Origin of the sequence: Bacillus sp. RC240 (genome assembly GCF_044907945.1) — a bacterium.
In the GTDB taxonomy this organism is placed as follows: Bacteria; Bacillota; Bacilli; order Bacillales; family Bacillaceae_G; genus Bacillus_A; species Bacillus_A mycoides.
Genome location: NZ_JBIYCT010000004.1, coordinates 230,686 through 447,546, shown reverse-complemented (window position 1 = coordinate 447,546; position 216,861 = coordinate 230,686). Strand labels below are relative to the sequence as shown.

The following is a 216,861-nucleotide window of genomic DNA, read 5'->3' as shown; positions in this document are numbered from 1 at the left end:
AATGAAACAATACCGTCATTCCCTTACTAAACGTGGCATTACACAAAGCATGTCTCGTAAAGGAAACTGTTACGATAACGCAGTGATTGAAAACTCCTTTGGCATCATGAAGTCAGAATTTCTGTATCGAAAAGAATTTGAGAGTATGGAACATTTTAAGAAAGAACTAGCAAAATATATAAAGTACTATAATCATAAAAGAATTAAGGCAAAACTAAAAGGCATGAGCCCAGTACAATACCGGACCCATGCCCAAAAGGTTGCCTAATGAAATAATCAGTCTAACTTTATGGGGTCACTTCAAAAATAAGATGGCTTTTACTTGTTAGTCTATCGTTTCAACTTCACGTGGATTATTCATCTCTTCAACATACACAACTCTAAATCCATGATCTTCTAAATCCTTTAGCAATGTTTCTAATTCACTATCTTCAAACTCTTCTCCCAATGTAAACATTATTCTACGTACTAATAAAGCATCATTATCAAAAGTCATTAAGCTTTGAATACCAGTGTATTTCTTTAGCACTGTCGATAATTTTTGAATGGCCCCATTATAATCTTGTGTTCCAATCATGACAGAATATTTACTAGAATGGACTCCCCATGCATCTTCTAATAACTCAAAAACTTTTTTATGCGTTAAAATCCCCAGGAAAACTCCTTTTTCATCAACTACTGATAAATAAGGTAATTTTTTTATTGTAAAAAATACTTTAAAGAACGAAGAATCTTCTCTCACATATCCTTCTTTATCATTTAATATTTGTACTACACTCTCTTCAAGTGAACCTTTATATTCTAAAATATCTACTTTATATATATTCCCTAAGTATTTCTCTTTTTTTTCATCTAAAACTGGTACACAACGATACCCAGTTTTATTTAAATGCTCCAGTGCTTCCCCTATCGTAATGGAACTTGAGCAAAATAACACTTCCCTTTTCGGCACATAATTTCCTTTAATCCTCATAAACAGCCTCCTTATGTTAAAATACTTTCTGTGCCATAACTATATTATATTTTCAGAAAAAAATAAATGATTTATTTTACTTTTCTGAAAATTATTCATTTTTTCGTCATAATTTATTCATGAATCATTCACTTGTACTCTCTTCAGCATCAAAAATCCCTTCTGAATTCTGGATCACTTTACTGCATCATTGTACGGACCTAATTGCTTTTTAGAAAAACAATGATTTGTCTCCTTACTTTTCATTAACATATTTCCTTTTATAATTAAAAAATAGGTTGCTACTAGAAAATAGATCAGCCCTAATATCCAATCCAAATTTGTAGCTAGATTGTGTAAAAGAACATATCTCATATATGCATAACCAATCGGAACATGTAGTAATACAACCGCACCTAATCCCGGATTGTATATTGTTTTAGCTTTTATATTTGCAAAAATACCATGCCATATGAATTGAAAAAACCCCATTAAAATAGGTGCCATCCCAAGCCATATTATATTTTGAAAGAAAACCGGAAGTAAATAAAAAACATACGCAATCAAAATATTTATTACCATAGCAGATTGCGTATTTAATGGATAGCGATCTGGTATATCACTTTTAAATATAACTACATTAAACAGACCAGCGAAATAACCTGGCCAACGATACTCTTCAAATTGATGCACTAAAATGGCTACAAAACTTAACGCTAACAGTACTTTTATTTCACTTATTTCTCCCAAATTCGCGACTAAACAAACAACGACAACAATAGCCACAACTAACCCTATATCATACCAATGCTTTCTAAAGAAACTAACCATCTCTATCACCCACTATCTCAATTTTTATAAAAATAGCGTTCAAATAGGAAATCAATCTGTTTTTCTATAGGCAGTACTCTTATATCTGCTCCTGATTCAAGAATTGGCATCATTAATGCTGGAAGAAAAATGGATCCAAATATTTGCACTGTCATCATCATTAAAATTTCCTGATCCGCTTCATTTGTTATTTCGCTCAAAATATTCTTCACTTTACTAAAACCTAGCCTCTTCAAAAAATCTCCATATTCGTATTGAGATGTAAATACCGTAGTTCCCATTGCAATAATCTTCCTGACTAACTCAGGATATTGCCGAATTACTAGTACATAATCAAATAAAAATATTTTTAATCTTTCTTTCGCTGGTACTGTAATATCATCTAAAATAGAAAAAGTGCCTTGGAAGCTAATTAACAAAACTTTAATCGCCTCACTAATCAACTTTTCTTTTGAACCAAAATGGTAATTTACAAGCGCAATATTTATATCTGACAATGATGCAATTTTCCTTATCGTTACCCTTTCAAAACCTTCGTTTTTAATTAACTCCAAGGTTGTATTTAAAATCTTTTCTTTCGTTGATATGTTTTCATTTCCCCCCAACTTATCTCCCCCTCTAGAATTTATCGATTAAACAATGATTTAAACGCTGTTTAACTTTATGGTATCACTTTCCAATTTAAAAAATCAATTTAATCCTTTCGACATTTACCTACATTTCTTTTCATTCATCCCATACAAAAAACGTGAAAATGCTAAACTGTTCACGTTTTTTGTATGGATGCTGTTATATACCCTCTCCTGCTTTATATCCCCACATAAAATAAATTTCTAAAAATAATTTAAAACTATCCATATACCAATAGGTAAAGAAAAATATATTGTAACTTCCCCTGAAAAAAGCTAAAATAAGAATAAGAATTTTCTGAATATTCTAAGAGTAGGTGATTGTATGTCCTTATTGCGCTCACATATATGTAAATTTATAGCCGGTGTTTTGATTATTTTTGTCATAAGTCCCCTTCCAGCATTATTCATTACACATAATTACTCCTACTTAACTGGATTTGTAAGCATTTTTCATAATTTAGCACAGCCTTCTTCCATTTCAATTCCCACAATTGATTGGATGCATGAGCCTATCCTTTTCTCAGCAAATCAGCTTGTACATACACAAAATATACTACATACCTCTAACCATTCGTCACCACTGTTCCCCTACATATGGGAAATATATTTTTTATCAATCGTTCGTTTCACATTCACTCTTGTAATCGGTTTCTTTATAAGTCTAGGAATTGGCCATCTATTTTTAAAAGCACCAAACTCATTAAAAAAGTGTAGTTCTTTATTTCGCTGGATACCGTATTCTTTTGGCACTGTGATATTACAATGTTCAGTCCTATTATCACTTCTCTACATATCTAAATTCATAAAGTTTCCTTTCTTCTCTTCTTTTATCATCGTATGTAGCACTTCTATGATAATCGTTATGCAAGCAATTAAAAAATGGCTACCGTTCTTAAATACTACTAATGAATACGAAATAAAAAATTCATCTTTCCTTGTTGATACGTTATTTATTGCGCTTACTTCCAATCATAAATCTATTTTGAGTTCCATTATTCTTTCATTCGTTTTTATGGAATGTATTTTTCATACAAACGGACTATTACAATTTATCGTCCAATTTGGTAGAAATGCACCTATAGTTGTCACAATTGGTTTATTACTACTTTATATTCCATATAGCATCTTATCGTTTCTCCAAGCTTTATGGACAACAAACCATTCTAAACAAAACACGTATACTTTAACTAGAAGTATTTCGAAACCATAACATAGAATAACCGTCTACTTAAATTAAAAGTAGACGGTTATTCCTATTATATAGAGGACAAAATAACAGCAAATTAAAAAACTACTATAGAAACCTACCATTATTTACCCATTTTCTTTGACTAATCTTTTCATTTGGATTTATTATAAAAGTATAACATAATTACAGGAGGTGACATCTTTATTCCAAATTAGGAATAAAGAACACACTTGGACATATTAAATATTTTTCTCATCTTTATACTTATCCTTATTTCTGGTTTTTTCGTTGCTTCAGAATTCGCTGTCGTAAAAGTACGAAAAAGTCGAATTGACCAGCTTGCTAATGAAGGTAATAAACAAGCATTAGCTGCAAGAAGCGTTTTATCTAACTTAGACGTTTATTTATCCGCTTGTCAGCTTGGCATTACTATCACCTCTTTAGGACTTGGTTGGCTTGGTGAACCAACTGTGGAACATTTACTGCGACCACTATTTGAAAAAATCAATATTACTGGAACAATGGCTAACACGTTATCCTTTATTATTGCTTTTAGTGTGATTACTTTTTTCCATGTTGTATTAGGCGAGTTAGTTCCTAAGTCTTTCGCAATCCAAAAAGCTGAAACAATCACATTAAAATTTGCAAAACCGCTTATTTTATTTGATAAAATTATGTATCCGTTCATTTGGCTTCTCAATAGTGCAGCTATATTTTTCACAAAATTACTCGGTTTAGAGCCTGCGAAAGAAAATGAACTTGCCCATTCCGAAGAAGAACTACGACTCATTTTAGGTGAAAGCTATAAAAGCGGCGAAATTAATCAAACCGAATATAAATATGTAAATAATATTTTTGAATTTGATGATCGTGTTGCTAAAGAAATTATGGTACCTAGAACTGAAATGGTTTGTTTATCTACTGAAAATACGTTAGAAGAAAATATGAAAATCGTTGCAACTGAAAAGTATACACGTTATCCTATTATTGAAAAGGATAAAGATGATATTATCGGAATGATAAATACGAAAGAGATTTTTCATAATCAAACAAAAGGCATTTACAAACCACTTGATGCCTACATACATCCTGTTTTAACTGTATTTGAAACAGTTCCCATTCGTAAAACGTTAATACACCTCCAAAAGAACCGCGTACAAATGGCGATTGTTATGGATGAATACGGTGGAACTGCTGGCCTTTTAACGATGGAGGATATTCTTGAAGAAATTATCGGCGAAATTCAAGATGAATTTGACGCAGACGAATCACCGATGATTGAAAAGCGTACTCCTAAGCTTACTGTTTTAGATGGGAAAGTACTCATTTCTGAAGTAAATGATATGTTTGGCCTACATATCGATGAAAGTGACTTAGATACAATTGGTGGTTGGCTTCTCTCTCAAGCAATTGATTTAAATATTGAAGCTGGCTATTCAGTTGAATATGATGGTTTTCAATTTAAAGCATTAGAACTTGATGGGCATCAAATTAAAAAGATTGCTGTACATAAATTAGATACTACAAAGGAGTTATAAAGTGACTGTTTTACTAACAATTTGTATCATTGCTTGTTTCATTGTTTCATTTCTTGCCTTTATATACCCCATTATCCCTGGCATCCTTGCCGTATGGGCTGGCTATTTCATTTATCATTTTGGAATAAATGGCGGAGAGTTAACGACATCTTTTTGGATTATTCAAGTCATTTTTACACTCTTCATTTTCGTTGCTGACTTTATTGCAAATGGATACTTCCTAAAAAAATACGGTAGTACAAAATCGGGCGAACGTGTTGGTATGGTTTCTATCATTGTCGGATCGTTCTTCTTCCCACCATTCGGGCTTATTATCATACCGTTCTTATCTGTATTTATTACGGAACTAATGCATAAAAAGGCGCCAAAAGACGCCCTTTTAGTCGGAATTGCAACTGTAGTCGGTTTTTTAAGTAGTACAGTAGCCAAAGCCATTCTCCAAATCATTATGATTATCATCTTTGTATGCTATATCATTTTTTAGCCATCCCTATTTTGGGATGGTTTTTTAATATGAAATACCTACTCGACTTTTCTCGTATAAGCTTTTATTACGTAAACTCCATGTAAAATGAGCTGTATCACCAACTGTGATTTTCGATCCATCTGTTGGCAACATATCTTTTTCCGTTCGATATACACCAGTTACATCACCGTCTATTAAATGCGTCGGACAAACAACAGTCCAACATAGTTTACTATTATTCAACGATTCATAAGCAGCTAAGTGATCTTCCGCAGCTGTTGTCATTTTTCTTTTCGATTCTTTTGATTGGAAACGATATATACTTGGATTTGTTCGCGCTTGTAAAATACCAGCAGTTCCTATTGTAACAATTTTCTTTATGCCCTCTTCTTCCATTTGCTTTATAATAATCGGTAAACTCTTCTCTAACGTCCCATTTCGATCAGTTCCAAGAGCACTAATTACAATATCACATCCTTTAATTGCTTCCTTTATATCATCTCCGCTTAATACATTTCCCTTAATAACATGCAACCTTTCATGCTCTGTTTCCACTCTACTCAAATCACGAACTAATACCGTTACTTCATATGAATCTTGTAATGCCAATTTCATAATTTGTGATCCTACTCTACCTGTCGCTCCTAATATGCATACTTTCATATATTATCCCCTCTTCAGTTCTTTCTCTCTATTTTTCCCTAATACATACAAATATACAACAAAAAAGCTTCCTCGTTTATGTGAGGAAGCTCTATTATTTATTTCTTTTCTTTCGAATCAGAAGACTTGTCTGTTCCGCTTGTTTCTTTATCTTTCTTTTCATCTTGCTGTGAAGTTGTGTCATCCTCTTTCTTTTTATCCCCATCTTTACTACAACCTACCATTAATAAAGAACTTGCAAGTGCCATAGCAGTTAATGACTTAACCCATTTGTTCATTTGCGTTTCCTCCCTTTGCTAGAATATGTACAATCCCATATTACTCTTTTTTTTTAAAGGGAAGATTTAAAAATAGTAAAGATACAGTAAACTTTTGTAAATTTTCAGATAACATAACCAATCTTTAATCCTCCCATTCTAATTAGACATAAAAAAACTAAGGCGCCTTTCATTCCACCTTAGCTTTTCACGCGAATTTTTCACTTTCATATACATGTTTAATCTTATATTCCTTCTTCACAACATATTGCCAAACACTATAAGCATAACGATTCATTTTCACAAAACAATTTTCCAGAAAAGAACGAAACTCCGGGTTCGCAACTTCTACTGCCACTTGAGCAAACTTTAATGCTAATCGTTTCAAATGTGTAATATAACAAATAGCAATCCCAATATCCCCTGTATACTCATTATCTGTTTCCCTATCCATTTCAGTAAATTCCGGCCACATTTGTTTACAAGTTATATGTTGTATATTTTCTCCTTCTTGAAAATTCACTTGTTCATTATATGCTTGTAACATATACGGCAAATGATGCTGCAAAATATCTTTTAATTCTTCATCTCGAACCTTGCTCGTGTATTCTCCAACTTTATATATAAGTGTGTAACTATATGTCATCAATTCTTTCATACAATCCATTAAAGCGCCTCCCTTCCTATTTCATCTCTATACTATAAATATGATGCGATAACATTTGATATTCTTGCTAGAAACCAATCCCATCTACTAATTTTCTCAAAATCTTCTTCAGAAAATCGTTTTGATTTATGAAAGTCTTCTTTTAATCGACTCCAGACGTCAGCAACGACTGTCTTATCATATATGAAACAGTTAGATTCGCTATTTAAGTAAAAACTTCTATTATCAAAATTTGCTGTACCAATATCAACCATTTCCTCATCGATGATTGTTACCTTCCCATGAAAAAATCCATTTCGATATTGATAAATCTCCGCTCCAGCATCTAACATGTCTTTCAAATAAGGATAGGCAGCCTGTTTTAGCAATACTGCATCACTTTTAAATGGGACGAGGATTTTTACATGGACACCACGATTTAATGCATCTTTCAGCCCCTTCACCATTTCTTTACTCGGTACAAAATATGGTGTAGCGATAATTAAAGAATGTTTTGCCTTCTTTAAAAACGCTCCATACTCCTTCCATAAACCTTTTCCATTCGAAAATACGTATTGATATTTTACATTTCCTTGTACAGGTAACTCTTGGTGTATAGGCAACTTTTCTCCCGTATCTTCTTGCCAATCTTCCGCAAACTTCCGTTCCATATCAGTAGCTCCATTCCCTTCGATGCGTACATGATAATCACGCCACGGACCAAATTTAGGATCCTGTCCAAGATATTCCTTTCCGATATTGAAGCCACCAATGTACGAAACTTTCCCATCTATAGTAACAATGCGTCTATGATTACGTTGATGCAAAGAATAAAATAAGTTTTTTAATTTAGGTTTTTTACTAAATGTAAACTTCACGCCTTTTTCTTTTAATTGATTAATTATTTTTTTCTTAAGCTTATATCCGCCAATGCGGTCTACTGACAATTTCACATCTACTCCGCTAGATGCTTTTTTCTCTAATAACTGTAAGAATTCTTTACTTACCTCATCTTTACCCACAATATAAAAATGAATATATACATTCTTTTCTGCACGATTTATATCCTCAAATAAGCTTCTATATAACTCATCACCGTTCGTATATACTTGAAAATCCCCTGATCGGATTTTTTCTAATTCATATCCACTAGCCATTTTCTTCCCCATTTCCACATCAACGTTCATCCATATGAATACACCTATAAAACAAATTATTACAATTAAAAAGTGCTTCATGGATACGTTCCTTTCTCTAACTACTGTTATTCCTATATCTTTCCTTTTTTAAAACATTATCATACAAAAAATATGTCATTGCATGATATACGTCCATATCAAACAGGAGCTCATCTGCATATTGTATGTTGTATCTTAAAATAAAAGGAGGAAATAACAATGGGCTTCGCACATGGTAATGGATTTGCGCTACTAGTCGTATTATTTATCCTCTTAATTATCGTCGGTGCTGCTTGCTTCTGCTAAGCAGTTATTGTAGTACGATATGGGGATGAAAAAACTATAAAAGCGGACACCTATTTTTAGGTGTCCGCTTTTCATTTCAAAAATCTCCTAACCTATTACAAAATAGTACCACTAGGAAAGTATTTTACATCAAAAAGTTAGCAGTGTAGCTACCTTCTTACTCTCTGCCTTACGAATATGGCGCTGTTCTGCACGTAACACAGCAATTCGATGCAATTCTTTCTCCTCTTCTGTCTCAGGGATAACACGCGGTACAGGGACTGGATTATTCTCCTTGCTAAGCGCAACAAAAGTAACGAATGAAGTTGCTGCTACACGTTTTTTACCTGAAATTAAATCTTCTGCTACTACTTTCACAAATATCTCCATAGAAGTTCTTCCCGTCCAAATTACGAAAGATTCATAACTAACACAATCTGAAGAACGTACTGGATGTAAGAAATCTACCCAATCCATAGACGCTGTGACACATTCCATTCTCGAGTGTCTCGTTGCTGAAATTGAAGCAACCATATCCATCTCCGCCAATATCTTTCCACCAAATAGCGTGTTATGATCATTTAAATCCGTTGGAAATACTCGACTCGTTTTAAACACCCTTGATTCATTAGCTGTTTTACCCTTTACTTCAGTCATTGTTATCACCCCTTTAATTATTTATCCCTAATATCCCAATATACACTACAACTCATGAACTACACGTTTAATATTAACAATTTTTAGAACTTTTAGTCCATAAAAAAGAACCGATTTTATCAATCGGCTCCTCTAAATACATATTGTTCTTTCGGCTGTTCAACTTTATTCCATTTCGTTACCTCTAAAACAGGAATATTTGCATGGAACGGCTGATAAAATTCAGTTGAAATTTCTCCCTCTATCTGAATCCAATCATCATTTTTCCACTCTACACCTTCTGGTTTTTTAACTAACATACCATATACACCCGAATCCGCTACACAATGTATAATACCGAAACGGAATAAGAAATATTGTTCCTTTTTAGAAGAATCATCTCGGAAAACAAATCCTTTATAAGACAGGGTTTTACCAGTAAATTCACCAGGATAATTATAAATTGTCTCCATACCCTTTAAGAAATCTTCATCTTTTAAAGTGATATTATCTTTCGTAACAAACTCTTTCTTCCCTTTTTCCATTACACCACGGTATCCTTCTTTCCCGTAATAAATGCTCGTGTCAGGTCTTAGAAATTGCCTTGTCATAAATGGATCTTTACTTTCTGCTTGCGCTACTGGAAAATGGAATCCCTTCGCCTTAACAATATCGGAATCTAATGTTGCAATTGGGAAAAACAATCCTGTAATGATTGGAAAACAGAATAACGTGTAAGAAAACACTTTTTTCCACCATGTATTCTCATCTTTCGAATGATCATGCCCACAATGACTATGATCACAACTACAATCATGTTTCTCTTTTTCCTTTTGGTGCTCTTTTTGGAAAACGATAATAATTTGTACAATCGTTAAGAAACCTAAAATAATAGCAGCAGTTTTTGATAAATAGGCGTACTTCATATTTATATACTTCGTAATGTTACCGGAAATATGAAGCTGTCCAATTAAAATTGTAAAGCCTAATAATATATATGCTCGAAACATAACCTACCACCCCATCGCATAAATGAGTAGTGAGCTTGCATAAACAACAAGTGTAACTGTAACCGTCACAACAATTACAAATTTTGTTTTAAATGTCGCAAGCATCATAAACATATTTTTAATATCCACCATCGGTCCATATACGAGAAACGCGACAAGTGACGCTGTTGAAAATGTACTTTGGAACGAAGAAGCAATAAATGCATCCGCCTCTGAACAAAGTGATAAAATGAAAGCAAGTCCCATCATTACAGCTGATGAAGAAAACGGACCTTGTCCAATAGCAAGCAATGTTGAAGTTTGTACAAACGTTTGAACTGCAGCAGCAATTAACGCTCCTAACACTAAGTATTTTCCCATTGAGAAAAATTCCTCAACAGCATGTGTACATACATCCCACATTTTTGTACGTAACGGACGCTTATGATTCACTTCTGGGAAGTGATCATCTCTTAATTGATGTTCTTTAAACATAAATGATAATATAATTCCAACGATAATTGCTACGATAATCGCTACAATAGAACGATACCATACCATGTGCATACTACTTCCAAAAGCAACATATGTTGCAAATAATACAACTGGATTAATAATCGGTCCAGTTAACATAAATGCAATTCCTGCATAGGGTGGAACCCCTTTTCCGATTAATCGTCTTACAATCGGAACAATTCCACATTCACATCCAGGAAACATCATACCTAAAAAAGTAGCTAATAAAACAGACAGAAATCGGTTTTTAGGCATCCATTTTGCCACCATATCTTCTGTCACAAACATTTGAATGAATCCTGAAATAAATACACCAATTAGCACAAAAGGAAGTGCTTCGATTAATATTGAGATAAAGATTGTATTCATTTGCAGGAATGCTTTCGGTAATTGAAACAATTCCATGATGTATTTCCTCCAACTTTTCATTAACAATATGTAATTTTAACCCCATTTCATTATTTGAACAAGAGTTATATGGAATTCATAACCTTCATACACATTACATTTCACAAGTTATATTCTGTTCCAAAATTGAGATTTCATAGCAAAAAAAGCTGCGCTAGCACAGTTTTATAACTATGCTAGCGCAGCTTTCCTATCATTAAAAGTAACGTTTCTTCCAAAAAACAAATGCTAAAGTGAAAGATAATGTTACACATATTATAAGTACAATTACAAAACCATGTGCTTCCCCTTCAAACGGAACCTTTACATTCATTCCAAAGAAACTAGAAACCATCGTTGGTAATGATAAAATGATTGTAATAGAAGTCAACAGTTTCATAACACTATTTAAATTGTTAGAAATAACCGAACTAAATGTATTCATCATTCCACTTAAAATGTGACTATATATTTCCGCCATTTCAATAGCCTGCTTATTTTCAATTAATACATCTTCTAGTAAATCTTGATCGTCTTCATACATTTTCAAAAATGTACTGTTTCGCATTAATTTTTGAATTACAATTTTATTTGCCTTTAATGATGTTGTAAAATAAACTAAACTTTTTTCAAGGCCGAGCAATGTGAAAATTTCTTTATTTTTCATCGACTTATTTAATTGGTGCTCTAAATCGATTGTTTTCCGATTAATTTGCTTTAAGTATCTTAAATAATAAGTAGAAATTGTATATAAGAGCTGAAGTGCGAAGCGCGTCTTTTTAAACGTATAAAATTCTTTAATACGTTGATTAATAAAGCGTTCAAAAATTGGATTTTCTTCTAAACAAATAGTAACAAAACAATCTGGCATTACAATCATACCTATTGGAATCGTGTCATAAATTGAATTTCCTTCTTCATCATGTCTGACTGTCGGAATATCCACGATAATTAAAGTATTATTGTCTTCCTTTTCAATACGAGAGCGTTCTTCATCATCCAAAGGGTCTTTAATGAAATCTAAGTCTACATTTAAAGTTTGTACTAGATACTGAATTTCTTCTTCTGTTGGATGAAGTACATTAATCCAGCAGCCCTTTTGCATTTCCTCAACCTCTTGTAGTTTTCCGTTTCGGTCTGTTAAATAAATATTTAACATACTATCACCCCGATTCTTTTTACATGTGGGAATCTACCTCACTTAAACAACAGTTTTTGAACCGCTATTTTCAGCATATGAAACAAACGATTAAATTTCAATAGAAAAATTATTTTGAAAACGTTTTTTTAAGAAAAATCTTGTAAACATAGAAAAAGACAGAGTGTTCTCTGCCTTTAAAAAAGCTTATGTTGCTTTTATAACATATTTAGAAAGCATCCACAAGTTAAAGCCGACTGAAATCGTATAGCCAGCGTATGTTGAAATGATAAAACTTACATAATCAAAATACGGTAGCAATACAATATTTAAAACTATCTTCACAGTTATTCCGATTACTAATCCTAGCACTGTTTTCTGTTGTTGATTAATTCCTTGTAACATGGCAGCGGTTACTGTAAATAGTGAGAATAGTATACAAGCAGGAGCATAATACTGCAAAATAATACTGCCCATCTCCGGATCATTTCCAGCACCAAATAAAAGAGTATACACTGGTTTTGCTAAAATCATCATTCCAATCGCCGCCGGTACGGTAATTCCTACCACTAATAAATTTGTCCTTGTAAAGTGTTTATACAGTAGTTTCTCATTTCCCGCTGTATAAGCTTTCGTCATCTCAGGTACAAGGGACATACTAAAAGCTGTTGCAACAGAAACCGGGATAAGTACAACCATCTGAACAAGGCCAATAATCGCATTAATCTTTTCTGCTTCTCCTTGCATATATCCTACTTGTATAAGTAGCTTATTAATTGTAAATGTATCAATCGTCTGATATAACGGAATCGCTAATCCAACTACAACGAAAGGAATAGAATATGTAAACAGTTCTCTATACAACGAAAAAAAAGTTTTCGTCGTTTGTGGTATACTGGCAATCTCTTTTTTCTTTAAATGTTTTCTCCTTCTTATATAATACGCACTTAAAACACTTAATCCACCTAGTGCTCCCATAAATGCTCCAAACGTTGAAATACCAACTGCCAACGAAACAGAAGCTTTTATAACATATAAAACGACAAAGCTTCCTATCAAAATAGTTAAGACCCGAAAAAATTGCTCTACAACTACACTGAGCGCAGAAGGTCCCATAGATTGAAAACCTTGAAAGAAACCACGTAACAAGCTCATTACAGGAACGAGTATTAACGCAAAACTTACAATTTGAATATTGTGCGTGACAGCTACCACACTATTCCCCGACTGATCATTTCCATCAATCACAAGTTTAGCTAAATGTGGTGCTAACATATATAATGCTAAACAAGAAATAACGCCCATAATGACCATGAAAACGATACCACTCTTTAGCACTCTCTTAACAGTGTGATAATCATTGAGTTGATCATATTTTGAAACCATTTTTGAAACGGCAAGTGGCAATCCCATCGTTGCAATACTAAGCATAATTGTATAAGGACGGTATGCATACGTATATAATACGTACCCACTCGTACCCACCATTGCTGTAAATGGTATAACATATATAAACCCTAACATTTTAGATATCATCGTTGCTATCGTTAAAAATATCGTTCCACGTAAAAACGGTGATCCTTTCATCACATTCCCCCGCTACGCTTTATTATTACACATTATGGACAACTCCTTTTTTTTAGAACCCAAACAATTAAAAAAGCCAATGAAAAATCATTGACTTTAACGCGCTGCTTTTTTCTTTTTTAAATACTTTAAACCGAAGTATAGAGCAACAAAGAGAACAGCTCCTATAATTATGTAATGTGTGTAATCAGATGCATACTCTTTAATGTGTCGCCAATTTCCACCAAGCTTTTCACCTAAGTATATAAATAGTATTGACCATGGAATAATCGCAACTACTGTATATAGTGTAAATAGTTTTAACGGCATTTTAGCTAATCCTGCTGGAATAGAGATTGCATGACGTACTACTGGGATAAAGCGTGCAGAAAAGATTACTCCTGCTCCGTAACGCTTAAACCAACCTTCCGCTATGTCTAAATGGTGTTTATTAATAAGTAGATATTTCCCATATTTCTCTACAACCGGACGCCCTCCGTAATATCCAAGCCAGTATAAAAAGATTTGGGCTAAAGTACCACCAATAGTTCCGGCGATAACTGCACCGACAAAACTAATTTTACCATCCGCTACTAAAAATCCAGCATACGAAAGTACAATTTCACTCGGGATAATTTCAATCATTAAAGCTAGTGCTACTCCAAAGTAACCTAGACTTGCAAAAAATTGCAATAACTGATCTATTATGCTTGCTAACATATTATTTTCTATCTCCTTTTTTCTTCACATACCATCCCATTATTACATAAAGGTTGCATTCTGCCAATATCTTCATTTTAACAATATGTACAATTCAAGCAGTATTAATCTATTATTTTTTCTTTCTGCGGGTCTTTCATGTAGGCAAACATTTCTTTAATTTGCTCTTCTGTATTTCTAGCAATTGATAAATCCGGCAATTTATCTTCACCAAAAAACTCTATTTCTTCTGTTTCAATACTAACTTTCTTTTCCCCACCAACAATATTACAGCCAATAAAAATCTTATATACATGCGTTGCTGAAGGCGATGGCTGATGCTTTTCTTTATCAAATATAGCTAGTAACTTAAAATGATCTACTTCATATCCTGTCTCTTCGAAAACCTCTTTTGCTGCTACTTCTGTTGGCGTATAACCAACATCAGCCCATCCACCTGGCAATGCCCATTTCCTATCACTTTTTTCTTTCACAAATAATAGTTTTTCATTTTGAAAAATAACTGCCCGTATATCAACTTTAGGTGTTTGATAGCCTGTCTCACTTGCAAATAAATTCTCTACTACTTCCCAATCTGTCTTTGTGTAATGTGACATCATTGAAACTGAAATGTCCCGTAATTGTTGGAAACGCTCTATATCATATACATCCTTAGAATACGTTAAACCCGCTTGAGCTATAGATTGTATTTGTTTTACCCAATCAATCCACTTGACCTTCATGTTTCCACATCTCCATTCTTTATTAAGTGAATATTACGTCAATTCAATTGATACATCTTTATTATACAAAAAAAGAGATTGATAATGTTCCAATCTCTTTCAAAATTAATCCAATTCATGTAAGTGGTCTTGTATATACTTCCTTCTTTTATTTATATATTCATCAATCATATCAGCTTCTTGATCAAATGTTTCTAATTTTTCTTTCATATATGGATCTTGTAGTAAATATGGACGAATCGATTCACACAAACCTTCTACTTTCGGCATCATAAACGAAACGGTAAATTGTTCTTCTAATATTTCTTCCAAAATACTTCGGTATTGTTTTCTAAATACAGGTATATCTAACAATCTTGCACTTAACGTATTATAACCTTGAATACGAATATATTCATGATTAAGTGGTCTCCCTTGTACATCTCGCCCCCAAGTCGCATCATAATCCCACGGTATCACTTCAAATAAATTTGTCTCATCGTTATGATATAGTGCATAGTTATGAACGAAGCCATCAAAGTTTTGCGTAAAAATAACTCCAGCTAACCATCGTAAATATTTATCTACATGTAGAAACTTCCCGATTTCTTTTTCATAATCTTCCCTCGACAAAGTATTTGCTTGAAATACAAATTCACTCAGTTGTTCTTCACTATTTTTATTCGAATATTTAAATTCATAACCCGCAAAGAGCTCTGTCTTAACATCTTTATCTCGCTCACTCATTAACGAAAAATTCGCATCATCATCTATCGCATAATAAATAGAACCACTCGGTAGCCCTCTATTTTTCAAAAAGTTTTCATCAACTGATTCTAACTGTAAATACACACCTTGAATTTGACCATTAATTTTTATAAATACATGTTGTGATTTTGGCGAAAGTACACCAATATCATGAAAAAAATCTAAAGATAATTTATTTCGTATGAGAGACGGATCCATAAACTCAGAATTCAAATGAAACTCTTTCGCGCCTTGAAATTTTTTCGGTTTATAAAACATAACATGATAAGATTTTTTCTCAAATTCGCGAATATGAGCCCCTCGGTATACGATATCAATGTCATACTTCTTTTTTCCATAAGTTAATTTTGCTGGCACTGGACTATCTGACCAAATGTCCTTTTTCAATTCCACTAAGTACATTGGATGAACAAAAAAATCATATGAAGGCAGCATATTTTCTCATCCCTTCTCAGTTCTCTTCATTCAATGTATGCGCCTTGTCTTGTCCATACATCCGCTATCATCTATTTATATAAAATTACACTCTTGTCCTGTTCAGAAAGAAGTCGAATCTCATATCATGTTAAGGAAAAAGAATACCTTTTCAATTTAACACTCGATAAGGAGGATTTCTATGAAACGTGATATTAGAAAAGCTGTTGAAGAAATCAAAAGTGCTGGTATGGAGGATTTCTTACACCAAGATCCAAGTACTTTTGAGTGCGATGATGATAAATTCTCTCATCATAAATGTACAACAGGGCGTAAATGTACAACAGGGCGTAAATGTCCAAGAACAAGATGTACTCGCGTAAAACATTGTACTTTCGTTACAAAATGTACTCATGTTAAAAAATGGACGTTTGTTACGAAATGCACTCGTGTGCGCGTTCAAAAATGGACGTTCGTTACAAAAGTTACTCGTAGAAAAGAATGCGTTTTAGTTACAAAACGTACTCGCAGAAAACATTGTACGTTCGTTACAAAATGCATACGCTTTGAAAAGAAATTTTTCTGGACAAAACGAAGTTTCTGTAAAAAATGCGAATTCTTCCCTCACGGACACGGTAGCTCTTGCGATGATGATTGTGATCATGGTAAAGGCTGTCACGATGACGGGCACAAATGGAATGATTGCAAAGGCGGACATAAATTCCCATCTTGCAAAAATAAGAAATTCGATCACTTCTGGTATAAAAAACGTAATTGCTAGTTTTTTATGTCCACCAAAAAAGGTCGCTTTGCGACCTTTTTTACGTTTACTGAAAATGACTTATATCTGCAAATTGTTTTACTTTACCACGGTTTTCATCAAATTCAATCACACTAAGACTCGCGCTATGCATAAATGGCTCTTCCCATACATGTTCAATTTCAAAACCTGCAAAATGCCCTACGAGTAATTTCGCTGCTGCAGCATGAGTAACTATTAAAATATTTTCTCCTTTATGCTTTTCTAAAAGAAAGTGTATCCCTTCAATTACTCTTTTATGAACGGCCGCAAAGTTTTCCCCTGATGTTGACTGAAAAAGATGTGGTTCATTCCAAAATAAATGTACTTCTTCTGGATATTGCATTTCCAAGTCAGCAATTGTTTGCCCTTCCCATATCCCCATGTTTATTTCATAGAAACGTTCATCTTCTATAATTGGAAGATCGCGTTCCCCTTTAATCAATTCAGCAGTATGAAGCGTTCTTTCGCTTGGACTACTATATATGGCATGGAGTGGTAAATCCTTCATACGCTCCCCTAATTGTTTCGCTTGTATCATACCATTCTCTGTTAATGCTGAATTTTTCCGTCCTTGCATCCGCCCTGCTACATTCCATTCTGTTTCACCGTGCCTTGTTACATATACCGTTGTCTTCATTTCGCATGCCCCCTTACCATTTTGGCCGCGATTCCCACGGCTCTACTCTCCCTACAATCCATTCTGTGCATTTACTTTCAATTCCTTTTATAACTCCGTCAGCAATCTCTTCATGAGTAAGCCATCTTGCATATGTATCTTCTAAAATAAACCCTAATATAATTCTATAATAACTACATAATGTCCCACCTATTTTTTGTGACTTCGTACGCGATGCACTACTACTTAATATATGAAATAAACTATACTTTTCCGATGACAATTCAACTTCATTACAAATGAGTCGTAATGCATGCTTAGCACTCGAATGTACCCATGCAACTACTAATGTAATTGGACCATTCTGTTCAATTGTATTTGTAATAGATCGATTTAGACCATCGTCATTTTGATAATCTAAAGGAAGACATGTAATATTTTCTGGTGCCGAACTAGCTTGCTTAACATTTTCTAATTTCACTTCATCTCGTCCAATAACAGACACACGAAATCCTTGATCACAAAGCCACATAGAAACTTTCTTTAACATTCCTGTTCCACCAATTACAAGTGCATGCAACTTCTTCCCCCCTTAGTAAAATGTCATATGAGGTTTTTCTTCCCTATAATAATTTAGACGGTCTTGCAGTGTCCCTGAATGAAACTCGAACTTGTGACCGTCAGGATCAACAAAATATATAGACCTACAATCTCTCACATTACGTTCTCTTCCTTGTAAAATATGAACATTATTTTCTTCTAACCGATGTAACAGGCGTTCAAAATCTTTTTGTTCAACAGAAAATGCGAGGTGCGTATAAGATTGATGAATCTCCTTTCTCGGAATATGTGTTTCTTCATTAAGCGCTATCCATACTCCACATATATTAAAATATGCAAGTTTTCTCCCCTTGACTAATAATTCTCCTTCCAATACTTTCTCGTAAAATGTAATAGAGTTTTCTAAATTGGACACTGAAAAACAAAGATGATTGATTCCCTTTAACAACTCTAATTCCTCCTAAACAAATAAAAGATGAGCGAAAATTCACTCATCTTTTATTATACTATTTCTTTGTAATATATGCCCATTTATAACTAAAGTCGCCACCGAACGTATGGTTAGCAATACCATTTACATACGTCTTCTCTAAGTAAGCTGTACTTTGTTGGTACGTAGGAGAGATTGCAGCATCTTGACCAATTAAGATTTTTTCAGCTTCTGCAAGTGCTTTCCAGCGTGCTGCGTCATCTTTTAGTAGTTCTCCTTTTGATTTTGCTACTAAATCATCGTACTTCGGATTTGAATAATCCATTTCATTAAATGAGCTTCCAGTAACGAACATATCAATATATGTCATTGGGTCTGGATAATCTGGACTCCATGCAGATAATGAGAATTCATATTCAAATTTCTTTTCTAAATCTAACTTCTGCTTATATGGTTGTTGCTTCAAATTCACTTTAATACCAGGTAAGTTTTTCTCTAATTCTTCTTTAATAAAGTCGCCCACTTTTTTACGACTACCGTTATCATCATTTAGTAATTCTACTGTAATTGTATCTTGACCAAGTTCTTTCTTCGCTTCTTCCCATAGTTTTTTTGCTTTCGCAGCATTATCTTTACTGTCACGGAAATTTTTATTTACAGTACGGAAGTCTTTTCCATCTGGTCCTGTCGTAAACTTTTCAGGTACTAAGAAATACGCTGGCAATGATCCATCATTCAAAATTACATCCGCAATTCCTTTTTTATCGTACGCTAAATCAATCGCCTCACGAACCTTTTGATTTTTAAACGTTGCATTTTTTTGATTAAAACGTAGGAAATACATACGTGGGTCTAGCTTCGTTTTAAATTCATCTGGTTTATTCTTTTTATATTTGTCTACAAACTCAGAACTTAAAATGACACGGTCTGCTTGATCACTATCATATAAATTTACCCCAGTACTTGTCTCTTTTACTATACCCACATTAATTTCTTGTAATTTTACAGCATCTTTATCCCAATAATTTGGGTTTTTCTTTAACTGGTAACTTTGTTCATGTTTCCATTCACTCATTGTAAATGGTCCATTGTACAATAATTTATCTGCTTCTAATCCGTATTTATCCCCTTGTCCTTTTACATACTTTTCATTTAATGGGAAGAATGTAGGGAACGAAGTAAGCTCAAGGAAATAAGGTGCTGGTTGCTCTAATTCTACTACCAACGTTTTATCATCCTTCGCTTTAACACCTAATTGATCCGACGGTACTTCTCCTTTATTTACTTTCTGTGCATTTTTCACATCAAATAAAATAAATGCATATTCTGCTGCTATTGCTTTATCTAATGTACGTTGCCATGCATATACAAAATCTTGTGCTCGAACTGGATCACCATTTGACCATTTTGCATCACGTAATTCAAATGTATATGTCTTTTTATCTTCACTAATCTTCACGTCTTTGGCCATACCTGGAGTTGGTTTATTATCTTTATCTAGACGATATAATCCTTCCATTGCATTTACAAATACACGGAAAGATACAGAATCTGTTGATTTAGATGTATCCATTGAAGGAATTTCAGCTGTTTCTAGCAAATTTAAAACTTGTTTATCTGCCATTCCCTTACTTGATTCTTTCTTCGTTGTCGAAGCCTTCTCCCCATTCCCACATCCCGCAACCAGTACACTAGCCGATAATGCAACTGCAGCAATCGTTGTTACCTTTCTCTTCATTCTTCCTTCCCCCAATCTATATGTATAAGTTAAAACTTGTATAATATATTTTATTATACAAAAAATTCTGATTATTTTAAATATTTATTTTCATAAAAAGAAAAAAAGCGGTCAGAAATTGCTTTCCCTCCGCTTTGTTGAATAGCATTTACTTGCAATCCATCCTCTATTTCAAACGGATTTTGAACCTTGAATATTTCTTCCATCATCTTCAAAAACTCTTCTTCATTTTTAGATTCACCATTAATCGTAAGGGAATATGGTTCCACTTCTCCCAATTTATAATCAACAATAAATTGAATTGTCACCTTTTTCCTTGGCATCTCAGGACTCTCCCCCTGAAATTCTACTAATTCTAATCCTTCCGTTCCCCGATAGTATATCCATCCTGAATTTTGAAAATAATTTTCAAACGATTCACCAATCGAAAAGAACGGATATTCATAAAGCGAACTTGTACGTACTTTTTGTATAATATCTCGATCAGTCGGAAAAAAGAAATGACTGAAAAAAATACTAGCAACTGCTAAAATAGTAACGATTGTTGCTCCCATTTTACTCGTTCCACCACTATCATGGATCAGATAATTTTCAACCGATTCATCTTTAATTCCCCGTGCTTTTATTCGATATATACGCCTTTCTGCAAATTGATAATATAATCCATTTGCAAAAATCCCCATCCCAAATAGAATGAAAATGAGTAATAAAAACGTAAGAGGCACCATATTAATGATTGGCAACGCTACGTTGAACCCCATATAATAAGAAAATGCATCACATGCTACTAATAACAGTATAAATAAAGCAGCAGGTAAATAATACTTACGATATCCAAGCCAACCTACATTGAAAATAGCAGCCAAACCATTCCAGCTCCACCTAGCAATTCGCTTATTCTCAAGCTCCCATTTTCTTTTGTAATATGGATATTGTCTCCCTACATATACTTCTAATTCTTTGTCTATTAGCGAGCTTTCTTCACCTTGTTTATTATGCAAGTTCCGTTGACAATTTGCACAATTCAACTGATCATTAATACAAGGTCGCCCACAATTTATACATTTCAAAACAATCCCTCTTTCCATCCATACTTCATTTTAATATGCCTTCATGCTTCAATAACCACTCTTTCCTCCATAAACCACCTGCATACCCAACAAGTTTTCCACTCTTTCCTATTACACGATGACATGGAACGATAATTGAAATTGGATTCCGGCTATTTGCCCCTCCTATCGCTCGTACAGCTTTCGTATTCCCAACCTTATCTGCAATATCTAAATATGAAGCACTTACGCCATATGGTACGGTGTAAAGTGCTTCCCATACATTCTTTTGGAATGGTGTTCCTTCAGCAGACAATGGAACTGTAAACTCTTTTCTTTTTCCTTCAAAGTATTCATCTAATTCATTTATACATTGTTCAACAAGTTCATTTTTATGTTCTTCTTTTCTTTCTTCAACAAATATAACAGACGTAATCCCTTTCGTATTCGCTGTAATTTCCAGCAAACCTAATTCACTTTCATAATAAGCCTGATACATATGTCATCCTCCAATTCAATTCATATTAGCCATTGTAACACGAATAGACGAAATTTTTCGTATAAGCGTTTTATTAGGGAAACAAAAAAGAGGATGATACAATGTAAGAAAATTCAATCAAGGGGGATATTTGATGGAGCTTCAACTTTTTTCACCTTATACAATTAAGGACGTTACGCTAAAAAACCGTATCGTTATGTCGCCTATGTGTATGTATTCATCAGAGAATGAGGATGGCCGAGTAACCAATTTTCATCTCATTCATTATGGAACCAGGGCTGCTGGCCAAGTAGGCTTAGTTATGATTGAAGCAACAGCTGTGTTACCTGAAGGACGTATTTCTAACAAAGACTTAGGCATTTGGGATGATAATCTAATTGAAGGCTTACATAAGACGACAGCATTTATACATGATAACGGCGCAAAAGCTGCCATTCAACTCGCTCATGCCGGAAGAAAGGCTGAATTAGAAACGGACGCTTTAGCTCCTTCAGCAATTCCGTTTAACGATGGAATGAAAATACCCGTGGAAATGAGTAAGCAACAAATTAAAGACACCGTATTAGCTTTTCAAAAAGCTGCGTTACGTTCAAAACAAGCGGGATTTGACGTTATTGAATTACATGGTGCTCACGGTTATCTTATTAATGAATTTCTTTCTCCGCTTGCAAATAAGCGGACTGATGAATACGGGGGTTCACCTGAAAATCGCTATCGTTTCTTACGCGAAATCATTGACTCTGTAAATGAAGTTTGGAACGGACCGTTATTTGTTCGTATTTCAGCAAATGATTATCATCCTGACGGGTTAACAGTTCAAGATTATGTGCAGTATACAGGATGGATGAAAGAACAAGGGGTAGATTTAATCGATTGTAGCTCTGGTGCAGTTGTCCCAGCTCATATTGATGTATATCCAGGTTATCAAGTCCAATATGCCAAACACATTAAAGAGAATGCTAACATTGCAACAGGTGCAGTTGGATTAATTACGACTGGATTACAAGCGGAGCAAATTTTAAATAATAGCGAAGCAGATTTAATTTTTATCGGACGCGAGTTACTTCGTAATCCATACTTCCCAAGAATAGCTGCCAATGAACTTGGCTTTGAATTAAAAGAACCATATCAATACGGGCGAGCACCCGGAAAAATTAAAACTAATAAATAAAACCGAGAAGAATATGTAATACTGAATCTAAAATAATTAAAGATATATAAGATATACTACACGACAACACATGTTGTTTAACAATGTAGTTTTAAGGTGTATCAACACTTTGCTTGATACACCTATTTTTTATGTTTTTTATCACTCATTTATCACTACATTCATTAAGTCAACAAATATGTTATATCCTTTCTTTTAAAACTGCCCTCTTTACTTTAAGTACAATACTTCACAATTTTTTTCACCTAAATAAATTCAATCTCTTAAAAGTGTTATCCATGTAAAAAGATGCCACCTTATTAAAGAAAAGCGCTTTATAGTGGAATAATAAAATAGAGAAATAGAAACAACTTAGGTTATTTCCCTTCAAGTAACGCAACCGTTGTAGCTTAAAAATAAAGTTTGATTAAATTAGACCTTAAAAAATTGAAATTAATACATAATAAAACAACACTTGAAATTATTCATACTTGCTTTAATTGCAATATACGTTTGGACACAATTTAGACACAAAATATCCAATTCCTTGTACGCTAAGGGATCGGATATTTATTTTACTGTTTTATATAGTGTACAATTTCTCGCTTACGAGGTCTGTGTAGCAACCGAACCAAATCTTACGTTAAGTATTAGTGGACATCAAAAATAGTAATGACTAATCCAGATTAACATCCATCCGATTCACAATTAAATATACCAATATGTTAAATGGCTAAATAATACAAACGGTATGAAGAGAATTTCTACTCTTTTCATACCGTTTTAAATTTATTTATAAGTTTCATACTAAATTCGTGGAAAGATGGCAGCATCTCTTTTATAAACAAGGCTCAAAAGTTACCATACCTGACAACGGAAATATTAATGTAACTCTAGTTCCTTTATTCACTTCAGATTCAATGCCAATTTTCATTCCTAATTTTGAGCACAGTTTTTCGCATAGGTACAAACCCATTCCTGTACTTTTGCTAAATCTCCTTCCATTCTCTCCAGTAAATCCTTTTTCAAAAACTCTATTTATATCTTTAGTTATTATCCCTACTCCATTATCCTCTATAGTTAGTATTACTGAGTTAGCTTTCTTAATTGAGTATATACGTATCATTTGTTCCTTGTTATTTGAGTACTTTATGGAATTTCCTAATATTTGATTAACAATAAATTCAACCCATTTTTTATCACTATATACGATTTCATTAATATTTTTCATATCTAATTTTATTCTCTTATGAATAAAATCTCTATAATTTCTTTTAATTACAGTTCTTACTACATCATCAAGGTTGATTGGTTTTATAATATAGTCCTTACCGACATTATTGCTTCGAGAATAATACAGCACCTGTTCTACAAACCCTTCGATTCGATCCAATTGTGAGTCTATTTTATTAGTTACTTCATTTTGATTATTTTCAATTATTAGCTTTGTAGAAGCTATCGGCGTCTTAATTTCATGTACCCATGTTTCTATATATTCCCTATAATCCGATTGCATATCGCTATAATATTTTACATTTTCATGCATATCTCTACTTACTTCTTTCAGTATAGCGTTAAGCTTTTCCCCATGTATAAAGTTTGATTCCTTTACTACCTCTGGAAGTAGGTATTTTTTCTCCAAGTTTTCTAATATGCCATTAATCTCATTATAATAATTTTTACATTTTATAAATTCTATAGCCATATATATAATCAATGGAAAAAACCAAATACAAAAGACAAAAAATATTATAATGAACTGAACATTCACAGTCAGCAATATACCTGCTAGTATAATAAATACCAGTACATTAGATAGTATTACTACCATTTTATCTTTAATAAATTCACCTATATTCATGGCATTATATACCCTAAGCTTCTTCTTGTTGCAATTGGATTTTCTATACCTATCTCTTCAAGCTTTTTTCTTAATCTATTTATATTAACAGTTAAGGTGCTATCATCCACAAAATAATCAGATTTCCATAAGGTTTCTATGAGTGAATCTCTTTTTACAATATATCCGCGATTATTTATTAAGCATGAGAGTATTTTAACTTCATTTTTAGTTAACTCTACAGACTTGTCTTGATAAGTAACTGTTGCATTTGAGAGATTTAAATTAAAATCTCTATAAATTAAGATATGATTCGTCTTTAAATCTCCAGATGTCCTTCTTAAAATGTTTGTTACTCTTGCTAATAGTATTTCTGTATTATAAGGCTTTGTTATAAAATCATCTGCTCCTAAATTCATACTTATTAGTTCATCTACATCACTATCTCTGCTTGTAACCATGATGATTGGAACATCTGAAGTTTTACGTATTTCTCTGCATATATAATAGCCATCGAACACAGGAAGATTTATGTCTAGTAATATAAGGTCTACATTCTCACTTTCTATATGTTTGATAATATGATTAAAATCTGTGGGAGCCTTTACTTCATATCCATACTTTATAAAAAAATGTTGTAATTCTTCTCTGATGATTTCATCATCTTCAATCAGAATGATTTTTTTCATGACTTTTCCCTCCCTATACAGAATATAAGGCTATTACATCTTGAGAAACAAAGTGTAATAGCCCTAATAAGCATTATAAAATCAAGTATTACTTTTTACAATATTTTTATAACCGACATATGTCGTGTAGAAATATACTACATAAACTACAAGAAATACTAAGCCCGTCATCAATGCTGGTAAAATAATGTCTGTTTGTTGAAATCTGTTAATATAATAATTGACTACATAAATTCCAACTATAGAATGAATTATGGCAAGAAAAACTGGAAGACTAAAGTATACGAAAGTTTGAATGAAAATCGTTTTGTCGATCATTGTTCCGTTTGAACCAATTCGCTTCAAAGATTTATATCGATCTATGCTATCACTGGCTTCTGATAATTGTTGAAGAGCTAATACAGCCATACTCGTTATTAAAAATACAATACCTATATATATCCCAATAAACAGTACGATAGTTTTCAATCCCTTACTTCCTGCACAAACTTCATCCTTTGATTTGCCTGCTATACGATTAATATTTAATTTCGGGCCATTTTCGTCATAAAAGCCCCGTGCAACGTTATCATATTTTTTATTATATTCTTCTCTATTTCCATCTAAATAATTTACATTAAGTACGGATTCAGTAATTTTGTAGCCTGATAAAAACTCATCATTTATAACGATTGTGAAGTAATTAGTTCGCACATCATAAGTGTAAAGATTCTCTTGTATAACTTTAGCGTTTTTTACCAAATATTCTTTTTCTTTAATATTCACCTTATTGCTATTTTTTAATCTTTCATTTGTCGAATTAGCCAACCGGCTTTCATTTGATAAAAGTAAAATTTCATTGTTATTTAAAGTGATTTCCTTTTCACCTTTAAGATTTAAAATTTTATTATAATCAGATACTTTAATGAAATCTATATCGTTATTATAATCTTTACCTTCTGGTACAAAGTCCACCACTTCCATCCCTGTTCGATATACATTATAAGATACATATTTTTCGTTATTACTTATTTTAAAATTAGCTTTATTTAATACTTCTTCTATAGTGTAACTTTCATCCTTATTCTCCAACGTAATACTGGCATCAAATGGTGTTATTTCTTTCGTTGTGGCGTCCATCATTCTGTTAAAGCTGATTCCTGTAGATAAAGCCACCATTGTAAGGAATAACATTAAACAGATTACAGACATGGATATAAAATTTGTATTAACCTTACTATTTATTTGTTTGATGATAAATATATTTAAACCTTTAAAATAGACTTTTTTATTCTTCTTTACAACATATAATATAAATCCAGATAAACTAAAGAAAAACAGCAATGTACCTAATATGCCAAGAATGATTGATACCACGAGCATAGGATTAGTAAAATTCAATCCGATTTTTAGTACAGTCACATATGCATATCCAAGTGATGCTACACACATAATAAATGTGATTACATAGATAAGAGGATTTCTAAATTTTACATCTTCGCTTTTTCTACCTGCTGTTAACAAATCAATTATTTTGTATTTAGAAACAACATATACATTAAATAACATAACAAGTAAAAACATGATTCCAAAGTATAATACGCTTTTACCTATAGCACCTGTTGAAATTGCAAATTTATATTTATTGATGGGCAAGTCAAATAGCTTTAATGCAAATGTAGATAACCCCTGCGATACTCCAATACCTATTATAAGTCCACTCACTAAAGATATAACGCCAACTAGAAATGTCTCTGTTACTAATATTCTGGATATGTTTCTTCTTCCCATACCTAAAGTCATGTATATTCCTAATTCTTTTTTACGTTTTTTAATTAAGAAATTATTTGCATACAATATTAAACCACCTAATATTACGGATACAAATACTGACACATTTGAGATAGCGTTCATTACTGTAGGCACATACTTTCTATCTGAAGCGTTAATTTCCATAAGTGCCTTTTGTGATTCTATTGAGTTAAAGCTATAAAATATACAAACAGCCAGTGTTAGTGTTAAGAAATATATTGCATAATCTTTAAAACTTTTCTTTACATTCCCAATAGCAATCTTAGAGTACATTATTATCGTCACCTCCAAGAAGGGTTATAACTTCGATAATTTTAGTAAAGAATTCTTTTCTGGAATCATTCCCTCTTACCAACTCGATAAATATTTTTCCATCTTTAATAAAAAGAATTCTACGAGCATAGCTTGCTGTAAATGCATCATGAGTAACCATAAGTATTGTAGCTTTTAAATCCTTATTTAGACTTTCAAATCTTTCGAGTAATAATCTAGCTGATTTAGAATCTAACGATCCTGTTGGTTCATCTGCAAGTACTAAAGATGGATCTGTTACGATAGCTCTTGCCGAACCAACCCTTTGTTTTTGTCCGCCTGACATTTGATAAGGGTATTTGCTTAATACTTGTTCAATGTCTAAATATTTTGCAACTGCTTGTATTTTCCCATCAATTTTTGAACTTTTCTCACCTTTTATTGTTAACGCTAGGGCAATATTTTCATAAGCAGTAAGGGTATCTAATAAATTAAAGTCCTGAAATATAAACCCTAATTCATTTTTTCTAAACTTATCTAGTGACTTTGATTTTAACCGAGTAATGTCACTATTATTTATCATTATTTTTCCCGTAGTAACATTATCAATAGTTGATATACAGTTAAGTAATGTAGTTTTGCCACTTCCTGAAGGCCCCATTATCCCAACAAATTCTCCCTCATCTACCTTAAAACTAATATTATCTATAGCCTTTGTTACATTATCTTTATTACCATAATATTTTTCAATTTTTTCTACATTTAATATATTTCGCATTAATACTTCTCCTTTTTCATTATAAAAATTCTTTAACTCTCATTCATTTATGTAATTCATTTTATATAATTTCATTTATAGTATCGATGGAATTACATTTCATTAACATTACATTTTTGTTATATTGAGTGATACCTCTACATGTAAGTTATCAGAAATCGCGATGGTATAAGTAAGGATTATTCGATGCCCTACCAAAGAGGCAGATAAATGTAGGGGTATCGGTTCTGGTGCAAAAACGATAAGACTTATGTAATTATAGGTAATAAAAAACTCTAAATTTTCTATGTTACATAGAAAATCTAGAGTTTTCATTCCAAATATTGATTAAACATACTTTATCTACGTTTTACAACCATATTAGAGAAAGAACTTTACTAATAATAAAATATCATTAATTTTCTCCCAAAAAAACATTTTAGATCAAAGGACCAATTATCCATTTCTAATCTAACCTAATCTTAAAGTTCAAATTTTATTTAGAAACCCCCATCTTTTTTTGCTTTTTAAGCATAATCCCAATCCTAAACCAATTACCGCAACCACAATTGATTATAAGAAAGTGTCATTGTTCCCAGCAATAAAGGCATCTATTGAAATTGTTTTTTTCAGCTTTTGAATCGCATCAGCTGACATTCCGATCATCTCAGATTTATGTTCTTTTAACATTTCTGTACCATGAAACTGTGTACGATTCGATATCAACGTGACAATAAGACTTGAAGTTATTGCTCCAACTGTTTGCCCTAACGTACTGTTCATCGCAGTACCATGTGATACTTCTTCTTGCTTTAATGCATTGAGTGCATTTGTTTGAAGAGACATTTGAACCATCCCCACGCCAATTAAACGAATAGCATACGTTAAACAAATAACCCACGAAGCGGTTTCTAGTCCTAGATTCCCTAAAATTACAGATGCCACAATCATTAAAGGAAAACCGATTAGGATAAGTGGACGAATTCCAAAACAATCAAATAACTTACCGTTAATTGGTGCTAATAATCCCATAATCATCGCACCTGGAAGCATAATTAATCCTGATTTTAATGCTGTCATGCCTTGAATGTTCTGCAAAAATAACGGTACAGAAATCATCACCGAATACATTGCAAAGATAGTTGTAATTAGCACGAAAATAGATAATGTATATTTAGGGTTTAGGAAGATCTTAAAGTTTAAAATTGGTTTTTCTAAGAAGTTTTGACGAATGACAAAAGCTGCAATTCCTAAAACCCCTGCAATTAAACTAACAATAACTACTGTGGAATCCAAGCCTTCTTTACCCGTAGCACTAAAATACCCGAACCAGAACAAAAGCATGAATTACTAAACTATCTAGAATGGGCAGAAAAAACGAAGGGATTTTACGGGGAAAAAGGTTTTAATTTGGAAGTAATGAAAATAAAAAAAACCATAAAAATGGTTTAGAGTGTGATTACGAAAAACGAAGGATTACCTCCTTCGAACTAGGTAAAAAAGCAATAGACGCCCTTCTTGCGGAGGGCAAAGAAGTTACCTTGCACAATGTATCTAAAAAGACAAAAGAACTCGATGAACAAGGCCAAGGGATTCATTTTAATACTATAAGAAATCATGAAAAAATCTATGCGTATTATAAAGAAAAGAGTAAGAGTTATAAGAAAAAACAAAAAGAGATCGAAAAGCACCTTCCCTATCGACAAAATGAAAAACATGCTTTTCACGAGTTTGAACAATTAAAGTCTGACAGGAATTTAAAGAATGTTTACAGACAGTATATGCGTCTAACGAAGTCCGAATTAGCAACGCGTTTAATAGAAACTGAGCAGTATATCGTGAAAGGAAATCAGGCGTATTTGAAAAGGTTATTTGAGACGTATGAGGGATAAAAGTGGAATAAAATTGTCGTGATAAAAGGAGTGGATTCCCCACTCCTCTTTCATTTTAGTATAAGTGTTAAACAACGTGTATTTACTGTTAATCCAAGCCTAAAACTCTATTTCCTTTGTCTTTCAGTAAAAGTCATTCTTCTCGGTTTTATTTATTCTATCGTTGTAATTTCATTTGAATTATAAATATGAATACCAGATTCTTCACGTAGCGCTGTTATATACATTCCTTTCGCCACATCTTTAGCTGAAATTGGTTTATACTTTTTAAAAGCCCCTTTAAATATAAACGGAAGAATACGAGATAATTTCTCAGCCATTCTTTCCCCAAAACGATATTCTTGTCGATTTCCAACTAATAATGACGGCCTGAAAATATGTATGCCACCAATAACTAGCTTTTTCAGCTCCTCTTCCATTTTCCCCTTCACTTGCGAGTAAAAGAAAAATGATTTAGGTTTTGCTCCCATTGATGAAATAACAAGAAAATTTTGCACGCCTTGTTTTTCAGCTAAGCAGGCAGCTCGTAATGTATATTCATAATCTACTTTTTTAAAATTCGACTTCGACTTCGCTTTTTTTATCGTTGTTCCTAAGCAACTAAAAACATCATCTACTGCAAAAAATTCTTTGTATTCCTCTAATACTGAAAAATCCACCTGTTTCTGTTGCAATTTCTCATGCTGTAATTGTAATGGTTCCCTTACAAAAATAGTAACCGAATCGTAGTAATCTGAGTCAAGTAATAGTCGCGTTATTTCTTGTCCAACTAACCCACTTGCGCCAAGTACTAACGCTGTTCGCTTATTCATATATGTGTATACCTCTTTATTTACTATTCTCTCCTATAGCTAATCGTCGCTAACAGGAGTTTCCGTTCTCCCATTTTACCATAAGTAAAGCACTATGCGTATGCATAGTGCTTTACTTACTCTTTTTTCTCTTCTTTTTCTTCCGCTGGCAATTTTGTAATTGTTGTAGCATCCCCTAAATTACTTATTAGTCTTCTTAAAAAAATTAAAACAAAAGATAATGGCAAAACAACCGCAAGTATTAATAAGATAGCTTCCATGAAGTAACCCAAGCGCTCATCCCCTTTTTTCTGCTCCCTCCCAATATATGAAAGTAACATTGTCACATATGCACCAATCATAAAAATTAATACCTTTCTTTTTGACAGATTTATTACAAAATCAAATCGTAATGATTATTATTTATTGCAACTTTCATAAAGATGTATTATACTAGGTTCGCAAACTAAAACGTAATTATTCCGTTTTGTATTAAAACGATATTTTCTTCTTATATTTGGAGAAAATATAATTGTAAAAAAGAAAAGAGGAGAATTATATGCCTAAAAAATTAGCTCTATTTTCATTTATACTTATTTTCACACTCATCTTTGCTGGATGTTCTAACAACAAAGAAGGTGCAACGAAAAAAGATGGGAAACTTTCTGTTTATACAACCATTTTCCCACTCGCTGACTTTGCAAAAAAAATCGGTGGTGATTATGTAAATGTAGAAACAATTTACCCACCTGGTGCGGATTCTCATACATTTGAACCAAGTCAAAAGCAGACTGTACAAGTGGCGAAAGCCGATTTATTTGTTTATAACGGCGCAGAATTAGAACCATTTGCCGAAAAAATGGAAAAATCATTAAAAAAAGAAAACGTAAAAATTGTAAATGCATCTAAAGATATCGAACTTCGTGCTTCATCTGAAGAAGAGCAGCACGATCATGGAGACGGTCATAAAGAAGATGAACATCATCACGATAAAGACCCACACGTTTGGATAGATCCTACTCTTGCGATGAAACAAGCAGAAAAAATTAAAAATGCACTTGTAGAATTACAGCCTGAACATAAAAAAGAGTTCGAAAAAAACTTTGCAGCACTACAAACAAAATTCACTGATTTAGATGATCAATTTAAAGCAGTTGTTGCAAATGCAAAAACGAAAGAAATATTAGTTTCACACGCAGCTTACGGCTACTGGGAACAACGATACGGTTTGAAACAAATTCCAATCGCTGGAATTTCAGCATCTGATGAACCATCTCAAAAACAGCTTGCTGACATTACAAAAACAGTAAAAGAGCACGGTCTACAATATATTTTATTTGAAACATTCTCTACTCCAAAAGTAGCATCAGTTATTCAAAAAGAAACAGGTACAAAAATTTTACGCTTAAATCACCTTGCTACTATTTCTGAGGATGATGCAAAGAACAATAAAGATTACTTCACATTAATGGAAGAAAACGTAAATACTTTAAAAGAAGCAACAAACTAATCAACTATATTTTCTAGGCAGCTGAATATGTCATTCAGCTGCCTTTTTATGTATTTATCCTTGACTTGACCAAAATAACAAGTAAAATTATCCATATTAGCTTTTAAGCTATATTAATCTAGAAGGTGAGTTGGAATTATGACTCTTCACATTAGTGAAGTAACAGCAAAAAATTGGCGTTCAGTAGCTGCTTTAAACGTCGCAAAAGACCAGCAGCAATTTATTGAAAGCAATGCGTTTTCTTTAGCAGAATCATTATTTGAAGGAAACGGAACGTCAGTAGGTTTATATGATGGAGAAACACTTGTAGGGTATGCAATGTATGGATGGTATTGGGAAAAACGTAAAAGTGTCTGGTTAGATCGCTTTATGATTGATCAACAATATCAAGGAAAAGGATACGCAAAACGTTTCCTTCGCATACTCATTCAATTCTTACAAGAAAAATTTGAATGTAAAATAATTTATTTAAGTTTACATCCTGACAACAAACTCGCAATGGGACTATATGAATCATTTGGCTTCCGTTTAAATGGTGATATTGATGACGAAGGCCCAGTTGTAGGTGTTGTAATGGAATTACTAATAGATGAAAATACAAGCCTGTGAAAACAGGCTTTTTATTATTTATTTATTAATGTCACATTTTCTATATTTAATTTTTTCTCCCTATGTGCTTCGCTTTTGCAATCTAGTATTATCTCCGTAAAATGCTCATTCGATTGAATTAGATGAATCATTTGATTGCTTAAACGTATTACTATTTCTTCTTCCTCATTTGTAACATCTGAAAATAGACAACTAATAATGTCTCTATCTTCATTTGTTATTTCTCCATATAATTTCACCGTATTTATCCCTGTAATTCCCTGTTCCAAACTATTTGGATACATATATTTCTCCATATATTCTCTGCTCTTTTGATCGTCCATTTGTTGTAGAAAGAATTGAAACGGCATCCCCTTCATCGGCTGTATGTATGCATTTTTCCACGGCATAGTTTTCTTAAATAAATTAAAAAACCACTTGTAGTGTAATGGTTCTGGTTTTGTAATTTCAATTCCACCTTCTATCATTTTCCCATACACTTTATCTATATTTTCAACATCAATTGCCAGTCCGATGAGTCCCCTATGGCCATCACAATATTTCTGAACCCACTCTTGTACCCAACCACCCCCATCTTTTGTTTTTACTCTTACTAATTCTAAATATTCTTTTCCAATCCATATGTTAGATACTTTAAACCCTTTCGTTCCCTTTCCACATTTCGGAACATATGGAAGCCCGATAGAATGTACATTTTTAATCGTTTCCTTATTTTCTTGTATTTTTTTATTTACATTTATAACAAGATGATCGATTTTCATATTCTTCCCACCACATTTTTAGTTTTTTAATAGTTTCTCTAACCTATGAATAAATCGAAGTTGCATCTCACATTGTTCATACATATTTTCGAAAATTAGTTTCACATACGCTGGCGCGTTATCTTTTAGTCTTTCTCCTTCCCTCATCTCTTCATAAGTAGATCGTATTTCACTTTTCTGCTCTTCTAGAGCTTCTAAAACCTCCTCTCTCATACTCTCTTCTTCTGACAGAAATGTTAACGCTGTATATAGATGTTTCGGAAACATAACTGAAGTTTTTTGAAACGACTCCTTTAATAACCTTTTAAATTCTTGACTTCCCTTTTCTGTAATACAATATATCGTTTTCGACCGTTTTCCGGTCATTTCAATTGCTTTAACTTGAATGAAATTTTCATTTTCCATTTTTTTTAATGCGTGATAAATAGAAGCTGGGAAAACTTCCGCCCATTTTTTACTTTGCACCATATTTAGCGCCTGCTGTATTTCATAACCAGATAGCGACTCCCTTTTAGTAAGCAATCCAAGAATCATTAAACGCACCTTTTCTCCCCCTACCCCTAACAAAATACTAAACGTTTAGTAATTTCAGATTATTTTAATACAAATTCCAATTTTAGTAAACAAAAAAACAAAAATAAGCCTGCGATTTACGCAGACTTATTTCACACACTCTTGGAAATGTTCTTGGAACCATTCTTTATTAATATCTTTTCCGATGAACACTACTTCGCTTACTCGCTCTTCGCCCTCTTGCCACTCTCTATCGTACGAAGCAGCAAACAATGTATGTACACCTTGGAAAACAATTCTTTTATCTACTCCGTCAATAGATAATATCCCTTTGTAACGATATAAATACTCCCCTAGCTCTTGCACGACAGCTGACATCCACTCATTCAGTTTTTGTAAATCTAACGGACGCTCTTCACGTAGTACAAACGATTTTACACCTTCTAAATGGTTATGTTCTTTATGAGGGTAAATTTGTAACGTATCTTTCGTTTTAAACGTTTGAATTTGTAGTAACGATGGTATATCTACCTCACAGTTAGTCGTCTCGATTAATTTTGCAGTTGGATTAATTCCTTGCAGTTCATGTACGAGACTTTCTTTCTCATTTTCTTCAATTAAATCTAATTTATTTACTAACACAACATCAGCAAAGGCAATTTGTTCTTTTGCTTCTAGTCCCTTTTCAAAATGTTTATGTATATGATAGCTATCTACAACTGTTACAACACCGTTAATTTGGTATGCAGATTGAATAACTGGATCTAAAAAGAAAGTTTGAATAATCGGACCTGGATTTGCAAGACCTGTTGTTTCAATTACTAATCCATCAAAGTCCATTTTCCCTTCTGCTTTCACATCCAGTAATTGTTTTAAAGCAACAAGTAAATCTTCACGCACAGTACAGCATAAACAACCGTTTGTCATTTCCATAATTTCTTCTTCAACGTTCATAATTAATTGATTATCGATACCAATTTGCCCTATTTCATTTACAATCACTGCTAATTTCTTGCCGTGATCCTCTGATAAAATTCGATTTAATAATGTCGTTTTCCCTGATCCAAGAAAACCAGTTAGTATTGTTACTGGAATCATTCCTTACATCTCCTTATAGCTATATGTTTCTACATTATAGCATATAGAGAAAAACGTTTTTGTAGCAAAACATATTTATTGTATGTACAACCGGGTAACTATATAATAATATGTAGCAAGAAAGCCTTTTCAAAAATATTATCATTCATCAAGGGGGTACTTATAATGGAACGAGTTCAAATGGCCGAAACACTAGAATTTTCTCGTATTATTCAAGGGTTCTGGCGTTTAGCAGAATGGAATATGACAAAGCAAGAGTTACTTTCTTTTATTGAAGACTGTATGGATTTGGGGATTACTACTTTCGATCACGCTGATATTTATGGCGGATATACATGTGAAGGATTGTTTGGAGAAGCGTTACAACTCAAGCCTTCCTTACGCGAAAATATGCAAATCATCACTAAATGTGGAATCGCTCCCCCATCCCCTAAATTTCCAGAGCGATATGTTGCTCACTACAATACGAGTGCTGAACATATAATAAAAAGCGCGGAGGATTCATTACAAAACTTACATACAGATTATATTGATGTATTGCTCATTCATCGTCCTGATCCATTCACGGACCCAAATGAAGTGGCAGAAGCGTTCTCACGCTTAAAGCAAGAAGGAAAGGTTCGTCACTTCGGTGTATCTAACTTTTTACCTTCACAATTTAATATGTTAAGTTCGTATTTAGATTTCCCGCTCATTACAAATCAAATTGAAGTATCTGCGATGCAGCTTGAGCATTTTGAAAAAGGTACGATTGATTTATGCCAAGAAAAACGAATTAATCCAATGATTTGGTCACCTCTTGCTGGTGGTGAAATCTTTACTGGTCAATCAGTACGTGCCATACGTGTACGTGAAACTTTACAAAAAGTTGCTACTGAACTAGGTGTTACTAGCATCGATACTGTTATGTATGCATGGTTACTCGCTCATCCAGCTAACATGATGCCAATCGTTGGCTCTGGTAAATTAGATCGTGTGAAAACAGCCGCTCTTGCTACAAAAGTTAACTTAGACCGCCAACAATGGTTTACAATTTTCGAAAGCTCTAATGGACATCCTGTACCATAATAAACAAAAAGAAGAGCTGTTTCTTTACAGCTCTTCTTTTTCATATGTATTTCTCGTCATTGCAAATACACACATATCCCTTAATCCATTTCCATCCACCGCAACACTCGCGCTTTCTAAAGTACCCTCTAATTTAAAGCCTAATTTCTCTGGTATCGCTCTACTCTTCTTATTTAGAGAATCACAACGAATTTCTACGCGGTTTGCTTTCAATTCAGTGAAAGCATAATCTGTTATACCTTTTGCAGCCTCTACCATATAGCCCTTTCCACTAAACCTTGAATCAATCCAATACCCGATTTCAAATTGAGGTATATCCCAATTAATACGATGTAATCCGGCAGATGCAATAAATTCACCTGTTTCGTTCGAAAAAACTAGTAATCTCAAATCCTCACGCTGCAAAAATTGAATATGCGATTTTCTAATACTCTCTTCTATTTCTTCCTCTGTTTGCTCTTTTTGTGCAAAGACCATCCAAGGTTTTAATTCTTGTATTGAAGCTTGAATTGCGTCATATACAACTTTACCATCACCTGGTTTTGGCATTCGAATAAAAAGCCTGTCAGTATAAAATTCAGAAGGAAAATCGAATAATAACGGATTCACTGTAAACACTCCCTATAATTCTTTTATATATAATAATATCCATCTCAAGTTATACAGTAAAGAAATTTCTGAATTTTAAACTTTTTGATCATTCACTTCCATCGCTACACGAACTCCAGATTCAATCGCACCTTGAATCCATCCGTGATACAGCGTTGTATGATCACCAGCAAAATATATTCTCCCCTCAGGTTTTACAATGACTGGCTGTAATTCTGATTCTTGGCCAGCTTGAAATAGTGCAAACCCTCCAAGCGCATATGGATCTAATGTCCAACTCTTTGATATTCCAGACATGAACTCATCATATACTTGACCGCCTAATATTGTTGCTAAATTTTGTAGTGTGTAATAGATACGATCCCCCTTTGATAACCCATCCCATAACAACGCATCATAAGACCATGTATAGCTTCCTAACATCATAGCAGGCCCTTTCTCTCCGATTCCATGGCTTGGATAATACGCATAACGTATAGGAAGATCTGTTATAATTCTCCCACCTAATTGCCCTTGTTCCTCCCAAAAACGACTTTTAAATTGAATTCCTATTTTTGTAGCTGGCATATAATGCAATTCGCGAATTGTTTTCCACTTCGCATGAGATATCGAATCAAATGGATCTACTTCTACAAATCGCATTGTTGAAAAAGGAATTGTAACAATAACTAAATCCCCTGTAATACTACTATATTCAAAAGTTTCCTCGTTCCGGTAATAGGCTGTTACACTATTGGCTTGTTGATGAAGCTTCATTAATTTTTGATTATATATAATATTTCCTTCTAATTGTGGTAAAAAAGACTTTGGTAATCTATCATTCCCACCTATTATTTCGCAAAATCCGCTCTCCTCTTGCATAATATATAAAAAACGTAACGTCTCAACGAATGACCTTTCTAAAAAACCTTCTAAATCTAATAGAACACCTATCATCTCAATCGTTACTGGCGAAAAATACGTATTATATTGATAAGGATGATATTTTAAAAATTGACCTGTAGAATATTTCCCAAAATCCTTTACTACAATATCCCAATTTTTCTCTGGGTTCTTTTTTATAAAATTTATAATGGGCTGTACCGCTAACATTAATAGTTCCTCAGACGTTTTCCCAACTTCATTCATTTCCACAGGATATCTTAAAATACTTGGATCTTTTTCGTATTGTTTTAATGTCGTTTCCCGACCATTTACGTATATAATATCTGTCTCATTCCTATTAATAAAAGGGCTCACCTGTAGCCCAAACTTTCTTATATATGCCATCGTTAATGTATGCGAATACGGAATTCTCATCGCTCCAACATCTAAATATAATCCGGTATCTTCCATCCTAACTGTCTCTATGCGGCCACCTACACGGTTGTTCGCTTCAAAAACCTTCACTTCATGCCCTGCTGCTTTTAATAAAGATGCCGAAACTAATCCAGCCATACCAGCCCCTACTACAATGATTTGTTTCGGACGTGTCGTCTTCTTCAATCCCTTATTTATAACTTTTAACGTTTCATCCATCTCATTGTTAAACATTATATCTTTCTGCACAATCCCACCCCTTACTTCATGAAATACAAATTAGTGGTTTAGTGCATTTTATTCATAAATTCACTTAAACATAACACCACCACAATTTGAAAATTCACTAAAAATACATAAGGTGCAGCTCTCCCCCTTCCACATACTTCATATGATAAACATACAGATAGTAACTGTATGGAAAGGGTGGATACACATGAAACGTACTTACGATTATCAGGCTACAAAAAAACATTTAGAATTAAAGAAACAGCAGTTATGTAAAAAACTCACTAGCGTTAAACTAACTGAAGAAGAACGCAAGCAAATACATTTAGAAATTGATAACTACGAATATATATTAAACTTAGTCGAAATGAATCATTATGAACGAGGGTTTTTTCATTAAAAGCGGATAAAAAATTATTCACTTTTCCTTTTGAGCATTTCATTACGCATTTTTCGTAAGTAAATATATAATAGGATGTACATTAAGATTGAGAGGTATATTCTATGATCAAATTAAGTGTATTAGACCAATCACCTATTTCAGATGGTAGCACAGCAGCCCAAGCTATTTCACATACAGTTACGCTTGCACAAGAAGTTGAGAAACTCGGATTCACACGTTTTTGGGTATCCGAGCACCATAATTCAGTTAGCTTAGCTGGTTCAAGTCCAGAAATACTCATTTCACATATTGCCGCGAAAACTGACCGTATTAGAGTTGGTTCTGGTGGTGTTATGCTGCCACATTATAGTCCATATAAAGTTGCCGAGAATTTCCGCGTTTTAGAAGCACTTTATAAGGGCCGCATCGACCTTGGTGTCGGGAGAGCGCCTGGTGGTATGCCGATAGCAACTCGCGCACTTCAAGAAGGTAAAATGGTCTCACTTGATCAATATCCAGAACAAATTGCAGATGTTGCTATGTACTTACATGATCAAGTACCAGAAAACCATCATTATGCAAACTTAAAGGCTACTCCAGTTATCCCAACATCTCCTGAAATGTGGATGCTCGGTTCTAGCGGAGAAAGTGCAATGATTGCCGCAAAGCAAGGCGCTTCTTTTGCATTTGCACAGTTCATTAACGGATACGGTGGCCCTGAAGTAATGAAGGCTTACCAAGAACAATTCCAACTTTCCTATTTAGGTGATAAACCAAAATCAATCGTATCTATTTTTGTTATTTGCGGAGAAACAAATGAAGAAGCGGAGAAGATTGCATCAAGCCTTGATTTATCGATTTTACTATTAGAACAAGGAAAACGGACTACTGGTACTCCTTCTATTGAAACTGCTCAAAATTATTCGTATAGTGCTTATGATCTATTCCGCATAAAAGAAAATCGTCAACGTATGATTGTCGGTGATCCGTCTTCTGTGAAAGAAAAAATATTAAACTTAAGCAAAGCGTATAATACTGACGAATTTATGATTGTCACGATTACTCATCAATTTGAACATAAATTAAACTCTTATCGCCTATTGGCAGATGCTTTTAATTTATAATAACGAAAAGGAGATGCATCACATATGATGCATCTCCTTTTCTTACTACCAATCAATTGTTTTTGCTTCCTATATATTCAATAGCTTCTTTTAATAACTCATCAAAATTATGAGGATAATCATGATTTAAGTTAGGCACAACTTTATACTTATGTTCTATATTTTTATCCTTTAATAACGTTACAAATTGCTGTGTACCTTCAAAACAATCTTCATCTTGATCCCCACATATTATATATCCTTTTATGCTTTTATCATGCAATATTCCAATCATCTCTTCCCATTCTTCCATTTCCGGAAGCCACGGTGCCACAAAAATAAAACCGTTCACTTCTATTTCACCTTGTAACATGGAATGTAACGCTACTCTTGCCCCAGCAGAAAAGCCACCAATAATAATATTCCCAAATGTTTTATTCACTTTAATCTTATTGTAATGTCCTTTTAACTCATCTCTTCCTCTTTCGATATTATCCCACACATATCCATCTGAAAATTGAATTTGGGAAGATTGAGGCAATGCTAGCATAAAACCTTGTTCCATTACAGAGTTCCAATATGGTTCTATTATTTGTATATTTTCTTGATCCCCATGCAGTGTTATTAGTAGATTTTCAGTTTGTTTGCTGTATTTATATTTCACGTCTGCTTGTTCCGATTTCTTTGCTAATTCTTCTCTTTCTTTACATAATTGAACCATTCTATGAAACTCTTCAAATTTATGTAGTGGTTTTAAATCATCATCGGAAATTAAATACTCACTTCCGTACCAAAATCCATTTTCTATAATTGCTTTCTTCATTAAATGCAACGCTTCTCCTTCAAGTCCTGCTGCACTTGCTAATGCATATTTAAAATTATATATTTGCGCTTCATTACCCATTACATCTTTAGCATTATTCATTATATAAGAATACGCTTCAAAACTTCCTTTATTTGCATAACAATGTAACGTTTCATTTAATAACTTAATATAAGTCATACTATTTTTCATATAGAAATTCCCCCGTAACCTTTTATAATAATTGTTTCTCCAACATTCCTATCATTCTAGGGTCACGGTATAAGTAAATAAATTCTACAATTCAACTTAACAATACCTGATTCTCAGAATGATATTTAATAATTAATGTATGTATACGCATAATACACCACTCCTTCCTATCCACTAGTTGTAGTATAAAGTTAAATAGACTGAAAAATCAATGTTTTAATAACAAAAAAAGACAACAATATATTATTGTTGTTCTCATAACATCTGCCCACTATTCTTTTTTTTCTTATCTGGTTTACTTGAAACTAAATAATGCTTTTCTGAAATATATAAGTTTCTTTTTAATATACGATTTAAATATGGTCCTAGCTTCACTCCGCATATGAGGCGATCTTCACTATCTTCAACAATTGGGAACATTTCTTTTTCTGTTACATATTGATCTACGGCCTTTTGTACGATATCAATTTCTTTAACTAGGTTTAAATTTTCTTCTGTATGTTCAAATACTTCAAGCGTTTCCTTCGTTATCAGAAAAAAATTTGTTGGAAATGCAGGTAAATAGGGCTTTAACAAATCATAATTTACTGTGTAATCATCATTTACTAAAACTGTATAAACGATATTAGCATTCGTTTCTAGAAACTTCGCCATCGCTTGTTCTAATTCATCTTTCGTAATTTCCCTATCTTCTTTTCCAGTTCTGAAAAAGCGAAACATTGTATCGCCTCCTTTTTACTATATTATAGCATAAAAGAAAACTGAAAAATCACAAAAAACTCTATTGAAAGAATTTTTCAATAGAGTTTTTCTTTAATCAATTTATGTTTATTTTAAGAATGCACTTAACATCCACACATGTTGTTCTAATGTCGTATGAATTGCTAATAGCATATCAGCTGACGTTTCATCACCAGCTTCATCAGCTACTTCCATACCTTCTTTTAATTCTTGAATAAGTGCAGAAAAATCGTTTACTAAAGTTTGTACCATTTCTTCTGCAGACTCTTTGCCTGTCCCTTCACTCACAGTAGAAGCTGCTAGATACTCTTTCATTGTCGCTAACGGTTTTCCTTTTAACGCTAAAATACGTTCTGCTAACTCATCAATGTAAGTCCCTGCTTCATTATAAAACTCTTCAAATTTCTCATGTAATGTAAAGAAGTGTGGTCCTGTCACATACCAGTGATAATTATGCAATTTCACATATAACACATTCCAGTTTGCTACCTGCTTGTTTAATACTTCAACAACATTTGTTTTCGTACTCATACAATCCACTCCTCTTATCATTTTATAATTATTATCTTTTAATAACTTAATTACATTTTACCATAGATTTCCTACTCTTCCGAATGAACAGCTTATATGTAACAAAGTTTTAACAACCTTAATATTTCCCTAATATCATATAATTCATGTATTCTTTCAACTACTTCACATGTCTAATTGTCCAAGCTCACACATATGCATAATAGTAAGTCAAGCTCATCATAGAAGAAAGAGGGATAACATGGACAATCAACAATGGCAAGTAGCAAAGAAAGTCGCTGCTACTTATATCGGAACTGTCGTTGGAGCTGGATTTGCTACTGGGCGCGAAATTGTTGAATTTTTTACAGTTAACGGATTTTACGGAACCATTGGCATATGTATAAGTGGATTTTTTTTTATTTGGCTCGGCACAAAGATGATGTTACTTTCATCACAAATAGGGGCATTCTCAGCTCAAGAATTCAACAAATATTTATTTGGGGATGTATTTGGAAATGTCGTAAACACATTACTATTACTCGTATTATTTGGTGTAACGAGCGTTATGTTATCAGGAGCCGGTGCAGTATTTGAAGAACAACTCCGCCTCCCGAGACAACTTGGTATTTTCATCACGGTCATCGCCTGTCTCATTATTGGGAGCCGGGGATTACAAGGTGTTTTTGAAGTAAATACGCTTGTCGTACCTATTATGATGATCTTTATTATCGGACTCGCTATTACAACCTTTTTCCATAGTACAACACCTATTAGTAATACTATTCCTGCAGAGAGCTGGAATATGAAGTGGATTACTAGCCCTATTACATATGTCGCTTTAAATCTTTCGCTCGCCCAAAGCGTTCTCGTCCCGTTAGCCAGTGAAGTAAAAGATCGAAAAGCCATTTTGTGGGGTGGAATTTTAGGTGGTGCAGGACTTTCTTTAATTTTATTATGCAGCCATTTAGCTATCTTATCAGTCGACCAATTTTATCAATACAATATCCCAATGGCTGAAGTCATAAGAAGATTTAATGCAACTTTTCACTTTTTCTTTGTTCTTATTATTTTCGGTGAAGTGTTCACAACTTTAGTTGGTAATGTGTTCGGGATGACAAAACAAATGCAATCCATTACCGGATGGAAAAGTAATAACATTATTTACTTCATATTACTAATTAGTTATTGCTTTAGTTTCATTGGATATAGTGAATTACTTCATATTCTATACCCTATTATCGGTTGGGTGAGCATCATTTTACTACCGATTATTGCCTTTAAACAACTTCAAAAAACATAAAAAAACATCCGTGTATACGGATGTTTTTCATCTTCATTCACAGTCTTCACATACTTCCCAGTACGGCCCCATTTCTACTGCAAGATATGGCTTTAATTGCAAACGAATCATTCGACTTGGCATGCGTTCCAATACGAATTGAATGCCGTCTTCCTCTTCATCCAACTCAACTTTTGAAATAGCAATTCTTTGCATAGTAGTAATAGGGCTTCCATCTTTATATAAAGTGATTTTCACCTCATCATACTCATTAAAATACAATTCAACATTCATTTGCTTTTTTAACATTTCATCAACAATTTCATAATTATCATTTTGTTCCTGGATTATATATTTCCAGCCGCCTCTATCTAATTCTATCGGAGCAGCTTGGAATAATGTCATCAAATCCTCGTACAGCATAAGATAACCCCTCTCTTACTAAAAAACGATGAGTATTTTATATACCCTTTATCTCTATCACTATCCATGTTTATTGTACCATATATCACGAATCTTACTGCATTCATTTGCTTTATAAACACATACAAAACATATAATATTTTCAGTTCACTCTCTATTCACTAGTATGTTCCCTTACTGATAACTTATCACTTTCCTTATTTCCTACACACTACTTATAAATCTTAAAAAACCACAAAAAAGAAGAGTAATTTATATCACTCTCCTCATAAGATTTTTCCTGTAGCTGCTAATGCTAACACTATAATTAAACTTGCAAATAATAGTGATACAATTAAACTAAAAATCGGTAATATTTTCTTTTCATTATTCTTAAATAATAACCTTAAACTAAAAATGATATTTAATGGAACAAATATAAAATAAAAGTATTTAACAATTTGTAATGAGCTATTTGAAAGTGTTTTAAATACAAACACTTCAATTAAAAAAGCAACAAAGAATAAAATGCTTAACCAAAACGAGACATAGCTAAGCCAAGAATATCTTTTCGTTCCCCAATACACTCCCATACTGATCTCCTTTAAACGTAGTATATATTATATTAATTATACACCCGCTTAACAAATTCCTCTATTTTTCGACAAACATTAAATACATTGAACCCCTAATCCGTTTATCAGCTAAAAGACTGTCTCTAATAGCACTAATGCTATTTTGAGACAGCCTCCCCTTTTTATACTTTAAATCTTTCAATTAATACTTGTAACTCTTCAGCCATTTGAGATAGTGTACCAGCTGCAGAACCAATTTCCTCCATGGAAGCTAGCTGCTCCTCAGCTGACGCTGCAACACTTTGTGTACTCGTCGCATTATTTTGTGCCGTCATAGCAATTTGACCAACCGAAATAGATACTTCATTTGCACCTTTTGACATCCCATTAGCCGTTTCAACCATCGTTTTAATTTGGTCAGCAATTTCATTTGTAGATTGTAAAATTTCAGTGAAATTTTGTTTCGTTTCATTTGCAATAACAAGTCCAGATTGCACTTCTTCATTTACATTATTCATAGATTTTACTGTCTTACTCATATCATCTTGTATTTCACAAATTAATTTACTAATTTCACTTGATGATACACTAGATTGTTCTGCTAATTTTCGTACTTCATCAGCAACAATTGCAAAGCCTCTTCCATGCTCACCAGCTCTTGCAGCCTCAATTGCTGCATTTAAAGCTAGAAGATTTGTCTGATCTGCAATATTTTGAATAACTTCTAAAATATCACCAATTTGCTTTGATTTGTTATTCAACAACTGAATAACAGCATCTGACTGTGAAACTGATTCCGCAATAGATTGCATTTGATTTACTGTTTTTCCAACTAGCTTTCCACCATCTTCTGCTTTTTCGCGAGTGTGAGCAGAAGCAGTATTAATAGATGATGAGCTATTTGCTACATGCTGAATCCCTTCTGTTACATCAAACAGTAACATAGCACCATTTTCTACGCTTGCTGTTTGCGTCGTTGCACCACTTGATATTTCATCCATTGCTAATGTAATTTGTTCAGTCGCTTCACTCGCTTGTCTCACACTTGCTGTTAACTCTTCAGATGCAGCTGCAACATGCCCTGCTGAAGTATTAATTCTTCCAATTAACGTTCTTAGTGAATCTGTCATTTCATTAAAACCTTTTGCAAGTTGACCGATTTCATCGTTTGAATGAATTTCAATTGTTTGCGTTAAATCTCCTTCACTTATTTCTTTAGAAGTGGCAACTAATCTCTTTAAAGGTTTTGTAATAGAAAGAGTTACTAAATAAATAAGTGCCCCTCCTACAACTAATGAAATAAGCATAACAATTAACATATTATAAAATACAGGCTGAGCAGCTTCAATTACTTCATTTGAGTACATCGTTCCACCGATTTTCCAACCTGTTTTTAAGTTTGTAGCAAATACCATTTTCTTTTCACTACCATCATACGTGTATGAAAAAGTGCCTTGATTATCTTCGTAAATTCTCTTTGCCCAAGAATCAGCTGCTTTATCTCCTGGTTTTTCTTGAGGATGCGCAATTATTTTTTGTTTTCCATCTAAAATGAAAGTATATCCTTTTTTACCAATATTGATTAACTTTGTTGTTTTCAATAAATTCTCTAAACTTAAATCTACCGCAACAACACCATTTTTATCTTCTGTTTGTTTCGCAATCGTTACGACAATATGTCCATTTCCTTTCGCCTTATACGGTTCAGTGACCACGATTCCACCTTGTTTACTCACTGCATCTTTATACCAAGAACGAGTTGTTGGATCATAATCTGCTGCCATTTGTATATTTGGTTCTTGCACAAACTTCTTATCATTGCCGGCAACATATACTTGTTCAATATCTTTATTTAAATTAATATATTGAGATAATACCTTTCTTAATTCATCTTGATTATCTCCTTGATACATATCACTATGAATCACTCGTGCAAAGTTATTTACTTCGTTAAATTTCGCCTCAATCATTTGATTGATTAAATTATCTAATATTTTTATATTATCGTGAGCACTACTCGTAATTTGTGATTCAAAATTCTTTTTAGCCGTTTGATAAGACATTCCTCCAATAATAGAGACAGCCGCAATTAAAATTATCAAAAATGAAATTAATAGCTTTTTTGCTACTTTTATATCTCGAAACCACCTTAACAGTTTACTCATTATAAACCTCCTACATTTAAATATTAAGTTTTAAAGATAAATAACCAATTATGAATATATCCCATTCCCTATCCTCTATTTTTACAATTCGTTTTTGATAAACACCTTGTAAAGTTTAAACAAATATTCTCCCTTTGTCTATATATATGAATAATATTATTATAAAATTTACAAATACAAAAAACCAAAGGAATAGTCCTTTGGTTTTTTACATTTTTTTATGTTGTTTAGAAATCTTCTTCCACTTATCACGCTCAGCTCTTGCGAGAATAGCATCTTGTTTTCTCATAAAATACGCCAATTCTCTTTGCAACTTTTTATAGCTTTGCAAACGATTTATCGTCATTAGCCCGTTATCAATTGCTTTATGCACTGCGCATCCTGGTTCATTCTCATGTTTACAATCTCGAAAGCGGCATGTTTTTGCAAATTCTTCAATATCAGAAAATGTTGTTTGGATTGCATCGCTTCCTTCCCAAAGTTGTAACTCCCTCATGCCAGGAGTATCAATGACTAAGCTCCCACTCGGTAGTTGGAACAGCTCACGATGAGTTGTCGTATGCCGCCCTTTACTATCTTCCTCACGTATATCTCCCGTTTTCGCTATCTCAATTCCTACGAGTGCATTTAACAAAGTAGATTTTCCAACCCCTGATGAGCCGACTAAAGCAATTGTTTTTCCTGAAGCAACAAATTGTTGTAATGAGTCAATACCTCTATGCTCTAAACTATCGACGACGAAGACCGGAACACCAATTGCAACAGCTTCCGTTTCTACAATTTTTTGTTCCACATCTTCACATAAACTACTTTTTGTTAAAACAATAACAGGCATTGCACCACTTTCATACGCTAATAGTAAATAACGCTCCAACCTTCTTACGTTAAAATCATGGTTAAGTGCATTCACTAAAAATAAATAATCAACATTTGCTGCAATTATTTGTTCTTCAGTTCTATTACCAGCTTCTTGTCTTGAAAAAGAACTTCTTCTCGAAAAAATACGATGAATGATTGCCTTTTTCTCATTTTCTATTTTCTTTATATACACCCAATCACCAACTGCTGGGTAATCTCCTTTCGTTACCGCTTCATGCCGAAACTTCCCAGACAGCTCTGCCATATATTCACCGTCATTACAAATAATGCGATATATATGCTTATGCTCAAGTAAAATACGCCCTACTTCATAATTCTTCTCTACAGCTTGCTCTTCAAAAAATGAATCCCAGCCGAATGATTCTAAAATATTTTGATTCAAATCAATATCCTCCCTAGTTTGTACTAAGTGGAAGGATTGCGAACTATCTTATATAATATCGCCCTTTCCATCCACCTTTGTATTTAATTTATTATTCATTACAGTCATATTCGCCATAATACATCACTCCGATTTTATTTTAATTACTCTCATTATATGGAATGTCGATTTAAAAAGCTACTTTATTTGACGTAATTTTCGAATAACTTTTTCTTTAACATTCTAATTTGTCCACGATGACTAATTTCATCTTCTATCACATGAAACCAAAGATAGTACTGGTTATACGCTACACCTTTAGGCCACTTTCTTTCTGACATTAGCCATGTATCATCTACTTTACTCAAATACTTTAGCGACTCTTCTCGAACACTTTGCAAAAGTTGTATATAATACTGTATTTCATGACCACGAATCGTTCTCCCTGCTTCCCCTAAATACAGTGCATCTTCCCATATTTCTAATTCTTCTTTTGTAAAGTCACGCTTTTGAAATGAAATAAGCTGATGTGCTTTTTCAATAGCTGCTATATGCTTTAGTAACGCTCCGATGGAATTCCCTCCACTCGGCATAATTAAATCTAATTGCTCAACTGATAGCTCGTTTATTTCCTGTAATGTTACAGCCCTCGTATGTTCCAGCATGCTTACTAATTCCCCTATATTTTTTGTATAACCATCTACACTTCTTATTCGATAATCTATATTCATATCACGCACCCCTTTCTACATTCATATTAAGGAATAACCGCTTCATATAATAGACTGAAATATATCAGATTTTTCTGTTATAATTAAATTGAATACGGAATAAACCTAAACAAACTTTCTCAATATGCTTATATGAAATATTAAAAGGAATCAATATAAAATTATCGAATCTTATTCACTAAAAGGAGTGGATTCGATGGAAATGTATCAATGGCTAACCGCAGTTCTCGTTGGTGGCATTACTGGCTTCGTTTCCCATCTAATCAATAACCAAGGCAAGTTATTGCTTCCACGCCGTTTAAAAACTTTTTTTCATTTTGGATTTTTAACTGATATTTTTACAGGTAGCCTCGCCGCACTTCTTGGACTCGTTTTATTCGATGTCACCTTAATAAAAGAAATTATAAAAGTCTCCATTGTGACCGCTATTTCCGGTCAAACGTTTTTACTTCACCAAGCTCTTGGTGGTGAACAGGCTAAAAATACGCAAATTGGGAAAGCTGATGAGAAAATCCAAGAAATTGACAAACTATTACGACGTTAGTCTATACTTTCTCTAAAAATTATTGTTATAATAAAAAATAAATATTTTCTATTGCGTCGTTTGTCAGAAGAAAGGGTGTTTCGTATGACAAAAAAGAAAATAGAAGATTTCTTAACAAACACCGAAAAAGAGGAACTGCTAGAAAACTATAAATGTTTACGAGAAGCCCGCACAAAAAGCGAAGCTAACTATTTTGGTGAGGCAGTAGACCATCTATTAAATAAAGTAAAAAAACGAATTATTGAAGAAGCAGGAATACATGATGAAAATGCGGCAACAGTTCAATCTAAACGAAAAGCACTGTTTTAGCTAAAACAGTGCTTTTTATTACGGCATTTTTCACATTACTTTCACATCTATTTCACAAATATAAGTAGTCCTATATGTTAAACTAAGTATATCCTTTTCCAAGGAACTATATGCCGATATATAAATCCCTATCTCTTTAGGGATTTTTTGTTTTTTGGATTTCCCCGATTTATTTTTAAAGGCTTTATGATGCAATTCCTGTTTCACTATCTTCATTAAGCTTTTCACTTTTTCTAAACAAAAATAAAGCTCCTATATATAGTAACGCAGTAAAACTACCTACAAGTATAAAATTGTGAGATGCTGCAAATAACATTCCTGCTATTGCCGCTCCAATCATTTGGCCAATATACATAGAAGCATTAGCAAGAGCGGCTCCTGTTCCTCTTGCTATACTAGACATATTTTGTAAGCGCCCCATCATCAATACAAACAAAATTCCTGTCATAAAAAATAAAACAAAGAAAAATAACTCTACAAATATAATGTTCTTTAAATGAGGAAGTATGACATATTGCACTGCTGTAAATACAATTCCACCATAGAAAGAAAGGTTATAACCAATTTTATTTACGATTCTCGGCCCTAAAATGTTACCGGTTAAATTTCCTAATCCTAATACGAGCATAGCTGTACCTACTTCATGAACTTGTAAGCCAAATTGACTGGAGAGCCACACACCAAAGAATGAAAATGCTGCAAAATAAGAAAGTGAAACCTTTGAATCTCTAAGTAATTGCTTATAGCGCTTTAATATATTTTTTTCATTTCCACCTATTTGAACTGGTTGTATTTCTGGTAATGTAACATACATAAGAACGACAAGTAGTGCTGATAATATACCAATGACGAAGAATGGTGTTGTATAATGTATCGTTGCTAAATATGCTCCAATTGGCAGTCCTAAAATTTGGGAGATTGATAACCCTGCTGTTGCAATTCCAATTGCTTTTACAATTTGCTTCTTCTCTATAAGGAACGGAATAGATGCCCATACTTGTGGAGATACAAAAGCTGCACTTACACCTGCTAAAAATCTAAATGTTAGCATCCATAAAAAACTCGGTGCCATTCCACACAAAAATGTACTTAATGCAAAAAAACTCATTCCTAATACCATCACTTTTTTTCTGTTTAAGCCATCTGATATAGGACCAGCGATAAGCGCAAATCCAGCGTATCCTAAAGCATATGAACTCACCATCCATCCTGATAATTCAGTTGATACATGATACACCTGTTGTAATGTCGGCAAAAGTGGTGAAATTAAGAAAGTATCTGTACCAATCATAAACATTATCGTAAAGAATACAGCTAACACTCTTTTCATTTAAACCTTCTCCTTTTATATAAAAAGAGGGCACTATCCCTCTTTTCAACTAATCTTCTAAAATAGATTCAATCTCTTTCATAACTTTTTCATTCAATGAAACATCCACTGCTCTTACACTTTCGCTTATTTGCTTCGCTCGTTTCCCACCAGGAATAACAGTATCAATTCCTTTTTTATTTAATAGCCACGCTAAAGCTAAATGTGATACTTCAAGATTCATTTCTTTAGCTAAATCTTTTAACATCTCAACTTTTTTAAAGTTATTTTTATATGTATTTTCTTCAAATAGATTTACACTTTGACGCCAATCGCCTTCGTTTAATTTAAAATCTTCTGTATATTTACCGCCTAGTATCCCAAAAGCAAGAGGCCCGTACGGTATAAATGAAATACCTGATTCTATACAATATGGCAAAAGTTCTTCCCCAGCAGCACGATCCAACATATTATACGGTGATTGTACAACATCTATATGTCCGTGCTGATTCGCTTCTTTTAATTTCTCTACATTTACGTTAGATATTCCAATTGAACGAATTTTCCCCTCTTCTTTTAGGCGAGTAAGTTCTCCAATTGAATCTATGTAACTTGTTTCAGGATTTGTAAAATGTAAATAATATAAATCAATATAATCAGTTTGTAATCTTCTTAAGCTATTTTCCACAGCATTTCTTAAATAGCTTGGTTCATTATTAATATGAACCTCTCCATTTAATAATGGCTGAATTCCACCTTTTGTAGCAAGTACAAACTCGTGGCGTTTTCCTTTTAATACTTCTCCTACCAATTCCTCTGATCTACCGAAACCGTATGAATCTGCTGTATCAAAAAATGTAATCCCTTGCTGAATTGCTTCTTCTATTAATCTTTTTCCTTCTTCCTCATTCACATCAGCATATAAATTATGTCCCCCAACAGCGTTTGTTCCTAACCCCAACTTCGAAATATTTAGTCCTGCCTTTTGCAATTTTGTATACTTCATTTTTTATCCCCCTATATTTCTATTGTTCGATTATATTCAAACAATAGAAATATACCACTTTATATGTTATAGTGCAAATATATTAACTTATACAAGCAGGTGAAAAAATGCGTACTCTCTATCATCCAAATCGAGAAGAAATTCAATTCTCTTCTGTCTTATATGCACTTAGCGATCAAATTCGTTTACAAATTGTAACTATGCTACTAGAGAAAAATGAACAATCTTGTGGCGCGTTAAACATTCCAATTGCAAAATCAACTTTATCTCATCATTTCAAAGTTTTACGTGAATCTGGTGTTATGTTTACACGACTTGAGGGAACGCAACGTTTCATTTCAATTCGTGAAGATGATTTAAATGCTCGATTCCCTGGTTTATTAGATGTTGTAATACATGCGACAGAACCATACTAAAAAACATCTCATATAAATATGAGATGTTTTTTAGTAATTACTATTCTTTTAATAAATCTATTAATCCATTCCCTTCAGATGTACGTTCATACCCTAAAGGTACAGTCCTTTTTATAAGTTGCGCGTATATTTCCGGCTCTGATAATTTTCTACCGTACTCTCTCTCACACTGCTTAATGAGAAGTGCTAACGCCCCAGCGACATGCGGCGTCGCCATTGAAGTACCACTTAATACCGCATATTTCCCCTCTGGATACGTAGACAGTATTTCATCACCCGGCGCTACTAAATCAATTTCTTGATTTGAATTACTAAAGCATGAAATTTTCCGCTCTAAATTAACAGCACCTACTTCAATTACTTCAGAATAAGCACCTGGAAAATCTAATTCTTCAGTATCATCGTTACAATCTCCATCATTTCCTGCAGCGCACACGACAAGTACGTCTTGTTTTACCGCATTTTGAATAGCTTCATGTAACTCTGGTACATCTTGCGGACCACCAAGTGACATTGAAATAATTCTCACTTTCTCTTTATTCGGTCCTCTCCAATTTACAGCATAATGAATGGCCTCAATAATTTGCTCATAACTTCCAGAACCGTCTCCAGCTAATACTTTTAAAACTAACATTTTAGCAAGTGGTGCGACTCCTAAAACACCCACTTCATTTTCAGTCGCTGCAATTGTCCCCGCTACATGAGTACCATGCCCATTATTATCAAGATAAATATTGGGATTTCCTTCATAATCTTTCGTGAAATTTCTCCCACCAATAATACGATCTTTTAAATCTACATGATTTACATCACAACCTGTATCTAAAACAGCAACGACAATGTCTTTTCCTTTCGCGCTCTTTTCCCATACTTGCGGAGCATGAATCAATTGTACACCTGGTGGAATTTCATTTACTTGTTCAACCACTTTATTTACAGTAAACGGAATTAATTTAATGCCTTTTTGTTTATTCGCTGTACTACTATTCATCGTAATCCCTCCTGAAAATATATTATTTTCATTTCAGACCACTATTGAATGCGTTTAGATTTAACATTCGTTTTATTCGTTCCATTTCCCTTCCTCTCAAATGTTTCTCAATAAACAAAAGAAAAGGACCCATTAAATGGTCCTTTTCTTTTTCAGTTTTTCAAAAGAATAATATAAAGTGAAACTATAATCAGTGGGGGGTGTTCATCCCCCACTGATTATTAGCCCTCACCAATCGGGCGTTTACGGGCAATTGATCTCCCACCTAACTTCTTTGCTTCAGCCGAGTTTTGAGGTGGGAGTTTTACTGCCCACAAATAGCGGGATAAATTAAGACTAAATCTTACTCTTGTTCAAAAACTGCTCAATTTCTTTTATTACATGTTTTGCGCCTTCTATACTAACAGTAATGTTTCCATTTGCTAATGAAATATTTTGATCTGAAACATCACCTGTTATTTGACAAGCATTGTATGGTTGATATTTTTGTAAAATGACTTTGTCTTCTTCTACAAAAATTTCAAGTGGTGATTTGATTTGTATTCCTAATACATCCCGTAATTCTTTAGGAATAACTATCCGTCCCAATTCATCTACTTTTCGAATAATTCCTGTTGCTTTCATGTTACTCCCCCCTTACTCTCTATTATTTTTTTCACCTCGCTATTTTTATTCTATCACTATATATTTGGTAATGCCTTACTCTTTTTAGAAAATATAGTACAAAAGTTAAAAAAACACATTTAACGAATATTCAATCTTTCTTTCAATTGTTTTAAATAACGCGATCGTATAATTAAGAAGTATACAACTTGAATACCTACGAAAATACTTAATACAATTGTATTTTCTTTAAACAGTGAGTACTCAAACATTTGTCCTAACGCAGTTAATGCTACTGCCCCGTGTAATGTTGCAACTCCAACTGGAACGAAGAATAAAAGCGCTAAGCGGATTGTGACTACTTTCGATAATTCCCCTCTCGTCAATCCAACTTTTCGAATCATTTCAAATAAACGAGTATCGTCCTCCAAATCTGAAAATAAACGGAAGTAAAGGAAGCTTCCTGCACAAACGAAAAATACAATACCAATAAAGAAACCTACAAATAAAATGGGTCCTGCGATTTGTAGACTTTGATTTTGATCGTACTCTTCTGCACTAAACGTTGAATGTTCTTGATAAGGCTTAATCTGATTCGTAAGCTCTTTACCAACCTCAATTTCATCTTTCGCGGATTGTGTTTTATACATATAATCTTTTTCTTCTTTAAATCCCTCTTGTAATGAATCATATTGATTTTTAGAGATTACATACACATTACCTCTTAGTATTTTACTCAATGAAGAAGTATTAACTTTTTTCACATTTAAAGGTTCATTCATATTTGGTAAAGTAATTTCTTTTCTTTCTTTCATCGGTGGTCCGGGTATTTCGACTGACAAAAATAAAGCCTCTTTATTTGATACAGTATTAAATGGTTCTCCTGTTAACTTTGCATATTCTTTATAATCTGATTCTTTTATAAAAATGGCGCTTCTTAACGACTGCTCCTCCGTTTTCTTCGATGAAATATTTATTTTTGAGGCTGCTATATTATGTTTCTTTAATCCTTCGTCAATGATTTTCAGATGCTGTGGCTCATTGCTATTACCTTGCTTAGACTGATAGTGAAACGCAATTGGTCTGTCCATAATTTCTTTCGTCATCGAAGCAAACCCAACCAATGTACCTATTGCTGAAAATGCTACTGTTGAAATAATCGTTACAATAAAGAACATTCTTGCGTTATCTCTCATACGGTATGCTAAATCTGACAAAGTAATAATATTTGTCTGTGTCCAATAGAAACGTTTACTTTTTTTACATAGTCTAATAATAAAGACGCTCAACTGCTTGTACAGCAAATACGTACCAATAATGACTACCGTTGTAACAGGAATCATCATTATAAATACCATTGCACCATGTGACATAAGAGCTCCTGCATAACCAGCACTAAGCAATACTACTGCTAATATAGAAGAAATTATAGATGCCTTCGGTTCTGGCTTCGCCTCTGCTGATCCTCTAAACAATTTCATAATTTTATTTTTACGAACCATTCCTGCACTAAACAATGAAATGATCATAAATAATACGAAAAACATAATACTCGTTACAACAATCGCTTTCATCGGTATGTAATAGGATAAAGAGATATCTAGTTTTAATATCATCGGAGCTACAAATATTAATATTCCTGAAAACAACATACCTGAAAGAATCCCAAAAATTATTGCCCCTATTCCAATCATGATATTTTCAAAGAAGATAAGACGCTTTAATTGATATTTCGTCATACCTAGCATCATTAAAATTCCTAGTTCACGCTTTCTCGTTTTCAAAAACATTCCCATTGAATATAAAATAAAGAAAAATGTAAATAAGTAAATAATGGACTGCGCAAAAGACATACTTACGAATACGTACCGTCCTAATTCTCCCGCACTTAATGCTGGATGGAACGCAAAAAATGAATACACAAAAAAGGCCATAATTGCAAATGCACTACTCAAAAAATAAGCTGAGTATGTTCGTCTATTTCGCGTTACATTTCGAAATGCGAGTTCTCTAATGTTCATACTACTTCTCCGCCCTTCTACTAACTATGCTTTTATATTAGTAAAGTACGGAAATAACTTCCATCGATTCAAATGACAAAAACCTTACATTATTGAAAGGTTTTAAACAATTGCTTATATAAAACAGTTTCATTATAATGACTACATTCATACACGCATCCTATTGTATATTCGTTAGTTTTGCGAAATAATAAAGGATAGAAGTATGTACCAATATACATATAAACTTATTTACCGCTTTAATATGAATAGGAGGAAAACATAATGACATTACAAGAACAAATTATGAAATCATTACATGTTCAGCCTGTAATTGATCCGAAAGTAGAAATTCGTAAACGAATTGATTTCTTAAAAGATTATTTAAAAACTACAGGTGCAAAAGGATTTGTACTTGGAATTAGCGGCGGACAAGACTCTACACTAGCAGGACGTTTAGCACAGCTTGCAGTCGAAGAAGTTCGTAATGAAGGTGGTAACGCAACGTTTATCTCCGTACGTCTTCCATACAAAGTACAAAAAGATGAAGATGATGCACAATTAGCATTACAATTTATTCAAGCTGATCAGTCTGTTGCTTTTGATATCGCTTCAACAGTTGATGCCTTCTCAAATCAATACGAAAACTTATTAGGTGAATCATTAACAGATTTCAATAAAGGAAACGTAAAAGCACGCATTCGCATGGTTACACAATACGCAATCGGCGGACAACAAGGACTACTCGTTATCGGAACTGATCATGCTGCTGAAGCTGTAACAGGTTTCTTCACAAAATTCGGAGATGGCGGTGCAGATTTATTACCATTAACGGGATTAACGAAACGCCAAGGACGTGATTTATTACAAGAATTAGGTGCAGACGAGCGACTTTACTTAAAAATGCCAACAGCTGATTTATTAGATGAAAAACCAGGTCAAGCTGATGAAACAGAGCTAGGCATTACTTACGATCAATTAGATGACTATTTAGAAGGTAAATCCGTTCCAGCTGACGTTGCTGAAAAGATCGAGAAGCGTTACAAAGTGAGTGAACATAAAAGACAAGTACCAGCATCAATGTTTGATGATTGGTGGAAATAGAACATAAAAAAGAAGCTAATCTCATTTAGCTTCTTTTTTATACGTTAACGATATACCCCTACTCTTTTCTCTAATAAATCCTGCAAGCAATCTTCATGTTGTTTATTAAACAATGGCGGCATTTTGTCTAAAGGGAAAAACTGCAAATCTAACGTTTCATCACCGTCTATTTTTGTATTCCCTCCAACGATTGAAAACTTAAAGAATATTACAATTGCCTGTGCCTGATCTCCATTCGGATATGTTTGAAAATATTTCGTATACACACCAATGAGCTCATCAATTTCCACATCATATCCTGTTTCTTCTTTTATTTCTCGAATCGCAGTTTCTGCCGCAGATTCCCCGATTTCCATTGCACCGCCTGGAAATCCCCAGGCATTAAAGTCTCCTCTTTTTTGCAGAAGCACTTCACCAAATTCATTAAATACACAACCTCCTGCAAAATTCAAAATAACATAATCATGCCCTATTTTTTCACGTAATTCCTTTATATAATTCGCCATCTGCTTCTCCTTTTTATCCATCTTCCATTATTCTTTTTTATCTTTTTCAAGCAATTCAATAATCCGATCTAACTTCTGATTCATATTAATCACATGTTGTTTTTTCATAGTGTTGTTTTGCAATAATCTTTTAATGAACAGAGTAAATGATACAAAAAACAAAACGATAAGTCCGATTACTAGACAAAAATATATCAATGCAAATATATTATTTTCGAACAAATTCATTCAGCTATCACATCCTCTATTTTCAATTATTTTATCACATAATTCTAAATAGTCACTAGAATTATAATCAAACGCAAAAAGAGCACCTTTTAAAGATGCTCTTTTTCATTAATACGTAAATGTAATTGTCGCTAATGAATAACCTGCCATTGCACTATATGGCGCAACTTGATAAGATACACGCTTTGCACCTTTTGGCCAAGCTATTTCATCTAGTACTTTCTTTATATCTTGCATCGTTCCATCCATTGACTGCTTATATCGTACTTCTACTTTTTCTGGCTTGGAAGCAAATTGTTGCTGTAATTTTTTCTTAAACTCATTGTAATTTTCCGCTCCGTATTGTGCAGATAAATACTTTAAATTTGTTTCATTTAACATTTGTTCATATACAGCAGTTTTTGAACTACCGGCTTTTATTTTGCTTGTTAATTCGTTGAAGTAGCTTGTAGTTGCCGCTGGATATTCACTACGATCCCATTCATGGTCCTTGCTTAATTGTTCATCAGACATATTAAAATATGAATATGTTACGCGCCCAGCTTTATCAGGAACTGGATCATCGAATGTAGTGTCAAGGTGGTACCACTTGTTATCAATGTTCACTAAATTCCATGCGTGAGCTTGTCCATTCCCTGTACCTGTTACAATATGATTTTGAATACCTGCTTCTTTTAGTAATTGATATGTTAACAATGTATATCCTTGGCAAACGGCAGAACGATTCGCTAACGCTTCATACGCTGTATATGCTTGATAAGAAGTATCATATGATACTTCTTTCACAACATAATCATGAATAGCTTTCACTTTTTCATGTTCATCCATGCCTTGTTTAATAATAGAATTTACAATTGCTTTCGCCTGAGACTTTACATACTGTGTTTGCTCTTTTGATTCACGATACTTCACTTGTAATGTAAATGTATAATTCCCTGGCATCCCTTTTATAGAATATTTAGTAGACGCTACATTATATTTTACATACTCATCAGCATCTACAATTTTATTAAACTCGCCATACAATTGGTCCATAATATTTCTAGCATTTCTATCTTTTGTTTTATATGTGATTGTAATATTTTCTTCTCTATTATCAATCTGTTTTTTTAATTCTTTTCTGAAATCATTTAACAACTCTGCATCTGATTGTGTTGTCACTGTAGTCGGATTCGTAGCCGCATAAGATACAGCTGACGCCTGTAAGCCTCCCATTACTATAGTTGAACAAAGTGCGGCAGCTGTCACATACTTACTTGTCTTTCCCATCTTGTCACTCCTTACATTCTATAACTATACAAAAAAGTATCGTATAGTTTCAGAGTATACAATACTTTTCAAAATAGGTCATATGAGATTATGCATATTTAACATTTTTAAAAGGGTTGTTCTTTTAGAAAAAGAACAACCCTTTTTTTAGCAAGTTTGCAACACACAGCATGTATTTTCAAAATGGCGATTTTTCAAGTCTTCATTTCCAATACAGAAATAAAGCATCCCTAAATCTCCCCACATCATATTACAATTTTTAGTATCTGAATCAATTTGGAATAAGAGCGTCATATGCTGTGGATCTATCCCCATATATTGTCCAGTCTCGTACAATACCTCATCTTGTACAGAGAATGGTTCTCCAAACATTTGATGATTATCATAGTTGTCTGGGATTAGCTCTTCAAGTAATTGCAAGAAACGATCTGAATCCGCCTCATCTTCAATGAAAAGCTCCGGTAATTTATACGTCAGTTCAAAAGTAATTGCACACTGGTTATATTTCGCTTGTATTTCATCTGCTCTACGTAATTGCTCTACAGGGATATCATAATAAATTACACGTCCAGCTTCGGTTGGATCCACATCTTCTTCAAAGTAATTTTCAATACTAAAGAAATATAACATCCCTGTCTTAGGAAGATTGTGATCCATACCAACGTTTTGTAAATCACTTAAATTAAATTGTGCGATAAAACGTAACGGATTCTCTTTGTATGTTGGATATTCAAATGTATTTGGCAAATCAGGAACTCCGCCCATTTTCGAACTGCCTATCGCAATTATTTCCTGTTGTTTTGGCACAACTTTTACACAAGGAAATACAGTATTAATAAGCTCCTGTTTCAAATATGTTAGTTCATATTTATCAATTAATATTTCAATTTTCTGTTCCATAAATTCTCCTTACATTTACATACTTATTTGTATCATAGCACAAAGATTATACTTCATTCATTGTAAATTCAACAAGCCCTCCAAAAAACGGGCTTATCCCTCGTACGCGAACAAGTTTAAAAAAGCATAGTATACATTGTTCCTACAAACACGATAGTTCTTTATTTCTTCCAGTACATTTTCCCCTCGTTCATTTTTATTTTTAATTTAAGGAGGAATTCCACATGGGTTACGGATATAGTTGCGGCGGTTACGGCGGTGGTTACGGTTACGGCGGTAGTTGTGGTGGCGGTTGTGGTTATGGAGGTTTCGCTTTATTAATCGTTTTATTTATCCTTCTAATCATCATCGGGGCTAGCTGTTGGGGCGGCTTTGTAGGCTGCTAGTAAACTTAAAAACTATTGTAAAAAAGCACGTACAATACGTGCTTTTTTTCCATTTTCATTTTTTAGAAAGGAAGTATGTTCAATGAAAATTGATGGTGTTTTTGAAGGAGGCGGTGTACGCGGAATTGCGCATGTGGGGGCAATTTGCGCGTTAGCCGAAAAAGGATATGAATGGGAGCGCGTAGCTGGAACATCAGCTGGTTCAATTATCGCAGCGCTTTTAGCAGCTGGATATTCTTGTTCCGAATTAAAAACAATAATAACCGACATTGATTATAATAAATTTATGAAGAAAACTTTTCTTGATAGAATCCCGTTTATCGGTAAAGGAATAAGTGCATGGTCTACTCTAGGTATTTATTCCAATGTATTTATAGAAGAGTGGCTTGAAGAATTACTGCGAAAAAAGGGCGTTCACTTATTTACAGATCTACCTGATTTAAACAAACTCAAAATTATAGCTTCTGATATAAGCAACGGTAAAATGGTTGTCTTCCCCGATGACTTACCAAACTACGGATTTTTAAATTATCGCTTCTCAATCGCTAAGGCAGTAAGAATGAGTAGTACAATCCCTTTCTTCTTTGAGCCAGTAAAATGGAGAACACCAAAATGGAAGCAGCCTTGTTATATGGTTGATGGCGGGATTTTAAGTAATTACCCAATTTGGATTTTCGACTCCCCTACCTCTCCTCGCTGGCCGACTTTTGGATTTCATTTTGTAAAAGATGAAATTCAAGCTGATCCTGCCCATTATAAAGAACCTATTTCCATGTTCAAAGGACTATTTAAAACAATGATGCAAGCTCATGATTTACGGCATTTAGATAAAGAATCAAAAGCAAGAACAATTACAATTCCTACAGGGACAATTACAAGTACAAATTTTGAGTTAACGAAAGAAGAAAAAGAATGGCTGTACAATTCTGGTTATAACTCCGCAAATAAGTTTTTACAATCTTGGAACTTCAGACAATATGTTGATGAATATAGAGACGGAAATCAGGATCGAAAAACGAATCGATTTTTCCGTCAACTTGACTCATAATACTTTTATTTTCATACGAGAAGACTTGACGCTTTAATAGTAAATAAGCCTAGTAATTTCATATATTACTAGGCTTATTTATCTCCTACATACCACACATTGCTTAAGGATAAGTTAACCCTTCAGCTTCTTCCGCGGTAATTACTATGTAACGGTTTCCGGTTCTTAATCCTAACAGTTCTGCTTTTTCAACTGCATCCTGTTTTGTCTCCGCATAAGCAGCTAAATATTTATCCCCATCGATAATTTGGCAAATCACATATTGTTTCATGTTTTTCTCCTTTTACCCTTTAATTAATTGCGCAATCTTTTTTATTCCAACTTCAATTTCTTCTACAGTTGCATAGGAATAAGAAAGACGTAAAAATTGGTTAGCACTTCTATCATACAAAGTGCCTGGGTTTAACAACACCTTTTCTTGTAAAGCTTTTTCAAATAAACTACGATTCGAAATTGGTAGATTTATATGTAGCCAAATGTAAAAGCTTCCTACTGGCTCATGCCAAGTTGCAATGCCACTACAATACTTTTCTAACATACTTATCATAAAATCTCTACGTTTTTTCAATGCACTTCTTACAAACTGTAAATGTTCATCATACAATCTATTTTCAAACCACTCCGCTGCAATCTGCTGGGATATAGAACTTGAACCATAATCAGTTTGCATTTTTATATCTGCTAATCTTTGAATAACTGATTCTGATCCAACAACCCACCCAATTCTTAAACCAGGACTAATGACTTTGGACATACTTCCAATATGTAGCACGATACCATTTTTATCATATGCCTTTAAAGGCTTTGAAACTGGTGCATCGAACCATAAATCTTGATATACCGCGTCCTCAATAATAGGTAATCCAATTTCATTACATATCTCCATCACTTCTTCCCTCTTCTTAGCGTTCATACTAAAATTGGTCGGATTATGAAAAGATGGGATTGTATATAAAATAGATGCGTTAAATTGTTTCTTATATTTTGTAATGTATGAAGTATTTATACCATTCTCATCCATTGGTATTCCAATCAAGCGCATTCCTGCTGATTGAAATACATTAAGCGAATATAAATATGATGGTTTTTCTAATAAAATTGACGCTCCTTTCGGAAGAAGCCCCATAGAAATAAGCTGCAATGCTTGAATTGCCCCTGAAACAATTAAAATAGAGTCAGGAGATACATATACCCCATGCCCTTTTAAATATTCCGCAATTTTTTCTCTTAAATGGAGATTTCCTTTCGGTTCCTCATACCCAAGTGGAACATTTGATTGTAAAATTTTATTAATAATACCCTTCATCTTTTTCTCAGGCAAGAGACTCGGTGAAAGTTCACCTGTTCCTAATCGAATTACATTGGGAGTAAATTCAGCTTGATTAATCTCTTGTACAGCAGGAAGATTCGGATAATGAAGTCCTGTTTCTACGTAAGACTGCCAGTTTGGAGGCGGGGCATATGTTGAAGTATTCTCACTATTTTTTATAACAATTGTTCCCTTCCGTCCATTCCCCTCAATATAACCTTTTGCTATTAACTCATCGAAAGCCATTACAATTGTACTTCGGTTCACTTCAAACGCATGCGCCAAAGCTCTTTGTGAAGGTAATTTAGTTCCAATTGTCCATTCCCCATTAACAATTCTCTCTTTTATATAAGATTCTATTTGTTTATACAAAGGAATAGATGAAGACATATTAGGTTTCCAAACGAGCCTTTCCATTATCTCACCTCACATATTTTATGGTTGGTCACCTATCCAACCATATGGATGGATACAAATTTTCATTTCTTCTATACAATATAGACTATCATAATTAATCAAATTAAGTAGGAGGTAATCTGATGAGTGAAGCAATTATTCACGGTATCATCCTTGCATTTGGTCTTATCATTCCATTAGGTGTCCAAAATGTTTTCGTCTTTAACCAAGGCGCTAGTCAACCAAATATTTGGCGAGCTGCTCCTGTAGTCTTGACTGCATCTATATGTGATACATTATTAATATTAATTGCTGTACAAGGTGTCTCTCTTGTCCTCTTAACTTTCTCTTGGTTAACAACCACCTTGTATATGATTGGATTTTTCTTTCTTATGTATATGGGCTGGGTTATTTGGAGAAGCGATCCTTCAAATGATGTAAAACAAGAAAAAAGCATGCCTTTAAAAAATCAAATTATTTTCGCCGCATCAGTTTCATTACTAAATCCACACGCAATTTTAGACACAATTGGTGTAATCGGAACAAACTCTATACAGTACATAGGAAGTGAGAAATGGGCTTTCACTTTTGCAACAATTATAGTTTCTTGGATCTGGTTTATTAGTTTAGCTTTTGCTGGAAAATTTCTAAAAGGATTTGACTCGACAGGAAAAACGATTATAGTATTAAATAAAATTTCAGGGCTAATCATATGGGGAGTCGCACTTTATATGTTAAAACAAGTTGTTTTTCCTAACTAATTAAAGAGAATTGCATGTTATGTAATTGGCATGCAATTCTCTTTCGCATTATGAAGTTGGTTCCGGTTTCTGTTTTAACATCATTTTATCTTTTGTTGGTTTAATCCAAATAATTGCTATGACAGCACCAATAGCAGCGAAGATGCTCGTTAAATAAAACACTTCATGGTCTGCCCCTTTCATAAAAAAAGAATACAGGGGTGGTCCAGCTGCTACACCGATAAATCGCATTGAACTATAAAATGACGTAACTGTCCCCCTCTGCTCTTTTTCAATCCCTTGTGTAATAAGAGCATCTAGACATGGTAACACCATACCAATTCCTCCCCCCATAATAACGAGACAAAGAAGTAGCAAATAGATTCCTTTTAGAAATAAAGGTAAGAAGACAGATGCAGCAGCCAGTAAAAATCCAATATAGATACACTTTTTCATAATATCTTGTTTATCTCCAATTTTTTTACCAGCCATATATGAGCTAAGTGATAGTACAAGTAAAGGAATAGCGAGTACACACCCTTTCCATATACCATGAATATCGTACTTCGACTCCAGTATAGTTGACAGATAAAAAAGTATTCCGAATAAAATAAGCATAATAATTGCACCTAGTATAAAAATGGCAATTAACCATCTTCCCTTTTCTCGAAACGTAGAGATAATAGATTGAATAAATTCTTTAAGTGGTGGGACTTCTTCTTCTTGTTTCTTCGCCTTTACTAGTACCAGTAGTAAAACAATCGATATTACACATAAAACTGGAATCGCCCAAAATGGTAAGAACCATACAATAGCTGCAAGAGCTGATCCTAATATGGGACTCAATACTTTTCCAAATGTATTTGACGTCTCAATGATTCCTAAACCTGCACTAACCTGTTTTTCATCTTTGTATAAATCACCGACACATGGTATGACAACTGGCATAGCACCAGCAGCACCTATCCCTTGAATTGCTCTTCCGATAAGAATCCAAACGTAAGGGTTATCAACTTTCCATGATACCCATCCCGTTATCGCTCCTCCAATAGCTGCAATTAATAAACTTGGAACCATTACCATCTTTCGTCCCCATCTATCTGATAAATAACCAGCAATCGGTATAAGTATAATTGCAATGATAGAATAAATTGTAATTATCATGGATACTTGGAAAGATGAAATATGTAATTTCTTTTCAATGGTTGGCAGGATTGGAATAAGCATTGAATTACCTAGCGTCATAACAAGTGGAACTGATGCAAGTGCAATTAAACAACAGTTTTCTTTTTTTAACATGTTGATTTCGGAACCTTTCATCATATATTTCTTACCATATAATAGCCCTGCTGGAAATTATGTTTACATTCCACCAGGGCTATTTCATCTTTACTACTTTCCATTTACAACAAAAGAAATTGGGTAAAATATAGCATTACTCCTATTCTTTGAATCCTGTTCACAATATATCCATACCAATTAATTGAAAATAAAAAAGAAAGGAAGAATCCTTCCTTTCTCCTATAACCTTCTACATTTAGCGAGTATATCCGCCACCAAGCTGTTGTTCTGCCATCGCTACAAGGCGTTTTGTAATTTCACCGCCTACAGAACCGTTTGCACGTGAAGAAGTATCAGCTCCAAGCTGTACACCAAACTCTTGTGCAATTTCATATTTCATTTGATCTAGAGCTGCTTGTGCTCCATGTGATGCTAATTGATTAGCGTTACGATTTCTAGCCATTACCGATCACCTCCTTATATATATTAAACTGTATCAAATCCGAAATTAAATACATGGTAATTTTTGGTTATTGATAAAATAAAAAAAAGTCTCCTAAACGAGACTCTTTCATCATTTCACCTTATGAACTTACTACTTCTAATTTTCTATTCGTTAATGCTTTCATTTCTTCTTTCAATATATCTTTCGCATTATGCCCAAACCATTCAAGCGAAGCAAAATGATCAGTATCTCTCACTTCCCGGATGATTTCATCATAGTTTACAATACCTTCAAATAATGGAACCATTCCTATACGACTTCCAGCAGCGGCATATACATTATTTGGTTCAAACACGTGTAAATACTCCGCTGATGATATATTCTTAAAATGGTAATGTTGTATCCACGGCTTTAATCGATGAAAACTATCTACAGGGTCTGCACCAGACTCCCATATATGAAGAAAATCAAGGTTTATTTTTAAATATGGATGATTTACTTCTTCTAACAATTTCAAAGTAGACGGCAAAGTATCCGTTAACGTATTTGGATGTGTTTCTAATAGTATATACATATTATGCGGAGCAAATAGATCACAAATCATGCGAATTCGCTTCACATACTCTTTTCTCTCTTGTTCCGAGAAATCCTCACTACCTTTTTGCCCGGCAAACGTACGAATTTTATTTGTATTAAACCAATTAGCTAGTGTTACCAGCTGTTCACATTTTTCCATCGTTTTTTGAAAATCCGCTAATAATGATATGTCCAAGTAATCACTTATCATCGTAACTTCTAAATTTTTATCCTTTAAATAATCTATTTCTCGTTCTGTCGTTTCACGCTCTTGTATATATAAATTTTGTGCATGGGTCCCCCACAACTCAATTCCTTCAAAACCGTTTTCATATGCAAATTGAACAATATCAGTAAATGAAATTAGTTGATGGCGAAATGAAATTGTACATAGCGAATATTTCATTGGTTTGAACTCCCTTATCTTAAATTCAATGAACTTGTATTAGTTAAGAAAGACTGATTTGTTGTAATTTCTTTCCATAACAGAAACTGTTTCTCTAGTTCATCCTTGATTTGCAGTTCAATTGTATTCATTTCATCAAGTTTTTCAACAATTGGTAATAACATATCTTTATTATTTGTCATTGCCATTTTAATAGCACGGTACTGTACATTTGTAAATCCTTGTACAATGTCTTCCACTCGATCACACCAATAATCAAATTCTTGCTCCGAATATTGTAAAGTTTCACGGAAGTATGCAAAGGCATGTTCATAGCTATATTTACGTATTGCCAATACGGGTATTTGCTTTACTGCCGTTACGAGCCCGGAAAGTGAATACCCACCCTCTTCATTTACCATTTTTATTATTAATTTTTTTAATTCCATTGTTAGTTCATTATCATCTTTTTTGAATGTTTCCATGAAATAACTTTCTACCATCTCTTGTGTTGGCTCCTGAATTCCTTCTATATCAATGAAATAGCCTCCACCAAATGGGTTGTCTTTAACAGAATGGAGCACTTTTTCTCTTTCCATATTCCCTTCCCAGCGAAAATCAGGATCAAGCATGAACCATTCATCTTCTTTCTCTGTCTTCGATATCATTAAGTAATGCGGAAACGGTTTTTGATGAAACTTATTTTCTCTCTCAGGCAATAAAGACATATCAACCATTACAATTACGTAACGATTTTCCGGCTTATTTTCTACTAATTCTAAAAATGTTTCTACATTGCTACTTTTATCTTTTGAATGATCGTACCATTCGTTCACTTTTATCCCATACAATTTTTCATACCAAAGCAAGTAATTGTCATGGTTAATGTTTTCGGAATGATAAGAAATAATCCCGCCTTCTGTTATATCAAAGTCTCCATCCCATAATCCGAAATAAAATGGACGGAAATCTATATCACTACGCCTTTTTATAATTTCACAAAAACAACTCACTAAACAGTGAACTTTAATTGAAGTCATACTCTCATCCACTTTCTCAAATTTAATTATTCATATTTACTGCTTGTAACGGCTTTAACTCTTCCATAAAGTCAAGCAAAGATCCTACTGTAAGAAACGCCTTTGGATCTATCTCATCTTCTGGAACACATAACTTTAATTCCATTTCAATGTATACAATAAGCTGTAACATCATTACCGAATCTATATATAAATCTTGATTTAAACGCATCGTTTCTTCTAAATGTGTTACATTTTTCAGTTCCATTTTTTCTCTCATAATACTTAAAACTGCTTCTTTTAACATTTCACGACTCATGTTGTTATCTCTCCCATCTCTAATAACTTCCGACTTACTTTCCCTGTTTTATTTTTCGGAATCTCTGCTACATTTTCAATTTCATGTGGCACTTTATAAGACGGTAAATGCTGTATGCACCATTCTCTTATTTGTACTGGTTCAATACGAGAGACTACTTTCGCTTTTACTATTTCTCCCATCACAGGATGCTTGCCCCGGTATACAATTGCCTCCTGAATACCTTCTAATCGAAGCATCGTTTCTTCCACTTCTATAGGAAATACCTTTAGACCGGACACATTAATAACATCATCTATTCGCCCCATGAAATGAAGGCCTTGCTCAGATCTATAACCTAAATCTTTTGTATAAATCTCCTTTTCAGCAATTTTCACTACGATTTCTTCAGGTTCATCTTCATTTGAACCTATGTTAATACTTACATGAGGAAGTGGTTTTCCTAAATCCAAATGTGTTTCCATAGCATGACATATACTAATGCAACCAGCTTCAGAACAGCCGTACTGCTGCATCATGTATTTCGTCATGCCCTTTAACTTATAAAATACCGTTTCTGGCAAAGGTGATCCTGATGTCATAATTTTATGAAACTGAAAAGTCCCTTGTGGAAAACTCCCCATAATATGTAACATAAGTGGTACTGCGTATATGATATGTTTTTCGGTATTACGAACTATATTTAATGCGAATTTAGGGTTTTTATTTGTAATGATTATAGGCTTACTACCTCTCGTAATTGCTGATAACGTGCCACAAATTAATCCGTATGAATGTGAAACTGGAGCCATTACAATTGGCACTTCGTCTTCTTCACATTTTAAAGCTTCATTGTAAGCGGCAATTTCTGTTTCAATTTCCGTCCATGCTCTACGAATCAGTTTTGGCTCTCCTGTTGTACCTGAACTATACTGCAATAAAGACGGTTCTTCTTGTAATAGATTTGGAACTTCTAATTTTGTAAAGTCGTTACTTTCTCCGTATAAAAGTGCAGTACACTTTGCGCGCTTTGCCATTTCAATAGCTGTATCCTTTGGCGTATCTTCATGAATAAGTAGTACAGATGCTCTTTTTTCTTTTAGGAAAAACACAAGCGTAATAATATCGAATGGATCTTTCAGACAAAGTGCAAATCTATTTCCTTCTGCTTCTTGAAATTGTTCCACTCCCTCGTAACCTTGTAATCTCAATTCAAAATCATATTTGCTAAATTCTTGTTTATTAACGATTAGCATGATTTCCCCCTGTAACAACTGATTTTTGTATTGTAAGTTGCTTTGCTCTATACAATGGATTTGGAACTTCATGAACAAGCGATTCCACATCCATATATAAACGACGCTTCGTTAATTGCTCTGCATGAAATGTAGGTGCATATAATTGTAATGCTTCAAAACGTTCTTTCGAATGCGAAAATCTTTCAAAATGATCTTCTATTTCTTCAACAAGAATGATCCAAAATTGTTCCTCTTTCAACTGATACTCATCTGCCAGCACGAAAGCCAGTTCACCTAGATTGAATAGGAAAAGCGCATCTAAAACCATTTCTTGTAAACATTCAATACGGTCCATTTCAAAGAAATCATTCATTTGACCATTCGCATATGTTTTATGCATTTTAGTAAAGTCAGGACATTTTTCGAGTTCTTTCAAAAATGGACGATAAAACTCCAGTCCTTCATGAAAATCTTTTAGTGCAATACGGACTGGTATTCCCTCTTCATGAACTAAAATCATGTTTTGTCCATGTGATTCTAATGCGACTCCATGCTCTACAACGAGGTGTACAACTGGGATAATTGCTTTTTGAATAAGCAATTGTAACCAGCTTTCTACTCCATATCTCTTTAACCACAAATCAATAGTTGGTGTCCCATCTTTTCCCTTGGCATATAAACCGTTAAATGGGATTGCCTCTTCTTTCTTATCTAAATATTTGTGAACGCTTTCGCGCCAAATACATCCTAATGAGCCATACGTAGCTTTTTTATTCGCATCGTACGTAACACTCGAAAATTCATTTAACAAAATTAAACGCGATTCATCCCTTAAATAAGGGTCATGATTTACTATATCTTTTAACCAATTCGATATAGCAGGTGCACTCACAACCGAATGTGGTTTTAATGTACGGATAGTTGAAGTATTGAGTAAATTCATTGATAACTTTACATATGGTTTCTCTCGATTCGTAACATTTCTTAATGTCCGCATCGACTGCTGCGCGCAATAATCATCTTCTGATTTCCCTAAATAAATAATATATTTATCCTGTATATGGTCAGTATAATTCGGAATAATAAAGTTCTCCCACTGCCAAGGATGAACAGGTATAAACATGTACTTCTTCGAATCACAGTCCATTGTTCGAATACGATCCATATACTCTTCGATTTTCTTTTCACCAATTTCTTCTTTAAAGGTACAGTTATAACTCTCTTCACTTTCATATCCTACAGTCGTATATTTCTCATGAACTGCAATCCATATAATTTTCATTGGTTGCATAAATTCAAATCCATATTGAAAATTATCACGATATTGAAACCCGATGCGTGCTTTATAACTAGGATGATACGGGTGTCCATCTATTAAATGACTTTCAAGCTCATCATAAGATTTCGCAAGATAGTCTTCTTCACAACTTCTCTCATATTGTGCAATCGTATCTTTAAAGATTGTTTGTTCTAATTCTTGAATAAAAGAATCCAATTTCGTTCGATCCACTTGAACAATCCGAAAAATCTCCTGTAAAAATTGTGAAACTGATTGTATTTCTTCTTCCTCATCTTGAACTCTCATTATTAATGAGTCATGTAAACAAATACGCCCAAATGTCATACGTTCTTGCCCATAGCATTGGTACATTACATTTTGATCCTTTTCATCAAGACCTTGTATAATAAAAAGTATTTGCTCTCCCTTTTGTATACGAATCGGCGTAATGATTTCTTCATAAATTAACGATTCTACTAATTGCCGGAATACTCTTCTTCTTACTGAAATGTACTCTTTTGATTGGAGTGCCTTCAATATTTTTATGTGATAAACTTCTTCTTTCATAAATCCCTCCGCTATAATACGGAATATCGAATTCCATTATTTGTATTACGTGAAATTTTAGCACTACTTATGAACGAACAGCCACTTCTCTAACGAGTGGATTATCTACTTGTACATAAATTGCTTGCTCTAAAGGATTTGTCAGTTCATCAACATCGAAAAATCTCGTTAGCAAATTTGCTTTACATGCCAATTTATTTTCTTCCAACAATTCACTTAAAAATGTAGAAGGTTCACGGTTATATGGAAGGAACTCTTCAAGTACAGACCTTAATTCCGAAAGAAGAATTTCCTCCTTTATTAATCCTGCTGTACCAAAACCGTTAATTAGTCCAAACATATGATTAAAAATTAAATAGTAACGAAATCTTTCATCCACAATGTAATCGTCATATAAATTCCCAGTACGTTCGCCAATACCAGATAACTCATTATTAAGCTTCTCTTTCATTGAATTGCAGAAATAAAACCCTTGATTATCACGGAAGTAAAACTTAACTGGATAACCATCTTTCAATTGAACAACACTATTTTGTTGATGCGCTTCTAATGCAACGCCATAACGTAAATACATCCATACCATCGGCTTTAAAGAGATATTCATATATCGTCTAAACCACTCTAAACTTACTTCTTCACAGCTTCTACCTTCTAAATCCGCTAAGCGATGGATAATATTTGCTAAACGAGTTCTTTCACCCGGAATTGCATCTTGTACTAATCCAGCGATAAGCGTTGCATCATTTTCATTTTCACTATAAAATGTGTTTTCTCGAATAATCACTTCAAATCCAGACTCTTGTGCCCCGTATTTTAAAGTAATAAAGGCCGGATCACATATAAAATCAAATCCTGGAAACTTTTCTAGCACCTCTCCAATTTTAGTATTCAATATTTCCTTACCTTCAAGTCCACTCTCAAGTTCCTTCAATTTATTAATACGCATTGAATTCGTGACCTTTACAGGGAATGAAAACTTGAACATATACTTCGAATGAGGATGATATAGCGTTCTAAGTGATGATGTCGCCATATAACACTTACCTACTGGACCGATATATTCAAGTACACCTTGATTCATCCAATTTTGCACATAAGATTGATGTAATAGCCATTCTGCTTGTAGCGGATGGATTGGAATTAATGAATATTCATCTTCTTGACAGTACTCTTCAATAAATTCTTGACCTACCTTTTCATCGTTCTTTAATTCCTTTTTTATCATCGCCGTTGTAGAATCTTGTAACAATGACTTTTCACTTACTATACTTTTATGTGCCCTAAAATAGTGAAGTTGGCACTCCCCTTTTAATTCAGGAGAATACATTGAACTTTTCCAATCCAATATACCTTGTCTACTCTTTGGTGTAGGATGAGTTAAATGTCCAAATAATAAAGATTGCTCCGCCTCTATAAAAGTCGTATGGAAACCATATAATTCAGCTGTATCCTGCTCCCTTCCTTGTATAAACTTCTCAATATTTTGACAACTACAGATAACTCGAAGCATAAGTTCATCAGGATTCGTACCTTCTCCATAGTTAATAGACATTTCCTTTATTAAAAACATAATAACCGTAATATAATCTGCTTTAATAACATTTTTATTTTCGCCAATTTGGTAATAAAATTGTTCTCCAAATAGATGACGGTCCGTTGACGATTTATATATAACTTCCCCATACAAAGTAACGTTTTGTGCCGATAACCGACAGCATAAATAAGTGGGGATAGCGTCTCTTTGAAATGAATGGCAGAAAATATTTTCTATCCTTTTATCCTCCGTAATCCATTCTCCACTTCCTGTTTCTCTTAAATAACAATTTAAAAAGCTTTGTATTGTTGCATGTTCCGCGATTTGTTTCGCATGCTGCATACTGCTCCTCCTCTTTTAGACGAACACTATCATTTTTTCGTGAAACTTCTGACAGTTGAATTTTATTATCAACTATGATTTTAATTGATAATGATAATCATTTCAAGATATATTTCAGAGTTTTTTTATCTAACTAAACCTTTTGTCTTTTCCACAACATTAAATCCGTATGCAAAAAAACATCAATATAATTATTGATGTTTTTTAATATCCGTAAGTTTAATTTACATAATATAATTATTCAAACCTAAATTGATAATGTTTTGTATAAACAATCCATATCTCGCCAAGCATATGCTATTTCTTCTACATTTAGTCTTTCTAAAAGTTTCGTGTCAATTTTTTCCGGATTATATTTTTCATAAAACTTTTTAGAAGGGTTATTAGCAACAACCCAAACTAACAGAGATTGCATATTATCTTTTTTACATTCCGATAGCAATGCTTGAAATAATCTTTGTCCTATCTTCATTCCTTGATATTTTTGTAAAATGTATATTGCATATAATTCCCCATCACAATTATATGTACCTGTTCTTTCAACTCCCCCATCGATAAATCCGATAATTTCCCCATTTAACGTTTCTGCTACAAATCTATATTGTAGATTGTCTTCTTTTTGAAAAATGTTTTCCCATTGCTTTTTTCTTTGTTCAAATGTTAAATTTTCTAAAATTTCGTTAGCGAATATCCCAGTATACGTCGTTTTCCAGCTTTCCACATGCACTTTCGCTATTGTCGCAATATCAGCTTTCATTGCCTTTCTAATATGTATCTCCACCATACTCATCCCCCTTAGAAAATAATTATAGCAAAATGTTTTGTATGCATTAAAAAAAGAGTGAATTTTCATCACTCTTTTTATCTACTTTCAACTTCTACTGAAACAACATGATCGATTTCTTTTAAAGAACTATATAATTCAGTTGTATATAAATCTTCTGGAGCTAAAATGACCATTTCCAATTGCTGAGATGCCCCATTATCAATATCTTTAATTTTCACTCGTTTTACTTGCATATTTAAATTTTTAATTTGCTTAAAAATCCCGTCTAACTCTCGATGTTTGTTTACGGTAATTTTTATGGATAAGTCCTTTTGTCTTAATGAATAAGGGCCTGCAATTTTCACAATTTGCGGAAGTACGTTAATCGCTAATATAATTAAAATCATAGCAACCGTCGCTTGTATATAAAACCCTGCACCAATCGCAATACCTAGTGCTGAAGCGGCCCATACCATAGAAGCTGTCGTTAATCCTGAAATAACGTCATTATTTCTTCGTAAAATTACCCCTGCTCCAAGAAAACCAATCCCACTAACAATTTGAGCGGCGAGACGCATTGGATCCATGTTTGTATGACCCGGTACAGAATAAACATTCACTGATTCAATTGAAACCATTGTAATTAAACAACTCGCTACGGAAATAACCATACTTGTTTTCACACCAAGCGGTTTATTCTTTAGCTGCCTATCTATTCCGATGAATAATCCTAAAAAGAGTGCTAAACCTAATTTGAATAAAAATTCATATGACATAATTCCTTCTGCTACTAAGAATATAGACAAATGTACATTCTTAGAGTATTCCTGCTTCTGCGTGTCCTGTCTCGCCACTAACTCGCTACTACAGTTTGCTGTAACACTCCACAGGCATAAATTCCGATGTAGCCCACCGTACATATATACAATCTATTTACGTTAGTATTGTATATTTTTTTGCTTGTAAAAGGTTGATTGACGCGTTCAAATCTCTACCTATTACATTTCCACAGTCACATTCATATACTCGTTCGGATAGTTTTAAGTCTACTTTCTTTTGACCACAACATGAGCATAACTTCGACGAGGGATAGAACCTGCCTACTTGACGTAGTTCAATTCCATATTCCTCACATTTCGCCAATAACCATGTTTGAAATGTATAAAAGCATTGCTTCGCAACTGCTTTAGATAGATGTTTGTTCTTCATCATACCTTTCACATTCAAATCTTCTACTGTAATAAATGTTGGCTTGGTTTTCACCACATCATTTACAATAGACTTTACATACGCTAATCGAATATTTGTTAACCTGGCATATAGTTTTTGCACTCTAAGAATATTTTTATCTATATTCGCTCTTTTGTTAGTAACAGATTTTTCACCTCTCTTTTTTATATTTTCAAATTTACGCGATAAAAAACGTTGCTCACGTCTTAACCGTTTTTCTATCTTTTTTACTCTTATTGTTTTGTTGATGTTTTCATGAACGATACCGTCGCTACGTATAGCGAAATCCTTCACCCCTAAATCAATACCTAAACCTGTTTGCTTGAAAGTTGGCTTCGTTTCTGTTTCTTCCAATTCGCAAAGCACGGATACAAAATATCTTCCTGCTCTTTTACCTATCGTTCCACTTTTTACAATCGCATTTTTGGGAATATACCCATATTCTTTTAACCTTACCCAACCAATTGTGGGGATTTTTACTCTATGCCTTTCTACTGTCCAATCTGTTTTGTTGTTTTTAGGAAAATAGCACTTCACATCTTGCTTCTTCTTTTTCTTATATCGTGGAAATTTAGATAAACCCTTAAAAAATCGCTTAAAAGCTTTATCCCCGTTCATAATCGCTTGTTTTACAGCTTTACTTGATACTTCTTTTATCCACTGGTCACATTCTTTTGTATAGACATTGTTCAACCATTTTGAAAAGTCATACCCACTTAAAAACTTTCCTTCGGCTTCATACAACTCTTTATTTTTAGAGATATACAGGTTGTAAACATATCTGCACACACCAATAGTCTGATTTATTCGAGGTATTTGTTCTTTTGTCGGATGGATTTCTATTAGATATGCTCTTTTCATAAATCTTTATCCTCCGGTATTTTCTTCTTGAATCCCCATATAGTCTTTATACTGTTTATCTGTATAAAATCTTCTTCCTTTAGGGTTTCGGTAAGCAGTCAATACACCCTCGTTATCCTTCTCTGTAAAGTTCTTACAGACACATTGATTATTTCAGCGAATTCTTTTGATTTATATTGTTTCATAGGTAGAATGTAACATATTTATCTGCATTTGCGTATGTTTTATACAACTGTATTGATCTCCTTACTTCCTAATATTTCCCTTCGAATATTTCACTATAACTCTTTTATGATATCAATTCCAGTCTTTTCTATTCATTTAAAGTAAAAAACCGAAAAAACATTTTTGACAATGTTTCCCCGGCTTTTTATTATAATTAAGATCTTTCTTTATTTTTGTTCTTTAATTTTAATTTGTGCATCTTTATAAAATGCTAACTTATTATCATTATACTCTTTTGTATGTTTATTAAATTGTTCTTTCGCCTTTTGCGCTTCCACATTTAACTCATTAACAGTTTTAACTTTTTCACCAATTTCTTTTAACTTCGTTTCTTTTACTTTTAATTTTTCATACAGTTCTTTTTCAGTCGCTAACGCCTTCGTGTAATTCTCATTCATCTTTTGGAAGGCATCATAACGATTTTTATACGATTCTTCTACTGTTTTTGCTTGTTTTTGTAATTTCTTATCTTCGAGTTTTTCAATATTATTTTGAACGGATGTCGTTTCTTTCTGCGCTTTTTCTAACTGTTCCTTCTCGTTTTTCAATACTTTTTCACGCTCGTCTACATTTGCAGTAGCTTGCTCTATTTTCTTTGAAACTGCTTCATTATGCTCTTTACCTTCTTGTAAAATTTGAGAATAAAGTTCTTGTCCTTGCTTTTCTAACTTCTCTAATTTTTTTGTGTCATCTGCTAAAGATTTTTCCTGTGTAGATGCTGCTTCAAAAGCCGTAAATAAATTTTCTTCTGGCTTTTCACCGAAACAACCTGATAATAATCCTACTGATAATGCTCCAACTACTGCTACTTTTCCATATTTCAACTTCAATTCCTCCATTACATACGGTTATCATGCCAGAGGTTCACGGGGAAGTGATTCTCTTCATGATATGCTTCAAACTCATAACCCTTTTCTTTTAGACCCTTTAATATTGCTGGCACAGCTGCGACTGATTGCGGATGAATATCATGCATTAAAATGACTTCTTGAGGATTTGTTGCACCAGCTAATACATTTTGAGCGATTTGTGCTGCCGCTGCATCGACTGGTACTTTATTGTATTTCCAGTCTAAAGAATCAATTGTCCAGTCCCATACTTTAAGACCACCCTCTACTACTTTGTTTCGAAGGCCTTCATTTAAACCAGGCTTCGACCCGTATGGTGGACGTGTTAATTGAGGTGATTTTCCAATAATATTTGCGATTAAGCTTTGATCTTCTTTCATTTCATTAACATATTCGCCATTTTTATATAACTTCGCAAAATTGTGTGTCATACTATGCATTCCAACATAATGACCCTCTGCATTTTGACGTTTTACTAAATCAGGAAACGCTTTTACATTCGCTCCGATTAAAAAGAATGTCGCCTTCGCATCATGCTGTTTTAACATATTTAATAATTCAGCCGTATATTTTCCTGGCCCATCATCAAATGTAAGATAAGCAACTTTTCTTTCCATTCCGTTAAAACGACTTGGCGCCGTTTTATTCATTTCAACTTTCGATTGTTCACTTGCAAGCTGCACTATATTTTCTTGCTTAGCAACAGCTTTTGCTGGTGAAGTAATAGATTGAAACATGAAATACCCAATAGCTACTATTGCAATCGCTATTGAAACAACTGCAACTCGTTTAATTTTAAAAGCCTTTTCCATTCTATCGAATTCCTCTCCCTATTAATCTTATATATAAATCACCCAATATAATTATACATCTATTTATTTTATTACACTATATAAACAATCTAAAATATGAATTATAATGGGAGTTTTATCAAAATTGTTGTTCCTGCCTCAACAAACTCTTTATTCTTTTCATACCAATTCTTGATTGCACTATGTACAACTTTCAAGAAGATTTGTTTTAACCTGTTTGCTCTTCATCTTCTATCAATTCAATTCGCTTTCAACTTGCAATGAGATGAATTTATTTTCTCTATTTTAGGAGTTAATTACCAAATTCTTTCCTCTAGTATATCGTACAATTGCACCTTTTGTTTATATAAATTAAAATGATTTGACTGTAGACGTGAAAAAACTAGTAGCCCTTCTACTAAAAATAAATGAAGCAATCCATTTCCATAAAAAAAGATTGGCTGAGGCCAACCTTTTTTTATACTTATTCATTTCGAGTTGGTTTTGGTGTAACACCTAAATGCTCATTTAACTTAGTCGAAATATCTTTCACATTTTTTTCGTTTGGAATGTAATAATAAATACCACCAATACGCTTATCCGTTCCTTCTATTTGCATCTTTTCCATTTGCAAATCTGATCCTGCCATATTTTTCGTAATAGCAAGCATATCATCAAACGTTAAGTTTGTTTTCATATTTTTATCAACTGCATCAAGTAAAGAGCCCATTTTACTAATTGATTGAACAGACATTGCTTTTTTCGCAATTGCTTCAATTACAAGTTGTTGCCTTTGACCACGCATTGCGTCACTGTCAATTTTACGCGTTCTAGCAAGTGCAAGGGCTTGTTCACCATTTAAATGTTGGTAACCTTTTTCTAAATGGATCATACCTGCTTGGTCTTTACTATCTTGTTCTGTGAAAGTAACAGGTACATCAATATCAATACCACCAATTGAATCTACAATTTGTACAAATGACTCAAAGTTAAACTTCACATAATAATCAACTGGTACATTTAAAAATCTTTCCACTGTATCTCTTGTACTTTCAACACCACCAAATACGTGTGCGTGTGTAATTTTATCTAATTTCTTTCTAGATGGAATATAAACACGTGAATCACGAGGAATGCTTACTAATTTAACGGATTTATCATCTTTATTAATTGTCGCTAATAAAAGTGCATCTGTTCGAACCGCTTCACCATATTGGCTTTTTCTCATTTCGCTTCCATCGACACCCATGATTAAAATCGAAATATTATCCTTTAAAGGTTCCACTTCTTTGTCCCTTTTTGATGACTTATCAATTTGTGCATATGCATCACTTACAACAGCTTTTGCTTTGTTATATATAAACGATCCATATCCTACTCCTCCAAAAACAAGTAGGAAAAATGGAATTAAAATGAACCATTTTATTGATTTTCTTTTAGAACGTTTTTTACTGCTTCTCGTATCTTGTTCTAATTCAGAGCTCATGTTCATTCTCCTCTCTTTCTCTTTTCCTAGTATAATGTATGTCTAGTAATCTTCATATTGAATTTCCTTTCAATCACCTTACATTTTTGTAAGGTTACATCATGAATCCAATATGTATTCCATTTCACATTATACTCTCGTGCTTATTTTTGGCAAGTCACTATTTATCAACTTCAAAAATTTAACACTTCAAAACGTTCAAATTTACAGATTTATCATTCTGTTATTTGCAGGTAGTAAGACTTTCACCTCATAATTTATCAGGAATAAAAGAGTCAAGTTTGGGCCGTGAAATTTTGATTGGTGATGACTAATAATCAGTGAGGGATAAATCCCCCACTGATTAAAATTTCACTTTATTATTTCTCATTTGGTGTGTATATCATTTGCTTCCCATTATTATAAATTAAAGCTGATTTTGCTTTTATTTTCGTTTTTTCTATTTCCACATCATCATTAGAGAAATTCACAATAATTTTAATCTCTTTTCCATAAGAAGCAGATTGTACTAACTTATCTTCTGACAAATATGCAAAGTTCGTCATTTCTTCTTTTACTGCCTTTTCATGAACATCATTCCAAACTTTCAGATGCTCTGTAATTTCTTTTTTATGCTTATTCCACTCTACTTCATCTAAATGGTACAACGGAGGAACATTATACAATAACTCATATAACATACGATTTCCAACCTCGTCCATTACCTTCAAACTTCCCCATTCCCAGTGGTGCGTTGTAATAACCGAATCATTGTATACTAGTTTATATAATGGCACCGAATATACTGGATTTAAATATACTTGCTTATATTCTTCTTTTAACGGTACTTGTTTTGCATATTTTTCTGGAACATTTTGATTTGGTGACCAATATCCACCGACATAATACGGGCTTGTTTTATTTTTTCTCATATCTTCATCGTCCCACTTAATAACTGGTGTTTCAATTCCATGAGCAAATGCAATCGTACTACTTGCAAAATCATTTCCGCCCTCAGAGCCAACTACCATACCTTTTTCTTGTGCAATATAATCCATTCGTTTTAATCGTGCTTGTAAATCTTGTTCTTGTGTCGTTAAATGTTTTGCCGAATAGTCATCATAAATTTCGCCCGTCGCGTCACAATCAATAAACCATGAATTATATTTAGGGCCATTTTGTAATATATCGTTCATTCGTTCTTTTACACTAGGAAGTGATAATGTCGGATTTAATTTTCGGCCTCTCCCTAAAAACCCTTGCACTTTCTCACCATTTTTCTTCGTTACAGTGGCTTCTTCATATAACGATGGGTCATTAAAGGAAGCTGTGTTCCAATTTTTATCACCTTTTTCGTGAATAGAATGGTAAGAATCATACGGACCAACTAAATATCCCATTTCCTTAGCTTCTGTAACGAAATTAGGCTGCATAAATCCTTGTTCCCAGTTCGGTAGACCAATCCACGCTTTGTCTATCCCTACTTTTTTCATTTCCTTTATTATATCCGTTCCATCTGCTTTACCCCATTTACTTACTTCTTCAACTGCATCACCGAGTACTGACTTTAATAAATGTTTATTTAAGCTATACAGCTCTGTCTTCGATAAGTGATCTACACCTTTCTTTAATAACACACTAGCTTCCTGATTAACTTTCGGGAAAATATCCTCTTTATACAATTCCTTCATAGATAATACTTCGTTTGTATAGCGTAAAATAACATTTTTTTGGTACTTATCGATAAAGTCTTGTTTACTCACCTGCTCAAATACATTCAATTCCCCAGGCTCTGAACTATTCTTTTGAATAAGCTCTTTTATATGGCTAAACACCGGGCTATTTATTTGCTCTCTTAGCTTCGGCCAATTCACGTTACTTTCTGATAAACCATTTTGATTCCAAAAGTAAAAATGAGCTGCCCCGTAAAGTTTTTCGATTTCTTTATTTTTTCTTGCCTTTTCTTGTAATGTTTTAAATTCACCTTTTCGAGCAATATTATCCTTATAGAGTTTAGCAATACTTACTGCATCATTATTTGTCACATATAATTGAAATCCATATTTTTTATTTTTATTTATACTCGGGAATTCATGTGTAAAATCAAACCCTATTTTCGGATCTGAATGAAATTTCAATTCATTATTAAACATATTGTTCGCAATATATACGATCGAATATTTAGAACCATTTAATGCAAAAAACTTCATAGAAAGTGATTCAGCAAATGAATATGCATCATCCTTTAAAAACTTCTTCCAATTCTCATCATTACTCGGAATTTGCTTACCTTCCCATAACGGAAGTGTATAATTTTCAGCTTGCACTTTTGGCCATGTAAAACTTTCTGCACCAGTCGATTCCACTTCAATATTTAAGTGGTCTTTTTTCTTTTCTAAATTTACTTTTACTTTTTGATCCGGATATTCCCATGATGTATGATCCTTGTCTTTTTTCAAATTCGATACCTTCATTTTTGGTAACGGTTGTGATGCCTGTTCTTTTACACCATCATGTTCTACAGTTAACGTAAAAGTCTCAGGATTTACATCGTAAGTAAAATCTTTATACGTCGCTTTCTTTATTTTAGACTCTTGTAAAGCATCATTACCTTTTACATCACACCCGACTAAAGTCGAAAATGACAATGTTGTAAGAAGACATATCGCTATCATTTTTTTCATCTTCTGCACCTCCACCAATGAATATACAGGAGGTTTGTTACAGGAATATGGCAAAAAAATAATAGAGCTAGCATTATGCTAGCTCTATTATGAGCAAAAAAAATTTACGTATAACTATAATCTGTTTAAAGAAAATATGTAATACAGTGGGACTTTAATCCTTGTTTTTTTATTCTCACTAATAATTAGATCAAGCAAATCTAAATTCCATCAAGCTTTCCTTAACTGAAAAAGTAACTATATATAATATATCCTAAAACTAGCACTAAAATTAATATCCCTGTACCTTTCCAATTCATACCACCTGTCATATCAGCGGGGCTACCTGATTCCGCCCTGTTGAGTCCATCATTCAAAGAACCGGTAGGATTATTTTTCAATTCACCTTGTCTCATGCGTTCTCTTTTTTCTTCTGGTGACTCTTTTGAACTCATATAATCACCTCTAAAATTAATGTTCATTCCGAAAAATCCCCTTTAAAATAGATTCTCCATAACGTAAAGAAAGCTAGCGATGCTAGCTTTCTTTATAATCCAATATGTTCTTCCTTATTTACAGTAATCCCTTTATGATCAATTTCAAGCTCACATACTTTCATAGCTGCAAATACTCTCGCTAATTGGTCAGCTATTTCTTTACGCTTCTCGTACGGAGTTAAAATAAAAATGGATGGTCCCGCACCACTAAGCGCTGTGCCATATGCTCCAAATTCCTTTGCACATTTACGAATTGATGGTAATAACGGTACAAGTTCTAAACGATATGGCTCGTGGAAATGATCTCGTTCCATCATTTCACCTACAACTTCCCACTTCTTTTGACATAACGCAGCTACTAATACGTTGCTTATCGCACTAGCTTTAACTGCTTCATGAAACGGAAACATCTCTGGTAATACTGATCGGCTTTCATCTGTATTTAGCTCTTCATTTGGAATAAGAGAAATTACGCCTAATTCCTTACTTTCAATTCTTACAACCGAAACATTCTTTCCATCAAGTGCTCCGATTACAGTTCCACCTAAAATAGAAGCAGCAACATTATCTGGATGCCCTTCAAAATTTGTAGCAATTTGAACCTTTTGATCAGTTGTTAAATGTAAATTTCCAAGTTGATTCGCAAGCTCTATTCCTGCTACAATCGCTGATGCGCTACTTCCTAGCCCTCTTGTCAGCGGAATATTACTAGTAACTTCTATTATATGGGGTGATAAAGAAGGACATACTTTACATGCCGTGCTAACAATTAAATTTTTATCGTCTGTTGGAATTGAATCTTCAAAGGAATGGATTACTTGCCATTTATCCGCTTCCGCCTTTACCAGCACATCTAAATATAATGACAATGCTATTCCTACTGAATCAAATCCAGGTCCAACATTTGCTGTACTAGCAGGGACACGAACTCTTACTGGTATCACGACATAATCACCCCTTTAATATGATCTTTAATTTGTTCTATATTATTTGAAACACTTGCAATGTCTAATTTATTAGAAGAGATAGCGATATCAGGATCTTTCAAACCATTTCCAGTTAATACCGCGACAACTGTTTCGCCTTTTTTGATTTTTCCAGATTGAACATGTTTAATTACGCCGGCTAATGAAGCATTTGATCCTGGTTCAGCAAAAACTCCTTCCGTTTTTGCTAACAATCTATACGCGTTTAAAATTTCTTCATCTGATACCATATCTATTTCACCATTAGACTGCTCGGCAGCCTCTACTGCATATGACCAACTTGCCGGATTACCGATGCGAATCGCTGTTGCAACCGTTTCAGGCGCCTCAATTACATGTCCTTTTACAATTGCCGCTGCTCCTTCCGCTTCAAATCCATGAATTCTTGGTTTCTTATAACCTTTTTCTTTCTCATATTCACAGAACCCTTTCCAGTATGCTGTAATATTTCCAGCATTCCCAACAGGTATAGCTAGAACATCTGGTGCGTTTTGCAACTGGTCACAAATTTCAAACGCTGCTGTTTTTTGCCCTTCAATTCGATAAGGATTCACTGAGTTTACTAATGTAATCGGCTCTTCCGCAGCAATGTTTCTTACAGCTCTAAGTGCATCATCGAAATTCCCTTCTATTGAAATAATCTCCGCTCCATAAGCAACTGCTTGTGCTAATTTCCCATGCGCAATCTTTCCTTCTGGTATTACGATAATACATTTCATTCCGAGGCGTGCCGCATAAGCTGCAGCCGATGCCGATGTATTACCTGTAGATGCACAAATGATTGCCTCTGCCCCTTCTTCTTTCGCTTTTGCAACTGCCATTACCATACCACGGTCTTTAAAAGAACCTGTTGGATTCGCTCCTTCATACTTTCCGTATAACTGAATCCCTAATTGTTTTGATATATTTAATAATGGAATAAGGGGTGTATTTCCTTCCATTAAGCTGACATCAGGTGTGTTTTCATTCACCGGTAAATAAGAAGCGTACTGGTTTAATAGTCCTTTATACATATTGTTTTTCCTCCTCAATAATGTAGTAACTGTTTATTTCACTTGCGACATCTTCTATCGCCCCTAAAACTTGTTCGAATTGATATTTTGAAGTTCGATGCGTCACAACAACGACTTCTGCAAGCTCACGATTCAAAGGTAATTGAATTACCTCTTTTAAACTCACAGAATAATCGACGAAACATTCTGTTATTTTTTTAAACATTCCAGGCTCATCTCGTAATGAAATGCGCAAAAAGTATTTTGAAACTACTTCTTCATCTCCTTGTAATTCATACGGCTCCGGTTCTTTTAATACACTTTTATTTTTCGGAACTTGATTTATATTTTTAACGATTGAAATAATGTCACTTACTACAGCAGAACCAGTTGGTAACTTCCCAGCTCCAGGTCCGTAAAACATCACTTCTCCTACTGCTTGACCGTGAACATACACCGCATTAAATTCATTATTCACATTCGATAGCGGATGATGACGTGGTAATAAAGTCGGTTCTACACTTAAGTGAATGGATGATCCTTGTTTTTCAGCTTTACCAATTAATTTCATTGTAAATCCTAATTTTTCGGCCATCTCTAAATCTTCTTTTTCAACCTTTCGAATACCTCTAACTTGAACATCATCTAAAGAAACATTCATCGAAAAACCTAAGTTTGCAAGAATTGCTACCTTTCTCGCAGCGTCTAGTCCATCTACATCCGCTGTCGGATCTGATTCTGCAAACCCTAATTTTTGCGCTTCCTGTAAAGCCTCTTCATACGACCATCCATTTTGACTCATCTTTGTTAACATATAATTTGTTGTTCCATTTACGATTCCCATTATTTTTTCAATTTGATCTGAAGCTAGCCCGTCTGATAATCCTCTTAATATTGGAATCCCACCGGCTACACTCGCTTCGTAACATAGGTCACATTCATTTTTATTTGCCAGTTGCAGAAGCTCCGCACCATATACAGCCATTAAATCTTTATTTGCTGTTACGACATGTTTCTTACTTTGCAAAGCCTTCACAATATGCTCTTTCGCTTCTTCAATTCCGCCCATTACCTCTACTACAATATCAATATTTGAATCATTTAGAACTTCATCGACATTACTTGTTACTACGATTCCATCAATGCAAACATCACGTTCCTTTTCCAAATCACGTACAACGACTGTCTTTACCTTTACTTCATACCCTGTATCAAGAGTAATTTTTTTATAATGTTCTTTCAAAATATGGACAACACCACTTCCGACAGTACCTAACCCTAATACCCCAACATTAATAACGTTATTCATCTTCTAATCTCCTCCTAAATAGTTTAATTGTTACACCTATGAATCACCTTACTCTGCTTTTTAATCATGCAGGTGATGGTTATTTCCGTACGTACTAATCGTTTCATGTTACCGCAGCTCCTTTCAAAGTAATAAAGTGAAACTTTAATCAGTGGGGATTTTGTCCATGCCTCACTGATTATTAGTTGAACCAATCGGGCTTTTACGGACAGTTGATCTCCCGTCTTACTCCCTCGCATCCGCCAAATTTTGAGATGGGAGTCTTACTGACCGTTAATGCGGGATAAAAAAAACACACTCATCCCTAGGAAAGGGACGAATGTGTTTTCGTGGTTCCACCCTTGTTCCAACCTAGACTTACTTTCTTCTAGATTGCTCAAGTTCAGATAACGGCTGATACCGTCAATAATTACTAGATTGCTCGTTCACTATTGAAGTTCAAAGGTGGTAAGATCATTTCTCGTGTTAGGAAGCTCACAGCCTTGGCCTCCCTCTCTGTAAACCGTAAAAATGTTCTCATGTCCTTATCGTTACTTTTTCGCTCATGTTTATTTGTTAACTCATTATACTCGCATAAAAAACAAAATCAATACTATTTTTTAATTATTTTAAATTTTAAATTTTCAATCTTAAAAACTATAAAAAAAACACACTCATCCCTAGGAAAGGGACGAATGTGTTTTCGTGGTTCCACCCTTGTTCCAACCTAGACTTACTTTCTTCTAGATTGCTCAAGTTCAGATAACGGCTGATACCGTCAATAATTACTAGATTACTCGTTCACTATTGAAGTTCAAAGGTGGTAAGATCATTTTTCGTGTTAGGAAGCTCACAGCCTTGTCTTCCCTCTCTGTAAACCGTAAAAATCATCTCATGTCCTTATCGTTACTTTTTCGTTCATGTCTATTTGTTAACTTATTATAGTTATCAACTTTTCAAAAAGCAAGCCTATTTTTCTTCACAATTTTTAAGAATATGAATAATTATATTTTAAAATAACAAATCATCTAATACAGATTTATTCTCTTGCACATATATTCATCACATACAAATTAGCAATATTTATAGTTAAAGTCTCACTCTAAAACGTTTAGAGTTTCATACTTCAACACTATATTTAAAAAATAATTTTTAATACAATCTTTCCCTATAACTTTCTTCTAAAGAACGTGCAACTTCCTCTTCTGAAGCATTCACTTTCGCATGCTCCATTAACATTTTCGGTGCTGAAGGTAGCTCTGTTTTATTTAACCATGACTCTGGATCCCACATTTTTGAACGAATAAAAGCTTTTGCACAATGAATATAGCATTCTTCTATTTCAACAACAATTCCAAGTAACGGATTGCGTCCATTCGCCTGCATTTCTTTCAAAATTTCTTCATCGTTCGTAATATATGCTTTACCGTTTATTCGGAGTGTTTCCCCAAGACCCGGAATAAAAAAGATTAACCCTACGTGCGAATTTGAAATTATATTTAAAATAGAGTCTATACGACGATTACCCGGTCTTTCTGGGATGATAATTTTATTTTCATTTAATACATATACAAATCCAGGTGCGTCTCCCCTCGGCGAAGCATCACACTCTCCGAATTTATTTGCAGTAGATAATACTAGAAAAGGCGATTTAGACAGGAAATCTACACAATGGTGATCAAGTGATGAAATAACTTTTTTCAAAGCCCGTTCACTTGGTTGCCCCAATATTTGTCGTAATTCTTCCTCAGTTGAAATTATTGATTTTATTTCCTTATTCTCTATCTTCACTAATAATCACTCCTTTTTCTTTATTTTCCCAAAATTCAATACAAATATTGTATAATAAAATTTGCAGAAAGGGGAATTAAAATGACAGAGTGGTTAACAATATTTGATCCTGAAAGAAATACACTTGGAAAGAAATTACGTGATGACGTGCATCGTGACGGTGATTGGCACGAAACATTTCATTGCTGGTTTGTAGAAAAAGATGCTGAGGATATGTTCTTATATTTCCAATTACGCTCTAAAAATAAAAAAGAAGCTCCGAATATATGGGATATTACATCAGCTGGACACATTATGCATGATGAAGATGTACAAATTGGCGGTCTTCGTGAAATTGAAGAAGAATTAGGACTTTTCTTTCAAACTACTGATCTAACATACAAAGGAATCTATAAAATAGATTATGAAATTTCAAATCTTACTGATCGTGAATTTTGTCATATGTATTTTCACAATGTAATAAAGCCACTTCCATTTGCACCAGGTGAAGAAGTAGACGATGTGATGAAAGTACATGCAACTTCTTTTCTACAACTATTAAGAAGAGAGATTTCATCTTTAACGACTAATTCTGTTTTAAACAGTAAACCGATAACAATAACATTTGAAGATATTTATCCGTATGATCTTGAATACTATGAATTTGTTGTAGAACAAGGCAAAGAATTGCTAAAAAATAATAGTTTGTAAATAAAATATGACTCCCAGCTAATAATACTCGGGAGTCATGTTTTTTCCATTATTTCTCAAGTTTCTTTAAGCTTTTCTCTACTCGTATGATTAAACGTATAATTAACAATAGCATGACAGCCATAATCACTGCTGTTGTATGGGGATATCTAAACAATATACTAATAACACTTCCAATTAACATCATAATAAATCCATTTTGATTCATCACTTCTGCACTATACTTGTTACCCGCATCCCATAATTCCTTATTTTTCATTGATCGTTTCGTACGGTAACCGTATGCTGCGTTAATATCCGTTGGTGGATTTTTTTGAAGAATAAGTGCGGCAAGTATAAATATAATACCAATCAATATGCTTATTCCTATGTTTACTAGTGCATACATCAATCATATCCACCTCCTAACTTACACTTTCATTATACTATACAACTTTACATGTTCCAATTATTAACATTTTCACTTTCTCTCTTTAGATGTCTGGAACATACTTGGAAGTGTTACAAAACGCGCTCCTTTCGTTTTTAACTGTGGAATGATTTTGTCTAGCGCCTCTACTGATCCTTGTAAATGTCCACCTGGAGTTGAATGTTGAAGTATAACACTACCTGGAAATGAATTCCCTAACACATTATTTGTAATTGTATCAGCACTTACACCTTTCCAATCAACCGTATCAACACTCCACTGTACAATCATAAAATTTTGTTCTGTCGCCCACTTCAATTGATTTTCAAGTATTTCACCGTAAGGCGGACGTATAAACTTCGGTGCATAACCAGCTAAACGATTTAATATTTCTTCCGTTTTTATAATTTGATTATGGTACTCAGCCTCATTTACTTTCGCTAAATTCGGATGACTATACGTATGATTACCAATTACATGCCCTTCATTAGCGATACGCTTTACTACATTTGGATACCTTTCTGCATTTTCACCAAGCAGGAAAAAAGTAGCTTTTACATTATGTTGTTTTAACTTATCTAAAATTTTTGGCGTAAATACTAAATCTGGTCCATCATCAAATGTAAGAGCCACTTCTGCTTTATTGTATGGTCCTGAAAATGCATACGCATATTTTTCGGCCCACGAAAATGGTGTCCATGACCCTCGATCCTCTTCTTTCATTTCGGCTTCATAATTTTGAGGAACATGTAATGCGTATGGCATCGCATTTACATAGTCTCCATAATAAAATGAATGATATGGCATATAAGCATACGAAATATTGCGTTCTAGCCCCAAAGGAAATGGAACGAACATTTCTGGTGAATAAAAATAATACATGATAAAAACCTCCCTAAAATTTCATATGTGATTCAGCTGCACTTTGTTAGAGAAATTCTTATTCATGAACAAAAATAAGACTGTCCGTAATTAGGACAGTCTTATTGATTTATATACTTAATAAATTACTTTACTATCTTTCGGTAATTTTCTTACATGCTTTAAATAACTCGACACTTTGTCATCGGCATCTTGCGGATATTGATATTCATAAGTGTTAGCAATTTCGTTCGAAACTTTCCTAAATAAATCACCCATTACGAAAAATGAATCCCAAATGTTTTCATATTCTGCATTTGAAAATGTCCTTTTAAACTGCTCCCAGACATCTTTTTCAACATATTGTTCGAAATGCTTTCCAAACTTCCCAGCATTAACTGTAAACTCTGTTTTCATACCGATATGCCACTCTAGCATTACAACCAACATATCTCGTACAGGGGCTTCAAGCATCCCTTTCGCATAAGAAAGTTCCTCGCGCCACAATCCTTTCCCTACATTTGTACTGCACCACCAAAATTCATTACAGCAATCCAAAAACTCTTTTTCTGTAGGCTTTTTTATCGTGTAATCATTATCGTTTGCTGGTGCAAACTCGCCAATACAATTATCTTTATCAAGTAGCAATTTACTTAAACTATCCTGTCCAATAAATTTATTTATTAAATCCACTGGAACTAGCATTAAATCAATCCGGTTTCCATCCATAAACTGCATTAAATACGGAAATTTCCCGTCTTCATCCGCTGGAACTAACGACATTTCTTCCGGCATTTGCACAATCATTATTTCTCCAAATCTATTAATCCAACTATGATTACACGTAAAAGATTGTATATCTTTTACAACATAAATAATATCATAGTCTTGAAAACAATCTTTTTTCACATTTGGATTCACACGTGACCCATTCATGATGACAGCTCGAATTCTTTCATCCTCTTTTGCTGTATTTATAATTAAGTCTAGCATTTCTTTTTCCGTTCTCATCTACTCACAACCTCCAATTCTTTAATATAACATATAGCGTTATGTATATCGGAGGGCCACGAGCTAACTGCGTTGTACACGATACACGTTATAATTGTTCAAACATCTTTTTCATTCCACTTATCTCCTTACATCATTCTTTAACGACTGCCATTACAAATCCATCGTATCCTTTACTTCCGACAGTTTGAAGCGCTGTAGCACTTACACGTGGCTCAGCAGCTATTATCTCATAGAAACGACGTATCCCTTGTACACGAGGATCGCTGCTAGTATTGTCAATAACTTCTCCTTCACGTACTACGTTATCCCCAATAATTACAGTACCAGGGCGTGATAGCTTCATTGCCCATTCAAAATAAGCAGGGTTATTTTGTTTATCCGCATCTATGAAAATAAAATCAAATGGTTCATACTTCTCATTTTCTATTTGTTTTAAAGAATCTAACGCTAATCCTACTCGTATTTCTATTCTATCATTCAAATTGGCACGTTCAATATTGCTCCGTGCAATTTCAGCATGCTTTTCACTTGCTTCTAATGTAACAATTCGCCCTCCAGATGGCAATGCTCTTGCAAGCCATATAGTACTATATCCGCCTAGAGTGCCAATTTCTAAAATGTTACGTGCTCCTTGAATTTGTACTAATAGTTGTAAAAACTTCCCTTGAGTCGGCGATACATCATGTACTGGCAAATTAGCTGCAACGTTTGCTTGAAGAACTTCTTCTAATGTAGAATCTTTTGGTATTAATACATCACTCATATATTGATCAACAGCCGTCCATTTCTCAATTGTACTCATGTAAATACCATCTCCTTCAATTTTCCAATGCTTTTCTACCATTCACATCTGATTATACCAAAAATTCTGTCCTATAAACAAAAAGAAAGAAGGGACACCCACTCCATTACAGAATAGATATCCCTTCTTTTGTTTATAAATTTATCCCTTACGGATTAGTAGACCAAAGTCCTGCTGATTTAATAAATGTACGTTTATTTAATTTCAGCTGCGCTACGATAAACTCTGCAATATCTTCCGCTTGCATTACTTTATCAGGGTTTCCATCAGTTAATCCTAAGTCTACAGCCATGTCAGTTGCTACTGTACTTGGAGTTAAAGCTGTTACACGGATATTATGTTTACGAACTTCCATTGCTAACGATTCTGTTAAACCAAGAACACCAAATTTAGAAGCACTATATGCACTCGTTACAGGTGCACCTTTTTGTCCTGCTGTAGATGAAATATTAATAATATCACCAGATTGTTGTTCAATCATACTTGGTAAAGCTGCACGAGTTGCATAGTATACACCCATTAAGTTTACTTGAATGATTTTTTCCCAATCAGCAACGTCTAATTCTAAAAACTTACCGAATTTAGAAATACCAGCGTTATTAATTAAAATATCGATAGATCCTAAACCGTTTTTTAATGTTTCAATTGCAGTAGTTACCTCTTCATATGAAGATACGTCAGCAGTCGCAATAACAGCTTTTACGCCTTCTGCTTCTACTTCTTTCGCAACTGCTTTTAAGTTTTCTTCTGAACGAGCTAAAAGACCAACATTTACGCCTTCTTTCGCTAATGCGATCGCTACAGCGCGACCAATCCCTCTACCTGCTCCTGTAATTAAAGCATTTTTTCCTTGTAATAATTCTGCCAAGTGTAACACTCCTTAATCTTCTCAGTTGTTTATTATATTAAAAGTGTATCTATGTTTATGTAAAAAGGCAATGATGCACTTTTATGTGCGTAGGTTACTTATAGGTAACTATAGTAATGGTAAATGCATTTTTAAAGAAAAATAGTGTTAGAAGGCCTCCTTCTAACACTATTTTTCTTCATGATTTGGAATACGCACAATAAATTCTGTACCATTTCCTTCTACACTCTCAACTTTTATTTTTCCTTGATGAAGGTCGAGTACTTTTTTTACAATTGCTAGACCTAATCCACTTCCTCCATAAGCACGGTTTCGTGAAGAATCCGCTTTATAAAAACGTTCAAAAATATGTTGTTTCTGTTCTTCGGATATACCAATTCCCGTATCATGAATACTTACTTCCAAGAATTCCTTATGTTCTTTTAAATGAATTGTAATCGTGCCACCATTTGGTGTGAATTTAATACTGTTATGAATTAAATTAATCCATACTTGGCTCATACTTTCTTTGTCTGCAGTAACACACACTTTATCCATATCGAGATCTAACTCAAGTCCTTTTTCATCCCAAAGAGGCTCACTATTTAACACAATTTGTTTCAACTGTTGATCTAATCGATAAGTGGCTCTTTCTGGTGAATACTCCTCTGACTCTAAAAGTGTTAGCTTCAATAAATTTTGACTCAATTTAGATAATCGCGTTGTTTCAGTTTCAATAATAGTAAGATAATGTTTTCTTTTTTCAACTGGTAGATTATCATCTTGTAGTGCTCGAGCAAATCCCTTAATAGATGTTAATGGCGACTGTATTTCATGAGAAACATTCGATACAAATTCTTGTCTCATTTTCTCCATTGCATTAAGTTCATCCGTCATATCGTTAATACTTTTTACAAGCACACCAATTTCGCCATCATACTTTTCTTCATTCCGTATTTTTACAGAGAAGTCCCCTTTTGCAATTTTTTGTATCGGTTCAATGATCGTCCAAATCATCGCCTCTCGCTTCGGTCTCATTAAAATCCCGATTAATGTCCAAATAAGAACGATAAAAACAAAGCCGACCATATCACTAATTAGAAAACTAATAAAAGGCGATACGTTTATTTCAAAAGCTTTCATTAGACTAGACGATACAAAAAAGGCTATTGACCAAATTATAGTAAGAAAAGCAAAGAGCGCTACTATCGCCCCTATTACTTTTAACATCTTTATCTTACTCATTCTTTCTCTTTTTCTCATTTACTTACCTCTAAGCGATACCCTAAGCCCCTTATCGTCCTTATACTAAACTTCGATAGCTCTTCTTGAAACTTTTCACGCAACCGATTAATATGAACGTCTAGCGTGCGTTCATTCCCTTCAAAATCATATCCCCATACGTCTTCTATTAATTGCTCTCTTGAACAAGTTCTTCCCGCTTTAGATCCTAATGTAAAGAGCAACTCAAATTCTTTTAGCGGCAGCGTCACCGTTTGTTCTCCGGCGTTAACTTCAAATGTTTTACGATTTAACAGTACATTCCCAACTTGAATAGATTGCGATACTGTAATTTGGTAACGTTTCAATAATGCCTTCACTCTCACAACTAATTCCAAAGGATCAAATGGTTTTACAAGATAATCATCTGTTCCGAGGTGAAATCCTTTTACTTTTTGAGATGTTTCACCTTTAGCAGTCAGCATAAGAATTGGGATATCATAGTATTTTCTTAATTCATAACATAAATCAAACCCATCCATATTTGGCATCATAATATCAAGAATCGCCATATCGACTTTCACTTCTTCTATTTTTCGAAGAGCATCTAATCCATCAACGGCCTCATATGTTTGAAAACCTTCTCGTTCCAAAAATACAGAAACAAGTTCTCTAATGTGCGGATCATCATCTACAATTAAAATTTTGGGTATCAAGGAATCATATCCTTTCTGCTTAACATACTTTTTGGCACTCTAAAATCAACAATCAGTGAAGTGCCCCTTCACTGATTGTTTTCATTCTATAATGCTCCTTCTTTAATTTTCAATTGTTGCATTGCAAATTCACGGTACATGTCATGTGTCCGTAATAACTCATCATGTGAGCCACTTCCTGTAAGATTCCCTTTTTCAATAAAGATAATTTTATCTGCATCTACAACAGTAGAAAGTCTATGCGCAATAACTAAAGTTGTTCTACCTTTCATTAAGTTATTTAACGCCTTCTGAACAACCGATTCCGATTTACTATCAAGACTTGAAGTCGCTTCATCTAACATAAGGATTTGCGGATTTCGTAGTAACGCTCGAGCAATCGCAATTCGTTGTCTTTGCCCTCCAGAAAGCTTCACACCACGCTCTCCAACTTCTGTTGCGTATCCACTTGGTAAATCATGAATAAACGCATCAACATACGCCATCGCTGCTACTTTTTCAATTTCTTCATCCGTCACTTCACCCTCAACACCGTAACAAATATTATCACGAATCGTTCCATCAATTAACGGACTATCTTGTGAAACGTAACCAATTTGACGTCGCCATGATTGTAATGAATATGCTGTAATTGGTTCTTTCCCTAATTTTATGAAACCACTAGTTGGCTCATAAAAACGTTCTAACAGCGAGAATAAAGTTGTTTTTCCGCTACCACTTGGTCCTACAATCGCCGTTACTTTTCCAGATTCAATCGTGAAATCGATATTTTCCAACACTTTCTCTTCTTCGTTATACTCAAAATGTACATTTTCAATAACGATCGACTGCTTCGCATTTATAACATTCATACCTGTTTCATGATCTTCTACTTCATATTCTAAAATCGTATTAATTCTTTCGGTTGCACCAATTGCTTTTTGGAACTGAGTAAAGAACATAGATAACTGACTCATCGGCATAATAATTTGAACTAAATACAAAATAAATGCTACAAGTTCACCTGTTGTTAATGCACCACTAGAAACTCGCATTCCACCATACCCTACGATAATAACAAGCAATGCCATTAAAACAAACGACATAACAGGTGAAATTAATGCTTGCACTTTTCCTTCTTTCAAACCAAATTGCAATAATTTTTGGATACCTGTATTACCTGTTTCATATTCTTTTTTTTCCGTATTTGAAGATTTTACTAAACGAATTTCTGATAGTACTTGTGTTAATACACTAGTAAAAGAAGCCGTTTCATCTTGAAGTGCTTTTGAAATCTTATACATTTTCCGTCCAAGTGGAACTAAAATTAGTACCGATAATGGAATAACCGTTAAAAGTAAAATTGTCATTTTCCAGTCTAAAACAAATAATACAATTAATGACCCAATAATTGAGATACCGCCTGTTAATAAGTTTGACAAATGCTCAGAAATTAATGTTTTAACAACACCTGTATCATTTGTCATACGACTAATTGTATCTCCCGTTCTGTTTTGATCATAATAAGACACTGGTAAAATAAGTACCTTTTTCCACAATCGTTCTCTAAGTCCAGCTACAATTTTTTGTCCAATATAATTCAGTAAATAAATTGACAATCCTGCAGCAATTGTTTGAATAATAAAGAATGCAATTAATCCAACAATTTGTCCCGTACTAATTGAAGAAAGTGAAAAATTATCAACTAAACCTTTTGTCAGCATTGGAATAAACAAACTCGCTCCAGTAGAAAGTAAGCTCATTATTAATGCAAAAATAAGAATGCCTTTCGGTGGATTTGTATCTTGAATGAGACGTAAAAACTGCCTCCAATTCCCTTTTTTCTTTTCTGTATTCCTAACTTCCATTGTCGTTCATCTCCTCGTTATAAACAAAACTATTCTTTCTAAAACTAGAATACGCTATAAATGTAAACTGAATGTAAACACACTTTTTTCTAATTTTACAAAATATACATATAAACTCATCTTTACAACAAGTATAAATATCTGATATTATTACCTGGTACTTATTATTATTCTATGTAAATTATAGACTACGCATAGAAAATATATAACTAATTTTATCAATTAGCTAATTTAAAACACTATATAAATCTCCAGCATTGAAAGGAGTATCCTTTTTGCAAACAAATAAACATTCCGAAAAGGAAACAATCATTTTTATTCATGGATTAGTTGGAAATCGCCGCGCCTTCAAAAAAGAGCATAAACGATTTTCTGCCTCCTACAACATTATAACTTATGATTTATTAGGTCACGGCGACGATAAAGGAGAAGCTATCGACTTTTCAATACAGCGCCTCGTAGATCAATTATTGAACTTGTATGAAAAAGAGGGAATTAAAAAGGCTCATATTTGTGCTCTAAGCTATGGCTGTTATATCTCTACGACATTTGCACAAATGCATCCAGAAAAAGTATTGAGTATTTGTCATATTGGTGGACATTATAATAACCCTTCCCGTTTATATAATGTTTTTCAGAAATTTTGGGAAAAACGCGGTGATGAATATTCATCTTGGCTTTCTCAGTATGCTAGTACTATTTTTCCAAGTGGAATACTAAGGGCAAATCCGTTCGCTGTTATTTCACGAAATATTTATTACCGTTTCGGATTACAATTACACTCGTCCATTATTGCTGAGTCATTACGACATCGCTTAGAATTCGACTTGAAATCTAAATTAAAAGCACTTCCCCATCCTATATTATGGGTGATGGGAGAACATGATCATCTCTATAAATCTTGTCTCTTTGATTTGAAGTCCATTCTTCCGAACGTTTTATATAAAGAAGTTCCATTAGCAGGTCATGCAGCAAACTTATTCCGTCCAAACTATTTTCATGATTTATATGCTAAGTTTTTGCATGGGAAATTGACATAAAGTGAAACTTTAATCAGCGGGGGTTTGTCCATCCCCCGCTGATTATTATCCCGCAAATAGCAGGATAAATACTACTATACTGTTAGTTTATCCAACTATGAAAAAGGCTTCCCAAGTTTCCCTGGAAAGCCTTTTCTCTATACGAAAAGTATATAAAATACTTTTTCTTAGTATGCTTTTGTGTAACCTAATAGGTGCTTACTCCAGTAAGAGTTGCTTACAGAGCTAATGCGTACACCAGTTGCGTCAGTTTCTGCACTGATGAACTGTCCATTACCTAAGTAAACGCCCATGTGAGAAGGACCTGATTTATAAGTATTTTGGAAGTATACTAAATCACCTGGTTGTGGATTGCTAGTTTTTGTTTTAGAGCTCCAGTATCCAGCAACTGTTTGACGAGCGCCTTTATGACCAGTTTGATTTAATACGTAGTGAATGAATCCACTGCAGTCAAAACCAGCAGGTGTTGTACCAGCAGTTCTGTATGGTGAACCATTTAAAGATCTAGCGAATCCAGCGATTGAAGATGTATCTCCACCTGTTGGTGCTGTTGGTTTTTGTACTTGATTAGTACCTTCGTTACCACCAGTAACTACATTGTTCACTCCGCCTTTTACAAACTTCACAAAGTCTGCACTTACGTAACCTGTACGGCCGTTATGGTTAATTTTATACCAACCATTTTCAGCGCCAGTAACGTTTAATACTGTACCGTTTGTTACCCCACCAATTACAGGGTTATATGTAGCTGGACCTGTACGTACTTTTAAAGCACCTGTGTTAACAACATATGATCCACCAGTTTGAACTGTAGTAGTATTGTTGTTGTTGTTTGTAGTTGGTTGCTGTGTTTCGTTAGATACAGCTGAACCACCTTTTGTTACGAAGTCTTTGCTTACGTATCCAGTTCCACCATTGAAGTTAATTTTAAACCAATCTTGAACTTCACCTACAACTTGAACTGTTTTACCTTTATTTACAGAACCTAAAACAGTATGAGACGCGCTTGGGCCTGTACGTACATTAAGTGAAGAAACGTTTACTGTGTAAGTACCTGTTCCTTGCTGAACAGTAGTAGTAGTTCCTTTATTGCCACCAGTTGTTACGAAGTCCCCACTAACATAACCTGTTTGACCGTTTACACTAACTTTGAACCAACCGTTTTCTTGTCCAATTACTTGAAGTACTTGACCTGATTTCACTTTAGAAATAACGTTATGTCCTGTACCAGCACCTGAACGTACATTTAATACATCAGCTGTTACTGTGTATTTTAATTCAGAAGTTGTTTCTACCGTTTTTGTTTCAGTTACAGTCGTTTGAGTTTGAGTTTGTCCATTAATTTCTTTTAGCGCATCATTTGAAACTTGTGCATGAGCAGAATCCATTCCAGGAACTGCTACACCTACTACAGATGCTGCTGCTAAACCTGCGATTACTTTTTTCATAAGTTGTCTTTACTTCCTTTCCCTACTATCCTCTTGAGAAAACTATAAACTTAGTACTTTACAATATTATCAAAGTAAAATATTCATCCAGTTCCATTTTTTAGCAAGAGTTTTATTTTTCACACATCATTTATTTTAAACGATTGAAGTGAATTTAGTGTGAACTTCATGTGAACTTTATCATTAAACAGTGTGTTTTTGCAATGCTTTTTTCAAATTTCTTATGTATTTCATTGAAAATTCGACATTCCACTCATTATCTTAATATATATTTTTCTTTTGCTATCCACTTTAAAAAACTCTATTAATCTAATACAATGCAAAGAATGTATTTTCTAGTAAAGTCCCTTCCATGAAGCATACTCTTATCATGACAAAAAATGCTTTTTTTATCAATAGTATAATATTTTCAGAAAACTTTTTTTGATATTATCCATCGTTTTTAAAAAGATTTGACGATTTGTAAGATTTAACTCCAAAAATTCTGTTCTAATTTGACGAAAATACACATTCCACTATCTATTTTTCACTATCCATGGAATTTTCAGGATATTTATATTATCATATATAAAGTAGGATTTTAATCCATACAAATTTTATTCACCCCACACTGAAACCAATCGAACTTTTACAGGTCGGTATTCTATACGTATCATTGAATTTTGATATGGAAGCCTTACTGCCCGCAAATAGTGAGATAAAAAAAGGAGATATATTTATGAAAAACATAATAGATGATCCTATAAATAAAAATATAGAACTGTACTATGCTTTTTTTCAATTCGTTTCAATTATAACATTACAAAAAGTATCAACTATTGAAACACGTAAAAACAAATTAAAAAATCAGATTAAAAATTCCTACAAAAAAAATCCTTACTACTTATAAAAGGTGAACAGATTATATCTCTGTTCACCTTTTATTTTTTATTTTATTTGTAAATTTTCACACGAGTTTCTAATGGCTGATATTCTTTATCTCCTGCCGAAACTACCGGTTTACCAAATGGCATTTGCGCAGTTAACTTCCAGTTTTCAGGTACATCCCATTCTTTTTTTACTTCCTCATCAATCAACGGATTATAATGCTGTAGTGTAGCACCAAAACCTTCAATCTCTAATGCTGTCCAAATCGCAAATTGCAACATTCCAGAAGATTGCTGAGACCATGTAGGAAAATTATCTTTATATAGTGCAAAGTTCTCTTGCAAACTTTCTACTACTTTACTATCTTCGAAATACAAAACTGTTCCATAGCCACTTTTAAATGCATTCATTTTCTCTTCAGTAGGTGCAAAATTATTTTCAGGCACAATTTTTCGTAACGTTTCTTTCGTAACATTCCATAATTTGTCGTGTTGTTCACCTAGTAATACAACAACTCTTGCACTTTGAGAATTAAAAGCCGAAGGTGTATGTTTCACAGCATGATAAATCACTTCTTGAATTCTTTCATCAGAAACTACTTGCTCTTTACTAATCGCGTAAATAGATCTTCTGTCTTCAATTGCTGAGTAAAAATCTTTTGCCATTACAATTCCCTCCAATTTTCATTTGAGGCAGTATCATATGTACGAAGCATATAATGCCTCTCGAACTTATTATTAATAAGTTCTTAACTTAATAATATCAACAAACAAAAACAAACTCAAATGATATCACTTGAGTTTTCACTTCCTATACGTCAAAGAATAAAAAAACAGTTTATTGTCACCAAAATCAAGGTTCAATAAACTGTCTGTCTTATTTTTATAACAATCTAAATTACTTCTTTCTTCACCTAATTAAGCAATTGAAATGCATAGGACATTAATTTATTTGTTTCTGTAAAACGTTTTATTTTACTTTTTGTCCCCATAACAACTGTAATAACACGATTATCGCCTTGTTTTGCAGTACCTGTAAAACAATACCCTGCGCTATCTGTAAACCCTGTTTTTAATCCGTCTATTCCTTCTATATATAAAGCTTTATTATTTTTGTTTAACATCTCATTTGTGCTTGTAACATTAACATTATTAAATGCTAACTGACTTTGACGTAAGTGAGTCACTTCTAATATCTCTGGATAGTCTTTTATAAGATGATACGCTAATTTTGCTACGTCAGCTGCTGTCATTTTTGTTTCACTTCCGTCGGGCTCCTGCAATCCGGAAGCATTCGCGAATTTAGCTTTATCTGACATTTCTAACTGCTTTGCTTTTTCATTCATAAGTTGAACAAAGTTTTTTTCTGTCTTAGCTACATGTTCCGCTAAAGCGACAGCCGAATTATTAGCCGATTCAATCATTAACGCATGATATAAGTCCTTAACAGTTAATGTATCATTTGCTTGCATCGGGATTTTTGCACCCTCTGTTTGTGCCGACTTTGCACTTATTTTCACTGGATCTTCCCAGTGGACTTTCCCATTATGTATACTCTCTAAAACGAGATATGCTGTCATCATTTTTGACATACTAGCAGGGGCAACAGCTTCATTTTCATTATTTTGATAAATAACTTCTCCATTACTCGCATCGATAATAATAGCTGCTTTTGCATCAATTTCTGGTGGTATATATTTTGGTGGAACTACTTTTTCAGATAGCCCTGTTTTAGGTAGCTCTGCCACTTGTAAAGGCTGAGTATCTACTTTTGTTTCACTCTTTTGAACCCCTTGGAAAAAGAACCAACATATACCCAGAATTACTACTAATAGGATTGTTAATCTTCCCCATTTTAACCGCTTCATTCTAAAACTCCTTTAGCAAACCTTTTATACACTCATGTTTAACCATAACAACAATTACTTTATATCGTCAAGGTAAAAAGTATATTTATTCATCTACAGCAATTATAATTTCAACCTCGTTCTCTTTTTCATATGTGTTACACTAAAAACAACAAAATATAAGAATATTCAATAACATCGTACCACAAAAACACTATATAATAGAAAGGATTTATACAAATGATACTTCCAAAATCATTAAAATATGGCGATACAATTGGCATCTACTCTCCCTCTTCACCAGTAACCTATACTTCGCCAAAGAGATTTGAGCGAGCAAAATTATACTTAGAACAGAAAGGTTTTCATATATTAGAAGGTTCACTAACAGGTCAATATGATTATTATCGCTCCGGGAGCATTAAAGAGCGTACTGATGAATTAAATGACTTGATTAGAAACCCTAACGTCTCTTGTATCATGTCGACAATTGGGGGACTGAATTCAAATTCATTACTACCTTATATTGATTATGAGACTTTTCAAAAGAATCCTAAAATAATGATTGGCTATTCAGACACAACAGCATTATTACTAGGAATTTATGCAAAAACAGGAATTCCTACATTTTATGGTCCAGCACTTGTTCCTTCTTTTGGTGAATTTGAGCCTTTCGTAGATTGCACGTACAAATATTTTGCGGATACTTTATTAACTGATCAACACCTTCCTTACAACATAAACCAGCCGTTATTTTGGTCAGATGAATTTATTAATTGGGAAGAAAAAACGAAAGAAAAAGATCTTCGACCGAACAATTGGATTTCAGTAATTGGTGGGAAAGCTACTGGACGTATTATTGGTGGGAATTTAAATACTATACAAGGTATTTGGGGTAGCCCCTATATGCCACTTATTCAAGATGGTGACATTCTCTTTATTGAAGATAGCTCAAAAGATGCAGCTACTATCGAAAGAAGTTTTTCATTACTTAAAATTAACGGCGTTTTTGATAAAGTTTCAGGTATCATCCTTGGAAAACATGAGCAATTTGATGATTGTGGTACAAATAGAAAACCTTACGAAATATTATTAGAAGTATTACAAAATCAAAAACTTCCTTTTCTAGCCGATTTTGATTGTTGTCATACTCATCCAATGATTACTTTACCAATAGGTATTCAAGTAGAGATGGATGCAACAAATAAAACGATACAAATTATAGAACAGTGGAAAATCTAACTCTACTAGCTCTATTATTTTCAGCTCTAAAGCTACGCATTGCCTTCTATTGTTTTACATTAGAAGACATGATACTATATATTTTGGAATGTGAAGAAATAAACAAAAATCATTTCAATATGCCTTTTATATATAATAAGAAGCTATTGATTATATACATCGAGTTTACATACGTGTATATAAAGTAAAAGAGAGTGAATATATGAAACCAACTATTAAAAACTATGTATTTTTACATGTGGCCTTCTTGATATATTCTATCATTATGGTTTACATGAAATGGGCATCTCAATTCCCTATTGCATCAATTTCATTTTTTATTGCTTACTTCGGACTTGTTGTACTTTTATTCGGATATGCAATTCTATGGCAACAAGTCATTAAGAACTTTGAAATTTCTAGAGCATATTCACACCGTGGGATTATCATACTATGGTCAATGCTTTGGTCAGTATTCCTGTTTGGAGATACGATACAGTGGAATCACATACTTGGCGCAGCTATTATTATCGTCGGAATTGTGGTGGTGACAAAAGATGAATAGTTATATGTTATTATTGATATTTGGGATAATTTTAGCCAATTACTCACAAATATTATTAAAAAAGGCTACTTTACAACAATACGATTCTAGAATAAAAGAATATGTGAATCCTTATGTTATCGTCGGCTACTTTTTATTTGTAATTAATGCCGGATTAAATGTGATCGCCTTAAAGGGCATGGCATTAAAGCAAGCATCTGCATTAGAATCATTAAGTTATATCATCATTTTAATTTTCAGTTGGTACTTCCTAGGGGAGAAAATCACGAAACGAAAAATCATTGGCAACATTATTATTGTCATTGGTGTAATCATCTATTGTATTCAATAACAAAAAGATCCGTTTATGATAAACGGATCTTTTTGTTATTGCCCTAAATTTTGAACCTTATCCTTCAAATCACGAACTTGTTCTATCGTCTGCATAAGCTCAGAGTTTTTAAACTGCTCTACATTCATTTTTCCTTCCTCTATCTTTGTCATAGATGTATCAATTAATGTATTTAACTTTTCATTATAACCGACGATTTGCTGGTGAAGATCCTTCGCTACATCTGGTGGTGTTAATTCATTAAAAGCTGGTATATCTTGTTTAATTTCTGTAAGTTTCGTTTCTAGTTCTTTCCGGGCTTCCCCATCCTTAACAGCCTTTTCAGCTAATGCTGGCGCTTCATTTGCAAATGCACTTATTTCATTTACATAGTCTGTCGCTTTTTGAGCGTAATCTATGGAGTTCTTCCCTTCCTCTACTAGCGAACATCCCATCAAACCAATTGAAACTACAATTGAAAGTAACATTGTTTTTGTAAACTTCATTTTTACCTCCTAAATAATTTCCATACTTTTATTCATTTATAAACACTTTATTTTCTTCTTATACACTTTATCACATCATATCTTATTTTTTTAATCTTCCTCTTATACATTCTAGAAAAATAATTATTATCCTGTTCAACATGTACCTCGAAACTATCTTCATTTAAATATAAAAACAGACATACTTATTTTCAGTACGTCTGTTTTCCAGGTACGTATAGCTCTCACTAATTAAAGTTTCTCTTTATCCTCTCACATGCCCTATTACTGTTATAATATCTATGTCTATATGTACACTAATAATATCTTCTATAATGTCCGTATATCCTTGGCCTAAAGGTGTTCCGTAATGTAATAAAATTTCTTTTTTTTCATAAACTGACTTCGGTACTGTAAAAATAAATTTCCTCATATTCCGCTCATCAGCAGGCTCCAAAATTAAAACAATGCCATCCTCTTCAAACATATAATCACGCCTTCCAACAATCCATTCACTATGGCTCAAGTATTGCCTTGAAAGGATAGGTTTTAAACACCCTTTCTAACAATATATAACCATTTCATGATCAAATAGCTTATACGGCTTATATGATTTCACCACAAATACAAAAAAACACGAACCTTGAACTACCAAGAATTTGTGGTTTTTTGCATTTCATTCCTATATACCTTTATCAAGCTCATATAACCTACGATATTTCTCATTTTCTTTCAGTAGCTGTTCGTGACTACCTTGCATAGCGATTTGGCCACTATCAAGGAAAATAACTTCATCTACATGTTCAATTCCTACAAGATGATGTGTAATCCAAATAACAGTTTTTTCTTCTGTTGCAGAAAACATTGTTTCTATTAAGGCTAATTCCGTTTTAGGGTCTAAACCGATAGTCGGTTCATCAAGTACAATGATTGGTGTTTCTTGCATAAGAGTTCTTGCAAATGCTACCCTTTGCCTTTCTCCGCCAGAAAACCTCTTTCCCATTTCATGCATTTTTGTTTGTAATCCATCAGGAAGAGAAGCAATGTGTGGTGCTAGCTGCGCTTTCTCTAAAGCTTTCCATATCTCTTCATCATTAGCCTCTGGTTTACCGATCCGCACATTATTTCCAATTGTCGTATCGAATAAATGTGGTTTTTGGTTTAATACAGAAATATATTTTGACAAAAAATCCGTACGAGCTTGTTCACCATTCAATATAACTTGGCCATTCACCGGACGTAGTGCACCAGTTAACAATTTTAGTAAAGTAGATTTCCCTGTTCCACTTCTACCTAAAATAGCAATTTTCTTTCCTGCCTTTATTTGCAATGATACATCTTTTAATACAGGTTCATTACTATCCGGATAATTATACGACACATTACTCAGTTCGATATCTACATGTTTTGATGCAACGTATTCTTTATTTACAGATAACTCCTTACCCTCATCCAAAGCGCTCTCACTTTCTACGCCATTAAGCCGATGAGCAGATTCTACATAAGATGGAATTCGATCGATAGCATCTGATATAGGGATAAGCGCATTTGTCACAGATAATGTCATTAATACGAACGCTGCAATAACTGTAGGTGCAATCTGTTCACTTGCTGCTTGATTTCCAGTCCACATAATCATTGAAATAACTACAATGCCGACTATTAAATGAATGATACTGTCTCGAATATGGTACCAGCGTTTCACTCTCTTTTCTGTCTTTAACAACTGGACATTTTGCTCTACATACGCATTAATAAATTCATCTTTTCTACCACTCGCCTGCCAATCAGATAACCCAAATACAGCATCTGTCAATTGTTGATACAAACGATTTCTTCCTCGCTTCAAAGCAACATGATGTCGTTTCATCAAAAGTAGTGATACGAATGGGAGAAGAAAAACAATAACAGCTAACATACAAGCTGCGATAAGTGCAAATACTAAGTCAAATGCACCGATAACAATTACGAAAATGCTATATACAACTAACGCTAATATACTAGGGAATATTGTACGTAAATATAGATTCTGTAAATGTTCTATATCATCAGACAATACACCTAGTACATCACCAGTTTGAAATCGAGAGCGTAAAAATAACGCCTGTGGTTCTACAATTCTATATAGTTTTGTCCTCATTTTTTCTAAAATTCGTAGAACGACGTCATGCCCAACTAAACGCTCTAAATAATGAAAGACCGCTTGTCCTATACTAAATGCACGCGTTGCGACAATAGGAACATATACAGCCATTACATTTTCCGGTCTGAGAGCAGATTTAGAAATTAAATAACCTGAAATGAAAAGTAACATCGCACCCGAACTAACTCCAAGAAGCCCAAGGAAAATAGTCAAAGTCATTCTACCTTTATTTTGCTGTATATAAGGCTTAATCCAGTTACTCATCGCTCTCCCCTCTCTTCGCTATGAAAATGTAATGTCTCATTCGTTAAAAGTTCTTCATATGTTCCACTTTCTATAACTTTCCCTTTATTAAAAATAAGAATATGATCCATTTGCTTCATCCAATGTAGACGATGCGTTGCAAGAAATACTAACTTACCTTCAAACAGACGTAACATCGATTGCTTTATTTCAAATTCAGTTTCAATATCAAGATGTGCTGTAGGTTCATCTAATAAAATGATTGGCTTTTTACTTAAAAGTGCACGTGCCATAGCGACACGTTGTTCTTGTCCACCACTAAGCATACGTCCACCTTCTCCAATTCTTTCGTACATCCCATGTGGTAATGATGCAACGAGCGAACGAAGACCAACTTCATTAATAACTCTCTCAACCTCTTTATCAATTGTATTCGTTTCATAGAAACAAATATTATCTTTTAATGAAAGCGGAAAAATATAAGGTTGCTGCGGAATATAAGCAATATTTTTTTGCCAATCTTCTCGATTAGATTCACCAATTTCCACACCATTCACTAACATCTTCCCACCCGAAGGAGCTAGAAATCCTGCTAACACATCGATTAACGTTGATTTCCCTGCCCCACTTTCACCAATAATGCCTATAGCACCGTTACCTTGCCAAGTAAAATCAATTCCCTCTAATATAGCCTTTTCAGATTCATCATTATTTACTTTTACATCTTGTAATTTCAAACTACTAGAAGAATTCCATACTATATCTACATTTGAATCTTTCTTTTCTATTTCTTTTTGTTTCTGTAAAATTTCTTCTATTTGCTCCATTGCCAGTTGTCCATCTAATGTAGCATGATAATTCGCTCCAACTTGCTTAATCGGCAGAAAATATTCCGGCGCTAAAATTAAAATCGTAAGAGCTGGCAACAGTATAATTGTCCCATCTATTAACCGTATCCCTAATCCAACTGCTACAAATGCAATTGATAAACTCGTAAAGAAATCTAATGCAAAAGAAGAAAGAAAAGCAACTCGCAAAGTACGCATCGTTGCTTTTCTATATCGTTTACTTACTTTTTCAATCTTTCCTTCGTGCTGTTTACTTTTCCCTAAATACTTTAATGTTTCTAATCCTTTTAACGTATCTACAAAATGATTAGAAAGTACACGATATGTCTCATATTGGCTATCCGCCATTTTCTGCGCTGCTAATCCTAAAAGGATCATAAACATGATCACAATTGGAATCGTTACAACTAATATGATTCCCGACTCAATGTCTAGTGTAAAAACATATAGAACAATTAGCCCTGGAACGATACTACTTCTAATCATTTTAGGAATTGTCAATTCAATATATGTTTTAAATTTCTCAATACCTTCTATCGATAAAGTAACCAGATGACCAGTCCCATTCGTTTGGACAAATCTCGGCCCTAACGTAAAATATGCTTCTATTAACTGTTTACGTAATGCAAATCCTGTTTTTTCAGCGAAACGCTCAACCAATATTTGCGATGTTCGCACTAACATTTGGCGTGCTGCAAACGTGATCCCAAAATAAACAGTTTCATTTAGTACAGCTTGCACTGTTTCTCCATGAAATAAAAATGTGATTGCTCGTGCTAAAAACACTGTCTGCGCAATGATACTACACGCCTCTAAAATGCTAATAAGACTTAAAGTTACATATAAAACTCGGCTACCAGGATACGACGGAAGTCCTCTTTTTCTTTTCATTAGTACTCCAAATCTTTGTCTGACTTAACAGGTTGTCTAAATACATAGAAACTCCATATTTGACTACCGATAACAAATGGTAAAATAGCAAGAGAAAAATAGCTCATCAGTTTTAATGCATAAGGTCCTGATGCCGCATTATAAATTGTCAAATCATTTACCGCTCCTAATGAGCTAATCATGACACGCGGGAACATACCGATGAACACACTTGCACTTAACAAAATGATTGTTAAACTCGTCATAAAGAAAGCCCAACCATCTCTTCTTCTTTTATTTAATAAAGTAGAAACAAATAGCGCTACAAAAGCTCCAATTGGAACCATTAGCCACTCTGAACCATGTGCGGTGAAAATATCTGTTTTCCATAACCCTACAGCTGCAAAAACAAGAAGTGTTATTAATGCAAAAGGTGCAATCTTTGTCGCGGCAATACGTGCGCGTTCTCGTAATTTTCCTGTTGTACGTATAGTAAGGAATTGCAAACCATGAACAATACATAGAAGAAGAAACATAACTCCCCCAAGTAACGCAAATGGGTGAAGTAATTTCATAAATCCACCTACCATATTTTTACTTCCATCAATTGGTACACCTGTCATAAAGTTTGCGATTGCAACTCCCCAAAGTATGGGAGGTAGCAAACTTCCAATAAACATGCCCCAATCCCAGAAACTCTTCCATTTATGATTTTCTATTTTCGCACGGAATTTAAAGGAAACACCTCTTATAATTAATGCAAGAAGCATAAACACAAATGGAATATAAAACCCACTAAATAAAGTTGCATACCAGTGCGGGAATGCCGCAAACATAGCGCCACCAGCACAAACAAGCCATACTTCATTTGCGTGCCAAAACGGCCCAATTGTATTTAAATATATACGTTTTTCCAGATCGTTTTTCCCTAAAAACCTTGAAACGATTCCTACACCAAAATCGAAACCTTCAAGTACAAAGAAGCCAACGAATAAGGTTGAGATAATTAGAAACCACAACTCATTAAGAGATAACATACTCTTCCTCCTTATCAAATGGATCATGGCTTTGATAATCCTTTTTCGTTTTCTTATTCGCGTGTCCTTTAATGATACGAACGAATAAGTAAACAGTAATTCCTCCAACAATTAAATATAGTGATGTGAATGAAACAAGAGAGAATAATACTTCTCCAAATGAAACGTTTGGAGATACAGCATCTTCTGTTTTCATAACACCGAAGACAACCCAAGGCTGACGTCCCATTTCAGTCATGATCCATCCTACTGTATTACCGATAAACGGTAGTGCAATTGCATATACCATTATTTTTAAATACCAAGGGTTTTCAGTTAAGCGATCTTTTCTTGATAAGAACCAGCCGTACATTCCTAAAAGAAGCATGAATGTTCCACTCATTACCATCGCTCTAAAACTCCAGAACATAGTATGTACTGGAGGAATATAATCTCCAGGTCCATATTTTTCTTCATATTGTTTTTGAATTTGATTCATCCCTTCAACTTGACCGCTAAATTTATCATATGACAATAGACTTAGCATATAAGGGATTTGAATTTCAAACGAATTTTCTTTCTTCTCTGTATCAATTTTTGCAAATACTGTAAATGGCGCTGGATCCTCACTCGTATTCCATAATGCTTCAGCTGCTGCCATTTTCATCGGATGTGTCTTAATTAAATTTTGTGCTTGTGCATGACCGAAAAATAATACCAATGCTGTTGTAATTGTTCCAACAACGATAGAAACTCGGAACGATTTTTTAAACACCGCAGTTTCTTGACCTTTTGATATTTTCCATGCACTTACACCTGCAATAAAGAATGCACCAGTTGCAATTGCCGCTGTAATTGTATGCGGGAATTGCACCCATAATTGTGGATTTTGAATAATCGCCCAAAAATCATTCATTTGCGCACGTCCATCTGCTGCCATTTCATATCCTACTGGGGCATGCATAAATGCACTTGCAGTTAAAATCCAAAATGCTGATAACATTGTTCCTATTGAGAGGAGCCAAATACATAAAAGATGAACTCGCTTCGGAAGTTTATCCTCACCGAATACCCATAAACCTAGGAATGTAGACTCAATGAAAAATGCTAATAAACCCTCAATTGCAAGTGATGGTCCGAAAACATCACCAACAAAACGTGAATACGTTGACCAGTTCATACCAAACTGAAATTCTTGTAAAATACCTGTTACTACACCTACTGCGAAGTTAACAAGGAATATTTGTGTCCAAAACTTTGTCATCTTCTTATAAATTTCTTGTCCCTTTACCACATACAACGTTTGCATTAACGCAATGATAAAAGCTAAGCCTATAGACAGCGGAACGAAAAAGTAATGAAAAATCGTTGTTGATGCAAATTGTATTCGTGCCAATTCGAGCGTTTCCATGCTAAAGTCACTTCCTTCATATTTTTTTATATCGTAATATCGATTGAATTGTATGAATTCACTTCATAACGAACAATTCAATCATTTGGAAATACAAAAAGATAAATTCGTTTATGTACTTTCTGAAAATATAGATTGTCAGTTTTTTAGATAATTACAAAAGAACTTTCTTCATACGATTTACCTTTTCACTATTTCAGTAGTGTTTTATTCGTTAATCGAATTGTATAATATACTTACATAATAAATTCAGGTGATTTTTGACGTATTATTGACAGGATTTTGTCTGAAATATGTCTTTTGTAATTTTTTTGAATTAGATTTTTCACATTTTAAAAACGGACTTTTCAAACATACAACACACTCTTATATCAATTATTATTATGTTTTTCTCTTCATACGCTTGACTTTCCTCTTGAAAAATGTCCTCGAATCAAACCTGAAAACACATTAGATTTTTGTCAAGAGAAAAATGTATTTCCAAAATTCAAATCAACAATATTGTTATTCACAAATAGAAAAAAACTCCCCTTTCTCTAGACATAAAATTCGTTTTTTTGTCATTTTTCAAACTGACTAAATAAAAAAGTACCGAGAATAGATTATATTCCCGGTACTTTTTTCATTATTTCGTTGTATATTTTCTAACAGCCGGCATAATTTCAGTAGCAATTAATTCAATGTTTTTCTCAATCTTATCAAATGGTACACCGCCAAAATCAATCTGTGCCATAAAACGTTGCTGTCCAAATAATTCATATTGATAAAGCATTTTTTCAATAATTTGTTCCGGGCTACCAATCATTAACGCATCACGGTGATCTACTGCGTTAGTAAATTGTTGTTTTGGATACCCACCACCGCGTAGCGCAAGCATACCAGCATTAATATGATGATAATATTCACTAAGTGCATCTTGTGAATTTTCTGCTGTATAAAATAAACTTGTTGTCGCAATTGGTAATGTTGCTGGATCAAAACCACTTTGCTCAGCTGCTTCACGATATGCATCAACCGAAACTTTAAAATTAACAGCCGGGCCACCAAGTGTCGTAAGCATCATTGGTACACCTGCGCGTCCTGCCTTAATTGAACTAGCAGGTGGCCCTCCAACAGCACGCCAAATTGGCATATTGTTATTTTTAGCTCTCGGTATAATTGCCGCATGTTCAAGTGGCGTTCTAAACTGCCCTTTCCATGTTACACTTTCTTCTTTATTTATTTTTAATAAAAGATCCATCTTCTCTTCAAATAGTTCTTCATAATAATTTACATCGTAACCAAGTAAACTATATCCCCCAATACGAGATCCACGACCAGCAACGATTTCAGCACGACCACTAGAAATTAAATCAATTGTGGCAAAATCCTCATATACACGAACCGGATCTGACGTGCTTAATACTGTTGCGGAACTCGCGATTTTAATGTTTTTCGTAGCTTGTGCAATAGCTCCTAAAATAACTGTATGAGCTTGCGTTGTAAAATGCGCTTGATGACTTTCACCGACAGCAAACACATCAATTCCAGCTTCATCTGCTAACTTAGCTGTTTCAATTAGTTCATGAATTCTTTTTTCTGCACTTATTTTCGAACCATCATGCGGATTTAAAATATGATCTCCAATTGAATATAATCCAAATTCAATTCCCTTACTTGTATCAATACGGTATTTTTCCATAGTTGCTCTCTCCCTTTTAATAAAGCGGTATTAATTTCTCTTCAATCTCTTTTCTTCTCTCTTCTAAAAATGGTGGTAAATCCAGCTCTTTTCCTAATTCTTCAACTATTGAATCTACTGTAAATCCTGGGCCATCCGTCGCAATCTCAAATAAAATGCCATTTGACTCACGGAAATATAAACTTTTAAAATAAAAGCGATCGATAATCCCTGTTGATTGGAACCCTTTATCTTTCACCGCTTCATTCCAATAACTCAGTTCTTCATCATTTTTCACACGAATAGCTAAATGATGAATACTTCCTTTTCCTGGTCTTTCACTCTCTCCATCTTGCTGTTTCACCAAAATTTCTCCAAAAGATTGACCATCAATAGATTGATAAATCCCCTCATCGTCTGAACGAGATACTTCTTTATAACTAAACAAACCTGTTAATGTTTTTGATAATTTATTTAAACTGCGCACTGTCATTTCAACTGTTCCCATGCCTAAAATACGATGATTCTGCTCTACAGAAGATTCATCCCATGCAGTCCAATATTCAGGCACCTCTTCATCTTTATTATTTAACAGCACTAACCGTAGACCATCTGGATCTTCAAAGTGCAGTGCGTCTCTTCCGGCGTAAGTTGTAATTTCCCCATGCGCCACCTGGAGTGACTCAAAACGTCTCTTCCAAAATGTAAGACTTTCTATTGAAGGTACGAGCAAGCCTATTTGTGTTATTGCATTTGTACCACGGATTGTTCTACCTACATTCGGCATTTCAAAAAATGATAATTCAGTTCCGGCACTCCCTGTTAAATCACCATAAAACAAATGATACATAAATGGATTATCTTGATTGACTGTCTTTTTCACCCGGCGTAATCCTAAAACATCTCGATAAAAATTATTATTCGTTTTCGCATTTTTAGTCACCATAGAAATGTGGTGATGTCCTGGAATTGTATACATAAAACTTCCTCCTCTTTATCACTTGATTAGTCAATTGATTAAGTAAAAAAAATTACTCATTCGGTAATTCTTTTTTTTCACTATGCTTATGAACTTTTGACATCAACTCGTATAGTATTTTCTGCTCTTCTTCATTTAATACATCATCAAAAAATGATGATTGAAATGCAAGTTGCTCTGGCAATGCTCTTTCTAAAGCCGCTTCCCCTTGCCCTGTAAGACTAATTGTTTTCGTTTTCCAATCTTGTTTTCGTATAATATATCCTTCTTTTTCAAGACGTGTTAACATTCGAGAAATACCGCCTTGTGTAACGGTAACCTTTTCTGCTAACTCCATTTGTGTTAATGGCTGATAAGTCCGTATTTGCAAAAGCACATCAAATTGGGCTGTTGTTAAATCAAAACGTTTTAAAAACTCATTTGACATTTGATTACTTTGGTTCGTAAATCGTATTAAACGTAGCCATATTAACGATCCTATCGTATTTTCACGCATGTTTCATCACTTCCTAGCGTTGATCTTACTATCACTTTACCACTCAAGTGATAGTAATGCAAGTAGAAATATGTTAAAAATACCTCCCAGAATCATTATTCTTAACTTTCCATTTCATTCATTGCTATATTTAAAGCTGCCACAGCTTTTGGCCAACCAACGTAAAAAGCCATATGTGTTATTAATGCAACTAATTCATTCTCCATTATCCCATTTTGTTTAGCTAGCTTCAGATGAAATGATAATTGTTCTGTATTACCAAGACTGATTAGCGCCGACAATGTACATAAGCTTCTTTCTCTTAATGTTAAAGCGGCATCCCGCCACACTTCCTCAAATAATATCTCTTCACTATAATGAGAAAATACAGGTGCTATTTCTCTCATTTTCTTTGGAATATAAAATTCAATTGGTTCATTCATCATTTTGCTCCCTTCATTTTTACCAATTGTGCCATCCCTTGACCAAATGACCAGTTTTCAGCAGCTGTCTCATGTAATGTAATAAAAATGTCAGTAACTTTTACGTTGGAACATTCCGAAACTTCAAAGGATATAGATTGATACAAACCTTTTTTCTGTTGTACTGTTCTTCCAGGTCCACATGTAATAGAAACATGAATCATATTCTCAGTTCTCATTTCTCCTCTTTCCAACAAATAATATGGATTATACAAAAATTGATTTCGTTGATAAGGTAAAAATATTTGAAAATAATCATTTTCAGGGATGTTAAAATGTTCAATTAATGAAAGATGGATACATTCACCTATCTTTTTCAACTCTTCTTTATTTACTATATCTTCATGATAATAAACGTTCACAAAAGGCATACATTTTCATTCCTTTTTCTTAATTTAGCATTCAACAACATATCCTCATGAAATATGTAAAATCTCATAAATAGTAACATCGTCCATTACATCTATTTCAGGCTTTTCCTTATAAAAACTGAATTGACTATATCCCCACTTATCCGGATTATAAACTATTACATTTCCTAAACATTTTTCTATGTTTTGCACATTTTCATTTACTTTATTTAATTGCGTCCCAATCAGCGATTTACTTTGAGAAATACTCCCTGCATATTCAACAGCATATCTACTTTTTCTAAAATCATTACTTAAATTAACAACTAATGGAACACCTATATTTATTTGTTGCCACCCAAACGATTGCAAAATATTATCGTAATACCCTTCGAATATAAATTTGTTCATCCCTTCATGACCATTCCACATATATAAAGGTGCATAACAGTTATAGAAATTCCCATCCTTACCTGTCTCAGTAATTAAATAAGCCTTAAAATTTAGTTCTTGAAAACCATCAGTTTTAAACCCATTATCCTTTACCCTTTTTTTAATAATCTCCATGTCATAATCCTTTGGTAAAATGACCTTATATTGCATACCAATCATGTTTATCACTCACTTTCGATCTTATATACATAATGATAAACCGATGATCGGCTGACGTAAAATAGGTATAAATTATGTTTGATATCATTTATAATGATACCGTATAAGGGGCTGAAATGAATGGAAATAAATGATCTTATTATATTTAAAACTGTAGCTAACGAAGGATCTATTAGTAAAGCTGCTAAAGAGCTAGGCTATGTACAACCAAATGTAACTGAGCGAATCAAAAAATTAGAACAAGAATTAGAAACACCTTTACTACATAGAGATAACAAAGGTGTCTCCCTGTTACCTTCTGGTGACATTTTATTAGACTACACGAATAAAATATTAGCTCTTTTAGAAGAAGCGAAAGATGAAATTAAAACAAGTGCTTCTTCTTATGTAATAGCGACGTCACAATCTATTTTGACTAATTATTTAAGTATGCGTATTAAAGAAAATTTCAGGAATTATCAAATATATATAGAAAGTAGTAGCCATTTACAAAAACTACTACAGCAACAAAAAGTTGATATAGTCATAACTTATGAGGATTATCCCGACGCAGCGTTTAAAAAAGTATTCACCACTTCAATTTCTGTAGGCTTATTAAAAGCGAAAAAACAGTGTAACATTGACTTTTCAAAAGAACTTTTCTTTGTTAGTAACGATAAAAAGTGCCCTTTTAGAAATATGACAATACAATTTCTAAAAGAAAACAATCTATCCCAGCATCAACTTCAACAGTTAGATTCTTATTCGCTTATTGAAGAGTTTATTGTTGAGGGAAATGGGATAGCTTTTTTACCGATTAGAAATGATAAATTAGTTCCAGTTGAAAATGTCGCAGTTGAAAAACTACCTATTAACTTCTTTACAACTCGAGACTTAAATAAAGTGATTCCAGGTGAACTATTTAATTAATAAAGAGGCTACACTTGTCGTATTTTACGGGTAAATAGATATCCCTTTTCGAATCGCTAATATAACTTCATATACTATCGTACGGCTTAATAAAATAAAAAGGGATGTTACCTAGTTAATATGTTTAACTACTAGGACATCCCTTTTCATCTTGAAGACTTATTTTACACGTTCTGCTCCACCCCTGTGTTCTTCTCCTTCTTATCCCTTTTAAAATTCTTCAACTTCTTAACTGTTCCAACTAACCCTTTCGGAAAAACTAGAAGCACGATAATGTATAATAAACCAAGAATAATCGTCCACCTTTCAAAAATCGGATACTCTGTAGCTAGTTCTGATAAATAATATTTTAGTGATTCAATAATTCCTGCTCCAGCAATAGCTCCGATTAACGTTCCAACTCCCCCAATCATTGTCATCAATAATGCATTTAATGTCATTTCAATTGAAAATACAGTTGTATTAACAAAGCGTAAAGTGATAACAAATAAACCACCGCTAATCGCTGCAACTACTCCTGCAACAACACTAGCAATAATTTTATAATGAAGCACTTTATAGCCAAGTGCTTCAACTCGTTGTTCATTTTGTGAAATCGCCTTTAACACTTTCCCAATTGAAGATTTTGTGAAAAGACGTAACAAAATGAAAATACTGATTAGACATATAAATGTTATATAATAAAATGTAAAACGATCACGGAATATATCTGGTACACGAAATGTAAATCCATCTCCTCCATGAGTCAGTGAACGCCATTTTTCAGCAAGTACAAAAAACAGCTGGGAAATAGCGAGCGTTAACATTGCATAAAAATGACTTTTCAAACGTAATGAAAGCATACCAATTATATAACTAACGATGGCTGATACAATAATTGCGGCTGCTATTCCTATAAAAAAGTTCGTTATAGACACCCCTTGCCGATCAAATAAGAGTGCCACACCATACGCCCCTATTCCAAAGAACATACAATGACCGAATGAAACAATACCCGTATATCCAAGGAGAACATCAAAACTCATAGCGAAAATAGCAAAGATGAAGATTTGAGTGAACAAAATTAACAAGCTCCGTGAATCATTTACGAATGGAAATACACTTAAACAAATGAGCATAAATACTCCGAAGTATACTTTAATTCGATTTGATGTGCTGTTCACCGTTTCACCCCTTTTCACCAACAAGGCCCGTTGGCTTCACTATTAAGAAAAATAGTAACATTAACATATTAATTGCAAGTGATAAATCCGGTATAAAATATGCTGTAAAAGCACCAGCTAATCCAACAATTAAAGAAGCGAGCGCTGAACCTTGTACGCTACCTAACCCTCCAATGATAACTACTATAAAGGCTAAAATTGCATACTGCATACCCATCTCAGCAAAAATAACTCCTGAATATGGTGCTAGTAGAAAACCACCTAACGCCGCCATCCCTGCTCCTAATAAAAAAACAAACGAGAATATCGCTTTTACGTTAATTCCGAGAGCTTGAACCATCTCTTTATCCATTACACCAGCGCGAATCATAAGTCCTATCTTTGTTTTTTTCAGTAACAATAGTAAAGCGATGTAAATTAGTATCCCAACTAAAATAACGAATAGACGATATTTAATTAATATAACGCCTTCAAATGTATAACTACCTTGTAACCATAACGGTAATTTAGCACCAATTGGATTTGGCCCCCAAAATACTTTAATACATTCACTAAGTACAAGCATTCCTCCAAGCGTCACAAGAAGCTGGCGAACATGATTTCCATATACCGGTCTAATAAGGAATCTTTCTAAAATGAATCCAAGAAACATCCCCATAGAAATTGCTCCAATTAAAGCGAGTAAATAGCTTCCAGTTGTATTAAATATCCATACACCTGTAAAAGCTCCCCATGCAAATAACCCACCATGTGCGAAGTTTAGAACGCTCATTAAACCGAAAATAAGTGAAAGACCTGACGCTAATAAAAAAATGAGCATCCCTGTTGAAATCCCATTTACAAATAAATTGATTAACACATCCATCCTTCTCACCCCGGATTCATGTTAAGAGATTCCTAAATATTTGTGACACATTTCCTTATCCTCTTTTAATTCATGCATAAAACCGTTATGAACAATTCTTCCGTTATCCATAATATAAAAGTAATCACCAATTTGACTAGCCATCATAAAGTTTTGTTCAACGAGTAAAACTGTTGTTTTCTCTTTCATTTTCAAAATGGCTATCATTAATTTTTCTATCATAATGGGCGACAAGCCTTTACTCGGCTCATCAATAAGTAATAAACCATCACTATTAATAAATGCTCTTGAAATTGCTAGCATTTGCTTTTGCCCTCCGCTTAAGAGTCCGCTTTTTTTATGCCAAAATTGCTTTAAATCTGGAAATAATTCAAGCATCCAGTCTATTTTTTCTTCCGCTTCTTCTCCCTTCCCCCTAGCAAGAGCGAATGTTTCTTCTACTGTCAGGTCGTGAAAAATACCTTGATTTTCTGGTACATACCCTATTCCTTTCCTTGAAATTAAATGTGTAGATAATCCATTTACTTGTGTACTATCATAATAAATTTCACCATGTGCGATATGGTGAAATCCCATAACCGAACGTAATGTCGTAGTCTTCCCTGCCCCATTTCTTCCAAACAGTACAGTAATCGTTCCTTTCTCAACAGTAAGAGATACCCCTTGTAAAATATGAAACTGATCTAAATACGTCTCTATATTATTCACTTTTAATAGTGCCACTATATAATCCCCCTAAATAAGCACTTTGTACACGCTCATCTTTCATCATTTCTTCGGGCAAACCTTCAGCCAATAACTCTCCATTGAATAAAACGATAAGATGGTCTGACAAACCTAGTACCATATCCATTTTGTGTTCAATAAGTACAATTGTACTCTCTGGATGTTTCTTAATATTTTCAATCACTTGTAAAATAGCCGGTACCTCCTCAACTGATATACCTGCCGTCGGCTCATCAAGTAGTAACACATCCGTTTTTAAAGCTAATAACATCGCAAGCTCTAACTTTCGTTTTTCCCCATGCGCTAGATCTTTCGCTAATACATGTTCTTTCTCGTGAAGTAATACTGTTTTTAAGAAACGTCTCGCCTCTCCAACTTGTTGCTTAAATTTTGCCGAACTCGGAAAAAACCTATAGTAATCTTGCACAAATGATTGAACACTTAAACGAACATTTTCAAGTACCGTTAACTCTGGGAATATATTTGTAAGTTGAAAAGAACGACCAATTCCTAATCGAGTACGATCCGAAATTGATAAATTTGTAATCTCTTGTCCTTTAAAATATACTTCACCCTTTGTTGGAGAAATTTGTCCACTTAGTAAATTGAATAGCGTTGTCTTTCCTGCACCATTTGGTCCAATAATTGAAATGAGCTTTCCTTTTTGTACTGTTAAATTCACATCCTTAATAACATGATGCTCGCCAAAAGATACGCAAAGATTTTTCGTTTCTAGCAAATGTGTCACGAAATCCCTCCCTTTAAAGCTTTAAGTATGAAAGAAATACGTATAAAGAGGGTGTACTCCCTCTTTATACGTAAACAACAGAAAATTCAGTCTATTTATTTTGAACTTGGGGTTCTGTCTCTTTCATCGTTAATTCTCGCTCTAATACTGGCACCGGATAATCAACACCATCTTGCTTTTTCAATGTGATAGAATAAAGTGTCTGCATCGCTTGGTGATCTTTTTCTCTAAACTTCATCTTTCCTTTCGGTGTATCAAATTCCATTCCTTCCATTTTCTTAATCAATGTATCTACATCTGTATCACCTTTTGTTTTCTTTAAAGCTTCTACAATTGAAATTGCCGCTGACATTCCTCCTGCTGTAAATAAATCTGGCACCGCACCATTAAATCGTTTTTTATGTTCTTCAACTAACCAATCATTCACCTTATTTTTCGGAAGTGTGTGATAATAAACAGAAAAACCTTGCATTCCTACTAACGCATCCATCGTTTTTAATGCCGGTATATCTGGTGCACCGGTAGAAATTTTAATACCCTGCGCTTCCACATTCATATCTTTTAACTGTTTCCAAGGTGAATTTGCCCCTGCCCAAACGATAAATAAATAATCCGGCTTTGAGCTAATGATATTTTGAATATTTGCAGTGAAGTCAGTCGAATTTGTATCAGCATATTGCTCGTTTACAATATTCGCACCTAATTTCTTTGCTCCAGCTTTAAATGCCGCAATTCCCTCACGGCCGTAAGCATTATCTTGTGCTAACGTTGCTATTTTTACATCTTTTTTAGCAATTGCCGCAGCACCAGCGACTGCATCTTGAGATGAATTTCTACCTGTTCTAAAAATATATTTATTCCAGTTCTTCCCGGTAATACTGTCAGCTACTGCTGGTTCTACAACCATTATTTTTTCATATTCTTCTGCAAGTGGTAAAACCGCTAATGTATCACTTGAACTAGACGATCCGACTAAAAAATCGACTTTCTCTTCTTCTAATAATTTCGTAGCTTTTTTAACTGCTACATCAGCTTTTGTTTCCGTATCTTCTACAACAAACTTAATCTTCTTCCCTTCCACTTTCCCAGTTCCACCCGTTGCATAGTCTAACCCTAATTCAAATCCGTTCACTGTTTGTTTTCCATATGATTCTAATGGACCTGTTAATGAAGCAAGAACCCCTACCTTAATCGTCTTTTCATCCTCTGTACTTGTTTTCTTTCCTGAACAAGCTGCCGTTATTAATAACGAACCTAACACACAACCAGTAGCCACCATTCTTAGCCATTTACGTTTTTTCATCGACATTGTGATCCTCCCCATATTTTACTTTCTGATAGAATCAAACAAGCCAAAGTTACCCATCCGTAATTATGACTTTTCCTTTGAATCATACAAACAAATCTGTTTGAAAAATTTAATGAAGTACCTTTACATTCGCCGCCTCTTTCCAAATACCTCCATTTACCATATATTCATCTAGTATTTTTCACCACCTAATTACAGTCGCTGCCCAAGTATACCCAGTACCTGCACTAACCACTACTGCAATATCTCCAGGCTGTAATTTCCCTTGCTCATTTGCAAAATGAAGACCTATACATGGGTCAAGTGCTGACATATGCCCATAATGATCTAAATATACAACTTGCTCTTCTACTAAGCCCAGCCCCTGTAACAATTCTATTAGCATAGAGCGTTTTGTATGCAGTGGTAACAATACTTTAATATCTTTAGGAGTAAATACACTTTTTCTTAACGCCTCCCGAATAACCTTATCAAAATTAGGGGTTGAAATTGGATCTAAACGTTCTTTCATACTAATAGGATCTATTACATCAATATAATGTTGTCGATTCTCAACTGTATCATAGCTCGCAACCTGCTTCGATCCACCAGCTGGAATACGAACATCGTCATGAAATGAACCATCCGTTATAATCGCACTGCCTAATATTTCACCGTTGCTAGCTCCCTTTTTTACTAAAGCTGCACTTCCGCCATCAGCAAAATTAAACATAAAACGTGAGCGTGGATTATCATAATCTACAATTTGAGATTCTTTACATCCACCTACTAATAATATATTTTCAATTGAGTTATCGGAGTAGAGCATATCCTTTGCGACTTTGAGAGCGATTTGAAAGCAAGAACTAACATTCATAATTTCAAAAGCATAAGCATTTTTCAATCCAAGTTCATGCTGAATTTTTGGGGCACTAGACCATACGTGGTAATCTTTATGTGAACTGCCAAAATAAATGACTACATCAATAGATTGAGGATCTACTTGTAATAATATTGGCTTTGCAGCAGCAATAGCTAAATCTGATGCATGCATCGTTTCGTCTGCGACATGTTTTTCATATAACCCAAACTTTTCTATAATAATATTCTCAGGAATACCTGTTTTTTTAGATAAATCTGCGGCCGTCTCTACGTCTTTTGGGAAGAAAACACCAGTTGCTTCAATCCCAATTCTCATTAGACAATTCCTCCTTCTTTTGGCACCATCATAGTCGCTACACCTGTTAACACTAAATCTCCTTTTTGGTTATGACACTCAGTTAACAATTTCAAAACTCTCTTTTCTATCATAAATTCTTGTACTGTTGCCGTAGCTGTAATCGTATCTCCTATAAAAACTGGCGCTGTAAATTTAATAGTTTGTTCCATATAAACGGAACCCTTTCCTGGTAAATGAACGCCTAACAATTGTGATAATAAACTAGAAGTTAATAAACCATGTGCGATTCTTTGATTAAATCTAGTTTGTTTCGCATACTCATGATCAATATGAATTGGATTAAAATCCCCACTTAAACCTGCAAATAGTACAAAATCTGTTTCCGTTATTGTTTTACTACATGATGCCTGTTGACCGGAACTATACATCGTCATCTTTTCACCTACTTTTCAGTTGATTTGCCAACTGTGCTTTTTGAATTTTACCAGTTGCATTTTTAGGCAATTCCTCTAGAAACATAATTTCTTTTGGAACTTTATATTTGGCTAGAAATAAACGACAATGATCAATGACTTCCTTTTCATTTAATACACTGCAACTCTTTTTCACAATAAAGGCGATTGGAATCTCTCCCCACTTTACATGTTGTGTACCAATTACTGCTACCTCACATACTTCTGATAGTTTATTAATAACTTGCTCTACTTCAAGGGGATAAATATTTTCACCACCGGAAATTATCATTTCTTTTTTTCTACCGACAATGTATACAAAACCATCTTCATCAACTCTAGCTAAATCTCCCGTATATAACCAACCATCTTGAATCGTTTCTTCTGTTGCATCTGGCCGATTCCAATACCCTTTCATTACATTTGGTCCTCTTATTATTAACTCTCCAACTTCACCAATCTCAACTTTATTTTTATTTTCATCAATAAGTACATAATCACAAAACAGAACAGGTTTTCCAATTGAGCCTACTTTGCGTCTTGCATCTTCTTCTGAAAGCATAAATACGGTTGGTGATGTTTCAGTCATACCAAAGCCTTGACCAAATAAAAATCCTCTATCTATAAATTCTCTCATCAACTCTTCTGGACATGGTGCGCCACCGTTATAAAACCAGCGAACTGATTGTAAATTTGTAGTTTCAAACTTTGCGCAATTAATTAATGCTTGGTGAATTGTAGGTACTCCCATTACAACAGTCACTTTATATTTTTCTATCATAGAAAGAGCTATGGTTGGCTCAAATTTTCTCGGAACAATGATTATTCCACCTGCAAATAAAGTTGGAAATGCGAATAAACCAATCCCACCAATATGAAATAAAGGCAATAACACAATGGAGCGGTCATGAACAGTTAGGTCAATCGCAAATGTATTATTAAGCGCATTCCAAAACATATTCTCTTGTGTAAGTACAGCTCCTTTCGGTTGTCCTGTTGTCCCCGAGGTATAACATATAATAAAGGATGCGCTTTCATTTATCTCTTCAAAGTTGTCAATTTTTCTATCTTCTATTTCTTTTAAACTTTTAATCGAAATAACTCTTTGTACATATGTTACATTCTGCATTGACAGTGCCATATTTTGAAATGTTTCCTCTACAAATAAAACTGTAGCTCCACTATCTTTTAACTGAAATATAAGTTCATTTTCTGTTAACCGTATATTCAGTGGAACAGCAATACATTCTACCTTTGCTATAGCAAATAAAAGTACAATATATTTCAAACTATTTTGTGATAAAATAGCTATCCTCTCTCCTTTTTGCACATTTAAGTCGTAAATTAAATATGCTGCTACTTTACTTACATACTCATGTAACTGTTTATATGTCATTTCCTCCTCTTCTGTAATAATGGCAATGCGATCTGGATGTAAATAGGCCCGTTTTTCAATCCAATAAGCAATGCCTTGCATATTTTCCCCACTCCCTTATCTCTTTCTCAATCCTTCAAATATTAATGACATCGCTGCTTCAAATACATCTTCCGGAACATCTTTCTCTTCCCAATAGCCCCATCGCATTCCTAAAAATTGACCAATTGACATAAGACAATACGCAATTGTTTCTTTATCAAGTTGTTTAAATTCCCCCGCTTCCATGCCAGCCGATAAACTTTTTAAAAATCCATTTGCGAGCTTTGCATAATACCATCTATATAAATTATCATCAACAACTACCGCCTGTTGTACAATGTTATATAGATTAGGACGATCTTTCACCCATCGAAAAAAGGCCTGAAAACCTCTTCTTTGTGCCTCTTCATAACTTGATATCCCCTTCATTTCTTCTTTAATAATTAAGCGTAACTCACGGTTCAATCTGCGAATCAATTCATCAAATATATCTTTTTTAGATGGAAAGTAATTATAGAAAGTTCCGTGCGCTACCGTTGCTTCTTGTGTAATATTCACGATAGAAGCTTCGTAATATCCTTTACTACCAAATACCTCTTCTGCAGCACACAATAATTTCTCTCTCGTTTCTAACCCTTTTGTTGTTAGGTTTTTTACATCCATTATTATTTTTTCTGACACCTGAATCACCTCTTAGATTTGATTATAAATATATTTCTGAATTTTTCGATTATTTTTATTAGACAAAATCCGCAAGCGTTTTTCTACATACAAAAAAGGACTAACTTATTTTGAAGTTAGTCCTTTAATCTTAATTAGAATTAAGTTCTACTTTCTCTAACCCTTCAGCCAATTGTTTCTTATCTAGCCCTTCTCCTATTACTACTAAGTTTGTCGGGAAACCGAAGTCTTGCTCCAGTAAAGTTGGTACGCCAAATGAATATTGGAATAAGTGAGGGTATTTATCTCCATGGAATTTCACAAATCCTTTTACACGATAAATGCTATCTGGTAAATTCGAAAGCCATTCGTATAATTTATCTTGATCAATCGATTTCGTAAATTGATACGTCATCGTTTGTATATGTAAATGCTGTTTAACATGAAGTGTCTCATGTTCTCCATCTCTCACAAATTCAGCTTCTTCTATATCTTTTAAAGATATATTACAATACTTTGTTTCAAACAATTTCGCATGATTATTTATTGCTTTTACGTCTTCAAGTACTTTGTTCTTATCCGAATCTGTTAATAAATCTGATTTATTAATAAGAATATGACTTCCATATTTCATTTGCTCATGTAATAGCTGTTGTACATTTGCACTTAATATACTTCGGTTTAACCATCTTACTGCATCTAATACGACTACTATAGATTTCACTTCAAGGAAAGGAGCTAAAATTGGTGATACACATGCATCTAACACTTCAATTGGATGTGCGACACCTGTTGTTTCTATATAAATTACATCTGGTCTTTCTTGTTGATATAAAGAATGTAATTGAATTTCAAGCTCTTCTTTTAACGTACAACAAATACATCCTTTCAGAAGCTCCCTTAACACATTCTCTTTTCCAATAATATCTGTATCTACCGAGTATTCACCGATTTCATTCATCAAAACTGCAACTTTTCGATTTTTCTTCTTTTCTGCTAATAATAAATTTTGCAGCAATGTTGATTTTCCGCTACCTAAAAAACCACCTAATATATGAATTTCTACTTTACTCATTCGACCGACCATCCATTTCTCTACTTCAAATTTCTTCAAAGCGTAATTATTACGATTTATATTTATCATTTTATTAAAAGAATACCTATTTGTAAACAAAACTGCTAGATTATCGTTTCATTTTCCATTCACTTCATGAGCAACTCTAATTCCAGACTCGATTGCTCCTTGCATCCATCCATGTGTTAATGTCGTATGTTCTCCTGCAAAGTGCACTCTACCCGCTGGCGGCGTAATATATGGAAACAATTCAAGCTCTTGCCCTGGTTCAAAAGCTGTAAATGCTCCGCAAGAATACGGATTTTGACTCCAGCTAAAAGATTCTCCCACAACATACTCACTATAAACCACATTCCCATAAATTTGCGCTAAATTTTTCAATGCATAACGAATACGATCTCTATGCGAGAGACTATCCCACGTTAACGCTTCATCTGCCCACGTATAGCTTGCTATAACGATAGCTGCCCCTGGTGACTGAATGCCATAGCTCGGATAATATGTAAAGCGGATAGGTAAATCTGTAATTGACTTACCACCATATTGTCCTGCTCTTTCCCAAAATCTACTTTTAAACTCTATCGCAATTTTAGTTGAAGCAATATAATTTAATTCACGAATTGCCCGCCTTTTATAATAAGAGAATAAATGATATGGCTGAACTTCTGCAAATCGCAAAGCTGAAAATGGAATTGTGACAATAGCGATGTCACCAGTTACTATAAATGAATTTAACGTTTGTTCATGTGTTACTTGCATCATTACTTTATTATCTTCCTGTATAATTTTTTCTACTTTATACGACATAAAAATATTATCCTTTAGCTCTGGTAAAAATGAATTTGGTAATGCGTCCATCCCGCCTGTTATCTCATAATATTTCGTCGTTGAAGTGAAAAAGATCATTTCGCGTAATACTTCAATTAAAGACATTCCCATGTATGCTTCCATATCAAGAAGTACCCCGATCATATCTATTGCCCCATCTGAATAATACTCGGTTAAAAATGAACCGAGCGAATATGTTTTATACTTTTTTTCAACAATAATCCAGTTTTTATTAGGATCTTTCTTAATATAATTAAGTATCGGTTCCAATACCTCTAACATTAACCCTTCTGCCGTTTTCCCTCTTTCTTTATCTAAAACTGGATATCCAAGTACACTTGGATCCTTTTCAAACACATCCAATCTCGTTCTTTTGTTATTCGTATAAATTATATCTGAAGAAGTTTTATTAATAAAAAGGTTTAACGGTAGTTTAAATTTACGAATGTAAGCTAAAGTTAAATCATGAGTATCCGGAATACGCATAGGACCTGCGTTAAAATATAATCCTGCGCTAAATGGTTCACGAATCGTATACACTCTGCCACCTATTCTGTTATTTGCTTCTATAATCGTTACCTCATGCCCAGCCTCTTTTAATAAAGATGCTGCAACTAATCCAGATATCCCTGCACCGGCAACTGTAATCCGTTTGGGTTTGGGGTTATTCGTTTTGGCAAGCCCTTCATGAACAATTTGAAGCATTTGTTCCATCGATAATGGATTCCCCATGCCAATTCCCCTTTTACGAAGGATTTTACTGAATTATATTCGTTTAACAGGATTCCTATGTTTCATTCAAGTAATTGAGCGGATACATTTTCAAATACTTGAATATCTTTTATAAAATGTAATAAAATAGATATGAAATTATAGAAGTAAGACGTATTATCTTACATAATAAAATTTATGAAATAGCGAGGAATTTTGAAATGAAAAAAGGCATTAACCGTGTTGTATTAGTAGGAACAGGAGCAGTTGGGTGTAGTTATGCTTACTGCATGATTAACCAAGCTGTAGCTGAAGAATTTGTTTTAGTGGATGTAAATGAAGCAAAAGCTGAAGGAGAAGCAATGGACTTAAGCCATGCCGTTCCTTTCGCACCAGCTCCAACAAAAGTTTGGAAAGGTAGTTATGAAGATTGTAAAGACGCAGATCTTGTTGTAATTACAGCTGGATTGCCACAAAAGCCAGGTGAAACACGTTTAGATTTAGTTGAGAAAAACGCTAAAATTTTCAAGCAAATTGTTCGTAGCATTATGGATAGCGGCTTTGACGGTATCTTCTTAATCGCAACAAACCCTGTAGATATTTTAACTTACGTAACTTGGAAAGAATCTGGATTACCGAAAGAACGCGTAATCGGTTCTGGTACAACTCTTGATTCTGCTCGTTTCCGCTATATGTTAGGTGAGTACTTCGATATTGGACCTCATAACATTCACGCTTATATTATCGGAGAGCACGGTGATACAGAACTTCCGGTGTGGAGTCACGTATCAATTGGTATTCAAAAACTACAAACGCTTCTTGAAAAAGACAACACATATAACCAAAAAGATTTAGATGATATTTTCGTAAACGTTCGTGATGCAGCTTATCACATTATTGAACGAAAAGGTGCTACATACTACGGCATCGGCATGTCACTTTTACGTGTTACGAAAGCAATCTTAAGCAATGAAAACAGCGTATTAACTGTATCAGCATATCTTGAAGGTCAATACGGCCAACAGGATGTTTATATCGGCGTACCTGCTGTTTTAAACCGCGGCGGTGTTCGGGAAATTTTAGAAGTTGAACTAAGTGAAGAGGAAGAATTAAAATTCGATCACTCTGTTCAAGTGTTGAAAGAAACAATGGCTCCTGTTCTTTAATCATATTTTCCAATCAAAAAAGCCATCCGATTTATATTGGATTGCTTTTTTATACTTTTATAGTTCCCCCTCAATTTAAACGGTAATATTATCTATAAAAGGGGTGATTTCATGAATGATTCTTTGACGATTGCAATCCTCTTGCTAGCTGTAGCATCCTTAATACTTTTCCTCTTCTTAATCATCAGAACGCTATTTCCAACTAAAAAATATGATAAGAATCTCGGATTGATTCTAATTATTTTAAGCTTGTTAGCAATACCGATAAGTATCTTCCTTGTAGGAGGATGGGCTGGTATGGGAGTTAGTGTAATCGCAGTCTTTATTTTTGCTGCTGTTATTATAGCTTTAATTGCAAATACCTTCATTAAACTACCTCCTCCAAAGAAAAAATAATAAATGACCGATGTTTTCATCAAGAGAAAAGATCGGTCATTTTCTATCACTTATTATCTTTAATCGGTTCATCATTATTTACATCAAGTACATCTAATAAAAAGATAAAGATTGGAATCCCAATAATAAGCCCCCATATTCCGAGGAAATGCTCTGAAAAGATAAGAATCATAAATGTATAAAAAACAGGTAAATTCGTTTTTGCAGACATAAATTTTGGATTTAATAAATAACTTTCAAGAGCGTGGATTACTGTAATGAACACTAGTATGTAAACAACATACACAACCCCGCCGACGTTATAGGCAATGATACAAAGTGGAAACAATGAAATGATAACACCAGCAACTGGAATCAAACCGAGTAGAAAGACCATGACAGCCAATACAAGAAGCTGTGGAAATCCTAAAATGACAAGTGCAATTACAGTGAGCACACAATTTACAACCGCAATTAAAAACTGTGCTTCAATCACTTTTCCGAACGATCTTGCAAACCTTTCACCGAAATATGCAATCTCCCCATAAAAAATTTTCAGCTTACTATCTTTAAATTTCGAAGTAAATGCTATAATGCGTTCTTTTTCTAATAAGAAAAATAAGCTTAAAATAAGAGAAAGTAGTATTTGTAAACTGACTTTTCCTATGTTTGCTATCGATTGATAAATGACATCTACACCTTGTTCGATATATTTCGATACTTCCATTCCATTAATTGTCGAAAGTGCATATTTAATTATCTCGTTATCAGGTGGGTTTTGAAAAAACAATTTAAATTGATAAATTAATTGTGAAATTTGTATCGTTAGTACAGGCAAATATTTATATAGTGTAGTTACAATAAACGTCACTAACACAATATATAAACCAGCAATAACCACTTTCCTATTTACTTTCAATTTTTTTGAAATAAACTTTTGAAATCGATCCATCAAAAACGTGAGAATAAACGTAATTAATATTAAATTAATCATACTTTTTAATCCATACAATACAAGCACTAATATTATTAAAACGAGAAACCGTTGAAACCCTCTGCTTCGAAAGAAATTTTTCACTTCATTCATTAAGAATTAACCTCCCCCTTCAATGGATGGAAATTGGATATATTACATTTTATGAACTTCTATAGACAATCTTTCTTACTAATTGGAAAGAATCCTTTTTTTCTTTTTTATTGTCGGATTTTTTTATCTAATACTTTTCTAAAAACTACTTTATCAACTCTATATTTTAGGAGATCGTCTATTTTTAGATTGCTGTTCATACGCATATCCAATATTAAAAAGTTCTTTTTCACCAAACTGTTTCCCAACAAACACTACACCTACCGGCTGACCATCAGAATCATATCCTGCCGGCACTGCTAATTCTGGATAACCAGCCACAGCTGATAGAAGAACTTCATCGTTATTAATCATCACAAGAGCATCCAAACCTTTTTCTACTAAATACCTATCTAGCTCTTTTCTTGCATTTTCTTGACTCGTTTGAACTATTTTTTCAAACTCATCTTTCGTTATAGCAGATTTCTCAGAACCCTCAATTAATGTTTGTCCATACTTTATTCGTCGTTTACTATCCTTTTTATTAAACGCTATAATCTCTTCTAACGATTTTACTGGCACATTTTTTTGCCGTGAAAGATAATCGTTAACATTATGCTTGAACTCATATTCTAATGTTTGCAGATTATCTACACCCTCGCTGTTTAACTGAACATCATCAGTCAATATTGCACCTGCATCTTCAAGGTCCTTTCTAATCTTTTTCGCTACTGCTTTTCTAATTTCATCTTGTTGTTCTATAGAAAAAAGAATCCCTATCTTTTTCCCTTTTAATCCATCTATCGATAACTCCTTCGTATAATCCATTCTATCTCTATCTTTCATTTTTTCTATCATAGCATCTTTTCCATCATAACCTACCATTGAATTAAATAGCGTTGCTGCATCTTTGACCGTTCTTGCCATTGGCCCTGCTGTATCAAGTGTTTCAGCTAACGGGATAATTCCTGTTCTGCTAACCATACCTAAAGACGGACGTAACCCAACTACTGATTGTTGCGTTGCCGGTGCTACTATGGATCCCGTCGTTTCCGTCCCGATTGCAAGCGGTGCAAAATCAGCTGCAACCACTGTAGCAGATCCTGAACTCGATCCTGATGTATCAAATGTAATCGGGCCATATGGATTTAAATTTTGTCCTTTCTTCCCACTATATCCACTTGGCATTGTAAAAGATAAATAATTCGCCCACTCAGACATATTTGCTTTTCCTAAAACAAACGCCCCTTCTTCTTTCAACTTCTTCACAATCATCGCATCTTCATCTGCAATCCAATCTTTTAATACATAAGTTCCAGCACTTGTCGGCATAACATTCGCTGTTTGTACATTATCTTTTACGATGACAGGAATGCCGTATAAGTTCGATTTCTTATTTAAAAATCTCTCTTTATCTAACTGTCGTGCTTCCTCCATTGCATTAGGATTAATCTCTGTAACAGCATTTAATGATATTCCATTTTGATCATGTTCTTGTATTCTAAAAAGATAAATACTCGTTAATTCTTCATATGATAATTTCCCATCATCAACCATTTTTTGAAGCTCATCCACAGTCGCATTTACAACTTCTTTTTCTTTTATCTTTATATTATCTATGTCGATCCCTTTAAGCTGATTATGTATCGGTTTTAACACTCTGTCTTTATCATATACAATACGCTCAGGTTCCTTTGGAAAATAATTTTTATACACGTAATATCCTCCGGCACACACCAATAGAACAATACCTCCAGCGATAGACAACGTTATCTTTACCCATTTTTTCATGTTGCTTCCTCCACTCTAAAAGTTGCTCATTTATATAAAAAAGAGAGTTACCTTTTACTTAACTCTCTCCAATCAAAATGCTAAATGAAAAAATGAAAGATTTCAATCTAATTACTTTTTTTTTGCATTTGCTTTGCTAACAATTCCTTCACCTGATTATATGTTAACCCTGAATTTTTATTTAAACGTTTCACTTCATCAACATCAGTACCGACAACTGTATATTTTTTCTCATCATTCATGTTCCCACTTCCTTTCTCACCAGATTATTTCTTATATTTCTTCCCTAAATACACATAAATTAACACCAATACGAATAGGGAAGCTGGACTAAATTAAATAGACGAGACAGATGATATAGTATTCAATAACTAAAAGGAGTTCTGTTGCGTAAGAGGAATAGATAAAAATATGTCGAATTTATATACTTATTGAATTTAAGGACATGGAGGATGCATTTTGAAAACATATGAGTTTAAACATAACATTCCAACATTGGAAGAGTACAAATATTTGTGTGATTCTGTTGGATGGACTAATTATATGAATTTTGAAGTAGCGGATACTTCACTGAAGCATTCTATTCACTGCATCACGGTCAAAGATAATGAAAAAATTGTGGGCATGGGGAGAATTGTTGGTGATGGATCTATCTATTTCTATATTCAAGATATAGTGGTTCATCCGGATTATCAGAAACATGGTATTGGGAAAGAAATAATGCATCTTTTGGTTGCATACTTAAATGAGACTGCCCCTGATAAGGCGTTTGTCGGTTTATTTGCATCACAAGGTAAAGAATCGTTCTATGAAAAATTTGATTTTAAAAATTACTCACCAAACATGACGGGGATGTTTACTGTCATTTCAAAAACATGATAGATTTTTAATTGTAGGGAAAACTTCGATTCATATGAAAGAAATTATTCTTGCAGTAACCTTTTCCACAATCGCATTTAAACATTACATACGAAAGGAGAGTACATATATAGCTATATATGTACTCTCCTTTCATTTATTTAACTCTTTATATATTAAATTTCTTAATAAAATTTCACTACATCTTCAGTAGGTAAGAATGTTCTTTCCCCTGGTTGTTCATTTGGCTCACCAAATGGCATTTGTCCTACTAAACTCCACTCCGCTGGAATATTCCATGTTTCTTTCACTTCAGCATCTACGATTGGATTGTAATGTTGTAATGATGCGCCAATTCCTTCAGCTGATAATAACATCCATACAGTATGTTGTAACATTGCATTACCTTGATGAGACCAGAATGGGAATTGATCTTTATATAACGGTGCATTTTCTTGCATTTTTTCTACAGTTGCTTGATCTTCAAAGAATAGAACTGTTCCTACACCTGCATGGAAGCCTTTTAGTCTTTCTACTGTTGCTTCAAAATTTTCTGCTGGCACGCGTGATCTAAGTGTTTCTTTTACGATATCCCAAAACTTTTCATGCTCTCCATCCATTAATACGACCATACGGCCACTTTGCATATTGAAAGAAGTTGGTGCGTGTAAAGCTGTTTTTAATACTTCTTCAATTCTTTCTTTTGTAATTGTAGCGTTTTTTGTTACTTTACGAATTGAACGACGGTTCACGATTGCTTCTTTTAAGTTTGTTGTAGTTGCTGACATTTTAATTCCTCCAAATATATGTTTTATTATTTTTATTTAAACAAATCAATTTGAGTCTTTCATGCAAGACGAATTAGCAATATCCATCCGCCTTACATTGCATACCTTCAAATGAATTTGTTTTATCCTTTTCGATTTCTTTATCAATTACTCTTTCTAGCGTTTCTTTACTAGCAAGTCCTTGAATGACTTCATCTCCAATCATTACAGTTGGTACCGCCATAATATTCGCTTCATCATATGCATGTTGAATCGCTTCTTGATGTTTTTCTTTATATTTACGAGTTACTAAAGCATCTTTAAATTCTGCTTCAGGAAGCCCTACTTCTACCGCTAATTTCGTTAATACATCAATATCTTCAATGTTTTGCTCTTCTTGGAAAAACGCAGTAAATACTCGGTGATGATACTCATTTCCAAGTCCACGCTCTTTCGCAAATTGGCACCCTTCAAAAGCTAAATGTGTATATGGATGCGGAGAAACACGTGGCAGACGCATTTCAACCCCTAATTTTTTTGCAGTAGGAAGAATGAAAGAATCCCATGAACCTAACTTATCTGGCTCGTTCCAAGGATCTATTTTAGAATATGGACTTGGACGCAATTCAAATGGCATCCATTCGATTTCTACATCTTTCTCTTTCGCTACTTCATCTAATGGACCTTTTGCTAAAAAGCAAAACGGGCATATAAAATCTGAGTATACTTTCATTTTCACAGTCATATTATTTGCACCTTACCTTCTTTTTATTTTCAGATGTAACCGAAACGGTTACAATTTTGAGAAAAAAATATGCATTCCCTTTGAGAGACTTGCAATTATCATATTATGCATTCATTTTTTGTTGTAAAGATTCAAATAACTGCCCCATCGTAATATTTCTCAACACTTCTTCCATCGCAGATTGCGCCTGAACTAAAATAACCTCTAAAACAGCTTGAATATTCGCCCCAATTGGACAGTCTGGATTCGGTTTTTCATGAATGTGAAATAGTTTGTCTTCTTCCACTACATTCACTGCATGATACACATCTAATAATGTGATTTCATGTAAATCCTTTAATAATCCCGCGCCACCCGGACCGCGTTTGACGTATACAAACTCAGCTTGTTTCAAGTAAGACGTTATTTTTCGAATTACTACCGGATTTGTATTTACACTTTCGGCCATATAGTCCGAAGTACAAACTGAAGATGGATTGTTTTTCAAAATAGATAAAATATGAACAGCTATAGAAAAGCGGCTACTAATTTTCATTGTGATTACCACCTCGATGTAATCATTATAGTTACAATTAGAGTATAAGTCAATCCTTTTTACAAATTTTTTAAAGCAAATAAAAAAGTGCCCCATTACAATATATGAGACACCTCTTCTTATTCTGCAAACAAGTCTTGAAATTCTTCAATAAATAGCTGCACAGCGATTGAAGAATCCTTTAATGAAGGAACAGCTAAAGCAATTTCTCTCCATACTTGTGGTTCCAATTCTCTCGTTTGTATATTCTTTGGTAAACTCGTTAAAGATAACTCAGCCAAAATTGCGATTCCTAATCCTTCTTGAATCATATTTAAAGCTGTTGTAACTGTGGAAATTATATATTCAGCCCGAAGTGGTACGTTCGCTTGTTTAAACATATCGATAATGGGTGGTTCGTACCCACCCTTACATAATATGATCGGTTCATTCTCTAAATCACCTATTGTAATAGAATCGTTCTTACAAAGAGGATGATCCTCTCTTAAGACAACAACCATTTTCCCCTTCGTTAAGGGCACGATCTCCATATCTTTATTAGGCAAGATAACAATTCCTATATCAACAACCCTCGATACTAACCAATCTTCAACTTCTTTAATCGTGCCTTCACAAAGAACGACTTCTAAGTTCGGATACTTCTCCTTAAAAAGATTTATCATTTTGGGTAAGAAATGTGCAGAAGCACTCGGAAAACTCCCAATTCGAATCGTCCCAACTTCGTGCCCTTTCTCCATCGCTACTTCTTGTTCAATCTTCTCAACGCCGTTTAAGATTTCTCTAATATGTACAAGAATTCTATTTCCAACATCCGTAACGATTAGCCCTTTTCGTTTATCGCGTATAAGAATGGTAACTCCTAACTCTGACTCAATACTTGAAATCGCATGACTTACAGCTGGCTGTGTCATATTTAACATCCCAGCAGCCTTCGTAAAACTCCCTAATTCAACCGTTTTAATTAAAACTTGAAGTTGTGTAATGGTCATAACTAATCACTTATACTCCTTATAAAAAAGATTCATTTTATTTATCATAGTCGATATCATATCATAGTGAAATGGAATACAACAAGGAGGGATTACAGTGACACAGCTTTCTCGAACTAAGACGGCCATAATCCTTACATTTCTCGTTATTATGTGGGGAATTAATTGGCCGTTATCAAAATTCGCTCTGCATTACACACCACCCGTACTCTTTGCAGGGATTAGAACATTAATAGGAGGATTTATCTTACTTACTTTCGCATTACCGAGATACAAACAATTAAATTTAAAGGAAACTTGGCATTTATACTTTATTTCATCTTTACTCAATATTATTTTGTTTTACGGACTACAAACTGTCGGACTTCAGTATATGCCCGCCGGACTCTTCTCCGCAATCGTATTTCTCCAACCTGTCTTACTCGGCATTTTCTCATGGATTTGGCTTGAAGAATCTATGTACGGCTTGAAAATTTTCGGACTTATTCTTGGATTTATTGGTGTTGGGGTTATTAGCTCTAGTAGTTTAACTGGACATATTTCTATTATCGGTGTACTACTTGCTTTAGGGTGCGCTATCGGCTGGGCACTCGGCACAGTATTTATTAAGAAAACTGGACACCGCGTTAATGCCATTTGGATGGTAACACTTCAGCTTATTATTGGCGGACTTTGCTTAATCGGATTTGGTTCAGAATTTGAGAGCTGGTCTAGCATCGCTTGGAGTATACCATTTGTAAGTGTACTACTATTCATCTCGTTCTTTGTTATTGCAATGGGATGGCTCGCTTACTTTACACTTGTAGGAGCTGGTGAGGCAAGTAAAGTTGGGGCTTATACGTTCCTTATCCCACTGATTGCTATTATTGTAAGCTCTATTTTCTTACATGAGGCCATTACAATTAGCTTATTCATCGGACTTTTATTTATTGTGGTGAGTATTTGTTTTGTAAATATAAAGCCGAAAACACTTGCTGTAAGGCAGCAAGTTGAAGTGAAATAAATAGATATGAGAAAGAGTCTACCACTTGTAGGCTCTTTCTTTTTTACCATTTTATGAGTACAGTCACTTAACATCTTAGCAAAAGGAAAATTTTTCTTTTTTATTGTATGATGGTAATAAAGTAGAAAATATTATCTCTAATACATATGGATGGACTAACAATTCTAATCATAAGGGGGAATTATATGGTTTTACAGTATAAAGAATTTGGAGATTCAAGCTCTCCACTTATGGTTTTTATTCATGGGGGCGGAGTCAGTGGATGGATGTGGGACAAACAAATTAAACATTTCACTAACTTTCACTGCCTTGTTCCTGATTTACCCGAGCAAGGGGAAAATAGTAGTAAGGATCATTTTTCAATACACTTTAGTGCTGAAAAAATCATTGAATTAGTTGAAGAAAAAGGACAAGGCAAAACTGTTATAGTAATCGGTTTTTCGTTAGGTGCTCAAGTATTAATTACAATGCTCAGCATGAAACCAAACTTAATTCAATACGCTATGATAAATAGCGCATTAGTTAAACCAATTCCTTTCGCTAAAACATTAATAAGATCCCTTGGCGTAACCTATCCACTTATAAAGAGTAAGACGTTTTCCAAAATACAAGCAAAATCAATGTACATAGATGAAACACAATTTGATAACTATTATCATGAAAGTTGTCAAATAAGTAAAAATACATTTGTGAGGATATTAGAAGAAAATATGTCGTTTACAATACCAAAAGGTTTCGAGAATGCTAGTAGCAATATATTAGTAACTGTTGGAGAAAACGAAAAAAGAATCATGAAAGACTCGATGACTGCAATCCTTGAAAGCAATCCTACTTGCACAGGTATTATCATTCCTAAAATCGGTCATGGAATCCCTTTAGCAAATCCCAAACTATTTAATAATTTAATTGAAAACTGGCTTAAGCATGATAACCTACCAGAAGAAGTAATGACAGTCAATTGAGTTCCTTATCTTAATAAACCATGTTGTATTTGTAGCTCTAATCCCCCTCGAAGCTGCTTAATCTCAAAATTTTATTAACAAAGGTCTCATTACTTTCAATGAGACCTTTCAATGTTCCCTACTTTTTACGACGTACTACAAAAACACACGTACCTATGGAAGATACAATCGCTAAAACTGATAAGACAATTGCTATTGTTTGCATATTACTTGTACCTTCATTTTTTTCCACACTAGATACTTCACCATGTTCTCCTGTTAATGATGTACCTTTTGCAATCGTAGTAAGTGAATGGGGCTTCTCAGCTTTCTCATCGCCTGTCCATTCAACAATTTCTCCATCTTTATATTGTTGATATGCATTCCAAGCTATTTGTTGCTCTTTATCTGGATTTTTAGCAACGAAAGTAAATCGTTGGAACTGACCAGGTAAAATCCCATCCCCTGTTGCTTCCCATATTACAGTTTTAACTTTTCCAGCTGCATCTTTTTGTTCTTCCACTTTCCACCCTGGCACTGGCTCGTACTGTTGAAACTCGACTCCAGACGGTATTTTCAGTGTGACTTTTGTTGTTGCCATATTCTTTTCAACAGGTACCTTTATCGTATAAGTCTCCCAAGAGCTAACGTCAGAAGTTGCTGGTTTCACAGTTACGTGAGCACTAACAGGTAACGAAAAAATCCCCATTGCAATTATTGTTGCGATCATTGTTGTTCCTAATTTTTTTATACGTTTCATTTTCTATAAACTCCTTTTCATTTATAACGTCTTTTTTATCTGCCACCTACAATAAATTTATAATCCGTATCGAAACTATCAAGAGATTTTGTTAATCCGTGAACTTGTATATTCCAGTTTCCTGTCATGTTAATATACATACCTTCCGCTTCATATTCTCCCGGTGACACTGCCGAAACTTTAAATGAACCTTTGCCCATGTTCATATCTAAAGATTGAGTCGTCAATACAATTTGTTCCATATCAGTAACAGGCTGTCCATTCTCATCCTGCAAAGTAATATGAAATGTATTCTGTCCTACCTTATTAGGACTTACATGTAAAGTAAGTTCATATCCATTATCTAATTGTTTACTCTCTGTAAAAGGTCCCGTAGGAGGCATCGGCGGCGTTTGTACATTTGTCATAAACGCTACGATTACAAAAACGATAATTCCAATGATAAACTCTACTTTCACCGTAGCTCCTAACCTTTGCTGCGCTCGCATTCTCCCTTTCACATAATGAATAATTCCCAATATCCCCATACACACGAATAAAAGTATTTTTGCTAATAAGGCCAATCCATACTTCGTATCAAATAGGGAATGGATCGTGGGAATAAAAAATGTACTGTTAAAAAGACCCGTTAATAAAATCACAATGACAGCACCTGTTGCCCATGGCGAAAAACGCTTAATCGCATCCCAATACATAGTCCACTTGTCATCCTCTTTACGTAACAGAAGAACAATCGATGATAGCCCCCCCATCCATAACGAAGCTGCGAATAAATGCAGAAAGTCCATAACGACAGCAATTTCTTTAAACTTTAATCCATATGCATGACTATTGAAGGCTTTCATAACAAGTAAACCAATAAACAATAGTATTGGAATGCTCCATACTTTAAACGACGAAAGCTTCTCACGCTTCACTGCAAAATATGTAACAATCATAAGCGTACTAATAAGAGCCATTTGAGTGATCCATACATAACCAAAAACAGATAGCTGTAATGTTTCTTTTAATAATATAGGATCAAATGCTTCTAACCATGAAACATCAGCATTTATTTTCGCCTGCAATGGTAGATTGAATAGTAAACTAATAAATATCCCAAATAATGATATCCATATTATTTTCTTACTCCTCGACTGAACTTGACTTGCACTTCCTTTATAAAGGATAAGGTTAAATAATAGAACACCGATAAATAGAGAAAAACTTGTATATAAAATTCCGCGTTCCATAATCATATCGATTTTGGGAACATAGCCCATCTCTTCTACTTTTATATCATCTGTTCCCGCTTCTGCTGATCCAATACGGAATGGAATAACTCCTTGAATTGGATGTCCATCAGCTGAAATAGCCTTCCACTGAATAGAGTAAAGACCATTTTTGAGATTCTCTTTTAACCCAGCTTCTAATATTTTTTTGTTTTTCTTATCAATATGTGCATCTTTTAAATCTACTCTTTTACCTGAGGTATCTCTTACGAACAATGTATTAAAACTTGAAACTTGTATGTCCTCATCGAATTCAATTTTCACAACAGATGGTGCTTTCTTTAACGTTTCATTTTCAGCAGGATTTGATTTCACAACATACGCATGAGCGGATGCGCTTTTTGGTATCAATATGATCAACACGCACGCAATTAATAGCCATGCCCCTAACCTTCGTATTACTTTCACAATCATTTCACTTCTTTCTTTTTCGTCACTACACTTTCATTACTTTTTACTTCCCAAGTTTTATTTCTTGATAAAATATTAACCTGATTAAGTATAAGGATTTATTTAGTATCACTCTCTATTTATTCCTCACCTCTACGCTTCTAATATAATAGTAGCTACCTTCATAGATATTACTAATATTTTTAAAGTTAATTATCATTATAGCATAAAATATATTTATGTAAGTTCCCTAAGAAGAAAAGTTATCGTGAATCATTTGTGAAGAAAATGTGAAATACATAAAGTGAAACTTTAATCAATGGGACTTTTACGGGCATTCGATCTCCCACCTAACTCCCTCGCATTCTCCGACTTTTGAAGCGGGAATCTTATTGCCAACAAATAGCGGGATAAATAAAAAAGGTATTACGTTATTACGCAACACCCTTTCTCCATAATACACTTCCTTTACTTCTCTTCCGGATAATCACAATAATTAATGATCGTGCCCTCTGTATCCGCTAGGTTAAGATAAATTAATCTTCTACCATGCTTATTCATTCGAAGTGTATGCTCTTCCATTCAAATACCTTGTTCTTTAAATATGTTGTGTTTCAACACATTCTTTCCCTATTTTTAAATTTCATTTTCTTTTTTAGGGTTCATTTCAATTATTTTTAACAGCTGTTGTACCCTTTTATCATATGTATGTTCGATTAGCGTTCTCTTCAGCCCTTCCATCGCAATTTTCTTTCTTTGTGCCGGGTTCGATAAATATCTTTCAGCTTTCTCTATAAAATCAACCGCTGAGGTAAATGTCTCAATTTGTACCCCTGGAATATAACACTTTTCTAAATCTGAACGAATATCCGTCATTTGAAAAGAACCTGTACTAGCTATTTCGAATGTACGATTATTAATAGAACAAGCATTTACTTTTACTCTATTTCTATTAAATGTTAAATCCTCTATCGAGCGATGTATATTCATGTTAATTTTACTTTTTTTGTAATATCCTATACTGTTTTCGTAAACCAAAAATGGTAAAAGTAAAATTTTATCTTTCAATAACTCATAACTTTTTAGTCTATCCCAATTACAACCTATAATTAGAGTGTTTTTAGTCACTAAGTACTCTGCAATTGAATCAATAAATGCGAGCCGATTATCAAAAGCAGTCCCTATGAAACTAATATCAAATATGTATTCCTCTTCCCTAAGTATCGGCGTATATACAGGAGGTTCTGCTGCTAAAGGCAAATAATATACATTATCACAACCTAAATCTTTATAAAAATCAATACATCCTGTATCTTGCGTAAACACATAATCATAATCAAGCACTAAGTTTTTCGTCACATCTGTAAAGTAAGGGTCATCTGTAAGCCAGAGTGCAGTTTTAAAGTTGTATTGTTTTAAATCTTGAATTCCCTTAATTATCCCTTCTTCAAAACCATGAAATACAATAATGAGTGCCGGTTTTATCTTTAAAGCCGTTTTCACCAAGTTTTCGTATGTTACCATCGTTACATTACGAATTGCCTTTTTCAAACTATTATATATAGATTCCTCTAGCGCCGGAAAATAGACAGGAACACTAGATGTAACAAATAATACGTTAAAATTTTCAGCACTATTTGAAATCTCCACAGATAACCACTCTCCAATACATGAAATTCACAATTTATATTATATGTATTGCATAAAATATATAGTTGGTTATAAAGCACTCTTTTTCTTTCATATATTACTGTGCAAAATGAGGATTGCTTACCCTATAGTCGGCTCCATTTGCTCGCAAATACTAAAAAAAATCATGCCCACTCCTACAGGATAGTGGATAGCTTCTCATAATATATATTCAACATTCCGAAATACTTTCGTCGAAATATTGAAAAGTATACAAATAAAAAGGCGTTACATTAGCACGTAACACCTTTCACAAAAATACACTTCCTTTATTTCACTTCCGGATAATCACAATATTCAATAATCGTCCCTTCCGTATCTGCTGGGTTAAGGTAAATTAATCGTCTACCATGCTTATTGATGCGAAGCGTATGTTCTAACGTTCGAATCCCTTGTTCCTTTAATTCTTCTAAAGCTACATCTAAATCGTCTACACGATACGCAACATGATGGACACCTTTCCCTTTTTGCTTTATAAATCGTGCTATTGGAGAAGTTGTATTATTCGTTGGCGCAAGTAATTCGATTCTATCACCATCAACTTCAAGAATAGCTACTTCGCTTTCAACACCAGGTGCTTCACTTACGTATCGATCTATTAAAGTTCCTGATAAAACCTTTTCATAAAAATGTATCGTACTATCTATATCACGAACTGCGATCCCGATATGGTCAATTGTTTTTTTCATTTTATTTCCCCTACTACTTTATTTTTTCTATTCTTATCAATAGTAACAAAAAAAGTTATAGAATCAAATTCTATAACTTTTTTTGTTTAACTTATTTTCTTATTTGCATCAGCTGCTGGTTGCACTCCATTTTTCGTTTTTACAACGCTAATACCATAGCCGATAAATCCACCGATAATCGCTGGGAAGATCCAGCCTAATCCTACTTCCTGCATCGGAAGGAATTTAGTGAACACTTGGCTTACTACTTCAATGTTAACTCCAGCTGCACTTAATCCATCGAATAAGCTGATGATAAATGTTACGATTAAGCTCACTTGATAAACTTCAGCTCTACCTTTGAATAACGAGTGGAAGAATGTTAAGAAAATCAGCACGATTGCTAGTGGATAAATTGCTGTTAATACTGGCACAGAAACTGCAATTAATTGCGTTAATCCAACATTTGCAACAATTGCACTAAATACACATAGCGTGATTGCGATTGCTTTGTAAGGAACATTTGGGAATAACTTATGGAAAAATGAAGAACACGCTGATACAAGTCCCACACTTGTTGTTAAACAAGCAACTGTAATCATTAACCCTAATAATACTCCGCCATATGATCCGAAATAGTAGTTAGAAACTTTCGCTAATACTTCTCCGCCGTTTTCTAAATGTCCAAGCTTCGCAACGCTTGAAGCTCCCATATAAGAAAGAGCTGTATAAATAATTGCTAAAATAGATGCAGCAATCAGTGTTGCTTTTGCACAAACAACCATAATTTGTGTTTTCGTTTTCGCACCTTTTTCTTTAATTGCATTAATAATGATGATCCCAAATACGAACGATGCAAGCGTGTCCATTGTTAAGTATCCTTCTTGGAATCCTTTGAAAAATGCATGTGATGTATACCCTTCAACTGGTGCTTGCATTTCTCCAATCGGATGAATAAAAGCAACAATTACTAAAATACCGATGAATGTTAATTTAATTGGTGTTAAGATTTTCCCAACAATATCGACAATTTTCGCAGGATTTAGCGAAAAAAAACAAGTAATACTAAAGAATATAATTGTAAAAAGAATTAACGGTGTAGAACCTAATCCCTCTGGCATAAACGGCTTAAGACCAATTTCATAAGAAACATTTCCCGTTCTTGGTATTGCAAATAACGGACCGATTGCTAAGTATAAAACTGTTGTAAATACAATCCCAAACACTGGGTGAGCACGACTTGCTAATGACTGTAAATCATCTTTACCTGAAAAACCAAATGCCAATACACCTAGTAATGGTAAACCTACTCCTGTTACTAAAAATCCAGCGTTAGCAATCCATACATTCTCTCCTGCCGATTGACCAAGCATCGCTGGGAATATTAAATTTCCTGCTCCAAAAAATAGTGCAAATAACATTAATCCGATAACTACTATGAACGAAAACGGTACTTTATTCGCCATAATATAACCCCCATTCAAATTTCCTTATTTCATTTTCCAATTTTAACTAATTGAATTTTCTGAATATTTAATTTAAGTATCAACTATTCTTGAACTCATTATAGTTTGATATATAATATTTTGCAATACTATTTTCGAACTTTTCTTTTATTTTATAAATATACATTTTTTTACACGAAAAATAGACTAAAAAACCAACATGGTCATCCATGTTGGTTTTTACATTTACTATCATTAATTAAAATTTCGCCGCTACTTTCTTAACGTTCTCTAAACCTTCTTCAACAATTTGCTGTGAGCGATCTGGATATTGATTGTGTCCTTCAATTACAACTGTCTCTGGATTGGCAATTCCCCAGAACCCAAGTACGTTTGTAACGTAATTAACAGCCATTTCCATAGGAGCCATTTGTTCAGAAGAGTAATCTGAACCACGAGCGCCTAATACAACTACTTTCTTATCACCAACTAAACCTTCTGGACCGTTCGCTGTATATTTAAACGTTTTTCCGGCTTGAGAAAGGTATGAAATATATGTGATTAATGGTGCGGGTACTGTGAAGTTCCATAATGGGAACGCAAATACAACTTTATCAGCTTCTAAAAACTGATTTAAATATTGATCTACTGTTGCTACAGCCTTCTCTTCTTCAGCTGTTAACTCCATTCCTTGACTACGTTTATATCCACCTGAAATTGCGATATTTCCGTAATACGGAAGATCTAATGCAAATAAATCTAACTCCGTAATTTCTGTATTTGGGTTCGCTTCTTTATAAGCACTTACAAATGTTTCATACATTTTCGAACTAATTGCTTGCTCCGCTGGACGATCGTTTGCTTTTACAAATAATACTTTTGACATTGTTTTATTCCCCTCTACTTTTGTATTTTCTTCTTTTTTACCAAACAATGAGCTAAATAATCCCATTTTCTTCACCTAAACTTTCTTATCATATTCATTATTCATCATCATAAAAATTCTTATTCTAATAAAAAGTTCCAATTGATACCTTAACCTGAGCAAATTAAAACTTTTTGTTATTTAATTACCTTATGTAAGTGATTGTAATATATCCACTTACTTTAGTCAAGTAACTTTTTAAAAAGAAGAAAATCTCGAATTAAAAATATTTAATAAAGATATTTCCTCAGTCAAAATGATTAATTCAAAAACACATAAGTAAAATACCTTGTATAATATGACTAAAGAGGGAAATTCATCTATAGAGAGGATTAATTAATGAGTACTTTAGAAAAGATTCAAACCTTTATCATTCTTGCAGCTGTTATATTCGGGGTTATATTAGGACAATTTAATATGGTACATATGTATTCGGAAAAATTTATTGTCCCCTTCTTATTTTTAATGCTTTATGGATTATTCCTTAGCATTCCATTAAAGGATATAAAAAATGGATTCCGCAACTTAAAATTCGCTGGAACAAGCCTAGGTATTAACTTTATATGGACACCTCTTCTCGCTTGGGGATTAGGCGCATTATTTCTTTCAGATCACCCAGCACTTTGGGTTGGCTTTATTATGTTAATGGTTACTCCGTGTACAGACTGGTATTTAATTTTCACAGAGATCGCAAAAGGTAACGTCGCATTATCTACATCAATTCTACCGGTAAATTTAATTTTACAAGTATTATTGCTGCCAATTTATTTGTTTTTATTTGCTGGTGTAATGAAAACTGTAGCGGTTTCTGTTTTAGTAGAAAGTATTGTTATCGTAATCTTCTTACCATTTTTACTTGCGCACGCTACAAAATTCATTATGCATAAAATGAAAAAAGTTGAAACACTTGAGAATAAACTCATTCCATTTTTCAGCTCTTCCCAAATTGTATTTTTAAGTTTAGCAATAGTAGCGATGTTCGCCTCACAAGGTAAGTACTTATTACAAAATATGAATGTTGTTTTATTGTTACTTATACCAGTATTACTGTTCTTCATGATTAACTTTATACTAGGACAGTTTGTAGGACGTATGATGCATTTATCCTATGAAGACACTGCCAGCCTCAGCTTAACAACATTAGCGAGAAACTCGCCTGTTGCACTCGCTATTGCTGTAACAGCTTTTCCAGACGAGCCTCTTATTGCACTTGCACTCGTTATTGGGCCGTTAATTGAGTTGCCCGTTCTGACTTGTGTTTCACAAGTGTTATTGCTTATCAAGAAAAAGCAGCAATACACATAAAAAAGCGTCCTACTTTGGGACGTTTTTTTTGTCGAGAAATTATAGAAGTAACGATAATTATCGGCTTTAAGGATTTTATACGTTATAGAAAATTAATTTATCGTTACATTAACAAAGTCTTTCTAATTAAACATTATAGGAAAAGTAAATATAACGAAAGCTGCCCAAAGTCCGTAGATTGGCAAATACTTCGTAACAGCATCTTGGATAGCTGTCGGTCCTGATTTATTTTGTAGAAAACGCATATAGGAAAACATAATCCAAATGAGATTCGCCCAAATCAGTATGTTTACGCCTAAAACAGCAAGTCTATTAGGTGTAATCCCGAAAGAAGAAAGTCTGAATACGATAGCTGACAAAGCGACAGTGTCAATAATAAGCGCCAGAACAATTAAGGCAAAATTTATATAATCTGAAATGCTCTTTTTCTCATCTGAATCACTCTCAACGATAGAAAATATAGTAACAGCCAGTACACCAAGGAGTATTCCGTTGAAGGCCATTAGGAAATTGCGGTCCAAGAACGGATTTTTCCCGACCCATATAACCGTTATAAGATAGATCAACAATGTGATCAGGACGAGAGGACTAAAAATTTTAGATATGTATGGTGTAATATTTTTAGCAAGTTTAAGATTCAATGATACTAAGTATGCAGCCACTACAGCGAGAGCGGCAGCTCCAAATAAAACAACATTACTAAAATAGAATTCTCCTATATCCAAGTCAACAAAGCTAAATAATCGCATAGTGAATACTGCTAGTATCATTCCGCTCACTGCCATGCTCGCGTAGAGAAGACAATATTCTAAATTAAATTTAATATAAGCTAATCTTGTACTGCCTTTTGAATATTCATTTCCCGTAAACGCAAGTCCCAATAAGACCCATAACAATATAGGAAGATGTAAATAAGCAAGGATACTGCTGTCTTTATAATTTAATGGCAACATATTAAGATACAACCCGGAAATCAGGAATAACGATGCAAGGAAATAAATAATACTTTTTTCCGGAGTATTATTGTAAACAAAATAGGCAGCGATAAAGGGAATTATACCAAAAGCCAGGTTAATTGGAGCAATTGCTTCCTGCTCGACAAAGTGGAAAATGATTCTAGTGCTTATCCCAGCTAGAATAGCTAACATGCCCATGAATAAGAAACCTTTTTGAAACAGCGATATTTTTTCTTTATTTGCCGTCTCCTTGAAATGCAATCTTTCATACCAAGTAGCTAGCACCTGAGAATCAGGGTTTTCATCCCATGCTTGTGAGAATGATTTTTTAAAAGCTTTCGGGTCTTTTCTATACATTCTCTCCAGCTCATGAGGCTTATCAATATTTTCAATAATAAAATTGTTAATTTCCATAGTTATACCTCCTCTAATTTTAAAAACAACGCTGTTACCTTTTCCATAAAAAGCACCTCACTTATTTATTCTGATTTTGATTTTATTATATATTTTATTGTTTTACAATAAAATTTTATTATTTTATATAATATTTTTGTTGTATATTTTCATTCCAAGCAAAAACAAAAAGCATTCCTCATTCAAAGAAATGCTCTATAACTTTTTATAAACATCGGTGTAAGCTACTTTCAGCTGTTCTCTTCATTGCTTGTTTTTATTTTCTAATTTCTTATTTTTCCTTTATATAAAAGAAATGATATAAACGTCCAATTTAACAACACCTTTTCAAACAATTATTTCAAATAAATTTTAGTGCTAGTATACAAAACTCTGTAATTATAAAATAAAAAAGCATGACATAAAATTGTCATGCTTTTTCTTTTATATCTATATTTTTAAACCTAATATAGAACATTTTACTCGGGAAAGAGCTTTTTCATTTGTTGAAACCACTTATGTCCTTATATAAAAAGCTCTTTACTAATAAGTAATGTAATTACTGCGTTTTTCAAATTAGTAAAGAACTTTTTATCCCGGCTCAATTTTTCGTAAGATGTCTTTATTACTTGATTGGAGGCTATTTTTGCTTTGTTCATATCTCCTAATCAGCCATTTCCCAAAATTGAGATGCTACTTTGGAAATTCTTTGGTCTTTTAATTTTACTATTACAGGCTCTAACTGAAAATCAAATTGTTTCAATTCAAAAAGCGTTGTATGTTCTAAAAATGATGATGTGTAATCCATTCTTGGAATAACGGATAATCCTAGTCCTCTACTAACAAGTGCTACAACCATCCTTATATCTTTACACTCGATAATGATATTTGGCTTGACTTGATGTTCATCAAATACTTTGAAAAGGTCTTCATTGAAGGAGAGTCCTTCCATTGCTCCTAGCATAATGAATGGAAACTGGGCAATCTGTTCAATCGTCACATGCTGTGATGAAAACGATGCTGCCCAACTTGATGGAATAATCACAGCGGTTGGTTGTTTTTTTAATATTTTCATCGCATATTGTTCACTATTGCCCAATCGTAAAAGTAAGGCAACATCAATTTCTCTTTGTTCTAGTCTTTTTAATAATTTTTCTGAATTTCCAGTTACTATTTTTATTTTGACATTAGGGTATTGTGTTCTAAACGTACTAACATAGTCAATGAGCATATTCGAACATGTAGACGATACACCGATACTTACTGTTCCGCCTATACCTTGTTCAATTTCTTGAATTTGCTGCTTTACATCTTGAATTTGCATTAACATTTGATTGGCATATTGGTATAGTATTTCACCTGTTGCTGTAAGCTCCCATTTTTGACGATATCGATGAATTAAAGTTGTGCCAAGATCAGTTTCAAGCTTTTTTAATAATTGGCTAAGTGGGGGCTGCGCGATATGGAGCACTTCTGCTGCCTTAGAAATGCTTCCTTGTTTCACAATTTCTTTAAAGTAATATAATTGCCTGAAATCCATTGTATCTCTCCATCATATGTTTTTTGATATAATTAGTTTATCATATATATATTTTTCATATGTCGAATTTAGCGTTATATTTAATTCTATAGCTATAGTCTTTATATTGATAATATTAACTAGAAAGTGAGAGATACTATGAATCATTGGAGCAGAACCTTGAAGCGCATCATCTTATACGTGCTCGGGTTATTTTTTATGTCGATTGGCATTAGCATGTCGATTCAAGCAGGATTTGGTGTATCGCCTGTGTCATCATTAGCATATGCAAGTACGCTAACGATTGGTTTATCGGTTGGTGTGACAATGGCGCTTGCAAATGTTTTATACATTATTATTCAAGTGATATTAAGTAAACGAATGGAGTTAAATGAATTTGTGAGTCAATTCATTATTTCGTTTTTATTTGGTTTTTTCATGGATGCAACGCTCTTCCTTGTACAACTTTTCCCTGCACCTGAAACTCTCCTTGCTCGAAGTGTATATTTAATTGTTAGTTTATTTGTTATAGCGGTCGGTTTAATGGGCTATACAACAGCGAAACTGCCATTAATGCCGTATGATGCGTTAACTTATGCAATTAGTGAAAAATTTAACTTAAAATTCGGTAAAGCAAAAATTTTGAGCGATTTAATAAACATTTGTGTGGCTGGTGCAATCTGTATAGTTTTCATTCAATCATTAGGCTCAATCGGAATCGGCACATTAATTGCCGCCTATTTTATCGGCAAAATTTTAGGGTGGATGATACCGTATTATCAACCACCTCTCCAACAATGGGTATTTAAAACAGAAAAGGCTGTCTAAGGAATCATAATAAAGTACAGGAAAAATAGATGAATCAAATTCCTCAGCCGAAATCAAATAATGAATTTTACACCTTACCAAGTGCCAGTCCACATTAGGAATGGCACTTCTTTATTATTGCCTTTTCTTTGACCTTCTATCACTTTGGTTAAATGATAAAACAAACATTGTATTAAAACTAACCTGCCGTTTAGTTAAAGAAGGATCTTTAAACAACTTTTTTATATTTTAAAAAACTTTATTGCTACTTAACACTATTTCATACCATCTTTTCAAACAATTATTTCAAATAAATTTTAGTGCTAGTATACAAAACTCTGTAATTATAAAATAAAAAAGCATGACATAAAATTGTCATGCTTTTTCTTTTCTATCTATATTTTCAAACCTAATACAGCACATTTTACTCGGGAAAGAGCTTTTTCATTTGTTAAAACCACTTAATTCTCAAACACAAAATTAATCTTATTATCTTTCCACTCTAACTTCGCATCAAACGTTTTCTCGCCTTTTTTAAAGCCTTTAATTAAATCGGTCTTCTCACCTTTTAATAGTTTCGTCATGTTTTTTTGCGAAATAGCTTTGCTTAAAATCTTCTTCGAGATGGTAAAGTCACATTGTGTTGTATTGTAGTTAGAACAACCGTAAAACGTCGACTTATCAATAACATCGCCATCGCATTTTTTACAGTTCCCGACCTTTTTACCTGTTGTAAATTTCGATCCTTTTCGTTCAATCGATTCAACATGTAATCCGGTGAAATCCCATTTCTCCGACATTTCTACCGCATCTTCAATAATTTTAGCTGATAGCTTTTTCGTTTGCTCCATAAATGTCGCTGGTGAAGCTGTACCTTCTCCAATTTCCGCAAGGCGTTGCTCCCATTTTGCTGTCATTTCTGGTGAAGCTAGTATTTTATCACCGATTGCTGTAATTAATACTTTCCCTTTATCGGTTGCATACACTTGGTTTTTCTGCACATCTATATATTTACGATCTTTCAGCATTGTAATAATACCTGCACGAGTTGCCTCAGTACCTAAACCTTCTGTTTTCTTTAATACTTTCTCAAGCTCTTCATTCTCTAAATACTTACCGGCTGTTTTCATTAACGTAATAAGTTGTCCTTCTGTATAACGCTTCGGTGGCTGTGTTTTTCCTTCTTTCACTTTCACCTTTACAACTTTTCCTTGTTCACCTTCAGCTACAATCGGAAGAATCGTTTCGTCATCTTTATCGTCTTGGAAAATAACTTTACGCCAACCTTCTTGTATTTGCTGTTTTCCTTTCGAAATGAACGCAGCACGTTCGTCTACAAGAGTTGTAATTGTTGTATAGTCAAAGATTGCTACTTCATAATGCGCCGCAATCAGCCTTCTTACGATCATATCGTAAATTTTCTTTTCATCACCTGATAGTTTGCTTGGATTTGTAACTTGCTCTGTCGGTATAATTGCGTAGTGATCTGTAACTTTCTTTTCATTCACATAACGCTTATTGTTCATAATCGATTCAATTGGTGCTGGCAATAAACCTTTATATTCATCAAACTGACTTAACTTCTGTAAAATATCAGGGAATGTCGCTGCTTCTCCTTGTGTAACATAGTTAGAATCCGAACGAGGATAAGAGACTATCCCTTTTTGATATAGTGCTTGTGTTATATCAAGCGTCTTTTTCGGTGAAAATTTAAAGGCTTTATTCGCTGTCGCTTGCAGTGCTGATAAATTAAATAAAAACGGCGGCTGAAACTCTTTACGCTCCGTTTTCATTTCTTTTACTACAGCCGGTTTATTTTGACAAAACGCTGCAATTTTATTTGCCAAATCAGGATCATTTAAGCGGGACTCATTATCTTTCTCCCATTTCCCCTCATACTTCTTTCCTTCTATATTAAAGGTTGCGAATACTTCCCAAAACGGCTCTGATTTAAAGTTTTCAATTTCCTTCTCACGCTTTACAATGAGTGCTAATGTTGGTGTTTGTACACGACCAGCGGAAAATACATCGTTCATTCCTTTTTTCTTTAGCAAAATACTAAAGACACGCGATGCATTCATACCAACGACCCAGTCGGCGCAAGATCTTGTATATGCTTCGTAATACGTATTAATCGTATCTGCTTCATCTAGTAAGTTTTTAAATCCTTGATAAATAGCTTGTTTCGTTAAAGATGAAATCCAAAGACGCTTCATTGGCTTTTGCACGTTGCAAAGATTAATAATGTTTCGTACGATCAATTCCCCTTCACGACCAGCATCGCCCGCGTGAATAATTTCTGTTACCTGAGGATTATGTAACAGCTGTTTCACAACGTTAAATTGCTTATATTTTGACTTTGTTACTTCAAATTGAAAACGTTCTGGAATCATTGGTAACGTATTAAGTGACCATTTTTTCCACTCTGCATGATAATGTTCTGGATTACATAACTGCGTCAAATGACCAATTGCCCATGTACAGTACGCTCCATTTGGAAATAACTCATTTGCTTCTACTTCTAAATACCCATCTTTCCGGCGATATTTAAACTGTGAAACAAGAGCCAAACCTTGATCTGGTTTCTCGGCGATAATTAATTTCATTTTATAACTCCCTATCTGTATTCCAGTGTTACTTTCATTGTCTATATGTTTAGAAGCGATGATAAAACAACAATCTTATTTATCATTCGCGGTTTGCCTCACAAATGTGAGACCTATAATATTATACGCTTATTCTTAAGAGCTTCACAATAGAAACTCATTATATAACAACCTCTTTCGCATACTCACAAACAAAAAAGACGTCCAAAAATCGAGCGTCCTTTCCATTCACTACTATTTGCTTTCATATATTCTATAAAATTTTAAATATAACAATTCGTTATGAAGCATCGTCTGCAAAGATAACCATCATTATTTGAAAATTATATTGAACTTACCTTTTTTTAATTGTGCAGATAATTTGCAGATATAAATAAGCATAAGTATTCTCCATTTGAACATATGATGAAATGAACGATAGGACAGGGAGGTATCATGATGCTTGCTTATACGTTAACTACCTTAACACTTTGTTGTATCTCGATTATTATTACATCATATATTTCTAAACGTAAGGGTACCCTAATGGAGTATATGGTATTTATTATGTCTTTTAGTATGAGTATCGGTTTAAGCATTGGTTTTTATTTAGGTATTCTATTTAAAGGAGAATTACTATATTCTACTTTGCTTGCTATTTTGATTAGTGGTTTTATTGGTTTTTTAGTCGGTCTACGTTTTCACCTGTATACTGCCTTAGAAGGAATGTTCTCTGGATTAATGGCAAGTATGATGGGAGCTATGATTACAGAAATGCTAAACGCTCAACAAGCTCATAGTATACTGTTCATTAGCCTCTTACTTACTATAACGATAACTATGTCATGTATGATTCAGCTTTTATCTGAAACCTTCTCTACTTATATCCATCGTGGGTTTCTATTATTGCTCTCAATTGGCGTAGTAATCATTGTTTCTGTATTTATAACATTCCCAGATTATGCTCCTCCACCTTCATCCGGACACAATCAACATATGCATTAACACTTGCAAACAAAATTAATAAAGCAGACGCTTTACAAGAGGCGAATATTTTAGGTATGCAAGATGCTTTCCTTGTAACGACTGTATTAGCAATTCTCGTATTTATTATGACGTTGTTTCTTAAGAAAAAATAACACTGTGACTTCTAAATAAGAAAAAATCAGCTGCAATGCTCTTCACAAAAAAAGGTAGGTTTGTGTATAATAAGAACTAATGTTCTTTCTAGAAAGACACTAAACCTGAATTACACTCATATATCAAAAAGAAGAGGATTGATATACTATGAAAATTGATAGACCAAAAATTTCACCAGAGTTATCTTCACGGAATTTTCAAGATATTTTTTATGAAGAAGATCCAACATTAGAAATGTGTGAAATTATAGACTCCACTTTCGAAAATGAATCTGTAGATAAAGTGCGCTTATATAATGCAGTGATAAAGAATTGTAAGTTCACTAATACAGACTTTAGCAATATTGATATCACAGATGTTTGTTTTGAAAACTGCGATTTATCAAATGTTAATTTAAGCAATTCTTCTGTTCACAGAGTTGAATTTAAAAATAGTAAATTAATTGGAGTTAACTTTACAGAATCTAGCTTAGGAAATGTTAAATTTGAGAATTCAATTTTGAATTTAGCGGCATTTGGAAATTCTAAACTAGAAAAAATTATATTTAATGAAACTTCATTAAATAATGCAGATTTCTTTGACTGTAAACTAAAAAAAGTTGAATTCCAATTATGTAGCCTTGACGAAGCTAATTTTGATCAAACATCACTGAAGGGGATAGATATTAGTTCTTCTAATTTTGATACACTTACAGTTTCAGTGAACGATTTAAGAGGATGTAAAGTATCAACATATCAAGCTGTTCAGTTCGCAACTCTATTAGGATTAATAATTAAAGATTAGTATTTCGAAGGTAGCACAGAACTCTATCCCGAATCATGGACTTTTTTAAGTGTCCACGATTCGAGGTGAAGTTCAAATACATTAGTGGTTACCTTTTTCTTATTATTTAACTACGGCCTGATTTCCCTTTATATGTTCATTATTTTCGCTCATAAACTCTTCGATTTCTTCAACTGATCTAATAATATCTGTTGACAAGTTTTCATACCCGTCTTTCGTTACAAGAATATCATCTTCAATACGAATACCAATTGATTCTTCCTCAATGTAAAGGCCAGGCTCTATCGTAATGACCATACCTGCTTCTAATACTCTATCTTTATACGTTCCTACATCATGCGTATCTAAACCTAGGAAGTGACTTACTCCATGATAATAGTATTTAGATAATTCCTCGTCTTCTTGAATTAAACCAATTGCTTTACACTCTTCTGCTAATACTTTTTTTGTATGCTCATTTAATGCAGCAAACTTTAATCCTGGCTTAATAAGTTCAGTTGTTTCTTTCAATGCTTTTAACACGATATTATATATTTGTTTTTGGCGACTCGAAAACGTTCCGCTAGCTGGGAATGTGTAACTAATATCAGCATTGTAATAGTCTTTTTGAGCACCTAAATCAAGCAGTACTAAATCACCATTTTGAATTTGTGCATCATTATCTTCATAATGAAGGACTGTAGCATTTTTACCACTCGCCAAAATTGTATTGAATGCATGATGTTTAATTCCAGATGATTTAAGCCTAAAATCAAAATGAGCTTCTAATTCATATTCCATCACATCTGCTTTTGCATGCTTCAGCACGTTATAAATACCCTCTTTAGTTACAGCAATCGCTTCTTTAATGATTTCAATTTCTTCTTCCGTTTTAAACACTCGTAATTCACAAATATGCGGATATACATTACCAATTAAAACGTGTGGATACTGTTCTCTTACATATTTAGCAAACTCTAACGTTTTCGTCTCAGTACCCTTCCACTCACGACGCTCTAAATCTAAATACAGATGCTTCACATTTTCTGTGAAAAGTGTATTTGCCATTGTCTTCTCAAAGCTTTCTATATATACAACTTTTTTTATGCCTGAAATTTGTTCTGCATCTTCTTTAGAAACTGTTTTACCGTCCCATTTTTCCATTACTGGATCTGATTTTTCAATGAAAAGAGTTTCTTCCACACTATTTCCAAACTTTTTCAACATGAAAATAATATTTGGCTCATCGATTCCCGTTAAATAGTAAAAATTTCGATTCGGCACAAATTTATAATGTGCATCGGCTGACATATGAGGTGCTTGCCCAGCAAATAAAATAGTAATAGATTCATCCGGTAATGTGTTTACTAATCGTTCTCTATTTTGAGCAAAAAATGTTGATTTCATAATAATCCCCCTAGCGTTCTATGTATAATTTTGAAACTAATTATCCAATATAATTCATTCTATTATTGTTATAATTTTTCGTCAATTAATAGTACTCATAGAGAAAAGAAAATCTTCATTACTAGGGCCCCTTCCACTCTAAATTATGCATACCACTCCACAATTTCTTGACATTTATTCCATATACTTAAAATCTCATATATATGGAAAGGAGTCTACAAAAGTGAAACATTATGTAGCAACAGGGTTAGCAATTACTTCTTTATTAATAATTACAGGATGTTCTAGCAATGCTGAAACAGCACCAGCTAAAAAAGAAACGGTGCAATCTCAGCCAAAAAATAAAGAAACAGCAACTACGATTCCGCAAAACTTCTATAAAGAAATTACATCTGGAAAAATCGAGCACATTCATGGAATTGGCTACGCGGGAAATATGCCTGGGGTTTCTATCGCAACTCACAGTGGTATAAAAGTTTATCAAAATGGTAAATGGTTTGAAACTACGACTGAGCTACATGATTACATGGGATTTCAGGCAACAAAGAATGGATTCGTTGCCAGCGGTCATCCTGAACCAGGTGCAAATTTAAAAAATCCTTTAGGGTTAATGAAAAGTTCTGATGGCGGTAATACCCTCGAAAAGCTAGCGTTTTATGGAGAATCTGATTTTCATAACCTTGCTGTCGGATATAATACGGAAGCAATTTATTTATACAATGAGCGTCCAAATTCTAAATTACAACAAGGTTTTTATTTCAGTACGAACAACGGACAAGATTGGAAAAATAGTAAATTAAACGGTCTTTCAAGTACAATTCATTCCTTTTCAGCACATCCAGATCAATCTAGTGTAGTCGCGGTAAGTGCTAAAGACGGTGTATATTTGTCTACAGATTATGGAAATACATTTGAACTATTTTCTAAACCAGTTGAATCGACCGCAGTTACATTAAGTAATGAAGACATTATCTATGCCTCTATTAATAAGCAAACTGAGCAACTAATTACGAAGAAATCAATTGCTACAAATGAAGAAACAAACTTACAGATTCCATCTTTAGATTCTAAAGATACAATTATGTACATATCACAAAATCCTCAAAATTCAGCTGAAATAGTTTTTGCTACAATGAAAGCAAATGTCTTTCTTTCTATGGATGACGGTAAAACGTGGAAGCAGATTACTAAAAATGGAACATTACAATATAACTAGTTAGAAAGGTGAATATAACGTGTTTTCAACAGTTAGCGAGTGGAGTTATCAACTCATGTCTCCTTTAATGGATATCGCGAATGCTACGAAATCAATTCCTCTTTTATTTGCGTTTTTATTAGGCATTGTAGGTACCCTTTCTCCTTGCCAATTAACAGGAAACATTAGCGCTATTACACTTTATCCCGCATTAACGGGCAGTAAAACTCCCACCTCAAAATTCGGATAGTACAAAGAAGTTAGGTGGGATATCAACTGCCCGTAAATGCCCGATTGGTTCAACTAATAATCAGTGGGGGATGAACAACCCCCCCACTGATTAAAGTTTCACTTTATGGCAATCAATCTTTACAAAAGGGACATGCATGGAAACATATATTGTTATTCATTTTAGGAAAAATAATAGCTTTTACGACACTTGGACTATTAGTATGGTTCTTAGGAAAAGAGATTCAGCAAATATTAACTTTGTATTTCCCATGGTTACGAAAAATAATTGGACCTTTATTAATTTTAATGGGGCTAATGTTGGCAGGTATTATAAAAGGAAGAAGTTTCTTCTCGATCAAATTTATACGAAAACAAAATGAGGTTGGCTCATTTTTACTTGGATTCTCTTTTCCTTAGCCTTCTGTCCGACTATGTTCGTTCTATTTTTCGGAACGTTAATCCCTTTATCTTTCTCATCTAATTATGGATACTTGTTTCCGACATTCTTTTCGATAGGAACTGCTCTACCTATCGTTGTACTTATGTTCATCATCTCCTACCTTGGATTAAATGGGACTTTACTGAAAAAGAGCCGAAAAATAGGAAAAAACATTCAGCGTATAGCCGGTGTTCTCCTTATATTAATCGGGCTTTATGATACTGTCCTATATTGGTAATACACACAAAAGGTAAGCTTCAGTGAAATGAGCTTACCTTTTGTATCATTTTATTCATTTTTTCTTTTGTTGTAGTTGGCTTAGTAAATTCGTAACAAACGCCAGAAACAGTGCGTCATTTTCTTTTTTAGGTGACCATTGCATAATAAGTTGTCGTGGAATTTTAATTTCTATCGGTTGCACGATGAAGTCATGAATAATTTGTTTATGAAGTCCTGATAATGGAACGATTGTTATTCCTTTAACTTGTAAAGCCAGTGCTAACGCCGAACTAATTGTCTCTGATTCCATCACTTTATTAACTACTATTTCATTTTTCATCAAATATGGTTCAAGTCCTTCTTTACAACCAGAGAGCGGCATTATAAAAGGATAATTTTTCAACTCTTTCATTGTAAGACCAGATGGAACTGACTTAGAAGAAACCATAACATACGGATCTTCACCAATTACATCATAATGAAATCCTGGTATTAAATTTTCTTTTATAGAAATAGAAAAATCTGCACTTCCAGAAGACAGCCAATCTAACACTTCTTGATAGCTTCCTTCTCGAACTGCAAGCACATACTGACTTTGATCAAAATTACCTAGTTCGATACACTCCGCCAAACAATATACAGTAACTGAAGGATATGTAGCTAATACAATCTTATACAAGTTATTATTTTTTAATTGTAAAGCTGTTTCTTCAAGGTTTTCATACTCCATTAGAAGTCGATCTACACAAACTAAAAATTCTTTTCCATTTTCAGTTAAAACAGTTCCGTGTCTAGAGCGATCAAATAATGTTATAGCATATCGTTTCTCTAATTTGTTTACGATATGAGTTATAGCCGGCTGTGTCATATGTAACTCCTTAGCTGCTAAACTAATGCTGTTCAAACGAGCCACGTATTTAAAAACTTTAAAATCAAAAACGTTCATTCTGTTCTCCTTATATAAAAGTTATTTATATCATCTATAAATAAGCTTCATTATATTTATCAATCCACTTCATATACACTAATTATACATCATCAATATTACGAAAAAATAAACATATAAACATTAGAGGAGTGTTGATTAAATGAGTACTTACGTTTTAGTACATGGAGCATGGCAAGGTGAATGGGCATGGGATTTAGTAAAACCTCAACTAGAGGCTTTCGGACATACAGTTATTACACTAGACTTACCTGGAAGTGGGAAAGATACAACTCCATCACAAAATATAACATTAGATTCCTATGTTAATGCAGTAACAACTATTATAAATCAACAAAATGAAAAAGTTATTCTTGTTGGACATAGTATGGGTGGAATTGTGATCACTCAAACCGCTGAGCTTATACCAAATAAAATCGATAAATTAGTATATCTTTGTGCATTCTTGCCACAAAATGGAGAAAGTCTTGGTAGTAAGTTAGACGGAGAAGCTGGCCCACAATTCTCTATAAATGAGAATGACATGACCGCAGAACTTATACCAGAGTTGATTGAACAAACATTTTTAAATGCTACAGAAGACGGTTCTATTAAAGGAGCATCTTTTAATCAAATGCGTCCTCAACCACTAGGACCGTTCCAAAAAGAGCTGAAAATATCAGAAGAGAACTTTGGAACTGTAAATCGTATTTATATCGAAACAACTCTAGATAGAGCGATTCCGATTGATTTTCAGCGCCGAATGAATACAGAAACTCCTTGCACAAAAATAATTACTTTGGAAGCTGATCATTCACCATTCTTTTCTAAAACAACAGAACTTGTGAATCACTTACATGAATTAAGCTAAATCTTATATCTACCTTGTAGACACCCGCTTACTTTAATACGGGTGTCTACTTTTTTACACTTCTTGACATAGTCAAATAAAAAAGTTAAAATAACTATAAATTAGTAAGTAACTAATTTAAATTAAAATTAGAGGTGAACAAAATGAAAAACATTTTATTCCGTATTAACGAATTATCAAAAAAAGAAAGAACATCTGGATTAACTGTTGATGAAAAACAAGAACAACAAATGTTACGTCAAAACTACACAAAAACATTTCGTGGAAGTTTAGATTCCATTTTATTAAACACAAAAATTGTCGATTCAAATGGTTTTAATGTTACACCAGTTGCATTACAAGATGCTCAAATTCGTTTGAAATTAAGCAAATGAAATCAAAGCTAAATAAACAATTGTATATAACATAAAAGAGCTGGACTTTTCATAATGAAATTCCAGCTCTTTTTCTATTTAATATTGTTGTTTTTGCAATGTAACATACGAGCGATACATTGCAATTCTCCACGATACGATCATCGCAAAGGCAAGTAAGAAAAACATCCCACTTAATTGAGTTAAATCAATCGACTGACTTAAATATGATTTCAATGCTACCCGGACAGCTAATAAACCAACTAAAATAAATATGAACGCTTTTGACGGTTTCATATATATATGTTCGCCTCTTATTTCAAACTTAGTTGTTTTAATAAGAAATATAGAGAAAATAAGTCCTACGCTAATTGCTTCTACTATCTCTAATGATGTTAACCGAAACTCTGGTAAGAAGTACATCATTGCACCGGTACTCATAAAAATTGGCGGTAATATAATTTTCTTTTTCGTTATCGGTTTTTTCGCTGACTTAAAGCGAAGAAACATTACCCCAACGGCCATACAAACTGCTACGATACTTGATAAAAGTGCTAAACTCATACTCTCCACCCCTATCTATTTAAAAGACTTTTTGAGCAAAATCATAAACCAAACAAGCCCGGCACTTATAATGACATGAGCTAATCCAGCCATATGGCTTAAACCGTTAAAGTCTGTTCCGTTTACTTGTAAAATACCTCTAAATACCATTGTAGCGATTGTAAAAATTAATCCTATGTTATACACAACAAACCATGCGCGAAAACTTTTTGTTTCACGGACATTAAATACTTTAAATAGAGCCAAAGCGACCAAAAAGAATACGAAGCCGAGCACTAATACGTGTGTATGCACTAATTGCAACATAGTGGATCCTTTAATTCCTTGCGCTTTCGTATACTCTCTAGCAAATACACCTGATAATAAACCAATAATTAAGTAAATGAATGCTGCATTATATAATTTCTTCATTATATTCCTCCTGCTGTAGAACGACAATTCATATTGTCATTTTCTTTATTCACTGCAATCATTTTACGCAAAGTTTATGAACGGAATATGAACAGAAGATTACATTGCAATTTTTATACATAAAAAAGCCCTTCCACAACTATGAGTTATGGAAGGGCTTTTCACCTTATTTTAAATCTTCAATTGAGAAGGCGCCAGGCAGTAACTGTTCCACAGTCACTTCTTTTTCATCGCCTTTTACATTCGTTAGTAAAACTGGCATTTTCGGATCACAAAATTCAGCAATCACTTGTCTACAAGCACCACATGGTGAAATAGGTCCGTCCGTTTCGCCTGTAATGACTAAGTAACTAAAGTCGCGCTCACCTTCTGATACCGCTTTAAATATTGCCGTTCTTTCTGCACAGTTACATAAACCGTAAGAAGCATTCTCTATATTACAACCAGTATAGATTTTACCTTCTTTCGTAACTAACGCTGCACCAACAGGAAATTTTGAATACGGAATATACGCTTTTGATAACATCTTATTTGCTACTTCAATATATTTTTTCTTATCCATATTATTTCCTCCTCAAAGTAAATGTAATATTGATTAGTCAGTAATAACTGTATGAACTAATTTAGGAGCCACTGCTGTTTCAGCGATAGAAATGTTCTCATAAATTTTTGCTTTTACATCTTCTACATTTTCGCGATTTGCATAAATCGTTACGAACGGCTCGCCTTCTTTTACTGCATCGCCAACTTTTTTACGTAACATTAAACCTACAGCTAAATCAATTTCATCTTCTTTCGTTGCACGGCCTGCACCAAGTAACATCGCAGCGATACCGATTTCATCTGCAACAATGTTTGAAATAACACCTGAAGTTTTTGCAGGTACATCAATTACATACTTCGCCTGTGGCATTTTTTCTGGATTATCTACAATTGAGCTGTCTCCGCCTTGATTGCTTAAGAACTCTTTAAATTTCTCAGTTGCTTTTCCGTTTTTCATAACCTCAATTAACATTTCACGAGCTTCTTCTAATGTATTTGCTTTTTTCGCAAGTACGACCATTTGGCTTCCTAATACAAGTACTAATTCTGTTAAATCTTCTGGACCTTCACCTTTTAAAGTATCAATTGCTTCCTTCACTTCTAATGCATTACCAATTGCAAACCCAAGAGGTTGTGACATATCTGAAATTACTGCCATCGTTTGACGTCCAACATTATTTCCGATACGTACCATTGCATGAGCTAATTCTTTTGCATCTTCTTCTGTTTTCATAAATGCACCAGCACCTGTTTTTACATCAAGTACGATCGCATCAGCACCAGCTGCAATTTTTTTACTCATAATTGAACTTGCAATTAGAGGAATCGAGTTTACTGTTCCTGTTACATCACGAAGTGCATAGATTTTTTTATCAGCAGGTGTTAAGTTTCCTGTTTGTCCGATAACAGCCACTTTATCACGGTTTACAATATCAATGAATTGCTCTTTCGTAATTTCAACGTGGAATCCTTCCACTGCTTCTAATTTATCGATTGTTCCGCCCGTATGTCCTAAACCACGACCAGACATTTTTGCTACTGGTACATCTAAAGCAGCAACTAATGGTCCTAATACTAATGTTGTTGTATCACCAACACCGCCAGTTGAATGCTTATCTACTTTAATGCCTTCAATTGCTGATAAGTCGATTGTTTCTCCAGACTCAACCATTGCCATCGTTAAATCTGCACGTTCACGATCCGTCATATCTTTAAAGAAAATTGCCATTGCAAGTGCACTCGCTTGATAATCAGGAATACTTCCATCTGTATATCCATTAATAAAGAATTTGATTTCTTCAGTCATTAATTCTTTTCCATCACGTTTTTTCGCAATAATATCTACCATTCTCATTGTAATCACCATTCCTTTTTATATTATATGAATCTGTTAAAATAATAAGCCAACGATTGTTGCTGATAAGAAACTTACTAACGTTGCACCGAAAAGTAATTTCAAACCAAATCTTGCGACTACATTCCCTTGTTTTTCATTTAAGCTCTTAACTGCCCCAGCAATAATTCCAATTGAAGAGAAGTTTGCAAATGAAACTAAGAATACAGATATAATCGCTGTCGTTCTATCTGAGAAATTAAAGTTTCCTTGTGCTAAATCTGTCATCGCAACAAATTCATTTGATACGAGTTTTGTCGCCATAATATTCCCTGCGTTAACTGCTTCATGCCATGGAACACCCATAATAAATGCAAATGGTGCAAATACATAACCAAGAATTTCTTGGAATGAGATACCGATTACACCTTTAAATACTGCATTAATGAATGCGATAAGGGCAACGAAACCAATTAACATAGCTGCTACTGTAATCGCAACTTTAAATCCATCTATAATGTATTCCCCTAATACTTCAAAGAATGTCTTTTTCTCTTCTTCTTGTACTTCTAACATATCTTCTTCTTCAGTAACTTCATACGGGTTAATGATAGAAGCAATAATGAAGCCACCGAATAAGTTAAGCACTAAAGCGGTTACAACATATTGCGGTTTTAATAACACCATATATGATCCAACGATAGACATAGATACTGTAGACATTGCAGATGCACATAATGTATACATTCTTTTCTCTGGCAATAATCCTAGTTGTTTCTTAACTGAAATAAACACTTCAGATTGTCCTAAAATCGCAGAAGCTACCGCGTTATATGATTCGAGTTTCCCCATCCCATTTACTTTACTTAATACTAGACCGATAGATTTCACAATAATAGGTAATACTTTAATGTGTTGCAAAATACCTATTAAAGCTGATATAAATACGATTGGCATTAATACACTTAAAAAGAATGAAAACTCTTTTTGATTTACTAATCCACCAAATACGAAATTCACACCATCAGCGGCATATTTTAATAATTCTCCAAAACCATCTGCTATTCCGCTAATTAATATATTCCCTACGCTTGTATTTAATAATAAAAACCCCAAAATGAATTGTAATATAACCATCGTTATGATTGGGCGATATTTGACTTTCTTTCTATCATTACTAGCAAGCCAAGCGATACCTAAAATCAATACGAGGCCTAAAACACCGATTAAGTATTTCATAAGCCGTCTCCTCCCATTCGTATCCGCTTACATTCTTTTCAATTGTTAAAGCAATAGATACACTTTACTTTAAACGTGTATCTATTGCTTTTCACACTTTATTAATTAGTAATTATCTGTAGCACCTTTTGCATCATTTAATACGATTGCAACACTAGCACTTGCTCCAACGCGAGAAGCTCCAGCCTCTACCATTTTGTCTGCATCTTCACGTGTACGAACGCCGCCAGATGCTTTCACGCCAACGTTTGGTCCAACTGTTTTACGCATTAATGCGATATCTTCTGCAGTTGCTCCGCCAGTTGAGAATCCAGTTGAAGTTTTTACGAAATCAGCGCCAGCTTTTACTGATAATTCACAAGCACGAACTTTTTCTTCATCTGTTAGAAGGCAAGTTTCAATGATTACTTTTACAAGAGCTTTTCCTTTTGCTGCTTGTACTACTTCATAAATGTCTTTTTCAACGAACTCATTGTCGCCATCTTTTAAAGCACCTACGTTGATTACCATATCAACTTCAGTTGCACCTTTTACGATAGCATCTTTTGTTTCGAATGCTTTTGTTTCAGTAGTGCTTGCTCCTAATGGGAAACCGATTACAGTACAAACGTCTACATCATGTCCAGCTAATTCTTCAGCAGCTAGCTTTACCCATGTAGGATTAATACAAACTGAAGCAAATTTGTATTGCTTTGCCTCTTCGATTACTTTCATAACATCTTCTTTTGTAGAATTTGGTTTTAAAATTGTATGGTCAATTAACTTTGCAATGTTCATTATCTTCACTCCTCATATCTTTTAACAACTTCATTCTAACTCTTAGTTGAACAAATGTAAATACACTTTTGAACTTTTGTTCATTCTTTTTTAGAAGGGAATTTCTAGTAATACATTGAAAGTAGTATAAGCTTGTAAATAAAGGATGTGAACCACTTGTTTAAGTCAAAATTCTTTATATTCACATTGCTAGTATGCACCTCACTATCCATATTTATTTTTTATAAAAGGGATGTTATTTTCCAAGAAGGAAACCCAGTTCCATTTGCTTTAGCTATGTCTAAGATGGTTATTCAAGATAAAGAAATGGTGGAAGTAGAACCGATAGATAATCAATACCCCTACTTAGTAAAGCGCGGAAAAATGGAACCTTTTATCGATATGATGGAGCAAGATGGCTGGAGTTTTGTAGATAGAGATATTATGGCTAACTCACTAATTTTTGAAAAAGGAGATCAATCAAAGAGCGTTCCTTACAAATACTTTACAAGGTACTACACATTGATTTATTCATACTAAAAATAAAAGGCTTTCTCAAAATTAATATTTTGAGAAAGCCTTTTATTTCTAACCTTTTTGATAATGTAACAATTCTTTCGCTGTATGCTGATCTATAATTAGTACATTTGCATACCCGCCACGTAACGCACCGTCAATTGCTTTTATTTTTCTATTACCACCTGCAACTAAAATAGAACGTTTCTTTAATTTAAGTTCCTCTAACTCAATTCCAATTGTACGCTTATTAATTTCTTCGCTACTAATATTTCCGTCTCCATCAAAGAAACGTGAACAAATGTCACCGACAGCTTGTTCTTTCAAAATGTTCGTTTCATCCTTATCTAAATATCCTAATCGGAATAATAACGCTTCATCACGCACTGTTCCAACAGTGAAAATTGCAATATTTGCTTGTTTCCCCATTTCAATAATGTGATGAATATGTCTATCTTGCTCCACTAATTCTTTTGTCACCGCATTATCAAATATAACTGGAAGAGGTAGATTTCTTGGCGTCGTTTGAAAAGCATCTGCAAATAACGCGATCGTTTCATTCGCATATGTATTTACACTTGAGTGACTAATGCCACCTTTTAACTGGACAACCTCTACACCTTTCACATGTTGCGGTACGATTTTTCTAGCGATTTCATACATCGTCATTCCCCAGCTTACACCAACGATATCACCATTTTTCACTGTCTTTTCCATATACTCAGCTGCATATTTACTAATATACTCCGTAATCGTTGCATATTCTGGTACTGGAGAAAATACGACATGCGCTTCTAACAGGTTATACTTTTCTTTAAGTAAATTCCCAACGTTATCTAAGTCAGCAAATGGATCAGCTATACTAATTTGAACAAATCCTTTTTCTTTCGCATACTTCAATAATCTAGAAATCGTCGGTCTTGAAATATTTAATTTATTAGCAATTTCTTGCTGACTATAATCTGATTGATAATATAATCTTGCAACTTCAACGCTTAATTGTTGTTTATCCTTATCCATAGTAACTCATTACATATCCTTTCCTGTATTTCCTTTTCGTTACAAGCATTATACAGCTTTATGCAAAAAAATTCGACTCCCTTATTTATCAACCTAAACTTCTACTCCACTTAGGATTTACAATGAAACTTTTATTTTTTAGCTTCATACACTCGATACAAATGATCTTGAATCAGATAAAGTGAAACTTTAATCAGTGGGGGTTTTGTTCATCCCCCACTGATTATTAGCCCTCACCAATCGGGCTTTTACGGGCAGTCCGACTCCCACCTAACTCCCTCGTATTCGCCGAATTTTGAGGTGGGAGTCTTACTGCCCGCAAATAGCGGGATAAATCGATTCATATTTAATTCATTCTTTTTGTTCTTTCTGTAGTAACAATAACAAACATTAAATATCGTTTATGGAACTTCCTTAACGTACGGTAAAGCCAAGTTTTTTAATATAGAAATTCCTTAGCGTGCGAAATTCACGTTTTGATGGCGAGACCCCATCGCCATCAAGCTAAAATTTTATAGTACCCCCAGAACGAAATTTTGTGCTACTTGTAACAAAAAAGCACATTTTTTCGTTTTGGGGAGCAACCAAATTCTTAACTTGATGGTGATGGGATATTTACTTTTCTAAGCTTGATAGCGATGGACGATATCCCTATTACGTAATGATTGTTAGACGTCCAATTTGATTACACTCTTCAGCGAACCAAAGATCGCCATCCGGACAAAACGTGATACCATGTGGCTCTGCATTATTTGTAGGTATCGTATATTCCGTAATAACTCCTTCAACTGTAATACGGCTGATTTTGTTACCTCCCCATTCTGTGAACCAAAGATCTCTGTTATTCCCAGGTATTATGGCATGAGGACGAGCGTTCGGCGTCGGTATAACAAATTCTTTGATCTCACCTTCGAACGTAATTCTACCAATTTTATTGCCTATGATTTGCACAAACCATATTGCTCCATCTGGGCCGCTCGCAATTCCAACTGGCCCGGAGTTGGGTGTTGGGATTGGATATTCTTTGACCTCACCTTTAGTGGTTATTCTCCCAATCCTATTGTTCTGATTCTGTGTAAACCATAATGCACCGTCTGATCCCAGAGTAATAAAAGAGGGAAATGATTTGGAGTTAGGCAATTCAAACTCGGTGATTTCCCCTGACTTTGTTATTCTTCCGATCCTACCATTATTCATTTCTGTAAACCATATTGCTCCATCTGGTCCTTCCGTTATGCCAAAAGGTGCGGCGTTCGTTGTAGGGAGTACATATTCTTCAAAAAGACCGTTCATCGACATTTTACCGATCTTGCTTGAGTTATATTCCGTAAACCATAAGTCACCGGTCTGGTCCGAGATAATTGACATAGCTCCTGCATTTGCTGTCGGAATGGGAAAAGAATTTATTTCACCAGTAGCATTTATTCTACCAATTCGATTCCCTTTCTGTTCCGTAAACCACAATGCTCCGTCTTTTCCTACGGTTATTCCATATGGTCCTGAATCTATTTCATTGACCACATATTCTTGTATCGTGATCCTCATATCATTTCCTCCCATTGAAAATTTTGAGTCTTGTTTTTCGGTATAATTTAGTTTAAAAAAGGACATTCCTGGTATTACAGTGGATGCCCTTTTTGCTAAATTATAAGATATTTTGTTAGAATTCAAAGTCTAGAATCATTTTACTGGTTTGACCTGTAAACTTATAATTATAGGACCCTTTCAGGCTTTCTAATTCACCAGTAGCTTTGATGATTATTGCAGGGGAATCTAGATTTCCTTTATCAAATATCCCTTGCTCTATAGCTATAAATGTCCCTCGTTTTCCCTTATAAATTCCTTCGAAATGTAAAAATCCAGAAATTTTAGCAGTAGCCAAGTGACCATCATCTATAGTTGATTCTAAATAATATAATAAATATTCAACAAAAGCTTTTCCTTTTAATTCACCGTCAATATCATATTCGACATGGGCAATATTAATAGGGAAATCTTTTCTAGTGTCATTGACTGGCTTTTCATCCCATTTACTTACTGTAAATGTTACTTCCATACGCGTAAACCTCCCTTCATCATTAGATGAGTAATCTACCTCCAGTATATCACCTAAAAAGTACCATCAATAATTATATCTCATAGGAGTGTTTCTAAAGTAACGGATGCTGCTGGTAAGACCCTGTTAAGAGCAAAAGACGACTTATTTTTTGTTCTTCTTATATGACATTGAAAGTAAATTTTTATTTAACAGTTTACTTTCATTTTTATTAAAAAAGAACACGTAGAAATTACTACATGTTCTTTATGAGACGGTTCATTTTTAAATATTACGTATCTTCTAGATTTTTCTTATTATATAGTTGTGTCCTTCTATTTCTTTTCCCTCATTTCAACAGCAAAGTTCATGATCTCTTCCTCTGTTAATTTTTCTTCAGTGGTTAAGATCGGACGGATTACTCTATACGTTTCTTAATTATTTCAATTGTACTAGAAATTGTGAATTAAAAAAGAGAGCCGTAGCCCTCACTTTCAATTAATAGCAATTAAGGATGCTTCGAGGGTATTTAATAGTCTACATTTTAAGGAATGTAGGCTAAGTAATATAAGTTAATCTGTTATTAATTTTGAATAAATACTTAGATCAATAAACTTTTCATTAGATTTTTCACACTTTCTCATTGTCCCTTCGAATGTAAAGTTTAACTTTTGTAAGACTTTTATTGAATTGATGTTTTCAGATTCAACTTTTGCTTCTATTCTATTGAATTCTAAAGTACTAAACGCATAATCCATTAAAGAGAGAATGGCTTCTGGCGCATACCCCTTACCCCAAAAAGCTTTACTAATATCGTAACCAATTTCTGCTTTGGCGTTTTTGAAATCAAATGAATTATAACCACAAGAACCGATAATTTCATTTGATTCTAATTCAATTATTGAATAACGAATAGCTCTGTTTTCCCGAGATAACTTATCAAGCATTTCAATCATATCTACCGCTTGGCTTTCATCAGTAAAACTATTGATATTCATAAATTTTGTAACTTCTGGATCCGCCCAAATTGTAAACATGCTAGCTGAGTCTGATACTTTCATTTTTCTTAAAACTAATCTTTCGGTTTGTAGTTCTGTAATCAATATTTTTACCTCCATTATGTTTTTATTTTGGGGTCAAGATATTGATATCTGCGCATAGTTCAGTCCCTTCGTGTTTCAAGATAATATTATTATAAAAGCTATAAAGGATGAACCAATAAATTTCAAAAATTTGGTTATGTTACAGTTTATGATAACTGCGTAATAAAGAAAAATGAAACAATTGTATTGTGATTTTTAAACATCTTTAATTTTATTCTTATTTACCGTTCGTTGAGAGCAATTATTTTTTAGTTGCTGTATTTCCCATTGCAATAGAAATTCTATTCCAACTGTTGATTTGATTAATTACCAGAACAAGGTCAATATATTGTTTCTCGTCATAGTGTTCACGTACTCGCTTATATAGGTCTTCAGGAACTCTTTTAGTGGGAATTAGAGTAATATGCTCAGATAGTTCAAGAGCAACTTTCTCTTCAGGTGTATAAAAATCACATTCATTCCAAGCATTCAAGCAATAAATTCGTTGTTCGGTTTCACCTATCTTACGGGCATCTGATGTATGCATATCCATGCAGAAAGCACAACCGTTAATTTGAGAGACTCTAATCTTTATAAGTTCTCTAGTAATTCGATTAATTGTAGATTTCTTAGTGTACTTCTCCATATCCATCATAATTTTCATGCCATCAGGTGCAACATCATAGTAGGAAATTCTTTGACTCATAAGGCAAGACCTCCTTTGATTTTAAGATACTTATAATTATACCTTCATACGAACATTCGTGCTATTTTTTTGTTTGTAAAGCATTCGAAATCAAAGAGAATTTCAGTTATAGACAGTGTAATTAGTTGTTTCATGGTACGTAAATATCGCAAATGAGTAACCGTATTTTCCAAACAAATATTTTCACTTTTTAATTACTTTATTATTACCGTCAGAATAAATTGAATAACTCTATTAATTTTTAAATGATTTTATTATAAATGAAACAATTTTATTATCACCAAACAACTACATAATTTTGATCAAACTTTATTCGAAAGCTACAGTGTTTTTATCTTCCTATAGTTATTTATGGGGATTTAGTTAATTTTTTCGTTTTGGAGAACAACTAATTTCTTAGCTTGATAAGCATGTGACGAGGCCCCCTGCCCGTCAAGCTAAAGTTTTAATGTACCCCCAAAATAAAAATTTTCTTTCACTACAGTTAATTACTTTGAGAAGTCAGCGGATTTTTTCATTTTAGGGGGATTTTGTTTTGTTAGCTTGATAGTGATGGGATACAGCCAACATTTTGGAAGTTTTATATGCTAAGCGAATTTTAACCTAAAAAAGTCGAATTCCTGTACGTTAAGTGAAGTGGCATTTCATTCACATAATCCCTATTATCTGAAGTTAATAAAGTCTGTTACACTCTCTTCTTTAAAAACGTTTCCATAATATCCTTCTTGAATCTTTTATAATCAAGCTGAAAAGCTACATTATGCGTTTTATAGCCTGGATTAGTAGCAAAACGAAAGTCTGCAATACTTTGACCAAATCCTTCTCCTTGATCAGGAATTACTTTAATGGGTACTCTTGAAAGGCCAACAGCCTCTTGATTCAGCAAATACCACACTGTTACAAAATCATGCATAGGGCTTCCACTTATACCAGGATTAGACTTGGAGTAGAATTTATAATAATAGTCTAACATAGGTTTGATGATGAGTCCTGCAAGATCCTGTGTATTCCGATGAAATGCATCGATTTGCTGGACCATTTCGGGTGTAACAATCGCATGTTGAGTCACATTTAAAGGAATAATTGTCAAGTTCTTTGCATGCTGCAGAATTAAGTTTGCTGCATAAGGGTCTGAGTAAAAGTTAGCTTCAGCCACAGCAGTTACGTTACCTGGATAGAAAAAAGCTCCCCCCATGCAAATACATTCTCTTACGTTTCGCATTGTTTCTAAATTCAACACAAAAGTCGTAGCTAGCGAAGAAAGTCTTCCTAAATTGATAATTGTAAGATCTTCTAAATTTGATTCTATAATTTGATAAATATCATTTAAAGGATAAACTGGATATGAAATTTCAGGGGGAATGATAGGTCCTAATCCGACTTTTCCATGTACCTCAGGGAAATACTGAATCAATATACCTGTCAACGGTACAGAAGCACCAAGGAATACGGGTATCTCTTCTCTTCCCGCAATGTACTTCAAATAGTTAATATTTCTTATTGCATTTTCTCTGGATACATTTCCATAATCGGCTACAATTCCTACAAGTTGAATGTCTTTACGAAAAAAAGTGTACAGTATAGCAAACGCATCATCAATCCCCAAATCTGTAAACAGGAGAACCTTTTTTTCATATCTCTTCCTCCAAAATCTATAGAATCCTACTTTCACTAATGATGTAGTGATCAGACTAAGCTTGTATGTATATATTTTATGTATTCTTAAAGAGTGGATTCTATTCACTTGAAATAGCTTTGCTCATCTAAATTTGATATTATGTTCAAGCGTAAGTTTCTGTTCTTAAGTTCATAGGCATGGTGTGCTATCCCATGCCCATCAACTTAAGAATTTTTTAACACCCCAAAACGAAAAAACAAGTTAAATTCTCATAGATAACTATCTTATAATTAATTATATAATTTATTTTTTAATATAATAATATAAAGATATTACTCTTAAAAGGGGGGGATTCAAATTGGTTAAAAACTTACCTTTATACTAATAGTTATTTTAATACTAGATGTAAGTTCTTCTACATTAAGTACGGACGGATACTTTTCTCCAGTTATAGAATGGTCTTTAATGATTATAAGTATTATTTTAAACATTACTGCAGTTATAGGCTTATCACTACACGTCTTTGTATATCAACCTATGAAAAGATTTGAAAAAATTAAAATGAGATCTTCAAATAAAATAATTATATTTGAGGTAACACCACCTCGCCATCGAGTGTTGATTTAGAAAAAAGTTTAATTATAAATATTTTATGATATTCAATAAATTTAACTTATAAAAATATTTTTATTCTTATTCAACTATCCTGCCCCGTTAGTTTAAGTACATTTCTTCACAATTTTTACAGTGATAGTAACATAAATACCCAACAAAAAATCATCTCACCTCTAGAAATCTATAATGGTAGTTTTAGAATAAGTGAATAAGAGAAATAACCACCATTGATTATTTCTCTTTTCATATACATATTTATTTTTGGAAAAATAACCTAACTCCAAATGCTAATAATACTGTACCAGTAATACCCTCTATTGTACGGTTCACTTTTTCTTTTCGTAAAAAAGTTCTTAATTGACGTATTAGTGAGATATAAAGTAAATACCATATTGCTGTCAAAGTCGTAAATGTGAGTCCTAACAACAGAAATTGGAAGAGATGACTTTGATTGCTCACAATAAATTGGGGTAGAAAACTTAGGAAAAATACAGCCGTTTTCGGATTTAAGATTGCCGTGGTAAATCCTTGTCTAAAACTTTTAATCGTACCAATATCCTTAGAGTTCATTTCCACTGAACCTGACATATCTTCTTTTTTAGAAAAGGCACTTTTAATTGACTTTACAGCTAAGTAAATTAAATAAAAAGCCCCAGCATATTTTATTAATGTAAATAACATAGAGAATTTCATTAGGATAGCAGAGAGTCCTAGTGTAGCCATTATTGTATGAATCATCATTCCAGATACCGTTCCTAAGACGGTCCTTATCCCACCATTTCTACCATGCGAGATAGTGTTTTTTGTAACTAAGGCAAAACCGGGACCAGGCATTATTATGATTAAGATTGCTGTGAGGATAAATAACAAATAATTTTCCATGTTCTAGTATTTCCTTTCCAATTTTTAGTTTTGCCTATAGTATAGCTTTTTTACTTAAAATATTAAATATAAAAAGCGTGATCAGGAGTTTATCGAGGTTATTAGTATCAATTTGACCAAACATTATCCTAAAGTTACATTGATAAAACAAACGGCAAACTTATGGGTAAAATTACAAGCTCGGCTCTCACAAAAAACGGGATAAAAAAATTAACAGCGGAACTAGTCCACTGTTTATTTCGTCACACCCTCATGTAATTTTTCTGTATAATCTTTTACATCCTTCCAGCTATCTTTCGCTGTATTTAAATCTTCTTTTATAAAGGTAAATTCTTCAGGGCTGATTCCTTTTACGTTTTGTAGTAAATTATTATATTTCGCACCTACCGTATACCACTGATTTGATATGTTTTGCAGTGCTGTAATTGCTGCATCAATTGTTTCTGTCATATTAGTCGTTTTATTTTTCACATCTGTCAAAATTGCCACTTCTGCTTGTGCTCCTGAAATTCTATTCTTTAAACTGGCTATTTCTCGTTCTGCATTTGCAATATCTTTTTTTGCGATCGCAATCATCGGTCCGCCCGCAAGACATGTTATTAGTGCTACGCAAAGTACGCCACCAGCAATGACCATGTCGTTACTCTTTTTAATCGAATCGTTATATGTATTTATTTGTTGCTCTAGAGCTGGAATACCAGCATTCGTACTCGCCAAAATCGAGGTTAATTGATTCGTATCCTCTTTAAAACTATTTGTGTCTTTCGCCATTCTATCGCGAAAAGCTTTCAAATTCCCTAATAGTACATCTACCTCATTTTGATTCTTTAAAATATCCGCATACAACTTTTCTAAATCCGCTTTTAATTTACCGCTATCCTTTTGATCAATCGCTGCTAACATGTCATTATAATACGCTTGAAAAGTATTATTGTAATTAATAATATTTTGATCCGTTTTCATAATTTGAGGCTTCATATTATTTAACCAATACGCCGCATTAATTTTTGCATCTCTTTGATGCTGAATCATATTTCCTTTAAACTCACTATTAATTGAACTTATTTTACTCAAATCAGTCTCTTGCTGATTTTGAATTAATTTTGCATATGAATCCATTGCGAATATGCTCGATGTTGTTTGCGCCATTACATCTTGGAATCCTGCTGGACCGAGAGAATAATTTTTTGCATTTTCTTGTAATGTTTTTACGTTTTGTTCCGCTGCAAAAGGATGTAAAGGAAGTGCATTACTCGTTGCCACCCCAGCAATCATGATCGTTAAAAGACATTTTTTATAAAATCTTTTCTGCATACTTTTCACCCATTCTCTTTATAAGGATATAAAAAAGCTCCTGCTCACAACTGAACAGGAGCTTCAACTCATTCATCAATACTTAACGCTCTAACGATTCGTATTCGATTATGCTTTTTTCGTATCTACTACTTTAATATCTTCAGCATAGATTTTTTCTGCATAGTCTTTAATGTTCTTCCAGCTATCTTTCGCAATGTTTAAATCTTCTTTAATGAAAACAAGGTCATTTGGACTAATTGAATCTACATTTTGAAGTAAAGAATTGTATTTTGATCCCATTGTGTACCATTGATTTGAAATGTTTTGCAACGCTGTAATTGCTGTATCAATTGTGTTTGTTAAATATTCAGTTTGTGTTTTAATGTTCGTTAGTCCTGCCACTTCTAATTGCGCAGTTGTAACTTGTCCTGTTATCTTTTGAATTTCTGCCTGTGCATTATCAAGCTCTTTCTTCGCTAAGACGATTCCTGCAGTACCACCACCTACTGCTGCTGTTCCACCTGCAATTAATGCGATTCCTAGCGGAGTTCCTGCTCCCGTAGCAATTACAACCGCACCACCGATAATTGCAATTGGGCCTAAAGCTGTCGCAACAGATGAACCGATAATAATTGCATTATATTTACTAATTGCTTCATTATACGTTGTAATTTGATTTTGCAGAAGCGGAATTCCAGCATCTTGACTAGCCAAGATAGATGTAATTTGATTTGCATCTCCCTTGAAATTTTGCGTATCCGACGTCATTTTATTTCGGAATTTCTTTAAGTCTTCTACTAACTTATCTACTTGCGCTTTATTTTCAGTAATACTACTTGATAATCTAGTTAGACCTTTCGTAAGAGTTGCTTTATCCTTTGCATCAACCGCAGCAACTAAAGTATCATAATAGTTTTGGAATTTCGTATTGTAATTAATGATATTTTGATTTGTTGAAATAAGCTGTGGCTTCAATACATCTAGCCATTGTTGTGCATTCCCTCTAGCTGTATCTTGATGCTGAATCACTTTACCTTTTAAAGCTGCATCAACTGACGATACATTACCAAAGTTAACATTACCTTGTTTAATAATTGTTAAAGCGTACAGATCCATTACTAAAGCGTTTGAACCTGTTCTTTCCATTGCATCTTTCAGGCCTTCTGGTCCTAATGAATATTCTTCGTAGTCATTATAAGCTTTTGCTACAACATGAACTGGAGCTTGTTTCACTGTACTTTCAGCTGCATACGTATGGGCCGGCATAATATTCCCTGCTGCAAATACTGCCATAAGTGCTGATAGAGCCATTACTTTATAAGGTTTTTTTGTCATTTTTCTTCTCTCCCTATATCGCTAATTATTTTTCTGTTTAATGTACTTCAACGTTTGTAACGTAATCTTCAAATTGATTTGTTTGCTTATTCATTTCATCACTTACTTTTTTAAGTTGATTGAAATGTTTTTGAAGTAAACTACTGTCTGTATACGTGCCTTCTTCAATATTTGTTTGAATTTGGATCATATTATTATTTAAAACTTTCCAATCCGTTAATAACGTTTCTAAAGTTGTAATTTGGCGATCAATTAGTTCTGTAAAGCTACTTACTTGATCTTCAACAAATGTAATTTGAGTCGCCTCTAATTCAGTTTGTGATAACTTCTGAATAAGCGGTAATAACTCTTTTTGCTTTTGTTGAATACGAAGAGCTGCTTCCCTCGTTTGACTATCTGCAGCATTTACAATTTCATTACTTAAAGTACCGATAGAAACAAAGTCGATTGTTTTCGTTTGTGCAGTTTGATTTGTAATTGTAAATACTTGTTTACCGATATTAATAGAACCTTTAATAATTTCTTGTGGTCTATTCAAAATAGTAGTTAGTTCAGCTTGAATTTCCCCTTGAATTCTTTTTATGTCTTCTCTTAATTTCACAATATCTCCACTTGACCCTTGCAGTGTTTTTATTGCTTCATCAGCTTTAATTGATAAGTTGTTACTATCTTTGTCTAATACCGTTTTAAATCGATTTAACTCTAATAAATCTTGCTCCATACTCTCTTGAATGCTTTGGACTTGCAATTGTAATTTTCCATATGCGTTTGTAAAATCTGCTTTTGCCTGTTCATCTTCATTTACTTTTCCTGCTAGTTCATAGAGCTTACTATAATAGCTATTAAATCTTGTGCTGTATCTCATCATTTCTTGATTTAAGTCGATTAGCTTTGGATTATATTCATCAATCCACTCTCGTACATTCGCTTTTGCAAATTTTTGATGATTCGTTAAACTACTCATAGCGTTTACCTTAATGTCTGGTTGTTGTAAAATAACTAATCCGTATGCTTGGATAAGTGGTGACTGTGATCCTAACATTCTAATTGAATTTGATAATGTATTTGGAGCAATTACATTTTGCGCATATACTGTTTTCACTTCTGTTTGCCCCTCCTTAGCGTAAGCGCTTACAGGAACGAAGCAACTCGTAGATACTGCTGTAACCAATAACCCTGTAATTAAAGTCTTTTTCACTTTAACTCCTCCTATGTATTAGCAACTATTACTATCGCATTTTAGTATTCTATTTTCTTGCAAATGATTTGAGATGGTTAAAAATAGAGAACGTTCTCACCGTGAGTCATGTACGAACCACCTCTCTCAAACTTTATTTCTACAGTACTTACTTATTGTTATAAAACATTACATGACTTTTCATATGTGCTTAGTATGAATAATATTGTATAAAATTTCTGGTTCATCGTAATTTCCACATTCACACAGTGAATATATTACATGAAAATATTATTCATTTTAAGCTAAATAACGTACGTAAATATGAAATTCCGTTTTGTTTTTATTTAAGTTTTGTACTGTAAGGTCATTTAAACACAGCTATTTATCTACCGTAAAGAAGTATTTTAATTCCCTTTATTTTCAAGCACTCATGTCTTTATTCCAAAATAAAATCCGATTAACTTTCTCAATTAAAATATCCATATATCACAACAAAAAACACTATTTACTCATAAGTGATAATATTATATCAATATAATTTTAAGGCCTATATGCAATTATGCATAGCATATACACAAAAAGGATAGCTTCACTTTCGTGAAGCTATCCTTAAAAAATCTTATTACTTTTTCAAATGATATGGAACTGTCGTAATAACAACATTTCTTTTATAGAGTAAATACGCACGAATGAGTAAACTAGATTGATTATGAAGAATGTTATGCCAGCCTTTTTTCGGAATAAACTGTGGTATAACGACTGTAACACGGTAATTTGATTCACTCGCTTTATATTGCACTGTATCAATGAACTTTGTTAACGGCTGAATGATACTTCTATAATGAGAATGTAATGTAACAAGCCTTACTTCAGGTTGCCACTTCTCCCATTTCTCTTCAAATTTCTTTTCCTCTTCTCTGTCAAAAGCAACATACACAGCGATAACTTGATCTGCAGAAAGAGCTTTAGCATAGTTCAGTGAATTTTCTACTACATGAGTCATACCTGCTACAGGAACGACAATTACATTCCCTTCGATCGGAACAAGTGGTTCACAAGTTTTTAAACTTAATTGATCCCCCACTGCATCATAATGCTTCTTAATTCGATGGAACAAGAAGATAATGGCAGGTAAGAAAATAAGGATCGACCAAACTTGTGCGAATTTAGTTAAAAAGAACATACTCATTACGATAAAACTAATGACTGCACCAATTAAATTGACCGTTAATCTCAAAGCCCATCCTTCAGGTTTTTCACGAAGCCATTTTAATACCATCCCAGTTTGAGAAAGTGTAAATGGAATAAATACACCTACTGCATATAACGGGATTAAATGTTCTGTTTGCCCTTGGAAAGCTACAATTAAAATAATCGAAGCGATTCCAAGTATAATAATACCGTTTGAGTAACCTAAGCGGTCTCCTCTAATCGTAAACATTCTCGGTATAAACTTATCTTTCGCAAGGTTAACTGCTAATAGCGGAAATGCAGAATAACCTGTATTAGCAGCAAGAATTAATATTAAAGCTGTTGTACCTTGTATGAAATAGTACATGAAATTACGTCCAAAAGTTTGTTCAGCAATTTGTGAAACGACTGTTACTTCCTTACTTGGATTAATCCCGTAATAATAAGCTAAAAAGACAATTCCTGAAAATAAAACTGCAAGTAATGCACCCATTGCAAGCAATGTTTTCGCTGCATTGTTAGGTCCAGGATCTTTAAAGTTTGGAATTGCGTTAGATATCGCCTCAACACCCGTTAAAGCAGAGCTTCCTGAAGCAAATGCTCGTAACAGTAAGAACAAACTAATTCCCGCAACTGGTGTTCCAATTGGCGAATGCAGCGTGGGTGAAACGTGACCAGTCAAAATATTATATATTCCTACACCAATTAATATAAATAATGCTACAACGAATAAATAAACCGGATATGCTAAAACGGAAGCTGATTCCGTTACGCCTCTTAAATTTAAGATGGTAATCAATATGACAAATATAATCGCAATGATTACATTATGTGCATGTAAACTAGGAAAAGCTGATGTGAGCGCATCTGTACCTGCGGACACACTTACTGCAACAGTTAAAATGTAATCGACTAATAAAGATCCTCCAGCTATTAATCCCGGATTCATCCCTAAATTTTCTTTTGATACAACATATGCTCCGCCGCCATGAGGGTAAGCAAAAATAATTTGTCGATAAGATAAAATAAGAGCTGTCAATAATACTAATACCCCAACAGCTATCGGAATGGAATACCAATAAGCTATTGCTCCAAGACCTGCTAGTGCAATTAATATTTGCTCTGGTCCGTATGCGACCGATGACAATGCGTCAGAAGATAAAATGGCTAGCGCTTTCGTTTTATTAAGTTTTTGCTCTCCTAACTCAGTTGATTTTAACGGTCTTCCAATTAAAAATCTTTTAATAGATGAAACCAATGCTGTCCACTCTCCAATAATTTTGTACGAACGATTCTGCTAGTTACAGCGATAAACTATTTCTTCAGAAAACAAAAATGTCTACAAGCCATAACGAAATAGACTTGTAGACATTATTTTTTTTGTCGCACAAGCTCCACCTTCCTTCTCAATATAACGCTTACGAGGTTAGCTGTCGGATTCGGGCCTATGAGTAGCCCTACCTTTTTCAAGGATTCACCCCATTGGATTATGTACTAATCCATAAGAACGGGTCCCCCGCACCATGCGGCTTCAGCGATTTAGAAAATTGAAACTGTGGATTATAATACTCCTTTATTTTCAAAAAGTAAACAAAAATTTTAAAAAAGAAAAAAATTAAAACGATTGCGCATAATCCACCGAAAAATATACATAATGAATACTAAAAATCCACAAAGGAGACCCGTATGTCTAAAGAAAAGAAGCCACTTTTTTCCGATTCCTATTTAGATGCTGTAGCAAATGAAATTAATCAGCTATATGGTAAACGTGAAAGAGAACGAAATACGACAGATAAACCGAAAAGAAACGAATAAATTGTCAAAAAGAAACAAAAAAAGGATAGCAACATTTATATTTTGCTATCCTTTACTGTTTTTCATACCATTTCTTTAGTAAAAATCATTTTTTCATATACCTTTAAATTTTGATACACAACACTTAATAAAGGCACATCTATAGACATTTCCTCTGCTAATTTCAATAAGTATCCTTGTAAATGCTTCCCTTCAATGAGCGAACCTTTTTCCATATCCCGTTGCATCGATGACTTCATATCATACGAAATTTTATCAATCGTTTTCATATGTTCCTGGGCGATATTCTCCTTAACTGGAGCCCCCATAGATTTCATGATTTGCACTGATTCTTCAAATAAGTTCCTAATAAATTCTCGGCCTCCATCACTCTCACGAATCGGTCCTATCGGCGCACGCATTAATGTTGTCACACCTGACATTACGGTGATAAATAAATATTTATGCCACATATCTTGCACAATATTTTCACTTAAAACAAAACTAGCTTTTGTATCTGCAAATGTTTTAGAAATAAGCTTTATTCTCTCTGAATCTTGAGGCTTAATTTCCCCAAATACAAGTCTGTTGGCAGCACTCGTTTGTACAATTTCTCCCTGATCGTTTAATGTCGTCTCGATAAAGCATAGACCGCCAATTACTTTCTCTTCACCGAATTCCTTTTGTAATAGTGATAAATGAGCGATACCATTTAACAATGGGATTATTACAGTATTTTTACCTACAAACGGCTTTAAATCTATGGTCGCCTCGTGTAAATGATACGCTTTTGTTGAAAATAAAATCACATCAAATGGAGTCGTTCTATCTTCTTTCGTTACCAATTTCGGTTGAAATGAAAAATCTCCATTAACACTACGAATAACAAGGCCTTTTTCTTCTAATTGCTGTTTTCTTTTGCTGCGAACGAGAAATGTAACATCTTCTCCCTTTTCTACTAATCGGCCACCGAAAAATCCGCCAACGCCCCCAGCTCCTAATACTAAAATACGCATACAACATCCCCCTTTTTCTAACACAATTATACTAATTTTAGTATACATAACATTATACATGTCCTTTGTTAAATAAGCTGAATTTTCATTCTTAGTCTAATGAACAAGAGAGGTTATTTTCAAGAAAAATTGGGCATGTTGTTTCTATAGCTTATACGGAAAGGAAACAATGTAAATGGAGGCAATACAAACAATCGAGGAAAAAGATGTAACAACAGCTATATTTCAATTTATATTCCCGTTTTCGTTTAAAACTGGATATGAACAAAATATGTTCCCTTTCTTACAAAAAAATGATTTTCGACCTTTTCGACTCGATCATCTTGAAGATGAAAATACATATTATGGGAAATTTCAAGTTTCACATCAAAATATGGAAGCATACTATCTTTCCTTTACAAATAAAATTCTCTTTCCTCATTCAGAACATCAAAAAGGATTACAGCGCTATTCTAAAGACCTTAATTTAAATGGACATTTAACAACTAACCTTATTTCCGTTCCATTCAAGATACATTCTATTGATGTAACACTTTGTCCTTATGAGCTTGGGTTCTTAACAATTCGGACAGAAATAAAAACCGCTCCTAACATGACATTATCAGAAGCGATTGAATTCGCGGCTCGCTTCCGTGTACTTGAAACTAAAAGTGATACGACTGAGACTATTTGTATTGAATGTGATGGAAAAAAATATTCACAAGTAGAAAAACTTATATTCGGTGATTTATTTCATGGTTTAACAGACTTCTTTGAGAACAAGAGATTGCGGAGTTCTTACTTTCAAACATTCCCTTTCTTTGAAGACCAGCGAATGTATGTACAAACTCTATTATCCATAAACAAAGAGTCAGACCTTCATATAATCGATGTATATCGAGCTTCCAGTCTTTCCGGATTATCAGATGATGGTAAGCCATATATTAGTGCAAATAATGTTCCTTATATTCACGATTATTTAACAAAACATTCTTATCAAAGATGGGCTCCTAACCGTTACTTTATTATGGAAGAACATATTTTCACATGTATTACAAATGAAGGTGAACAAGCAGTCACTAAACTTGCTAGTCAAATGTACGGGGAGTTTTATTACGCTTTATTATTAAATTTATTTCATAAAGTTGTTTTATTAAAGATGGCAAACGCTTATGCCGAGTTAAATATTGAACAAGATACAAATGAAATAGAGAAATTAATTTATTCAATAAATTCGTTTACAGCTAATTATTTTTCTTTAGAATTAGTATCCCAATCACAAAGTGAAGATATTTTCTTTCGTCTAAGAAAACTTTTTAACATTGAAGTACTGTACACGAACGCGAAACAAAATCTAGATAGTTTATTTAAATATCAAGAAAATGTTGCTTCAAAAAAAGATAGCCTCTTATTATTAATTTTAACGCTCTACTCTGTTGTAGGCCAAATGTTAGGGTTTACTATGATTGATCTTTTAAGAAACACCGATTCAAACAAAATATCATCGCCTTTTGAATTTTTTGCTCTATTAATAGCGATTAGTGGCATAGTCATTTCACTTATTTTAGGTATACAAAGTTTATACCAATGGAGTGTACAACATAAACGAAGAAAAGCATGGGTAAAACAAACTGTACTTTCTGCTGTGAAAGAGAAGGATAGTACAAAGTAACTAAAAAACAGATGGCAGCACGATGCTACCATCTGTTTTCTATTATGCTTACTTACCTGCTTCGATTTTTTCTAATGTAGCAGCTACTTGCTCTTCAGTTAATTCGTGTTGCACGATATAACGATTACGTGGGTGTACACGACATTCATGAGAACATGCACGTAAATGTTTTGCTTCACTTTCTTCAGAACATAAAATTTTCTTGTTACATTCAGGGTTTGCACAGTTTACATAGCGCTCACAAGGTTCACCTGTAAAATGATCTTTACCTACGATAACGTGCTCTTTTTGGTTTACTGGTACAGCGATACGCTCATCAAATACGTAACATTGACCATCCCAAAGTTCACCTTGTACTTCTGGATCTTTTCCGTACGTTACAATTCCGCCATGAAGCTGGCTTACATCTTCATAACCTTCGCGAACTAACCAACCTGAGAATTTCTCACAACGAATTCCCCCTGTACAGTACGTTAAAATCTTTTTACCTTCAAGTGTTTCTTTATTTTCTCTAATCCAATCTGGTAATTCACGGAATGATTCAATATCTGGTTTAATTGCACCTTTAAAGTGTCCTAAATCAAATTCATAATCATTTCTTGCATCAATAATAACTGTATCTTCTTGTTTCATTGCCTCATAAAAATCTTTTGGTTCTAAATACTTCCCAGTAATTTCTTTCGGGTTAATGTCGTCTTCTAGACGAAGTGTAACTAACTCTGAACGAGGACGTACGTGCATTTTCTTGAATGCATGTTCATCCGCCTCATCAATTTTAAACACGATTCCAGCAAAACGTGGATCATTATTCATCGCTTCCACGTATTTTTCTGTTTGCTCAACAGTTCCAGAACAAGTTCCGTTAATTCCTTCTGTCGCTACAAGAATTCTTCCTTTTAACTCAAGTGATTTACAAAATTCTAAATGCTGTTCAGCAAATTCTTCTGGATTTTCAATTGTTGTGTACATGTAATACAGTAATACTCTATATGGTTTTGTAGTTGCCAATGTATTTCTACCACCTATCTAAATTTTAAAATCATGTATAAGTTAACGTTCATATCAAAACATATATAATAAGAAAATACATACTAAATTGTACTTAGCCTATTTTCTTCTATTTACAATTTTTTCTATAAGTTAACAAAAATAAAAACAAGATTACAGAACAAAACACTACGGTTAGGTTGTAATCCCAATATATTATATATCATACAATTTCATTTCCATCAATTAATATGATGTAATATAGGCTGTATGTTCACATAAATTTCAAAAACAGCCCTATAATTTATTATCTTCTCCCTTATTCATCAACCATAAACTCCCAAAATATTTTTGCATCGTCACACCATTCATTGCACACAGTCATATAATTTGCATTAAGGAAACTTTTATGTTCAAATGAAATTGCCACATCATATATCTAAATGTATTGAAATAATGAATAAGAATAAAGTGAAACTTTAATCAAGTTAAGATTTCAAAGGGGAATACTACTATGAATAAAGATATAACAAAAGATAAACAAGTCCCTTCTCAAAGTACAACAGTTCAATCAGCCCATTTAGCGTTAAGTGGACAAACAAAAGGCTTTAAAAGACTGTTACCATTCTTAGGACCTGCTTTTATCGCATCAGTTGCTTATATTGATCCTGGGAACTTCGCTACAAATATCGCAGCTGGATCACAATATGGGTATTTATTGCTTTGGGTAATACTCGCTTCTAATTTAATGGCTGTATTAATTCAAACTTTATCAGCTAAATTAGGAATCGCTACTGGGAGAAATCTTCCTGAAGTAGCTCGCGAAAACTTCCCCAAACCAGTTTCCATCGGTTTATGGATACAAGGGGAACTCGTTATTATGGCTACAGATTTAGCTGAATTTATCGGGGCAGCACTTGGCTTATACTTACTATTTGGAATTCCGATGTTACCAGCTGCTTTAATTACAGCAGTTGGATCATTTATTATTCTTGAATTTCAACGCAGAGGCTTTCGTCCATTAGAAGCTATCATAACAGGTATGATTTTTATCGTTGTTATCGCTTTTGGTATCCAAGTCTTTTACGCAAAACCGGAATTAAGCCCTCTACTCTCAGGACTTTTCACTCCAAAATTCCAAGGTGTAGATAGCATCCTTTTAGCAGCTGGAATTTTAGGTGCGACAGTAATGCCGCACGCGATATATTTACATTCGGCCTTAACGCAGCGCCGTGTAGTCGGAACAAATGATGAACAAAAGAAAAAGATTTTCCGCTTCGAATTCATCGATATTATTATTGCAATGGTTATCGCTGGAGCAATTAATGCAAGTATGTTAATTGTAGCAGCTGCACTATTCTTTAAAAACGGCTTGCACGTTGAAGACCTTGATGTTGCTTTTAACCAGTTCAGTAATTTAGTCGGTCCTGTATCGGCTGCATTATTTGGAATTGGACTTTTATCAGCAGGTTTATCTAGTTCTTCTGTTGGTACGATGTCTGGTGATATTATTATGCAAGGATTCATTCGAATGCATATTCCGTTATACTTACGCCGATTTATAACAATGATTCCGCCTCTCGTTATTATCGCTTTAGGTGTAAATCCAACTTACGCTCTCGTTATGAGTCAAGTTGTCTTATCGTTCGGTATTGCCTTTGCATTAGTACCACTTATTATGTTTACAAGTAATAAGAAGATTATGGGCGCACTCGTCAACCATCGCATTACAACATTTATCGCGTGGTTAATCGCTGCACTTATTATCGCTTTAAATATTTTCTTACTGTATCAAACATTTGTAGGTTAATAAAAAAGGGTATTCCAAATTTAATTTGGAATACCCTTTTTGGATGAAATGATTTCCTTCTACTTACCACTTATGTATGTCCCTCTTTCTGGCATTATCGCACCTTTTTCAGTTCGAAAATAAAGTGGTAATCCTTCCGAAAGAAATATGCTCACCTTAGATGGATCCTGCCTTTGATGATGAATATGTAAATGCGGCTCACTTGAACTTCCTGAGTTACCGACTTGGGCAAGAAATTCTCCTTCATTTACATGTTCGCCTTCCCTCACTTTAATTGATCCTTTCTTTAAATGGGCAAGAAACAAAAATGTACCTGTTTCATCCAGTCGTAAATAAATATGATTTCCCGCCATCGATTGAAAATCATCCGATCCCGGAACTAAATCTATTTCATCATTTTTAATTGATACAACTGTCCCAGAAGCTGGTGCCATTACTTTCGCTCCATATATTCCATAATCCTCTAACTTACTACTTTTCACTTCAGCAGGTGGAATGAGAATATCGTATGCCCATCGTTCATTTGGTTTTATAACGTGATAGTTCATTTCTAATTTATCGCCGCCCCAACCTATCAATGCTCGTTCATTCAAAGGAAAACGAACGACTACTTTAGGACTCATAGACTGTACATCTACTGGGTATGCAATTCTCCCAATGTTAGCGAACCACCCCACGGGCCAAGCTCCAATGGTAGAAAACAGAACTATTAATAGTAGCGTTCCATCTATCCGCTTTCTAAAAATGCCTTTCCAAACAAACATTACTGCTGAGCCTATTAAGAGACAAACTGAAATTACACTAAAAGCCTGTATAATCCACCACACAAAGACTGATGTAACGCCATTACCTAAATAAACTAAACTCCAACTTATAATTAAAAAAGCAACTATAATCGCTAATAAAAATCTCTTCCACATGCTGTATCCCTACTCTCCTATCTTTGTTCCCCATGATACGAAGTAAAAATTACGACATATGAAAGAAATACTTACGACTTTCTTACATTTCTTTATACCGCGGTAAAACGATAGTGAAAACCGTTTCTTTATCGTTACTACGTACAGTGATATCTCCTTTATGAAGTTCCGCTATACTTCTCGCAATTGCAAGTCCCATTCCTTTTCCACCCGTATGAGAGCTACGTGATTTTTCACCACGATAAAACTTCTCAAAAACGTAAGGAAGGTTCTCATTCGGAATGCATTGTCCAAAATTTTTAATTTCTATTTCAACATTCATGTCTCTTTTAGAAATTTGAATCAAAATCTGTTTTCCGTCTTTCCCGTACATAATACTATTACTAATTACATTTTCGAACAGCCTCACCATAAGCGCTACATCCATTTCCACATGTAACTCCTTATCACCGTTAATACAAAAGCTCATATCGGCATCATCTAGTAGTGGTACAAAATCAATCATGATTTGTTCAATGAACGCTTTCATATTTACTACACTTTTATGTAATTCGATTTCTCTATAATTTATTTGACAATATTCTAATAAGTCATCTACTTGATTTTTTAATTCATAACTTTTTCGCTTTAATATACTTACATACTGTTCACATTCTTCTCCATTTGAATGAAGCTGATTTCCTAACAGGTCCGCGTAACCGATTAGAGATGTTACAGGTGTTCGTAAGTCATGAGAAATATTGCTAATCATTTCATTTTTCGTTTCCTGCGATTTTTTTTCATTTTCGATAGACTCTTTTAAACTTTTAGCCATCCTATTAACATTCGCTGCTAATTCACCAATCTCGTCATTTTTTGAAATAGGTATATGTATTTCCAAATTACCACTACTTATTTCCTTCACATTCTTGTTAATTTCAGATAATCTTTTCATCATTGTTTTTGTCATGAATGCAAAGTATATTGTAGTAAAAGTTAAAAAAGCTATTAAATATAACAATGAATATTTTTCCTCTAATGCAGTAACATGACTATATATATTTCCAACTACAATTTGAAACGCTATTATACTTACAATTGCTAACAAAATGCTACATATGAATGCGATAAAAAACTTAGCTCTAATGCCTTGTAATGATTTAATCTTCAATTTTATATCCGACTCCCCAAACATTTTGAATAAACTTCGGCTCTTTTGGATTCTCTTCAATTTTATTTCTTAATCTTGCAATATGAACCATTACTGTATTATTACTTTCATAGGCTCTTTCTTTCCAAACGCTCTCATATATTTCTTCAATAGTGAACACACGATTCTTTGTAGCGGCCATTAAGTACAAAATATCATATTCAGTTTTCGTAAGATTGATTGTTTCTCCATATAACATTACTGTTCTCGACACTTCATCTATTTCTAAACCTCTAATGTTTATTTTCTTTTCTATTACTTGGACAGCATTTTGATTAAAATATGTATACCTTCTTAATTGAGCCTTCACTCTTGCTATAAATTCAATTGTACTAAACGGCTTCACAATATAATCATCTGCCCCAGTGCTAAATCCAATTACTTTATCTACATCTGATGATTTAGCGCTTAAAAACATAATTGGCAAACTATATTTCTCTCTTATCCTTCTACACAATTCAATCCCATCCATTTGAGGCATCATAACATCAAGGATAGCAAGTTGAACATCATTATTATTCAATACCTCTAACGCCTCTTCTCCGTTGTCAGCACTAAAAACAGTAAAACCTTCTTGCTCTAAATTTACGTTAATGAATCGAATAATATCTCGATCATCATCTACAATTAAAATTGAGTTTTTCTCCATATCTAAACCTCTTTTTGAAATATATTCCACAATCAATTTTAACATAAATTAAAATCATCATTACACCTTGAATAATCTTTATTTTCAGATTAAAGTATACAATAACAAATACATTCTAGTTTCATATGAACAGGAGTGAAGGCATGTTTCCTATATTAAAAACTGAGCGACTTATTTTAAGAGAACTTACTGAAGAAGATGCACCGAGTATATTAGATTGCTTTTCTAATTCCGATGTCCTGCGCCATTATGGCCAAAAACCATTACAAAATCTCGATCAAGTAAAGCAAATCCTTAACAATTTTAAGTTGAGTTACAATGAAAGACACGGTATTAAATGGGGCATCGAAATAAAAGACAAGAAAGGAATCATTGGAACAATTGGTTTTCATGATTGGTCTTCTGAACATAAACGAGCAAATATTAGTTATGCCTTTTTGCCTGAACACTGGGGAAATGGATATGCTACTGAGGCAGTTTCTGAAATAATAGGTTACGGCTTCAATACGCTCCATTTAAAACGTATCGGGGCAATTGTATTTCTTGAAAACGAGGCTTCCAATAAAGTACTATTAAAATTAGGTTTTGAAAAAGAAGGGGTTCTAAAAAACTATATGTATCAAGATGATATCCCCTATGATACGAATTTTTATTCTTTATTAAAATCCGTTTAATAGATATAATTCAAAAAAAGAAACCTCACTTTTAAAAGTAAGGTTTCTTTTTTGATTAATAGTTTTACTTATTATCGATATAAGCATTCTTATAAGTATAAACACCACCAAATTGATGCTTTTCAATTCCTTTTACATAATCCTTTTGTACGTAAGCTGAGCCCATTTGATAAAGCGGTGCGATTGCAGCATCCTCTAATAAAATACGCTCGGCCTCTTGCAATGCTTCCCATCTTTTCTTCTGATCTAGTACTAGATTGCTTTTCGCTTTCTTTATTAATTCATCGTAGTGACGGTTAGAATAATTCATTTTGTTATTCGGATTCCCCGTCGTAAAGAGCTCTAAATAACTAATTGGGTCTTTATAATCAGGTCCCCAATTTGCCATAGATATATCGTAATCTCCCATTTGTTCTAACTGTAACTTTTGCTTAAATGGCTGTTGTTTAATTTGTATCGTGAGTCCTTGCAAATTCTTTTCTAAGTCACCTTTTATATATTCTGCCATACGTTTTGCATTATCTTGTTCATATGTTAAAAATTCGAGGTTTACTTGCTCTACTCCCAGTTCTTTTTTCGCTTCTTCCCAAATCTTTTTCGCATTTTGCAAATCATATGGAGAAAGATCTCCGTTTTCTTTTCTAAAATCTTTACCAGTCTCCTCATTTATATGACCAACCGATACAAGTCCGCTTGCAGACTTTGCCCCGTTATTAATAAAGTGAGAAACGAAATCTTCTTTATTTAAAGCGAATGAGATAGACTGACGCACTTTCTTATTTGCTAACGCATTATTTTTTTCATTAAAACGTAGCATAGCAATTCCTGGATCGCTCGACATATGTAATTCCTTACTTCCTTTATACTTGTCTACAAATTGAGAATTAATAGGCACTCGATCCAAATCACCAGCTTCGTATAAATTAACAACCGTCATTGTATCTTTTACAATTTGAAAGTTTATTTCGTCTAATTTCACTTTCTTTTGATCCCAATATGTAACATTCTTCTTTAATTGAAACTCTTGTTCATGCTTCCACTTTTCTAATACAAATGGGCCGTTATATATGAGATTACTAGGTTCCAATGCATAATTCTTTCCTTGTTCTTTCAAAAATGATTCATGCTGTGGTAAGTAAATAGGTAGTGCTAACAACTGTAAAAAATAAGGAATTGGCTGTTCTAATTCCACTTCTAACTTATAATCATTTATAACTTTAACCCCAAGTTCATCAAGAGGCATTGTTCCCTTATTTATCTCTTTCGCGTTTTTCACATGAAAGAGCATATACGCATATTGAGACGCTGTTTCAGGGCTAATTGCACGTTTCCACGCAAACATAAAATCATTTGCTGTTACACTGTCTCCATTTGACCATTTTGCATCTTTACGCAAATCAAATGTATATTTTTTACCATCTTCACTTCTTTTAAACGATTTTGCTACTGCTGGAATAGGCTGATCTTGATCATCTAATACATACAACCCTTCAAATATGTTTTGCATAACGTGCGCTGATGTACCATCCATCGTTTTCGCAGTATCAAGAGAAGGAATTTCTTCTGATACCGTTACATTTAATACTTGTTTTTTTGCCTCTGTGTCACTTTTATTCGCTTTATTATTACAAGCTGTTAATAATAAAGTTGTAACAAGTGCCATTACCATTAAATGGCTCTTTTTTCGCTTCATGAATTGTTCTCCTTAAGTATAAAATATTATAAAGCGTTATATATTATAGCAGAAATATGAACAGAAAGATGCGACATTCTTTTGAATGTTTATTCGTTCAAGAAAAAAGCTATCCTTTTAAAAAAGGATAGCTTTTCCTTAATAAAATCAAAATTTATTGTCGCCTCAATTGTATGAAGGAAATGTTCTTTCGGAACTAACTCTTCTACAGAAACAGATACACGTTCGCCACAATGATTTTTAAAGCACCATCCTAAGAAATCTCTCCTTATTCTCTTTTTATCAGTGTTGACACATAAAAAGAAGTTCATATAGAAAGTTGTATTTTACAAATCTTATACACTTAAGGATTTTGTAAGGATCAAGTAAGAAAAACGAGAGCTTTGTTTCGTATAGTCAAAATATAAAGTGAAGGAAGAGAGATTACGATAAAACCAGAATGACTGATTTTAGATAAACCTATCAATGGTTTAGACGACTTTTCTTTTCCATACTAATCATCATGTCTTTTTTTAGAGTAATAATATCAGTAGGTCCAAGTTTGGGAGATTACTTGCAGATATTTTGAAGTTTTTGCACCAGAACTTTAATTACCATACCTGTTTTTTACCATCACATATTGGAGGTTAAAACATGAATAAAAAAAAGAAAATACAAAAATCAGTACTTTCCTTTAGCCTACTCTTTTCTTTAGGCGTTTCATCTTTCCCGCTTACAACAGCTATTCACGCAGATACACGTGAGGAACAATCTGCAGAAAAGAAACTAGTCTCTTTAACGGAGCGTACATCATTATTTTTTGAATATCTCCAGCAAGGCAAGTATGCAGAGGCACTCCAGTTGACGTCTGCTGCTTTTCAATCCAAGTTTACAGCAAACACATTACAAAATTGGTGGACACAAAGTGGGATAAAAATCATGGGAACACCTGTAATAAAAGAACGAAACTTGGTCCATCAGACGGTGGAAATTCCAGGAGCTATTGAAGGAACTACCATACCGCTACTCATTAAATTCACACCTGGCGGGAAAGTAGATGAAGTTGGGGAAAGGCCGCCCCAGGAATCTTACATTCCGCATCCTAGCTATGACCAACCTGCTTCCTATCAAGAACGTGAAATCGTCATTGGAAATTCTACTTATCCGTTACCAGCCACATTAACAGTTCCGAAACATAAGCCTGGTGAAAAGGTACCCGTAGTTGTTCTTGTTCATGGTGCTGGCATCCATGATCGCGATGCTACCTATTTGGGAACAAAAATCTTACGAGACCTTGCGGTGGGCCTTTCATCCAACGGAATTGCAGTGTTGCACTATGAAAAACGTACCTTAGAACATGCATTAAAGATGAGTGCAGAACCTGTTACGTTAGATCGTGATACTACAGATGATGCCATATATGCAGCAAAGTCAGCAGCGCAGCAGGAAGGCATTGATCCAAATAATATTTTCATTCTCGGACATAGCCAAGGAGCTGGCACAATGCCGCGTATACTGAGCAAAGCGCCTTCCTCACTTGTTCGAGGAAGTATCTTACTCGCACCACCTGCACGCCCTTTGACTGACACTGCCATTGATGTGAGTCAATACCTTGGGGCGCCAAAGGAAGTAATCGATGAACTAAAAAGACAGTTCGCTTTTATCCTGGATCCTACTTTCAATCCTGACCATCCACCAGCTGACTACAATTTTCCGTTTCCGTTTCCGTCTCCTCACTTTATGTATGATGTTACTAGGTGGCGTCCAGTTGAGGAGGCAAAATCACGAAAAGAGCCTTTACTGATTCTGCAAGGGGCACGCGATTATCAAGTAACAGTAAAAGATGAATATACAAAATGGCAGGAGGGACTTTCAAACCGCGGGAATGTTCAGTTCAAAGAATACCCGAAATTGAATCATTTCTTCACGGAGGGTGACGGGGAATTGAGTCTTCCAAGTGAGTACGAAATCCCTGCAAATGTTCCCGAGTACGTCATCCAGGACATTATTACATGGGTCAATGAGACAAAAAAATAAGAAAACATCGAAAGCCTTCATGCAATCATCATTGCGTGAAGGCTTTTTTGAAACTAGTGATTTTAACTAAATCATTCTCTTCTATTTTATTAATCAACACTAATAAGAAACCTCTCCTTTCCCTCTTTTTATCAGTGCTGGCACATAAAAGAAGGTTCAGGCACAAAAATGAGCTGTGGAGAAGACTTTCTCCACAGCCTGAAAATACCTATCTTTGTAAACCTCGTTTATAACGACTTGCTTCAAATATAATACGCTCTTCATCTAACGTTTTACATTCGCCATTCCAAACGACACGCTTTCCGTTAATAATTACATCGCTAATATCTTTTCCACTAGCAGCATATACAAGATGCGATAATACTTCGTCTGCTGGTTGTAAATGCGGCTTATTAGATGGGTCAATCGTAATAAAATCGGCACACTTTCCAACCTTAAGTGATCCTGTTTGTTTCATACCGATTACTTCAGCAGCTCCTTTAGTCGCAAGTGTAAGAGCTGTTTCAACTGGTAACGCTGTTGCATCTTGGTGAATACCTTTTTGCAGTAAAGTCGCTATACGCATTTCTTCAAACATATCTAAATTGTTATTAGATGCCACACTATCTGTTGCAATTCCTACTTTCATTCCTGCTTCTAGCATCGCTTTTACATTCGCTATACCAGATCCTAGTTTTAAATTACTATTCGGGTTATGTGCCACTCGAACATCATGTTCTGCTAAATATGCACGCTCATTTTCATTTAACACTACACCGTGCGCAATAACTGTTGGGCGTTTAAACAATCCGCAACTTGCTGCATATTCTACTGGACGTTTTCCGTACTGTGCTTCAATATCACGTACTTCACGCTCTGTTTCCGAAAGGTGAATATGAACCATCGTTTGATTTTCTACTGCAATACGTGCGCATTCTTCTAACAGTTCTGTGGAACATGTATATGGACTATGCGGTGCAACCATCGTAGTTAACATACCACTTTCGTTATAGTAACGCTTCACATATTTCTCAGCTTCTTCAATTGCTTTCTTTTCATCATCTTTCGTTCCGAAGCTAAATAAAGTTCTTGAAACAGCAGCACGCATTCCACTCCTTGATACCGTTTCCATAATTGCATCTTGATCTACTCCAATTGGATTAAACATATCAGAGAATGATGTTGTACCACTTTTCACCATTTCAAGTAATCCTAATTCCGTACTAGCGACCGCAAGCTCTGGAGTAAACTGACTTTCAAGTGGCCAAATTCTCGTCTCAAGCCATGGTTGTAATAACATATCATCGCCAATACCTCTTAAGAGACTCATTACAACGTGTGTATGTGTATTTACAAGCCCTGGTAATACCCACTTTCCTTTCATGTCAATTACTTCATCTACTGCAAAATCATTAGCGAATTCTCCGCTATTTATATCTATAATTTGATCATTTTCTACAATGATATATCCATTTTCTATCACTTCATTTTGTTCATTCATCGTTGCAATTGTAGCGTTTACATAAGTTGTTTTCAAAAGTATTTCCCCTTTCAACTCTATGAAGTTCCCTTTAATAAGTTACCACCATTATAGTAACTTATTAAAGATTAAGAGTCAAAAGATAATTTGAATTCTTTCATTATCTTTTCCTTCAAAATGCTATATTGTTTTTTATTTGTATCTGCAAGTGCTTCTTCTCGATTAGATTTCACACCCATATAATTCACTTCTTCATTAAATTGTGTCTCTGTAAAATCAAACACCTTTCCATCTATAAGGTTATAAAAGTGCCATACTTCTCCTACTTTCGTTTTTTTAATCTCTCCCCCGTATAAGTCTTGAACAACTAGAGCCGTTACACCACATTGTCCCTTTGCCGGATTTTCGCTCGTCCATTTTGAACTTGTTTCAATCGACCACGATTTTGTTAACATATCATATATTTGTTTTTTCTTCACATTATCCACTCTCATCTTCCCCTGACATTAATAGTTTTACACATCATATTGCAAAAGCGGTAATAGTCGATCCTTAAAAACCGTTGATGGCGTCTCTCCGATTAACTTCGCTCCCATCTTTAAATAATATCCTTTTGCATTCGGATCACTATCAATTGTAAAACTTGTTAATCCTAGTTCATGTGCTTTTTCTATTACAAACTCCCAAAGTATATTCCCGTACCCTTTCCCTTTGTAACGAGGATGCAAGTATAGGAAATCGAGGGCATTGTCATTACGTAAAAATGAGAAAAATCCAATCTTCATATTATCGTTTTCTAAAACATATACATAATTACTTTTTATGTACTCTTCCGTAATTGTTAAATCTTCCTTACAAGCAAGGATAAATTCTTCACTATAATTCCAAGTTGCTTTTGAATGTAGTGCGAGTTTACTTAATTCATTCGCTTCACTTAATAACGCTTCTCTCATCTTCATGATTATTTCTCCTCACCTTCGATATGTAAACTACTAAATTGATTCGGAAAGTACTCCAAAAAACCTTTTATTTTTCATAGATTAGAGATAACTTTTATAAATTGAAACTTTAACCAGTGGGGTTTTGTTCATCCTCCACTGATTATGTGCCCTCACCAATCGGCTTTTACGGGGAACGGTTTGTAACAATTTAGTTAAAGAAAAAGAACGCCATTTCTAAAAATTGGCGTTCTTTTTCTTTAACTTTAACCCTCTTATTTGTAACATACTACATTCAACTTCAAACTCAATCACTTGTATTACCACTTCTTATAATACACACCTATACAGTTTCTACTACTGCTTCAAGCATTGTTCCATTTTTAGCATAATTCGTATGCCAAGAAAAAGCTTTTTCTAAAACATGAGGGGTTTGCCCACCTCTTGTTTGTGCTTCTTCGAAATAGGCTCTTAGCTGGTCACGATACATTGGATGTGCGCAATTCTCAATAATTAGTTTCACTCTTTCTCTTGGCGCTAGTCCTCTTAGGTCAGCAAAGCCCTGTTCAGTGACGATAACATCTACATCGTGTTCAGTATGGTCTACATGAGAAACGAAAGGAACGATACTTGAAATGTTACCATCTTTTGCAATCGATTTCGTAACAAAGATCGCTAGACGTGCATTTCTTGCAAAATCACCAGAACCACCAATACCGTTCATCATTTTTGTACCTAAAACGTGAGTGGAGTTAACATTTCCGTATATATCTAATTCTAAAGCAGTATTAATCGAGATTAATCCGAGGCGGCGAATGATTTCAGGGTGATTAGAAATCTCTTGCGGGCGCATCATTAATTTGTCACGATATTTTTCAAAGTCGGAAAATACTTGTTGCATTTTCTCTTCAGAAAGCGTGATGGAGCAGCAGGAAGCAAAATTGACTTTCCCAGCATCCATTAGATCAAAGACCGCATCCTGTAAAACTTCAGAATACACTTCTAAATCTTCAAACTCCGAATCTAGCATGCCGTGCAATACTGCATTAGCAACTGAACCAATTCCCGATTGTAACGGTGCTAAACTCTTTGTTAATCGGCCTACTTTAACTTCTTCTCGAAGGAACTCTATTAAATGTTGTGCCATAATGACAGTTTCTTCATCTGGAGGAACAATTGTCGATGGTGAATCCAGTTGATTCGTAAACACAATCCCCTTCACTTTTTCTGCATCAATCGGGATACCGATCGTTCCAATTCGATCATCCGTTTTTGCAAGCGGAATCGGAAGTCTTTCCCCTTGTTTACCTGGTTCATATAAATCATGCAGCCCCTCTAGTTGCGTAGATTGAGCCATATTCATTTCAATAATAATGGACTTAGCATTTAAGGAAAATGCTAAGGAATTTCCAATTGAAGTGGTTGGAATAATCATGCCGTCTTCAGTAATCGCAACCGCTTCCAAAATAGCGACATCTATATCCATAACGTCAGCACGGAGTAGCTCTGCTGTATGAGATAAGTGCTGATCCACAAATAAAAAGTCTCCGTTATTAATTCCTTTTCGCATAGTCGCATCGGCTTGGAAAGGCAATCTTTTCCCTAAAATTCCTGCCTCAGCAAATAATTTATCTACATCCGAACCTAAGGAAGCCCCTGTATAAACATTTACTTTAAAAGATTTATCATTCTTCACTCGGTTCACCAGCGCAAACGGGACTGCTTTTACATCCCCAGCACGTGTAAATCCACTTAATCCTAAAGTCATTCCACTTTCAATCCATGAAGCTGCTTCTTCAGGTGTAACTACCCGATCTTTTAAACGTTGATCCCTGATTCTATCCAAATTATTCTCCATATGTAATCCCTCTCTTAATGAATATTCATAATTATTTTACACATTAACACTATGAAAATAGGGATTTTAGTATACAATGCCGAAAATTCAGATAAAACAGCAAATCTAGGTTCTAAAGCAGAATAATTTAGAATCCTAGAAGCTTACGAAAATAACTGGCGTATGATTGACTAACTGGTACTCTCTCTCCGTTATCCATAGAAAGTAAAAAAGTAGAATGGGTATCAGGATAAATCGCTTTAATATGATTAACATTTACAATAAATGAACGGTGACACCTAATAAATGAATCTTTCGGAAGCAAATATTCGAATTCTTGTAGAGAGTACTTATGTGTTCCTGTTAACTCTTCTGAATTCACATACGTCTTTTTATCTTTAGCCTCTAAATACATCACCTTTGAAAAAGGAACCGGAACCCATCCGTCTGTTGTTTTTAAAGTAACGACTGACTTACCATCCGTTAAAGCTGGATAAATTGCCGTCACGCAACCTTCAATCTTTCCATTATTTGAAAATGGTACGGCCATTCCATGATAAGGAATACCGAAAACATCCCGGTTAATAAATTCAGAGGCTTTTTGCTTCGTTACCATTGCTTTATGAGCAATTGTCCCTTCCTTAATAGGATCACCGGTGCTAATCTTTAAATCAATTCGTTTACTTGGCCGATAGTAAATATATTCTTTCGTATTCGAAACGGCGATTGATATTTCATCTGAAAATAATTCCCCAACAACATCTAGTAGTATACCTAATGTTTTATCTTCCATACTATAAACACCTCATTCACTATTATACTACTATTATGATTTAAAAAACCGTTCAGCATTTTGAACGGTTTTACAAACAATTTAGTTCACCTTAGCCCCATAACATCTTGCTACTGCAACTGCCTGCGCTATATCTAATTTTACATTTTTTAAATCGAAACTTTTAAAATCAACTCTATCAACTACAGCTCCTCTTAAATCTGCGCCGCTAAGTTTTACCTTGCCTAATTGTGCACCCGTTAAATCCGCTTCACGTAAATCTGCTTTTTCTAAATTACATTCATATAGGTCAGCTTCAATTAAACGTATACCCTTTAGCATTTGTTTACTTAAATTCGCAAACCTTAAATTCGTATAGGACCAATCACCCGATATTATAGTTATTCCGTCTAAATTCGCTTCTTCAAAATCAGAGCCGGTCATTTTACATTCTTCAAACTTCGATACGAATAAATTCGCACCAACAAACTTACAATTCGCAAATGTCGTTCTTTGATGGATAGAAGCGTTAAAAAGAGCACCGGTAAAATCACATTCTATGAAATTACAATTTTCAGTAGAAACTTCCGATGCATCTATCCCTCTAAAACGGCATTTTATGAAAGTACAATTCTTCAATTCCTCTTCTTTAATCAAAACATCTTGAAAATCTATTTCTACATATTCTTTATTAACAAATTCACTCATAACTATTCCTCCATCTCCTTAAAGAAACCTCACTTCAAAAAAGTGAGGTTTCTTCTCATACAATATGCTTATCTAGCCAAGAAATCAAATCTTGAAATACTTCATCTCGATTTACTTCATGGAACATTTCATGTCTTCCATTTTCATATAAACGAAGTGTTACATCTTTCACATCACATTTTTTATAATTTTCATATACTTCTTTTACACCTTTCCCCATATCCCCAACAGGATCACGATCACCTGAAAAAATATGTATCGGAAGGTTTTTCGGTGTTTTCTTGAACTCTTCTAGTTTATTTACTTCTAATACACCAGAAAATAATTCTCGATAAAAACTAGTCGTACAAATGAATCCACATAACGGATCCGCAATATATTTATCAACTTGATTATTATCTGAAGATAACCAATCAAATTTTGTACGATTTGGTTTAAAGTGTGAATTAAAGTTTCCGAAAGATAAAAAGTTTAGCATCGGACTTTTCGTTTTTGCCCCGCGTAATTTCATCTCAATTGTCGCCACTTTATGACCGATACTTCCTAAAAGCCCTGGATTTCCACCAGTTCCTGAAATAAGGAATCCATCATATAATTCCCCTTTCAGTTGTACAGCACGTCTTGATAAAAAAGAACCCATACTATGTCCAAGTAAAAATAACGGGCATGTCTGCTCTTTTCTTATCGTTTCTGATACAAAGATAACATCAGACACAGCCTCATTCCAACCTACATTTGGTTCAAAATGACCATAATCTTCTTCTCTTTTCACTGTTTTCCCATGACCTTTATGATCATGTGCATAAACACCATATCCTGCTTCTAATAACGCAGCAATAAAGTCTGTATAAACACCTGCATGTTCTGTCATACCATGTGCAATTTGAATAATCCCTCGCGGATCTCCTTCTGGTAGCCACTTACGTAAATAAATTTCCGATCCATCCAATGCCGTAACGAAACTTTCCTGTACGTTCATTTCGTCAGCCCCCAACTCTATTATGTATATCAAAAAATGAATATCCATTCATTATTCTTATTATGTATTATATGCAATTGCTTTCATTATGACAAATGACTCACTTTTCCAATTAACTCTTAAACTAATATATTGACGAACAGAAAATAAAATTATATAGTTACTTACATAAAGTAATTATTATATTTTGGGAGGTTTCTATTATGATGCCATCATTATTTTTAGCACACGGATCACCGATGCTCGCTATTCAAGATACAGAATATACAAGTTTTTTAAAAACACTTGGAGAAACATATAAACCGAAAGCTATTGTTATTTTTACCGCTCACTGGGAAAGTGAAGTATTAACGATTTCCTCTTCAGATGAAGAATATGAAACAATTTATGATTTTGGAGGTTTTCCTCCTGAATTATACGAAATCAAATATCGTGCGAAAGGCTCTTCTAGCATTGCGTCTATGCTAGCAACAAAATTTAAAAACAAAGGCATTCCAGTCCATCATAATATGACGAGAGGGTTAGATCATGGTTCATGGACACTCCTGCATCGTATGTATCCAGAAGCAGATATTCCTGTCATACAAATATCAGTAAATCCATTCCTTCCTGCAAAAGAACAATTTGAAATTGGAGAGGCACTAAAAGGACTTGGACAAGAAGATATTTTAGTAATCGGTAGCGGAGTTACTGTTCATAATTTACGGGTATTGAAATGGAATCAAACAACACCTGAAAAATGGGCGATGGAATTTGATGATTGGATTATTAAACATATGCAGACCAATGATAAAGATGCATTGTTTGATTGGGAGAGAAATGCGCCTCATGCACAATTAGCAGTACCACGAGCAGAGCATTTTGTTCCTTTATTTATCGCAATGGGTAGCGGTGAACAGACAGGGAAAGTCATTCACCGTAGCTACGAGCTTGGTACATTAAGTTATCTTTGCCTTCAATTTTAATAAAAAAGGATGAAGCAAATATTGCTTCATCCTTTTTACTGTTCATTCACCTAGTTAACTAACTTCCAAATGTCGTTTCTCTGATACCTCTTCGTTCTTATTATGAAAATAAACCCAAATGCACGCAATAAATAATAATGATGAAGTAGAGAAGAAAACATATTGGAAGCCCGCATGTGCTGCAATTTGTCCACCAAGTACTGGTCCAATCATATTCCCTAGAAACTGAAACGATTGATTATATCCAAATATTCGTCCCGTTACATGGGTTGGTGTATGTTGTTTTAGTAGAGTTTGTACGGAAGGTAATAATCCTGCTTGTGCGATACCTAATAAAAATCGAAGAATTAATAGTTGCCAAGCTGAGGTTACAAATGCTTGCGGGATAAAAATAATTCCTGCAGCAAACAACGCTACAACTAACGTTTTTTGGGGGCCAATATGATCTGATAATCTTCCTAGCTTAGGAGCTGCTAAAATTACTGCTAATCCTGTTGCAGACATGACTGCACCTGCAAGCATTTCAATATGATCTGTTCCTGGTCCTGCCAAATGCTTTACGTACAACGTAATAATAGGTTGAATTGACATATTTGCAAGCTGAATAATAAAGGTTGCTACAAATAAACTTATTATTAAATGTTTTGCCGGGACCATCGTCCATACTTTTTTCGGCTGTGCCTTTTTTGCTTTAGCAGAATGATTCTCTTCATGTAAGAAGAAAAAGACGATGAGAAAGGAAAGGAATAAGAAAGCTCCTGTAACTAAAAAAACATGGCGCATTCCGATTAACTCTGACAAATAACCTCCGAGTATCGGCCCAAGTAATGAACCACTCACGCCTCCAGTTGAGATTGTAGAAATTGCCCACCCTGAATGTTCTTGCGGAGTTTCTGCAGCAATAAATGTCATCGCTGTAGAAAGGAAACCTGATACCGCTCCCATTAAAAACCGAAGTGCGACTAGTTGATACACGTCCGTCACAAACCCCATAAGCGTCATAATTATCGCCATACCAAGGCTCGCACGTATAAGCATTAATTTCCGTCCATGTATATCACCAAGCTTGCCCCATATTGGTGATACGATCGCACCCATTAAAAATGTCACTCCAAATGCAAGTCCCGACCACTGTGCAATACTAGAAGTGCCGGTCACCCCTAATTCCTCAATATAAAAAGATAAAAAAGGAATTACTAAACTCATACCGGCTGCAGTGGTAAAACAACCTAGCCAACAAATCATTAAATTTCGTTTCCAGCTGGCCATTTTCACACCTTCTTTCATTCGATACCCATTCTACACCGTTTTCTAGAAAAAGTTTAGTAATTTGCTTTATACATAATAAAACTCTATCCCTTTGCATTCTTTGCAAAGGGATAGAGTTAATTATCTCCTATTGGTATTAAACGTGCATTACAGCATCGCTCGTAAAACTCTATCGGACCTGCTTGTCCTATAATTGCATACTCATATCCGATTTTCTTCATGTTATATAAACAATGATTCAATAACGTCTTCCCAACACCGTTCACACGATTATGTTTCGCTGTACCCATCGGGCCAAACAGCCCTTTCTTTCCTCTCACAACATCATAACAAGCGAAACCAATGATTTCTCCTCCTTGTTCAGCAATAAAAATAGGTAACTCTTCTTTATATGTCCGAAATCCATAATCTAAAGATTTTAACCAACGCTCCCCAAATTCATCCTTAACAAAACGTGCCAACTTTTCAAAATCAGAAGAAATCGCTTTTCTAATATTACAGCTTAAACTATTACAAATAGGATCAGATCTTGTTAATGCAACCGTCAAGTCTCTTGGTTCAGATGTAATTTGCAATACATCTTTTTTCGTCTTTTCACTTATAACCTTATTAATAACTTCATCCCCTTGAAAAATTGCATATAAAACATGCCCTTCATTTATTACTATTTGCTGAAAACGTTCCATCCGTTTCTTCGCTACTTTTAAAACTTCTATCGTCTTATTTGAAACTTTAAACTCCCCAACATTTATGTATTCTATATCATTTTCATAATATTGTTGGAGTAACGATATCTTTGCTAAAAAATCCATACCCACCGTATGAAATAAATACATATGTAACTCCGCGCAAACTCCAGTACCTTCCTTACAAGCTCCTATAAATAGATGAACTGGATGGATAATACCTTTACTACACTCAGCCTCTTCTGCTGCGATCTCCAATATTTTATATGCACGTTTTGTAAATTGGAATTCCACCATCTATATCCCTTCCCCTAATGACTTATTATCAAACCATAACCATATATAATAGAAACAATTACTCCAACCATTAATATGCCTGGAAGTAAATTTGCCACCTTAATTTTAATAACACCAAGTAAGTTCAAGCCAATAGCGGCTATCATAATACCACCTGTAGCTGTCATTTCCACTATAAATTGATTCATTAATGCTTTCGGGACCAAACTATTAATTTGTGTTGCAAAAACCGCAATACCTCCTTCGTATAAAATAACTGGAATCGCCGAAAATACTACGCCAATTCCTAAAGTTGTCGTTAATATAATAGAAATAAATCCATCAATAATCGCCTTTGTAAATAAAATATCATGATTTCCGCGAATCCCGCTGTCGAGTGCACCAAGTATCCCCATCGCACCAATTGCAAAAATTAAAGTAGCTGTTACAAAGCCTTCTGATATGCTCCCTTTCCCTTTCGATCCAACTTTATTTTCTAGCCAATCTCCTAACAGCTTTAACTTTCCCTCTAATTGCAGCCATTCCCCGATGACGGTACCAATTACTAAACTTAGTATGACAACAAGAAAATTTTCACTTTTCAATGCCATTTGAAGTCCAAGCACAGTAACCGCTAAACCGATTGCATGCATAATTGTTCCTTTCATACTTTCTGGAATTCTACTAAATAATTTACCTAGTAAAGTACCAAATATAATACAAATCCCATTTACAACTGCTCCTAATATAACCATTTCTCATTCTTCACCCTTCGAATTCTTTATTTCTATATTTTGGTTTATTCATTGATTTACAGGTTATCTATATGTTAACTTAATATTGAGAATATTAACAAACGATTTCTACTATATAACTCGCTATTTTTTTGTTACTATACAAAGACCAATTGCTTTTAGTAGATTCATTGTTAATCTAATTGTGGGATAAACTCAAAAGGGACGGTATTTATGAAAACTTTACTAAAACGATTTCTGTTAATAGCCTTTTTCATTACACCAATTGTTTTATTAATCAACTACTCTTTTATTTCAAAAGCAAAAGACAAACCTGATATGCAAAACAAATCTAGTAAAACTGCTTCAAAAAGCGAAGAGAAAATAGAAGACCCTGAAATCACACTCACTTTCTCTGGTGATACAATGTTCGATTGGCAATTACGTCCCGTAATCGAAAAAAATGGGGCTGATTATCCATTCCAACATGTAAAAAAAGAAATAACGAAAGCTGATATTTCTTTTGTTAATTTAGAGTCAGCATTTACAACGAGAGAAAAAAAAGTGCCTGGGCAACAATTTTGGATTAAAAGCGATCCATCCACACTACAAGCAATAAAAAATACTGGATACGATATTGTCAATATTGGCAATAACCATACGCTTGATTATGGACAAGATGGACTACTAGACACCATTTCTCACGTTGAAAAATTAAAACTACCTTACACTGGAGCCGGAAAAAATGCTGAGGATGCTTATACCGCTCGTGAACTAACTGTAAAAGGAAAAAAATTTAAGTTTCTTTCCTTCGTTCGATTTATGCCTAACTTTAATTGGGTAGCTGGTGAAAATAAGCCTGGCGTTACGAACGGATATGATCTAGATCTTGTAACAAAAACGATTCAAGAGCAAAAGAAAGATGCTGATTATGTAATCGTTTATATGCATTGGGGCGTTGAAAAATCAAATCGTCCAATAGAATACCAAAAACAATATGTTCCAAAAATGGTAGAGGCAGGTGCCGACGCTATCGTTGGAAGTCACCCGCATTGGCTACAAGGATTTGAATATCATAAGAATGTTCCTGTCGCTTACTCATTAGGAAACTTCTTATTCCCGAGCTACGTAAACGGAAAAAGTGCTGAAACAGGCGTTTTGACCTTAACGTTTAAAGGGGAAGATGTTCAAATGTCTTTCAATCCTTACATAATACGAAACAATCAAATTTCTCCTGTAAATGAAGACGAGAAGAAAAAAGCGCTACAATATTTACAGACGATTTCAACTGATGTAGAAATTGATGATAGCGGTAAGATAATTAATAAACGAAAGCAGAAAGAGAGCTAACATTAGCTCTCTTTCTATTTTTATTTCTATTAAATAAGTAAATCAAACAAAACAGGATTTTTATTAAGCTCCATAAATTGAATATTATTTTCTTTAAAACGAGTAATTAATTGCTCATAATCCTCTTTATGTTTTAATTCTACGCCGACTAACGCTGGACCATTTTCTTTATTATGTTTCTTAATGTATTCAAAGCGAGTAATATCATCTCCTGGCCCTAATCCTTTATCAAGAAATTCTCTTAGCGCACCTGAACGCTGCGGGAATTCAATGATGAAGTAATGTTTTAGTCCTTCATAAATGAGCGAACGTTCTTTCATTTCTTGCATTCTATCAATATCATTATTTCCACCACTTAGCGTACATACAACTGTTTTACCTTTTATTTCATCTTTGTATAAATCAAGCGCTGCAATAGATAGTGCACCCGCGGGCTCAGCTACAATTGCATTTTTCTTATACAGTTCTAAAATCGTCGTACAAACCTTCCCCTCTGGTACTAAAACAATGTCATCAATTACATCTTTACACGTTTCAAATGTTAACTTCCCTACTTTTTTGACAGCTGCCCCATCAACAAAACTATCTATTTTCTCCAATGCGACATTATCATTTTGAAGAAAAGCCTCTTTCATAGACGCAGCTCCCATTGGCTCTACACCAATGACCTTTGTAGCAGGACTAACACCTTTAACATATGTACCAACACCTGATGCTAATCCACCACCGCCGATTGCTGTAAAAATAAAGTCAACCGATTTCTCCATATCATGCATAATTTCAACTGCCACTGTTCCTTGACCAGCAATAACATAAGGATCATCAAACGGATGAACGAACGTCATTCTATTTTCCTCACAATAGCGCTGTGCTTCTTGGAACGAGCTATCAAATGTATCACCAATTAATACAATTTCCGCAAAATCGCCACCAAAAAACTGTACTTGCGATACTTTTTGTTTAGGTGTCGTTGTCGGCATAAATATTCTTGACGGAATCTTCAATAAATTACACGTATAAGCAACTCCTTGTGCATGATTACCAGCGCTTGCACAAACAACGCCGTTTTGTAATTGTTCTTCCGATAAACTTTGAATTAAATTGTACGCACCACGAATTTTGAAAGAGCGAATCAATTGTAAGTCTTCTCGTTTTACATAAACGTCACAATCATATTTCTCAGATAAAACTGTATCACGTTGTAACGGTGTTTTAATAACGATATCTTTCATGCAATTATGAGCCATTAAGATATCTTCAATTTTCACTCTCTCCTTTACTTTCTGCACCATTTCATATCATCCTTATCTCTTTTAAATTGGCTCAATCAAAATCTGGGATTTTTAGAACTGCACCTGTATTCGCCGATGTTACCATCTGTGCATAACGTCCAAGCCAGCCAGTTTTCACTTTCGGTTCTGGTCGTTTCCATTCTTTTTTACGCTTATTTAATTCTTCATCACTAACTCTTACCTCTAACAATCTTTCCTCAACATCGATACAAACGATATCCCCTTGTTCAAGAAGTGCAATCGTTCCGCCCGCAGCTGCTTCTGGCGAAATGTGCCCTACCGAAATACCACGTGAAGCTCCAGAGAAACGTCCATCCGTTAATAGCGCAACATCTGCACCTAATCCCATACCAGCAATCGCTGATGTTGGTGCTAACATTTCCGGCATACCAGGGCCGCCTCTTGGTCCTTCATAACGAATAACAACTACATCCCCTTTCTTAACCTTCCCAAGCATAATGCCCGCAAGCGCCTCATCCTGTGAATTAAAAATAACGCAAGGTCCTTCAAATCGTTTTACTTCAGTTGCCCCGCTTTTAATAACTGCCCCATCTTTCGCAAGGTTTCCTTTTAATATACGTAATCCCCCTTCTTCACTATGAGGGTTTTCGAGAGAATGAATAACTTCCCTATCTTTAATCTCTGCATGAGCAATGTTTTCTCTTAACGTCTGCCCAGTAGCAGTTATTCGATCTAGATGAAGTACCCCTTCTTTTCGGCTCATCTCTTTCAAAATTGCACTAATCCCGCCTGCTCGATCAATATCTTCCATATGCCAATTAGAAGCAGGGCTTACTTTACATAAATGCGGTACACGTCTTGAAACAGCATCAATACGGTTCATATCGTAATCTAATCCGGCCTCTTGTGCGAGCGCTAGCGTGTGTAATACTGTATTCGTAGATCCTCCCATCGCCATATCAAGTGCAAATGCATCATCAATTGCCTCTTCTGTAACAATATCACGTGGCTTAATATCTCTCTCAATTAAAATTTTTAATTTCTCTGCTGCTTGTTTAATTAACTCCTCACGTCTTGGATCAATTGCTAAAATACTACCGTTTCCTGGAAGAGCTAAACCTAACACTTCACATAAACAATTCATAGAATTCGCGGTAAACATACCCGAACAAGAGCCACAAGAGGGACAGCCATGATCTTCGATATCCTTTAATTCTTCTTCTGAAATTTTCCCGGATTGATAAGCTCCTACCCCTTCAAAAACGGAACTTAAATCGACAACTTCTCCTTTAGATGTTTTTCCCGCAGCCATCGGGCCGCCTGAAACAAATACAGTTGGAATATTAATACGAAGGGCCGCCATCATCATACCAGGTGTAATTTTGTCACAGTTTGGAATACAAATCATGCCATCAAACCAATGTGCATTTACAACTGTTTCTACTGAATCTGCAATAATTTCACGACTCGGAAGCGAATAACGCATACCGATATGTCCCATCGCAATACCATCATCTACTCCAATTGTATTGAATTCGAATGGAACCATGCCTGCTGCACGAACGGCTTCTTTTACAAGTTTTCCAAACTCGTTCAAGTGCTTATGCCCTGGAATAATTTCAATAAAAGAATTACAAATCGCAATAAACGGTTTATCAAAATCCTCATCTTTCAAACCAGTTGCTTTTAATAAACTACGATGCGGAGCTTTATCAAAACCTTTTTTAATCATGTCACTTCTCATCTTGTCAAATCCCCTCTTACATATTTTTCACTTATACTCTCTTAATCTATTTCTTTACTAATTCTTTCGGTGCATGAATCCAGCTCATCATTTCACGAAGCTCTGCTCCTACTTTTTCTAGCTGATGGTTTTGTTCTGCTTTTTTCATCGCATTATACGTTGGACGCCCTGCTTGATTTTCTAAAATCCATTTCTTCGCAAATTCACCTTGCTGAATTTCTGCAAGAACACGTTTCATTTCCTTCTTCGTTTCATCTGTAACAATTCTTGATCCTGTTACATAATCTCCAAACTCTGCCGTATCTGAAATAGAATGACGCATATTCGTTAATCCGCCTTCGTACATTAAATCAACAATTAACTTTAATTCATGCAAACATTCAAAGTATGCAATTTCAGGACGATATCCACCTTCCGTTAACGTTTCAAAACCAGCTTTCACAAGTGCTGTTACTCCTCCGCAAAGTACTGCTTGCTCACCGAATAAGTCTGTCTCTGTTTCTTCTTGGAATGTCGTTTCAATTACACCTGCACGTGTACAACCTACACCTTTTGCATACGCTAGTGCTACACTTAATGCTGTTCCCGTTGCATCTTGATGCACTGCAACTAATGCTGGGACACCATTTCCTTCTTGGAAGACACGGCGAACGAGATGACCTGGACTTTTCGGCGCGACCATCGCTACATCTACGTAACTTGGCGGATTAATTTGCCCGAAGTGAATATTAAATCCATGTGAGAAAAGTAACATTTGTCCTTCACGAAGATTCTCTTCTACTTCTGTTTTATATACATACGCTTGCTGTTCATCCGGCAATAACATTTGTACAACTTGTGCGGTTCGAACCGCTTCTGAAACGGACATTACTTCAAATCCATCAGCTTTTGCTACTTCATATGACTTACCAGGGCGAACACCAACTACAACTTCCACACCAGAATCACGTAAATTTTGTGCTTGGGCATGACCTTGAGATCCATATCCGACTACCGCAACTGTTTTCCCTTTTAATAGCTCTAAATTTGCATCTTTCTCATAATAAGTTTTCATATTCCATACACTCCTTATAATTTATTTACTTGCAGTACATTGATTAATTTTTTCAACTGACTGACAAGTAACGTTGCTTCATTTTCAGTACAAACTGCTGTTAATTTCATTTCAGAAACACCACTTGTATCTCTTTCGTTTAAATTTAAAGAAGAAATATAATAACCACGCCGAGCGAAAATTCCGCTTATACGTAATAAGACGCTCGGATCGTTATGAATAACTAATGAAAAAGTATGACTCATTCTTCCCACCTCTTCATAATCATTTCGTTATTCCCTTTGTTTGGCGGAACCATCGGAAAGACGTTCTCACCTTCTTCTACACAAAAGTCAACTACGACAGGACCTTCATGAGAAAATGCTTCTAACATTACCTTTTTCGCCTCAAACGAATTTGTTGCTCTTAGCCCTTTTACACCATAAGCTTCTGCTACTTTCACAAAATCTGGTGACCCAATTCTCGATTCCGACAAACGGTTTTCATAAAACATTTCTTGCCATTGCCTTACCATTCCTAAAAACTTGTTGTTTATGATGAATACTTTGACAGGAATATTATTTTCAGCAATTGTTTGCAGCTCTTGAATGTTCATTTGGAAAGAAGCATCACCAGCAATACAGATGACAAGTTCTTCTTCTTTTGCAAGCTGAGCACCAATTGCTGCTGGAAAACCAAATCCCATCGTCCCTAATCCCCCTGATGTTAGAAAAGTCCGTGGTTTTCTCGCTTTATAAAAGTGAGCAGCCCACATTTGATGCTGTCCTACCTCTGTCGTGACAATCGCTTCACCATTCGTTAATTCACTTACTAAGTTGATAACATGCTGTGGTTTTAACTCAAATTCTTTTTGCTTATATGAAAGTGGATATTCTTCTTGCCATTTCTTCACTTTCTGAAGCCATTCATCCGTTTGTGTATAAATAGACATATGTAACAGCATATGTAGCGCCTTTTTCACATCACCAATAATCGGATGCTCTACAGTTACATTTTTATGGAACTCAGAAGGATCAATATCCATATGTACTTTTTTCGAATGCGGAGAAAAAAGTTCTAATTTTCCTGTTACACGATCATCGAAACGAACACCTAACGCCAGTAATAAGTCACATTCTGTTACTGCCATATTTGCAGCGTACGTTCCATGCATACCGAGCATTCCTAAAAACAACGGATCTCCCGGCGGATATGCACCCAGTCCCATTAAAGTTGAAACGACTGGAATACGATTCTCCCTCGCAAACTTGATGAGTTCTTCAGATCCGCCTGAATGAATGACGCCTCCCCCAATATAAAGGAGTGGGCGTTTTGCTTTTGAAATTGATTTTGCTACCTCTCTCAGTTTCAAACTGTCTGGCAAAGGTTCTGGTTTATATCCTGGAATCTCCACTTCTTCATTAAAGAAACTTGTTACATTTGCATTTTGAACATCTTTTGGAATATCGATTAATACCGGTCCCGGCCGCCCGCTTTCGGCGATGTAAAAAGCTTCTTGCACAGTTCGTGATAAATGATTTACATCACGAACTTGGTAATTATGCTTCGTAACAGGTACTGTAATTCCGACAACATCCGCTTCTTGAAATCCGTCTTTACCAATTAAAGGCGTTGCAACTTGCCCTGTAATGACAACTAAAGGAATCGAATCCATATAAGCATCTGCTAAACCCGTAACTAAATTCGTCGCCCCTGGGCCAGAGGTAGCAAAGACTACCCCAACCTTTCCAGAAGCTCTCGCATATCCTTCCGCTGCATGAATTGCAGCTTGTTCATGACGAGTTAGCACGTGCTTTAAACCACTTTCGTATAACTCATCGTATATTGGTAAAATCGCTCCGCCTGGATAACCGAAAACGGTCGTTACACCTAATTTCTTCAAACATTGAATAACGTGTCCAGCACCTGTAGCTTCTTCACTCTGCAGTTCATCACATGCTGTATACTGTTCCTCCATTTTAATTAACTCCTCTCCTTATTTACGCTAAACTTTCCACCAATCCTGGAACACGTACTCCTCTTTCTCTCGTTAATTTTTTAAATTCTTCGGTTAATCTTTTTGTTACATCTCCTGGTTTTCCATCTCCAATTTCTCTTGAATCTACTTTCACTACAGGAATTAGTTCCGCTGCAGTTCCTGTTAAAAACACTTCATCTGCTACATATACGTCATGGCGAGTAAATGGCCTTTCCTCACACCGAATACTTAGACGCTCACATAACTCAATCACACTATTTCTCGTAATACCTTCTAGAGCCCCTAAGTACGAAGGAGGTGTTAACACTTTTCCATCTTTCACAATGAAAACATTATCTCCAGACCCTTCACAAACATATCCTTGTTGATTTAACATAAGAGCCTCTAGCACTCCCGCTTGTGCCGCTTCAATTTTTACAAGCACGTTATTTAAATAGTTCATTGACTTAATGCGTGGGTCTAATGCGTCTGGCGTATTACGTCTTGATGCAACAGATACAACGCTTAGTCCATTATCATAAAATTCCTGTGGGAATAACTTTAATTGCTCTGCAATAATAATTACGCTCGGTTTCACACAACTTCTCGGATCGAGTCCTAAGTCACCTTTTCCTCTTGAAACAATTAATCGAATGTAGGCATCCGCGTATTCATTTTTTTGCAATGTTTGTAAAACTGCTTCTTCCATTTCGTCAACCGTCATTGGAATTGTAAGTAAAATAGATTTCGCCGATTCATATAATCGTTTCACATGTTCTTTTAAACAAAATACATTTCCTCCGTAACTACGAATCCCTTCAAATACACCGTCCCCGTATAAAAAGCCGTGATCATATACTGAAACAACTGCCTTTTCTTTTTCTACAAATTCCCCATTCATGTAAATGTACTGGTTTCCCATCTCACATCGCTCCTCTTTTTTCTCTCTATTTTTGCAACCTATTTCTATATCGATTGCTGAGATGAGTATTTTAACAGAATATTCAGTATACTAACCTTAAAAATATACTCGGCTCAACAATCGATTACTTACACACTTGTAGCAATCCATTGCTGAGACGAGAGACTCGTGGTACCACTCAGCTTCCTTACACTTCTCACGAAATATAAGCTCTGCAAGTCCAATTAGACTTTTATTTTTCTATCGGAAACAACTCCGCTACTTTTTACTAACTTCAAAAGCAGTGCTCCGAGGTGATTTTCAATGATTCAATTGTTACCACCCTCACAGCCTTTGGGCAGCTCTCTGAAACAATCTTTATCATTTACTCTCCTCTTCCTCGCATTCTTTTATTCTATTTTTTAAAATAAAAACTCTCGCCTCAGCAATCAACTACTACAAATTAGTAGCTTTGATTGCTGAGGCGAGAGTTTCGCGTTACCACTCAGCTTCCTTATACTTCTCACGAAATATAAGCTTCATAGGTCCAATCAGACCTCCGTCCTTTTACCGGAGACGATGCCGCCGCCCTCTACTCAGTTTCCCTTTCGCAAGCGATGCTCCGAGGTGATCTTCAATGATTCGATTGCTACTACTCTCACAGCCTAGGAGTAGCTCTCTGAAACGACCATAATCATCTACTTTCCTCTTCTTTGCATATACAACATATAAAGTTAGAAAATTCTTAATTAACTTTTATTTGTTACACGTATTATAGGACGCGACTCTTTTCATTGTCAACATGTTTTTAGAAAAAAATTAAAATTCATTCTATTCACTAGAAATCTATTTATTTTTTCTCAAAACAAAATCGGAATGAACTTCTTACACATACTCATATATTACTTAAGTATGTTCGCGTTACTACATAAAGAAAAACAACTTAAAAACATATACAATTTATGAGGAGATGAGAAATTTATGTTAAAAGGTAAAATAGCATTAGTTACAGGAGCAAGCCGAGGAATTGGACGTGCTATCGCAAAACGGTTAGCAAACGACGGTGCATTAGTTGCTGTTCATTATGGAAATCGAAAAGAAGATGCTGAAGAAACTGTTCATGAAATTCAATCAAATGGCGGATCAGCTTTTTCTATCGGTGCAAATCTTGAATCTTTACACGGTGTAGACAACCTGTATATTTCTCTAGATAACGAACTACAAAAAAGAACTGGTGGAACACAATTTGATATTTTAATAAACAACGCTGGAATCGGTCCTGGTGCTTTTATTGAAGAAACGACTGAACAATTTTTTGATAGAATGGTTTCAGTAAATGCAAAAGCACCATTCTTTATCATTCAACAAGCACTACCACGTTTACGTGATAATAGCAGAATTATTAATATTTCATCAGCTGCCACCCGCATTTCTTTGCCTGATTTCGTTGCATATAGTATGACGAAAGGTGCAATTAACACGATGACTTTCACGCTTGCAAAACAACTCGGAGCACGAGGAATAACAGTAAATGCTATACTTCCAGGCTTTATTAAAACAGATATGAATGCAGAACTATTGAGCGACCCAATGATGAAACAGTACGCTACTACTATTTCCGCCTTCAATCGCTTAGGTGAAGTAGAAGATATTGCCGATACTGCTGCTTTTCTTGCTTCTCCAGACAGCCGCTGGGTTACTGGACAATTAATTGATGTTAGCGGAGGATCTTGTTTATAAAAAACATATATTTTCAAATCTTTTTTATTGCGCAATAAAACAATTTATATAATACTATATAAAACATATACATTTAGGAGGATTACAGCAATGTCCGAAAAAACATACGAACTCGCAACCTTCGCAGGTGGTTGCTTTTGGTGCATGGTAAAACCATTTGATGAACTTCCTGGTATTCATAAAGTACTTTCTGGCTATGCAGGTGGTCATATAGAAAATCCAACATATGAACAAGTAAAAGCTGGAACATCTGGCCATTTAGAAGTCGTTCAAATTACATTCGATCCTTCTATTTTCCCGTATCAAAAATTACTAGATTTATATTGGCCACAAATCGATCCGACTGATGATGGCGGACAATTTTTTGACCGTGGTCCCTCTTACCGCACAGCAATTTTTTATCATAATGAAACACAAAAAGAGCTTGCAGAAAAATTGAAGCAAACGCTAGCAGAAAGCGGTATGTTTAAAGATCCTATTGTGACTGAAATTCTTCCTGCTGCACCTTTTTATGAAGCAGAAGAGTACCACCAACATTTCTATAAAAAGAATCCAGAGAAATATGCTACTGAGCAAAAAGAATCTGGCCGTGAAGACTTCATAAAAGAAAATTGGCAAAAAAAATAATAAAAATGCATCGTGCTTTTTAAGTACGATGCATTTTTATCTTTGAAAAAAGTACCATACAATTATGAGAACAATCGCTGTTAATGTCCAAAGTACTATCGCGTTTTTTACTCTATTCTTTTTATTAGTCATTTCATCTCCTCCTAATAGCTATTTAAACATATTCAAGATTTCCTTTGTTTAATTGTCCACTTGATGAACGTAAATAAATCCGTACATATTCTTATAACAAGAGTACCAATTATGCCGATTGTAATCCCAACTAATACCATCTGTCCAAAACTAAGAGAGGTCGTGTATGTTATGTAGAGAACGATACATACAATTGAAAAATCTGGTAAAAAAAGCAAAAACTTTTTAAACATTTCTTCACCTCTCCTTATGCTTTATTTGTAAACCATGTCTTCTACTGTAGCTTTGCAATAAAGTTTGTTCAAAAATTCCATTTAGACCCTCATTTTATGGAAAAGAATAAGAACCCCTTTTGAATAGGGATTCTTACTCAGCAGATTTAAGTTTGATTATTTTCTACATATCCTATTCCATAATTACGCCTGAAATAACATAATATTACCAGCGATTTATTAGAAATTAAACATTCTTATTCCCCATCAACAAATATTTAGATTGGCAAAATATTTGGATTGGGCAGTCGGATACCGTGCCAGCTGTGTACATCGCATTGGCCATATTCGTTATCACCTACTGCTACCACCGTTCCGTCAGATGTAAGGCCGACGGTATGTGCACACCCCGCCGCTATCGCTACAATATCGCGCCAATCGCTTACATTACATTGACCATACTCATTTGAACCCATTGCTACTACAGTACCATCCGATTTCAGACCGATTGTATGACTACTCCCTGCCGCTATCGCCACAATATCACGCCAATCGCTTACATCACATTGACCCTGTTTATTATTACCCACAGCTGTCACCATACCGTTTGATTTAAGACCAACTGTATGAAGATATCCCGCCGCTATCACCACAATATCACGCCAGCTACTTACATTACATTGGCCATATCGATTATTACCCACAGTCGTCACCGTTCCTTCCAATTTAAGACCGACTGTATGCCAGTCACCCACCGCGACCGCCACAATATCACGCCAGCTACTTATATTGCATTCTCCTTCTTTATTTCGCCCCACTGCTATTACCGTGCCATCCGGTTTAAGGCCAATGGTACGACGCCATCCCGCCGCAACCGATACAATATTATGCCAGTCGTTTACATTACATTGATCATGATTATTCCAACCCACTGCAACCGCAGTACTGTCACATTTAAGACCGATTGTATGAGCATTACCCGTGTTCGTCGCCATATGAACATTGCCCGCTGCGACTGCTTCAATATCACACCAGCCGCTTACATTGCATTCTCCTTCTTTATTTCGGCCCACTGCTACCACCGTGCCATCCGATTTAAGAGCAACGGTATGACCACGACCCGCCACTATCGTATCTTTAGGCCACCGTTTCACTTTTAACACCTCTTCTTTCGGTGAAATGTAATTCATGTTTTACCTCCTTGCATATAAGTATCTGTATCCAAATAGATGTTTTTATCAAATTTCATTATAAATGACCTGACTTTTTTTATAAATCTACAGCTACAAAAGAAGCCTATTATTACTTCTTCAAAAAATAAAAACCTCCAGTTTAAGTACTAGAGGTCTTCCATTTTATTTCTTTAATCTCTCGATAAAATCCTGTAACTTATCAAGCGATTTCATATTATGATTACAAGCTACACCATCTTTGCAAATATAGTTTCCCTTTCTAACGAAAGTTCCTGGTACATCACCTTTAATTTCAACTAAAAACATTCCTACTTCTTCATGCCCATGACATAATGAACAAATGCTTTTTTTATTTAAACTTTGAAATGTTCCTTGCAGACCAACAAACTTATTTTTATCATTTTTCGCTATAATAAATTTCCTGCTTGATCCTTTGTCAATCCAGCTTAAATAAGATAATTCTTTCATATCCAGTTCTTCCATATCAGGCAGTTTTAATTTTTTTGCTTTAGGGAATAGTTTTTTTAACGTTTGTGCTGTAACTTCCTGAAACGGAATTACATACGGATTTATTTTCATTAAAAACGATTCTGCATCTTCTCTATTTTTAACTGTTAATACCGTATCAATTAACTCTTTCTGTTCATCCGTTAAATTCTCAAATACATGTATTATCTTTTCAATTGCAAGTGATTTTAACGCTTGAATTACTCCTCTATCATTTGCCGTAGCATGTCCATTTGCTAAAATATAAGCTTGTGACTTTATAAAATTATATTGATCACTTCTAATAAAAGCTTCCATATTTATCACTCCATACAAATTGTTGATCTAATTTTATTGTATACAATGATTACGTTTTTTGATATGTAAAAGATAATTTAGAAATGAACATTACATACTCCGATTATGTTCTACCGATTCATTTCCTGACAAAAGAATCCATCATCTGTTTTCCATTCCGCATATAGTACATCCTCAAATTTAGTAATCCCTTTTTGCTCTATTTGTTTATAAAGCCATCCCTCATCAAAACCTGCTTCCCTTAAATTATCCTTCACTACTTTTCCATCACTAATTAATGAAATGGGTAAGTATACAGGCTTATGTTTTAAACTCAAATCATTTATAGTGGGAGTTTCATATTTACTTTTTTTCAGAACACTTATGTTTCCGTTAGGTTCCAAAATCATATACTCAACTTCCCGGATTGAAAAAACATCTTTTTGCTGCCGTAGCATTTGCTGTAATTGGTTTATGTCCAAATGATTTGAACTTAGTTGTTCCCGGTCAATATATCCATTACGGATAATGATTGACGGAGAGCCTTCAAAAAAACTTCTCGTCCCTCTAAATTTTTGCGTTATTACTTCTATTATATAAATTAACACTACCCATACAAGTACTGCATATAAAATAGACCATACTTTTATTTCCGGGTCATATATAGTATTTCCGACCAATTCTCCGAGAACAATAGCAGAAATAAAATCAAAAGGCGTTAGCTGTGATATTTGTGTTTTCCCTAATATTTTTGTAGCAACCAATAGAACAAAAAAACCAAAAATCAATTCTATTGTTATTTGTCCAAGATGATTCATATAGGTTCACCTTTCTGTCATATGAAATATAACGTTTTCATTTCCCATCCACGCCTCCATACTATACAATTACGATTCATTTTTGCTATTATCATCCCATTCATACTAAAAATATCGAATCAAATTTTGTAATGAACCTATAAAAAAAGAGTCTGATTCAAAATAACATATGAATCAGACTCTTTTTTAAAATTTATTTAGAATACACTATCTTTTTAATCGTTTCTCCAGAAAGAAAATATTCTTCTGCTAATTGATGAATTGCAATTCCGCTTTTAAAAGCGTCTTTAATTGCTTTATTTCTTTCATCCAGTTGTTTTCTTCCGCCAGATCGTGTACCCCATTTATAATGTTTCGTTTC

General features: G+C 34.2%; 218 protein-coding genes, 5 pseudogenes, 1 riboswitch and 4 other annotated features (1 of these 228 only partly in view). Of the genes and pseudogenes, 52 read left to right on the top strand and 171 right to left on the bottom strand.

The window, feature by feature from the left end; all coding sequences use genetic code 11:
• Positions 1-268: IS3 family transposase (locus ABH955_RS17390; RefSeq protein ID WP_404491396.1), on the top strand; the 268-nt coding region annotated here is incomplete at its 5' end.
• Positions 269-325: 57 nt separating this feature from the next.
• On the opposite strand, the gene cbpA is transcribed toward ABH955_RS17390, so the two are convergent.
• The 3 genes from cbpA to ABH955_RS17375 all read right to left on the bottom strand — a co-directional run bounded on the left by cbpA (position 326) and on the right by ABH955_RS17375 (position 2,388).
• The gene (gene cbpA / locus ABH955_RS17385) at positions 326-973 is read right to left on the bottom strand and encodes a cyclic di-AMP binding protein CbpA (protein WP_002012458.1); all 648 of its coding nucleotides are present in this window, start codon (positions 971-973) and stop codon (positions 326-328) included.
• Between the two features lie 174 nt (positions 974-1,147).
• A complete protein-coding gene (locus tag ABH955_RS17380; protein ID WP_002086041.1) occupies positions 1,148-1,792 on the bottom strand; it encodes an HXXEE domain-containing protein in 645 nt (214 codons plus the stop codon).
• 8 nt (positions 1,793-1,800) lie between these two features.
• Positions 1,801-2,388: a TetR/AcrR family transcriptional regulator gene (locus tag ABH955_RS17375; protein WP_404443186.1), complete on the bottom strand. Its 588-nt coding sequence runs from the start codon at positions 2,386-2,388 to the stop codon at positions 1,801-1,803.
• Positions 2,389-2,737: 349 nt separating this feature from the next.
• On the opposite strand from ABH955_RS17375, the gene ABH955_RS17370 reads away from it, so the two are divergent.
• The 3 genes from ABH955_RS17370 (at position 2,738) to ABH955_RS17360 (ending at position 5,626) form a co-directional block, all read left to right on the top strand.
• On the top strand, positions 2,738-3,625 hold the full coding sequence (locus ABH955_RS17370) for a hypothetical protein (protein WP_002012455.1): 888 nt from the start codon (positions 2,738-2,740) through the stop codon (positions 3,623-3,625).
• Positions 3,626-3,834: 209 nt separating this feature from the next.
• A complete protein-coding gene (locus tag ABH955_RS17365; protein ID WP_404491395.1) occupies positions 3,835-5,142 on the top strand; it encodes a hemolysin family protein in 1,308 nt (435 codons plus the stop codon).
• 1 nt (position 5,143) lies between these two features.
• Entirely contained in the window at positions 5,144-5,626 is a 483-nt protein-coding gene (locus ABH955_RS17360) for a DUF456 domain-containing protein (RefSeq protein WP_000217328.1), read from the top strand.
• A 24-nt stretch (positions 5,627-5,650) separates the two neighbouring features.
• Here ABH955_RS17360 and ABH955_RS17355 read toward each other — a convergent pair whose 3' ends face one another.
• The 4 genes from ABH955_RS17355 to cls all read right to left on the bottom strand — a co-directional run bounded on the left by ABH955_RS17355 (position 5,651) and on the right by cls (position 8,412).
• Positions 5,651-6,271 carry an NAD(P)-dependent oxidoreductase gene (locus tag ABH955_RS17355; RefSeq protein ID WP_404443191.1) on the bottom strand — a complete coding sequence of 207 codons (621 nt, stop codon included), beginning with the start codon at positions 6,269-6,271 and terminating at the stop codon, positions 5,651-5,653.
• A 98-nt stretch (positions 6,272-6,369) separates the two neighbouring features.
• A complete protein-coding gene (locus tag ABH955_RS17350) occupies positions 6,370-6,549 on the bottom strand; it encodes a hypothetical protein (protein WP_002065008.1) in 180 nt (59 codons plus the stop codon).
• A gap of 187 nt (positions 6,550-6,736) precedes the next feature.
• Positions 6,737-7,195 (bottom strand): spore coat protein, encoded by a 459-nt coding sequence (locus ABH955_RS17345; RefSeq protein WP_404443194.1) that lies wholly within the window; start codon positions 7,193-7,195, stop codon positions 6,737-6,739.
• Between the two features lie 32 nt (positions 7,196-7,227).
• Positions 7,228-8,412 carry a cardiolipin synthase gene (cls, locus tag ABH955_RS17340; protein WP_404443197.1) on the bottom strand — a complete coding sequence of 395 codons (1,185 nt, stop codon included), beginning with the start codon at positions 8,410-8,412 and terminating at the stop codon, positions 7,228-7,230.
• Between the two features lie 159 nt (positions 8,413-8,571).
• Here cls and ABH955_RS17335 point away from each other — a divergent pair, with 159 nt between their 5' ends.
• The gene (locus ABH955_RS17335) at positions 8,572-8,658 is read left to right on the top strand and encodes a YjcZ family sporulation protein (protein ID WP_000505094.1); all 87 of its coding nucleotides are present in this window, start codon (positions 8,572-8,574) and stop codon (positions 8,656-8,658) included.
• A gap of 129 nt (positions 8,659-8,787) precedes the next feature.
• Here the strand turns inward: ABH955_RS17335 and ABH955_RS17330 are convergent, their stop codons facing one another.
• The 8 genes from ABH955_RS17330 to cotH form a co-directional block, all read right to left on the bottom strand.
• Positions 8,788-9,294: an acyl-CoA thioesterase gene (locus ABH955_RS17330; protein ID WP_002012448.1), complete on the bottom strand. Its 507-nt coding sequence runs from the start codon at positions 9,292-9,294 to the stop codon at positions 8,788-8,790.
• A 119-nt stretch (positions 9,295-9,413) separates the two neighbouring features.
• The gene (locus tag ABH955_RS17325) at positions 9,414-10,283 is read right to left on the bottom strand and encodes a TIGR03943 family putative permease subunit (protein WP_002012447.1); all 870 of its coding nucleotides are present in this window, start codon (positions 10,281-10,283) and stop codon (positions 9,414-9,416) included.
• 3 nt (positions 10,284-10,286) lie between these two features.
• Positions 10,287-11,183 carry a permease gene (locus ABH955_RS17320; RefSeq protein ID WP_000418719.1) on the bottom strand — a complete coding sequence of 299 codons (897 nt, stop codon included), beginning with the start codon at positions 11,181-11,183 and terminating at the stop codon, positions 10,287-10,289.
• Between the two features lie 199 nt (positions 11,184-11,382).
• Positions 11,383-12,324: a magnesium transporter CorA family protein gene (locus tag ABH955_RS17315; RefSeq protein ID WP_000932392.1), complete on the bottom strand. Its 942-nt coding sequence runs from the start codon at positions 12,322-12,324 to the stop codon at positions 11,383-11,385.
• A 186-nt stretch (positions 12,325-12,510) separates the two neighbouring features.
• The gene (locus ABH955_RS17310) at positions 12,511-13,890 is read right to left on the bottom strand and encodes a putative polysaccharide biosynthesis protein (RefSeq protein WP_404454982.1); all 1,380 of its coding nucleotides are present in this window, start codon (positions 13,888-13,890) and stop codon (positions 12,511-12,513) included.
• Between the two features lie 96 nt (positions 13,891-13,986).
• The gene (gene uptA, locus ABH955_RS17305) at positions 13,987-14,589 is read right to left on the bottom strand and encodes an undecaprenyl phosphate transporter UptA (protein WP_000881203.1); all 603 of its coding nucleotides are present in this window, start codon (positions 14,587-14,589) and stop codon (positions 13,987-13,989) included.
• Between the two features lie 104 nt (positions 14,590-14,693).
• The gene (locus ABH955_RS17300; protein ID WP_404491394.1) at positions 14,694-15,311 is read right to left on the bottom strand and encodes an NUDIX hydrolase N-terminal domain-containing protein; all 618 of its coding nucleotides are present in this window, start codon (positions 15,309-15,311) and stop codon (positions 14,694-14,696) included.
• A gap of 105 nt (positions 15,312-15,416) precedes the next feature.
• On the bottom strand, positions 15,417-16,493 hold the full coding sequence (cotH, locus tag ABH955_RS17295) for a spore coat protein CotH (protein ID WP_000937998.1): 1,077 nt from the start codon (positions 16,491-16,493) through the stop codon (positions 15,417-15,419).
• Between the two features lie 181 nt (positions 16,494-16,674).
• Here cotH and exsB point away from each other — a divergent pair, with 181 nt between their 5' ends.
• On the top strand, positions 16,675-17,253 hold the full coding sequence (gene exsB, locus ABH955_RS17290; protein ID WP_404454979.1) for an exosporium protein ExsB: 579 nt from the start codon (positions 16,675-16,677) through the stop codon (positions 17,251-17,253).
• A 46-nt stretch (positions 17,254-17,299) separates the two neighbouring features.
• Here exsB and ABH955_RS17285 read toward each other — a convergent pair whose 3' ends face one another.
• From ABH955_RS17285 to ABH955_RS17260, 6 genes are all read right to left on the bottom strand, one after another.
• Positions 17,300-17,911, bottom strand: a complete 612-nt coding sequence (locus tag ABH955_RS17285) for a phosphoserine phosphatase 1 (RefSeq protein WP_002012438.1) — start codon at positions 17,909-17,911, stop codon at positions 17,300-17,302.
• A gap of 13 nt (positions 17,912-17,924) precedes the next feature.
• Positions 17,925-18,470: a short-chain dehydrogenase gene (locus ABH955_RS17280; protein ID WP_404454976.1), complete on the bottom strand. Its 546-nt coding sequence runs from the start codon at positions 18,468-18,470 to the stop codon at positions 17,925-17,927.
• A gap of 12 nt (positions 18,471-18,482) precedes the next feature.
• Positions 18,483-18,899, bottom strand: coding sequence for a FosBx1 family fosfomycin resistance bacillithiol transferase (gene fosB / locus ABH955_RS17275; protein WP_033730260.1), 417 nt, complete (start codon positions 18,897-18,899; stop codon positions 18,483-18,485).
• Positions 18,900-18,957: 58 nt separating this feature from the next.
• Positions 18,958-20,619 (bottom strand): peptide ABC transporter substrate-binding protein, encoded by a 1,662-nt coding sequence (locus ABH955_RS17270; RefSeq protein WP_002126994.1) that lies wholly within the window; start codon positions 20,617-20,619, stop codon positions 18,958-18,960.
• Between the two features lie 71 nt (positions 20,620-20,690).
• Positions 20,691-21,689: a DUF2628 domain-containing protein gene (locus ABH955_RS17265; protein ID WP_404454973.1), complete on the bottom strand. Its 999-nt coding sequence runs from the start codon at positions 21,687-21,689 to the stop codon at positions 20,691-20,693.
• A 25-nt stretch (positions 21,690-21,714) separates the two neighbouring features.
• Entirely contained in the window at positions 21,715-22,167 is a 453-nt protein-coding gene (locus tag ABH955_RS17260) for a methylated-DNA--[protein]-cysteine S-methyltransferase (RefSeq protein WP_002031467.1), read from the bottom strand.
• A 133-nt stretch (positions 22,168-22,300) separates the two neighbouring features.
• Between ABH955_RS17260 and namA the strand changes: the two genes are divergently transcribed.
• Positions 22,301-23,338, top strand: a complete 1,038-nt coding sequence (namA, locus tag ABH955_RS17255; RefSeq protein ID WP_088005267.1) for an NADPH dehydrogenase NamA — start codon at positions 22,301-22,303, stop codon at positions 23,336-23,338.
• Positions 23,339-24,155: 817 nt separating this feature from the next.
• Here namA and ABH955_RS17250 read toward each other — a convergent pair.
• From ABH955_RS17250 to ABH955_RS17230, 5 genes are all read right to left on the bottom strand, one after another.
• A complete protein-coding gene (locus ABH955_RS17250) occupies positions 24,156-25,178 on the bottom strand; it encodes a sensor histidine kinase (RefSeq protein ID WP_016126795.1) in 1,023 nt (340 codons plus the stop codon).
• Positions 25,175-25,846, bottom strand: a complete 672-nt coding sequence (locus ABH955_RS17245) for a response regulator transcription factor (protein WP_000720526.1) — start codon at positions 25,844-25,846, stop codon at positions 25,175-25,177. Before ABH955_RS17245 ends, ABH955_RS17250 begins: the two co-directional genes overlap by 4 nt.
• Before the next feature lie 81 nt (positions 25,847-25,927).
• On the bottom strand, positions 25,928-27,910 hold the full coding sequence (locus ABH955_RS17240; RefSeq protein ID WP_033730279.1) for an FtsX-like permease family protein: 1,983 nt from the start codon (positions 27,908-27,910) through the stop codon (positions 25,928-25,930).
• Positions 27,900-28,667, bottom strand: a complete 768-nt coding sequence (locus tag ABH955_RS17235) for an ABC transporter ATP-binding protein (protein WP_001244390.1) — start codon at positions 28,665-28,667, stop codon at positions 27,900-27,902. The genes ABH955_RS17240 and ABH955_RS17235 overlap by 11 nt, the downstream gene beginning before the upstream one ends.
• Before the next feature lie 552 nt (positions 28,668-29,219).
• Positions 29,220-29,942 carry an MFS transporter gene (locus tag ABH955_RS17230; RefSeq protein WP_231348501.1) on the bottom strand — a complete coding sequence of 241 codons (723 nt, stop codon included), beginning with the start codon at positions 29,940-29,942 and terminating at the stop codon, positions 29,220-29,222.
• Positions 29,943-30,187: 245 nt separating this feature from the next.
• Between ABH955_RS17230 and ABH955_RS17225 the strand changes: the two genes are divergently transcribed.
• Positions 30,188-30,538, top strand: a complete 351-nt coding sequence (locus ABH955_RS17225; protein ID WP_404454968.1) for a hypothetical protein — start codon at positions 30,188-30,190, stop codon at positions 30,536-30,538.
• Positions 30,539-30,690: 152 nt separating this feature from the next.
• On the opposite strand, the gene ABH955_RS17220 is transcribed toward ABH955_RS17225, so the two are convergent.
• The gene (locus ABH955_RS17220) at positions 30,691-31,350 is read right to left on the bottom strand and encodes an oxidoreductase (protein WP_003188777.1); all 660 of its coding nucleotides are present in this window, start codon (positions 31,348-31,350) and stop codon (positions 30,691-30,693) included.
• A gap of 116 nt (positions 31,351-31,466) precedes the next feature.
• Complete coding sequence (locus ABH955_RS17215) at positions 31,467-31,691, bottom strand: hypothetical protein (RefSeq protein ID WP_002012427.1); 225 nt, start codon at positions 31,689-31,691, stop codon at positions 31,467-31,469.
• A gap of 197 nt (positions 31,692-31,888) precedes the next feature.
• Between ABH955_RS17215 and ABH955_RS17210 the strand changes: the two genes are divergently transcribed.
• Entirely contained in the window at positions 31,889-32,839 is a 951-nt protein-coding gene (locus ABH955_RS17210; RefSeq protein ID WP_088293937.1) for a metal ABC transporter substrate-binding protein, read from the top strand.
• Positions 32,840-32,977: 138 nt separating this feature from the next.
• Positions 32,978-33,448 (top strand): GNAT family N-acetyltransferase, encoded by a 471-nt coding sequence (locus tag ABH955_RS17205; protein WP_002031458.1) that lies wholly within the window; start codon positions 32,978-32,980, stop codon positions 33,446-33,448.
• Between the two features lie 14 nt (positions 33,449-33,462).
• Here ABH955_RS17205 and ABH955_RS17200 read toward each other — a convergent pair whose 3' ends face one another.
• The 3 genes from ABH955_RS17200 to ABH955_RS17190 all read right to left on the bottom strand — a co-directional run bounded on the left by ABH955_RS17200 (position 33,463) and on the right by ABH955_RS17190 (position 35,820).
• Positions 33,463-34,209, bottom strand: a complete 747-nt coding sequence (locus ABH955_RS17200; protein ID WP_404443230.1) for a VOC family protein — start codon at positions 34,207-34,209, stop codon at positions 33,463-33,465.
• Between the two features lie 18 nt (positions 34,210-34,227).
• The gene (locus ABH955_RS17195; RefSeq protein ID WP_002189354.1) at positions 34,228-34,752 is read right to left on the bottom strand and encodes a PadR family transcriptional regulator; all 525 of its coding nucleotides are present in this window, start codon (positions 34,750-34,752) and stop codon (positions 34,228-34,230) included.
• Between the two features lie 117 nt (positions 34,753-34,869).
• Positions 34,870-35,820, bottom strand: coding sequence for a CobW family GTP-binding protein (locus ABH955_RS17190; protein WP_404443233.1), 951 nt, complete (start codon positions 35,818-35,820; stop codon positions 34,870-34,872).
• Positions 35,821-35,985: 165 nt separating this feature from the next.
• Between ABH955_RS17190 and ABH955_RS17185 the strand changes: the two genes are divergently transcribed.
• On the top strand, positions 35,986-36,888 hold the full coding sequence (locus ABH955_RS17185; RefSeq protein WP_404443236.1) for an aldo/keto reductase: 903 nt from the start codon (positions 35,986-35,988) through the stop codon (positions 36,886-36,888).
• A 24-nt stretch (positions 36,889-36,912) separates the two neighbouring features.
• On the opposite strand, the gene ABH955_RS17180 is transcribed toward ABH955_RS17185, so the two are convergent.
• Entirely contained in the window at positions 36,913-37,497 is a 585-nt protein-coding gene (locus ABH955_RS17180) for a GNAT family N-acetyltransferase (RefSeq protein WP_002126982.1), read from the bottom strand.
• Between the two features lie 75 nt (positions 37,498-37,572).
• Positions 37,573-39,045, bottom strand: coding sequence for a flavin monoamine oxidase family protein (locus tag ABH955_RS17175; protein WP_033730283.1), 1,473 nt, complete (start codon positions 39,043-39,045; stop codon positions 37,573-37,575).
• 187 nt (positions 39,046-39,232) lie between these two features.
• Between ABH955_RS17175 and ABH955_RS17170 the strand changes: the two genes are divergently transcribed.
• Together ABH955_RS17170 and ABH955_RS17165 are read left to right on the top strand one after the other, a co-directional pair.
• The gene (locus tag ABH955_RS17170; RefSeq protein ID WP_282914753.1) at positions 39,233-39,424 is read left to right on the top strand and encodes a DUF3896 family protein; all 192 of its coding nucleotides are present in this window, start codon (positions 39,233-39,235) and stop codon (positions 39,422-39,424) included.
• Positions 39,425-39,528: 104 nt separating this feature from the next.
• Positions 39,529-40,530, top strand: coding sequence for an LLM class flavin-dependent oxidoreductase (locus ABH955_RS17165; RefSeq protein WP_404491393.1), 1,002 nt, complete (start codon positions 39,529-39,531; stop codon positions 40,528-40,530).
• 52 nt (positions 40,531-40,582) lie between these two features.
• Here the strand turns inward: ABH955_RS17165 and ABH955_RS17160 are convergent, their stop codons facing one another.
• From ABH955_RS17160 to ABH955_RS17150, 3 genes are all read right to left on the bottom strand, one after another.
• Complete coding sequence (locus ABH955_RS17160) at positions 40,583-41,524, bottom strand: alpha/beta hydrolase (protein WP_404443241.1); 942 nt, start codon at positions 41,522-41,524, stop codon at positions 40,583-40,585.
• Between the two features lie 255 nt (positions 41,525-41,779).
• Positions 41,780-42,244 (bottom strand): DUF3939 domain-containing protein, encoded by a 465-nt coding sequence (locus ABH955_RS17155; protein WP_000488199.1) that lies wholly within the window; start codon positions 42,242-42,244, stop codon positions 41,780-41,782.
• A gap of 108 nt (positions 42,245-42,352) precedes the next feature.
• Complete coding sequence (locus ABH955_RS17150) at positions 42,353-42,796, bottom strand: Dps family protein (protein WP_002126976.1); 444 nt, start codon at positions 42,794-42,796, stop codon at positions 42,353-42,355.
• A gap of 241 nt (positions 42,797-43,037) precedes the next feature.
• On the opposite strand from ABH955_RS17150, the gene ABH955_RS17145 reads away from it, so the two are divergent.
• A complete protein-coding gene (locus ABH955_RS17145; RefSeq protein ID WP_002064968.1) occupies positions 43,038-44,078 on the top strand; it encodes a YkvI family membrane protein in 1,041 nt (346 codons plus the stop codon).
• Positions 44,079-44,111: 33 nt separating this feature from the next.
• Here the strand turns inward: ABH955_RS17145 and ABH955_RS17140 are convergent, their stop codons facing one another.
• From ABH955_RS17140 to ABH955_RS17120, 5 genes are all read right to left on the bottom strand, one after another.
• Positions 44,112-44,480, bottom strand: coding sequence for a DUF3979 family protein (locus ABH955_RS17140; protein WP_002086098.1), 369 nt, complete (start codon positions 44,478-44,480; stop codon positions 44,112-44,114).
• A gap of 266 nt (positions 44,481-44,746) precedes the next feature.
• Positions 44,747-45,052, bottom strand: coding sequence for a hypothetical protein (locus ABH955_RS17135; protein ID WP_404443246.1), 306 nt, complete (start codon positions 45,050-45,052; stop codon positions 44,747-44,749).
• Between the two features lie 164 nt (positions 45,053-45,216).
• Positions 45,217-47,199 (bottom strand): methyl-accepting chemotaxis protein, encoded by a 1,983-nt coding sequence (locus ABH955_RS17130; RefSeq protein ID WP_404443249.1) that lies wholly within the window; start codon positions 47,197-47,199, stop codon positions 45,217-45,219.
• Positions 47,200-47,407: 208 nt separating this feature from the next.
• Complete coding sequence (gene rsgA, locus ABH955_RS17125) at positions 47,408-48,460, bottom strand: ribosome small subunit-dependent GTPase A (protein ID WP_002126970.1); 1,053 nt, start codon at positions 48,458-48,460, stop codon at positions 47,408-47,410.
• A 182-nt stretch (positions 48,461-48,642) separates the two neighbouring features.
• Positions 48,643-49,170 carry a DinB family protein gene (locus ABH955_RS17120; RefSeq protein WP_404443253.1) on the bottom strand — a complete coding sequence of 176 codons (528 nt, stop codon included), beginning with the start codon at positions 49,168-49,170 and terminating at the stop codon, positions 48,643-48,645.
• 196 nt (positions 49,171-49,366) lie between these two features.
• Between ABH955_RS17120 and ABH955_RS17115 the strand changes: the two genes are divergently transcribed.
• Both ABH955_RS17115 and ABH955_RS17110 read left to right on the top strand, forming a co-directional pair.
• The gene (locus tag ABH955_RS17115) at positions 49,367-49,714 is read left to right on the top strand and encodes a DUF4257 domain-containing protein (RefSeq protein WP_000426320.1); all 348 of its coding nucleotides are present in this window, start codon (positions 49,367-49,369) and stop codon (positions 49,712-49,714) included.
• A gap of 84 nt (positions 49,715-49,798) precedes the next feature.
• Entirely contained in the window at positions 49,799-50,023 is a 225-nt protein-coding gene (locus ABH955_RS17110) for a hypothetical protein (RefSeq protein ID WP_002012407.1), read from the top strand.
• Positions 50,024-50,207: 184 nt separating this feature from the next.
• Here the strand turns inward: ABH955_RS17110 and ABH955_RS17105 are convergent, their stop codons facing one another.
• On the bottom strand, positions 50,208-51,353 hold the full coding sequence (locus ABH955_RS17105) for an MFS transporter (RefSeq protein ID WP_404491392.1): 1,146 nt from the start codon (positions 51,351-51,353) through the stop codon (positions 50,208-50,210).
• Positions 51,354-51,402: 49 nt separating this feature from the next.
• Entirely contained in the window at positions 51,403-52,338 is a 936-nt protein-coding gene (locus ABH955_RS17100; protein WP_404443260.1) for an aldo/keto reductase, read from the bottom strand.
• Between the two features lie 107 nt (positions 52,339-52,445).
• Here ABH955_RS17100 and ABH955_RS17095 point away from each other — a divergent pair, with 107 nt between their 5' ends.
• Positions 52,446-52,754 (top strand): ArsR/SmtB family transcription factor, encoded by a 309-nt coding sequence (locus tag ABH955_RS17095; RefSeq protein WP_016102179.1) that lies wholly within the window; start codon positions 52,446-52,448, stop codon positions 52,752-52,754.
• A gap of 40 nt (positions 52,755-52,794) precedes the next feature.
• Here ABH955_RS17095 and ABH955_RS17090 read toward each other — a convergent pair whose 3' ends face one another.
• From ABH955_RS17090 to ABH955_RS17080, 3 genes are all read right to left on the bottom strand, one after another.
• Positions 52,795-53,745: a serine protease gene (locus ABH955_RS17090; RefSeq protein ID WP_404443264.1), complete on the bottom strand. Its 951-nt coding sequence runs from the start codon at positions 53,743-53,745 to the stop codon at positions 52,795-52,797.
• Positions 53,746-54,081: 336 nt separating this feature from the next.
• A complete protein-coding gene (locus ABH955_RS17085) occupies positions 54,082-54,369 on the bottom strand; it encodes an AbrB/MazE/SpoVT family DNA-binding domain-containing protein (protein ID WP_002012401.1) in 288 nt (95 codons plus the stop codon).
• Positions 54,370-54,488: 119 nt separating this feature from the next.
• Positions 54,489-56,369 (bottom strand): ABC transporter permease, encoded by a 1,881-nt coding sequence (locus ABH955_RS17080; protein WP_404443268.1) that lies wholly within the window; start codon positions 56,367-56,369, stop codon positions 54,489-54,491.
• A 264-nt stretch (positions 56,370-56,633) separates the two neighbouring features.
• Here ABH955_RS17080 and nadE point away from each other — a divergent pair, with 264 nt between their 5' ends.
• On the top strand, positions 56,634-57,452 hold the full coding sequence (gene nadE, locus ABH955_RS17075; protein WP_215556074.1) for an ammonia-dependent NAD(+) synthetase: 819 nt from the start codon (positions 56,634-56,636) through the stop codon (positions 57,450-57,452).
• Positions 57,453-57,496: 44 nt separating this feature from the next.
• Here nadE and ABH955_RS17070 read toward each other — a convergent pair whose 3' ends face one another.
• From ABH955_RS17070 to ABH955_RS17055, 4 genes are all read right to left on the bottom strand, one after another.
• On the bottom strand, positions 57,497-57,958 hold the full coding sequence (locus tag ABH955_RS17070; RefSeq protein WP_404443272.1) for an NUDIX hydrolase: 462 nt from the start codon (positions 57,956-57,958) through the stop codon (positions 57,497-57,499).
• 27 nt (positions 57,959-57,985) lie between these two features.
• Entirely contained in the window at positions 57,986-58,186 is a 201-nt protein-coding gene (locus ABH955_RS17065) for a DUF4083 domain-containing protein (protein ID WP_002141377.1), read from the bottom strand.
• A 108-nt stretch (positions 58,187-58,294) separates the two neighbouring features.
• Positions 58,295-59,455, bottom strand: coding sequence for a transglutaminase domain-containing protein (locus ABH955_RS17060; protein ID WP_404443275.1), 1,161 nt, complete (start codon positions 59,453-59,455; stop codon positions 58,295-58,297).
• A gap of 147 nt (positions 59,456-59,602) precedes the next feature.
• Complete coding sequence (locus ABH955_RS17055; RefSeq protein ID WP_404443278.1) at positions 59,603-60,355, bottom strand: YwqG family protein; 753 nt, start codon at positions 60,353-60,355, stop codon at positions 59,603-59,605.
• Between the two features lie 224 nt (positions 60,356-60,579).
• Here ABH955_RS17055 and ABH955_RS17050 point away from each other — a divergent pair, with 224 nt between their 5' ends.
• A complete protein-coding gene (locus ABH955_RS17050) occupies positions 60,580-60,741 on the top strand; it encodes a YjcZ family sporulation protein (protein WP_002012392.1) in 162 nt (53 codons plus the stop codon).
• An 82-nt stretch (positions 60,742-60,823) separates the two neighbouring features.
• Positions 60,824-61,789 carry a patatin-like phospholipase family protein gene (locus tag ABH955_RS17045; RefSeq protein ID WP_113938257.1) on the top strand — a complete coding sequence of 322 codons (966 nt, stop codon included), beginning with the start codon at positions 60,824-60,826 and terminating at the stop codon, positions 61,787-61,789.
• A 103-nt stretch (positions 61,790-61,892) separates the two neighbouring features.
• Here the strand turns inward: ABH955_RS17045 and ABH955_RS17040 are convergent, their stop codons facing one another.
• Together ABH955_RS17040 and ABH955_RS17035 are read right to left on the bottom strand one after the other, a co-directional pair.
• On the bottom strand, positions 61,893-62,060 hold the full coding sequence (locus ABH955_RS17040; RefSeq protein ID WP_002012388.1) for a DUF3933 family protein: 168 nt from the start codon (positions 62,058-62,060) through the stop codon (positions 61,893-61,895).
• Between the two features lie 12 nt (positions 62,061-62,072).
• Positions 62,073-63,515 (bottom strand): aminotransferase-like domain-containing protein, encoded by a 1,443-nt coding sequence (locus tag ABH955_RS17035; RefSeq protein WP_404454948.1) that lies wholly within the window; start codon positions 63,513-63,515, stop codon positions 62,073-62,075.
• A gap of 122 nt (positions 63,516-63,637) precedes the next feature.
• Between ABH955_RS17035 and ABH955_RS17030 the strand changes: the two genes are divergently transcribed.
• Positions 63,638-64,255 carry a LysE/ArgO family amino acid transporter gene (locus ABH955_RS17030; RefSeq protein WP_002031419.1) on the top strand — a complete coding sequence of 206 codons (618 nt, stop codon included), beginning with the start codon at positions 63,638-63,640 and terminating at the stop codon, positions 64,253-64,255.
• 48 nt (positions 64,256-64,303) lie between these two features.
• Here ABH955_RS17030 and bcbE read toward each other — a convergent pair whose 3' ends face one another.
• The 22 genes and pseudogenes from bcbE to ABH955_RS16920 form a co-directional block, all read right to left on the bottom strand.
• Positions 64,304-65,554 (bottom strand): bacillibactin exporter BcbE, encoded by a 1,251-nt coding sequence (bcbE, locus tag ABH955_RS17025; protein WP_404455368.1) that lies wholly within the window; start codon positions 65,552-65,554, stop codon positions 64,304-64,306.
• A 217-nt stretch (positions 65,555-65,771) separates the two neighbouring features.
• On the bottom strand, positions 65,772-65,978 hold the full coding sequence (locus ABH955_RS17020) for an alpha/beta-type small acid-soluble spore protein (RefSeq protein ID WP_000113539.1): 207 nt from the start codon (positions 65,976-65,978) through the stop codon (positions 65,772-65,774).
• A gap of 121 nt (positions 65,979-66,099) precedes the next feature.
• Positions 66,100-66,942, bottom strand: coding sequence for a sugar phosphate isomerase/epimerase family protein (locus ABH955_RS17015; RefSeq protein WP_113938254.1), 843 nt, complete (start codon positions 66,940-66,942; stop codon positions 66,100-66,102).
• Between the two features lie 14 nt (positions 66,943-66,956).
• Positions 66,957-67,961, bottom strand: coding sequence for a DUF6005 family protein (locus ABH955_RS17010; RefSeq protein WP_219302051.1), 1,005 nt, complete (start codon positions 67,959-67,961; stop codon positions 66,957-66,959).
• A 22-nt stretch (positions 67,962-67,983) separates the two neighbouring features.
• The gene (gene asbD, locus ABH955_RS17005) at positions 67,984-68,259 is read right to left on the bottom strand and encodes a petrobactin biosynthesis protein AsbD (RefSeq protein WP_242308669.1); all 276 of its coding nucleotides are present in this window, start codon (positions 68,257-68,259) and stop codon (positions 67,984-67,986) included.
• Positions 68,256-69,494: an AMP-binding protein gene (locus ABH955_RS17000; RefSeq protein WP_404454944.1), complete on the bottom strand. Its 1,239-nt coding sequence runs from the start codon at positions 69,492-69,494 to the stop codon at positions 68,256-68,258. Before ABH955_RS17000 ends, asbD begins: the two co-directional genes overlap by 4 nt.
• On the bottom strand, positions 69,481-71,322 hold the full coding sequence (locus ABH955_RS16995; RefSeq protein WP_404454941.1) for an IucA/IucC family protein: 1,842 nt from the start codon (positions 71,320-71,322) through the stop codon (positions 69,481-69,483). The genes ABH955_RS17000 and ABH955_RS16995 overlap by 14 nt, the downstream gene beginning before the upstream one ends.
• A gap of 67 nt (positions 71,323-71,389) precedes the next feature.
• Entirely contained in the window at positions 71,390-73,198 is a 1,809-nt protein-coding gene (locus ABH955_RS16990; protein ID WP_404454938.1) for an IucA/IucC family protein, read from the bottom strand.
• Between the two features lie 247 nt (positions 73,199-73,445).
• Positions 73,446-73,982, bottom strand: coding sequence for a GNAT family N-acetyltransferase (locus ABH955_RS16985; protein WP_098168056.1), 537 nt, complete (start codon positions 73,980-73,982; stop codon positions 73,446-73,448).
• A gap of 77 nt (positions 73,983-74,059) precedes the next feature.
• A complete protein-coding gene (locus ABH955_RS16980) occupies positions 74,060-74,740 on the bottom strand; it encodes an MgtC/SapB family protein (protein ID WP_002012374.1) in 681 nt (226 codons plus the stop codon).
• Between the two features lie 157 nt (positions 74,741-74,897).
• Complete coding sequence (locus tag ABH955_RS16975) at positions 74,898-76,055, bottom strand: RNA-guided endonuclease InsQ/TnpB family protein (protein ID WP_404454935.1); 1,158 nt, start codon at positions 76,053-76,055, stop codon at positions 74,898-74,900.
• A 32-nt stretch (positions 76,056-76,087) separates the two neighbouring features.
• Positions 76,088-76,240: pseudogene (locus ABH955_RS16970) on the bottom strand (MerR family transcriptional regulator); the annotation flags it as partial.
• A gap of 207 nt (positions 76,241-76,447) precedes the next feature.
• Positions 76,448-77,104 (bottom strand): YkyA family protein, encoded by a 657-nt coding sequence (locus tag ABH955_RS16965; protein WP_002086134.1) that lies wholly within the window; start codon positions 77,102-77,104, stop codon positions 76,448-76,450.
• 14 nt (positions 77,105-77,118) lie between these two features.
• Positions 77,119-77,940: a peptidoglycan-N-acetylglucosamine deacetylase gene (locus ABH955_RS16960; RefSeq protein ID WP_404454932.1), complete on the bottom strand. Its 822-nt coding sequence runs from the start codon at positions 77,938-77,940 to the stop codon at positions 77,119-77,121.
• A gap of 134 nt (positions 77,941-78,074) precedes the next feature.
• A pseudogene (locus ABH955_RS16955) lies at positions 78,075-78,341 on the bottom strand (sensor histidine kinase); the annotation flags it as partial.
• Positions 78,342-78,403: 62 nt separating this feature from the next.
• Entirely contained in the window at positions 78,404-79,405 is a 1,002-nt protein-coding gene (locus ABH955_RS16950; RefSeq protein ID WP_002126935.1) for an LCP family protein, read from the bottom strand.
• A gap of 359 nt (positions 79,406-79,764) precedes the next feature.
• Positions 79,765-82,068, bottom strand: a complete 2,304-nt coding sequence (locus ABH955_RS16945) for a glycoside hydrolase (RefSeq protein WP_404454929.1) — start codon at positions 82,066-82,068, stop codon at positions 79,765-79,767.
• A 221-nt stretch (positions 82,069-82,289) separates the two neighbouring features.
• Positions 82,290-82,502 carry a DUF6366 family protein gene (locus ABH955_RS16940; RefSeq protein ID WP_404454926.1) on the bottom strand — a complete coding sequence of 71 codons (213 nt, stop codon included), beginning with the start codon at positions 82,500-82,502 and terminating at the stop codon, positions 82,290-82,292.
• A 92-nt stretch (positions 82,503-82,594) separates the two neighbouring features.
• The gene (gene thrB, locus ABH955_RS16935; RefSeq protein ID WP_219302045.1) at positions 82,595-83,488 is read right to left on the bottom strand and encodes a homoserine kinase; all 894 of its coding nucleotides are present in this window, start codon (positions 83,486-83,488) and stop codon (positions 82,595-82,597) included.
• The gene (gene thrC, locus ABH955_RS16930) at positions 83,485-84,543 is read right to left on the bottom strand and encodes a threonine synthase (protein WP_404454923.1); all 1,059 of its coding nucleotides are present in this window, start codon (positions 84,541-84,543) and stop codon (positions 83,485-83,487) included. The genes thrB and thrC overlap by 4 nt, the downstream gene beginning before the upstream one ends.
• Entirely contained in the window at positions 84,536-85,831 is a 1,296-nt protein-coding gene (locus ABH955_RS16925; RefSeq protein ID WP_404454920.1) for a homoserine dehydrogenase, read from the bottom strand. The genes thrC and ABH955_RS16925 overlap by 8 nt, the downstream gene beginning before the upstream one ends.
• Before the next feature lie 308 nt (positions 85,832-86,139).
• Positions 86,140-86,371, bottom strand: a binding site (T-box leader).
• A gap of 123 nt (positions 86,372-86,494) precedes the next feature.
• Positions 86,495-86,726 (bottom strand) — a binding site (T-box leader).
• 236 nt (positions 86,727-86,962) lie between these two features.
• Positions 86,963-87,601 (bottom strand): pyridoxamine 5'-phosphate oxidase family protein, encoded by a 639-nt coding sequence (locus tag ABH955_RS16920; protein WP_002012360.1) that lies wholly within the window; start codon positions 87,599-87,601, stop codon positions 86,963-86,965.
• An 81-nt stretch (positions 87,602-87,682) separates the two neighbouring features.
• Here ABH955_RS16920 and ABH955_RS16915 point away from each other — a divergent pair, with 81 nt between their 5' ends.
• Positions 87,683-88,291 (top strand): NUDIX hydrolase, encoded by a 609-nt coding sequence (locus tag ABH955_RS16915; RefSeq protein ID WP_404456473.1) that lies wholly within the window; start codon positions 87,683-87,685, stop codon positions 88,289-88,291.
• A gap of 49 nt (positions 88,292-88,340) precedes the next feature.
• Here ABH955_RS16915 and ABH955_RS16910 read toward each other — a convergent pair whose 3' ends face one another.
• The 8 genes from ABH955_RS16910 to ABH955_RS16875 form a co-directional block, all read right to left on the bottom strand.
• The gene (locus ABH955_RS16910; RefSeq protein WP_242308932.1) at positions 88,341-88,679 is read right to left on the bottom strand and encodes an SdpI family protein; all 339 of its coding nucleotides are present in this window, start codon (positions 88,677-88,679) and stop codon (positions 88,341-88,343) included.
• Between the two features lie 72 nt (positions 88,680-88,751).
• Complete coding sequence (locus ABH955_RS16905) at positions 88,752-89,582, bottom strand: peptidoglycan-N-acetylglucosamine deacetylase (protein WP_016094238.1); 831 nt, start codon at positions 89,580-89,582, stop codon at positions 88,752-88,754.
• A 117-nt stretch (positions 89,583-89,699) separates the two neighbouring features.
• On the bottom strand, positions 89,700-90,572 hold the full coding sequence (locus ABH955_RS16900; RefSeq protein ID WP_404456470.1) for an aminoglycoside 6-adenylyltransferase: 873 nt from the start codon (positions 90,570-90,572) through the stop codon (positions 89,700-89,702).
• Between the two features lie 133 nt (positions 90,573-90,705).
• Positions 90,706-91,377, bottom strand: coding sequence for an O-methyltransferase (locus tag ABH955_RS16895; RefSeq protein ID WP_404456467.1), 672 nt, complete (start codon positions 91,375-91,377; stop codon positions 90,706-90,708).
• Positions 91,378-91,525: 148 nt separating this feature from the next.
• Complete coding sequence (locus tag ABH955_RS16890; protein WP_000818985.1) at positions 91,526-92,245, bottom strand: 3-ketoacyl-ACP reductase; 720 nt, start codon at positions 92,243-92,245, stop codon at positions 91,526-91,528.
• 168 nt (positions 92,246-92,413) lie between these two features.
• The gene (gene hitS, locus ABH955_RS16885) at positions 92,414-93,487 is read right to left on the bottom strand and encodes an envelope stress sensor histidine kinase HitS (RefSeq protein ID WP_404456464.1); all 1,074 of its coding nucleotides are present in this window, start codon (positions 93,485-93,487) and stop codon (positions 92,414-92,416) included.
• Complete coding sequence (gene hitR / locus ABH955_RS16880; protein ID WP_085310518.1) at positions 93,484-94,161, bottom strand: envelope stress response regulator transcription factor HitR; 678 nt, start codon at positions 94,159-94,161, stop codon at positions 93,484-93,486. The genes hitS and hitR overlap by 4 nt, the downstream gene beginning before the upstream one ends.
• 86 nt (positions 94,162-94,247) lie before the next feature.
• Positions 94,248-96,008, bottom strand: coding sequence for an ABC transporter ATP-binding protein (locus ABH955_RS16875; RefSeq protein ID WP_404491390.1), 1,761 nt, complete (start codon positions 96,006-96,008; stop codon positions 94,248-94,250).
• Positions 96,009-96,283: 275 nt separating this feature from the next.
• Here ABH955_RS16875 and ABH955_RS16870 point away from each other — a divergent pair, with 275 nt between their 5' ends.
• Positions 96,284-97,048: an alpha/beta fold hydrolase gene (locus ABH955_RS16870; RefSeq protein ID WP_404456458.1), complete on the top strand. Its 765-nt coding sequence runs from the start codon at positions 96,284-96,286 to the stop codon at positions 97,046-97,048.
• Positions 97,049-97,215: 167 nt separating this feature from the next.
• Here the strand turns inward: ABH955_RS16870 and entFM are convergent, their stop codons facing one another.
• On the bottom strand, positions 97,216-98,496 hold the full coding sequence (gene entFM, locus ABH955_RS16865; RefSeq protein WP_404456455.1) for an enterotoxin EntFM: 1,281 nt from the start codon (positions 98,494-98,496) through the stop codon (positions 97,216-97,218).
• Between the two features lie 718 nt (positions 98,497-99,214).
• Between entFM and ABH955_RS16860 the strand changes: the two genes are divergently transcribed.
• The gene (locus ABH955_RS16860; protein ID WP_404456452.1) at positions 99,215-99,385 is read left to right on the top strand and encodes a DNA mismatch repair protein MutT; all 171 of its coding nucleotides are present in this window, start codon (positions 99,215-99,217) and stop codon (positions 99,383-99,385) included.
• Between the two features lie 43 nt (positions 99,386-99,428).
• On the opposite strand, the gene ABH955_RS16855 is transcribed toward ABH955_RS16860, so the two are convergent.
• Together ABH955_RS16855 and ABH955_RS16850 are read right to left on the bottom strand one after the other, a co-directional pair.
• On the bottom strand, positions 99,429-100,028 hold the full coding sequence (locus ABH955_RS16855) for a nitroreductase family protein (RefSeq protein WP_002141347.1): 600 nt from the start codon (positions 100,026-100,028) through the stop codon (positions 99,429-99,431).
• A gap of 248 nt (positions 100,029-100,276) precedes the next feature.
• Positions 100,277-101,230 carry a D-alanyl-D-alanine carboxypeptidase family protein gene (locus ABH955_RS16850; RefSeq protein WP_404456449.1) on the bottom strand — a complete coding sequence of 318 codons (954 nt, stop codon included), beginning with the start codon at positions 101,228-101,230 and terminating at the stop codon, positions 100,277-100,279.
• A gap of 219 nt (positions 101,231-101,449) precedes the next feature.
• Between ABH955_RS16850 and ABH955_RS16845 the strand changes: the two genes are divergently transcribed.
• The 3 genes from ABH955_RS16845 to ABH955_RS16835 all read left to right on the top strand — a co-directional run bounded on the left by ABH955_RS16845 (position 101,450) and on the right by ABH955_RS16835 (position 103,326).
• The gene (locus ABH955_RS16845) at positions 101,450-102,451 is read left to right on the top strand and encodes a S66 family peptidase (RefSeq protein WP_404456446.1); all 1,002 of its coding nucleotides are present in this window, start codon (positions 101,450-101,452) and stop codon (positions 102,449-102,451) included.
• A gap of 202 nt (positions 102,452-102,653) precedes the next feature.
• The gene (locus ABH955_RS16840; RefSeq protein WP_002086172.1) at positions 102,654-102,995 is read left to right on the top strand and encodes an EamA family transporter; all 342 of its coding nucleotides are present in this window, start codon (positions 102,654-102,656) and stop codon (positions 102,993-102,995) included.
• Complete coding sequence (locus tag ABH955_RS16835; protein WP_404456443.1) at positions 102,988-103,326, top strand: EamA family transporter; 339 nt, start codon at positions 102,988-102,990, stop codon at positions 103,324-103,326. Before ABH955_RS16840 ends, ABH955_RS16835 begins: the two co-directional genes overlap by 8 nt.
• A 35-nt stretch (positions 103,327-103,361) precedes the next feature.
• Here the strand turns inward: ABH955_RS16835 and ABH955_RS16830 are convergent, their stop codons facing one another.
• From ABH955_RS16830 to ABH955_RS16775, 12 genes are all read right to left on the bottom strand, one after another.
• Positions 103,362-103,811, bottom strand: a complete 450-nt coding sequence (locus ABH955_RS16830) for a DUF6376 family protein (RefSeq protein WP_002135750.1) — start codon at positions 103,809-103,811, stop codon at positions 103,362-103,364.
• A gap of 244 nt (positions 103,812-104,055) precedes the next feature.
• Entirely contained in the window at positions 104,056-104,277 is a 222-nt protein-coding gene (locus ABH955_RS16825; RefSeq protein ID WP_002031341.1) for a hypothetical protein, read from the bottom strand.
• 195 nt (positions 104,278-104,472) lie between these two features.
• Entirely contained in the window at positions 104,473-106,197 is a 1,725-nt protein-coding gene (gene cydC, locus ABH955_RS16820; protein WP_144512421.1) for a thiol reductant ABC exporter subunit CydC, read from the bottom strand.
• The gene (gene cydD, locus ABH955_RS16815) at positions 106,194-107,915 is read right to left on the bottom strand and encodes a thiol reductant ABC exporter subunit CydD (RefSeq protein WP_144512423.1); all 1,722 of its coding nucleotides are present in this window, start codon (positions 107,913-107,915) and stop codon (positions 106,194-106,196) included. Before cydD ends, cydC begins: the two co-directional genes overlap by 4 nt.
• Positions 107,915-108,931 carry a cytochrome d ubiquinol oxidase subunit II gene (gene cydB / locus ABH955_RS16810; protein ID WP_002141342.1) on the bottom strand — a complete coding sequence of 339 codons (1,017 nt, stop codon included), beginning with the start codon at positions 108,929-108,931 and terminating at the stop codon, positions 107,915-107,917. The genes cydD and cydB overlap by 1 nt, the downstream gene beginning before the upstream one ends.
• Complete coding sequence (cydA, locus tag ABH955_RS16805) at positions 108,918-110,321, bottom strand: cytochrome ubiquinol oxidase subunit I (RefSeq protein WP_002012335.1); 1,404 nt, start codon at positions 110,319-110,321, stop codon at positions 108,918-108,920. Before cydA ends, cydB begins: the two co-directional genes overlap by 14 nt.
• A gap of 625 nt (positions 110,322-110,946) precedes the next feature.
• Entirely contained in the window at positions 110,947-112,002 is a 1,056-nt protein-coding gene (locus ABH955_RS16800; protein WP_404491389.1) for an LLM class flavin-dependent oxidoreductase, read from the bottom strand.
• Positions 112,003-112,018: 16 nt separating this feature from the next.
• On the bottom strand, positions 112,019-112,960 hold the full coding sequence (locus ABH955_RS16795) for a ring-cleaving dioxygenase (RefSeq protein ID WP_404491387.1): 942 nt from the start codon (positions 112,958-112,960) through the stop codon (positions 112,019-112,021).
• A gap of 52 nt (positions 112,961-113,012) precedes the next feature.
• Positions 113,013-113,456 (bottom strand): MarR family winged helix-turn-helix transcriptional regulator, encoded by a 444-nt coding sequence (locus ABH955_RS16790; protein WP_113938227.1) that lies wholly within the window; start codon positions 113,454-113,456, stop codon positions 113,013-113,015.
• A 101-nt stretch (positions 113,457-113,557) separates the two neighbouring features.
• Positions 113,558-113,881: a carboxymuconolactone decarboxylase family protein gene (locus ABH955_RS16785; RefSeq protein ID WP_235661805.1), complete on the bottom strand. Its 324-nt coding sequence runs from the start codon at positions 113,879-113,881 to the stop codon at positions 113,558-113,560.
• Positions 113,878-114,288, bottom strand: a complete 411-nt coding sequence (locus ABH955_RS16780) for a tautomerase family protein (protein ID WP_144512433.1) — start codon at positions 114,286-114,288, stop codon at positions 113,878-113,880. The genes ABH955_RS16785 and ABH955_RS16780 overlap by 4 nt, the downstream gene beginning before the upstream one ends.
• Before the next feature lie 45 nt (positions 114,289-114,333).
• A complete protein-coding gene (locus tag ABH955_RS16775) occupies positions 114,334-114,879 on the bottom strand; it encodes a DUF4865 family protein (RefSeq protein ID WP_113734663.1) in 546 nt (181 codons plus the stop codon).
• Positions 114,880-114,999: 120 nt separating this feature from the next.
• Here ABH955_RS16775 and ABH955_RS16770 point away from each other — a divergent pair, with 120 nt between their 5' ends.
• Positions 115,000-115,788, top strand: coding sequence for a LysR family transcriptional regulator (locus ABH955_RS16770; protein ID WP_404456429.1), 789 nt, complete (start codon positions 115,000-115,002; stop codon positions 115,786-115,788).
• Positions 115,789-115,952: 164 nt separating this feature from the next.
• Here the strand turns inward: ABH955_RS16770 and ABH955_RS16765 are convergent, their stop codons facing one another.
• The 11 genes from ABH955_RS16765 to ABH955_RS16715 all read right to left on the bottom strand — a co-directional run bounded on the left by ABH955_RS16765 (position 115,953) and on the right by ABH955_RS16715 (position 126,922).
• Positions 115,953-116,906: a branched-chain amino acid ABC transporter permease gene (locus ABH955_RS16765; RefSeq protein WP_404456499.1), complete on the bottom strand. Its 954-nt coding sequence runs from the start codon at positions 116,904-116,906 to the stop codon at positions 115,953-115,955.
• A 49-nt stretch (positions 116,907-116,955) separates the two neighbouring features.
• Positions 116,956-117,816, bottom strand: a complete 861-nt coding sequence (locus ABH955_RS16760; protein WP_219302024.1) for a branched-chain amino acid ABC transporter permease — start codon at positions 117,814-117,816, stop codon at positions 116,956-116,958.
• 21 nt (positions 117,817-117,837) lie between these two features.
• A complete protein-coding gene (locus ABH955_RS16755) occupies positions 117,838-118,539 on the bottom strand; it encodes a branched-chain amino acid ABC transporter ATP-binding protein (protein ID WP_404491385.1) in 702 nt (233 codons plus the stop codon).
• A complete protein-coding gene (locus ABH955_RS16750; RefSeq protein WP_404491383.1) occupies positions 118,517-119,290 on the bottom strand; it encodes an ABC transporter ATP-binding protein in 774 nt (257 codons plus the stop codon). The genes ABH955_RS16755 and ABH955_RS16750 overlap by 23 nt, the downstream gene beginning before the upstream one ends.
• 91 nt (positions 119,291-119,381) lie before the next feature.
• On the bottom strand, positions 119,382-120,599 hold the full coding sequence (locus ABH955_RS16745; RefSeq protein WP_078178798.1) for a substrate-binding domain-containing protein: 1,218 nt from the start codon (positions 120,597-120,599) through the stop codon (positions 119,382-119,384).
• 181 nt (positions 120,600-120,780) lie between these two features.
• Positions 120,781-121,776, bottom strand: coding sequence for a 3-oxoacyl-ACP synthase (locus ABH955_RS16740; RefSeq protein ID WP_404491381.1), 996 nt, complete (start codon positions 121,774-121,776; stop codon positions 120,781-120,783).
• Positions 121,776-122,192, bottom strand: a complete 417-nt coding sequence (locus ABH955_RS16735; protein WP_002064880.1) for a MaoC family dehydratase — start codon at positions 122,190-122,192, stop codon at positions 121,776-121,778. The genes ABH955_RS16740 and ABH955_RS16735 overlap by 1 nt, the downstream gene beginning before the upstream one ends.
• A gap of 4 nt (positions 122,193-122,196) precedes the next feature.
• Positions 122,197-123,687 (bottom strand): o-succinylbenzoate--CoA ligase, encoded by a 1,491-nt coding sequence (locus tag ABH955_RS16730; RefSeq protein ID WP_404456419.1) that lies wholly within the window; start codon positions 123,685-123,687, stop codon positions 122,197-122,199.
• 15 nt (positions 123,688-123,702) lie between these two features.
• Entirely contained in the window at positions 123,703-124,308 is a 606-nt protein-coding gene (locus ABH955_RS16725; protein WP_404456416.1) for a TetR/AcrR family transcriptional regulator, read from the bottom strand.
• A 130-nt stretch (positions 124,309-124,438) separates the two neighbouring features.
• Positions 124,439-125,362 carry a CobW family GTP-binding protein gene (locus ABH955_RS16720; RefSeq protein WP_404456396.1) on the bottom strand — a complete coding sequence of 308 codons (924 nt, stop codon included), beginning with the start codon at positions 125,360-125,362 and terminating at the stop codon, positions 124,439-124,441.
• Positions 125,363-125,479: 117 nt separating this feature from the next.
• Positions 125,480-126,922, bottom strand: coding sequence for a flavin monoamine oxidase family protein (locus ABH955_RS16715; RefSeq protein ID WP_404449494.1), 1,443 nt, complete (start codon positions 126,920-126,922; stop codon positions 125,480-125,482).
• A 200-nt stretch (positions 126,923-127,122) separates the two neighbouring features.
• Here ABH955_RS16715 and ABH955_RS16710 point away from each other — a divergent pair, with 200 nt between their 5' ends.
• Together ABH955_RS16710 and ABH955_RS16705 are read left to right on the top strand one after the other, a co-directional pair.
• A complete protein-coding gene (locus ABH955_RS16710; protein WP_002012312.1) occupies positions 127,123-128,067 on the top strand; it encodes an L-lactate dehydrogenase in 945 nt (314 codons plus the stop codon).
• Positions 128,068-128,178: 111 nt separating this feature from the next.
• A complete protein-coding gene (locus ABH955_RS16705) occupies positions 128,179-128,463 on the top strand; it encodes a YesK family protein (RefSeq protein WP_002086206.1) in 285 nt (94 codons plus the stop codon).
• Positions 128,464-128,509: 46 nt separating this feature from the next.
• Here the strand turns inward: ABH955_RS16705 and ABH955_RS16700 are convergent, their stop codons facing one another.
• The 3 genes from ABH955_RS16700 to ABH955_RS16690 all read right to left on the bottom strand — a co-directional run bounded on the left by ABH955_RS16700 (position 128,510) and on the right by ABH955_RS16690 (position 131,541).
• Positions 128,510-129,529, bottom strand: a complete 1,020-nt coding sequence (locus tag ABH955_RS16700) for an AI-2E family transporter (protein WP_002012308.1) — start codon at positions 129,527-129,529, stop codon at positions 128,510-128,512.
• A 159-nt stretch (positions 129,530-129,688) separates the two neighbouring features.
• Positions 129,689-131,299 (bottom strand): amidase family protein, encoded by a 1,611-nt coding sequence (locus ABH955_RS16695; RefSeq protein ID WP_002141334.1) that lies wholly within the window; start codon positions 131,297-131,299, stop codon positions 129,689-129,691.
• Positions 131,300-131,406: 107 nt separating this feature from the next.
• Positions 131,407-131,541, bottom strand: coding sequence for a hypothetical protein (locus tag ABH955_RS16690; protein WP_002012306.1), 135 nt, complete (start codon positions 131,539-131,541; stop codon positions 131,407-131,409).
• A 217-nt stretch (positions 131,542-131,758) separates the two neighbouring features.
• On the opposite strand from ABH955_RS16690, the gene ABH955_RS16685 reads away from it, so the two are divergent.
• Positions 131,759-132,178 carry a GNAT family N-acetyltransferase gene (locus tag ABH955_RS16685; RefSeq protein ID WP_078178803.1) on the top strand — a complete coding sequence of 140 codons (420 nt, stop codon included), beginning with the start codon at positions 131,759-131,761 and terminating at the stop codon, positions 132,176-132,178.
• 164 nt (positions 132,179-132,342) lie between these two features.
• Here the strand turns inward: ABH955_RS16685 and ABH955_RS16680 are convergent, their stop codons facing one another.
• The 4 genes from ABH955_RS16680 to ABH955_RS16665 form a co-directional block, all read right to left on the bottom strand.
• Entirely contained in the window at positions 132,343-132,945 is a 603-nt protein-coding gene (locus ABH955_RS16680; RefSeq protein WP_002012304.1) for a nitroreductase family protein, read from the bottom strand.
• Positions 132,946-133,018: 73 nt separating this feature from the next.
• A complete protein-coding gene (locus tag ABH955_RS16675; protein WP_002012302.1) occupies positions 133,019-133,669 on the bottom strand; it encodes a DsbA family oxidoreductase in 651 nt (216 codons plus the stop codon).
• 103 nt (positions 133,670-133,772) lie between these two features.
• A complete protein-coding gene (locus tag ABH955_RS16670) occupies positions 133,773-134,204 on the bottom strand; it encodes an Rrf2 family transcriptional regulator (protein WP_002012300.1) in 432 nt (143 codons plus the stop codon).
• A 119-nt stretch (positions 134,205-134,323) separates the two neighbouring features.
• Positions 134,324-135,193 carry a LysR family transcriptional regulator gene (locus ABH955_RS16665; protein ID WP_002012297.1) on the bottom strand — a complete coding sequence of 290 codons (870 nt, stop codon included), beginning with the start codon at positions 135,191-135,193 and terminating at the stop codon, positions 134,324-134,326.
• Between the two features lie 97 nt (positions 135,194-135,290).
• Here ABH955_RS16665 and ABH955_RS16660 point away from each other — a divergent pair, with 97 nt between their 5' ends.
• Positions 135,291-136,196: a DMT family transporter gene (locus ABH955_RS16660; protein WP_404491380.1), complete on the top strand. Its 906-nt coding sequence runs from the start codon at positions 135,291-135,293 to the stop codon at positions 136,194-136,196.
• A gap of 185 nt (positions 136,197-136,381) precedes the next feature.
• Positions 136,382-137,158 (top strand): alpha/beta fold hydrolase, encoded by a 777-nt coding sequence (locus tag ABH955_RS16655; protein ID WP_404456386.1) that lies wholly within the window; start codon positions 136,382-136,384, stop codon positions 137,156-137,158.
• A 118-nt stretch (positions 137,159-137,276) separates the two neighbouring features.
• Here ABH955_RS16655 and ABH955_RS16650 read toward each other — a convergent pair whose 3' ends face one another.
• The 7 genes and pseudogenes from ABH955_RS16650 to ABH955_RS16620 all read right to left on the bottom strand — a co-directional run bounded on the left by ABH955_RS16650 (position 137,277) and on the right by ABH955_RS16620 (position 144,312).
• A complete protein-coding gene (locus ABH955_RS16650; RefSeq protein WP_404449485.1) occupies positions 137,277-137,897 on the bottom strand; it encodes a YcnI family copper-binding membrane protein in 621 nt (206 codons plus the stop codon).
• Positions 137,898-137,932: 35 nt separating this feature from the next.
• Positions 137,933-139,582 (bottom strand): copper resistance CopC/CopD family protein, encoded by a 1,650-nt coding sequence (locus ABH955_RS16645; RefSeq protein WP_088005182.1) that lies wholly within the window; start codon positions 139,580-139,582, stop codon positions 137,933-137,935.
• A gap of 444 nt (positions 139,583-140,026) precedes the next feature.
• A pseudogene (locus ABH955_RS16640) lies at positions 140,027-140,134 on the bottom strand (glyoxalase); the annotation flags it as partial.
• A 60-nt stretch (positions 140,135-140,194) separates the two neighbouring features.
• Entirely contained in the window at positions 140,195-141,208 is a 1,014-nt protein-coding gene (locus tag ABH955_RS16635) for a CgeB family protein (RefSeq protein ID WP_002012286.1), read from the bottom strand.
• 308 nt (positions 141,209-141,516) lie between these two features.
• The gene (locus ABH955_RS16630; protein ID WP_002086225.1) at positions 141,517-141,936 is read right to left on the bottom strand and encodes a VOC family protein; all 420 of its coding nucleotides are present in this window, start codon (positions 141,934-141,936) and stop codon (positions 141,517-141,519) included.
• A gap of 86 nt (positions 141,937-142,022) precedes the next feature.
• Positions 142,023-143,381, bottom strand: coding sequence for a branched-chain amino acid transport system II carrier protein (gene brnQ / locus ABH955_RS16625; protein WP_002135709.1), 1,359 nt, complete (start codon positions 143,379-143,381; stop codon positions 142,023-142,025).
• Positions 143,382-143,619: 238 nt separating this feature from the next.
• Positions 143,620-144,312 (bottom strand): FMN-dependent NADH-azoreductase, encoded by a 693-nt coding sequence (locus ABH955_RS16620; protein WP_201051853.1) that lies wholly within the window; start codon positions 144,310-144,312, stop codon positions 143,620-143,622.
• A 312-nt stretch (positions 144,313-144,624) separates the two neighbouring features.
• On the opposite strand from ABH955_RS16620, the gene ABH955_RS16615 reads away from it, so the two are divergent.
• Positions 144,625-145,590 carry an arsenic resistance protein gene (locus ABH955_RS16615; RefSeq protein WP_404456381.1) on the top strand — a complete coding sequence of 322 codons (966 nt, stop codon included), beginning with the start codon at positions 144,625-144,627 and terminating at the stop codon, positions 145,588-145,590.
• A gap of 122 nt (positions 145,591-145,712) precedes the next feature.
• Here ABH955_RS16615 and ABH955_RS16610 read toward each other — a convergent pair whose 3' ends face one another.
• Complete coding sequence (locus ABH955_RS16610) at positions 145,713-146,960, bottom strand: DUF4153 domain-containing protein (protein ID WP_404456378.1); 1,248 nt, start codon at positions 146,958-146,960, stop codon at positions 145,713-145,715.
• Between the two features lie 643 nt (positions 146,961-147,603).
• Positions 147,604-148,479 carry a LysR family transcriptional regulator gene (locus tag ABH955_RS16605; RefSeq protein WP_404491379.1) on the bottom strand — a complete coding sequence of 292 codons (876 nt, stop codon included), beginning with the start codon at positions 148,477-148,479 and terminating at the stop codon, positions 147,604-147,606.
• 138 nt (positions 148,480-148,617) lie between these two features.
• Between ABH955_RS16605 and ABH955_RS16600 the strand changes: the two genes are divergently transcribed.
• A complete protein-coding gene (locus ABH955_RS16600) occupies positions 148,618-149,286 on the top strand; it encodes a YczE/YyaS/YitT family protein (protein ID WP_033708127.1) in 669 nt (222 codons plus the stop codon).
• Between the two features lie 440 nt (positions 149,287-149,726).
• Here ABH955_RS16600 and topB read toward each other — a convergent pair whose 3' ends face one another.
• Positions 149,727-151,871, bottom strand: coding sequence for a DNA topoisomerase III (topB, locus tag ABH955_RS16595; protein WP_002012275.1), 2,145 nt, complete (start codon positions 151,869-151,871; stop codon positions 149,727-149,729).
• A gap of 438 nt (positions 151,872-152,309) precedes the next feature.
• Here topB and ABH955_RS16590 point away from each other — a divergent pair, with 438 nt between their 5' ends.
• Both ABH955_RS16590 and ABH955_RS16585 read left to right on the top strand, forming a co-directional pair.
• On the top strand, positions 152,310-152,855 hold the full coding sequence (locus tag ABH955_RS16590; protein ID WP_377895446.1) for a hypothetical protein: 546 nt from the start codon (positions 152,310-152,312) through the stop codon (positions 152,853-152,855).
• Positions 152,856-153,137: 282 nt separating this feature from the next.
• The gene (locus ABH955_RS16585) at positions 153,138-153,773 is read left to right on the top strand and encodes a pentapeptide repeat-containing protein (protein ID WP_002148795.1); all 636 of its coding nucleotides are present in this window, start codon (positions 153,138-153,140) and stop codon (positions 153,771-153,773) included.
• A gap of 102 nt (positions 153,774-153,875) precedes the next feature.
• Here ABH955_RS16585 and ABH955_RS16580 read toward each other — a convergent pair whose 3' ends face one another.
• Positions 153,876-155,159 (bottom strand): aminopeptidase P family protein, encoded by a 1,284-nt coding sequence (locus ABH955_RS16580; protein ID WP_404456367.1) that lies wholly within the window; start codon positions 155,157-155,159, stop codon positions 153,876-153,878.
• 223 nt (positions 155,160-155,382) lie between these two features.
• Here ABH955_RS16580 and ABH955_RS16575 point away from each other — a divergent pair, with 223 nt between their 5' ends.
• Both ABH955_RS16575 and ABH955_RS16570 read left to right on the top strand, forming a co-directional pair.
• Positions 155,383-156,375 (top strand): F510_1955 family glycosylhydrolase, encoded by a 993-nt coding sequence (locus ABH955_RS16575; RefSeq protein ID WP_002126844.1) that lies wholly within the window; start codon positions 155,383-155,385, stop codon positions 156,373-156,375.
• Between the two features lie 19 nt (positions 156,376-156,394).
• Positions 156,395-157,262, top strand: a pseudogene (locus ABH955_RS16570) (urease accessory protein UreH domain-containing protein).
• A gap of 54 nt (positions 157,263-157,316) precedes the next feature.
• Here ABH955_RS16570 and ABH955_RS16565 read toward each other — a convergent pair.
• Positions 157,317-158,189: a LysR family transcriptional regulator gene (locus tag ABH955_RS16565; protein ID WP_404456364.1), complete on the bottom strand. Its 873-nt coding sequence runs from the start codon at positions 158,187-158,189 to the stop codon at positions 157,317-157,319.
• A gap of 142 nt (positions 158,190-158,331) precedes the next feature.
• On the opposite strand from ABH955_RS16565, the gene ABH955_RS16560 reads away from it, so the two are divergent.
• Positions 158,332-159,039 carry an alpha/beta fold hydrolase gene (locus ABH955_RS16560; RefSeq protein WP_404456361.1) on the top strand — a complete coding sequence of 236 codons (708 nt, stop codon included), beginning with the start codon at positions 158,332-158,334 and terminating at the stop codon, positions 159,037-159,039.
• 143 nt (positions 159,040-159,182) lie between these two features.
• Positions 159,183-159,413: a DUF896 domain-containing protein gene (locus tag ABH955_RS16555; protein ID WP_201066848.1), complete on the top strand. Its 231-nt coding sequence runs from the start codon at positions 159,183-159,185 to the stop codon at positions 159,411-159,413.
• 78 nt (positions 159,414-159,491) lie between these two features.
• Here ABH955_RS16555 and ABH955_RS16550 read toward each other — a convergent pair whose 3' ends face one another.
• The 6 genes from ABH955_RS16550 to deoC form a co-directional block, all read right to left on the bottom strand.
• A complete protein-coding gene (locus tag ABH955_RS16550; protein WP_201066847.1) occupies positions 159,492-159,956 on the bottom strand; it encodes a CcdC family protein in 465 nt (154 codons plus the stop codon).
• 15 nt (positions 159,957-159,971) lie between these two features.
• Positions 159,972-160,367 carry a DUF2871 domain-containing protein gene (locus ABH955_RS16545; RefSeq protein WP_404456357.1) on the bottom strand — a complete coding sequence of 132 codons (396 nt, stop codon included), beginning with the start codon at positions 160,365-160,367 and terminating at the stop codon, positions 159,972-159,974.
• A gap of 166 nt (positions 160,368-160,533) precedes the next feature.
• Positions 160,534-160,929 (bottom strand): cytidine deaminase, encoded by a 396-nt coding sequence (locus tag ABH955_RS16540; RefSeq protein ID WP_002012106.1) that lies wholly within the window; start codon positions 160,927-160,929, stop codon positions 160,534-160,536.
• A 33-nt stretch (positions 160,930-160,962) separates the two neighbouring features.
• Complete coding sequence (locus ABH955_RS16535) at positions 160,963-162,264, bottom strand: pyrimidine-nucleoside phosphorylase (RefSeq protein WP_002126836.1); 1,302 nt, start codon at positions 162,262-162,264, stop codon at positions 160,963-160,965.
• Between the two features lie 36 nt (positions 162,265-162,300).
• Positions 162,301-163,482 (bottom strand): NupC/NupG family nucleoside CNT transporter, encoded by a 1,182-nt coding sequence (locus tag ABH955_RS16530; protein ID WP_002035026.1) that lies wholly within the window; start codon positions 163,480-163,482, stop codon positions 162,301-162,303.
• A gap of 105 nt (positions 163,483-163,587) precedes the next feature.
• Positions 163,588-164,259: a deoxyribose-phosphate aldolase gene (gene deoC / locus ABH955_RS16525; protein WP_404444366.1), complete on the bottom strand. Its 672-nt coding sequence runs from the start codon at positions 164,257-164,259 to the stop codon at positions 163,588-163,590.
• Positions 164,260-164,415: 156 nt separating this feature from the next.
• Here deoC and ABH955_RS16520 point away from each other — a divergent pair, with 156 nt between their 5' ends.
• Positions 164,416-164,778, top strand: a complete 363-nt coding sequence (locus ABH955_RS16520) for a hypothetical protein (protein ID WP_002086260.1) — start codon at positions 164,416-164,418, stop codon at positions 164,776-164,778.
• A 48-nt stretch (positions 164,779-164,826) separates the two neighbouring features.
• Here ABH955_RS16520 and ABH955_RS16515 read toward each other — a convergent pair whose 3' ends face one another.
• The 6 genes from ABH955_RS16515 to ABH955_RS16490 form a co-directional block, all read right to left on the bottom strand.
• Positions 164,827-165,774, bottom strand: coding sequence for a DNA-binding transcriptional repressor DeoR (locus ABH955_RS16515; RefSeq protein WP_404456352.1), 948 nt, complete (start codon positions 165,772-165,774; stop codon positions 164,827-164,829).
• A 654-nt stretch (positions 165,775-166,428) separates the two neighbouring features.
• Positions 166,429-167,319: a Vgb family protein gene (locus ABH955_RS16510; protein ID WP_113938133.1), complete on the bottom strand. Its 891-nt coding sequence runs from the start codon at positions 167,317-167,319 to the stop codon at positions 166,429-166,431.
• Positions 167,320-167,434: 115 nt separating this feature from the next.
• Positions 167,435-167,830, bottom strand: a complete 396-nt coding sequence (locus ABH955_RS16505) for a DUF3224 domain-containing protein (protein WP_113938132.1) — start codon at positions 167,828-167,830, stop codon at positions 167,435-167,437.
• A gap of 551 nt (positions 167,831-168,381) precedes the next feature.
• A complete protein-coding gene (locus ABH955_RS16500; protein WP_002126830.1) occupies positions 168,382-168,912 on the bottom strand; it encodes a GNAT family N-acetyltransferase in 531 nt (176 codons plus the stop codon).
• Positions 168,913-169,153: 241 nt separating this feature from the next.
• Positions 169,154-169,597, bottom strand: coding sequence for a carboxymuconolactone decarboxylase family protein (locus ABH955_RS16495; protein WP_113938131.1), 444 nt, complete (start codon positions 169,595-169,597; stop codon positions 169,154-169,156).
• Between the two features lie 685 nt (positions 169,598-170,282).
• On the bottom strand, positions 170,283-171,269 hold the full coding sequence (locus tag ABH955_RS16490) for a nucleoside hydrolase (protein WP_201056077.1): 987 nt from the start codon (positions 171,267-171,269) through the stop codon (positions 170,283-170,285).
• 304 nt (positions 171,270-171,573) lie between these two features.
• On the opposite strand from ABH955_RS16490, the pseudogene ABH955_RS16485 reads away from it, so the two are divergent.
• Positions 171,574-171,842, top strand: a pseudogene (locus tag ABH955_RS16485) (hypothetical protein).
• A gap of 243 nt (positions 171,843-172,085) precedes the next feature.
• Here the strand turns inward: ABH955_RS16485 and ABH955_RS16480 are convergent.
• From ABH955_RS16480 to ABH955_RS16460, 5 genes are all read right to left on the bottom strand, one after another.
• Positions 172,086-172,712: a LysE family translocator gene (locus ABH955_RS16480; protein ID WP_113938130.1), complete on the bottom strand. Its 627-nt coding sequence runs from the start codon at positions 172,710-172,712 to the stop codon at positions 172,086-172,088.
• Positions 172,713-172,946: 234 nt separating this feature from the next.
• The gene (gene nheC / locus ABH955_RS16475; protein WP_113938129.1) at positions 172,947-174,026 is read right to left on the bottom strand and encodes a non-hemolytic enterotoxin NHE subunit C; all 1,080 of its coding nucleotides are present in this window, start codon (positions 174,024-174,026) and stop codon (positions 172,947-172,949) included.
• Positions 174,027-174,134: 108 nt separating this feature from the next.
• Positions 174,135-175,343 carry a non-hemolytic enterotoxin NHE subunit B gene (nheB, locus tag ABH955_RS16470; protein ID WP_404491378.1) on the bottom strand — a complete coding sequence of 403 codons (1,209 nt, stop codon included), beginning with the start codon at positions 175,341-175,343 and terminating at the stop codon, positions 174,135-174,137.
• Between the two features lie 37 nt (positions 175,344-175,380).
• Entirely contained in the window at positions 175,381-176,541 is a 1,161-nt protein-coding gene (gene nheA, locus ABH955_RS16465) for a non-hemolytic enterotoxin NHE subunit A (protein WP_098763823.1), read from the bottom strand.
• Positions 176,542-177,145: 604 nt separating this feature from the next.
• Positions 177,146-178,972 carry an APC family permease gene (locus ABH955_RS16460; RefSeq protein ID WP_404456346.1) on the bottom strand — a complete coding sequence of 609 codons (1,827 nt, stop codon included), beginning with the start codon at positions 178,970-178,972 and terminating at the stop codon, positions 177,146-177,148.
• A 142-nt stretch (positions 178,973-179,114) separates the two neighbouring features.
• A riboswitch (cyclic di-AMP (ydaO/yuaA leader) is annotated at positions 179,115-179,261 on the bottom strand.
• Between the two features lie 139 nt (positions 179,262-179,400).
• Here ABH955_RS16460 and ABH955_RS16455 point away from each other — a divergent pair.
• Complete coding sequence (locus tag ABH955_RS16455; RefSeq protein WP_002086273.1) at positions 179,401-179,529, top strand: hypothetical protein; 129 nt, start codon at positions 179,401-179,403, stop codon at positions 179,527-179,529.
• A gap of 62 nt (positions 179,530-179,591) precedes the next feature.
• On the opposite strand, the gene panE is transcribed toward ABH955_RS16455, so the two are convergent.
• The gene (panE, locus tag ABH955_RS16450; RefSeq protein WP_002168643.1) at positions 179,592-180,524 is read right to left on the bottom strand and encodes a 2-dehydropantoate 2-reductase; all 933 of its coding nucleotides are present in this window, start codon (positions 180,522-180,524) and stop codon (positions 179,592-179,594) included.
• A gap of 175 nt (positions 180,525-180,699) precedes the next feature.
• Between panE and ABH955_RS16445 the strand changes: the two genes are divergently transcribed.
• Positions 180,700-182,175 (top strand): hypothetical protein, encoded by a 1,476-nt coding sequence (locus ABH955_RS16445; RefSeq protein WP_012260743.1) that lies wholly within the window; start codon positions 180,700-180,702, stop codon positions 182,173-182,175.
• 48 nt (positions 182,176-182,223) lie between these two features.
• Here ABH955_RS16445 and trhO read toward each other — a convergent pair whose 3' ends face one another.
• A complete protein-coding gene (trhO, locus tag ABH955_RS16440) occupies positions 182,224-183,183 on the bottom strand; it encodes an oxygen-dependent tRNA uridine(34) hydroxylase TrhO (protein WP_002086277.1) in 960 nt (319 codons plus the stop codon).
• Positions 183,184-183,676: 493 nt separating this feature from the next.
• On the opposite strand from trhO, the gene ABH955_RS16435 reads away from it, so the two are divergent.
• The gene (locus ABH955_RS16435; protein ID WP_113938125.1) at positions 183,677-184,972 is read left to right on the top strand and encodes an Nramp family divalent metal transporter; all 1,296 of its coding nucleotides are present in this window, start codon (positions 183,677-183,679) and stop codon (positions 184,970-184,972) included.
• A 59-nt stretch (positions 184,973-185,031) separates the two neighbouring features.
• Here ABH955_RS16435 and ABH955_RS16430 read toward each other — a convergent pair whose 3' ends face one another.
• The 3 genes from ABH955_RS16430 to ABH955_RS16420 form a co-directional block, all read right to left on the bottom strand.
• Positions 185,032-185,892: a M23 family metallopeptidase gene (locus tag ABH955_RS16430; RefSeq protein WP_404491377.1), complete on the bottom strand. Its 861-nt coding sequence runs from the start codon at positions 185,890-185,892 to the stop codon at positions 185,032-185,034.
• An 82-nt stretch (positions 185,893-185,974) separates the two neighbouring features.
• Positions 185,975-187,042, bottom strand: a complete 1,068-nt coding sequence (locus ABH955_RS16425) for a sensor histidine kinase (protein WP_404456340.1) — start codon at positions 187,040-187,042, stop codon at positions 185,975-185,977.
• A complete protein-coding gene (locus ABH955_RS16420; protein ID WP_404456337.1) occupies positions 187,032-187,730 on the bottom strand; it encodes a response regulator transcription factor in 699 nt (232 codons plus the stop codon). Before ABH955_RS16420 ends, ABH955_RS16425 begins: the two co-directional genes overlap by 11 nt.
• 143 nt (positions 187,731-187,873) lie before the next feature.
• Between ABH955_RS16420 and ABH955_RS16415 the strand changes: the two genes are divergently transcribed.
• On the top strand, positions 187,874-188,404 hold the full coding sequence (locus ABH955_RS16415) for a GNAT family N-acetyltransferase (RefSeq protein WP_098270827.1): 531 nt from the start codon (positions 187,874-187,876) through the stop codon (positions 188,402-188,404).
• Positions 188,405-188,468: 64 nt separating this feature from the next.
• Here ABH955_RS16415 and ABH955_RS16410 read toward each other — a convergent pair whose 3' ends face one another.
• Entirely contained in the window at positions 188,469-190,097 is a 1,629-nt protein-coding gene (locus ABH955_RS16410; RefSeq protein ID WP_404456331.1) for a peptide ABC transporter substrate-binding protein, read from the bottom strand.
• Positions 190,098-190,730: 633 nt separating this feature from the next.
• Between ABH955_RS16410 and ABH955_RS16405 the strand changes: the two genes are divergently transcribed.
• Positions 190,731-192,113, top strand: a complete 1,383-nt coding sequence (locus ABH955_RS16405; RefSeq protein WP_404491376.1) for an alpha/beta hydrolase — start codon at positions 190,731-190,733, stop codon at positions 192,111-192,113.
• A gap of 208 nt (positions 192,114-192,321) precedes the next feature.
• On the opposite strand, the gene ABH955_RS16400 is transcribed toward ABH955_RS16405, so the two are convergent.
• The 7 genes from ABH955_RS16400 to ABH955_RS16370 form a co-directional block, all read right to left on the bottom strand.
• Complete coding sequence (locus ABH955_RS16400; RefSeq protein WP_404491375.1) at positions 192,322-193,647, bottom strand: bifunctional S-methyl-5'-thioadenosine deaminase/S-adenosylhomocysteine deaminase; 1,326 nt, start codon at positions 193,645-193,647, stop codon at positions 192,322-192,324.
• A gap of 53 nt (positions 193,648-193,700) precedes the next feature.
• Positions 193,701-194,060, bottom strand: coding sequence for a YunG family protein (locus tag ABH955_RS16395; RefSeq protein WP_404491374.1), 360 nt, complete (start codon positions 194,058-194,060; stop codon positions 193,701-193,703).
• A 27-nt stretch (positions 194,061-194,087) separates the two neighbouring features.
• Positions 194,088-194,531 (bottom strand): GNAT family N-acetyltransferase, encoded by a 444-nt coding sequence (locus ABH955_RS16390; RefSeq protein ID WP_242308810.1) that lies wholly within the window; start codon positions 194,529-194,531, stop codon positions 194,088-194,090.
• A 322-nt stretch (positions 194,532-194,853) separates the two neighbouring features.
• Positions 194,854-196,368: a succinyl-CoA:acetate CoA-transferase ScpC gene (scpC, locus tag ABH955_RS16385; protein ID WP_404491372.1), complete on the bottom strand. Its 1,515-nt coding sequence runs from the start codon at positions 196,366-196,368 to the stop codon at positions 194,854-194,856.
• Between the two features lie 127 nt (positions 196,369-196,495).
• On the bottom strand, positions 196,496-197,140 hold the full coding sequence (locus tag ABH955_RS16380) for a LytTR family DNA-binding domain-containing protein (protein ID WP_404444416.1): 645 nt from the start codon (positions 197,138-197,140) through the stop codon (positions 196,496-196,498).
• 81 nt (positions 197,141-197,221) lie between these two features.
• Positions 197,222-197,827 carry a pentapeptide repeat-containing protein gene (locus tag ABH955_RS16375; RefSeq protein ID WP_404444419.1) on the bottom strand — a complete coding sequence of 202 codons (606 nt, stop codon included), beginning with the start codon at positions 197,825-197,827 and terminating at the stop codon, positions 197,222-197,224.
• 55 nt (positions 197,828-197,882) lie between these two features.
• Positions 197,883-198,806: an alpha/beta hydrolase gene (locus tag ABH955_RS16370; protein WP_404491370.1), complete on the bottom strand. Its 924-nt coding sequence runs from the start codon at positions 198,804-198,806 to the stop codon at positions 197,883-197,885.
• Between the two features lie 203 nt (positions 198,807-199,009).
• On the opposite strand from ABH955_RS16370, the gene ABH955_RS16365 reads away from it, so the two are divergent.
• Positions 199,010-199,771, top strand: a complete 762-nt coding sequence (locus ABH955_RS16365) for a DODA-type extradiol aromatic ring-opening family dioxygenase (RefSeq protein WP_404456316.1) — start codon at positions 199,010-199,012, stop codon at positions 199,769-199,771.
• Between the two features lie 54 nt (positions 199,772-199,825).
• Here ABH955_RS16365 and ABH955_RS16360 read toward each other — a convergent pair whose 3' ends face one another.
• The 3 genes from ABH955_RS16360 to ABH955_RS16350 all read right to left on the bottom strand — a co-directional run bounded on the left by ABH955_RS16360 (position 199,826) and on the right by ABH955_RS16350 (position 202,757).
• The gene (locus ABH955_RS16360; RefSeq protein ID WP_404456314.1) at positions 199,826-201,040 is read right to left on the bottom strand and encodes a multidrug efflux MFS transporter; all 1,215 of its coding nucleotides are present in this window, start codon (positions 201,038-201,040) and stop codon (positions 199,826-199,828) included.
• 116 nt (positions 201,041-201,156) lie between these two features.
• Positions 201,157-202,023: a GNAT family N-acetyltransferase gene (locus tag ABH955_RS16355; protein WP_404444430.1), complete on the bottom strand. Its 867-nt coding sequence runs from the start codon at positions 202,021-202,023 to the stop codon at positions 201,157-201,159.
• 14 nt (positions 202,024-202,037) lie between these two features.
• A complete protein-coding gene (locus ABH955_RS16350; protein WP_404456312.1) occupies positions 202,038-202,757 on the bottom strand; it encodes a DUF554 domain-containing protein in 720 nt (239 codons plus the stop codon).
• A gap of 213 nt (positions 202,758-202,970) precedes the next feature.
• Between ABH955_RS16350 and ABH955_RS16345 the strand changes: the two genes are divergently transcribed.
• Positions 202,971-204,086 carry a CapA family protein gene (locus tag ABH955_RS16345; protein ID WP_404456309.1) on the top strand — a complete coding sequence of 372 codons (1,116 nt, stop codon included), beginning with the start codon at positions 202,971-202,973 and terminating at the stop codon, positions 204,084-204,086.
• A gap of 29 nt (positions 204,087-204,115) precedes the next feature.
• On the opposite strand, the gene ilvA is transcribed toward ABH955_RS16345, so the two are convergent.
• From ilvA to ilvE, 6 genes are read right to left on the bottom strand one after another with little or no spacing between them, the layout of a single operon-like run.
• Positions 204,116-205,378, bottom strand: a complete 1,263-nt coding sequence (gene ilvA / locus ABH955_RS16340) for a threonine ammonia-lyase IlvA (protein WP_404456306.1) — start codon at positions 205,376-205,378, stop codon at positions 204,116-204,118.
• A 31-nt stretch (positions 205,379-205,409) separates the two neighbouring features.
• The gene (gene ilvD, locus ABH955_RS16335) at positions 205,410-207,083 is read right to left on the bottom strand and encodes a dihydroxy-acid dehydratase (protein ID WP_098501036.1); all 1,674 of its coding nucleotides are present in this window, start codon (positions 207,081-207,083) and stop codon (positions 205,410-205,412) included.
• 46 nt (positions 207,084-207,129) lie between these two features.
• Positions 207,130-208,137: a ketol-acid reductoisomerase gene (gene ilvC, locus ABH955_RS16330; protein WP_377866094.1), complete on the bottom strand. Its 1,008-nt coding sequence runs from the start codon at positions 208,135-208,137 to the stop codon at positions 207,130-207,132.
• A gap of 14 nt (positions 208,138-208,151) precedes the next feature.
• Positions 208,152-208,382, bottom strand: a complete 231-nt coding sequence (locus ABH955_RS16325) for an ACT domain-containing protein (protein ID WP_044440462.1) — start codon at positions 208,380-208,382, stop codon at positions 208,152-208,154.
• Positions 208,379-210,094, bottom strand: a complete 1,716-nt coding sequence (ilvB, locus tag ABH955_RS16320) for an acetolactate synthase large subunit (RefSeq protein WP_404491368.1) — start codon at positions 210,092-210,094, stop codon at positions 208,379-208,381. The genes ABH955_RS16325 and ilvB overlap by 4 nt, the downstream gene beginning before the upstream one ends.
• 22 nt (positions 210,095-210,116) lie before the next feature.
• Complete coding sequence (gene ilvE / locus ABH955_RS16315) at positions 210,117-211,016, bottom strand: branched-chain-amino-acid transaminase (RefSeq protein ID WP_404456299.1); 900 nt, start codon at positions 211,014-211,016, stop codon at positions 210,117-210,119.
• A 150-nt stretch (positions 211,017-211,166) separates the two neighbouring features.
• Positions 211,167-211,405: a binding site (T-box leader), on the bottom strand.
• Positions 211,406-211,472: 67 nt separating this feature from the next.
• Positions 211,473-211,718, bottom strand: a binding site (T-box leader).
• A 258-nt stretch (positions 211,719-211,976) separates the two neighbouring features.
• Here ilvE and ABH955_RS16310 point away from each other — a divergent pair.
• Both ABH955_RS16310 and msrA read left to right on the top strand, forming a co-directional pair.
• A complete protein-coding gene (locus ABH955_RS16310) occupies positions 211,977-212,735 on the top strand; it encodes an SDR family oxidoreductase (RefSeq protein WP_000911713.1) in 759 nt (252 codons plus the stop codon).
• 90 nt (positions 212,736-212,825) lie between these two features.
• Entirely contained in the window at positions 212,826-213,362 is a 537-nt protein-coding gene (gene msrA, locus ABH955_RS16305; protein WP_404491366.1) for a peptide-methionine (S)-S-oxide reductase MsrA, read from the top strand.
• Between the two features lie 164 nt (positions 213,363-213,526).
• Here msrA and ABH955_RS16300 read toward each other — a convergent pair whose 3' ends face one another.
• From ABH955_RS16300 to ABH955_RS16280, 5 genes are all read right to left on the bottom strand, one after another.
• Positions 213,527-213,727: a hypothetical protein gene (locus ABH955_RS16300; protein WP_404456295.1), complete on the bottom strand. Its 201-nt coding sequence runs from the start codon at positions 213,725-213,727 to the stop codon at positions 213,527-213,529.
• 257 nt (positions 213,728-213,984) lie between these two features.
• On the bottom strand, positions 213,985-214,896 hold the full coding sequence (locus tag ABH955_RS16295; protein ID WP_404491364.1) for an RCC1 domain-containing protein: 912 nt from the start codon (positions 214,894-214,896) through the stop codon (positions 213,985-213,987).
• A gap of 165 nt (positions 214,897-215,061) precedes the next feature.
• Positions 215,062-215,703, bottom strand: coding sequence for a FusB/FusC family EF-G-binding protein (locus tag ABH955_RS16290; RefSeq protein ID WP_377866098.1), 642 nt, complete (start codon positions 215,701-215,703; stop codon positions 215,062-215,064).
• A gap of 110 nt (positions 215,704-215,813) precedes the next feature.
• Positions 215,814-216,500 carry a DUF421 domain-containing protein gene (locus tag ABH955_RS16285; protein ID WP_377866099.1) on the bottom strand — a complete coding sequence of 229 codons (687 nt, stop codon included), beginning with the start codon at positions 216,498-216,500 and terminating at the stop codon, positions 215,814-215,816.
• 193 nt (positions 216,501-216,693) lie between these two features.
• Positions 216,694-216,861 carry the 3' portion of a CD3324 family protein gene (locus ABH955_RS16280; RefSeq protein ID WP_377866100.1) on the bottom strand. It continues 96 nt past the right edge of the window, so 168 of the gene's 264 nt are visible here — the last part of the coding sequence; its start codon lies beyond the right edge, outside the window; it ends in the stop codon at positions 216,694-216,696.

Bases quoted from the DNA above. Each gene is read 5' to 3' on its own strand.
- cbpA (WP_002012458.1), bottom strand. From the start codon at position 973: ATGAGGATTAAAGGAAATTATGTGCCGAAAAGGGAAGTGTTATTTTGC.
- ABH955_RS17370 (WP_002012455.1), top strand. From the start codon at position 2,738: ATGTCCTTATTGCGCTCACATATATGTAAATTTATAGCCGGTGTTTTG.
- ABH955_RS17355 (WP_404443191.1), bottom strand. From the start codon at position 6,271: ATGAAAGTATGCATATTAGGAGCGACAGGTAGAGTAGGATCACAAATT.
- ABH955_RS17350 (WP_002065008.1), bottom strand. From the start codon at position 6,549: ATGAACAAATGGGTTAAGTCATTAACTGCTATGGCACTTGCAAGTTCT.
- ABH955_RS17345 (WP_404443194.1), bottom strand. From the start codon at position 7,195: ATGGATTGTATGAAAGAATTGATGACATATAGTTACACACTTATATAT.
- cls (WP_404443197.1), bottom strand. From the start codon at position 8,412: ATGAAGCACTTTTTAATTGTAATAATTTGTTTTATAGGTGTATTCATA.
- ABH955_RS17335 (WP_000505094.1), top strand. From the start codon at position 8,572: ATGGGCTTCGCACATGGTAATGGATTTGCGCTACTAGTCGTATTATTT.
- ABH955_RS17330 (WP_002012448.1), bottom strand. From the start codon at position 9,294: ATGACTGAAGTAAAGGGTAAAACAGCTAATGAATCAAGGGTGTTTAAA.
- ABH955_RS17325 (WP_002012447.1), bottom strand. From the start codon at position 10,283: ATGTTTCGAGCATATATATTATTAGGCTTTACAATTTTAATTGGACAG.
- ABH955_RS17320 (WP_000418719.1), bottom strand. From the start codon at position 11,183: ATGGAATTGTTTCAATTACCGAAAGCATTCCTGCAAATGAATACAATC.
- ABH955_RS17315 (WP_000932392.1), bottom strand. From the start codon at position 12,324: ATGTTAAATATTTATTTAACAGACCGAAACGGAAAACTACAAGAGGTT.
- ABH955_RS17310 (WP_404454982.1), bottom strand. From the start codon at position 13,890: ATGAAAGGATCACCGTTTTTACGTGGAACGATATTTTTAACGATAGCA.
- uptA (WP_000881203.1), bottom strand. From the start codon at position 14,589: ATGTTAGCAAGCATAATAGATCAGTTATTGCAATTTTTTGCAAGTCTA.
- ABH955_RS17300 (WP_404491394.1), bottom strand. From the start codon at position 15,311: ATGAAGGTCAAGTGGATTGATTGGGTAAAACAAATACAATCTATAGCT.
- cotH (WP_000937998.1), bottom strand. From the start codon at position 16,493: ATGCTGCCTTCATATGATTTTTTTGTTCATCCAATGTACTTAGTGGAA.
- exsB (WP_404454979.1), top strand. From the start codon at position 16,675: ATGAAACGTGATATTAGAAAAGCTGTTGAAGAAATCAAAAGTGCTGGT.
- ABH955_RS17285 (WP_002012438.1), bottom strand. From the start codon at position 17,911: ATGAAGACAACGGTATATGTAACAAGGCACGGTGAAACAGAATGGAAT.
- ABH955_RS17270 (WP_002126994.1), bottom strand. From the start codon at position 20,619: ATGAAGAGAAAGGTAACAACGATTGCTGCAGTTGCATTATCGGCTAGT.
- ABH955_RS17260 (WP_002031467.1), bottom strand. From the start codon at position 22,167: ATGTATCAGGCTTATTATGAAAGTGAATTAGGTTTGCTGGAAATTACA.
- namA (WP_088005267.1), top strand. From the start codon at position 22,301: ATGGAGCTTCAACTTTTTTCACCTTATACAATTAAGGACGTTACGCTA.
- ABH955_RS17250 (WP_016126795.1), bottom strand. From the start codon at position 25,178: ATGAATATAGGTGAATTTATTAAAGATAAAATGGTAGTAATACTATCT.
- ABH955_RS17245 (WP_000720526.1), bottom strand. From the start codon at position 25,846: ATGAAAAAAATCATTCTGATTGAAGATGATGAAATCATCAGAGAAGAA.
- ABH955_RS17240 (WP_033730279.1), bottom strand. From the start codon at position 27,910: ATGTACTCTAAGATTGCTATTGGGAATGTAAAGAAAAGTTTTAAAGAT.
- ABH955_RS17235 (WP_001244390.1), bottom strand. From the start codon at position 28,667: ATGCGAAATATATTAAATGTAGAAAAAATTGAAAAATATTATGGTAAT.
- ABH955_RS17220 (WP_003188777.1), bottom strand. From the start codon at position 31,350: ATGAATAAGCGAACAGCGTTAGTACTTGGCGCAAGTGGGTTAGTTGGA.
- ABH955_RS17215 (WP_002012427.1), bottom strand. From the start codon at position 31,691: ATGATTGGTGCATATGTGACAATGTTACTTTCATATATTGGGAGGGAG.
- ABH955_RS17210 (WP_088293937.1), top strand. From the start codon at position 31,889: ATGCCTAAAAAATTAGCTCTATTTTCATTTATACTTATTTTCACACTC.
- ABH955_RS17205 (WP_002031458.1), top strand. From the start codon at position 32,978: ATGACTCTTCACATTAGTGAAGTAACAGCAAAAAATTGGCGTTCAGTA.
- ABH955_RS17200 (WP_404443230.1), bottom strand. From the start codon at position 34,209: ATGAAAATCGATCATCTTGTTATAAATGTAAATAAAAAAATACAAGAA.
- ABH955_RS17190 (WP_404443233.1), bottom strand. From the start codon at position 35,820: ATGATTCCAGTAACAATACTAACTGGTTTTCTTGGATCAGGGAAAACG.
- ABH955_RS17185 (WP_404443236.1), top strand. From the start codon at position 35,986: ATGGAACGAGTTCAAATGGCCGAAACACTAGAATTTTCTCGTATTATT.
- ABH955_RS17170 (WP_282914753.1), top strand. From the start codon at position 39,233: ATGAAACGTACTTACGATTATCAGGCTACAAAAAAACATTTAGAATTA.
- ABH955_RS17165 (WP_404491393.1), top strand. From the start codon at position 39,529: ATGATCAAATTAAGTGTATTAGACCAATCACCTATTTCAGATGGTAGC.
- ABH955_RS17160 (WP_404443241.1), bottom strand. From the start codon at position 41,524: ATGAAAAATAGTATGACTTATATTAAGTTATTAAATGAAACGTTACAT.
- ABH955_RS17155 (WP_000488199.1), bottom strand. From the start codon at position 42,244: ATGTTTCGCTTTTTCAGAACTGGAAAAGAAGATAGGGAAATTACGAAA.
- ABH955_RS17150 (WP_002126976.1), bottom strand. From the start codon at position 42,796: ATGAGTACGAAAACAAATGTTGTTGAAGTATTAAACAAGCAGGTAGCA.
- ABH955_RS17145 (WP_002064968.1), top strand. From the start codon at position 43,038: ATGGACAATCAACAATGGCAAGTAGCAAAGAAAGTCGCTGCTACTTAT.
- ABH955_RS17140 (WP_002086098.1), bottom strand. From the start codon at position 44,480: ATGCTGTACGAGGATTTGATGACATTATTCCAAGCTGCTCCGATAGAA.
- ABH955_RS17135 (WP_404443246.1), bottom strand. From the start codon at position 45,052: ATGGGAGTGTATTGGGGAACGAAAAGATATTCTTGGCTTAGCTATGTC.
- ABH955_RS17130 (WP_404443249.1), bottom strand. From the start codon at position 47,199: ATGAGTAAACTGTTAAGGTGGTTTCGAGATATAAAAGTAGCAAAAAAG.
- ABH955_RS17120 (WP_404443253.1), bottom strand. From the start codon at position 49,170: ATGAATATAGATTATCGAATAAGAAGTGTAGATGGTTATACAAAAAAT.
- ABH955_RS17115 (WP_000426320.1), top strand. From the start codon at position 49,367: ATGGAAATGTATCAATGGCTAACCGCAGTTCTCGTTGGTGGCATTACT.
- ABH955_RS17110 (WP_002012407.1), top strand. From the start codon at position 49,799: ATGACAAAAAAGAAAATAGAAGATTTCTTAACAAACACCGAAAAAGAG.
- ABH955_RS17105 (WP_404491392.1), bottom strand. From the start codon at position 51,353: ATGAAAAGAGTGTTAGCTGTATTCTTTACGATAATGTTTATGATTGGT.
- ABH955_RS17100 (WP_404443260.1), bottom strand. From the start codon at position 52,338: ATGAAGTATACAAAATTGCAAAAGGCAGGACTAAATATTTCGAAGTTG.
- ABH955_RS17095 (WP_016102179.1), top strand. From the start codon at position 52,446: ATGCGTACTCTCTATCATCCAAATCGAGAAGAAATTCAATTCTCTTCT.
- ABH955_RS17090 (WP_404443264.1), bottom strand. From the start codon at position 53,745: ATGAATAGTAGTACAGCGAATAAACAAAAAGGCATTAAATTAATTCCG.
- ABH955_RS17085 (WP_002012401.1), bottom strand. From the start codon at position 54,369: ATGAAAGCAACAGGAATTATTCGAAAAGTAGATGAATTGGGACGGATA.
- ABH955_RS17080 (WP_404443268.1), bottom strand. From the start codon at position 56,369: ATGAACATTAGAGAACTCGCATTTCGAAATGTAACGCGAAATAGACGA.
- nadE (WP_215556074.1), top strand. From the start codon at position 56,634: ATGACATTACAAGAACAAATTATGAAATCATTACATGTTCAGCCTGTA.
- ABH955_RS17070 (WP_404443272.1), bottom strand. From the start codon at position 57,958: ATGGCGAATTATATAAAGGAATTACGTGAAAAAATAGGGCATGATTAT.
- ABH955_RS17065 (WP_002141377.1), bottom strand. From the start codon at position 58,186: ATGAATTTGTTCGAAAATAATATATTTGCATTGATATATTTTTGTCTA.
- ABH955_RS17060 (WP_404443275.1), bottom strand. From the start codon at position 59,455: ATGGGAAAGACAAGTAAGTATGTGACAGCTGCCGCACTTTGTTCAACT.
- ABH955_RS17055 (WP_404443278.1), bottom strand. From the start codon at position 60,355: ATGGAACAGAAAATTGAAATATTAATTGATAAATATGAACTAACATAT.
- ABH955_RS17050 (WP_002012392.1), top strand. From the start codon at position 60,580: ATGGGTTACGGATATAGTTGCGGCGGTTACGGCGGTGGTTACGGTTAC.
- ABH955_RS17045 (WP_113938257.1), top strand. From the start codon at position 60,824: ATGAAAATTGATGGTGTTTTTGAAGGAGGCGGTGTACGCGGAATTGCG.
- ABH955_RS17040 (WP_002012388.1), bottom strand. From the start codon at position 62,060: ATGAAACAATATGTGATTTGCCAAATTATCGATGGGGATAAATATTTA.
- ABH955_RS17035 (WP_404454948.1), bottom strand. From the start codon at position 63,515: ATGGAAAGGCTCGTTTGGAAACCTAATATGTCTTCATCTATTCCTTTG.
- ABH955_RS17030 (WP_002031419.1), top strand. From the start codon at position 63,638: ATGAGTGAAGCAATTATTCACGGTATCATCCTTGCATTTGGTCTTATC.
- bcbE (WP_404455368.1), bottom strand. From the start codon at position 65,554: ATGAAAGGTTCCGAAATCAACATGTTAAAAAAAGAAAACTGTTGTTTA.
- ABH955_RS17020 (WP_000113539.1), bottom strand. From the start codon at position 65,978: ATGGCTAGAAATCGTAACGCTAATCAATTAGCATCACATGGAGCACAA.
- ABH955_RS17015 (WP_113938254.1), bottom strand. From the start codon at position 66,942: ATGAAATATTCGCTATGTACAATTTCATTTCGCCATCAACTAATTTCA.
- ABH955_RS17010 (WP_219302051.1), bottom strand. From the start codon at position 67,961: ATGACTTCAATTAAAGTTCACTGTTTAGTGAGTTGTTTTTGTGAAATT.
- asbD (WP_242308669.1), bottom strand. From the start codon at position 68,259: ATGAGTCGTGAAATGTTAAAAGAAGCAGTTTTAAGTATTATGAGAGAA.
- ABH955_RS17000 (WP_404454944.1), bottom strand. From the start codon at position 69,494: ATGCTAATCGTTAATAAACAAGAATTTAGCAAATATGATTTTGAATTG.
- ABH955_RS16995 (WP_404454941.1), bottom strand. From the start codon at position 71,322: ATGAAAGAAGAAGTTTATCACATAAAAATATTGAAGGCACTCCAATCA.
- ABH955_RS16990 (WP_404454938.1), bottom strand. From the start codon at position 73,198: ATGCAGCATGCGAAACAAATCGCGGAACATGCAACAATACAAAGCTTT.
- ABH955_RS16985 (WP_098168056.1), bottom strand. From the start codon at position 73,982: ATGGTGGAGATACATATTAGAAAGGCAATGAAAGCTGATATTGCGACA.
- ABH955_RS16980 (WP_002012374.1), bottom strand. From the start codon at position 74,740: ATGTCATATGAATTTTTATTCAAATTAGGTTTAGCACTCTTTTTAGGA.
- ABH955_RS16975 (WP_404454935.1), bottom strand. From the start codon at position 76,055: ATGAAAAGAGCATATCTAATAGAAATCCATCCGACAAAAGAACAAATA.
- ABH955_RS16960 (WP_404454932.1), bottom strand. From the start codon at position 77,940: ATGGAAAAGGCTTTTAAAATTAAACGAGTTGCAGTTGTTTCAATAGCG.
- ABH955_RS16950 (WP_002126935.1), bottom strand. From the start codon at position 79,405: ATGAGCTCTGAATTAGAACAAGATACGAGAAGCAGTAAAAAACGTTCT.
- ABH955_RS16945 (WP_404454929.1), bottom strand. From the start codon at position 82,068: ATGAAAAAAATGATAGCGATATGTCTTCTTACAACATTGTCATTTTCG.
- ABH955_RS16940 (WP_404454926.1), bottom strand. From the start codon at position 82,502: ATGAGTTCAAAAGAGTCACCAGAAGAAAAAAGAGAACGCATGAGACAA.
- thrC (WP_404454923.1), bottom strand. From the start codon at position 84,543: ATGTATAAAGGACTATTAAACCAGTACGCTTCTTATTTACCGGTGAAT.
- ABH955_RS16925 (WP_404454920.1), bottom strand. From the start codon at position 85,831: ATGAATAACGTTATTAATGTTGGGGTATTAGGGTTAGGTACTGTCGGA.
- ABH955_RS16915 (WP_404456473.1), top strand. From the start codon at position 87,683: ATGACAGAGTGGTTAACAATATTTGATCCTGAAAGAAATACACTTGGA.
- ABH955_RS16910 (WP_242308932.1), bottom strand. From the start codon at position 88,679: ATGTATGCACTAGTAAACATAGGAATAAGCATATTGATTGGTATTATA.
- ABH955_RS16905 (WP_016094238.1), bottom strand. From the start codon at position 89,582: ATGTATTATTTTTATTCACCAGAAATGTTCGTTCCATTTCCTTTGGGG.
- ABH955_RS16900 (WP_404456470.1), bottom strand. From the start codon at position 90,572: ATGAGAACGGAAAAAGAAATGCTAGACTTAATTATAAATACAGCAAAA.
- ABH955_RS16895 (WP_404456467.1), bottom strand. From the start codon at position 91,377: ATGAGTACAATTGAGAAATGGACGGCTGTTGATCAATATATGAGTGAT.
- hitS (WP_404456464.1), bottom strand. From the start codon at position 93,487: ATGAGAAAAAGAGAAAGAATGAGTAAGATAAAGATGTTAAAAGTAATA.
- ABH955_RS16875 (WP_404491390.1), bottom strand. From the start codon at position 96,008: ATGGAAGTTAGGAATACAGAAAAGAAAAAAGGGAATTGGAGGCAGTTT.
- entFM (WP_404456455.1), bottom strand. From the start codon at position 98,496: ATGAAAAAAGTAATCGCAGGTTTAGCAGCAGCATCTGTAGTAGGTGTA.
- ABH955_RS16860 (WP_404456452.1), top strand. From the start codon at position 99,215: ATGAAAAACATAATAGATGATCCTATAAATAAAAATATAGAACTGTAC.
- ABH955_RS16855 (WP_002141347.1), bottom strand. From the start codon at position 100,028: ATGGCAAAAGATTTTTACTCAGCAATTGAAGACAGAAGATCTATTTAC.
- ABH955_RS16850 (WP_404456449.1), bottom strand. From the start codon at position 101,230: ATGAAGCGGTTAAAATGGGGAAGATTAACAATCCTATTAGTAGTAATT.
- ABH955_RS16845 (WP_404456446.1), top strand. From the start codon at position 101,450: ATGATACTTCCAAAATCATTAAAATATGGCGATACAATTGGCATCTAC.
- ABH955_RS16840 (WP_002086172.1), top strand. From the start codon at position 102,654: ATGAAACCAACTATTAAAAACTATGTATTTTTACATGTGGCCTTCTTG.
- ABH955_RS16835 (WP_404456443.1), top strand. From the start codon at position 102,988: ATGAATAGTTATATGTTATTATTGATATTTGGGATAATTTTAGCCAAT.
- ABH955_RS16830 (WP_002135750.1), bottom strand. From the start codon at position 103,811: ATGAAGTTTACAAAAACAATGTTACTTTCAATTGTAGTTTCAATTGGT.
- ABH955_RS16825 (WP_002031341.1), bottom strand. From the start codon at position 104,277: ATGTTTGAAGAGGATGGCATTGTTTTAATTTTGGAGCCTGCTGATGAG.
- cydC (WP_144512421.1), bottom strand. From the start codon at position 106,197: ATGAGTAACTGGATTAAGCCTTATATACAGCAAAATAAAGGTAGAATG.
- cydD (WP_144512423.1), bottom strand. From the start codon at position 107,915: ATGAAAAGAAAAAGAGGACTTCCGTCGTATCCTGGTAGCCGAGTTTTA.
- cydB (WP_002141342.1), bottom strand. From the start codon at position 108,931: ATGTTATCTCTTAATGAGTTGTGGTTTCTAATTATCTCAACCTTATTC.
- cydA (WP_002012335.1), bottom strand. From the start codon at position 110,321: ATGGAAACGCTCGAATTGGCACGAATACAATTTGCATCAACAACGATT.
- ABH955_RS16800 (WP_404491389.1), bottom strand. From the start codon at position 112,002: ATGGAAAAATACCGTATTGATACAAGTAAGGGAATTGAATTTGGATTA.
- ABH955_RS16795 (WP_404491387.1), bottom strand. From the start codon at position 112,960: ATGTATACAATTCCAGGACATCACCACATTTCTATGGTGACTAAAAAT.
- ABH955_RS16790 (WP_113938227.1), bottom strand. From the start codon at position 113,456: ATGCGTGAAAATACGATAGGATCGTTAATATGGCTACGTTTAATACGA.
- ABH955_RS16785 (WP_235661805.1), bottom strand. From the start codon at position 113,881: ATGATGAATGAACCAATTGAATTTTATATTCCAAAGAAAATGAGAGAA.
- ABH955_RS16780 (WP_144512433.1), bottom strand. From the start codon at position 114,288: ATGCCTTTTGTGAACGTTTATTATCATGAAGATATAGTAAATAAAGAA.
- ABH955_RS16775 (WP_113734663.1), bottom strand. From the start codon at position 114,879: ATGATTGGTATGCAATATAAGGTCATTTTACCAAAGGATTATGACATG.
- ABH955_RS16770 (WP_404456429.1), top strand. From the start codon at position 115,000: ATGGAAATAAATGATCTTATTATATTTAAAACTGTAGCTAACGAAGGA.
- ABH955_RS16765 (WP_404456499.1), bottom strand. From the start codon at position 116,906: ATGCTCATTTGTTTAAGTGTATTTCCATTCGTAAATGATTCACGGAGC.
- ABH955_RS16760 (WP_219302024.1), bottom strand. From the start codon at position 117,816: ATGGATGTGTTAATCAATTTATTTGTAAATGGGATTTCAACAGGGATG.
- ABH955_RS16745 (WP_078178798.1), bottom strand. From the start codon at position 120,599: ATGTCGATGAAAAAACGTAAATGGCTAAGAATGGTGGCTACTGGTTGT.
- ABH955_RS16740 (WP_404491381.1), bottom strand. From the start codon at position 121,776: ATGAGAATTGGGATTGAAGCAACTGGTGTTTTCTTCCCAAAAGACGTA.
- ABH955_RS16735 (WP_002064880.1), bottom strand. From the start codon at position 122,192: ATGACGATGTATAGTTCCGGTCAACAGGCATCATGTAGTAAAACAATA.
- ABH955_RS16730 (WP_404456419.1), bottom strand. From the start codon at position 123,687: ATGCAAGGCATTGCTTATTGGATTGAAAAACGGGCCTATTTACATCCA.
- ABH955_RS16720 (WP_404456396.1), bottom strand. From the start codon at position 125,362: ATGAGTAAAGTAGAAATTCATATATTAGGTGGTTTTTTAGGTAGCGGA.
- ABH955_RS16715 (WP_404449494.1), bottom strand. From the start codon at position 126,922: ATGGGGAATCCATTATCGATGGAACAAATGCTTCAAATTGTTCATGAA.
- ABH955_RS16710 (WP_002012312.1), top strand. From the start codon at position 127,123: ATGAAAAAAGGCATTAACCGTGTTGTATTAGTAGGAACAGGAGCAGTT.
- ABH955_RS16705 (WP_002086206.1), top strand. From the start codon at position 128,179: ATGAATGATTCTTTGACGATTGCAATCCTCTTGCTAGCTGTAGCATCC.
- ABH955_RS16700 (WP_002012308.1), bottom strand. From the start codon at position 129,529: ATGAATGAAGTGAAAAATTTCTTTCGAAGCAGAGGGTTTCAACGGTTT.
- ABH955_RS16695 (WP_002141334.1), bottom strand. From the start codon at position 131,299: ATGAAAAAATGGGTAAAGATAACGTTGTCTATCGCTGGAGGTATTGTT.
- ABH955_RS16690 (WP_002012306.1), bottom strand. From the start codon at position 131,541: ATGAATGATGAGAAAAAATATACAGTTGTCGGTACTGATGTTGATGAA.
- ABH955_RS16680 (WP_002012304.1), bottom strand. From the start codon at position 132,945: ATGTCAGCAACTACAACAAACTTAAAAGAAGCAATCGTGAACCGTCGT.
- ABH955_RS16675 (WP_002012302.1), bottom strand. From the start codon at position 133,669: ATGACTGTGAAAATGAAAGTATACTCAGATTTTATATGCCCGTTTTGC.
- ABH955_RS16670 (WP_002012300.1), bottom strand. From the start codon at position 134,204: ATGAAAATTAGTAGCCGCTTTTCTATAGCTGTTCATATTTTATCTATT.
- ABH955_RS16665 (WP_002012297.1), bottom strand. From the start codon at position 135,193: ATGACCATTACACAACTTCAAGTTTTAATTAAAACGGTTGAATTAGGG.
- ABH955_RS16655 (WP_404456386.1), top strand. From the start codon at position 136,382: ATGGTTTTACAGTATAAAGAATTTGGAGATTCAAGCTCTCCACTTATG.
- ABH955_RS16650 (WP_404449485.1), bottom strand. From the start codon at position 137,897: ATGAAACGTATAAAAAAATTAGGAACAACAATGATCGCAACAATAATT.
- ABH955_RS16645 (WP_088005182.1), bottom strand. From the start codon at position 139,582: ATGATTGTGAAAGTAATACGAAGGTTAGGGGCATGGCTATTAATTGCG.
- ABH955_RS16630 (WP_002086225.1), bottom strand. From the start codon at position 141,936: ATGAAAAAAACAATTGACCATATCGGGATCGCAGTTCGTGATATAGAT.
- brnQ (WP_002135709.1), bottom strand. From the start codon at position 143,381: ATGGCGAATAAAGTACCGTTTTCGTTCATAGTAGTTATCGGATTAATG.
- ABH955_RS16620 (WP_201051853.1), bottom strand. From the start codon at position 144,312: ATGGGATTATTTAGCTCATTGTTTGGTAAAAAAGAAGAAAATACAAAA.
- ABH955_RS16615 (WP_404456381.1), top strand. From the start codon at position 144,625: ATGAGTACTTTAGAAAAGATTCAAACCTTTATCATTCTTGCAGCTGTT.
- ABH955_RS16610 (WP_404456378.1), bottom strand. From the start codon at position 146,960: ATGGAAATTAACAATTTTATTATTGAAAATATTGATAAGCCTCATGAG.
- ABH955_RS16605 (WP_404491379.1), bottom strand. From the start codon at position 148,479: ATGGATTTCAGGCAATTATATTACTTTAAAGAAATTGTGAAACAAGGA.
- ABH955_RS16600 (WP_033708127.1), top strand. From the start codon at position 148,618: ATGAATCATTGGAGCAGAACCTTGAAGCGCATCATCTTATACGTGCTC.
- topB (WP_002012275.1), bottom strand. From the start codon at position 151,871: ATGAAATTAATTATCGCCGAGAAACCAGATCAAGGTTTGGCTCTTGTT.
- ABH955_RS16590 (WP_377895446.1), top strand. From the start codon at position 152,310: ATGCTTGCTTATACGTTAACTACCTTAACACTTTGTTGTATCTCGATT.
- ABH955_RS16585 (WP_002148795.1), top strand. From the start codon at position 153,138: ATGAAAATTGATAGACCAAAAATTTCACCAGAGTTATCTTCACGGAAT.
- ABH955_RS16580 (WP_404456367.1), bottom strand. From the start codon at position 155,159: ATGAAATCAACATTTTTTGCTCAAAATAGAGAACGATTAGTAAACACA.
- ABH955_RS16565 (WP_404456364.1), bottom strand. From the start codon at position 158,189: ATGAACGTTTTTGATTTTAAAGTTTTTAAATACGTGGCTCGTTTGAAC.
- ABH955_RS16560 (WP_404456361.1), top strand. From the start codon at position 158,332: ATGAGTACTTACGTTTTAGTACATGGAGCATGGCAAGGTGAATGGGCA.
- ABH955_RS16555 (WP_201066848.1), top strand. From the start codon at position 159,183: ATGAAAAACATTTTATTCCGTATTAACGAATTATCAAAAAAAGAAAGA.
- ABH955_RS16550 (WP_201066847.1), bottom strand. From the start codon at position 159,956: ATGAGTTTAGCACTTTTATCAAGTATCGTAGCAGTTTGTATGGCCGTT.
- ABH955_RS16545 (WP_404456357.1), bottom strand. From the start codon at position 160,367: ATGAAGAAATTATATAATGCAGCATTCATTTACTTAATTATTGGTTTA.
- ABH955_RS16540 (WP_002012106.1), bottom strand. From the start codon at position 160,929: ATGGATAAGAAAAAATATATTGAAGTAGCAAATAAGATGTTATCAAAA.
- ABH955_RS16535 (WP_002126836.1), bottom strand. From the start codon at position 162,264: ATGAGAATGGTAGATATTATTGCGAAAAAACGTGATGGAAAAGAATTA.
- ABH955_RS16530 (WP_002035026.1), bottom strand. From the start codon at position 163,482: ATGAAATACTTAATCGGTGTTTTAGGCCTCGTATTGATTTTAGGTATC.
- deoC (WP_404444366.1), bottom strand. From the start codon at position 164,259: ATGAACATTGCAAAGTTAATTGACCATACAATTTTAAAACCAAATTCT.
- ABH955_RS16515 (WP_404456352.1), bottom strand. From the start codon at position 165,774: ATGGATAAGGATAAACAACAATTAAGCGTTGAAGTTGCAAGATTATAT.
- ABH955_RS16510 (WP_113938133.1), bottom strand. From the start codon at position 167,319: ATGAGGATCACGATACAAGAATATGTGGTCAATGAAATAGATTCAGGA.
- ABH955_RS16505 (WP_113938132.1), bottom strand. From the start codon at position 167,830: ATGGAAGTAACATTTACAGTAAGTAAATGGGATGAAAAGCCAGTCAAT.
- ABH955_RS16495 (WP_113938131.1), bottom strand. From the start codon at position 169,597: ATGAGTCAAAGAATTTCCTACTATGATGTTGCACCTGATGGCATGAAA.
- ABH955_RS16480 (WP_113938130.1), bottom strand. From the start codon at position 172,712: ATGGAAAATTATTTGTTATTTATCCTCACAGCAATCTTAATCATAATA.
- nheC (WP_113938129.1), bottom strand. From the start codon at position 174,026: ATGCAGAAAAGATTTTATAAAAAATGTCTTTTAACGATCATGATTGCT.
- nheB (WP_404491378.1), bottom strand. From the start codon at position 175,343: ATGACAAAAAAACCTTATAAAGTAATGGCTCTATCAGCACTTATGGCA.
- ABH955_RS16455 (WP_002086273.1), top strand. From the start codon at position 179,401: ATGTCTAAAGAAAAGAAGCCACTTTTTTCCGATTCCTATTTAGATGCT.
- panE (WP_002168643.1), bottom strand. From the start codon at position 180,524: ATGCGTATTTTAGTATTAGGAGCTGGGGGCGTTGGCGGATTTTTCGGT.
- ABH955_RS16445 (WP_012260743.1), top strand. From the start codon at position 180,700: ATGGAGGCAATACAAACAATCGAGGAAAAAGATGTAACAACAGCTATA.
- ABH955_RS16435 (WP_113938125.1), top strand. From the start codon at position 183,677: ATGAATAAAGATATAACAAAAGATAAACAAGTCCCTTCTCAAAGTACA.
- ABH955_RS16430 (WP_404491377.1), bottom strand. From the start codon at position 185,892: ATGTGGAAGAGATTTTTATTAGCGATTATAGTTGCTTTTTTAATTATA.
- ABH955_RS16420 (WP_404456337.1), bottom strand. From the start codon at position 187,730: ATGGAGAAAAACTCAATTTTAATTGTAGATGATGATCGAGATATTATT.
- ABH955_RS16415 (WP_098270827.1), top strand. From the start codon at position 187,874: ATGTTTCCTATATTAAAAACTGAGCGACTTATTTTAAGAGAACTTACT.
- ABH955_RS16410 (WP_404456331.1), bottom strand. From the start codon at position 190,097: ATGAAGCGAAAAAAGAGCCATTTAATGGTAATGGCACTTGTTACAACT.
- ABH955_RS16405 (WP_404491376.1), top strand. From the start codon at position 190,731: ATGAATAAAAAAAAGAAAATACAAAAATCAGTACTTTCCTTTAGCCTA.
- ABH955_RS16390 (WP_242308810.1), bottom strand. From the start codon at position 194,531: ATGAAGATGAGAGAAGCGTTATTAAGTGAAGCGAATGAATTAAGTAAA.
- scpC (WP_404491372.1), bottom strand. From the start codon at position 196,368: ATGGAGAATAATTTGGATAGAATCAGGGATCAACGTTTAAAAGATCGG.
- ABH955_RS16380 (WP_404444416.1), bottom strand. From the start codon at position 197,140: ATGGAAGATAAAACATTAGGTATACTACTAGATGTTGTTGGGGAATTA.
- ABH955_RS16375 (WP_404444419.1), bottom strand. From the start codon at position 197,827: ATGAGTGAATTTGTTAATAAAGAATATGTAGAAATAGATTTTCAAGAT.
- ABH955_RS16370 (WP_404491370.1), bottom strand. From the start codon at position 198,806: ATGAACGTACAGGAAAGTTTCGTTACGGCATTGGATGGATCGGAAATT.
- ABH955_RS16365 (WP_404456316.1), top strand. From the start codon at position 199,010: ATGATGCCATCATTATTTTTAGCACACGGATCACCGATGCTCGCTATT.
- ABH955_RS16360 (WP_404456314.1), bottom strand. From the start codon at position 201,040: ATGGCCAGCTGGAAACGAAATTTAATGATTTGTTGGCTAGGTTGTTTT.
- ABH955_RS16355 (WP_404444430.1), bottom strand. From the start codon at position 202,023: ATGGTGGAATTCCAATTTACAAAACGTGCATATAAAATATTGGAGATC.
- ABH955_RS16350 (WP_404456312.1), bottom strand. From the start codon at position 202,757: ATGGTTATATTAGGAGCAGTTGTAAATGGGATTTGTATTATATTTGGT.
- ABH955_RS16345 (WP_404456309.1), top strand. From the start codon at position 202,971: ATGAAAACTTTACTAAAACGATTTCTGTTAATAGCCTTTTTCATTACA.
- ilvA (WP_404456306.1), bottom strand. From the start codon at position 205,378: ATGGTGCAGAAAGTAAAGGAGAGAGTGAAAATTGAAGATATCTTAATG.
- ilvD (WP_098501036.1), bottom strand. From the start codon at position 207,083: ATGAGAAGTGACATGATTAAAAAAGGTTTTGATAAAGCTCCGCATCGT.
- ilvC (WP_377866094.1), bottom strand. From the start codon at position 208,137: ATGAAAACTTATTATGAGAAAGATGCAAATTTAGAGCTATTAAAAGGG.
- ABH955_RS16325 (WP_044440462.1), bottom strand. From the start codon at position 208,382: ATGAGTCATACTTTTTCATTAGTTATTCATAACGATCCGAGCGTCTTA.
- ilvB (WP_404491368.1), bottom strand. From the start codon at position 210,094: ATGGAGGAACAGTATACAGCATGTGATGAACTGCAGAGTGAAGAAGCT.
- ilvE (WP_404456299.1), bottom strand. From the start codon at position 211,016: ATGGGAAACCAGTACATTTACATGAATGGGGAATTTGTAGAAAAAGAA.
- ABH955_RS16310 (WP_000911713.1), top strand. From the start codon at position 211,977: ATGTTAAAAGGTAAAATAGCATTAGTTACAGGAGCAAGCCGAGGAATT.
- msrA (WP_404491366.1), top strand. From the start codon at position 212,826: ATGTCCGAAAAAACATACGAACTCGCAACCTTCGCAGGTGGTTGCTTT.
- ABH955_RS16300 (WP_404456295.1), bottom strand. From the start codon at position 213,727: ATGTTTAAAAAGTTTTTGCTTTTTTTACCAGATTTTTCAATTGTATGT.
- ABH955_RS16295 (WP_404491364.1), bottom strand. From the start codon at position 214,896: ATGAATTACATTTCACCGAAAGAAGAGGTGTTAAAAGTGAAACGGTGG.
- ABH955_RS16290 (WP_377866098.1), bottom strand. From the start codon at position 215,703: ATGGAAGCTTTTATTAGAAGTGATCAATATAATTTTATAAAGTCACAA.
- ABH955_RS16285 (WP_377866099.1), bottom strand. From the start codon at position 216,500: ATGAATCATCTTGGACAAATAACAATAGAATTGATTTTTGGTTTTTTT.